At 64.7% G+C, this 230,686-nt stretch carries 188 protein-coding genes, 8 tRNA genes, 3 pseudogenes and 1 riboswitch (2 of these 200 running past the window's edge); of the genes and pseudogenes, 91 read left to right on the top strand and 108 right to left on the bottom strand.

Annotation, left to right across the window (positions count from 1 at the left end):
* The 11 genes from NVV90_RS08855 to NVV90_RS08805 form a co-directional block, all read right to left on the bottom strand.
* A protein-coding gene (locus tag NVV90_RS08855; protein WP_258440784.1) for a family 1 glycosylhydrolase crosses the window boundary here: on the bottom strand, positions 1–895 show its 5' portion. Its footprint begins 431 nt before the window's first position; the window shows 895 of its 1,326 coding nt (coding positions 1–895); its start codon is at positions 893–895; its stop codon lies off the left edge, out of view.
* An 8-nt stretch (positions 896–903) separates the two neighbouring features.
* Entirely contained in the window at positions 904–1,788 is an 885-nt protein-coding gene (locus NVV90_RS08850) for a carbohydrate ABC transporter permease (RefSeq protein ID WP_258440783.1), read from the bottom strand.
* Positions 1,788–2,750, bottom strand: a complete 963-nt coding sequence (locus tag NVV90_RS08845) for a carbohydrate ABC transporter permease (protein ID WP_258440782.1) — start codon at positions 2,748–2,750, stop codon at positions 1,788–1,790. Before NVV90_RS08845 ends, NVV90_RS08850 begins: the two co-directional genes overlap by 1 nt.
* Positions 2,751–2,809: 59 nt before the next feature.
* On the bottom strand, positions 2,810–4,081 hold the full coding sequence (locus NVV90_RS08840; protein WP_258440781.1) for an ABC transporter substrate-binding protein: 1,272 nt from the start codon (positions 4,079–4,081) through the stop codon (positions 2,810–2,812).
* Between the two features lie 136 nt (positions 4,082–4,217).
* Positions 4,218–5,264 (bottom strand): LacI family DNA-binding transcriptional regulator, encoded by a 1,047-nt coding sequence (locus NVV90_RS08835; protein WP_258440780.1) that lies wholly within the window; start codon positions 5,262–5,264, stop codon positions 4,218–4,220.
* Positions 5,265–7,033: 1,769 nt separating this feature from the next.
* Positions 7,034–7,963, bottom strand: coding sequence for a sulfurtransferase (locus NVV90_RS08830; protein ID WP_258440779.1), 930 nt, complete (start codon positions 7,961–7,963; stop codon positions 7,034–7,036).
* A gap of 83 nt (positions 7,964–8,046) precedes the next feature.
* Complete coding sequence (locus NVV90_RS08825) at positions 8,047–8,664, bottom strand: CGNR zinc finger domain-containing protein (RefSeq protein WP_258440778.1); 618 nt, start codon at positions 8,662–8,664, stop codon at positions 8,047–8,049.
* Positions 8,665–8,719: 55 nt separating this feature from the next.
* A complete protein-coding gene (locus NVV90_RS08820) occupies positions 8,720–9,508 on the bottom strand; it encodes an enoyl-CoA hydratase/isomerase family protein (RefSeq protein ID WP_258440777.1) in 789 nt (262 codons plus the stop codon).
* A gap of 55 nt (positions 9,509–9,563) precedes the next feature.
* The gene (locus NVV90_RS08815) at positions 9,564–10,778 is read right to left on the bottom strand and encodes an alpha/beta fold hydrolase (protein WP_258440776.1); all 1,215 of its coding nucleotides are present in this window, start codon (positions 10,776–10,778) and stop codon (positions 9,564–9,566) included.
* Positions 10,779–11,501, bottom strand: coding sequence for a flavin reductase family protein (locus tag NVV90_RS08810; protein WP_258440775.1), 723 nt, complete (start codon positions 11,499–11,501; stop codon positions 10,779–10,781).
* A 222-nt stretch (positions 11,502–11,723) separates the two neighbouring features.
* Positions 11,724–12,893, bottom strand: a complete 1,170-nt coding sequence (locus tag NVV90_RS08805) for a thiolase family protein (protein ID WP_258441116.1) — start codon at positions 12,891–12,893, stop codon at positions 11,724–11,726.
* 283 nt (positions 12,894–13,176) lie between these two features.
* Between NVV90_RS08805 and NVV90_RS08800 the strand changes: the two genes are divergently transcribed.
* Genes NVV90_RS08800 through NVV90_RS08790 form a run of 3 tightly spaced genes read left to right on the top strand, consistent with a single transcriptional unit; the run spans position 13,177 to position 15,984 of the window.
* Positions 13,177–14,070 (top strand): alpha/beta hydrolase, encoded by an 894-nt coding sequence (locus NVV90_RS08800; RefSeq protein WP_258440774.1) that lies wholly within the window; start codon positions 13,177–13,179, stop codon positions 14,068–14,070.
* A 34-nt stretch (positions 14,071–14,104) separates the two neighbouring features.
* Positions 14,105–14,956 (top strand): MBL fold metallo-hydrolase, encoded by an 852-nt coding sequence (locus tag NVV90_RS08795; protein WP_258440773.1) that lies wholly within the window; start codon positions 14,105–14,107, stop codon positions 14,954–14,956.
* Positions 14,953–15,984: a TDT family transporter gene (locus NVV90_RS08790; RefSeq protein WP_258440772.1), complete on the top strand. Its 1,032-nt coding sequence runs from the start codon at positions 14,953–14,955 to the stop codon at positions 15,982–15,984. Before NVV90_RS08795 ends, NVV90_RS08790 begins: the two co-directional genes overlap by 4 nt.
* A gap of 1,164 nt (positions 15,985–17,148) precedes the next feature.
* On the opposite strand, the gene NVV90_RS08785 is transcribed toward NVV90_RS08790, so the two are convergent.
* From NVV90_RS08785 to NVV90_RS08775, 3 genes are all read right to left on the bottom strand, one after another.
* The gene (locus tag NVV90_RS08785) at positions 17,149–18,534 is read right to left on the bottom strand and encodes an MFS transporter (RefSeq protein ID WP_258440771.1); all 1,386 of its coding nucleotides are present in this window, start codon (positions 18,532–18,534) and stop codon (positions 17,149–17,151) included.
* A 293-nt stretch (positions 18,535–18,827) separates the two neighbouring features.
* The gene (locus NVV90_RS08780; RefSeq protein ID WP_258441115.1) at positions 18,828–19,649 is read right to left on the bottom strand and encodes an alpha/beta hydrolase; all 822 of its coding nucleotides are present in this window, start codon (positions 19,647–19,649) and stop codon (positions 18,828–18,830) included.
* Between the two features lie 279 nt (positions 19,650–19,928).
* The gene (locus tag NVV90_RS08775) at positions 19,929–20,411 is read right to left on the bottom strand and encodes a helix-turn-helix domain-containing protein (RefSeq protein ID WP_258440770.1); all 483 of its coding nucleotides are present in this window, start codon (positions 20,409–20,411) and stop codon (positions 19,929–19,931) included.
* 127 nt (positions 20,412–20,538) lie between these two features.
* Between NVV90_RS08775 and NVV90_RS08770 the strand changes: the two genes are divergently transcribed.
* The 3 genes from NVV90_RS08770 to NVV90_RS08760 all read left to right on the top strand — a co-directional run bounded on the left by NVV90_RS08770 (position 20,539) and on the right by NVV90_RS08760 (position 22,603).
* A complete protein-coding gene (locus NVV90_RS08770) occupies positions 20,539–21,255 on the top strand; it encodes an SDR family oxidoreductase (protein ID WP_258440769.1) in 717 nt (238 codons plus the stop codon).
* A 47-nt stretch (positions 21,256–21,302) separates the two neighbouring features.
* A complete protein-coding gene (locus NVV90_RS08765) occupies positions 21,303–21,827 on the top strand; it encodes a PaaI family thioesterase (RefSeq protein ID WP_258440768.1) in 525 nt (174 codons plus the stop codon).
* Positions 21,828–22,291: 464 nt separating this feature from the next.
* Positions 22,292–22,603, top strand: coding sequence for a hypothetical protein (locus NVV90_RS08760; RefSeq protein ID WP_258440767.1), 312 nt, complete (start codon positions 22,292–22,294; stop codon positions 22,601–22,603).
* Between the two features lie 389 nt (positions 22,604–22,992).
* On the opposite strand, the gene NVV90_RS08755 is transcribed toward NVV90_RS08760, so the two are convergent.
* Positions 22,993–24,246: an IS256 family transposase gene (locus NVV90_RS08755; RefSeq protein WP_258440766.1), complete on the bottom strand. Its 1,254-nt coding sequence runs from the start codon at positions 24,244–24,246 to the stop codon at positions 22,993–22,995.
* A 563-nt stretch (positions 24,247–24,809) separates the two neighbouring features.
* Between NVV90_RS08755 and NVV90_RS08750 the strand changes: the two are divergent.
* The 6 genes and pseudogenes from NVV90_RS08750 (at position 24,810) to NVV90_RS21040 (ending at position 29,885) form a co-directional block, all read left to right on the top strand.
* Positions 24,810–25,675: pseudogene (locus NVV90_RS08750) on the top strand (IS5 family transposase).
* Between the two features lie 375 nt (positions 25,676–26,050).
* Positions 26,051–27,307 (top strand): ABC transporter substrate-binding protein, encoded by a 1,257-nt coding sequence (locus tag NVV90_RS08745; RefSeq protein ID WP_258440765.1) that lies wholly within the window; start codon positions 26,051–26,053, stop codon positions 27,305–27,307.
* Positions 27,308–27,364: 57 nt separating this feature from the next.
* Positions 27,365–28,297: a carbohydrate ABC transporter permease gene (locus tag NVV90_RS08740; protein ID WP_258440764.1), complete on the top strand. Its 933-nt coding sequence runs from the start codon at positions 27,365–27,367 to the stop codon at positions 28,295–28,297.
* Positions 28,294–29,154, top strand: coding sequence for a carbohydrate ABC transporter permease (locus tag NVV90_RS08735; RefSeq protein ID WP_141140380.1), 861 nt, complete (start codon positions 28,294–28,296; stop codon positions 29,152–29,154). Before NVV90_RS08740 ends, NVV90_RS08735 begins: the two co-directional genes overlap by 4 nt.
* Positions 29,155–29,373: 219 nt before the next feature.
* Positions 29,374–29,510, top strand: a pseudogene (locus tag NVV90_RS08730) (sugar phosphate isomerase/epimerase); the annotation flags it as partial.
* Positions 29,511–29,597: 87 nt separating this feature from the next.
* Positions 29,598–29,885: an ROK family protein gene (locus tag NVV90_RS21040; protein WP_141140379.1), complete on the top strand. Its 288-nt coding sequence runs from the start codon at positions 29,598–29,600 to the stop codon at positions 29,883–29,885.
* A gap of 879 nt (positions 29,886–30,764) precedes the next feature.
* Here NVV90_RS21040 and NVV90_RS08725 read toward each other — a convergent pair.
* The 9 genes from NVV90_RS08725 to NVV90_RS08685 all read right to left on the bottom strand — a co-directional run bounded on the left by NVV90_RS08725 (position 30,765) and on the right by NVV90_RS08685 (position 39,377).
* Complete coding sequence (locus NVV90_RS08725; RefSeq protein WP_258440763.1) at positions 30,765–31,229, bottom strand: VOC family protein; 465 nt, start codon at positions 31,227–31,229, stop codon at positions 30,765–30,767.
* A 212-nt stretch (positions 31,230–31,441) separates the two neighbouring features.
* Entirely contained in the window at positions 31,442–32,191 is a 750-nt protein-coding gene (locus NVV90_RS08720) for an SDR family NAD(P)-dependent oxidoreductase (RefSeq protein ID WP_258440762.1), read from the bottom strand.
* Positions 32,192–32,287: 96 nt separating this feature from the next.
* The gene (locus NVV90_RS08715) at positions 32,288–33,313 is read right to left on the bottom strand and encodes a Gfo/Idh/MocA family protein (protein ID WP_258440761.1); all 1,026 of its coding nucleotides are present in this window, start codon (positions 33,311–33,313) and stop codon (positions 32,288–32,290) included.
* Positions 33,314–33,553: 240 nt separating this feature from the next.
* Positions 33,554–34,708, bottom strand: coding sequence for a CynX/NimT family MFS transporter (locus NVV90_RS08710; RefSeq protein ID WP_258440760.1), 1,155 nt, complete (start codon positions 34,706–34,708; stop codon positions 33,554–33,556).
* A gap of 236 nt (positions 34,709–34,944) precedes the next feature.
* On the bottom strand, positions 34,945–35,937 hold the full coding sequence (locus NVV90_RS08705) for a Gfo/Idh/MocA family protein (RefSeq protein WP_258440759.1): 993 nt from the start codon (positions 35,935–35,937) through the stop codon (positions 34,945–34,947).
* Positions 35,937–36,836: a sugar phosphate isomerase/epimerase gene (locus NVV90_RS08700; protein WP_258440758.1), complete on the bottom strand. Its 900-nt coding sequence runs from the start codon at positions 36,834–36,836 to the stop codon at positions 35,937–35,939. Before NVV90_RS08700 ends, NVV90_RS08705 begins: the two co-directional genes overlap by 1 nt.
* A 3-nt stretch (positions 36,837–36,839) precedes the next feature.
* Positions 36,840–37,406: a VOC family protein gene (locus tag NVV90_RS08695; RefSeq protein ID WP_258440757.1), complete on the bottom strand. Its 567-nt coding sequence runs from the start codon at positions 37,404–37,406 to the stop codon at positions 36,840–36,842.
* A complete protein-coding gene (locus tag NVV90_RS08690; protein WP_258440756.1) occupies positions 37,403–38,425 on the bottom strand; it encodes a LacI family DNA-binding transcriptional regulator in 1,023 nt (340 codons plus the stop codon). The genes NVV90_RS08695 and NVV90_RS08690 overlap by 4 nt, the downstream gene beginning before the upstream one ends.
* Entirely contained in the window at positions 38,391–39,377 is a 987-nt protein-coding gene (locus tag NVV90_RS08685; RefSeq protein WP_258440755.1) for a Gfo/Idh/MocA family protein, read from the bottom strand. Before NVV90_RS08685 ends, NVV90_RS08690 begins: the two co-directional genes overlap by 35 nt.
* A 147-nt stretch (positions 39,378–39,524) precedes the next feature.
* Between NVV90_RS08685 and NVV90_RS08680 the strand changes: the two genes are divergently transcribed.
* The 6 genes from NVV90_RS08680 to NVV90_RS08655 all read left to right on the top strand — a co-directional run bounded on the left by NVV90_RS08680 (position 39,525) and on the right by NVV90_RS08655 (position 46,046).
* Positions 39,525–40,172: a bifunctional 4-hydroxy-2-oxoglutarate aldolase/2-dehydro-3-deoxy-phosphogluconate aldolase gene (locus NVV90_RS08680; protein WP_141140369.1), complete on the top strand. Its 648-nt coding sequence runs from the start codon at positions 39,525–39,527 to the stop codon at positions 40,170–40,172.
* The gene (locus NVV90_RS08675) at positions 40,169–40,714 is read left to right on the top strand and encodes an AAA family ATPase (RefSeq protein ID WP_141140368.1); all 546 of its coding nucleotides are present in this window, start codon (positions 40,169–40,171) and stop codon (positions 40,712–40,714) included. The genes NVV90_RS08680 and NVV90_RS08675 overlap by 4 nt, the downstream gene beginning before the upstream one ends.
* Before the next feature lie 320 nt (positions 40,715–41,034).
* Positions 41,035–42,447, top strand: coding sequence for an MFS transporter (locus NVV90_RS08670; RefSeq protein WP_258440754.1), 1,413 nt, complete (start codon positions 41,035–41,037; stop codon positions 42,445–42,447).
* A gap of 121 nt (positions 42,448–42,568) precedes the next feature.
* Positions 42,569–43,441 carry a sugar phosphate isomerase/epimerase gene (locus NVV90_RS08665; protein ID WP_258440753.1) on the top strand — a complete coding sequence of 291 codons (873 nt, stop codon included), beginning with the start codon at positions 42,569–42,571 and terminating at the stop codon, positions 43,439–43,441.
* 217 nt (positions 43,442–43,658) lie between these two features.
* Positions 43,659–44,399 (top strand): SDR family NAD(P)-dependent oxidoreductase, encoded by a 741-nt coding sequence (locus tag NVV90_RS08660; RefSeq protein ID WP_246848487.1) that lies wholly within the window; start codon positions 43,659–43,661, stop codon positions 44,397–44,399.
* Positions 44,400–44,756: 357 nt separating this feature from the next.
* Positions 44,757–46,046, top strand: a complete 1,290-nt coding sequence (locus NVV90_RS08655) for an ISL3 family transposase (protein WP_258440752.1) — start codon at positions 44,757–44,759, stop codon at positions 46,044–46,046.
* A gap of 43 nt (positions 46,047–46,089) precedes the next feature.
* Here the strand turns inward: NVV90_RS08655 and NVV90_RS08650 are convergent, their stop codons facing one another.
* On the bottom strand, positions 46,090–47,169 hold the full coding sequence (locus NVV90_RS08650; protein ID WP_258440751.1) for an IS110 family transposase: 1,080 nt from the start codon (positions 47,167–47,169) through the stop codon (positions 46,090–46,092).
* A 169-nt stretch (positions 47,170–47,338) separates the two neighbouring features.
* On the opposite strand from NVV90_RS08650, the gene NVV90_RS21035 reads away from it, so the two are divergent.
* The 3 genes from NVV90_RS21035 (at position 47,339) to NVV90_RS08640 (ending at position 50,065) form a co-directional block, all read left to right on the top strand.
* Entirely contained in the window at positions 47,339–47,956 is a 618-nt protein-coding gene (locus NVV90_RS21035) for a nucleotide-binding domain containing protein (protein WP_396125391.1), read from the top strand.
* A 5-nt stretch (positions 47,957–47,961) separates the two neighbouring features.
* Positions 47,962–48,585 (top strand): 3-oxo-tetronate 4-phosphate decarboxylase, encoded by a 624-nt coding sequence (gene otnC, locus NVV90_RS08645; RefSeq protein ID WP_258441114.1) that lies wholly within the window; start codon positions 47,962–47,964, stop codon positions 48,583–48,585.
* A 76-nt stretch (positions 48,586–48,661) separates the two neighbouring features.
* Complete coding sequence (locus tag NVV90_RS08640; protein ID WP_258440750.1) at positions 48,662–50,065, top strand: MFS transporter; 1,404 nt, start codon at positions 48,662–48,664, stop codon at positions 50,063–50,065.
* Between the two features lie 14 nt (positions 50,066–50,079).
* On the opposite strand, the gene NVV90_RS08635 is transcribed toward NVV90_RS08640, so the two are convergent.
* The gene (locus NVV90_RS08635; protein ID WP_258440749.1) at positions 50,080–51,018 is read right to left on the bottom strand and encodes a LysR family transcriptional regulator; all 939 of its coding nucleotides are present in this window, start codon (positions 51,016–51,018) and stop codon (positions 50,080–50,082) included.
* 239 nt (positions 51,019–51,257) lie between these two features.
* Here NVV90_RS08635 and NVV90_RS08630 point away from each other — a divergent pair, with 239 nt between their 5' ends.
* From NVV90_RS08630 to NVV90_RS08555, 16 genes are all read left to right on the top strand, one after another.
* On the top strand, positions 51,258–52,376 hold the full coding sequence (locus NVV90_RS08630; protein ID WP_258441113.1) for a PrpF domain-containing protein: 1,119 nt from the start codon (positions 51,258–51,260) through the stop codon (positions 52,374–52,376).
* A gap of 12 nt (positions 52,377–52,388) precedes the next feature.
* Positions 52,389–53,834, top strand: a complete 1,446-nt coding sequence (locus NVV90_RS08625; protein ID WP_258440748.1) for an SLC13 family permease — start codon at positions 52,389–52,391, stop codon at positions 53,832–53,834.
* A 2,316-nt stretch (positions 53,835–56,150) separates the two neighbouring features.
* Positions 56,151–59,048 (top strand): FAD-binding and (Fe-S)-binding domain-containing protein, encoded by a 2,898-nt coding sequence (locus tag NVV90_RS08620; RefSeq protein WP_258440747.1) that lies wholly within the window; start codon positions 56,151–56,153, stop codon positions 59,046–59,048.
* 158 nt (positions 59,049–59,206) lie between these two features.
* Positions 59,207–59,893 (top strand): haloacid dehalogenase type II, encoded by a 687-nt coding sequence (locus tag NVV90_RS08615; protein ID WP_258440746.1) that lies wholly within the window; start codon positions 59,207–59,209, stop codon positions 59,891–59,893.
* Between the two features lie 40 nt (positions 59,894–59,933).
* A complete protein-coding gene (locus tag NVV90_RS08610) occupies positions 59,934–60,419 on the top strand; it encodes a RidA family protein (protein WP_258440745.1) in 486 nt (161 codons plus the stop codon).
* A gap of 38 nt (positions 60,420–60,457) precedes the next feature.
* A complete protein-coding gene (locus tag NVV90_RS08605) occupies positions 60,458–61,564 on the top strand; it encodes an alanine racemase (protein ID WP_258440744.1) in 1,107 nt (368 codons plus the stop codon).
* A gap of 20 nt (positions 61,565–61,584) precedes the next feature.
* A complete protein-coding gene (locus tag NVV90_RS08600) occupies positions 61,585–62,370 on the top strand; it encodes an SDR family oxidoreductase (protein WP_309304105.1) in 786 nt (261 codons plus the stop codon).
* Between the two features lie 54 nt (positions 62,371–62,424).
* Entirely contained in the window at positions 62,425–63,831 is a 1,407-nt protein-coding gene (locus tag NVV90_RS08595; RefSeq protein ID WP_258440742.1) for an FAD-binding oxidoreductase, read from the top strand.
* Positions 63,832–64,038: 207 nt separating this feature from the next.
* Entirely contained in the window at positions 64,039–64,800 is a 762-nt protein-coding gene (locus NVV90_RS08590) for an ABC transporter substrate-binding protein (RefSeq protein WP_258440741.1), read from the top strand.
* Between the two features lie 56 nt (positions 64,801–64,856).
* Positions 64,857–65,744 carry an amino acid ABC transporter permease gene (locus NVV90_RS08585; RefSeq protein WP_258440740.1) on the top strand — a complete coding sequence of 296 codons (888 nt, stop codon included), beginning with the start codon at positions 64,857–64,859 and terminating at the stop codon, positions 65,742–65,744.
* Positions 65,741–66,508 (top strand): amino acid ABC transporter ATP-binding protein, encoded by a 768-nt coding sequence (locus NVV90_RS08580; protein WP_258440739.1) that lies wholly within the window; start codon positions 65,741–65,743, stop codon positions 66,506–66,508. Before NVV90_RS08585 ends, NVV90_RS08580 begins: the two co-directional genes overlap by 4 nt.
* A 3-nt stretch (positions 66,509–66,511) precedes the next feature.
* The gene (locus NVV90_RS08575; protein ID WP_258440738.1) at positions 66,512–67,645 is read left to right on the top strand and encodes an FAD-dependent oxidoreductase; all 1,134 of its coding nucleotides are present in this window, start codon (positions 66,512–66,514) and stop codon (positions 67,643–67,645) included.
* Positions 67,646–67,715: 70 nt separating this feature from the next.
* Positions 67,716–68,969, top strand: coding sequence for an aspartate aminotransferase family protein (locus tag NVV90_RS08570; protein ID WP_258439420.1), 1,254 nt, complete (start codon positions 67,716–67,718; stop codon positions 68,967–68,969).
* Positions 68,970–69,035: 66 nt separating this feature from the next.
* Positions 69,036–70,490 (top strand): NAD-dependent succinate-semialdehyde dehydrogenase, encoded by a 1,455-nt coding sequence (locus tag NVV90_RS08565; RefSeq protein WP_258440737.1) that lies wholly within the window; start codon positions 69,036–69,038, stop codon positions 70,488–70,490.
* A 27-nt stretch (positions 70,491–70,517) separates the two neighbouring features.
* The gene (locus NVV90_RS08560; protein ID WP_258440736.1) at positions 70,518–71,159 is read left to right on the top strand and encodes a GntR family transcriptional regulator; all 642 of its coding nucleotides are present in this window, start codon (positions 70,518–70,520) and stop codon (positions 71,157–71,159) included.
* A gap of 163 nt (positions 71,160–71,322) precedes the next feature.
* A complete protein-coding gene (locus NVV90_RS08555) occupies positions 71,323–71,985 on the top strand; it encodes a GntR family transcriptional regulator (protein ID WP_258440735.1) in 663 nt (220 codons plus the stop codon).
* Between the two features lie 471 nt (positions 71,986–72,456).
* On the opposite strand, the pseudogene NVV90_RS08550 reads toward NVV90_RS08555, so the two are convergent.
* A pseudogene (locus tag NVV90_RS08550) lies at positions 72,457–72,959 on the bottom strand (IS30 family transposase); the annotation flags it as partial.
* Between the two features lie 1,443 nt (positions 72,960–74,402).
* On the opposite strand from NVV90_RS08550, the gene NVV90_RS08545 reads away from it, so the two are divergent.
* Positions 74,403–75,434 carry a DUF4192 domain-containing protein gene (locus NVV90_RS08545; protein ID WP_258440734.1) on the top strand — a complete coding sequence of 344 codons (1,032 nt, stop codon included), beginning with the start codon at positions 74,403–74,405 and terminating at the stop codon, positions 75,432–75,434.
* 284 nt (positions 75,435–75,718) lie between these two features.
* Here NVV90_RS08545 and NVV90_RS08540 read toward each other — a convergent pair whose 3' ends face one another.
* On the bottom strand, positions 75,719–76,402 hold the full coding sequence (locus tag NVV90_RS08540) for an HAD hydrolase-like protein (RefSeq protein WP_258440733.1): 684 nt from the start codon (positions 76,400–76,402) through the stop codon (positions 75,719–75,721).
* A gap of 71 nt (positions 76,403–76,473) precedes the next feature.
* Between NVV90_RS08540 and NVV90_RS08535 the strand changes: the two genes are divergently transcribed.
* Positions 76,474–76,923, top strand: coding sequence for an Lrp/AsnC family transcriptional regulator (locus NVV90_RS08535; RefSeq protein WP_258440732.1), 450 nt, complete (start codon positions 76,474–76,476; stop codon positions 76,921–76,923).
* On the opposite strand, the gene NVV90_RS08530 is transcribed toward NVV90_RS08535, so the two are convergent.
* Genes NVV90_RS08530 through NVV90_RS08520 form a run of 3 tightly spaced genes read right to left on the bottom strand, consistent with a single transcriptional unit; the run spans position 76,920 to position 80,802 of the window.
* Positions 76,920–78,341, bottom strand: a complete 1,422-nt coding sequence (locus tag NVV90_RS08530; RefSeq protein ID WP_258440731.1) for an aspartate ammonia-lyase — start codon at positions 78,339–78,341, stop codon at positions 76,920–76,922. The two genes, NVV90_RS08535 and NVV90_RS08530, sit on opposite strands and share 4 nt — an antisense overlap.
* A 12-nt stretch (positions 78,342–78,353) precedes the next feature.
* Positions 78,354–79,763 (bottom strand): aldehyde dehydrogenase family protein, encoded by a 1,410-nt coding sequence (locus NVV90_RS08525; protein WP_258440730.1) that lies wholly within the window; start codon positions 79,761–79,763, stop codon positions 78,354–78,356.
* Positions 79,756–80,802: a homoserine dehydrogenase gene (locus NVV90_RS08520; protein WP_258440729.1), complete on the bottom strand. Its 1,047-nt coding sequence runs from the start codon at positions 80,800–80,802 to the stop codon at positions 79,756–79,758. The genes NVV90_RS08525 and NVV90_RS08520 overlap by 8 nt, the downstream gene beginning before the upstream one ends.
* Before the next feature lie 278 nt (positions 80,803–81,080).
* On the opposite strand from NVV90_RS08520, the gene NVV90_RS08515 reads away from it, so the two are divergent.
* From NVV90_RS08515 to NVV90_RS08505, 3 genes are all read left to right on the top strand, one after another.
* A complete protein-coding gene (locus tag NVV90_RS08515; protein WP_258440728.1) occupies positions 81,081–82,526 on the top strand; it encodes an amino acid permease in 1,446 nt (481 codons plus the stop codon).
* A 69-nt stretch (positions 82,527–82,595) separates the two neighbouring features.
* Entirely contained in the window at positions 82,596–83,750 is a 1,155-nt protein-coding gene (gene alr / locus NVV90_RS08510) for an alanine racemase (protein WP_258440727.1), read from the top strand.
* Positions 83,751–83,784: 34 nt separating this feature from the next.
* Positions 83,785–84,555, top strand: a complete 771-nt coding sequence (locus tag NVV90_RS08505; RefSeq protein ID WP_258440726.1) for an IclR family transcriptional regulator — start codon at positions 83,785–83,787, stop codon at positions 84,553–84,555.
* On the opposite strand, the gene NVV90_RS08500 is transcribed toward NVV90_RS08505, so the two are convergent.
* The 3 genes from NVV90_RS08500 to NVV90_RS08490 all read right to left on the bottom strand — a co-directional run bounded on the left by NVV90_RS08500 (position 84,549) and on the right by NVV90_RS08490 (position 86,573).
* Entirely contained in the window at positions 84,549–85,310 is a 762-nt protein-coding gene (locus NVV90_RS08500; protein ID WP_258440725.1) for an IclR family transcriptional regulator, read from the bottom strand. The genes NVV90_RS08505 and NVV90_RS08500 overlap by 7 nt on opposite strands.
* A 64-nt stretch (positions 85,311–85,374) precedes the next feature.
* Entirely contained in the window at positions 85,375–86,103 is a 729-nt protein-coding gene (locus NVV90_RS08495; RefSeq protein WP_258441112.1) for a cyclase family protein, read from the bottom strand.
* An 8-nt stretch (positions 86,104–86,111) separates the two neighbouring features.
* Positions 86,112–86,573: a hypothetical protein gene (locus NVV90_RS08490; RefSeq protein ID WP_258440724.1), complete on the bottom strand. Its 462-nt coding sequence runs from the start codon at positions 86,571–86,573 to the stop codon at positions 86,112–86,114.
* Positions 86,574–87,913: 1,340 nt separating this feature from the next.
* On the opposite strand from NVV90_RS08490, the gene NVV90_RS08485 reads away from it, so the two are divergent.
* Positions 87,914–88,534 carry a helix-turn-helix domain-containing protein gene (locus NVV90_RS08485; RefSeq protein ID WP_258440723.1) on the top strand — a complete coding sequence of 207 codons (621 nt, stop codon included), beginning with the start codon at positions 87,914–87,916 and terminating at the stop codon, positions 88,532–88,534.
* Positions 88,531–89,091: a DUF6036 family nucleotidyltransferase gene (locus NVV90_RS08480; protein WP_258440722.1), complete on the top strand. Its 561-nt coding sequence runs from the start codon at positions 88,531–88,533 to the stop codon at positions 89,089–89,091. Before NVV90_RS08485 ends, NVV90_RS08480 begins: the two co-directional genes overlap by 4 nt.
* 161 nt (positions 89,092–89,252) lie before the next feature.
* Here the strand turns inward: NVV90_RS08480 and NVV90_RS08475 are convergent, their stop codons facing one another.
* Complete coding sequence (locus NVV90_RS08475) at positions 89,253–90,668, bottom strand: HIRAN domain-containing protein (RefSeq protein ID WP_258440721.1); 1,416 nt, start codon at positions 90,666–90,668, stop codon at positions 89,253–89,255.
* 704 nt (positions 90,669–91,372) lie between these two features.
* Positions 91,373–91,454: transfer RNA gene (locus tag NVV90_RS08470), tRNA-Leu, on the bottom strand.
* A gap of 196 nt (positions 91,455–91,650) precedes the next feature.
* Here NVV90_RS08470 and NVV90_RS08465 point away from each other — a divergent pair.
* Positions 91,651–92,256: an ANTAR domain-containing response regulator gene (locus tag NVV90_RS08465; protein WP_207615614.1), complete on the top strand. Its 606-nt coding sequence runs from the start codon at positions 91,651–91,653 to the stop codon at positions 92,254–92,256.
* Positions 92,257–92,480: 224 nt separating this feature from the next.
* Here the strand turns inward: NVV90_RS08465 and pyk are convergent, their stop codons facing one another.
* The 11 genes from pyk to hisI all read right to left on the bottom strand — a co-directional run bounded on the left by pyk (position 92,481) and on the right by hisI (position 107,786).
* Positions 92,481–93,950 (bottom strand): pyruvate kinase, encoded by a 1,470-nt coding sequence (pyk, locus tag NVV90_RS08460; RefSeq protein ID WP_258440720.1) that lies wholly within the window; start codon positions 93,948–93,950, stop codon positions 92,481–92,483.
* 55 nt (positions 93,951–94,005) lie between these two features.
* Positions 94,006–95,463, bottom strand: coding sequence for a glutamate synthase subunit beta (locus NVV90_RS08455; protein ID WP_258440719.1), 1,458 nt, complete (start codon positions 95,461–95,463; stop codon positions 94,006–94,008).
* Positions 95,456–100,069 carry a glutamate synthase large subunit gene (gltB, locus tag NVV90_RS08450; protein WP_258440718.1) on the bottom strand — a complete coding sequence of 1,538 codons (4,614 nt, stop codon included), beginning with the start codon at positions 100,067–100,069 and terminating at the stop codon, positions 95,456–95,458. Before gltB ends, NVV90_RS08455 begins: the two co-directional genes overlap by 8 nt.
* 260 nt (positions 100,070–100,329) lie before the next feature.
* Positions 100,330–101,508, bottom strand: a complete 1,179-nt coding sequence (gene lgt, locus NVV90_RS08445) for a prolipoprotein diacylglyceryl transferase (protein WP_258440717.1) — start codon at positions 101,506–101,508, stop codon at positions 100,330–100,332.
* 21 nt (positions 101,509–101,529) lie between these two features.
* Positions 101,530–102,342, bottom strand: a complete 813-nt coding sequence (gene trpA, locus NVV90_RS08440; RefSeq protein ID WP_258440716.1) for a tryptophan synthase subunit alpha — start codon at positions 102,340–102,342, stop codon at positions 101,530–101,532.
* On the bottom strand, positions 102,342–103,721 hold the full coding sequence (gene trpB, locus NVV90_RS08435; protein ID WP_258440715.1) for a tryptophan synthase subunit beta: 1,380 nt from the start codon (positions 103,719–103,721) through the stop codon (positions 102,342–102,344). The genes trpA and trpB overlap by 1 nt, the downstream gene beginning before the upstream one ends.
* Positions 103,722–103,866: 145 nt before the next feature.
* Entirely contained in the window at positions 103,867–104,685 is an 819-nt protein-coding gene (trpC, locus tag NVV90_RS08430; RefSeq protein WP_258440714.1) for an indole-3-glycerol phosphate synthase TrpC, read from the bottom strand.
* A 2-nt stretch (positions 104,686–104,687) separates the two neighbouring features.
* Positions 104,688–104,960, bottom strand: coding sequence for an HGxxPAAW family protein (locus NVV90_RS08425; protein WP_258440713.1), 273 nt, complete (start codon positions 104,958–104,960; stop codon positions 104,688–104,690).
* Positions 104,961–105,093: 133 nt separating this feature from the next.
* Positions 105,094–105,699: a Trp biosynthesis-associated membrane protein gene (locus NVV90_RS08420; RefSeq protein ID WP_258440712.1), complete on the bottom strand. Its 606-nt coding sequence runs from the start codon at positions 105,697–105,699 to the stop codon at positions 105,094–105,096.
* A complete protein-coding gene (locus NVV90_RS08415) occupies positions 105,696–107,294 on the bottom strand; it encodes an anthranilate synthase component I (RefSeq protein ID WP_258440711.1) in 1,599 nt (532 codons plus the stop codon). The genes NVV90_RS08420 and NVV90_RS08415 overlap by 4 nt, the downstream gene beginning before the upstream one ends.
* A 57-nt stretch (positions 107,295–107,351) precedes the next feature.
* Positions 107,352–107,786 (bottom strand): phosphoribosyl-AMP cyclohydrolase, encoded by a 435-nt coding sequence (gene hisI / locus NVV90_RS08410; RefSeq protein WP_258440710.1) that lies wholly within the window; start codon positions 107,784–107,786, stop codon positions 107,352–107,354.
* A gap of 89 nt (positions 107,787–107,875) precedes the next feature.
* Between hisI and NVV90_RS08405 the strand changes: the two genes are divergently transcribed.
* Positions 107,876–108,520 (top strand): TIGR03085 family metal-binding protein, encoded by a 645-nt coding sequence (locus NVV90_RS08405; protein ID WP_258440709.1) that lies wholly within the window; start codon positions 107,876–107,878, stop codon positions 108,518–108,520.
* 147 nt (positions 108,521–108,667) lie between these two features.
* Here the strand turns inward: NVV90_RS08405 and hisF are convergent, their stop codons facing one another.
* The 15 genes from hisF to NVV90_RS08330 all read right to left on the bottom strand — a co-directional run bounded on the left by hisF (position 108,668) and on the right by NVV90_RS08330 (position 120,587).
* Positions 108,668–109,444: an imidazole glycerol phosphate synthase subunit HisF gene (gene hisF / locus NVV90_RS08400; RefSeq protein WP_258440708.1), complete on the bottom strand. Its 777-nt coding sequence runs from the start codon at positions 109,442–109,444 to the stop codon at positions 108,668–108,670.
* Positions 109,445–109,460: 16 nt separating this feature from the next.
* Entirely contained in the window at positions 109,461–110,321 is an 861-nt protein-coding gene (gene hisG / locus NVV90_RS08395; RefSeq protein ID WP_258440707.1) for an ATP phosphoribosyltransferase, read from the bottom strand.
* Between the two features lie 112 nt (positions 110,322–110,433).
* Positions 110,434–110,697 (bottom strand): phosphoribosyl-ATP diphosphatase, encoded by a 264-nt coding sequence (locus NVV90_RS08390; protein ID WP_207615628.1) that lies wholly within the window; start codon positions 110,695–110,697, stop codon positions 110,434–110,436.
* 132 nt (positions 110,698–110,829) lie between these two features.
* Positions 110,830–111,315 carry a 6,7-dimethyl-8-ribityllumazine synthase gene (gene ribH, locus NVV90_RS08385; protein WP_207615629.1) on the bottom strand — a complete coding sequence of 162 codons (486 nt, stop codon included), beginning with the start codon at positions 111,313–111,315 and terminating at the stop codon, positions 110,830–110,832.
* A gap of 35 nt (positions 111,316–111,350) precedes the next feature.
* Positions 111,351–112,055, bottom strand: a complete 705-nt coding sequence (gene ribA / locus NVV90_RS08380; RefSeq protein ID WP_258440706.1) for a GTP cyclohydrolase II — start codon at positions 112,053–112,055, stop codon at positions 111,351–111,353.
* Positions 112,052–112,750, bottom strand: coding sequence for a 3,4-dihydroxy-2-butanone-4-phosphate synthase (gene ribB / locus NVV90_RS08375; RefSeq protein WP_258440705.1), 699 nt, complete (start codon positions 112,748–112,750; stop codon positions 112,052–112,054). Before ribB ends, ribA begins: the two co-directional genes overlap by 4 nt.
* Positions 112,747–113,427 carry a riboflavin synthase gene (locus tag NVV90_RS08370; RefSeq protein ID WP_258440704.1) on the bottom strand — a complete coding sequence of 227 codons (681 nt, stop codon included), beginning with the start codon at positions 113,425–113,427 and terminating at the stop codon, positions 112,747–112,749. Before NVV90_RS08370 ends, ribB begins: the two co-directional genes overlap by 4 nt.
* Positions 113,427–114,500 carry a bifunctional diaminohydroxyphosphoribosylaminopyrimidine deaminase/5-amino-6-(5-phosphoribosylamino)uracil reductase RibD gene (gene ribD / locus NVV90_RS08365; protein WP_258441111.1) on the bottom strand — a complete coding sequence of 358 codons (1,074 nt, stop codon included), beginning with the start codon at positions 114,498–114,500 and terminating at the stop codon, positions 113,427–113,429. Before ribD ends, NVV90_RS08370 begins: the two co-directional genes overlap by 1 nt.
* Before the next feature lie 59 nt (positions 114,501–114,559).
* A complete protein-coding gene (pnuC, locus tag NVV90_RS08360; RefSeq protein ID WP_258440703.1) occupies positions 114,560–115,252 on the bottom strand; it encodes a nicotinamide riboside transporter PnuC in 693 nt (230 codons plus the stop codon).
* 89 nt (positions 115,253–115,341) lie between these two features.
* A riboswitch (FMN riboswitch) is annotated at positions 115,342–115,499 on the bottom strand.
* Between the two features lie 103 nt (positions 115,500–115,602).
* Positions 115,603–116,259, bottom strand: coding sequence for a ribulose-phosphate 3-epimerase (rpe, locus tag NVV90_RS08355; RefSeq protein ID WP_258440702.1), 657 nt, complete (start codon positions 116,257–116,259; stop codon positions 115,603–115,605).
* Positions 116,260–116,346: 87 nt separating this feature from the next.
* Positions 116,347–117,897 carry an RsmB/NOP family class I SAM-dependent RNA methyltransferase gene (locus NVV90_RS08350; RefSeq protein ID WP_258440701.1) on the bottom strand — a complete coding sequence of 517 codons (1,551 nt, stop codon included), beginning with the start codon at positions 117,895–117,897 and terminating at the stop codon, positions 116,347–116,349.
* Positions 117,894–118,814 (bottom strand): methionyl-tRNA formyltransferase, encoded by a 921-nt coding sequence (fmt, locus tag NVV90_RS08345; protein WP_258440700.1) that lies wholly within the window; start codon positions 118,812–118,814, stop codon positions 117,894–117,896. The genes NVV90_RS08350 and fmt overlap by 4 nt, the downstream gene beginning before the upstream one ends.
* Positions 118,815–119,384: a peptide deformylase gene (def, locus tag NVV90_RS08340; RefSeq protein ID WP_258440699.1), complete on the bottom strand. Its 570-nt coding sequence runs from the start codon at positions 119,382–119,384 to the stop codon at positions 118,815–118,817. It abuts the gene before it with no gap.
* Positions 119,385–119,432: 48 nt separating this feature from the next.
* Positions 119,433–120,389 (bottom strand): cytochrome, encoded by a 957-nt coding sequence (locus tag NVV90_RS08335; RefSeq protein ID WP_258440698.1) that lies wholly within the window; start codon positions 120,387–120,389, stop codon positions 119,433–119,435.
* 126 nt (positions 120,390–120,515) lie between these two features.
* Positions 120,516–120,587, bottom strand: a tRNA-Val gene (locus NVV90_RS08330).
* Positions 120,588–120,892: 305 nt separating this feature from the next.
* Here NVV90_RS08330 and NVV90_RS08325 point away from each other — a divergent pair.
* The 8 genes from NVV90_RS08325 to NVV90_RS08290 all read left to right on the top strand — a co-directional run bounded on the left by NVV90_RS08325 (position 120,893) and on the right by NVV90_RS08290 (position 123,576).
* A tRNA-Gly gene (locus tag NVV90_RS08325) sits at positions 120,893–120,965 on the top strand.
* 47 nt (positions 120,966–121,012) lie between these two features.
* Positions 121,013–121,083, top strand: a tRNA-Cys gene (locus NVV90_RS08320).
* A 39-nt stretch (positions 121,084–121,122) separates the two neighbouring features.
* Positions 121,123–121,197 (top strand) — tRNA-Val (locus NVV90_RS08315).
* A gap of 58 nt (positions 121,198–121,255) precedes the next feature.
* Positions 121,256–121,328 (top strand) — tRNA-Gly (locus tag NVV90_RS08310).
* A gap of 24 nt (positions 121,329–121,352) precedes the next feature.
* Positions 121,353–121,427: transfer RNA gene (locus NVV90_RS08305), tRNA-Val, on the top strand.
* Positions 121,428–121,485: 58 nt separating this feature from the next.
* Positions 121,486–121,561 (top strand) — tRNA-Gly (locus NVV90_RS08300).
* Positions 121,562–121,765: 204 nt separating this feature from the next.
* Positions 121,766–123,238: an amino acid permease gene (locus NVV90_RS08295; protein WP_258440697.1), complete on the top strand. Its 1,473-nt coding sequence runs from the start codon at positions 121,766–121,768 to the stop codon at positions 123,236–123,238.
* A gap of 110 nt (positions 123,239–123,348) precedes the next feature.
* A complete protein-coding gene (locus NVV90_RS08290) occupies positions 123,349–123,576 on the top strand; it encodes an antitoxin (RefSeq protein WP_396125366.1) in 228 nt (75 codons plus the stop codon).
* 148 nt (positions 123,577–123,724) lie between these two features.
* Here NVV90_RS08290 and zapE read toward each other — a convergent pair whose 3' ends face one another.
* Entirely contained in the window at positions 123,725–124,762 is a 1,038-nt protein-coding gene (gene zapE / locus NVV90_RS08285) for a cell division protein ZapE (protein WP_258440695.1), read from the bottom strand.
* 208 nt (positions 124,763–124,970) lie between these two features.
* Between zapE and NVV90_RS08280 the strand changes: the two genes are divergently transcribed.
* From NVV90_RS08280 to ybaK, 3 genes are all read left to right on the top strand, one after another.
* On the top strand, positions 124,971–125,894 hold the full coding sequence (locus tag NVV90_RS08280) for a sulfurtransferase (RefSeq protein ID WP_258440694.1): 924 nt from the start codon (positions 124,971–124,973) through the stop codon (positions 125,892–125,894).
* Positions 125,895–125,965: 71 nt separating this feature from the next.
* Positions 125,966–126,424 carry a SufE family protein gene (locus NVV90_RS08275; RefSeq protein WP_258440693.1) on the top strand — a complete coding sequence of 153 codons (459 nt, stop codon included), beginning with the start codon at positions 125,966–125,968 and terminating at the stop codon, positions 126,422–126,424.
* A gap of 18 nt (positions 126,425–126,442) precedes the next feature.
* On the top strand, positions 126,443–126,940 hold the full coding sequence (gene ybaK, locus NVV90_RS08270) for a Cys-tRNA(Pro) deacylase (RefSeq protein WP_258440692.1): 498 nt from the start codon (positions 126,443–126,445) through the stop codon (positions 126,938–126,940).
* A gap of 42 nt (positions 126,941–126,982) precedes the next feature.
* Here ybaK and NVV90_RS08265 read toward each other — a convergent pair whose 3' ends face one another.
* The gene (locus NVV90_RS08265) at positions 126,983–128,236 is read right to left on the bottom strand and encodes a S9 family peptidase (RefSeq protein WP_258440691.1); all 1,254 of its coding nucleotides are present in this window, start codon (positions 128,234–128,236) and stop codon (positions 126,983–126,985) included.
* 124 nt (positions 128,237–128,360) lie between these two features.
* Between NVV90_RS08265 and NVV90_RS08260 the strand changes: the two genes are divergently transcribed.
* From NVV90_RS08260 to NVV90_RS08220, 9 genes are all read left to right on the top strand, one after another.
* On the top strand, positions 128,361–128,852 hold the full coding sequence (locus tag NVV90_RS08260; RefSeq protein WP_258440690.1) for a hypothetical protein: 492 nt from the start codon (positions 128,361–128,363) through the stop codon (positions 128,850–128,852).
* A gap of 14 nt (positions 128,853–128,866) precedes the next feature.
* Entirely contained in the window at positions 128,867–129,358 is a 492-nt protein-coding gene (gene msrB / locus NVV90_RS08255; RefSeq protein WP_258440689.1) for a peptide-methionine (R)-S-oxide reductase MsrB, read from the top strand.
* A 168-nt stretch (positions 129,359–129,526) separates the two neighbouring features.
* Positions 129,527–130,894, top strand: coding sequence for a DUF6421 family protein (locus NVV90_RS08250; protein ID WP_258440688.1), 1,368 nt, complete (start codon positions 129,527–129,529; stop codon positions 130,892–130,894).
* Positions 130,894–131,619 (top strand): SDR family oxidoreductase, encoded by a 726-nt coding sequence (locus NVV90_RS08245; RefSeq protein WP_258440687.1) that lies wholly within the window; start codon positions 130,894–130,896, stop codon positions 131,617–131,619. The genes NVV90_RS08250 and NVV90_RS08245 overlap by 1 nt, the downstream gene beginning before the upstream one ends.
* Positions 131,620–131,628: 9 nt before the next feature.
* A complete protein-coding gene (locus tag NVV90_RS08240) occupies positions 131,629–132,741 on the top strand; it encodes a threonine aldolase family protein (protein ID WP_396125365.1) in 1,113 nt (370 codons plus the stop codon).
* Positions 132,742–132,802: 61 nt separating this feature from the next.
* Complete coding sequence (locus tag NVV90_RS08235) at positions 132,803–133,459, top strand: DUF3000 domain-containing protein (RefSeq protein ID WP_258440686.1); 657 nt, start codon at positions 132,803–132,805, stop codon at positions 133,457–133,459.
* Between the two features lie 59 nt (positions 133,460–133,518).
* Positions 133,519–134,847, top strand: a complete 1,329-nt coding sequence (locus NVV90_RS08230) for an HRDC domain-containing protein (protein ID WP_258440685.1) — start codon at positions 133,519–133,521, stop codon at positions 134,845–134,847.
* 230 nt (positions 134,848–135,077) lie between these two features.
* Positions 135,078–136,346, top strand: coding sequence for an acetyl-CoA C-acyltransferase (locus tag NVV90_RS08225; RefSeq protein ID WP_258440684.1), 1,269 nt, complete (start codon positions 135,078–135,080; stop codon positions 136,344–136,346).
* Positions 136,343–138,499 carry a 3-hydroxyacyl-CoA dehydrogenase NAD-binding domain-containing protein gene (locus NVV90_RS08220; protein WP_258440683.1) on the top strand — a complete coding sequence of 719 codons (2,157 nt, stop codon included), beginning with the start codon at positions 136,343–136,345 and terminating at the stop codon, positions 138,497–138,499. The genes NVV90_RS08225 and NVV90_RS08220 overlap by 4 nt, the downstream gene beginning before the upstream one ends.
* Before the next feature lie 88 nt (positions 138,500–138,587).
* Here NVV90_RS08220 and NVV90_RS08215 read toward each other — a convergent pair whose 3' ends face one another.
* The 6 genes from NVV90_RS08215 to NVV90_RS08190 form a co-directional block, all read right to left on the bottom strand.
* Positions 138,588–139,565: an aldo/keto reductase gene (locus NVV90_RS08215; RefSeq protein ID WP_258440682.1), complete on the bottom strand. Its 978-nt coding sequence runs from the start codon at positions 139,563–139,565 to the stop codon at positions 138,588–138,590.
* Between the two features lie 64 nt (positions 139,566–139,629).
* Positions 139,630–139,848 (bottom strand): hypothetical protein, encoded by a 219-nt coding sequence (locus tag NVV90_RS08210; RefSeq protein ID WP_258440681.1) that lies wholly within the window; start codon positions 139,846–139,848, stop codon positions 139,630–139,632.
* A 32-nt stretch (positions 139,849–139,880) separates the two neighbouring features.
* On the bottom strand, positions 139,881–140,441 hold the full coding sequence (locus NVV90_RS08205; protein ID WP_258440680.1) for a hypothetical protein: 561 nt from the start codon (positions 140,439–140,441) through the stop codon (positions 139,881–139,883).
* Positions 140,438–140,992: a YgaC family protein gene (locus NVV90_RS08200; protein WP_258440679.1), complete on the bottom strand. Its 555-nt coding sequence runs from the start codon at positions 140,990–140,992 to the stop codon at positions 140,438–140,440. Before NVV90_RS08200 ends, NVV90_RS08205 begins: the two co-directional genes overlap by 4 nt.
* Positions 140,989–142,962 carry a 1-deoxy-D-xylulose-5-phosphate synthase gene (gene dxs / locus NVV90_RS08195; RefSeq protein WP_258440678.1) on the bottom strand — a complete coding sequence of 658 codons (1,974 nt, stop codon included), beginning with the start codon at positions 142,960–142,962 and terminating at the stop codon, positions 140,989–140,991. Before dxs ends, NVV90_RS08200 begins: the two co-directional genes overlap by 4 nt.
* Positions 142,963–143,464: 502 nt before the next feature.
* The gene (locus NVV90_RS08190; protein ID WP_258440677.1) at positions 143,465–145,504 is read right to left on the bottom strand and encodes an ATP-binding protein; all 2,040 of its coding nucleotides are present in this window, start codon (positions 145,502–145,504) and stop codon (positions 143,465–143,467) included.
* A 455-nt stretch (positions 145,505–145,959) separates the two neighbouring features.
* On the opposite strand from NVV90_RS08190, the gene NVV90_RS08185 reads away from it, so the two are divergent.
* Positions 145,960–150,129 carry an ATP-binding protein gene (locus NVV90_RS08185; protein ID WP_258440676.1) on the top strand — a complete coding sequence of 1,390 codons (4,170 nt, stop codon included), beginning with the start codon at positions 145,960–145,962 and terminating at the stop codon, positions 150,127–150,129.
* Positions 150,130–150,525: 396 nt separating this feature from the next.
* Here the strand turns inward: NVV90_RS08185 and NVV90_RS08180 are convergent, their stop codons facing one another.
* From NVV90_RS08180 to NVV90_RS08155, 6 genes are all read right to left on the bottom strand, one after another.
* Positions 150,526–151,686, bottom strand: coding sequence for a hypothetical protein (locus NVV90_RS08180; protein WP_258440675.1), 1,161 nt, complete (start codon positions 151,684–151,686; stop codon positions 150,526–150,528).
* On the bottom strand, positions 151,683–153,410 hold the full coding sequence (locus tag NVV90_RS08175; RefSeq protein ID WP_258440674.1) for a hypothetical protein: 1,728 nt from the start codon (positions 153,408–153,410) through the stop codon (positions 151,683–151,685). The genes NVV90_RS08180 and NVV90_RS08175 overlap by 4 nt, the downstream gene beginning before the upstream one ends.
* A gap of 266 nt (positions 153,411–153,676) precedes the next feature.
* Complete coding sequence (locus tag NVV90_RS08170) at positions 153,677–156,892, bottom strand: AAA family ATPase (RefSeq protein WP_258440673.1); 3,216 nt, start codon at positions 156,890–156,892, stop codon at positions 153,677–153,679.
* Positions 156,893–157,372: 480 nt separating this feature from the next.
* Positions 157,373–160,186, bottom strand: a complete 2,814-nt coding sequence (locus tag NVV90_RS08165; protein WP_258440672.1) for an aconitate hydratase — start codon at positions 160,184–160,186, stop codon at positions 157,373–157,375.
* 201 nt (positions 160,187–160,387) lie between these two features.
* Complete coding sequence (locus tag NVV90_RS08160; protein WP_258440671.1) at positions 160,388–161,755, bottom strand: class I SAM-dependent RNA methyltransferase; 1,368 nt, start codon at positions 161,753–161,755, stop codon at positions 160,388–160,390.
* The gene (locus tag NVV90_RS08155; protein ID WP_258440670.1) at positions 161,752–163,728 is read right to left on the bottom strand and encodes an APC family permease; all 1,977 of its coding nucleotides are present in this window, start codon (positions 163,726–163,728) and stop codon (positions 161,752–161,754) included. The genes NVV90_RS08160 and NVV90_RS08155 overlap by 4 nt, the downstream gene beginning before the upstream one ends.
* A 147-nt stretch (positions 163,729–163,875) precedes the next feature.
* On the opposite strand from NVV90_RS08155, the gene NVV90_RS08150 reads away from it, so the two are divergent.
* The gene (locus tag NVV90_RS08150) at positions 163,876–164,547 is read left to right on the top strand and encodes a TrkA family potassium uptake protein (protein WP_258441109.1); all 672 of its coding nucleotides are present in this window, start codon (positions 163,876–163,878) and stop codon (positions 164,545–164,547) included.
* Entirely contained in the window at positions 164,547–165,284 is a 738-nt protein-coding gene (locus NVV90_RS08145) for a TrkA family potassium uptake protein (RefSeq protein ID WP_258440669.1), read from the top strand. Before NVV90_RS08150 ends, NVV90_RS08145 begins: the two co-directional genes overlap by 1 nt.
* A 30-nt stretch (positions 165,285–165,314) precedes the next feature.
* Here the strand turns inward: NVV90_RS08145 and NVV90_RS08140 are convergent, their stop codons facing one another.
* The 4 genes from NVV90_RS08140 to dut all read right to left on the bottom strand — a co-directional run bounded on the left by NVV90_RS08140 (position 165,315) and on the right by dut (position 167,856).
* Positions 165,315–166,124, bottom strand: coding sequence for a DUF3159 domain-containing protein (locus NVV90_RS08140; protein WP_258440668.1), 810 nt, complete (start codon positions 166,122–166,124; stop codon positions 165,315–165,317).
* Positions 166,121–166,468, bottom strand: coding sequence for a hypothetical protein (locus tag NVV90_RS08135; protein WP_258440667.1), 348 nt, complete (start codon positions 166,466–166,468; stop codon positions 166,121–166,123). The genes NVV90_RS08140 and NVV90_RS08135 overlap by 4 nt, the downstream gene beginning before the upstream one ends.
* Before the next feature lie 16 nt (positions 166,469–166,484).
* Positions 166,485–167,249 carry a DUF3710 domain-containing protein gene (locus NVV90_RS08130; RefSeq protein WP_258440666.1) on the bottom strand — a complete coding sequence of 255 codons (765 nt, stop codon included), beginning with the start codon at positions 167,247–167,249 and terminating at the stop codon, positions 166,485–166,487.
* A gap of 112 nt (positions 167,250–167,361) precedes the next feature.
* Positions 167,362–167,856: a dUTP diphosphatase gene (gene dut, locus NVV90_RS08125; RefSeq protein WP_258441108.1), complete on the bottom strand. Its 495-nt coding sequence runs from the start codon at positions 167,854–167,856 to the stop codon at positions 167,362–167,364.
* A gap of 114 nt (positions 167,857–167,970) precedes the next feature.
* On the opposite strand from dut, the gene NVV90_RS08120 reads away from it, so the two are divergent.
* Positions 167,971–168,474, top strand: coding sequence for a DUF3093 domain-containing protein (locus tag NVV90_RS08120; protein WP_258440665.1), 504 nt, complete (start codon positions 167,971–167,973; stop codon positions 168,472–168,474).
* On the opposite strand, the gene NVV90_RS08115 is transcribed toward NVV90_RS08120, so the two are convergent.
* The gene (locus NVV90_RS08115; protein WP_258440664.1) at positions 168,471–168,770 is read right to left on the bottom strand and encodes a DUF4193 domain-containing protein; all 300 of its coding nucleotides are present in this window, start codon (positions 168,768–168,770) and stop codon (positions 168,471–168,473) included. The genes NVV90_RS08120 and NVV90_RS08115 overlap by 4 nt on opposite strands.
* Positions 168,771–169,068: 298 nt before the next feature.
* Here NVV90_RS08115 and sepH point away from each other — a divergent pair, with 298 nt between their 5' ends.
* A complete protein-coding gene (sepH, locus tag NVV90_RS08110) occupies positions 169,069–170,415 on the top strand; it encodes a septation protein SepH (protein WP_258440663.1) in 1,347 nt (448 codons plus the stop codon).
* Positions 170,416–170,454: 39 nt separating this feature from the next.
* Here sepH and NVV90_RS08105 read toward each other — a convergent pair whose 3' ends face one another.
* The 4 genes from NVV90_RS08105 to NVV90_RS08090 all read right to left on the bottom strand — a co-directional run bounded on the left by NVV90_RS08105 (position 170,455) and on the right by NVV90_RS08090 (position 175,911).
* The gene (locus NVV90_RS08105) at positions 170,455–171,198 is read right to left on the bottom strand and encodes a thymidine kinase (RefSeq protein ID WP_258440662.1); all 744 of its coding nucleotides are present in this window, start codon (positions 171,196–171,198) and stop codon (positions 170,455–170,457) included.
* Positions 171,191–172,429, bottom strand: coding sequence for an alkaline phosphatase family protein (locus NVV90_RS08100; protein ID WP_396125364.1), 1,239 nt, complete (start codon positions 172,427–172,429; stop codon positions 171,191–171,193). The genes NVV90_RS08105 and NVV90_RS08100 overlap by 8 nt, the downstream gene beginning before the upstream one ends.
* Positions 172,429–173,151: a DUF5998 family protein gene (locus tag NVV90_RS08095; RefSeq protein ID WP_207617228.1), complete on the bottom strand. Its 723-nt coding sequence runs from the start codon at positions 173,149–173,151 to the stop codon at positions 172,429–172,431. Before NVV90_RS08095 ends, NVV90_RS08100 begins: the two co-directional genes overlap by 1 nt.
* Positions 173,152–173,220: 69 nt before the next feature.
* Complete coding sequence (locus NVV90_RS08090) at positions 173,221–175,911, bottom strand: bifunctional GNAT family N-acetyltransferase/acetate--CoA ligase family protein (RefSeq protein ID WP_258440661.1); 2,691 nt, start codon at positions 175,909–175,911, stop codon at positions 173,221–173,223.
* A gap of 54 nt (positions 175,912–175,965) precedes the next feature.
* On the opposite strand from NVV90_RS08090, the gene NVV90_RS08085 reads away from it, so the two are divergent.
* Positions 175,966–178,494, top strand: a complete 2,529-nt coding sequence (locus NVV90_RS08085; RefSeq protein ID WP_258440660.1) for a DNA topoisomerase (ATP-hydrolyzing) subunit A — start codon at positions 175,966–175,968, stop codon at positions 178,492–178,494.
* 82 nt (positions 178,495–178,576) lie between these two features.
* Here the strand turns inward: NVV90_RS08085 and NVV90_RS08080 are convergent, their stop codons facing one another.
* Positions 178,577–178,960, bottom strand: a complete 384-nt coding sequence (locus NVV90_RS08080) for a VOC family protein (protein WP_258440659.1) — start codon at positions 178,958–178,960, stop codon at positions 178,577–178,579.
* A 127-nt stretch (positions 178,961–179,087) separates the two neighbouring features.
* On the opposite strand from NVV90_RS08080, the gene NVV90_RS08075 reads away from it, so the two are divergent.
* A complete protein-coding gene (locus tag NVV90_RS08075; RefSeq protein WP_258440658.1) occupies positions 179,088–179,606 on the top strand; it encodes a DinB family protein in 519 nt (172 codons plus the stop codon).
* Here NVV90_RS08075 and NVV90_RS08070 read toward each other — a convergent pair.
* From NVV90_RS08070 to NVV90_RS08055, 4 genes are read right to left on the bottom strand one after another with little or no spacing between them, the layout of a single operon-like run.
* Positions 179,603–180,676 carry a GNAT family N-acetyltransferase gene (locus NVV90_RS08070; RefSeq protein ID WP_258440657.1) on the bottom strand — a complete coding sequence of 358 codons (1,074 nt, stop codon included), beginning with the start codon at positions 180,674–180,676 and terminating at the stop codon, positions 179,603–179,605. The two genes, NVV90_RS08075 and NVV90_RS08070, sit on opposite strands and share 4 nt — an antisense overlap.
* Before the next feature lie 9 nt (positions 180,677–180,685).
* The gene (gene cydD, locus NVV90_RS08065) at positions 180,686–184,195 is read right to left on the bottom strand and encodes a thiol reductant ABC exporter subunit CydD (RefSeq protein ID WP_258440656.1); all 3,510 of its coding nucleotides are present in this window, start codon (positions 184,193–184,195) and stop codon (positions 180,686–180,688) included.
* Positions 184,196–184,198: 3 nt separating this feature from the next.
* Complete coding sequence (gene cydB / locus NVV90_RS08060; RefSeq protein ID WP_258440655.1) at positions 184,199–185,275, bottom strand: cytochrome d ubiquinol oxidase subunit II; 1,077 nt, start codon at positions 185,273–185,275, stop codon at positions 184,199–184,201.
* 20 nt (positions 185,276–185,295) lie between these two features.
* The gene (locus NVV90_RS08055) at positions 185,296–186,894 is read right to left on the bottom strand and encodes a cytochrome ubiquinol oxidase subunit I (RefSeq protein ID WP_258440654.1); all 1,599 of its coding nucleotides are present in this window, start codon (positions 186,892–186,894) and stop codon (positions 185,296–185,298) included.
* Between the two features lie 315 nt (positions 186,895–187,209).
* Between NVV90_RS08055 and NVV90_RS08050 the strand changes: the two genes are divergently transcribed.
* Both NVV90_RS08050 and NVV90_RS08045 read left to right on the top strand, forming a co-directional pair.
* On the top strand, positions 187,210–187,596 hold the full coding sequence (locus NVV90_RS08050) for a BlaI/MecI/CopY family transcriptional regulator (RefSeq protein WP_258440653.1): 387 nt from the start codon (positions 187,210–187,212) through the stop codon (positions 187,594–187,596).
* A 5-nt stretch (positions 187,597–187,601) separates the two neighbouring features.
* Positions 187,602–188,588, top strand: a complete 987-nt coding sequence (locus NVV90_RS08045) for a M56 family metallopeptidase (RefSeq protein ID WP_258440652.1) — start codon at positions 187,602–187,604, stop codon at positions 188,586–188,588.
* An 86-nt stretch (positions 188,589–188,674) separates the two neighbouring features.
* Here NVV90_RS08045 and NVV90_RS08040 read toward each other — a convergent pair whose 3' ends face one another.
* Together NVV90_RS08040 and NVV90_RS08035 are read right to left on the bottom strand one after the other, a co-directional pair.
* A complete protein-coding gene (locus NVV90_RS08040) occupies positions 188,675–190,192 on the bottom strand; it encodes a M28 family peptidase (protein WP_258440651.1) in 1,518 nt (505 codons plus the stop codon).
* Positions 190,193–190,325: 133 nt separating this feature from the next.
* The gene (locus tag NVV90_RS08035) at positions 190,326–192,434 is read right to left on the bottom strand and encodes a type IIA DNA topoisomerase subunit B (RefSeq protein WP_258440650.1); all 2,109 of its coding nucleotides are present in this window, start codon (positions 192,432–192,434) and stop codon (positions 190,326–190,328) included.
* Between the two features lie 221 nt (positions 192,435–192,655).
* On the opposite strand from NVV90_RS08035, the gene NVV90_RS08030 reads away from it, so the two are divergent.
* Positions 192,656–192,877 carry a hypothetical protein gene (locus tag NVV90_RS08030; RefSeq protein WP_258440649.1) on the top strand — a complete coding sequence of 74 codons (222 nt, stop codon included), beginning with the start codon at positions 192,656–192,658 and terminating at the stop codon, positions 192,875–192,877.
* 202 nt (positions 192,878–193,079) lie between these two features.
* Here NVV90_RS08030 and NVV90_RS08025 read toward each other — a convergent pair whose 3' ends face one another.
* The 4 genes from NVV90_RS08025 to NVV90_RS08010 all read right to left on the bottom strand — a co-directional run bounded on the left by NVV90_RS08025 (position 193,080) and on the right by NVV90_RS08010 (position 198,329).
* Positions 193,080–194,396 carry an RNA polymerase sigma factor gene (locus NVV90_RS08025; RefSeq protein WP_258440648.1) on the bottom strand — a complete coding sequence of 439 codons (1,317 nt, stop codon included), beginning with the start codon at positions 194,394–194,396 and terminating at the stop codon, positions 193,080–193,082.
* A gap of 107 nt (positions 194,397–194,503) precedes the next feature.
* Positions 194,504–195,847, bottom strand: a complete 1,344-nt coding sequence (locus NVV90_RS08020) for a DUF4192 domain-containing protein (RefSeq protein WP_309304104.1) — start codon at positions 195,845–195,847, stop codon at positions 194,504–194,506.
* Between the two features lie 143 nt (positions 195,848–195,990).
* Positions 195,991–197,349: a nitrate/nitrite transporter gene (locus tag NVV90_RS08015; RefSeq protein ID WP_258440647.1), complete on the bottom strand. Its 1,359-nt coding sequence runs from the start codon at positions 197,347–197,349 to the stop codon at positions 195,991–195,993.
* A gap of 35 nt (positions 197,350–197,384) precedes the next feature.
* Positions 197,385–198,329: a proteasome assembly chaperone family protein gene (locus tag NVV90_RS08010; RefSeq protein WP_258440646.1), complete on the bottom strand. Its 945-nt coding sequence runs from the start codon at positions 198,327–198,329 to the stop codon at positions 197,385–197,387.
* Between the two features lie 315 nt (positions 198,330–198,644).
* On the opposite strand from NVV90_RS08010, the gene NVV90_RS08005 reads away from it, so the two are divergent.
* The 4 genes from NVV90_RS08005 to NVV90_RS07990 all read left to right on the top strand — a co-directional run bounded on the left by NVV90_RS08005 (position 198,645) and on the right by NVV90_RS07990 (position 204,202).
* Entirely contained in the window at positions 198,645–200,165 is a 1,521-nt protein-coding gene (locus tag NVV90_RS08005; RefSeq protein ID WP_258440645.1) for a leucyl aminopeptidase, read from the top strand.
* 298 nt (positions 200,166–200,463) lie between these two features.
* Complete coding sequence (gene lpdA, locus NVV90_RS08000; RefSeq protein ID WP_207617246.1) at positions 200,464–201,846, top strand: dihydrolipoyl dehydrogenase; 1,383 nt, start codon at positions 200,464–200,466, stop codon at positions 201,844–201,846.
* A 103-nt stretch (positions 201,847–201,949) separates the two neighbouring features.
* Complete coding sequence (sucB, locus tag NVV90_RS07995; protein WP_258440644.1) at positions 201,950–203,668, top strand: 2-oxoglutarate dehydrogenase, E2 component, dihydrolipoamide succinyltransferase; 1,719 nt, start codon at positions 201,950–201,952, stop codon at positions 203,666–203,668.
* Between the two features lie 180 nt (positions 203,669–203,848).
* The gene (locus NVV90_RS07990; RefSeq protein ID WP_258440643.1) at positions 203,849–204,202 is read left to right on the top strand and encodes a hypothetical protein; all 354 of its coding nucleotides are present in this window, start codon (positions 203,849–203,851) and stop codon (positions 204,200–204,202) included.
* An 86-nt stretch (positions 204,203–204,288) separates the two neighbouring features.
* Here the strand turns inward: NVV90_RS07990 and NVV90_RS07985 are convergent, their stop codons facing one another.
* Entirely contained in the window at positions 204,289–204,675 is a 387-nt protein-coding gene (locus NVV90_RS07985; RefSeq protein ID WP_258440642.1) for a VOC family protein, read from the bottom strand.
* Positions 204,676–204,808: 133 nt separating this feature from the next.
* Between NVV90_RS07985 and NVV90_RS07980 the strand changes: the two genes are divergently transcribed.
* Positions 204,809–205,237, top strand: coding sequence for an OsmC family protein (locus NVV90_RS07980; RefSeq protein ID WP_258440641.1), 429 nt, complete (start codon positions 204,809–204,811; stop codon positions 205,235–205,237).
* Between the two features lie 108 nt (positions 205,238–205,345).
* Here NVV90_RS07980 and NVV90_RS07975 read toward each other — a convergent pair whose 3' ends face one another.
* The gene (locus NVV90_RS07975; RefSeq protein WP_258440640.1) at positions 205,346–208,858 is read right to left on the bottom strand and encodes a S41 family peptidase; all 3,513 of its coding nucleotides are present in this window, start codon (positions 208,856–208,858) and stop codon (positions 205,346–205,348) included.
* 94 nt (positions 208,859–208,952) lie between these two features.
* Between NVV90_RS07975 and NVV90_RS07970 the strand changes: the two genes are divergently transcribed.
* Positions 208,953–209,852, top strand: a complete 900-nt coding sequence (locus NVV90_RS07970; RefSeq protein WP_258440639.1) for a TIGR01777 family oxidoreductase — start codon at positions 208,953–208,955, stop codon at positions 209,850–209,852.
* A gap of 24 nt (positions 209,853–209,876) precedes the next feature.
* Here the strand turns inward: NVV90_RS07970 and NVV90_RS07965 are convergent, their stop codons facing one another.
* Positions 209,877–211,511 (bottom strand): serine/threonine-protein kinase, encoded by a 1,635-nt coding sequence (locus NVV90_RS07965; RefSeq protein ID WP_258440638.1) that lies wholly within the window; start codon positions 211,509–211,511, stop codon positions 209,877–209,879.
* Between the two features lie 143 nt (positions 211,512–211,654).
* Here NVV90_RS07965 and lipB point away from each other — a divergent pair, with 143 nt between their 5' ends.
* The 3 genes from lipB (at position 211,655) to NVV90_RS07950 (ending at position 214,191) form a co-directional block, all read left to right on the top strand.
* On the top strand, positions 211,655–212,323 hold the full coding sequence (gene lipB, locus NVV90_RS07960) for a lipoyl(octanoyl) transferase LipB (protein WP_258440637.1): 669 nt from the start codon (positions 211,655–211,657) through the stop codon (positions 212,321–212,323).
* Entirely contained in the window at positions 212,320–213,342 is a 1,023-nt protein-coding gene (gene lipA / locus NVV90_RS07955; RefSeq protein WP_258440636.1) for a lipoyl synthase, read from the top strand. Before lipB ends, lipA begins: the two co-directional genes overlap by 4 nt.
* Positions 213,343–213,429: 87 nt before the next feature.
* Positions 213,430–214,191, top strand: coding sequence for a DUF4191 domain-containing protein (locus tag NVV90_RS07950; protein ID WP_258440635.1), 762 nt, complete (start codon positions 213,430–213,432; stop codon positions 214,189–214,191).
* Between the two features lie 109 nt (positions 214,192–214,300).
* Here the strand turns inward: NVV90_RS07950 and NVV90_RS07945 are convergent, their stop codons facing one another.
* Positions 214,301–214,738 (bottom strand): RDD family protein, encoded by a 438-nt coding sequence (locus NVV90_RS07945; protein WP_258440634.1) that lies wholly within the window; start codon positions 214,736–214,738, stop codon positions 214,301–214,303.
* A gap of 322 nt (positions 214,739–215,060) precedes the next feature.
* Between NVV90_RS07945 and glnA the strand changes: the two genes are divergently transcribed.
* Positions 215,061–216,485, top strand: a complete 1,425-nt coding sequence (gene glnA, locus NVV90_RS07940) for a type I glutamate--ammonia ligase (protein WP_207616282.1) — start codon at positions 215,061–215,063, stop codon at positions 216,483–216,485.
* Positions 216,486–216,873: 388 nt separating this feature from the next.
* On the opposite strand, the gene NVV90_RS07935 is transcribed toward glnA, so the two are convergent.
* The 3 genes from NVV90_RS07935 to NVV90_RS07925 are packed head-to-tail and all read right to left on the bottom strand — an operon-like array spanning position 216,874 to position 221,790.
* Positions 216,874–217,395 carry a GNAT family N-acetyltransferase gene (locus tag NVV90_RS07935; protein ID WP_258440633.1) on the bottom strand — a complete coding sequence of 174 codons (522 nt, stop codon included), beginning with the start codon at positions 217,393–217,395 and terminating at the stop codon, positions 216,874–216,876.
* A 33-nt stretch (positions 217,396–217,428) separates the two neighbouring features.
* Entirely contained in the window at positions 217,429–220,440 is a 3,012-nt protein-coding gene (locus NVV90_RS07930) for a bifunctional [glutamine synthetase] adenylyltransferase/[glutamine synthetase]-adenylyl-L-tyrosine phosphorylase (RefSeq protein WP_258440632.1), read from the bottom strand.
* A gap of 9 nt (positions 220,441–220,449) precedes the next feature.
* Positions 220,450–221,790: a glutamine synthetase family protein gene (locus tag NVV90_RS07925; RefSeq protein WP_258440631.1), complete on the bottom strand. Its 1,341-nt coding sequence runs from the start codon at positions 221,788–221,790 to the stop codon at positions 220,450–220,452.
* A gap of 193 nt (positions 221,791–221,983) precedes the next feature.
* Between NVV90_RS07925 and panB the strand changes: the two genes are divergently transcribed.
* Positions 221,984–222,889 (top strand): 3-methyl-2-oxobutanoate hydroxymethyltransferase, encoded by a 906-nt coding sequence (panB, locus tag NVV90_RS07920; RefSeq protein ID WP_258440630.1) that lies wholly within the window; start codon positions 221,984–221,986, stop codon positions 222,887–222,889.
* A gap of 104 nt (positions 222,890–222,993) precedes the next feature.
* On the opposite strand, the gene NVV90_RS07915 is transcribed toward panB, so the two are convergent.
* On the bottom strand, positions 222,994–223,161 hold the full coding sequence (locus NVV90_RS07915; protein WP_258440629.1) for an SPOR domain-containing protein: 168 nt from the start codon (positions 223,159–223,161) through the stop codon (positions 222,994–222,996).
* 109 nt (positions 223,162–223,270) lie between these two features.
* Here NVV90_RS07915 and map point away from each other — a divergent pair, with 109 nt between their 5' ends.
* From map to NVV90_RS07900, 3 genes are all read left to right on the top strand, one after another.
* The gene (gene map / locus NVV90_RS07910) at positions 223,271–224,149 is read left to right on the top strand and encodes a type I methionyl aminopeptidase (RefSeq protein ID WP_258440628.1); all 879 of its coding nucleotides are present in this window, start codon (positions 223,271–223,273) and stop codon (positions 224,147–224,149) included.
* A 72-nt stretch (positions 224,150–224,221) separates the two neighbouring features.
* Positions 224,222–225,025, top strand: coding sequence for a polyphosphate--glucose phosphotransferase (gene ppgK / locus NVV90_RS07905; RefSeq protein ID WP_309304103.1), 804 nt, complete (start codon positions 224,222–224,224; stop codon positions 225,023–225,025).
* Between the two features lie 4 nt (positions 225,026–225,029).
* The gene (locus NVV90_RS07900; protein WP_258440626.1) at positions 225,030–225,815 is read left to right on the top strand and encodes an SDR family oxidoreductase; all 786 of its coding nucleotides are present in this window, start codon (positions 225,030–225,032) and stop codon (positions 225,813–225,815) included.
* Positions 225,816–225,875: 60 nt separating this feature from the next.
* Here the strand turns inward: NVV90_RS07900 and nrdR are convergent, their stop codons facing one another.
* The 3 genes from nrdR to NVV90_RS07885 all read right to left on the bottom strand — a co-directional run bounded on the left by nrdR (position 225,876) and on the right by NVV90_RS07885 (position 228,537).
* Positions 225,876–226,394 (bottom strand): transcriptional regulator NrdR, encoded by a 519-nt coding sequence (gene nrdR, locus NVV90_RS07895; RefSeq protein ID WP_258440625.1) that lies wholly within the window; start codon positions 226,392–226,394, stop codon positions 225,876–225,878.
* A gap of 164 nt (positions 226,395–226,558) precedes the next feature.
* Positions 226,559–227,935, bottom strand: coding sequence for a histidinol dehydrogenase (gene hisD, locus NVV90_RS07890; protein ID WP_258440624.1), 1,377 nt, complete (start codon positions 227,933–227,935; stop codon positions 226,559–226,561).
* Positions 227,936–227,985: 50 nt separating this feature from the next.
* Entirely contained in the window at positions 227,986–228,537 is a 552-nt protein-coding gene (locus NVV90_RS07885) for a hypothetical protein (protein ID WP_258440623.1), read from the bottom strand.
* Positions 228,538–228,692: 155 nt separating this feature from the next.
* Here NVV90_RS07885 and NVV90_RS07880 point away from each other — a divergent pair, with 155 nt between their 5' ends.
* Positions 228,693–229,151, top strand: a complete 459-nt coding sequence (locus tag NVV90_RS07880) for a flavin reductase family protein (RefSeq protein WP_258441106.1) — start codon at positions 228,693–228,695, stop codon at positions 229,149–229,151.
* A gap of 65 nt (positions 229,152–229,216) precedes the next feature.
* Here the strand turns inward: NVV90_RS07880 and dnaE are convergent, their stop codons facing one another.
* Positions 229,217–230,686: the 3' end of a DNA polymerase III subunit alpha gene (dnaE, locus tag NVV90_RS07875; RefSeq protein WP_258440622.1), read on the bottom strand. It continues 2,088 nt past the right edge of the window; 1,470 of the gene's 3,558 nt are visible here — the last part of the coding sequence; the start codon falls outside the window, past its right edge; it ends in the stop codon at positions 229,217–229,219.

Below are 230,686 nucleotides of genomic sequence, written 5' to 3'. Positions count from 1 at the left end.
AGTCGTTGCGGACGGCGCGGGGATCGTTGATGTCACCACGGACGGGACGCGCAGATTCGAGGATCTCGGTGGAGTGCAGCGGGTAGTAGTTAACGCCCATCACATCCGGGAGCACGATGTTCTCTTGGTGCCATGCCAGATCGTGGTCGGTCATTCCGTGCCGGGAGAGCCAGGGCGTGAGTTCGTGATTGGCATCCACTTTGCCCGTGACGAGGTCCTCCACCAGGTAGGAGCGTGCCTTGAGGTGGCGGAGTTCATCATCGTGTTCGCCGTTGTTTGAGTCACTAACGAACCGGAAGCCAGCATCGACGTGGGTGAAGATGGCCCGCTCACCAAGCACCTCTGCCATGTTTTGCTGGGCGAGGACGAATCCCTTGGAGAGGTTCCGCACCAAGGCCACGAGGCCGTCGTCGCCCGCCAGGTAGGGTGGCCAGTGCCCGAACTTTCCGGCGAACAGGGTGTGGATCATGGGCTCATTTACCGGCGTGTAGTCCACCACCGTATCGGCGTAGCGTGCCGCGACCCGGGCCGAGTAGTCAGCCACCCGTTCCGGATAGCAGGAGTTCAGGAACTGGTTGTCCAGCCAGGTGGGGGTTCCGTAGTGCATCAGGTCCACCAAGGGCTTCAGCCCAAGTTCCTGGAACCGGTCCATCACCTGGTCCAGCCAGTCCCACTTCCAGACATCGCGCTCGGGATTGATCTTGTACCAGGGAATGCCCCACCGCAGGAACTCTGCGCCCGCCTCCTTGGCAAGCCCCAAATCCTGGTGCCAGAAGCGGTAGTGCTGGGTGAGTTCGTATTCGTCCAGGGACCGCTCTCCGGCGCGTTCCTGGGGAATGAAGGTGTCTTCAATTCCGAGGCCGAAATGCAGGCGCCCGTCTTGATGCCAGTTCAAATTTTTCCTCACTTCAATCCTGTGGTTGCGACGCTCTCAATGAAGCGGCGTTGGACAAACATAAAGATGGCTGCGAGGGGCAGGATGGCCACGAGAGCGCCTGCCATCATCACGCCGTACGGGACTATTCCGCCGGGTCCCGTCAAGAGGGTCAGCCCTGAAGTCAGAGTGCCCATGTCCTTGTCGGTGGTGAATATCAGCGGCCACAGCAGGTCGTTCCAGTTGTTCACGAAGACGAACACTCCCAGCGTCAAGATGGCCGGCATGGCATTCGGGAGGACAACATTCCAATAAACGCGCCACTCAGAGGCGCCATCAATGCGGGCTGCGTTGTCCAGGTCCCTGGGGAGGGACAGGAAGAACTGCCGCAGGAAGAAGATCCCGAAGGCATCCGCGGCGCGGGGGATGATCAGCGCAGCGAATGTGTTGACCCAGCCAAGGTCGCTTGCCAGTTGGTAGACCGGAACAAGGGTGGCTTGGAAGGGAATCATGAGGCTGGCAACGATCGCAATCAGCAGGAACTTCTTGCCGGTGAAATCGATCCTGGCCAGTGCGTAAGCAGCCAGCGAGTCGAACAGGAGGGCAAAGAGTGTTACGCCACCAGCAAAGAGGAAGCTGTTGGCGATCAGCCGGATGAAGGGGAGGTCCTGGAAAATCCTGCTGAAATTGTCCAGGGTCCACGCGCCCGGGGTGAGGGTCGGCGGGAAAGCGTTAACCTCGGCCACCGGTTTGAATGCCGTGAAGATAATGATGGCGATGGGCAAGAGGATCACGGCCGTCGCTAGGCCCAGCAGAACCACCACCAAAGCGCGGTTCAGCCTTGACCTCGTGGCGTTGCGGGATTTGGACCCGGCCCGGGCAGGGGTGGGCTGCAGTCTTAATGTGGTGGACATTAGTCACCTTCCCGTTCGCGTTTTCCGAAGAAAACAAACTGGACAACGCTGAGCAGCAGCGTGGCGGCCAGCAGGACGTAGGAGAGTGCGGAGGCGAACCCGACGTCGAGTTTCTGGAACCCGGACTTATAGATCTGCATGACCACGGTTTCGGTATGGCCGTAGGGTCCTCCGCCGGTCATCACATAGATCTGGTCGAAGGCCTGGAGGGCTGCGATGAGGGCGAAAATCAAGACGAAAGCCGTGGTGTTGGACAGCATCGGCATGGTCACATGCCGGAACCGCATGAGGGGCCCGGCGCCATCCACCTTGGCAGCTTCGTACAGAGATCCCGGGATCTCCTGCAACCCGGCGAGGAAAATGACCATGTAGAAGCCGAAGCTTTTCCACACGGCGACGAAGGCGACCGCGGGCATGGCCAGGACGGGATCCTGAAGGACATTTCCGATTCGGATCCCGGCGTTCCCCAGCCAGTAGTTCAACAAACCAACCTGGGGGTCGATCAGGTAGGACCAGGCGATCGCGGCGACAGCGAGGCTGATAATGAACGGCAGGAACAGGGCGGTTCGGAAGAATCCGCGAAATGGCAGCCGGGGATCGTTCAGCAGCAGCGCCAAAACGAGTGCAAGGGCCACCGCCATTGGCGTGAACAACAGTGCGTAAAGGGCAGTGTTGACTACGGCATTGAGGATGACGGGATCGGTGAAGATGCGGGCGTAGTTCTCGAAGCCGACCCACTTTTCCTTGCCGAAACCGCTGGCATCGGTAAAGGACAGTCGCAGGGCGGAAATCATTGGCCAGGCGGTGAACGCGCCAAGGACCAAGAGTGCTGGGATCAGGAACGCCAGGGCCTGGATGTTCTTGCGGCGTTGGCCGATAGCCGGGTTGCGTCGGCCGCCCAAGGGGGCCGGCGCACGGTACTTAGGTGCCGCCGTCGTTTTCTTGTGCATGATGGTGCTCATTTGGGAGCTTCCTTCCGGACGGTGCGGCGCCCGATAGGCGCCGCACCTGTTCCGTTCAACTATTTGGCGTCGACGATCTTCTGGACTGACGCCTGGGTTTCCTTGAGCAGATCCTGAATGTTCTCGCCGGCCACAGCACGCTGAGTGAGCTTGTCCACGGCGGTCAGAACGTCCGTGCTGTTTACGACGCCGGGCAGGAGCGGGCGGCCGAATTCAGACTGTTTGGTCAAGGCTTCCACTACAGGATTGGCTGCCACATCAGATGCCGGGATGTCCGAGCGCAAGGGCGGCCAGCCGGAACCCAGGGACCAGGCTGTGGCCTGTTCCTTTTGCAGGAAGTAGGCGAAGAACTTCTGTGCTGCGGCGGCTTTCGCTTCGTCCTTCTGGGTTGTGATGCCCATCGAAATACCAATGGCGGACGCGGCTTGGTCCTTAGGCCCGGCAGGGACGGCGGCAATGCCGTAATCGATCTTGTTTTCAGTGGCGATGGAGGACATCCAAGGCCCGCCGAGGTACATGGCTGCCTTGCCGCTGCTGAAGAGCTTGTCACCGGCAATACCGTCCAGGCCGGCGGGCGAGATCTTCTCGTTCCGGATGGCGTCCACCCACGTCTTGAGTGTCTGGGCATTCTCCGGCGAGTCCACCACAGCCTTGCCATCCTTGACGACGTTTCCGCCGTTGCCGTAGAAGAGGGAAGGCCAGACGCCGTTTGCTACGGTGGCGTGGTCAGGCAAACCCAGGCCGAACTGTTCAGGTGTGCCGTCGTTGTTTTCATCCACGGTCAGCCTCTTGGCAGCGGCGATCCATTCGTCCCAGGTGGTGGGCGGGGCGGTGATTCCAGCCTTGGCAAACAAGGTCTTGTTGTAGAACATCGCCAGGGGAACGAAGCCGGATGGGACGCCGTATTTGTGGCCGTTGACGGTTTCCATGTCCGCGGCGGCGGGAATCAGCTTGTCGAGGTTGCTGGACGGATTTTTGTAGAAGTCATCCAGTTGAACGAAGGCCCCTTTGTCGGCGTAGACGGGGAGCCGTTCGGCCGGCATCGCCACGATGTCTGGACCCTTTCCGGAGGAGAGCGCCGGCAAAAGGGTGTCATCAATGACCGACCATGGATTGGTTTGCACTTTGATGCTGACTTCACTCTGTGAGGCGTTGAAGTCGTCCACGATCTTGTTCAGGACCTTCCCGTCAGCCTCGGTGTAACCGTGCCAGAACGTGAGTTCCGATTTGGCGCCGTCTTTGCTTTCCCCGCCGGCGCCCCCGCCCGAACAGGATGTTAGCGCCAAGGATGCGGCTGCGACGACGGTGAGGAATGCGAGCGACCTTTTCATGTCAGCCCTTTCGTGAAATGGGACAGCCATGTCCCCAAAACCTGCTGTCAACGATTTAGGTAAACGTTGTACGTAAACGTTGTATCAAGCATGCGCCGTGCTTCGAAAGGGGTCAAGACCCCAGTGCTTTTTTATTTCAGGCGGCAGATGTTGCCAGGGAGGCGCTGTCCGGGGATCCGCCGGAGGACTCGCGGATTTGGAGGGAGAAGCCTGTTTCGATCTCGTTCGCCTCCGGCCCGTTGCCCCCCTCTATGCGTCGCAGGAGCATCTCAACGGCTGCCTGGGCGATCTCGTCCCGCCGTGGATTGATAGTGGATAAAGTCGGCAAGGAGTATCGCGTTTCATCCAGGTCATCAAAGCCGACGATTGCAACATCCTTCGGGATGTGCAGCCCGGCCTCCTGAAGGACGCGCATGGCGCCCAGCGCCAAGGTGTCATTGAAGGCAAACACGGCGTCAAAGTCCAGTCCGTCGGCGAGCATCCGGGTCATTGCGGCGGCACCCCCTCTCCGGTGCCAGGAATCCGCGTAGTGAACCAGCTTGGGATCGAAGGGCAGTCCGGCGTCTTCGAGTGCGGCCTTGTATCCGTCCAGGCGAAGTTCTGCGGACGCAACAATATCGCCCTCGTGCGCACCCATGGCCACAACCCTGCGTCGGCCGATGCTCAACAAATGCTCTGTGGCGGACTTTGCTCCGGCCGTGTTTGCCATCGTGACCCGATCCACCCGGCCTTCGAAGGATGTATCACCCAGGACAACCAGCGGGGTATCCACACCCTTCAGGATTTCAGTGTCCGCAGATCCCAAGGTCAGGGAGCTGTAGATGATGCCGTCCACCATGTGCCGGTGTTGGCCGCGAAGGGCGGCCAGCTCGTTTTCGCGACCGCTGCCGATGGGTTCAATGAGGACAGCGATTCCCTTGGCGGCAGCGGCACGCATGACGGCGTCGGCGAGTTCGGCAAAATAGGCCGTGGTGAGATCGGGGATGATGAGGCCGATGACTCCAGTGCGTCCGGACCTGAGGTTCCTTGCGGAGAGGTTGGGCCTGTAACCCAGCTGGTCGATGGCTTCCTGGACCCGTGCCCGCGTTTCTGCGCGCAGCTGCGGGTGCCCATTGATGACGTTGGACACCGTCTTGATGGAAAAACCGCTGACCCTGGCGACGTCGCGGATGGTGACAGGCATGGCCGCTCCTTTCCCTGCGCAAAGGGCACGGAATCGCCCTGATGACAGGGTACAACGTTGGTAGCAGGGCACGGTACAACGTTTGTACTTTGCGCGGGCGCGGTCTCCGGAATCTGATGCCTCATCTGCTGGGACCATACGGAAAAGGGGCCACCGTCACTTACCACAGATGCACTGATGTCGGTTCCCACTGCAGGTCAGGCTCTAATCCTGTGGCGGTCCAGACCTCTCGCCGCTGGCTCCCGGCCATGATTCGGCTATCACTCCTGGCCTTGTGGCTAATGCGCTCCCGACGCTTTGAGCATATGGCTCGTCAGGCAGGCTCAGCTCCCAAGTTTCCTGGAAGTTGGGCTTCGTGGCCGAGGGATGCATTCCGACCAATCCGGCGGCTAAAGCTGGCATGTAGAACCATCCCACCGAAGCCGAAGCGACCACGGCAAAAGCGAGCTGAACCAGGCAGGCCATCGAGACGAGCCTCCAACGCATCCTGTCCTGGGTTTTGGAAGATCTGGATATCGGGTCTGCCCTTCCCCGGCCCCTAAGACCCCGACCGCCCTCGGTGCGTCTACCCCCTGCCCAAGCAACGGCTGGGGACCAGTGCCCTGAAAACACGTCCGCCCCCAACCGGTCCTCTCCTCAGCGTCCCACTTTCTCGGAACCGGGACAACGCGCTCCGAGGCCACTCCCCAGCCCTCTCTTGACGAAATCCGCGTAACTTCAGCGTCCCAAAAGTTGTTCCAAAAGTCAGTTCACTGCCCCGCGTTCGGAAACGACTTTCGGTACAGCCTGGCGTGCCTTCAATCTATAAAGTCGCAACTGCTAGAGTCGCCCCTCACTCGGATCTACCTATGCAGCGGCTTTGTCATGTGGCCACCCGGCCCTACGGAAATGAACAGGTATGAAGAAAACGAGAACTCAGCGGAGCACCGCTCCCCCACTAACCTGCGCAGTCATGTCGCCCCGGCTTGATCTAGCCATGAACAGATAGAACGGGCAGACTGCCCGCCCAAAGAGAGGATCGACCCGGCCACAAGAACGGCCAGCCACAACTGCATATAGCGCGGCGAGGACACGTTCCGAGCCACCGCCGGCACTGTGTGTGCAGCGTACACAGGCTGGAGGCCCCAAAAAGGCCCCCAGCCTGGGGGAAAACACGTGCCCGAGGTGGGACTCGAACCGGACTAAAGCCCTTGCAAACACTGGGATCTCGCGGAAACAAAGGCAATCCGACCCGATCCGACCTCTGTACGACCCAGTCCGAGGCCCAAAGTGTGGACATTGTCCACACTCCGATTTCGCCGTCTTGCGCAGACCGCAACGCAAACCGCGCCCCCAGTTGAGGGAACGCGGTTTTGTCTTTGCGCTGGCAAAATTGGGACGACTGACGGGTTCGCGCCGTCCCACGTTCGGCGTGATGCCTCCCGCGCGCGACTGAGCCCCAGTGACCGGCAGAACCATCCAACAGTGAATGCGTTCATGTGGCTACACCTCCTTCCTTCACCCATCTCATGAGCTTTTGGACATACAACCGCCTGACTAGGGTCTGTCCGGTGACTACACCCCCGGCTCATGAACGACTGGGGGCAGAAACCATGCCGGGACCGACCGGCCACACACCCTTATGCTGCAACCGGACCCGGGCTACGAAAAAAGGTAACGGAGGGCTGCTGGTGACTCCTGGCACCAGGCTACTTAGTCAGTTACGGTGCCGAGGCTACTGAGTCAGTTACGGTGCCGAGGCTGGAGGTGCGGGGGGGTAGATCGGCCATCTATGGCTCCGGAGAGACGGTAACCGGACTACTCACCCAAACAGGATCTTCTAAACCTACCGCTATCGGAGCCCGAACAGCATTGCCCCATTCGGTCCATGAGCCGTCGTAGTTCCTCACCCTGTCCATGCCCAGCAGGAACGTCAGGGCGAACCACGAATGGCTTGAACGCTCGCCAATGCGGCAGTAGGTGATGACTTCATCGTCGGCTCGCAGGCCTACTTCGTTGAAGTAGATCTCCTCGAGTTCCCTCCGCGGCCGGAACGTCCCGTCGTCGGAAACAGCCCGCGCCCACGGGACATTGCGCGCCCCAGGGATATGACCGCCGCGAAGGACGCCCTCCTGCGGGTAATCGGGAATTGACGTGCGCTCACCCGTGTATTCCTCAGGGCTGCGGATGTCTATCAGGGGTAGCCCGATGTGTTCCTGGACGTCATTCTTAAACGCCCGGATGGACGCGTCGTCGCGCGTGACCACCGGATACGGCGTTGCGGTCCGGGCGGGCGCCGGCGCGGTCTCGAGAGGACGTCCTTCGGAGATCCACTTTTCACGCCCGCCGTCGAGCAAGCGGACGGCAGGATGGCCAAAGAGACTGAATACCCAGAGGGTATAGGCGGCCCACCAGTTGTGCTTGTCACCATAAATGACAACGGTGCTGTCCCGTGAAATACCGCGGGACGTCATCAGATTGGCAAATTCCTGGCCCGTCAAATAGTCGCGCATCACCTGGTCGTTCAGGTCCGTATGCCAATCAATTTTCACTGCCGACGGTATATGGCCCACTTCATACAGCAGCGGGTCCTCGTCAGACTCCACGATGACCAGCCTGTCATCAGCCATGTGCTGCACAAGCCATTCGGCGGTGACCAACCTATCGGAATGTGCGTACTCGGCGATTCGGTCAGAATTGTCCGGAGGTAAGGCTTGCATTGAGGTCCTTTGATGGGATTGATAGCCCGGTCAGCGAATAGACCTCCCCCTGCCAGCTTGCTCATCCACGAACGGGGATGGGGTCAATTCACGAGCTTTGATTCATGTTTTCGCGCCCGGTGCGCTCGGAGATTCGCCGGGTTACCGCAGATTTTCACGTCATGCCAAACGCCGCTGTTATTGCGTGAACGGTCAAAGAACGCAACCCGGCATTTTTCGCTGCGGCATAGTTTGAGCCGGTGCCAGGTTCCCGCGAGTTGGGCCTGGAAAATCTCTGTCATGGCCAGGGATTCAATGTGTCCGGCTCCCGCCCCCTGCGGTTCTGCCTGAACCATTCCATTGGATTTGAGCTTCAGGGACGTGGCGGTTGTCCAGACTGTGGGCAGGGCGTCGACGTCGGAACTGACGACGGCGTCAGGGTCCCCTTCGGCGTTTAGCGTGCTGGCAAGTTCGTCACGAAAGTACCGCAGATGTTCCAGGTCGCGTTCGGTAAGTTTGACTTCGACATAGCGCCTGCCGGTTGCCAGTGCCCACTGTTTCAGCCCGGCATCCACCCAGGCCTGAGCGAGCCCAAGGTCAAGCAATAAGTCGGACCTTCGCGGCTTTCCAGCGGATTTCGTGTTGAGCAGGTCATGCACAAAACCGAGCCCGCCAGGAGCACTTTCCATGTCATAGCGCTGCGTCGCGTTCCAGTAGCTCACTGCATCCTCTTTCGCCAGCTTCTAGGGCACCTGGCCAACCACTAGCTTAAAGGCCTCAGCGGCCTTGAAATTCCAACACGGGCCGCGGCCTTCCCTCCTTAAGAGCTTCCACTGCTGAATTCAGCCCCACTTGGGTGTCTTCGCGTTCAAACAAGGGCATGGCGATATCAAACATCGCCTGGTCTGCTGCAGCGACACCGCCCAGCGACCAGGTCCTCAGCAGTGCCTTGTGCGCGGCGTACGCCCGCGTGGCACCGGTAGCGATTCGCTGCGCAAACGCCAAGACTTCCTCCCGGAGCTTGTCCTCGGAAACGACGCGGTTCACTACTCCGGCGCGGCTCATTTCCGACGCCGGCACTTTTTCCGAGGTCATGGCCCATTCTGCTGCCCGCGCCTTGCCCGCCCTCTCTGCCACCCGATAGATGCCGCCCAGGAGGGTAACGATGCCAAGAGTCTGCTCTGGATGCCCGAACTCCGCTGACTCTGCGGCAAAGATGAGGTCGGCACGGAGAGCGAGTTCAAATCCACCTCCGAAGCAAAGACCTTGAACTTCGGCGATGACCGGCATCGGCAGCAATTCGAGCTGGTTGAAGACTGACATGTAGCGCTCAAACAAGGCACGCAGTTCCCGCGTTTCGGCGCCCGGCCACGTCATGATGTCACCTCCGAAGCTGAAGTCCGCCCCTTCAGACCGAACGATGACCACACGGGCGTCACTGCTGCCGATGGCGGTTATAGCTTCGGAAAGTTCATCCGCCATCTGAAGGTCGATTCGGTTCTGGGGCGGATTGTCCAGGACGATGGTGGCAATCTGATCCTGGACAGTGAAAGTCAGGTGGGTCATTGGCTTAGGCCCTTTCGTTGAAGTGGTACGGCTAACCTGCTGAGTGCTGCACGATTCAGTCGGCGGAGTAGAAACGGGATTCACCTACGGCCTTCCCGATCCGTTTACCGAGTTCAGCCGAGAAGCGGAGCGCTGCGTCAAGAGGGCGGTGGTGGATGGCGGCTGAGACTATCTGACCGTTCTCGTCCTTGGTGAGGATGGTGACTCCGTAGAGCTTGAGGCCGCCGAACGCCGTCGCCTGCCACTCAAGATAGGTGCGCTGACCATTAATGGTTTGCTGCGTAAACTCGAGGGACTCGTAAATGGAGCTGGCTGCGCTCATCACCGTTTTGACGTTCTCCCGGCCGGTGATTGGAGACCGAATGACAGAAGCCTCAAGGACAACGTCGCGGTGGAAGGCCTCGCCAAAGTCGTCCGCGGACTTGCTGGCAAAGGCGTTGATCCAGCCTTGAGCGCCGGCCCCGCCGGGTGCAGCGGCAGATCCTTCAGAAATTTCTTGCAGGAACCGGCCGATGAGTCCGGCCACGTTCTGGGGCTGCTGGACGTGGGGCCAGTGGCCCGCCCCGCTGAGTACTTCCTCCTTCACGTGCTGGAATCGTGGGGCGACCGCTGAAGATACCAGTTCAGCGGTGGCGAAACCGTCGGCTTCACCGCGGATAATTAATACAGGTGAGCTAAATTCACTCTTCTCCGGGGCGTCCGGGATCCCCTCGTTCCAGCAGTCAACGAGGTGGGTCACCACTTCCGGGCGGATGCGGCTGCCTATATAGGTGAGCTTGTCCAAGCCGAATTCGTCCAGCCCGCCGCCCAGGTACATCCGAACCCCGCGCTGTGCTTCTACGTCCCCACCGAGCTTCCGGAAGGAGCTGACAGCTTCCTCGGGAAGGTGCGTCCCTGCCAAGGGAACGGGCGTAACGAATACTGCGCCCAGCACCTTGTCCGGGTGGCGGACACCCACGAGCTCGGCCACGAGCGTCCCCATGCTTTGCGCGACGAGTACTACGGGCTTGTCCAGCCCAGCCACGACGCGGGCGACGTCGTCGGCATACCGCTGCAGACTATAGGGGCCCTCATCCCCGCTCCGGTCCCCCATCCCTGCCAGGTCCAGCCTCAGCAGTTGGGCGTCCGCGGCGGCGAGTTCGGAGACGACGTCGTCCCAGACACTCTGGTCATCCAGGAAACCGTGGATGAAGAGCACGGCCACATCGCCGCTGCCCGTGGTTGTCAGGGAGGGATCCTGCTCCTGCAACTGCTCAATTACGGTAGTCACTTACTGCTCCTTGGTGAGGGTGGAACCGGACGGCGACCAGGCTGCAGTGTTAATTGGCGACCAGTCATCCGGCTGACCGTCCAGGCGTGCCATGCGCTGTTTGTGTTTGGACTTGAGGAGCTCGTCCTCAAGGGGTGTGGTGAACACGTTTTCCACCAGGGTGTATTCAGCCGCCAGCCGGCCCACAGCCGCGACCGCCGCAGTGTCAATCCTTCCCCGTTCCAGGTACAGCTCGTCCTTGACGTGGAAGCGGACCACTTCGCCCCAGACGACGTGATCGTTCATGTCGCCCACGGGAATGATGCGGTTAACGATGCATTCCATCGCGATAGGGGCGTCTTTGATCCTGGGTGCTGTCACGGCCTGCGAGGCCTCTTTTTCGAGCCCCACTGCCTCAAACTCGTCGACGCCAGACGGGAATTCGAAGGCGGAGGAGTGCAGGGCGTGAGCCTGTGGAAGCGTGGCCACGTTAACCACGAAGTTCCCCGTTTCGCGGATGTTGACGAACGTGTCCTTGAGGGTCTTGCCGTCTGAGCGTGGCTGCAGCGAGATGGACACCATTGGCGGCTTTCGTCCCACCGCCGTGAAGAAGGAAATGGGCGCAAGGTTGGCCACACCTTCCGGAGAGATGGTGCTCACCCAAGCGATCGCCCGGGGAATGATGCTTCCGATGAGGAGTTTGTAGGAGTCTGTGGCGTCGAGGTCCGCGCTATTGATGATCATGGAGGGCCTGTGTCTTTCCCTGTCAGTGTGTATGTTGGCGTTCCCAAGAGGAAACGCGACCTGAGGCTGCATCGGCGCGGCCTGCGGTGGAGGAAGTGTTAGAGCTTTGTAGAATCAGCAACTGAAGTAAGCGTACCTAGTTTACCTATTTCATTCAAGAGTATTGATCCAGAATTTGAAAATGCCTCAAGATGGCGGTCACGCCCCGGATCAGGGACGCAACTAGCGCTCCAGCACAACAGCGAGGCCTTGTCCCACTCCGATGCAAATGGCGGCAACTCCGACTCCTCCGCCGCGGCGTTTCAGCTCCCGTGCCAGGTGGATCAGGATGCGGGAGCCGGACGCACCCAAGGGGTGACCAAGGGCCAGCGCGCCGCCGTGAATGTTCACCTTCTCCGGATCCAGGTCGGGCCAAAGCCGCAGGCATGCCAGGCTTTGTGCCGCGAAGGCTTCATTGAGCTCCACAACATCCACGTCGGCCCAGGTCTTCCCTGCCCGGGCCAGGGCCTGGTTGGCCGCCTCCACGGGCGCAATGCCGAAGATGTCTGGATCATTGCCGGCCACCCCGCGTGAAACGATGCGTGCCAGGGGTTCCGTTTCCAGGGCGCCCTCCCGGCCGATAAGCATGGCTGCTGCCCCGTCATTGAGCGGAGATGAATTGCCTGCAGTGACTGAACCCCCGTCACGGAATGCCGGAGCCAGACCCGCCAAGGCCTCCCCCGAGGTGGTGGGCCGGACACCCTCGTCGGTGAGGAGCTGTGAATCCGGATGGGGCACCACCTCGTCGTCGTAGATGCCTTCGGACCAGGCCTTCGCGGCCAGCCGGTGGCTGCGAACGGCAAACTGGTCTTGCTCTGTCCTTGAGATGTCGAACTTGTCGGCGAGGTTTTCTGCCGTTTCGCCATTGGAGATCGTCCAGGCCTGGTTCATCCTGGGGTTAACCATGCGCCAGCCCAGCGTTGAACTGTGGAGAGTTTCTGGGCCGGCAGGAAAGGCCCGCTCGGGTTTTGCGAGGATCCAGGGCGCCCTGCTCATGGATTCGACGCCGCCAGCGACCACCAGATCGGCATCTCCAATTTCCACAGCACGGCTCGCCTGGATGGCAGCCTCGAGGCCGGAACCGCACAGCCGATTGACCGTAACGCCAGGCACCGACGTCGGAAGCCCGGCGAGCAGCGCAGACATTCGCGCCACATTGCGGTTGTCTTCTCCTGCACCGTTGGCGTTGCCCAGAATCACCTCATCAATCCTGTGCGCTTCCAGCCCCGGCTGCCTGTCGACTACCTCCCGGATGACATGGGAGGCCAGATCGTCGGGGCGGATGCCCGCCAATGACTTCCCGAATTTTCCGAAGGGGGTGCGGATCCCGTCATAGATGAAACTGCCTGCCATCGTTTTGCCTTTCGCCGTGCATAGGTGAAGAAATCTGGGAATGGGGTCGGCCTGGGGCCATGAAAGGAGCATACGCCTAAAAATCGTTGCGAGACATAGTCTAAACGTGTACGCTTATTTCATATCTTGCATCCGTAAGGCCGAAGCTTCCCGCTGAAACCGGGCCACAGGCCCTTCAACCACCACGCAACTGATTCGTTCCAAGATTCCCCGCGGCGCGCGGCGTGGCTCCCGCGGTTTCACACCTACCCGGCCACGAGCGCTGGAGAGAAAAGAGAGACTCATGGCAGAACGACTGGAAGTTGAATTTATGGCCGAGGGTGGCATCAAGCTTCGCGCTTGGCTCTACCTCCCGGATGGGCCAGGGCCGCATCCCGCCATCACCATGGCCCACGGCTATGCCGGCACGCGCGCCCACGGACTCGCTGCGTATGCCTCCCGCTTTGCCGACAACGGGTTTGTGGTCCTGGTTCACGACCACCGGAATTTCGGCGCCAGCGAGGGGGAACTCCGCCACGACATCAATCCCTGGCAGCAGATCAAGGATTGGCGCCGGGCAGTGACCTACCTCGAGGGCAGGCCTGAAGTAGACGCCTCCCGCATAGGCCTGTGGGGCTCAAGCTACTCCGGAGGGCACGCCCTGGTTCTGGGAGCCACGGAACAGCGGCTGAAAGCAGTGGTCTCCCAGGTCCCCGCCATCAACGGCCATGTGGCCGGATCCAGGCGCGCGGTAGGCGACGCCAGGACGGCGCTGGAACAGTCCTTCATCGACGACGAACGGGACCAGGCCGCCGGTAAGGCACCCAGGATGATCGCAGTGGTGAGCAGTGATCCAAGCCAGCCTGCCGCATACCGGCTACCGTCCGCTGTCCGGTTCTACACGCAACCCGGCCCGGAAGAATACGGCTGGGACAACACCGTCACGTTGCAGTCCACCCGGGCGGCGCGTCTCTACGAACCCGGGGTCTGGGCCTCAAGGGTGTCGCCGAAGCCGCTGCTCTTCATCGTGGCCGCTGACGATGAACTGACCGGCACGGACTTGGCCCTCGAAGCCTACGAACAGGCCCAGGAGCCCAAATCCCTGGTGATGCTGCCAGGGGGCCACTTCGAGCCGTACGTCGAAAACTTTGAAGACTCAAGTTCCGCCGCCCTCAGCTGGTTTTTGCAGCATCTCTAAGCCACCACGAACTTCAGGGAAAGTGACACATAGTATGGCACCCACAACCGAGCTGACTTACGACGTCTTCGTCTCCGGCACCCTGCCTCAAACAGGAAGAGGGACACTCCCGAACGGGGACCCCCGCATCTGGTCCCCGCTGTCCTCCACGCTGATCTCCGGACAGGAGAACGCGGTGCTGGTTGATCCGCCCATGACGGTGGAGCAGACAACGAGGGTCGGGGACTGGATTGAGGCATCGGGAAAGACACTCAGTCACGTCTACATCACCCACGGCCATGGTGACCACTGGTTCGGGGCAGGTCCCCTTGCGGAGCGTTTTCCGGGCGTCACAGTTCTGGCAACCCCGGGCACGCTTCGGGAGATGGCGATGCACGGCTCCCCCGGGTTCCGCGCCTCTTTCTGGGACTCGATTTTCCCGGACCAGATTCCGCCCACCACAGCAGTGACCCAGGCAGTCGAGAATGGGTCGTTTGAACTTGAGGGTCATGAACTTCAGATCATTGAAGTGGGCCACACCGACACTGACAACACCACCATGCTGTTCGTTCCCTCCATCGGGCTCCTGGTAGCCGGGGACGCCGTCTATAACGGGGTCCACCCCTACCTGACAGAGTCGCAGGACGGGGGCATCGAAGCCTGGCTGCGAGCGCTTGAGATCGCGGAGAGCCTCGAGCCAAAGTTCGTGGTGGCGGGACACAAGAACCCCGCATTGCCCGATCTGCCCGGACAGATCCAAGAGACCCGCGGGTACCTTTTGGACGCGTCGACGATCCTGGCCGAGGAACCAACGCCGGAGGAGTTCTTCTCGGCAATGCTTGCGCTGCATCCTGCCCGGATAAACCCCGGTGCGTTGTGGGGTGCGGCCCTGAAACTGCTCAGTTGACCAGTCGCCAGGCGCCCACGATGGGGCCCGTTGCGACGCCTTCGGAAGCACGGGAGCCCGATCTCCTCACTGAACCTTCCCCAAAGCCTCCGACGCACCCCTTCAACCTGTTTGCCGTTCCCCTGGGCTTCACCGGGTTGGGGGGTGCCTGGCAGGCAGCCCGTCTGACGCTTCAGGCCCCCGCATGGCCGGCGGAAGTCTTCTACGGGATCAGTGCGGCTGTCTGGTCCGTCCTGCTTGTCTGGTACCTGGCGAAAAGTTTCCGGTACAGGTCCAAGGGACACTTCGACAAAGAACTGAGACACCCCGGAAACGGCCCGTCGGCGTCCTTCATTCCCCTGGTGGGCATCATCCTGAGCAGTCACTACATCGAATACACCAAGGTGTTCTGGTCCGCGCTGTGCCTGTTCTTCATCCTCGCTCTCACGCTCCTCGGAGCAAGACTTCTGGTCCACTGGGTGACCGGTGGAGTGACCCTGGAATGGGTTCACCCGGGTTATCTGCTTCCGGTTGCTGCAGGTCCCTTCATCGCCAGCATCGGCTTCTCCACTATGGGTTTTCCCCAAGCGGCTGTCGCTGCCTGGGGAACCGGTGGATTCTTCTGGCTGATGATCGGGACTGTGGTGACGGTGCGCTTCATGGCGGGGATTGAAATGCCGGACGACTTGAAGCCCGTCTTGGCGGGGTACCTGGCCGCCCCCGCAACGGCCTGCGTTGCCTGGATAGTCATCCGCCCGGAGGGTTCCGGAATCATCCAGCTGGGACTCACGGGAATCCTCCTCATGATGATTCTGATGCAGGTGGTTCTGATTCCCCAGTACGCCAGCCTGCCGTTCTCGCTGACGTTCTGGATCTTCACCTTCCCGGTGTCAACGTCGGCGAACTACGGCATCAGATGGCTCGGAACTCCCGGCGTCGCCGGCTCGGAACTCATCTCCTGGGCCCTCTTAGGCCTTGCCACGGCTTTTGTCCTTGGTATCGGAATACGGACGCTCGTCCATCGTTCGCCGGCCAAGGGACGGCGCTGACGCATCGGCCCACCTGTAAACCAAAGCAAAGTCCGCGCTGATGCGCGTAGCTTAGGGCCCGACGTCGGGGCTTGGGATGCGGGAAATGGTTGCGGCGTGCTGGGGAGACATAAAGAAGACCTCCGCGTGGAGCGGGACTTGTGAGTCCCGCTCCACCTGGAGGTCTTTTGTGTCTCCCTTACGCTGTTCTCGCCGAGCGAGCAAGCGGCCAAACCCTTTGTCCAGCGATGAGGTGGCTGCTGTCGTGGCTGCTGTTCCTGGGCGGGCTCTGGATGGAGCCCCCGGAAGCGATGGCAGGTGTTCAGCGCGCTGGTCAGTGTGGCATGACTGTGGCACGCGGTAAGCGAGCCCGGAGCAGCTTTACACGTGGAAGGTCCACAGCCTCTTGATCCGGAGGATCTCCCCGATGAAATCTCGGCTGTGAACTCCAGCCAGGGGCACTTGTTCCAGGTCCTCGTTCATGACACTACGGAAGCATCGGTGCGGGACGCCACTCACTTCTCCCGCCGGCGCCTGATGATCCACGACACCTCGCGTGGCCGACAAGGAGCCGTTCAGACACTGTCGGTCAGCATCCAAGCAGCTCCCCTATCGATCCTGTCCAGCGCGAAACGTTCCGCCGCTTCTTCATCGACCTCGAGACAGAGACCAACTCCTTCTACGCCGAGGCCAAGGACTAAGACGGCTACGTATGGAACGGCCGAAAGGCAAAAGCATCGCCCAAGCGTTCCTGGGACCGCTTATTACCAAGGGACCAGTCCCGGAAAATGGCTGGGGCTGCCCGAGCGGCCGGAATGGTGGACATCCGTGAACCCCTTCCTGCAGCCACTACCTGGCTGCCGAGGGACCTGCGCCCCTGGCCGCCTCCATCCCCGAAAGACTCACTGACATGCTCGTGCCCATCAATCCAGCCTGAGGCAAACAAGATGAGGCAGGAGAAGAAGGGTTCCTCAGACGGTTCGGTTCACTGCCCCTAAAACTCAGCTGGCATGCCCGCCGGTATCCCGTCCGGAAGTTTGTGTTCACCGAGACTGCTCTCCGGCTGGCTCCGCAAACAGCCGAGCCACCTTGCTCTGGAGTAGGAGCAAGGTGGCTCGAATTGGAATCTGTATCGCTGCGGTCCGGTGACCATGCGACGATCAGGGTGGGTAAATGCAAGCCGCCTTATGAGTCGGCACGTGAACGGCGTATGGTCATCGCCCTGACTGCACCCACGGCCGCAGCTCCCGCCAGGAGCGGAATGGCCAGGGCGAAGAAGATCTGGTCCACGCCCCATCCTGCGCCCAGCATCACGCCACCCAGCAGACCGCTGACGATGGAACCGGCCTTGCCGAAGCTGTGCATCCATGACACACCGGTTGCGCGGGCTTCAGTGGGGAAAACCGATGTGCTCAGTGCGTTCATGCCGCTGTTGGCTCCCACCAGCACAACGCCGATGGTGAAGCCCAGGACAAGCAGCAGGGGCAAGGTCAGGTTGACTGACGCCAGGATCCAGGCGGCTCCGGCGGCCAGCGTGAAGGCCGCACCGAGGGATACATATTTGCCCAGCTTCTCCATGGCAAAACCGATAGCCAAAGCCCCGATCACACCGCCGAGGCCGAACATCGACACCACATTGCCTGTCCCCGCGGCGTCGATATTAAGTTGCTTGACGATGAGCGGCAGGTAGTTTAGGAACATATAAACCACTGCGGCGCAGATGAAGTAGCAAAGCCAGATCAGCAGCGATACAACCACAAGTTTCTTGGACAGTACCGCCCTGACGCCGCCAACCGGCTTGGCACCGCCGCTGGGGACCGCGCCTGTCAGGTCCACCGTCTTCATGTCGAAACCGGGAATGATGGCACTCAGCACCTTCGTCACGTTTTCTGTTCTGCCTCCCCGTCGAATCATGAATACGGTGGATTCCGGTAGGCCCCACAGCAGTGCTGGCAGAAGGATCAAGGCAAGGAGTGTTCCGGTCCCGAGCAGCCACTGCCAGCCCAGGGTGGGAATGATGGTTGAAGCCAGGAAGCCGGTGATTACTGTTCCAAGTGGGAAACCGGTGAACGTGATGGCCACAATGGCGGCCTTCCGCTTTTCAGGCGCGAACTCGGCCACGAGCGTGATGACCAGGGGCATCACAGCTCCGAGGAACAGGCACGCCACCACCCGGAAGATTCCTAACGTCAGGTCGTTTTGTGCCAGCGCGCCGCCTAAGGTGGCGAGCCCGAATCCTGCCGTGCCTACGATAATCGGGAGCCTTCGGCCGATCTGGTCGGACAGCGGGCCGGCAACCATCGAACCGACGGTGAGCCCCACAACTCCCAGTGTCACCATGGTTGTCACCGTTGCCAGCGAGGTACCCCACTGGGTGACTATTTGGGGGTAGATAAATCCCCACAGGCCGATTTCAACTCCCTCCAGGGTCATGGTCAGGAACCCGAGAAAGATGATCACGCGCCGCCTGTTGCCCAGCGGCGCTTGATTGAGTAACGCCTGAACGGTCAAGCGGGAGGACGCCGAGGTCCGGAGGCCGGTCGTCTTTGACGCCTCGTTGGCTATTGCCATGTTGTTCGCCTTTCTAATGCACGCCGTCGGTGGCGTGCGTGAGCTGATGCGAAGCTCGTAGTGCTCGTGGATCGGGGCACGCAGCCTTCTGGGAGCGGTTGCCGTCTAGGTTGTTCCCCTGCGCCTTGCTCATGGCAACCGAACCTTCAAGTGTGTTCGGGGACACAAGGTGAACTCTGCGATTGAAAGAAGCTTAGGCCATACGGCTCTTTCAAGCAATGGTTTCCGGAGTATCCAATTAGTCCCCGCTACAAGCACTCCCCCCGTAGGCCTCGAATCCGATGTCTTTGCACTCAACCACCTTGCCTCCCTTCATCGGAGACCGCCTCGACCCGCAGCGTCTTCAACCAGTCACTGATCACGCCCCAGGGCTGTTCCCAGCCGCCGTCGAGCATCATGTCATGCCCAATCCCGGCGAGCTCCCGCACATCGGCGCCATACCGTCGTGCGGTTGAGCGCGCTGACCGCACGGGCACCATGCGGTCGTGCTTGCTGTAGACGGACAGAAGCGGATATTCAGGCTTCAGCCTCGACGGGAGGTGGAAAAGCAACTGGTACTGGACCCGGGGTGACTCACCACAAAGGGATCGGGAAATCGCCGCCGCCTCTTCAGTGCCCATCCGCTCGAACAGCATGTCCGGCGGCAGCCGAAGGCTTCGACCCGCGAGAAACCGCATCGCCTGCCAGGGGTGGCTTCTCAGCACCGAGATAACCGTCCCGAAGGCCGGACCGGAAGTGATTGAGCCAACAAGCACGCCCGCGCTCACCTTCGCCGGCTCCAGTGCCAACACCCGCTGCACGACCAGGCCACCCAGTGAGTGCCCAACCAAGACGAGCTCATCAGCATCGACAGCCTCGACCGCGCGAAGGACGTCTTCAACATAATCCTTCAGCCGCGCCGAACGGAGGCTTCCTCCACTGCCACCGTGACCCCTGAGCGAGATCGCGTACGTCGCATAGCCCTCCTCGGAAGCTGTGCGCATCCAGTTGTGCCAGCACGTGGCGTCATGACCGAGGCCATGTACAAAGAGAAGCGCAGAGCGGGGCCTGATCCCGCCCGCAGGAACCGCGGCAAGCATTTCGAGTTGAACATCGTTACCAGTGCCAAACATCATCGTTTTCACAGCGATGAACATACCAGAGTTAGAAAGAGGTAACAATGATTTGCATATGTCGGTCTCTATTCTCAAATTGCGCTTGCTGTCACATTCAAACGCAATATGCTCCTGACATACTTTCGCCCTACCGACACCGCGATACCATCGCCAGTCTGCTTCGAGAAGGAATCTGAGGCTTTGATTCCAAGAAGTCAGGCCGGCGGAACGCCGGGCGCAACCGTGGCCAGAGGACGATGGCGGGAGGTACCGGCGTCGTCCTCTGGCCGGTGCTTGTTCTTACTGGTCGGACGCCGGGTCCGTACCGGCCGCTGACACAAGCGGTCCCAGCATCAGACTTCCTGGGGTGAACTCCTCACCGCATTCCGCACACGACACCAGCGGTTTCAGGTCCGCCCCGCAACTGTGCCGGTAAGAGGCACGGGGTGTCTCGTCGCGCATCCATGTACTGCTCCACGCTGCGAGTGAAATGAGGATGGGCGCGACTTCGGCTCCGGAAGTTGTGAGGTGGTACTCGTAGCGCGGGGGGCGCTCGGAGTACTGGACGCGCTCGATCACGCCTTGGCTTTCGAGTGTGCGCAGTCGGCCCACCAGGATGTCGCGGGACGCGCCGGTATTCCGCGCGATCTGATCGAACCGGTGAACGCCCAAGGACATCTCGCGAAGCGCCAGCAGCGCCCACCGCTCCCCGAGCACGTCGAGCCCCGCCGCGATGAAACACGCCCTGGGCGCATCTACTGCCTTGTCGGTCGGCCGATTCATCGTTCACCTGCTTTCGGGTACTTTCTTCAAGTATACAAGTCAGTTGGAAAATCCAACTCACTCGACTACTCTGATGTTCTGAGGTCGCGACAACCGCGTCGCCGCCTACCTGAGATCAGGAGAATCCATGCCACTGCTATCTGGCGCCGTCGTCCTCGTTACCGGTGCAAATGGAGGCCTGGGCCGCGAGCTCGTGGAACAGGCCCTCGCCCGGGGTGCTGCGAAGGTGTATGCGACGGCCCGCCGCCCGCAAGAGTGGAACGACTCCCGGGTCGTCCCCCTCGCCCTCGATGTCACCAACCCTGACTCGATCCGGGCCGCCGTTACCCAGGCCCGGGACGTCACCGTTCTGATCAACAACGCCGGCACGAGCCTCGAATCGGACACTCTGTTGGCACTCTCCGACGAGGAGATCCGTGAAGTCATGGAGACCAACTTCTTCGGACCGGTCGCCCTGACCAGGGCATTCGCACCGGTGCTCGCCGCCAGCGAGCCATCAGCGGTCCTCAACATCCATTCAGTGCTCAGCTGGATCGCACTCACCGGCGCCTACAGCGCATCAAAGGCCGCACTGTGGTCGGCGACCAACTCCTTCCGCGTGGAACTGGCCCCCCAAGGTACGCGGGTCACGGGTGTTCACGTCGGCTATATGGACACAGCCATGGCCAAGGGCGTGAATGCCCCGAAGACCTCCCCCGCGGAAGTCGCGCGGAAGTCGTTCGATGGGCTCGAGCAGGGTGATTACGAGGTCATCGTGGACGAAATCAGCGCCGGAGTGAAGCGCGGCCTGGCTGGCTCGATCTCGGATCTGTACCCTGTACTGGCAGCCAGCACCCCGGTATGACCGCGACAAACCCTAAAGACCTGCAGAGCTCTAAGGAGGAAACACCCGTGTCAACCAACACCTCGGCGCAACGATCGGAAACCTTCACCTGGATGGATCCGGCAATTGCGCTCGAACAGCTGCCACGGCTGTCGGGTCTGGACTACTTTTCCGGCCTCCGCGACGGCAGCATTGCGCCGCCGCCGATCGCTTCCCTCATGAATTTCGATCTCGTCGATGCGAAGTACGGACACGTCGAGTTCCAGTGCTGGCCGGGAGAAGCGCACTACAACCCCCTCGGAATGGTGCACGGCGGCCTGGCCTGCACGCTCCTCGACACAGTGCTCGGCTGCGCAGCACACAGCACCTTGGAATCAGGGATCGGCTACACCTCTATCGATCTCGCGGTCAAGTACCTGCGACCCATCACGCTCCAGAAGGGTGCTCTGCGCGCAGAGGGGTCAGTTGTAAAAACCGGCTCGCGGGTGATCTTCACCGAAGGCCGCCTCAGCACCGCCGACGGAAAACTCCTCGCCACCGCCACGAGCACGCTGCTCATCTTCCCCCACCAACCAGCCGCTCTGACAACATGACTGGTACCGGCACCGCCCTTGCCCTGACGCCTGCCGCTCAGGAACGCGCCTTGCCCCCGGCGCCCCTTTCGGGAATGCCGGCGTTGAGCCGCTTCGGCATTCCCTTGGGGCCTGCCGGTCTTGGCGGCGGCTGGTCCGCCGCGAGGAGCTCTCTCGGTTGCCCGATGCGGCCGGAGGAAATCCTCTAAGGGGCAGCCAGCTCGCTGTGGATGATGCTGACCGCCGTCTACGTGTTTCGGGGCCTTCGCCGGAAAGGAGCATTCCGGGCAGACCTGCGAGATGAAGTGGCGGGGTGACCCCGCCGTGGCCCTTCACCTCCTTCATCCCGCTCGTGGGGATCCTGCTTTCGTCCCACTACAGCCAGTATCTGCCGCCATGGGGCGCCTGGCTGTGTATAGATTTCATTACCGCCCTTGCCATCGTCGCCGCGCAGCTCCTCGCTCACTGGGGTCACCGTCCGCCTGATGACCGGCGGCGAGCTGTCACCAGCCGCTACAACCGGACTGTCCGCCTATCTCGCCGCGCCCGCAACGGGCAACATTGCCTGGATGCTGTCACATCCAGAACCCGTGGGGCTCGTCCAGCTTGGTCTAACGGGCGTGCTGTTGATCATGGCGCTGATGCAGCTCATGCTCCTCGCCGAGTACCGCAAGCTCCCTTCACGCAAATGTTTTGAGTGTTCACCTTCCCGTTGCTGCAACCGCGAACTATTCCATCCGCTGGCTTGCAATCACCGACCTCCCCGGCAGGGGAATTTGCGCCTGGACGATTCTTAGCCTCGCAACAGCCCTCACCCTGGCCGTCGCCGCCCGCACCGTCCCAACAGCCATCGCCCCAAAATCGGCGAGACGCGCCACAGCACAGAGCACAGAAGTGCGCTGAAGCTCCCGCGAACACATACCTCAGTTGCATTGTTTAGCGGCGCTTCCCTGGGCTGCCGCATAGTAACCGCTTGCGAGTAGTGATACCTATCCGGTTGGCAAGCACACAGCCAGCGGCACAACATACCAAGCCACTCTTCGGCTCTTGCAACCAACTGTCAGCCGTGCCGCCGCAGGATATCCCGCCCGCGGTCGCCACCAATCCCACTGATTCGAAGTAACCAGCACAGCCAAGGACCCACATGGGGACTGTCCGATAAACGGTGTGTGGGCTCCGGCGGTTTTCATTGTTTGATGGTTCTTTCGAACCGTCCGGCGAACGTTATGGCGAACGCGTTGAGTGCGGGCTTCCACCTCATGGTCCAGCGTGCTCTTCCGCCGCCCGTTGGATCAAGGGATCTGGTGACCAGATACAGGCATTTCAGGGCAGCATTCTCGTTCGGAAAGTGGCCTCGGGCCCTCACGGCCCTGCGGTAGCGGGCGTTGATCGACTCGATCGCGTTCGTCGTGCAGATCACCCTCCGGATCTCGACGTCGTATTCCAGGAACGGCACGAACTCGGCCCAAGAGGACTCCCAGAGCCGCACGATTGCCGGATACCGGTGACCCCACTCTGCCGTGAACTCAGCGAACCGGTCCTTGGCCGCCTGCTCGGACGGGGCGGTGTAAACGGGTTTGAGTGCCTTCACGATGCCGTCGCGGTGCTGGCGTCCGGCGTAGCGGAAGCTGTTGCGGATCAGGTGCACGATGCATTGCTGCACGATCGTGCGTTCCCATGTGGTCGTGATCGCTTCCGGCAGGCCCTTGAGCCCGTCGCAGACAGCGATCAAAACATCTTCCACACCCCGGTTCTTCAGCTCGGAGAATACCTGCAGCCAGAACCGGGCACCCTCGCCACCGTCACCGGCCCAGATACCCAGAATGTCCCGTTCCCCGTTCGCGGTGACTCCCATGACGACATAGAACGGGGTATTGCGTACCTGCCCGTCACGGACCTTGACCACGATCGCGTCAACGAAGAGCACCGGATAAACCGGATCCAGCGGCCGGGCCGACCATTCAGCCAGTTCGGCGGCGACTTTCTCCGTGATGCGGCTGATGGTGTCTTTAGAGACCCTGGCCCCGTAAACCTCCTCGAAGTGCGCGGCAATTTCCCCGGTAGTCAGCCCACGTGCCGAGAGCGAGAGCACGACCTCGTCGATCCCGTCCAAACGCCGTCTCCGTTTCGGCACGATCACCGGCTCACATGACCCGTCCCGGTCCCGGGGCACCTCGATCTCAACCGGGCCGATCTCGGTCAGCACGGTCTTTGATCTCGTGCCGTTACGCATGTTCGCGGCGACCGGTTTCTGGCCATGCTCATGCCCGAGGTGCTCGGTCAGTTCCGCGTCCAGCGCGGCTTCCAGGACGTTCTTCGTGAGCTGGTTCAGCAGCCCGCCAGGGCCCACCAGGCTCACGCCCTGTTCCTTGGCCTGCGCGAGCAACCGCTCCGCAAGCTCCTTCTGGTCAATGATTTCTCCCGTCACAGGATCGATCATCACCCCTGTCATCTCGGTCGCGGATCATGACACGGCCGTCTCCTTCGGATCAGGCCGAACCCCACACACCCTTAGTCAGACAGTCCCCCCACATGAGTTCACCAGCAGGACATCCAACCGCATGGACGGCCAACGTCGACCACAGGATTTTCATGGCACGAACAGCGTATACACACCGTCTCCATGACTGGTCCGACCTGCGGGGAGCAACTGTGGAAGTCCGCCGAAATGGAACATACTTCAGAACTGGCCGCGTGGTAGAAGCAACTTCGGAGTTGCTATGAATCGCGCAGGAAGGCGTCGAGTCGGGAATGATAATCGAGAAACTCGATGGCGATGAGGTAGAGCCAGTAGGACCTGGCGCTTCAACAAGACGCACCCGTACCTCAGGATTACGCGAACCCGATCATGGGAGAAACAGGGCCTCATAGCCTCGGCCATGAGTTCGCTGGCTACGTCGTCCAGGTTGCAGCCGCGCACGTGACTAGGGTCTGTCCTGTAAGTGGTCTCGTGGCTGGTGCGGCGGCTTTTAATCCCGTTCGAAAGCTGTTAATCCTGGAGTCATGCCAGGACGCGGAGAATTGACCAACGACGCATGGAAAGTGATCGAACCCCTGCTGCCAAGCAATGGCAGCGGGCGGCGCTGGCGTGACCACAGACAGGTCATCAACGGGATTCTCTGGAAGCTGCGCACCGGTGCCCCGTGGCGCGATGTCCCTGAACGCTACGGTCCTTGGAAAACCTGTCACGAACGTCTGCGGGTCTGGACCCTGGACGGGACGTGGGCAAAGATCCTGGACCACGTAGTCACCCGGGACGATGCCGTCGGAGACGTTGAATGGGTAGTATCCGTGGATTCCTCCGTAATCCGGGCGCACCAGCATGCCGCTGGCGCCCGGAAAAAAGGGGCTGCAGCGCAGCCATCGAAGACATCGCTATCGACGGGGAATGCATCGGACGCTCACGCGGAGGACTGAGCACCAAAATCCATCTCGGCGTCGAAGGCCGCGGGCTGCCCGTCAGCGTGATCCTCACCGAAGGACAAGCCGGGGACAACCCGCAACTGCTGCCGGTCCTTGAACAGATCAGCGTCAACAAGCCCGGTCCGGGCCGTCCACGCACCCGCCCGGACGAGGTACGAACCGACAAGGCCTACTCCCATCCAAGCACCCGGGACGCGATGCGCCGCAAAGGCATCAAGTACACCTGCCCCGAACGCGAAGACCAGAAGAAGCACCGCAAGTCCAAAGGCTCCACCGGCGGCCGACCGCCAGCCTTCGACGCCCAGTCCTACAAAGGACGCAACGTGGTCGAACGGTGCTTCAACCGGTTCAAACAATTCCGCGACCTGTCCACCAGGTACGCAAAACGGGCAGCCTACTACGCCTCGGAACTAACAATCGCCAGCATCGTGCTCTCGCTACGCTGACTTACAGGACAGACCCTAAAGGGATTTCCTAGATCCGCACACCGACACGGGAGCTGGCACGCCCTCTAAGGAAGCAAGAAGCGGATAGAGCCCGATCGCAGCAGAACACAAACACGATATTCGATGACGATCGAGAACTCCGGGCCCCCTAGATCCGCACTAAAAGAATCCTTGACAGAGCCTTCCTGCAGTCCTATGTTTATTGCAACCGATCTCAGCAACCGATCTCACTGTTCATTAATGCAACCGATCTCAAAGGAGAGACTCGATGATCACCTGGCTCATCCCCGGACCTTCGGTAGCCCCACATTCAGCAGGCGTCGTTTTGAGTACGGCATGCTCCCGCATCAGCAACCCCGCACACAGGAGAAATACATGATCAAGAAGCGATGGGGCTTAGCACTCGTCACAGCAGTCGTAGCTAGCCTTGCCCTCAGCGGCTGCTCCCCCTCAACTCCGCAATCTGGGGGGCCGGTGACACTGAACTACTGGGACTTCCTCGATCCCAGCCAAGCCAACCCCCGCTCAAAGGCACTGAAGGAAAACATCGCCAACTTCGAGGCGGCAAACCCTGACATTAAGATCAATCTCTCGGTGGTTTCTCTGGGCGATATGCTGAACAGGCTGCCGCAGTCAGCAGCGGCCGGCCAGACGCCGGATGTATTTAAGATGTTCACCCCGATCGTCCCCCAAATGGCCGGCGCCGGCGTCTACTCGCCGCTGCCTGATGCTGCCTCCAAGGTCACTGACTGGCTTCGCCCCACCGACACTCTCGCTGGACCTGACGGCAAGCAGGTCGCGGTGCCCTATGAATACCGCACCTGCGCGCTGTACTACAACCAGAAAATTCTTTCTCAGATCGGTGCGGCCACTCCAACCACCTACGAGGAAGTCGTCGACGTTGCACGAAAAGCTGCCGCAGCTGGATTCACCGGGTTCGGAACCGGGTTCTCGGACACTGACAATTCAGCCATCATCAGCACTTTCTTCAACTGCTTCATGACGCAGGTCGACCAGGAAATATGGACTGGGGACGGACAGGCAGATTTTGCGACAAAGAAGGGCGAGGAGTTTGGCAACTTCCTGAGCAAACTCCGGGACGCAAAGGCTCTTGGTAGCAATGTCGTTTCCGATACGTACGGCACCGTAGCAGACGGCATGGCCAGCGGCACTGTCGCAATGGCAGTCCTCGGCACGGAACGAGCCGTTTCCTTCGCCTCGCAGAACCCGGACCTCAAGTGGACCTCCCTGCCAAAGGCGTCTGCTGGAGACACCACCGGCACCACCATCGGGTGGACTCTGGGAATAGGCTCGGGAAGCAAGCACACAGAGGCGGCCTGGAAGTTCATCGAGTACATGACCGGTCCCGAAGCCGGCGCAAAGATGGCCACCGGCGGCGAGGTCCCCACACGCGCCGCCACTTATGAGCAGCCATTCTTCTCCACGCCCGAAGCGAAAACGGTGAACGACATCGCCGCCTACGTCAAGAGCAACAGCAAACCCCGCACATACTCCAATAACTGGACCTCGCTGGCCACCGGGCTCTCCCAGGCCGGACAGAAACTGAACCTCAACGGTACATCGGGCAGCGAATTTATCCGTTCCGCCCAGGATGCGGCCAACAAGAAATAGCCCCCAACATTCCGGGGGGAGCCTGAAAAATCAGGCTCCCCCCGGAAGGGAGAGATAATGTCAACAAACAGCCCAACCCGCACTTCATCTCAGACGGCCACTCCACCCACAGGCATCCAGGCTCTCCGCCGGGCTCGTAAGGACCGCACGGTCTGGTTGTACGTCGTCCCCGTCACTGCCGTGTTCCTCTTTGTATTTGTTGGACCGCTCATCTACACGGCATGGACAGCCCTTCACGAGACTTCGTATTACCAGATCGGAAAATTCTCCGGTCTGAACTCTTTTACCAAGCTGTTCTCCGACTCCGATCTGCCCGCCCGCATCTGGACAACCCTTGTATTTTCGCTCGGGGCGCTGGTCATTGCCTTGCCCGCGGGACTCTTGTCTGCACTTGTGCTGAACAACCTGCACCGATTCAAGCGCTCCGTCCGCAGCCTCTTCCTGTTGCCGTGGCTTATGTCCCAGGCCACAGCAGGAACAATCTGGCTTTGGTTTCTCAACCCCAATTACGGGCCGGCCTCAGCTATCACCAAATCCCTAGGGTTCGGTCCTACTGATGTCTTCTCGTCCCCGAATAGTGCGCTCGTTGCCGTGACTCTGATGACAGCGTGGTGGTCCTACCCGCAAGCCATGCTTCTCTTTCTCGGCGCCCTTCAAACCATTCCAGAGGAATTGTACGAAAGCCTCAGAGTGGACGGCGGGGGGATCCGGCACGCATTTGTCAACATCACTTTGCCTCACCTGCGCAACACCATCGTCTCCGTGGTGATCGTTCTACTCATGCTCTATGTACAGATGGTCACCATCATCCTGGTGACGACACGAGGTGGTCCCATCGGATCGACCGAGACGCTGTCAATGCGGGTATACAACCAGATGTTCGACAAGTTCGATCTCTCCGGGGCATCAGCAACGGCTATCCTCCTTTTTGCCGTAAATATTGTCCTCACTCTTGTCGCGATTCGCTTCCGACGGAAGGAAAGCCTGTGAGCACCACAACTTCACGACGCCAAGGCCGCGTCGGCGCGGTCCTTCGGGCGGTTCCGGCCTGGGCATACGTCACCCTCTCAGCTGCGATCGTTCTACCGCCTGTCGCATGGATCGTATCCACCTCGCTGAAAACGGCCTCGGATACCCTTGAGTTCCCGCCAAGATGGATTCCGGACCCGATCTCATTCGAGGGCTATGCGGGCCTGCTGACGTCAACGAACATCCGGTTTTTTATTAACTCCCTCATCTACGCTGGCGGTTCCATCGCCCTCGCGTTGGCGATTTCCATTCCTGCAGCATACGTTGCCACCAGATACCGAAGCCGCCGCATGGAAACTCTCATGACCGGGATCCTGGTCCTATCGATGGTTCCGGCAATCGTGGTCTTTATCGCGCTGTACTCCATGTTCGTCAAAACCGCCTTAATCAACACGTACCCGATGCTGATCGTCGTCTACACGGCCATCATTTGTGGACAGACCATCCTGTTTCTTCGCAACTTCATCGAAAACATACCCGTCGAGATTGAGGAAGCGGCCGCAATCGATGGCTGCTCCCGGATACAGATCTTGTGGCGAATCATCCTCCCACTCATCCGTCCCGGTATCGCTGCTGTAGCCATCTTCATCTTCGTATTCGTTTGGAACGACTTCCTTGTAGGCACCGTCCTCGCCACCACAGAAGACATGAAGACCGTCCAGAACGGCATCGTGCGGTATATAACCACGGGCTTCGGTAGCTTCTGGGGACTCTTCGCTGCATTCATCGTCGTTGCTTTCATCCCCGTTCTCTCAATCTTCCTGGCCTTCCAGCGCTGGTTTGTTGCCGGCATGACGTCCGGTGGTGTCAAGGGATAACTACAGCAAGAGTTCTGCTGCCCAGGCCCAACCCAGAAAGGCACGCCACATGGCCGCTTCCAAGCGGTCATGTGGCGTGCCCTTTCGCGACCAACCCACCGGAACTGCAATCCCTAAACTCTGACAAGCCCCTCAGCCCGCGTCTTAAGTACCCGCGGGGGCCGAATGCGCTCATTCAACACCAACACCAACGCCAACGCCAACGAAGGAGCCTGACCAATGCACCGCCCGAACGCCCTGCCCACCGGCCAGTGGGCCAATCTTCCCCTCGACGAAGACGGCAAGCTCGCCTCAGGATGGGGCTACGACGGCCTTAAATCGCCGTCTCCGGAGACCGTCTTGAGACCTGGCGCTGGAAATGAGCTCGAATTCCGCCACGAAGCCAGCGTCGACTCCCGCTCTTGGGGGACGGCGAACACCTGTTGAGGCCTGCCGCGACGAAAATGATCGCTGTTGAATCTTCCACCGGCATTGGCGCAGGGCTGATTGACCGTGGTACTCCGCTTCGCGGAATCAAGGGCACTGCTGGCGCCATTGGACACATCCCCATTCAACGCGGCGTAGATTTTCCGTGTATTTGCGGAAACAAGGGGTGTCTCGTCGCCTTGAGTGGCGGACCGGCAATTGCAAAGTCCCCTCTGAGGGTCGGCGCTGGGCTCGAGCTTGAGAATCTGGGCAGGTTGCTGCCAAGCGAAACAAAAAAGCAGTTCAAGAAGGTCCTGGACCTTTAAGGCAGGCAGCCACTCCAGCTATGAACCCTGTTCGGCTATTTCGGCAGGCCTTACCTCACCCGCACTGCTGAGGTTAGGATCATCTGCAACCCGTAACTCAATCGATGAACCGCTACGAAACGGCAGAGTTCATTAGGGACCCGAGCATACGGGCATGGCTTCTCAAAGTGCTCCTACGGTCCCACGAGCAACCAGATCTCACCCCCCACACGATGGGATCCAACTGCCACCCGCGTGATGCCGCGGGCCGAATAGCAGGAGCTTCAGGGATGCAGGGGGTAGCCACATCTTGCGCGAAGCCTGGCAGCGCTCCCTAGACCATTCCTGCATGTGTCGCAGCAACCTTGCGACGCGTCGGGGAGATCCCCTCACCCACGAAGCGCTGAATCATGTACCAAACAGTCGATATGCGGAACACAGGCCCAGCCTACTGCTCGCCCACCACAAGCGGCTCCCGAACAGGTACCACTACCTCGCCCTCTTAAACCGTGCTCACCGTTAAGAGGGCGAGGACCAGACTACAGTCCGCGTCCGTGTACCGTTTTTTGCGAAAGGACAGGGTTTGAGTCATGTTGCCGTGCCAGCCGCTGAAGGTCGACTGCTCTTGGGATAGCAGGCACAGGGGACGCCTTCTGTCCTCACGCGAGCCAAACCATCAGGTGTCGCAGCAAGTCCATGCCACGGACTTGCCAATATATCGGCCTTCTCGGCAAAGGTGTCATTGCTATCGAAAAGACTCAAGGCTCGTTTGATGAGTGGAGGACCCCTTCCGGAATCTTAAAGCCGCGCTCCTCGTTCCATGCGCTGTTTCCCCTGGTTTGCCCAGTCTGGTTAGCTGGCGCTAGGCACTCCGAGCATCTTTACCCGGGTGCGGATAGCTCAAGAGTTGTCGCTTGGCGGCCAGTCTGGCGGCTGAATTAGCTCCACACGATTTCCGTCTGGATCGAGCAGGTAGATCAGCAAGCCTCCTGCAACCGGGCCCGACGTAGGTGCGACCGGTTCGGACAAAGCGCTGTACCCGAGCGCTGTCATTCTGGCGTAAACCTTGCGCAGGTCAATATCGGTAAAAGCAAGATGTGCAGTCCCCGGCTGCGCCTCTGATGGGTTAACGGCCGGTGGCGGATCTTCAACCTGGACCAGCTCCAAGTTGAAGGTACCGTCACCCGTTGAGAGCATTAGTGCTTTGACCTTAACGTCCGGACGGCCGTAAAGTTCGCCGACGTATGGGCCCGATGTCCACGCTTTCAAGCGGACAAGGCCAAGCCCTTCCACGTAGAACCGTGCGCTGCGCTCCATGTCCGTAACGTGCAGGGCAGTGTGATGATGTCGAATTGCAGTTTTCATTTCTCCCGCCTAAACATCCCCGAAGGCTTGAACTGGGACCAAAGAACGGACATAGGCTTCTCCTCATAGTTTTGGACTGAAATTTCGCTGGGGTTGCTCAGACACAGCTTGAGGGGTCGGTGCTGAGTTTGCCTGGCGTATGTGTACGCTGGGTTGCCACCCGCAAAAGGTGCGTGATGGCCTCTACGACTGCGAGGCACGGTACAGGGGGTTCAGGTTCCTATTCCCAGGTGTGCTCCGCCAGCCACATCGAGAGACACTCCGGTGATGTAGCGGTTGTCGGGATCGGTCAGAAAAAGGATGGCGCGGGCGACTTCGTCGGGTTCGGCAAACCGGCGCATCGGCAGTTGCGCTGCCCTCTTCGCCCGGTTGGCAGCCGCATCCGGGCCTGAATCTTTGGCAAACTGTGCCCACATGGGTGTGTTCACCGGGCCTGGTGCGACGGCGTTGACGGAGATGCCCTGAGGCCCGAGTAATTCTGCGAATGACCACATGATGTGTAGGACTGCGAGCTTGCTCGCGTTATAAGGCAGGTAGTTCAGGCGTGCTTCTTTGGCCGCGACGGAGGATAAGACCACGATGGCGCCGGCCGTGCCGGACTCAAGCATTGACTTTGCAGTCTCTCGTACCATCGAGAACGTTGCAGAGGCATTGATCCTCAGAATGGAGTCGAACTCTTCTGTGGTTGTCTCCATAATGTCCGGCGTGGTGCCGAGCACTCCTGCTGCATGGACGAGGACGTCGATGCGGCCGAATCTGGCTTTGATGTCCTGGATAGCCGTTGCGCATTGTTGCTCGGACGTGATGTCGAGAGGATAGAAGGCCCCCAGCGCCTGATCCTCCTTGGGGGAACGATCAGCGCCGACGACGATGGCGCCTGCAGTTGTGAATGCGCTGACAGCAGCATCGCCGATTCCCCCGCTCGATCCGGTTACCAGAACCACCTGGTCTTTGAGGCTCATCAGTTTTCCCCACTCTGGATGCGGCTGCGCCGCGGTTCTCCTGCGGTCGGAGCGTGAGTTGCTCGCTTCATGTCTAAGTTCCTTAATTAGGGCTGTTCAGTCGACGGTTGCCTGTTGTTCAGGTTTTTGGTGATGCGACGGGGCGACCATGCCTTCAGCTCTGGATGTTGCGGCTGCCAGGACTGCATCGGCGATTTCCGTAGCGCGGAGTGCCTGGGCGAATGTGACTGCAGGGGTTCCACCCGTGCAAAACTTCAGCGCCATCTCAGCTTGGCGAAGGAAGAGGTCGGAGGGCTCGAAGGTCGTGTCATACTGGCCACCGTCACGCTCCCACACGTGAAGGGAGTCGTTGGACCATAACATCCGGCCCTCAGTGGCCAGGACGTCGATGGTGAGGCTCCAGTCGCCCTGATTGAGGCCTTGAGGTTCCTTCCAGGGAGACCAGTAGCTCTGCATGGTGAATATGACGCCCTCAGGAAATTCGAGGGTGGAGACGACGTGCTCCGGTACCGGTGACCCATAGAGGCTGCTGCTGGCGCTGCTGGCCAGTACTTTCGGGTAGCCGTCAAACCACGATGAGACTAATTCGATGGCGTGAATGCCATTCACTACAGCGACGCCGCCCTCCTTCGGGTCAGCGCGCCATGAGTGGACGTTCTGTTTATGGGCGACGGAACGAACAGACACGGCGATCACGTTCTTGTTCCTGATCCATTGAGAGACAAGTGTGCCGGCGGGATGTTGGTGGAGCGTATACCCGACCATGAGCCTCTCGTTAACGCCCCAAGCGGCAGCCAGGACGGCAGCACCCTCGGCATCTGCGGCCACCGGCTTTTCAGTCAACACTCGGAATCCCCTGTTCAGCAGGTCTGCGCATATGGCCGGTTGCATGGTGGTCGGTAGCGCTACGACTACCAGGTCCAAGTCTTCGGGGTGTAGTTCCGCGGTACTGGGCACCAGCTGTGCGCCCAGCTCCTGAGCGAGGGCAACGCCGCGCCCGTCGTTCTCCACAAGGATGGTGACATTGGCACCTGCCGCAGCGAATGCCCGCGCGTGCCGTGATCCGGCCCAGCCAGCCGCCCCCACGACGGCGACGCGCGGGCCATGTGCCGTCGCCGTCATGATGTCGGTACGCCGAAGATGATGCCAGGGACAAAGCAGTTGACCATAATGTCTCTCCCTTGAGATCGGTTACGTTCTTTTAGTGTCAGTGAGATCGATTGCTGAGATCGGTTGCAATAAACTTATGGTCCCAAGAAGGATCTGTCAATGATCTATGTGGTTCGGGTTTCGGGGGCCAGGCGTTCTCGTTGTCTGCGTAGATTATTTCGGTTTTGTGACTTGCTGCAGCCGGGCTCTGCATCAGTTTCTTGCTTCGTTGGCGCCTGGGCGTGCAACCCGGAAGGCGTCTTCGAGCAAGCGCGGCTTGTCGACCATCACGGCTCCTACCGAAAGCACCGCGAGCCAGGCTCCGAGCATGCCAAACGAGGGCAGCCAGCCGTCCCCTGGATGATGCAGGAGCCCAAAAAGGAACGGGCCAACGCTCGCGAGGGCGTAGCCCACTCCCTGGGCGAACCCGGATAGGATCCCTGAGCCGGATTGCGTTCGTGTTCGCTTATTGATCATCGTGAACGCGAAGGAGTACGCGCCTTGGCCAAGGCCAGCTATGACGACCCAGACCACTGCAGAGGCTGGTGGAGCAAAAATGATGCCTCCGTAACCGATGGCGAATGCGACGACAAACAGGATTGCGACGGGTGGCGGGCGAGGCATTCTCACCACTACCAGGGGCACAATCCGGGCGACAGGCACGGTGAGGATTGAATAGAGCGCCAGCATGGATCCAGCGGTTTCCTGACTCATTCCTCTGTCGACAAGAACAGCCGGAAGCCAACTGAGCGCCGCAAAAGTATTGCTCGAGCAACCAGCGAAGATCAGTGCTGCACCCCAGCCAATTGATGATCTCCAGGGTTTGATCGCGTTCGCAGGAGGAGACGGCCCATCGTGGGCTGGTGATGTCTTGGAGCGGGCAACAGTCCGCTTACCTGCAAGAAGAATCAGCCAAGGCATCGCAGCGACCGCGCTGACGGCCGCCCAGATGCCGATGGAGAACCGCCAGCCATAAAGATTGCCCAGGGGTATGGCAGATTGGGCGGCCACAGCCGTGCTGGCGCCCAGGAGAGTGATGTGGAGCGTTGCCAGGATCCCGGTCTTGTCGGGAAAGTACTTCATCAGCAGAGGCGGAATCACCACATTGACCACCCCGATCCCGAGCATCGCGATCCAGGTGAACACCAAGAATGCCGGGATGTTCCATCCCAGTGCGCGGCCGACCTGACCAAATGTTGTCAGCAGGATCGAGACCAGTAGCAGGTGTTCCAGCTCGATACGCCGGAGGAGCGGCGGAGCCAGGAAGCCCATCACTGCGAAGCCGGCGGTCGGCAGCATCCCAAGGATCCCTGTCGTCACCGCGTCGAGGGGAAGGTCCTCGCTTATTGGACCAAGGAGCGGGGACACCGCCGAAACCGCTTCTCTGGCGCTGAACGCGACCAGCAGGATGCCGGCAAGCGCGGCGAGCCGGCCCCGTAACGGCTGTCTCCCCGCTCCCCCGATGTGTGGTCTGCCCTGACGCAGGCGAAATAGAGCTATGTTTGCACCTCCGTCTTTTCAGCAGGTTTGTTCAAGCCACGGTTCCTCAGTGCCCGCATCAAGGACTGGAAGTGCAATGGAGAATGGGAGAGCTCGTTTGGTTGTTAGCTTCCGTTTACTGCGTGGCTGGCCCATTCCCGACCGGCTTGCTCTTCTGTCGGCAAACCGGCGGCAGCGAGAATCCGGTCGAGCAAGCGTTGGGTATGGACAGCTTCCCGGCCTGAGGTAAGCGGCTGCGCCCTGTCAGCAACCCGGTCAAGGAAATGATGAACGGCGGCCGAAAATCCCAGAGTGTCTGTCGCAGTAGCCCAGCCATAGGCTTCGGCGCTAAGTTCCCGCGATGTGGTGACACCCTTGACAGTGGTCGAAACCGTCTCCGGTGCCCTGACTTCGACGGTCTTTCCGTCGCCGTAGGCGTCCAATTTTTCGTTCCATGCACCTGCCGTACGGGCTGCCATCAGGACGCCCGTGTTCCCGGTACTGAAGCGGATAGTTGCTGCGACGCCGTCTTCTTCCCAAGGGTCGTCACCGGCGGCGTGCGCGGCGACGTCCACCGGCTCGCCGCCGCAGTACCAGCGGAGGAGATCGACCATGTGAATGGCGTTCTCGAATGTCGCACGGTATTCCGATCCAGGGCGGTTTTTCTGGGCGACGCAGAAGGTGGCGCCTTTGGCGCCAAAGACTTCCCGGCCGGCGGTATAGACGGGCGCATAGCGGCGGTTGAAGTCCACCATCAGGATGCGGCCCCGCTCGTCGGCGAGGTCTGCCAGACGTTCTGCTTCATCGGTTGCCGGGGCCAATGGCTTTTCGCAGAACACGTCGACGTCACGGCTCAGGCACAACTGGACGGCGTGGGCGTGCTCGGACCGCGGCGTGAGGACGAAGACTGCGTCCAGCTCCTGCGAATCCAGCATGTCCTCTACTGTTTTGTAAGCGGCGTTGAAGCCCCAGCGCCGGACCAGATTGCCTGGATCCTCACGCCGGGACACCAGAGCGGCCAACTCAACGTCATCGCGTTGTACGAGGGTGGGTAATTGGGCAATGGTGGCGATGTTGCCCGCGCCGACAACTCCGACACGGAGACGGGTGGTGTTCATCAGGCGTTCCTCACTTTAGCCAGATCAGAGAGCATTGAGCGCAGGACGGCGGCGGATTCGCGGAATCCGTCCTCGGGCGCAGGGAGGTCTTGCGGGTGCCAACGGTACTCGAGCTCGATGCTCAGCACGTCGTCGTAGCCATGCTGCAGCAACCCGGCGAGAATTTGAGACCATGGAACGACGCCGCTTCCGACGACGCGGGACCGGACGGCTCGCTCGGAAGCGTTGACCCGGGCTGTTTCAGTGGCGCGGAAGGCCGCGTTGGGATCAGTGAAGACGAGGTCCTTCACGTGAACGTGACCGATCAGGTCACCTTGAACAGCGAGGGCCTGTTCGAACGTCTCGTCGTGGGTGAATGTCAGGTTCGCCTGGTCATAGAGAACGCGGACGGCCGGATGAGCAATTTCCCGGACAAGGGCAGCGGTGTCCGCCGCGGTCTGGGTCATGGTGCCGAAATGGTTTTCCACGCAAAGGCGAACCCCGGCCTGGTCTGCTTCAGGCGCGAGGGTCTCCAATGCTTCACGCAGTTTTACCCAACGCGCCGCGTGGTCGTTGTCCCCGGGGTGCCACGAACCAGCATAGACACGAACCCGGTCAGCGCCGAGCAGGTGTGCGGTTTCTATGGCGCCACGGAATTCATCGACTGCTGTGCGCCATTCCGCGTCGTCCAGTGAGTTGATGGCGGTTGTGTAAGGCGTCAGGCCCACGATGGGTATCCCTGCGCTTTCGGCCGCTTCCAGTGCCTCCATCGCGGCACGCCGATCACCTAATGGCAATCCTGATTTGTAGTCATTCTGGTAGATGACTTCGGCGGCATCGAGCCCTGCGGCTCGGAATAGATCAAGTGCTTGGGGAACCGTGTGGTCCGGGGTGCCTAGTGTGTGACCGGCAAGCCGCATTGTTTATGTCCTTTCTGAAATGTTTGGAGGTGCTGCCCAGTCCGTGGGACCGACGAGCCGGGGCGGGGCTGCGACGCGGGATCGATCCACGATTTCCATCAGCAATCCCCAAGGGGTGATGAAGTATGTCCAGCGATTGCCGGCTACTCGGGGGCTGTCGCCAGCGACTTCTTTGCGCTCGCCGAGCACGCGTACTCCAGGTGTTGCCTGCAGCACTTCGATCGCTTCGTCGACGTCGTCCACGACGAAGCACAAGTGGTGGCCGCCGGCGTCGCAGTGCCGCGGCGGGGTATCACGGCGCTCAGCGCTGCTCCATTCGAAAAGCTCGATGTTGAGGTTTGGTGGCAGGCGCAACATTGCGAGCGTGAGCTTGGCATCTGCCGGGACTTCGAAATTTGTGGGCATGAATTCTTCGTCGGGCCCGCGTTCGGAGCGGTAGAGCTCCTCAGCTCCGAGGACTTCGACGAAGAAGCGGATGCCTTCCTCAAGGTTTGGCACTGTCAGGCCGACATGGTCTGTGTGCTGGAGCCCTGGCAGGCGCCGGAGCGTTGACTCCTGTCCCCTGGTCATTTGCGTGGTCCAGAGGTGGAGCCGCGGACCAGAAGCTGAGGTTCGAGGACGATGTGGTCCACGGAGCCGTCAATGTTCTGCTTCTCAGCCAGTTCGATGGCGATGTGTCCCATGTCGGCAATCGGCTGGCGAACCGTGGTCAGAGGAGGGTTGAACCGGGCGCCGAGAGCGAGACCGTCGAAGCCGATGACCGACACGTCCTCCGGTACCCTTACGCCACGTTGGCCGAGTGCCGAGATGACAGCAAAGGCCACCATGTCATTGGCCGCGATAATTGCCGTTGGAGGATTGTCCATCTCGAGGTAATGTTCTGCCCCGCGCGTGCCCGCATCCAGATCCGACCCGCTGTCCAGCACGACAGGTGCGCTGCCGCTCTCGGCGGACAGCTCCAAATAGGCGTCCATCCGGTCCTGGGCGGTGTGCGTTCCGGCGATGCCGGATACGTAGCCGATCGAGGTGTGCCCCAGAGAGTGCAGGTGCTCCAGGGCGATCATGATTCCGCGGCGGCTGTCGACGGTGACCGTTGGGACGGCATCGTCCCCTTCAACCCGGTCGATCACCACAACCTTGTGGCCGAAGTCGAAGCGTTTCATGGCCTCGGTATCGACCTTTGTGGACGGCGCGACGATGCCGAAGGGGGCATACATGGCCTGCATGGCGGTGAAGTATCCGTCGGTTTTGGCCGGGTCCCCGTTGGTGACGCAGAGCAGTAGCTGGTATCCGCGCTCGTCAGCGGCCTGTGTCATCGTCTTGGCAAGTTCTGCAAAGAAGGGGTTAGTAATGTCCGGCACGATCAGCGGGATGAACGTGCTGGTCTTTGTCCGAAGGGCCTGGGCGAGTGGACTCATCGTGTAGCCAAGCTCCTCGGCGACTCGGAGGATGTGCTCGCGTGTTTCACTCTTTACCGCCTCAGGGCGTGAGAACGCCCGGGAGACCGTTGACCGATGGACACCGGCAGCTTTTGCAACGACGTCGATACTCAGATCAGGCATGTTCTCTTCCTCCGTGCTGGTCGTCATAGGCCTGCCAAATGGGGCGCATGACATTTTCGAGCTGGGCCAGCGTCGGCAGGCCCCGGAATCCATCATCCAGCGTCCGGGCGACGCTGCGCACGAACGGATCGTAAAGAGGGTCGCTATCCACATTGATCTTGTCGACCTCCGTGGTGCCATCCAATGCCGTGAACGTAGCTGTACCGTCCGAATCAACTGAGGCGAATCCTGCCTCACCGACCGAGGTGAAGCTGCAGTAGCGCTTAAGCGGCGAGCCAGGGAATGCATAGCCAACTTCCACTATGGCTTCGCGTCCCTCCGGCGTCGTGATGATGAGGGTGGCATGATCCTCGACAGCCTGGCTGTGAAGAAACGATGAGAGCCGGGAGTCCACATGTGCTGCAGTCTCGCCGCTGCCCCTGAGGAACAGCTCAACAAAATGTGGACCCAGGTTCGCCAGACACCCCCCGCCCGCCTTGACCGGGTCGAGCATCCAGGGATTGGCATTATCGAGATACCGGGATGGTGGACCAGCAATAAATGAGGTTCGCTGGTAAGCGGGCCGTCCTGCCTTGGCAAGCCACTGATCTGTGGGTCCGCCGCGCTGGACCAGGGGGACAGTGACAGGCACGCCAGCAGCCTCGGCGGCCTGACGTACGGCAGAAAGCTCGTCAAGGGAAGTGCCCAATGGCTTTTCCACGACGAACGGAATACTGCGCTCGATCAAGGCGAAACACTTTTCAGCCATACCCTCATGGGGACCAAAGACATATGCAAGTCCGACATCAGGGAGATCAACCAGCTTCTGCCAGTCGGCTTCAACCGGCGCCCCCCAGCCTTCGGCCAGGTCCTGCACCTGCACGCGGGATACATCCTCGTCACTGACTCCGATCACCTCGTGCACTTCGGCAATGGCCGGCGCGCAGAGCGGAACATGCCAATGGGAAGCACCAAGAATGATTGTGCGTACGTAAGTCAACCGCAATACCTCCTTGCATGAGATCGGTTGCTGAGATCGGTTGCAATAACACTATGGATGGTGGGAGAGTTTGTCAACGGAACTAAACACCAACAAGGGGTCGGGTCGCTCAAGAAGTAAGAGATACCCGGCCAGAGAGAGGCCAACATGCACAAGAAACTCCGCACCCTGCAAACCATCCACGAGTCAGGGGCCGTCCTCATCGTGCGGCTGGAGAACGCGGAGGTTGCCGAGCGCGTTGCGGAAGCTGCTATCGAAGGAGGTTTCCGGGCACTCGAGATCACGCTTTCAATTCCAGGCGCTGTCGACGTGATCCGTCGGCTCGCGGCCAAACACGGCTCCACCGGAGTGGCAATCGGTGCCGGAACAGTGCTGGACGAGCACTCAGCGTATGAATGCATTCGGGCCGGCGCTCAGTTCCTCGTCAGTCCTCAGCTGAACCCCGCGATGATCCGTACCGCAAACCGGTACCAGGTGCCGACAATCAGCGGCGCCTATACACCAACCGAGCTCCTTGAGTCCGCCGAAGCAGGCGCCGACATCATCAAGCTCTTCCCGACAGAGGCCGGCGGAGTCTCCTACGCGAAGTCCGTGCTGGCTCCGCTGGCGCATCTGCCGATCATGCCGGCTGGCGGCGTAACCGTAGAGAACGTGGGCGAATGGTTCGCGGCAGGCGTGGCCGGCGTCGGCGTGGGCAGCTACGTGACGAAAGCATGGCAACCCGATGGCGACTTCTCCCGCGTCACCGAGGCCGCCAAGGAGTTCCTGTCAGCTGTAGCAGAGGCCCGCCAATGACCGCCCCCAAAGTCTTCATTGTCATCGGTCCTGCCGGCTCAGGGAAAACAACGATTGCCCAGCAAACAGCACAAGAGCACGGGGCTGCGTACCTGGACAAGGACCGGGTCAGTGGCCGCTTCGTCGAATTCGCGCTGACCGCTACCGGGCATGATCCCAGCGACCGCGAGTCCAACGACTACTATCGCCGAAATTTGCTGCCCCTCGAGTACCAGACTCTGATGGACGTGGCGGGGATAAACCTGCGTCTCGGCCGGTCAGTTGTCCTTGACGCTCCCTTTGGAGCCTATTTCGGAGACCCAGACTATCTGAGACGCATGGCAGAGAAATTCCAATGGCCGTCGCCGGCGATCACCGTAATACGGGTCCGGGTACCTCAAGACCTTCTACGTACGCGGCTCACCCGCCGCGGACTGGAGCGAGACCAGTGGAAACTTGCCCACTGGGATGACTACTGGTCGGTATACGGCAGCCTGGAGTGCGCCTGGTCAGGAGTGCATTTCCAAGACTTCAACAATGAGGCGCCCCTTCCGGTCGATTGACGTGAACCCCGTCAGGCGATTAGGCACTGAGTCGGAGGCCTGTCTTCGATATCCGCGCCGCGAGCCCACGAGACGTTGACAAGGATCACTTTTCATCCGTATCGTTGCTTGCAACCGATCTCAGCAACCGATCTCATTTATGAAATATGGGGAGCCTGGATCAGCTTCTGCCCCGCTGCAAGCTGCTCTGGCTGTTGGTCTTGGCGGTCGATTGTCCGTCGAGCCGAGTTACAGCCGGACGATTTCCCGCACACCCCATCAGGTGTCCGGGAAATCGTCCAATACCCCTCCGCAACAAACGTGAAAATATGGAGAGTTCAATGAAGACCTCGCAAGACGCCCTCCGCAGCCCGGACCCTTCCGATCATCCCAAAGCGCCCGGCCGCAGCCGCCACAACATCGTTGCAGGCACGATCGGCCACTTCGTGGAGTGGTACGACTGGTACATTTATGGGCTCCTGGCAGCGGTGTTCTCATCACAAATATTTCCAAGTGATTCCCCGTTCGCCTCCTTGATCGCGGCACTGCTCGCCTACGCCGTCGGGTTTGTTGTACGCCCGCTCAGCGGCATCATCATCTCTCCACTGGCCGACCGTTTCGGCCGAAGGCTCATCCTGACGCTGTCCGTCTCCGGCATGGCGCTCGGCTCGCTCATCATCGGCCTCACGCCATCGTTTGCGACCATCGGCTACGCTGCGCCCGTTCTCTTTCTGGTCGCACGCATCATCCAGGGCATCTCGGCCGGTAGCGAGGGACAGAGCGCCATCGCGTTCATGGTTGAGCACGCTCCAGCGAACCGGAGGGGCCTGTTCGGTTCCTTCACCAACATGGCGAGCGGCCTTGCGACCCTCGTTGCGACTGGCGCCGCGGCACTGGTGACATCATCCTATTCACCCGCCGACCTCGCCGCCTGGGGCTGGCGCATCCCATTCGTCGTGGGTGGCATCCTCGGCATCGTCGGCCTTATCTTGAGGGCCCGGGCAGAGGAGACCCCTGAGTTTGAGGCAGAGTCCCTCGTGGATCACAAGTCCGCCGCGGCCCGCCTGATGGAACTCCTTCGCGAACACCCGAAGGCGCTGCTGCAGGCAGCAGCGCTCTCTGCCCCGGCCGTGGCCTACTACACCTGGGCCACCTTCCTTCCCACCTACGCCAAGCTCACCACCGGCCGGGACCTGTCCTCCACCCTGGCCGGGAGCGTTATCGGACTGGCCTTGCTCGTAATCATCGTTCCGACCTGCGCCGCGCTCTCTGATCGACTCGGCCGACGCAAAATCTTCCCCATCATCGGCGCCATCGGCATGATCGTTCTCTTCTACCCCATGCTCCTGCTGCTGAACCAGCCGGGCTTCTGGGTATACGTCCTGGTATCGGCGTCCGGGTGGGTTGTTCTCGGTATCTGGCAGTCGGTCTATCCAACCATCCAGGCCGAACTGTTCCCAGCTTCGGTACGGGTATCGGGCATCGGCTTCGCACACCAAATCGTGATTGCCGTCTTCGGTGGCACCGCGCCGCTGATCGCCGCTGCGTTCGTCGGCGCCGGACAGCCAATGCTCGTCGCGGTCTACATGATCGCCATTGTCGCCCTCAGCCTCATCGTCTACTGCACCCTCCCGGAGACCGGCAGCCGCGCCTCCCGAGCCACCGTAGCTCCCGCCGACCCCGAGGTACTCGAAGGCGAACGCCTGCTCCTGAGCACTCCGCAGGCCGCAGACGAGGCTGTGCGTTCCCGGTAGGCACACTAATTGCCAACTAGTCCGGCGGCCCGCCTGGGCAAGAAGGGGCGTGGCTGCGCGAGGTCTCGTCGAGCCGCCTTGCCCGCGCCGACGACCCCCAGAGGGCGATTGACAATGCGTTATGAATGAACGCTTCTTCTCCATAGGCGAAGAACTGAAAGGATACCTTCAAATGAACCAAATTGTTATTAACACCTTTTCTTATTTATGGTCATCGACGGCAATTGATGCGATAGCTGAATTGGTCACCAACGGGTATAAAACATTTGAAGTTCCCATCAGTTCACCCCATTGCTGGCCGGATGAAATGTCAGATTCGGAGCGTTCAGCAAGCTATGCAAGGCTCAATGACTACGGCGCCAAAATCAGGTCGCTGAACGCGGGCGGCTATGACATCAACCTGGCCAGCCCCGGCGCCAATATGCGTCGCAAAAGCGTCGAGCACATCAAAACGGTGATTGACCTGGCCGCAGCCTGGGATGTCCCCGAGGTTGTCATCTCCCCTGGCACAAGACGCCCAATGATTTCACCTTCGCTGGAGCGGGTTTACGGGTGGATGTACGAGAGCCTGGAGAATCTCATCCCACTGGCTAAACAGGCCGGCACACGACTACTTTTCGAAAACACTCCCTATTGCTTCACTCCAACCATCCAGGACTTGGCAGGCGTCGTAAACACCATCAACGACGACGCAGTCAAGATTGTGTACGACGTCGCCAACGCTGCCTACATCGGAGAAGATCCCGTACAGAGCTTGCTCTCCCATCACGGATCAATTGGACTAGTGCATATTTCTGATACGGGCACGGAGACCTGGGGTCACGATCCGATCGGCACCGGAGTGATCGACTGGAAGGGACTGGGCAACGCCGTCAACGAAACGTGCGGAGTCAATAACGTTGTTCTTGAGATCATTCGCGAGGAGAACCCCGTGCAAGAATTCAAGAAAGCGATGCAGGACCTCAAAGATCAAGGCTGGGAACTGGCAAACTAGCCCCAAGTTTGAGATCGCGGCACGGTAGTCGAAGACCTACAGGAAAAATTGTAATAGTTCACATTGGGAATGGATCTGCACCACCCAACAACCTGGCAGGTCCTGATTCTATGAAATTTCGCAGCAGAAATTTCTTATGTGAACCGCTGATAAAGGAGTATGTGCGATGAGAGCTTTGGTAAGTGGCGGAAGCAGCGGCATAGGAGCATCTACCTGCGTGAGAATTGCAGAAGCGGCTCTGGCTCGTGGCGTACACCCGATGATTGCAGTGGCAGGACACGATTCGAACGGCAACCAGGAGCAAGTCGTTCGTTCAATCCAGTCAATGGGCGGGACCGCTATCGCTTTGGCGGGCAACATCGGTGACCCAGAAGTGCCAGGTAAATTGGTAGAAGCAGCGGTAGCGGAGTTCGGTGGGTTGGACGCACTAGTAGCAAACGCGGGGATCGCAAACCCTGGCGCCATCTGCGACGTGTCCCTTAAAGACTGGGACGAGATGTTCGCCGTGAACCTTCGCGGCGCGTGGCTTCTTGCCAAAGCAAGCCACCCGCATTTGAGGCAGAGCCGCGGATCCGCCTGCTTCACCTCTTCCATGTCTGGTCAGATACCACACGCTGGATCAGGCGCTTACAGCCCCAGCAAGGCCGCGTTGACGATGCTGGCCCAAACACTCGCGCTGGAATGGGCACCCGAAGGAATTCGAGTCAACGTGGTCTCCCCAGGCATGACCCACACGCGGATGACCGAAAAAATGTACGCCGATCCCCAGATCAAGAAGGCAAGGGAAAACATCATCCCCTTGGCAAGAATTGGAGATCCAACGGACATTGCGAACGTGATCGAGTTTCTAATAGGCCCGCTATCGGGCTACGTCACGGGGCAAGACATCTGCGTCGATGGCGGCTTCACCAAATCCATTCTTAGCCATATCCCTGGTCGACCCAGCTCCAAATCCTGACACCCGGTCTGTAGCGGCACCCCCGGACAGTGACGTAGCCGTCTCCTCGTAACAAACGGGCTCTTCGTGGTTGGTGGGGAATTGATTCCGTGTCGTAGATAAGGAAGGGGCCCGTGGCCCTGCTGGGATGAGTGTGTCTAGCATTCAACCGGGAACAGGACCACGAGCCTTGACTGAGCCTATCGTTGTGGCGTCCGACGCTGCCACCAGCATCTTCAACCTTCCCGACTACCGCGTCATCTCGGCTCTCCGTGGTTCGTGGTGAAACGGATTCCGTGTCTTGAAAGCTGAAGGGCTCGTAGCCCTGCTGTGATGGATGTTCTCTACGCATTCATCAAGAGTCAGGAGCTACGAGCCTTGATCGAGCCTACTTCCCCGCGCCCCGATGCTGCCACCGCCATTCTCAACCTGCCCGACTACCGCGTCACCGACACTGAGATCCTCACTTTCGGACAGCGGCGGGTCCGCGTCGAAGCCACCGCCGAGGCCGGCTGCCCGTCCTGTGGCGTGATCGGCACCCGCGTGCATTCACGCCGGCCACAGCGCCTGCGCGACATCCCTGTCGCCGGCCCGGTCGAACTGGTCTGGGCCAAGCGGAGATTCTTCTGCGATGAGTACTTGTGCCCCCGCAGGACTTTCGCCGAGGAAACCGCCCAGGTGCCCCGCCGCGCCCGGTCCACCCGCAGGCTCCGCGACGCCCTCGTGGCCGCCGTCATCGGTTCCGGAAGAGCCGCCGCGGAAGCGGCCTCCTCGTTCGGTGTCTCATGGTGGCTGGTCCAGCGGGCTCTGGACTCCGCGGCGCTGACGCTGCCTGATATTGATGCCCTCGCACCCCGGATGCTCGGCATCGATGAGCACCGTTACCGGTCCGTGCGGTTCTTCCGCGACCCGGCCACGAATGCCTGGAAACGCTATGAGCCCTGGATGACCACCATTGTCGATCTCGACACCGGCCAGGTGCTCGGGATCGTCGATGGCCGCGACAGCGAAGGCGTCGGAGACTGGCTGTTCGCCCGGCCGCTTCAGTGGCGTCTGGGCGTGCAGGTCGTCGCGATCGATCCGTCTGCGGCGTTCCGCAAGGCCCTGCGGATGTGGCTCCCGCGCACCGCGGTCTCTGTCGACGCGTTTCACCTGGTCAAGCTCGGCAACGACATGCTCACCGAGGTCCGGCAGCGGCTCACCCAGCAGATTCATGGCCGGCGGGGACGCTCCGTCGACCCGGTCTGGGCCAACCGGCGCCTGCTCCTGCGCGCCGGCGACAGCCTCTCGGACCGGGCTCGGGACAGGCTCAGCACCGTGTTCGCCACGGACGACGCCACCGGGAAGCTGCAGGCTGCCTGGCTGGTCAAAGAGCAGCTCCGGACGCTGCTCGCCACCGGCTCTCTTGCCGACGCGGCCGCAGCGAAAGACCGCCTGCAGGGTCTGGTTGAACGCGCTGCGCAGCCGGAAACGAACCGGCTCTGGCGCACGATCTGCCGGTGGTGGAAAGAGATTGAAGTCCTCGTAGTCACTGGCGCGACCACGGCGAAAGTAGAAGCAAACAACACAGCAATCAAGAACATCAAACGCACCGCCCGTGGCTATCGCAACCCAGACAACTACAAATCAGTTATTCTCCTGAGAAGCGCCGTCCGGACGGCGGCATGACACTCATCCCGGGGGATTCATTTCCCCACGAACCGTGACACTCCTATTGACTGATTTCAAGCGTTGATGTCTCGCTTGGGTCCTGCAGTGTTCGGACGATGAGGGGGTAGAGCTGGCGGACGAGGTAGCGCTTGAGGCAGCGAACGATTTCCATTTTCGTTTTGCCCTCGGCGGTCCTTCGAGCAGCATAGTCTCGGGTTGTTTGGTCGTAGCGCAGCCGCACGATGACGATGTGATAGAGCGCCGAATTCGCTTGGCGGTCACCGGCTCGGCTTAGTCGGTGACGGTTCGTTTTACCCGATGACGCCGGGATCGGGCTCACGCCGGTCAGTGCAGCGAATGCAGCCTCGCAACGGAGCCTTTCGGGGTTGTCTCCGGCGGTGATCAGCAGTTGGGCGGTGGTGTCTGGTCCGCAGCCGAACACGCCCATCAGGGCTGGTGCGTGGTCCTCGAGAAGCCGTTTCAGGTGCCGGGTCAGGTCTTGGATTTGCTCGGTTAGATCGAGCCAACGCCGCGCGAGAAGGCGCAAGCTGTAGGCCGTGGCCTCGGCCGCGTTGACGGGCGTTTTCGTTGGTCTCGATGTCGCCAATGCGGCAATCAGTTTGGTGTTTGGCAGGCCGCGGTATCGGGCCCGAAGTTGCTCAGGTGCTGCGATCAGCATGCCCTTGATCTGGTTGATCGTGGCGGTCCTGGCCGTCAATGCTGAGGACCTTGACGTGCGTAAAACCCGCAGAGACTCCACGAGGCCGTCACCACCTTTCGGTGCAGCCGTTGCGCGCCCCGAAAGAACAGCTTCGGCGGCCGAGTAAGCATCGAAGACGTCAGTCTTGCCCCGGAGCCTACGATCGAACCGGTTGGGCCTGTTGACTTCGAACACCTCAATACCGGCCTCGCGGACGACACGGGTGACCGAGGCCCCGTAGGAGCCGGTGCACTCGATACCGACGCTCACCAAGGCCGGCCACATTCTCAGGAACCGTAATGCCGCTTGATAACCAGCAGCGGTAGTGGGCACCTCCACATCTGCCAGCCGTTGTCCTGCAGCGTCGATAACGGCGATGTGATGCGTGTCGGTATGCGTGTCGATTCCGCCGTAGACCTTGATTTGCTTCTCGTTCACCATGGAAACTGCGCCCTTCCTCGTTGTCGGGTGCGCAGCTCGGTGGGCGTCAGTCAGTTCACTATCGGGGACTCGCCAGACTCCTATCAGGACATGACGGCCTGCCGGGCTGCACTTCGAAAATGAGCCAGGTCGGCCGACAGGTCACGGGAAGGACAATCACCAGGGGGTGATGTCAGAAGAGCCGAGAGTCAGACCCGCCTCACCAGACCATCCTGCATCCAGCAAGCCGAGGCCGCCACGTCCCATCAAGGAGCCAGACCAACCGGTCCACAACTCCATAGTGAAGAGCCCGATTATCGCCGGAAGCTGCTCGGAAATGACGAACGAGCAAATCGAAGCATTCCGCCAATTCCGCCCGTGTTTCCGGATTGATCCAGTCGCCATCGCCAAGGGAGACAACGTGCTCGCCGACGCTCTGGTCTTCGCCCGGGAGCACCTACCGGACGGCCCCGTCCTGATTCATTCCACCGCGTCCCCTCACGAAGTATCCGAAGCGCAGAGGCACCTTGGAAGAGCCCGGGCTGCGGAGTTAACGGAAGACTGCCTGGCGGCGATCGCTGAAGGCCTTGTAGGGCTGGGATGCCGGCAACTCATAGTCGCTGGCGGTGAAACCTCCGGGGCCGTGGTCCACCGTCTGGGAATCACCACGGCCCATGTTGGCAAAGAAGTCTCACCGGGAGTGCCATGGCTCAGAACGGACACTGTCCCCGAACTGGCCATCCTGCTCAAGTCCGGAAACCTCGGTGAGCCGGGACTATTCCTTGACGCAAGGGAGCACAACCGGTGACCGGCATGGACAGCCGCAATGAACTCGTTCGATTGGCCAAATCCCTACACCAGAGAGGCCTCACCCGAGGAACATCCGGAAACGTGAGTGTGCGCGTGGCCGGCGGGATGCTGGTCAGCCCCACCAACGCCTCCTTGGGCGAACTCACAGCGGATGATCTGGCAATGGTCTCCGATACCGGTGAGCACCTGTCCGGAGCCCGCCCGTCCAAAGAGGCCTTCCTCCATTTGGCGATGTATCGCGCGAGGCCGGAGGACCGCGCCGCAGTTCACCTTCACTCCACCTACGCCACCGCCCTTTCATGCCTGGAAGAGCTAAACGACGACGACGCCCTGCCGCCTTTGACCGCCTACTTTGCAATGAGGGTGGGCCGACTGGTCCGGTTGCCCTACTTTGCGCCCGGAGATCAGGGCTTGGCCGAAGCTGCCCAACAGGCCGCAGACTCAAGCCGTGCTCTGCTGCTGGCTAACCATGGACCGATCGTTTCTGCGCCTACCCTGCCACAAGCAGTGGACGCCGTTGAGGAAGTAGAGGAAACAGCCCGGTTGTTCTTCATTCTCCAAGGCCTCCCGACGCGCCACCTCCAACCCGCCGAAGTGGCCCTGCTGCACTCCCGGGCACAGACGTAGTTGGACACACTCGCATTAATAAGAATGATTCTTGATAAGCTGTCGGTGTTCAGCTGCCTCAGGTAAAGGATCCGCCATGGCCAGCCCCGCCACTCGGAAGCAAAAGATCAGTCAGACGGCGACGCGGACCTTTCGCCCGAAAGTTACCAAGCGACGTCCTGCCAGGGTTAAACCCGCCCCGCAGCTGCTGCTGGCCAGTCAACTGATTTTCAACATTGGCTTCTATGCCGTTGTGCCGTACCTTGCGGTGGCCATGCGAAATGACTTCGGTATGGGCGCAATGGCGATCGGCGTCGTCCTGGGCGCACGCACCTTCGCCCAAGAGGGAATGTTCCTTTTTGGCGGGGCTCTTGCAGACCGGTGGGGAGCTCGGCAGTCCATGATCACGGGATGCCTGGTCCGGATCGCCGGCTTCTTGCTTCTGGCGTGGGCTGCCGACTTTCCACTGTTCCTGATCGGGGCCGTCGTTACGGGGATCGGCGGTGCATTGTTTTCTCCTGCGCTGCAAAGCCTCTTCGGCGCTGCCGCCGAAAGAGGCTCTTCCAAGGAAGCCGATCGCGCCGAAGGAAACTCCCCAATTGAAGTTTCGCCGAAGGGCAGCCCGAGGCAAAGCAACAGGTCCACCCTTTTTGCACTGCTGGTCATCTGCGGTGAGGTCGGCGTCGTTGTCGGTCCATTGCTGGGATCACTTCTGTTGGTCATTGGCTTTGACACCGCACCGCTGACGGGGTCCGCCGTCTTTGCACTCATGGCTGTGGTCTTTTGGCTCTTCCTGCCCAAGACCCGCACCCACGCCCCCAACACCTCAGCCCAGTTGCCGGGCCGCGTGCCGCCGTCGGGTGCTTGGTCCTGCCTGAAGGACAAAAGGTTCATCGGGTTTGCCGCCTTCTTCAGCGTCAACCTTCTGGCAACCAACCAGCTCTACTTCGGACTTCCAGTGGAACTTGAGCGAAGCGGGGCAGGAGTAAGTTCACTAGCGGTCGTTTTTGCCTACGCATCGTTCCTGACCATCACTCTCCAATGGCCAATAGCCCGACTAATGCGCAAAGCCGGCCCAGGGATCGCTCTTCCCTTGGGTTTCGCCCTGCAGTCACTGGGCTTCGCCTCTCTCGGTGCGTTGGCCACGGTCCCACCACCGAGCGGGTTCCCGATCCTTCCTGCCTTCTTGCTGGTGACGGGTACTGCACTCGGGAACATATGCGTCCTGCCCGTCGCGATGGGCCTGGTACTGGAGTTCGCGGCCGGACGACCCACAGGCGCGTACTACGGATTGCTGGCGAGCGCCGGAGGGCTGGCCGTAGTCCTGGGCAACACGGCACTCGCTCCCCTCTACGAACTCGCCTACACCCCATCCATCAGTGGACTGGCCCCCTGGCTCGTCCTGTCCTTCTTGGGGGCGATCACCGCAACCTTCATCCGCCGTTTTGTGCCCAAATCCTCCGCCCCGGCCACGATTCGACAAGAGCTTTACACTGCCTGACCCAACGCATCGCGTCAGAGATAGTCGCCTCCCCGTTCACGTGCAATTTCCAGAAGCGTTGAGTGGAAAGCTACCTCTGCGGGCGCATACACCTTGTCCTGGCGCTGGGCCAGAAGTACTCGCCGCAGGGGGGCGTTGGAGCCAAGACTGAGAATCCTGACATCCGGATGCTGCAGGGCCACTGCAGTCTTTGGGACCATCGCCACCCCCATGCCGACGCTAACCATGGCTTGGGCCTCCTGGTAATCGTTGGCAAGGAAGCCGATGTTCGGCTCAAAGCCGGCGTCATGGGCGGATCGTTGAAGTACCTCCACCACGGGGTGGGCCTCCGCGCGGACTATCCACGACTCCTTTCGGAGGTCTTTCATCGACACTTCATCACGCTCAGCGAGGGGGTGGCCCTTGGCCACCAGGATCACCGTGCTCTCCTGGAAAACTTCCGTGATCCGAATGGACTCGTCGTTGAACCGGTTCCAAGGATAGTCCCAGAGTAAGCACAGTCCGGTCACTCCGGACTCGAGGTCCGAGACGAGTTCGTCGAATCGGGCGCTGCGCACAGATAGGCCAATCGCCGGGTATCGCGTCTTGAAGGCGCGGATCACCAATGGCAGGAATGAGCCGGCCAGCGTGGGGAAGGTGCCGACGGTCAACGAGCCGCGCCTCAAGCCGGCGATCTGGCCCAGGTCGGACCGGGCTGCGCGCATCTGTCCGACGATCTTCCGCGCGTGTCCCGCCAGCACCTGACCGGCCTCAGTGGGAACCACCCCGCGGGATCGTCGATTAAGGAGGGGCTGCCCCACTTCTTGCTCCAGCTTTCGCAATTGCTGCGAGACGGCTGAGGGCGAATACATCATGATGTCAGCCGCCGCCGTGATGGATCCCTGTTCGACCACCTCCACCAGGAGGGCAAGTCGGCGGATATCAAATAAATCCAAGTTCTCATCGTTAAGCAATACTTCATCCTTCCTCTTCTTTGGTTCATTCTATGCAGCACATTGTGGTTTCGCGCCTGTTTGCACACGAATCGAGACAAACTAGCCCGCAAGAGCAGAGCAACTAGGACCGCTGCATCAGTGAATGAAGCATCTCTACACTCCTCTTCATCTATCCAACATTGTCTTCATATGTGATCCGCATCATCCTCGTAATAGGCCACAAAGTTTACAAAGCGCCACGGGAAGCAGGGAACACCATGAAGATAGAAGCCGAATGGATGCGCGGAGGCACCAGCAAGTGCTGGGTCTTTGATACTGACCATCTGGATAAGGCCCATACCAAGCTGGATGATCTCCTGCCTCGACTCTTCGGAAGTCCGGATTCCCGCCAAATTGATGGGGTGGGCGGGGCTACCTCGACTACAAGCAAAGCAATGATCCTCAGCCGACCGGCGGAAGACGAGGTCGACGTCGAGTTCACTTTCGCACAGGTGGGGATCGAAGAGGCTGCTGTTGATTGGGGCAGCAACTGCGGGAACTGCTCGGCGGTTGTAGGCCTCTACGCCATCGAAAAAGGGTGGGTTGTGCCCACCGGCGATTCCACGCGAATCGTCACCCGCAATACCAACACAGGCCAGATCATCATTCAGCGGGTTTCAACTCCAGCCGGTGCCCTGCCAATCGTTCCGGACGCGCAGATGCCCGGCGTCGTGTTTCCCGGTTACAGAGTAGGTCTCGGCTTCCAGGATCCTGCCGGCAAGACCACGGGAAAACTACTGCCCACCGGTGCAGCAACTGACGCGATCATGGCCGGCGGAACACCCTGGACTGTTTCGATGGTCGACGCCGGAGCACCAGTCGTGATTGTCCGCGCCGAAGAGTTGGGGCTGGACACCGCCCGCTACGACACGTGGAAAGCCGGCGTCGAACTGCAGTTGGACACCCTGGACATTATCCGTCGCCAGGCAGCGGTCCGCATGGGAATGGCGGCAACCCCCGCTCAAGCCGCGCGGGCAGTTCCCAAGGTCGCAATCGTCGGACCACCTACGGGGTCGGACGCTGAAGGCGACGTCAACGTCATGATGCTTTCCATGGGCAAACCGCATCCCGCCCTGGCCATCACCGGCAGCATTGCCCTGACTCTCGCCGCCCGGACACCCGGCACCGTGCTCAACACCATCACGGGCAACACATCAGAGGCAGTCCTGAAACTCAGGACACCTGCGGGCGTCATCGAAACCTGGAGCGAGGAACACGAAGGGACCCTTCTAGTGGGCGTCGACCGGACAGCCCGCACCATCGCCACGAGCATCATTCACCTCCCGGAGACTCTCGGCAACGCAGTCGAAGCCTCACTAGCAGCAGCCACTCGATGAGGAGACACCACCATGGCTAAGACTATTTACCAACCAGCTCCCGAGGCAGAGAGCGACATCCGGGAAGTACGTTCCCAGCGACCCAACAACCGCCGCCGTATCCTGCTGATGACGGTTGCCGCTTCCGTCATCCTGGGTCTGGTTGCCATCCTGTTCGGGGGTGCCATCTTCAACCCGGCAGCTACCCCGGAATCGGAGCCGACCATGACCGCCACCCAGATCATCCCGCTGGTCATCCTCGTGGTGATGTTCGTCGTCGCCACCAAGTGGCCGTTGAACATCGGTGTCATGGGGCTCGTCGCCTCCTTCGGTGTTGGGTATTTCATGCTCGGCATGACAGACAAGGAGATCTTGGCCGACTTCCCCGCCAACATCGTGATCACGATCATCGGCGTCACGTATTTCTTCAACATGGCCCAGCGGAACGGGACCATCGACATCATTGTCCAGAACTGCGTCCGGTTTGTGCGCGGCAAGACGCTGCTACTGCCATGGGTATTCTTCCTCCTGGCAGCGTCACTCACAGCACTGGGCACGTTCTCCCCCGCCGCCGTCGCACTGCTGGCGCCCGCCGCCATCGGGCTGGCCTACGAATCACGCATCCACCCCGTTCTCATGGGCGCTTTCATTATCAACGGAGCCCATGCCGGCGGCTTCTCCCCGCTCTCCGTCGCTGGAGTCCTGGTGCATGACATCGCTGTGAAGAACGGCTTCCCGATCTCCCAAGGCGCGCTCTTCGGAGCAAGCTTCGCCCTGAATCTGATCCTGTCAGTGCTGACCGTGGTGCTGTTCGCCCTCCTGGGTAAGCTTCGCGACGGCGAAACAGGCCGGCACGCCGACCTGGAGACACGCAAAACCCGGCCCCACGGCCAGCAGATCTTCACCCTTGCACTGATCGTGGCGATGCTTGTCTGCGCCCTGGGCCTCCACATGCCCATCGGATTCGTCGCCCTCTCTGCCGGGCTCCTTCTGGCACTGGTCAACATCAAGGAACACCGGACCTTCATCGGCGGAGTTTCCTGGTCCACCGTCCTGCTCGTTGCCGGCATGATCACCTACGTCTCCCTACTCCAACACGTCGGCGTCATCGATACCCTTGCCGAGCAAGCCCTTGCCCTCGGCGCACCACTGCTCATCGCCCTCATGCTCTGCTACGTCATCGGCGTTGGCTCAGCCTTCGCCTCCTCCACCGCACTGCTCACCGCGTTCATTCCCCTGGCCGGCCCCCTGCTCGCAACAAGCTCACTCAGCGCCTCAGGAACGGTCGCCGCCCTCGCCATAGCCGCAACCGTCGTGGACGTATCCCCCTTCTCCACCGACGGCGCCCTGGTTGTTGCGAACGCCCGCGAAGAGGACCGGCAACGTGTCTACAAGCAACTCATGATGTACGCCGGCGGAGTTGTCCTTGCGGCACCAGCCCTCGCCTGGGCACTGCTGGTACCCACCGGCATCATGTAACTTCCCCGACCAAACCGACCGCCGGCAAACAGTTCGGCCGCGTCAAGGGACTGCATCCTGCACTCCATCGCAACAGGAAGCCCGAAATACGGGCGCAGGACGGACCCCACGCAACAACGGCAGGGCCACCCTCAAGGTGGCCCTGCCGTTGTTGCGTAAGCCATATCGACGAAGCCGCACAGAACGTGCCCACGCCGCCGCCCAGGAGGCTCCGGACGCCAGCTGACAGTTGGAGCAGACCGAACTAACCATCATTTGGCCTCCCTAGCGGTCTGGCGGATCGGGTTCCGCCCCTACGAATGGACCTTGTGATCCGTCAGCCGCGAAGGGCTAAATCAAGCCGAGATAGGGGCCCATACCGGCAAACTGTTCGGCTCTACATGCTCAGCCGACAATCGCGAGTAGTGCTCCGGAGGCCACGCTACGACCTACAAATCTGCGCGAGGACCGCTCGCCTCTTGATTCGTAGCGTCGCGTCGACGGCGCGCACGAAACCAGCCCGAAGGCACTCGGTCGGCCGTAGCGACTGAACTCTCGCACCGAAATGGCCCTGAGCATGGAGCGCTTGCGCGTCGGCGTCATGTCTCAACGGCCACTCCCATGCAATGAAGTGCAGATGCAAGCCAAAGGTGGGACAAGCCAATGACTGCAATCAGTCACAAGAAAGCAGACTTAAGTGTGCACAACGCACACACCCCTTTTGGCCTGACAAAGCATCGGCAAGATCGGCCTCCTCACGCCAGGAACGGGCCGAAGCCAGAGGCCTTTGACGCAGGCTGTCGAAGTCATGTTGTGCTCAGTCCTTCTACCCATGAAGAGGTGTAGGGCAACCACGACCTACCGGACGCACCAAGAGAGGAACGCATAGCCCCATCACAGAGCAAGCGGAGGGCCCACAGCCACAACCCTGAACCCGCTCCCCACAACTGAACAGGCCAACCGGCGGCCAGGCACCAGCCGGCACCACACATCAGAGACTCGTGTCAACAATTGTCAACACGTTAAAGCAAAAACCCCTCTGACGAGGGGTCATGCTGTGCCCGAGGTGGGACTCGAACGGGATTCTGTGCCTTGGAAACACTGGGAAGTGGCTGAAACATAGGGAATCCGGGCCGATCCGGCAGCTGTACGGGCCAGTCCAGGGCGAAAAGTGTGGACAATGTCCACACTTTCTCTCTTGTCCCACTCCGAGCCAAGTGGGGCTCCCCCGAGATCCGTTTCCGCCTTTGACGGCCGCCTCAATGACGTCGCCTGCGGCGGCCGAATCGTCAGCGTCGCTTCGATGGCAGTCCCGTCGATCGTGACCTAATCGGCGTAGCACTTGCCATCCAAGACGCGCCCTCCTAAGAACCCCAGAACACCGCGGGCCCTCGTGGCCATTGCGGCTCAAGGGTGGCCCGCGCAACGAACCTCTTCAACAGCCGGACCCACGCCCGGGCGGCGCTCCTTGCGACATGGCGCAGCAGGTCAGGGGAAGGGCGCCCGCCGCAACTTTTCATTCGACGTTCAACACGCATATAGTGATCGTCAACAATTGACGATAGGCTGGCCGGGAATCCTACTTGTCCGGAAGTACCCGCGCCCTCAGCGCAGCCCGAATACGCCGACAACCTCCGTCCCGCGAAGCAGCCTCCCCGTGGGTAAACGGTCACTCCTTGCCCCGAGCCGAAAGGCGGAAAATGCGACAAAGCCGTCGCCCACCAGATTTGACGCCCATTCAGAGTCTGGAGACGCCGTGACCGGGATCATGGATGGAATCGCGCCGCAATGCTCAGCGTGAGTCTGCTCTTAGCCGCGGCGCTTGTAACCAGCGCAGTTCCCCTCCTGCCGTGGCCCCCGCCGGGAATGGGCGGCAATCGAAGGTGGAAGCACGCGGCCGCCGTGCATATCAGCGCCGGATCTGTCGCGGGAGCGCTCGTTCTCCTTGCTGTCAATATTCAACTGGGGGCGTTTCGTTGACACGACAAGTGTCCGGAGTAGGCGAGGGACCGATCCGGAACCCTCCCCACCTGCTTGCCCGCGCGCCTTCTCAGAACGGACCGGAACTGGTGTTTCATGATCCCTTCGAAGATGCAGGCTCCGGGCTGCCCGAGTTTTCCAAGGATTCCCTGCTCCCTCGCTCCCCTAGTTCACACCACGCGGAGCGCCTTGAAGCCGAAGTCCCAACGATCCGGAGACCAACGACGCGCTCCGGTGCGATACAGGCCGTTTCGCGGGATCTCAAAATCTTGGCCCGAACGAGAGGAATTTCGTTGAGCCAAAAGTGAGTCCCCGTTATTCATCAATCCCGCTCCTACACCAAACGGAAAGCGCACCATGCACTCAAACCTCACCGCCCCGGATCGTGCACACGTCATTGCAAGGCTTCAGATCGCCGGTGTGCCAGTGGAGGCCTCGGGTCACCGACTGGCCGCATACTCCTATGACGCGTCCAATTACCGGATCCCGCCTGTCGGCGTCGCGTTTCCGCGCGACGTTGAGGACGTCCTCGCCATCATCGCGGTGTGCCGTGAAACCGGAACTGTTCTGATACCCAGGGGCGGAGGGACGTCCATGGCTGGGAACGCCATTGGACCTGGAATCGTGTTGGATTTCTCGCGGCACATGAACCGTATCTTGAGCATCGATGCGACCACCGGAACGGCAGATGTCGAGGCCGGGGTGGTGCTTGCCCAACTAACCCGGGAAACTGAACGGGCAACCGGCGGGAATCTGACCTTCGCACCTGACCCATCATCAAAGAACCGCGCTACGATCGGTGGCGCCATCGGCAACGATGCATGCGGCAACCACTCCGTACGATATGGGCGGACTTCCGATCACGTCCACGAGATCGACGTCGTCACCTCCGACGGAGCCCTCCTTACGGTATCGCTCGACGGCGTCCGGGCCACCGATCCCTCCGACGCTCATTCCGTCTCCCGCGCCTTCCAGTTGGGTGAGGAACTCAAAGACCTCGCCCAAAATAACCTGGCCGCGTTTCGCCTTGAACTTGCGCGTATCCAACGCCAGGTTTCCGGCTACCATCTTGCCAATCTCCTGCCCGAGAATGGCCTGAACATTGCCAAGGCGCTGGTCGGCACCGAAGGAACCTGCGCCGTCGTCGTCCGCGCCCGCATGAAACTCGTCCCCAAGCCGTCCAGCGCACTGCTGGTATGCCTCGGCTATGCCGACGTGGTGGACGCCGCAAAGGACATCGAAACCATCCTCGAATTCTCGCCAGCAGCGGTGGAAGGAATCGATGAGGCCATCGTGGATACCATGCGGCTGCGCCGCGGAGACGACGCCGTCCTGGGGCTTCCCCGGGGAAACGCCTTCCTGTACGTAGACCTCGACGGCGACGACCGGGACCAAGTGGCCCGCCAAGCCGCCCTGCTGCTGGAACGGCTCGCTGCGAACGGCCGGCTGGTCGATGGGTGTGCAGTGCCGGACCCTGCCGAACGCGCTACATTGTGGCGGGTGCGGGAAGACGGCGCGGGCCTGTCGTCCAGGCCCGCCAGTGGCGGAGAATCCCAAGCCGGTTGGGAGGACTCCGCGGTCGCACCGCAGAACCTTGCAGCCTACTTGGCCGACTTCCGGAGGCTCCTGGACGAGTACGAGCTGACCGGGATCATGTACGGCCACTTTGGAGCGGGTTGCATGCACATCCGCATCACCTACGATCTGCGCAGCGAACAAGGCCGCAGCGTGTTCCGCAAGTTCACGCAGGCCGCCGCGGAGCTTGTTGTCCGTCACGGGGGCTCCTTGTCTGGAGAACACGGAGACGGACGAGCCCGGTCGGCGCTGCTTCCGTACATGTACTCCCCTCGCATGCTCGCCGCGTTCCAGGAGTACCGCAAGCTCTGGGATGCGGCAGGGACACTGAATCCGGGGTCGATTACCGATCCGGATCCCATTGACACCAATCTGGCGCACGAGGGCGTCCCCGACCGTGAGTGGCGAACGCACTTCGAGCTACGGCCCGTCGATGCCGCCGCGGCCGGAACCGACCCTTGGGTGCACGCCGTCCAGGCGTGCATCGGCGTCGGAAGATGCCGTTCTGACTCCGGAGGAGTGATGTGCCCGAGCTTCCGGGCCACAGGCGACGAGAAAGACTCAACGCGTGGACGCTCCAGGGTCCTCCAAGACATGGTGCGCGGTGCCCGCACCATCGACGAAGGCTGGAAGTCGGAAAACGTCCGTGAAGCACTGGACCTGTGCCTGGCCTGCAAGGCCTGCTCCAACGACTGTCCCGCTGGCGTGGACATGGCGAGCTACAAGTCCGAGTTCTTCTCGCACTATTACCAGGGCAGGCTGCGGCCAATGTCGCATTTCTCTCTCGGGTGGTTGCCCAGATGGCTGAAGCTCACGTCCCGCATCAGCCCGGTGGTCAATGCCGTCCTGGCAAGCCCTCTTGGGAAGCTCGTGGCGGCGGCGGGCGGCCTCACCACACAGCGGGCCCTGCCGAAGTTCGCTTCCCGGGAGATGCTCCGCGAAGCCCTCGAAGGATTCACAAAGTCGCCGGCGGGCGCTGACACTGTGCTCTTCGTCGACTCCTTTACCAAGGGTTTCCGACCCGAAGTGGCCGGAGCCGCTGCACGGGTCATTGCCGGCGCTGGCAGGCAGGTCTCCTGCGAAACAGACGCCTGCTGTGGCCTCACTTGGATATCAACCGGCCAGCTGGACGCTGCCAAAAAGATGCTGACCAGGACCATAGCCAAGCTGGATGACGGCAGCGACGCCCCAATCGTTGTCATCGAGCCCAGCTGTGCCGCAGCATTGAAAAAGGACGGTCCCGAGCTTCTCGGCACCGAAGCCGCCGAACGCGTTTCCCATCGCGTCCAAAGCTTTGCCGAAGCGGTGAAACTATGGGTGGAGGACGGCTGGAAACCGCGATCAATACCGACGGCCGTGACCGTTCAGACTCATTGCCACGAATACTCAACCTTCGGGGCGGCGGTACAAAGGAAGGCGTTGGCGGCCATCGGCGTAGCCGATATCACCGAGGCAACAGGCTGCTGCGGAGTAGCGGGAAACTTTGGCTTCGAAGCGAGCCACTACGACATCTCCATGACGGTGGCACAACAAGCGCTCATGCCTGCCCTCGAAGCCACTGCAGCTGACACGCCCGTCCTGGCTGACGGCTTCAGCTGTGCGATGCAGGTCAAGCAGCTGGAGCCCGGGCGCAAGAGCCTCCACCTCGCCGAGCTCCTTGATCCGAAGCCCCTCACATAGAAGACATTCCAACGTCCATCTCATTCCGGACGGCACCATCAAGATCTGAGTAGAATCGTTGACAATCTACACACACAGCGAGTATTGTCGACAATCGACGGCACTACTTCACCGCAACTCGTCGACAATCGACGACACAACAAATTACTGGAGGACTCATGGCATTCGAAACCAAACCGAAATTCGTTACCTTCGACATGAACGGAACGCTGATCCAATTCCGCATCAACGACGCGATCCGTGAAGTCTTGGGCGAGCGACTCCCCGCCGAGATCGCAGACGACTACCTGAAGGCCTGCAAGGCGTACCGGATCGACGAGTGCACGGGCGAATACAAGCCGTTCCACCAGATCGTCGCCGAATCCATGGAACGCGCCACCCGAGGGTTCGATCTGGAATTTCGTGCGGCCGACGCGCAGGCAGTGTACGAGCACATTCCTACGTGGGGCCCGTACCCCGGCGTTACCGAGGCACTGAACCGCCTGGCGGAGGAAGTCCCGCTGGTCATCATCACCAACAGCGACACTGCGCACGCTGTGCGCCTCGCGGAGAACCTCCAGGCCCCATTCGACACCATCATCAGCGCAGAACAGTCGGGTGTCTACAAGCCACGGCTCCGTGCATTTGAGTACATGTTCGACAAACTGGGCGCTACACCCGACGAGATCGCGCACGTCTCCGCGAGCCCGATGTACGACCTGCGACCAGCAGCCGTAATGGGCATCAAGAACAAGGTGTACGTAGACCGTGGCTTCGAGCACGACGAACACTGGCTCGGCTACGAGCGGATCACCGACATCGCCGACCTCCCCGTCCTCTTCGGCCTCCCCCGTTCTGCTGCCTAAGGAGAACTGAGAGCGTGAACCACAAGAAGGCGATGGCCGGATGAGATTGCCGCTAGCTCAAACCGTCAAGGGCAACTCGGCTTCAGAAAGGCTCCGGGTCCTCGGCCTGGTTCTTCCAAGCCTCGCTGACAACCCGTACTTCGTGCACCACCGGGCCGTGGACTCCAGCATCCACATCTCCGGCCAACTGCCTTACAAGGACGGTGAGCTGCTCGGCCAAGGGATTGTCGGCCGGGATGTCGAGCTGGAGACAGCGAAGGACCTCGCACGCCATACCGCGCTTAACTGCCTCGCCGCCGCAGTGCAGGCGGTCGGAGATCTGGACAGGGTACGGATCGTGCAGATGCTGGTCTTCGTGGCAAGTGCACCGGATTTCGGTCTGCAGTCGCAGGTCGCCAACGCGGCCAGTGACTTGCTCATTGAAGTGTTGGGCGAGAACGGACGGCACGCGCGCACCGCGATCGGCGTCGCCGGATTACCGCTCAACACTCCGGTAGAGATCCAGATGATCTGCACAGCCGTTTAGTGCGGATGTGTTGGCGGCAAACTCATGAGGAGAACAGCGTGAACCGTATTCACCAAGCACTCAACGCATTGGTCGAGCGGATCGACACTCCCGCACCCATCGTGTTGGTCGACGTGATGCAGGACAACATCGATCGCATGCAGGCCTTCGCCACCGGGCGGAACCTCGACGTCAGGCCGCATGTCAAGACGCACAAATGCGTCGAGATAGGCCGGCGCCAGGTGAAAGCCGGTGCAGTCGGAATCACCGCAGGCAATGTGGGTGAGGCCGAGGTGTTTGCCGCGGCCGGCTTCGACGATATCTTCATCGCCTACCCCATTTGGCCTTCCGGGACCAAAGGCGTGAGGATCCGAAAGCTTGCCGTAAGCACCCGGCTACGGGTCGGCGTCGATAATTTTGCGGCACTCGACGCCATTGCTGATGCGATGGGCTCTGAGGCCGAACGGCTGGAAGTCGTGATCGAGGTCGACTGCGGTGCCCGCCGTTCCGGCGCACCGCCCGAGGCGGCGGGCGACCTCGGGGTTGCCGCCCGCAAGAGAGGCCTGGTGCCGGTGGGTGTCTTCACCTACCCAGGTCACGGCAGCTCCAGCCGGGAGGCCCGCAAGCGTGCCGCGATAGACCAGGAAGCCGCGCTCACCGCCGCCGTTCGCAGCTTCAACGCGGTAGGCATCAGCGCAGATGTGGTCAGTGCCGGCTCCACACCCACGATCGAATACTCAACCAGCAGCATCATCACCGAGATCCGGCCCGGCGAGTACGTTTTCAATGACCTCAACAACACCCGCCTCGGGGCCTGCACGGAAGATCAGATTGCTCTGTTCGTCGCTGGCACCGTGGTCAGCAACTGGGTTCCCGATCAGGTCATTGTCAATGTAGGCACCAAGGCACTGAGCCGCGAAGGCAGCCCCGATATCGGCTACGGCGCAGTCCCCGGCACTCGGGCCGTCCTCTCCAAACTCAACGAGTACCACGGGTTCCTCCCGCTACCCGCCGGCGATTTCCGCCCCAGCATCGGCACCGTCATTCCGATCGTGCCCAACCACGTCTGCCCGGTAGTCATCAATTTTGAAGAGTTGATCGTCACGGACAGCACGGGAACATCGCTTGAGCGCTGGAAAGTGGACGCCCGTGGATTCCTCAGCTGAGCCGTCACCAACAAACAGCGATGGTATGGACCATTCAGACAAGCAATCTACTTCACAAAGGTGTGACCAACATGAGACTTGATAAGACCACGGCTGTAGTAACAGGGGCCAGCAGCGGAATCGGCGAGGCAGTAAGTGCACATTTCCGTCACGAAGGCGCACGGCTCCTGCTCACAGGCCGCAGGGAACGAATCGATAGCGCCCAACCTGAAGACTTGTACGTTCCCGGAGACCTCAACGATGAGGCATTCGTCGAAGAACTAGCGCGCCAGGCCGCCGACTCGTTCGGGACCGTGGACGTCGTAGTCCTCAACCACGGACTGCAGGTCAGTGGCCCACTGACGGAGATGGCCTACGAGGATGCGAAGAACGTGCTTCACAGCAACCTGCTCAGTGCGTTCCTGATGATGAAGCACTTCGCACCACTGATGCCCGCCGCTGGTGGTTCGTTCGTCCTCGTCAGCTCGCGGCTCGGCTTGGTGGGCAAGCCCGATGAGGTCCTGTATTCCGCAGCCAAGGGCGGCCTCATCATGCTGGCCAAGGGTGCGGCCATCGAGTGGGCACCACGGAACATCCGCGTCAACGTCGTCGCCCCGGGACTGACCGTGACCCCGGTCATCGAAGCATCGTTCCAGCGCAGGGACGACCCCGTCGCCTACCGTCGGGAGCGCGAGGGCCAGATCCCGCTCCAACGCCTCGCCACTCCCGACGAGATCGCCGACGCGATCCTTTTCATGGCGTCGCCGGAGTCCTCATACATCACCGGAGCGGTTCTCCCCGTCGACGGCGGATACACCGCCTTCTGACCAACAGGTCGCCTCCCAGCGGCCCCACTACTCCACACCAAAAGTAGGACTAAGATGAATGCCCTTGCAGCAACACCCCGAAACGGAGACCTCGGCTTCTGGATGGCCGGACTCGCGGACAACAAGCCTACTTACCCCGGCTTCTCTGGGCAGGACTCTGTAGACCTGGCCATTGTGGGTGGTGGTTACACAGGCCTGTGGGCCGCCTACTTTGCCAAGAAGCTTGAACCCTCACTCAAGGTGGCAGTATTTGAGGCAGAACAGATAGGCTACGGCGCCTCCGGCCGAAACGGCGGCTGGCTCTCAGCAATGCCCCCAGGAAACCGAGCCACCTTCGCCCGCGCATCAGCAGGTGGTCTGGAAGCGAGCAGGGCCTTGCAGCAGGAGTTTGTGGCCGGCGTCGATTCTGTCCTGGATATTCTTCAGACTGAGGGCATCAACGCTGATCAGCACAAGGGCGGAGCCCTCGTGGCTGCCCACACCAAGGCGGGTCTTGGACGGCTGGTGGCCAGGCGTGCCGCCGACCTGAAATACGGGCTGTCCGAAGACGAAATCCAGATGCTCGACCGCGATGATTTCCAGAGCCGGATCAACATCTCCACCGTCCATGGCGGGCTCTTTTACAAGCATTGCGCGCGGTTCCACCCCGCGAAACTCGTGTACGGCCTTGCCGACACCCTGACCTCCATGGGCGTCAGCATCTACGAAGGCAGTCGAGTGAACAGTGTCGACGAGAACACCCTCACCTTGGCCACGGGACGCGTCAACGCTGCCAAGACGTTTATCTGCACGGAAGGCTATTCGGGACCGCTGCTTGGCCGCAGAACACTGATACCGATCAATTCCTCAATGATCGTAACCAAGCCACTCTCGGACGAGGCCTGGCAGCAGATCGGATGGAACGGGCTCCAGTGCCTCAGCGACTCCGCGCACACCTTTATCTACGCCCAGCGAACAGCGGATGGCCGCATCACCATGGGAGGCCGAGGAGTCCCCTACCGCTACGGCTCGGGCACCGGAGGAACCGGCTCAACAGCCCAGTCCACCGTCAACCTGATCTCGGAGAAGCTCCGAACATTCTTCCCGGGCGTCCGCTTCGAAGTGGACCACGCCTGGTCAGGAGTTCTGGGAGTGACCCGCGACTGGAACGGCGGTGTTCATTGGGATCAAGAGGCCGGGATCGGATCGTCAACAGGCTATGCGGGACACGGAGTCACGGCCGCCTATGTCGGCGGACGAACCCTCGCGGAACTGGCCTTCGAACGCGAGACCGAACGAACCACACTTCCCTGGGTGGGCTACCGCTCCCGCAACTGGGAGCCGGAGCCCATCCGCTGGCTAGGTGTTCACGGCATGTACCGACTCTTCGGTCTGGCTGACCAATGGGAAGAACGCCGGGATTCCACCAAGACCTCACTCCTGGCCAAATTCGGCAGCAGGCTCGCCGGACTCCACGAATAGTGCACCAACCAAATCTCTCAACCGAAACCCTTTGAAGGAATGATTATGAAAACCATCAGTAAGATTCAGACAGCGACCGCAGGTCTCGCAGTCCTGTTGGCCCTGACCGCTTGTGGCGGGTCTGCCCCGGGCTCCGCCCCTTCAGGAGATAGCAAAGCCTCGAACACAGCGGATATTTCTGAGGGTGTTCAGCCTGACCAGGCTGCTGTGGCCTTGTTGCCGCAGTCGTTCAAGGACAAGGGCGAGTTGACGGTTGCGATGGACTTGCATTACCCGCCGACGACGTTCCTGGCGGAGGACAACAGCACCCCGATTGGTTTGAACCCGGACGTTGCCCGGCTCATTGCGAAGAAGCTCGACCTGAAGCTGAAGTTCGTGGACACGAAGTTCGACACCATCATCCCCGGCCTTGACGGCGGACGTTTCGATTTCACGGCCACGACGATGTCCAAGACCGAGGAGCGGCTCAAGGTCCTGGACATGATCGATTACTTCAGGGCCGGCACGTCCGTGGCCGCGGCCGCAGGGAACCCGCTGAAGCTCACGGTTGAGACCTTGTGCGGGAAGAACATCGCCGTCACCCAGGGCTCCACCGGCCAGCTCAAGCGCCTCCCGGCCCTCAGTGAGCAGAGCTGCACCTCCAAGGGACAGCCGGCGATCAACGCCGTGACGCTGCCCAACGTCCAGGAAGCCCTGACGCAGCTGCACTCCAAGCGGATCGACGGCATCCTCTACGACACAACCGCACTCGCGTGGGCCGCCAAGCAGCAGCCGGACTCCTTCACCATCCTCGGCCGGGTCAACGTCGGCTCCAGCGACCTGACCGCCGTCGGCCTGAAGAAGGGCTCGCCGCTCACCCCGGCCCTGCAGGCAGCGCTGCAGTCCGTCCTTGCAACCCCTGAATACAAGGAATCCCTCGAGAAGTGGGGTCTTGACTCCGGCGCCATCACCGACGCCAAGCTGAACTAGTGGGTTCACAGATGAAGCAAGCAACTATTGAGAGAAGCACACCGACAATGAACGGGATGGATCCGGCGCTCAAGCCCAGGCTCAAGCGGCGCAGCACGTTCGAGTATGTCTCCTGGGTGGTGTGCACGTTGGTCGGCGCCGGCATCCTGGCTTCGGTTGCGACGAACCCGAACTTCAAGTGGGATGTCGTGGCGAAGTACTTCACGCACGAATCGATCCTGCGCGGCTTGATGCTCACGATCTTCCTCACGGTGGCCAGCATGGCCCTGGGCACTCTCCTGGGCCTGGGTCTGGCGATCATGAGGGCTTCGAGCATTAAACCTATCGCGGTCCTGGCCGGGGCGTACATCACCTTGTTCCGGGGCACCCCTGTCCTGGTCCAGCTGATCTTCTGGTTCAACATCGCTGCCCTGTACCCGAACCTGACCATCGGCATCCCGTTCACTGACATCGGCACGGCGATCGACGTGAACGCGCTGATGGGCCCGATCACGGCGGCCCTGATCGGCCTGACCCTGAATGAAGCCGCGTACATGGCCGAGATCATCCGCGGCGGCTTCTCCTCCGTCGGCAAGGGACAGATCGAAGCCGCGGACTCCCTGGGCATGAGCGCGTCCATGAAGATGCGCAAAGTCATCATCCCCCAGGCCATGCCCTCGATCATCCCGGCCACCGGCAACCAGGTCATCGGCATGTTCAAGGAAACCTCCCTGGTCAGCGTCCTGGGCGTCGCCGAACTGCTCCAGAGCGCCCAGCTGATCTACGCCCGCACCTACGAAACCATCCCGCTGCTGATCGTCGCCAGCGCCTGGTACCTGGTGATGACCCTGCTGCTGAGCTACCCGCAGTCCAAGCTGGAACAGAAATACTCACATACCTCCGTCCGGATTCCCCGCAAGTCCAGGAAGGCTGTATTGACCGCACCGGAAGGCATCGCACGATGAGCAACGACGGCACGATCTACGCCCGGGGGATCCGCAAATCCTTCGGACCCAAAACCGTCCTCAAGGACGTCGACCTTGACATTGCCAGCGGTGAAATCTGCTGCATCATCGGCCCCAGCGGCTCCGGCAAGTCCACCCTGCTGCGCTGCATCAACGGCCTGGAAACCGTGGACTCCGGCGTCCTCAAGGTCAACGGCGAAGACTTCGGCTACTACGAAACAGACACCTCCTACCATGCCCTGAGCCCGAAGAAACTCGCGCTGCAGCGCACCCGCGTGGGGATGGTGTTCCAGCAATTCAACCTGTTCCCCAACATGACCGCCCGCGACAACGTCATGGCCGGGCCGGTCTTGGTCAAAGGCGCCAACAAGAAGCAATCGGCCAAACGGGCTCAGGAACTGCTCACCAGCGTCGGCCTGGGCGCTTTCGGTGACCGCTACCCCGCCGAGCTTTCAGGTGGCCAGCAACAACGCGTCGCCATCGCCCGGTCCCTGGCCATGGACCCGGAAATCATCCTCTTCGACGAACCCACCAGCGCCCTTGACCCGGAAAAAGTGGGAGAGGTTCTGGCCGTCATGCAGGACCTCGCCAAAAAGGGCATGACCATGGTGGTGGTTACCCATGAAATGGGCTTCGCCCGCGAAGTAGCAGATTCCTTGCTCTTCATGGATGAGGGTTTTGTGGTGGAGCGCGGTGACGCCAGGGCGGTCCTGGGCAATCCGAAGGAAGCCAGGACCCAGGCGTTCCTGGAAAAGGTGCTGTAGGCAATGGACGGAAAACTCGCAGTCATCGGCCTTGGCAGCGTCGGCAGCATGGCGCTATGGCAAGCGTCCCGCCTGACCGACTCAGTGGTCGGCTTCGAAGCACACTCCCCGGGTCACGCCAGGAGCGCCGCAGGTGGCGATACACGACTCTTCCGCATGTTGTATCGCGGCAGGCCTGACTACTACCCCATCCTGCAACACTCACGGGACCTCTGGGCCGAACTGGAAGCAGAAACCGGACAGGACATCCTCACCCGCTGCGGTGGGCTCTCCATAGGGACAGTTGACGGCCCCTACATTCCGGCCCTGCTCGAAACCACCAGAATCAACATGGCCGACCACCGCATCCTCAGCCGCCAGGAAATGGCCGAACGCTACCCCCAACACAACCTCAGGGCCGACGACATCGCCGTTTACGACCCCAACGCTGGGGTCCTGCGCACCGACCGTGCCGTGACCGCCGCCGTCGCCGCCGCCCAGGCCAATGGGGCGACGGTACTCACCAACACTCCGATCACCGGTATCCGGGAAACCGACGACGGCGCTGTCGTCACTTCCGGTGACAAGTCCTGGACCTTCGAGCGCGTCATCGTTGCCTCGGGTGGCTGGTCCCAGCGCCTGATGCCGGAGTATCTGAAGGCGCATACGGAAACGCGCCGGATTTTTCTCTCATGGTTCGTTGCGCGCGACGCCTCCGAGTTCACGCCGGACAAGTTCCCCATATTCAGCCGGATCAATGAGGACCGCTCCATGTATGGCGCGCCAACCGTGGACGGCGTGACGGTCAAAGCCACACTTGACGGCCGTGGGGCAGGCACGCCGGACCCAGACCGCGTTCCCAGGGAACTCACAACAGCTGAGATCACCGAGACTATCGAAACGGTCTCGGAGTTCTTCCCCGGTCTCATACCGACAATCGTGCGCTCTGATGCCTTCCCGGACCTGTTCACCCGGGACCGGAACCCTTTGCTGGGGTGGCTCAGCGGGTCAAGCAGGATCTACTCCGCAACCGGCTTCTCCGGAGGCGGATTCAAGAACGCCACCGGGTACGGCCATATTGCCGCATGTGAAGCACTCGGGAAGCAGTCCCTCGAAGGCCTGGAATTCGTACGCCCCGAACGGTTCAAGGCGAGCTAGGCCGCTCCGTCAGCCACCACTACGGCCCTGACACTGCAAGCGTTGCAATCCAAGAAGAAAGTATGAAGCCATGGCAACACTCAGCCCTATCCTGAAGCAGGCGACCCCCGTGGTCGTCGACCACGCGTCCGGCAGCTGGATCCACGCGACCGACGGCAAGAAGTACCTCGATTTCACCACCGGGATCGGCGTCACCAGCACGGGTCATTGCCACCCCGACGTTGTCGCGGCGGCCCGCGAGCAGGTGGGCAAGATCGTGCACGCCCAGTACACGACCGTGATGCACAAGCCTTTGCTGGAACTCACGGAACTCCTCGGCGACGTCCTGCCCCAGGGTTTGGACAGCGTCTTCTACGCCACCTCCGGCTCCGAAGCCGTGGAAGCCTCCATCCGTTTGGCCCGCATGGCCACCGGCCGGCCCAACATCATCTCCTTCCAGGGCGGCTTCCACGGGCGCACCGTCGCGGCGGCATCCCTGACCACCGCCGGAACCAAGTTCCGCTCAGGATTCTCCCCCCTGATGAGTGGCGTGCACGTGGCCCCCTTCCCGCACTGGTACCGGTACGGCTGGGACGAAGCCACCGCCGTCGAATTCGCCCTGAAGGAACTGGACCACCTTCTCCTCACCATCAGCACCCCGAGTGACACCGCAGGGTTCATCATCGAACCCGTCCTCGGTGACGGCGGCTACATCCCCACCCCCGTTGCCTTCCTCCAGGGACTCCGGGAACGCGCTGACCGGCACGGCATCGTGCTCATCCTGGACGAGGTCCAGGCCGGCGTCGGCCGCACGGGCAAGTTCTGGGGCCACGACTGGGCCGGAATCCGGCCCGACGTCGTGATCACCGCCAAAGGCCTCGCCAGCGGCTTCCCGATCTCCGCCATCGCCGCCTCCGCAGAGCTGATGGGCAAGGCCTGGCCCGGTTCCCAGGGCGGCACCTACGGCGGAAACGCCGTCGCAGCAGCAGCCGGCGTCGCCACGCTGGGCGTCATCCAGCGGGAAAACCTGGTGGAAAACGCCCAGCTGCGCGGCGACGAACTCAGGGCAGGGCTGGACGCACTGCAGGCAGAGTTCACCGGAATCGGCAACGTCCGCGGCCGGGGCCTGATGCAGGGCGTCGAATTCACCGCAGCCGACAACACCCCGGACCCGGCAACCGCCCTCGCCGTCCAGCAGGCCGCCATCAAGGAAGAGCTCCTGCTCCTGACCTGCGGTCCGCACGGCAACGTCATCCGCCTCATCCCCGCCCTGAACGTCAGCAGCGATGAAATCCAGGCAGGCCTGACCAGGTTCACCCAGGCCCTCAAAACGGCCACCTCCTGACAAACCAAAGCTCGGCAAGGCCACACTGCTCCACCAAACTCCCTCCTAAACGACTGAAAGCGTGACATGAGCACTTCATTTGATCCCACCACTCTTCACACAGGGCTGTTCATCGACGGACACTGGCAGAAGGCCGCAAAGGGCGCCACATTTGCTGTAGAGAACCCCGCCACGAACGACATCATTGCCTACGTTGCCGACGGCGGCCCTGAAGATGCCGCCCTGGCCATTGAGGCCGCAGGACGCGCGCAGGCAGCATGGGGAAAATCCACCCCACGCGAACGGGCGGACATTCTCCGACGCGCCTTCGACCTCGTCATCGCCAATACGGACCGCTTGGCAGCAATCATGACCGCCGAGATGGGAAAACCCCTCGCGGAGGCAAGAGGCGAAGTGGCCTACGGCGCCGACATGCTCCGCTGGTTCTCCGAGGAAGCGGTCCGCATCGGCGGCGACAGCGCCACCTCAGTGGATGGCAACACCAGGATCATGATCACCAAGGAACCTATCGGTCCCTGCGTGCTGGTCACTCCGTGGAACTTCCCGCTCGCCATGGGCGCCCGCAAGATCGCCCCCGCGGTGGCCGCGGGTTGCACCATGGTCTTCAAGCCGGCGGCTTTGACGCCGCTGACGTCACTTGCCCTTGTAGAGATTTTCCGGGAAGCGGGCCTTCCTGACGGCGTCTTGAATGTCGTCACCACCTCCAAGGCCTCCAGCGTGGTAGATCCCTGGATGAGCAGCGGAATCGCACGCAAGGTCAGCTTCACTGGGTCCACCGAGGTGGGCAAGACTCTACTGCGCCAGGCAGCCGACAACGTGATGCGCTCCTCCATGGAGCTCGGCGGGAACGCTCCATTCATCGTGCTTGCCGATGCAGACATCGAAAATGCAGTCCAGGGGGCCTTGAAAGCCAAGATGCGGAATATGGGAGAGGCCTGCACCGCAGCCAACCGCTTCTTCGTCCACCGCTCCGTCGTCGGGGAATTCAGCGAGAAGTTCGCAAAAAGGATTTCCGAACTTCAGGTAGGCGACGGCGCATTGGCTGGCACCGATGTCGGGCCCCTTATCGACCGGAAGGGCCTGGAAAAGGTCGAAAGCCTTGTCGCCGACGCAGTCAACAAGGGCGCGCGTATCCTGACCGGCGGAAGCCGTCCGAAAGGACCCGGGTACTTCTACACCCCCACCGTCCTGGTTGATGTGGCGCTGGATTCCGAATTAATGAGCACGGAAATCTTCGGACCGGTAGCAGCAATTACGCCGTTCGACAGCGAGGAGGAAGTCCTCCGCCTGGCCAACGACACGGAGTGGGGCCTTGTGGGATACGTATTCACCGAGAGCCTGGACAAAGGAATGCAGTTCTCCGCGGACCTGGAGGTCGGAATGGTCGGACTCAACACGGGCTTGGTGTCCAACCCGGCGGCACCGTTCGGCGGCGTCAAGCAGTCCGGACTGGGACGCGAAGGTGGAAAGGTCGGCATCGAAGAATTCCTGGAGTACAAGTACACCGCGCTGGCTGTCTAACGAATGGAGGGAAGGCCTACAGCGCAGGTGATCGCTGATCACCTGCGCGAACAGATCGTCCTGGGACTCCTCCGTCCCGGGCAGCAGATCAACGAATCCCTCGTGGCGAGCCAGCTCAACAGGTCCAGAGGTCCTCTGAGGGAGGCACTCCAGCGCTTGTGTCAGGAGGGGATCCTCGTCAGCAGGCGCAACTACGGGGTGTTCGTCCTGGAATTTGAAACGCATGACCTTAGGGAGATCTACGAGGTTCGTGACATCATCGAGTCCGCCGCGGCCGGCAGGCTATTGGACGGCAGCCCGAATCAGATCCAGGACACCTGCGAAGTGCTGAAAGACATCTTGGGCGAAATGGCGGGGCAAATGGCCGCCTCCGATTGGCAGAGCATTGCCCGGCTTGACATGCAGTTCCATTCAGCCCTCGTTGCCGGCATGGGAAATTCCCGCTTCATTCGTATTTACAAGACGCTGGCGGCTGAATCGAGGATGTGTATCCTCGACCTGAAAGTCTCCTACCCAAGGGTGGACCTTCTGATAAAGGAACACCAGATCATCCTGGAACTATTGGAGTCAGGCGACCGGAATGGACTCCTCAAGGCCATTAAGCGGCACATGCAAAAAGCCGTTGAGGACCTCACAGCAACCCGGCAGGACAAGCCAGTCAGCGTCTGAGATGGCCTGTCCGCTGGAGGTCGTTGCAGGACTCAACCTTCCTGGGTCCTGCAACGACCCCCGCGGCTGTCAGCGATCGAGAAATTTGGCCGTCAGCACTCCGGGCCATCCGGGTCAGGCCGGCTTGGCTGTATAATCGACAATCGACAAGGAAGGCGGAACAATGGACCGCAAGTTCGAGTGGCAAGAACAGCGGACGACGACGCCGGACGGCGTCTACCGCGTCCTCCGTAGCGCCATCCTGGACGGGACTGTCTCTCCCGGAGAACAACTGCGCGAGACGCACATCGCTTCAGATCTAGGCATCAGCCGGTCGCCACTACGTGAGGCACTGACCAAGCTTGAGGAGGAGGGCCTTGTAGTAAAGGTCCCTTTCCGGGGATCGTTCGTTGTGGAAGTGAGCGCTCGCGACGTCGCCGAGATCGCATCGATCCGCATGCTCGTTGAGCCTTACGCTGCCGAACTCGCTGCCCCGACGCTTCGGGGTCCTGAACAGCTTCGCTTGAAGCAAACCATCGAGGAACTTTACCGGGCCACGGACACGAACGACATCCCGGCCAGCATCGACGCTCACCTTCGCTTCCACAGACTCTTCTACGAATTTTCAGGCAACTCCGCCTTGCAGAGCCTTTGGACCGGTTGGGAGACCAAGCTACGTCTCTACCTCTCGGTCGACCATCGTACGTACAGCGATCTCCACGACGTTGCCGTTGAGCACGAGAAGTTGGCTGCGCTTGCATTGGAGGGTGACTTCGATGGCTACCGCAAGGAAATGCTGAGTCAATTCCACAATGCGCTCAGCGCTCAAACCTTAGACGAGGCCTGACGCCTACATCCGACAAACAGCGAATCCTAGCGTTCGCCTCAGAGATAGGCACTGCCCGTTCGAGTGCGATTCTAATAAGCGGTGAGTGGAAAGCGACATCGTCGGGGGCACACATATCGCCCTTGCGCCGGGCCCGAAGTACGCGACGCAAGGCGGCATCACGGCCGCGGCTGAGGACCCGAACGCCTGAATCCTGCAGAGTCATGACTGTATTTGCGCCAGGCAACACCCAGGCTACCCTGACCATGCTTGGGCCTCCGCGTAGTCATTGGCCGGGAAGCCGACGTTCGGCTCAAAGACGGGGTCGTGAGCGGAGCATTCAAGTACTCACCGTGGGCATCAACGTTCACTATCCGCAACTTATTTCGGCCATCACACAGGCAGACTTCATCATAGTCAGGCGACGCACCCGCCCACGGAGGGGCGAGTCCCTACAGGGCGGTTTCTAGGGGTCGTTGCAACACCTGTTGGTTAGGTGGTTAGTAGTAGATCACGTAAACGCTCGGCTGGAGTATTCCAGCCGAGCGTTTTGCGTGGGCGGCCGTTGAGTTCCTGGGCGACGTGTTCGAGGTCTTCAGGCCCGTAGGCGGACAGGTCGGCGCCTTTGGGGAAGTATTGGCGCAGCAGACCGTTGGTGTTTCGTTGGAACCGCGCTGCCAGGGGCTGGCGGGGTCGCAGAAATAGGCGGGCTTGTCCGTGGCCATGCTGAATGAGCGGTGGGCGGCCATTTCGGCGCCCTGGTCCCAGGTCAGGGACCCTTGCAGGTGTTCCGGGAGGGTGGCCATGGTGGCGATGAGTCCGTCGCGGACGGTTTCGGCGGTGTGGTCACCGGGCAGGTGGACGAGCATCCCTTAGCGTGTGGTGCGTTCGACCAAGGTTCCGATCGCGGACTGGTTGTAGGCGCCGGTGATGAGGTCCCCTTCCCAGTGCCCGGGCACAGCGCGGTCCTCGATCTCGGGTGGACGCTCCGAGATCCCGTTGCCGCTGCCCGGGCCTTCCAGGCCGTCGGCTGACAGATGGAGCAGAACGTGCTAACCATCATTCCGCCTCCCTAGCGGTCCGGCGCATCAGGTTCTGCCCCGACTATGGGCGTGGACCTTGTGGGCGATCCAAGCACGAGGCGCCCTGCTTCAGTCGACCAAAGCAAACCCGCAACTGTTTTGACCCACAAGCCCCCTCATTCAGCGTCAGTGCAGGGCAGTCTCTGACTTGTCGGCGTCGTGTTTCACCGGATCGACTGCTACGGACGAATATCCATAGCCGTTGGACCCCGGAGAGCTCGGAGTCATGTTGTCAACACCGGGTTGCAAATGAACAAGGGACAGCAGACGACGACCAAAAGAACCACGTTCGTGCGGCACTAAGAAAGAAGATTTAAGTGTGGACATTGTCCACACCCCCTTTGATCGGACAACCCCTCATGCACCAGTCCTTCAAACCGGCCCAAAGGAGATCCAACCAACCGAAATTATTCAAAGAATTTGCCCAAAGTCATGTCATCAAGACTGCCGGCGACCATGAAGACGTGAGCGGCCAACAGGGGCGGCCGCAACACACCCACCAAGGAGGACTGAATGACCCCACAACCTAGCAAGTGGAGCGCCCACCAGCCAGGACGCTGAACCCGCTCCCACCCAACTGAACAGGCCACACCCGGCGGCCAGGCACGAGCCCGGGGCGATGAGGCAGAGGCAACTGTCAAGCTTTGTACACAGGTTAAAGCAAAAACCCCTCTGACGAGGGGTCATGCTGTGCCCGAGGTGGGACTCGAACGGGATTCCGGGTACTGGTAACACTGGGAAGTGGCGGAAACATGCGGAATCCGGGGCAATCCGGAGGCAGTACGAGGCAATCCGGGACGGAAAGTGTGCACAATGTGCACACTTCCTTTTTGCCGTGAACGAGCGCCGACCTGCACCCCGCAGTAGGCACAGCAAATCGCTGCAGCTCACCAGACCTCGAAGCCGCGGGGCGCTCTCCGCCAGAGAATTGAAGCCGTTCATCGGCGTGCCTCCTTTCACAACTTCATTGCGGCTCCTAGCCCAATCACCGTGACTTTCACTGAAGGACAAGAGACCGACCACCCACCGCAGGCGATGGATCTGGGAGCTGACCCCTTCTTTGGGCCCGACCGCGACGGGGCTCGAACCGCGAAAAAGGTCACACCGACAGACCTGAGTCTCCCCACTAGAAGCAGCACTGGCCAGCGTCATGCTGGCGGGCTCGCGCCGGTCAATGAACAGCCAGAAGCAACAACGATGCTTGTCATTCTGATATCCCGATTATCGCTGGCAGTGCATCCGCGCAATCAGGTTGCTCGCACACCGGCTCCAAACCCAGCGCACAAGTCCCCTACCAGAACGATCCACAAGACCAAACGACCACAAAAGAACGGACAAGTGCAAAGGAACAGGACCATGAACGCTCTCACCATCAAGAATCCAGCAGACCTACTCAGCTTCATCGGCCACACTCTCGGCTTCTGGCCACAAGAAAGCCTCGTATGCATCACCCTCGATCAGAGCAAGGTAGGTGCCACGCTCCGCATCGACCTCCCGCGTCAACCGGACCACGAACTCCTCTTCGCCCGGACTGTTGCCAGCTACCTCACGAACGACTCAAACGCCACCAGCATGGTCTTCGCCCTCTACACCAAGGCCCATTGCTTGCCCGGTCAGCTGAAACCGCACGCCGGAACCATCGCCGCACTTACGGGCGTCCTCGCAGAGAACGGCATCACCGTCCGCGACGGCATCTTCGTAGGCAACGACGGTTACTCGCCTTACGACACAGAACCTGGCCAAGACATCACCTTGCCCATCAGCACCACCGAATACAGCCAAGTCAACGCAGAATTCATCTACCGCGGCAGCACCATCGAACCAACCAACGCCGTCACCCTGCCACCGCCAACACATGAAGCGGAGCAAGCGACCGCCGTCGAAAACCACGTGGCAACCCTCAAGGGACTGCACCCTGAGGAAGCAGTCCGGCAAGCCCACGAACTCTGGACAACCATGCTGGACAGCACCGACTACCCCACCGACGAGGAAGTCCTCAAGCTTGTCGCGTACTTCCAGTTCCCCCACATCCGCGACCAACTCATGGCCGACATCCCCGGCATCAACGCACCACCCCACCACATCCTCTTCGCACAAACCCAAAAACCGCCCCATTGGCCACGGATCGAATGGGCACAACAACTGCTCCTCCACGCCTACACCAGAACCACGCCCCAACACGCAGCACCCATACTCTCCACCATCGGCTACATCAACTGGTGGCAAGGCCGAGGCTCCAAAGCACACCAATACCTCCAACTAGCCCTCGACACCGACCCCGGCTACCGCTTCGCCCACCTCACCGACCAAATGCTCGGCGCCGGCATCATCGCAGGCTGGAACACCAACAAGACCACCTCCTACAAAACCCAACTCGACATGGCATAAGCCACTTTTTCCGAGTAAATGCCGTCTTACGGATTGTCCGTTATCGGCCTCAAAACCAAGCGAGTAGGGGTAGCTGAGAGAACTCCAGCCCCATAACGGACCTGTTGTGTCCCCTTTTCAGTCAAGCCTTCCTGAAGGTTTGCGTGCATCCTGCCGTTGGCCAGACTTGCCCTGGAATGTTGTCCCCTGGGGGCTCCCGCATCTCGCCGACTCCCTAACCCGCGGTGCTTGGAGTGCCGACGGAACGGCCACATCCAGGCCGGCGCAGGCTTTGCAGTGACGAGCTATTGGCCAAACACTATGGAGGCCACATCGTTCGGCTGGGCTGCGATGGCTGCGGCGCTGGACCGCTCTTCTTGGCTACCGTAGCCCCACTGGGCGAAAACTGTGGGGATCCCAAACGCGGCAGCTCCTTCGACGTCGTACATCCGGTCTCCCACCATGACCGGCCTGGCAACATCAATGCCTTTGGACTGGAGTCGCCGCAAGGATTCTTGGATGACGTCTTTTTTGCGTGACCTGTCCACGGCGTCGGAGGCGCCACAGATATCTACGAAGTGCCTGTCGATGCCCAACAGGACAGCCACCCGAAGGGCCTGGTCTTCAATCTTGGAGGTGGCGACGGCCATGGGAAGGCTGCCTTGGAGTTGTTGGAGGAGTTCGACGACGCCGTCGAACAGGCGGCTTTGCCCTGCTCCCTGCTGGGCGTAGATGGATCGATAATGTTTCAGTGCCAGCTGGGCGCGTACTTCATCCATGCCCGGAAGCGAGCGGAACGACTCCAGCATCGGTGGACCCACGAAGGACAACAGTTCCGCCGGTCCGGGTACCTCAGCTCCAACTGCCTCCAGTGCCGCGGCTGCACTCCCTGTCACTCCTTCGGCGGAGTCGACCAAGGTGCCGTCCATGTCGAAAAGGATGCAGGTGAATTCTCCCTCGACTGAATCGTGGAGCAGTGGACGTATCATTTCTTTCTGGGCCTTTCGGTCAAGGCAGGTGCTGTACTTTGCGCCTGCGTGCTTATTTGTGGATGGGACGCATGGAACGACCAGGCCTGGACGGTATTGACCAAAGCATCCTCGCGGAGTTGACCAGGAACGCCCGAGTCCCTCACGCGGTCCTTGCCAGCAAGGTGATGCTGTCAAGGAACGCGGTACGGCAGCGGATCGAGAGAATGGAGCGGCAAGGCTACATCCAGGGCTACACGGTGGTGGCCGGTGGCGTGGGCCAGGACTCCGTCTCGGCGTTCCTCATGGTTTACCGGAAGGACCGCATGCGCGGAGCTGATGTCCTGGCCGCGCTCCGTGCCATCCCCGAGGTAGTACTTTGCGATGTCCTGAGTGGCGACTTCGACTTGATTGTCCGGGTGGAAGCCCGTTCCCTGGGCCGCGTTCAGGAGATCTGGGAGGAGATCGCTGCCATCCCTGGCGTGGCCGATACCGTTACGGCAATGACGCTCTCCAATGTGATCCGCAGGGTTTCCGCCTAAGGCACAAACGGTTTCTCCGGTATCCGCGGCGACAGGCCAACGGCGTCCTCCATGATGATCCGGGCCGCCTCCCGGTCCAACACTCCCAGTGACGTGATGGCCTCCAGCACGGGCGTATCGTCATGGAGTGCGCGTTTGGCTACCGCAGCGGCTGCCGCGTATCCGATCGCCGGGATGAAGGCGGTGGCCAAACCCGCGGAGCTGGCCACCTTCACTCGTAGCAGCTCCTCATTCGCTTCGATGCCGTCGACGCAGTGAGTCCGGAGGATTCGGGCTCCGTTGGTCAACCAGGACAACCCCTGTAGCAGTACGTGCCCAATCACCGGCTCGAAGGCGTTGAGTTGGAGTTGGCCGTTGTCGGCGGCCATGGTGACGGTTGTGTCCGCACCTGCGACGGCGAAAGCGATCTGGTTGAGCGTTTCGGGGATGACGGGGTTGACTTTCCCGGGCATGATCGAGGAGCCTGCTTGCCGTGGCGGCAGCCGCAGCTCACCCAAACCATTTTGTGGTCCGCTGGAAAGCAATCTGAGGTCGCTGCTGATTTTGGATATCTTGACTGCCGAGCGCTTGAGCATTCCGGACAAGTGCATGAACACGCCCACATCGGAGGTGGCCTCTACCAGGTTGGCGGCCGGCACCAGCCGATAACCGCTGATTTCCGCCAGTGCGTCCACTACCTGCTCCCGGTAACCGGCCGCTGCCGTGATTCCGGTTCCAATGGCGGTAGCTCCCAGACTGCACTCGAGGAGGAGGCCGGCAGACTCTTCCAGCCGCTGCCGGTCCTCGGTGACAGTCGCCGCGAAGGCGTGGAACTCCTGGCCCAAGGTCATGGGGACCGCATCCTGCAGTTGCGTGCGCCCCATTTTCACGATGTCAGCGAAGGCGATTCCTTTGTCCTGGAACGCCTCTGCCAGCCTGTCGAGTTCCTGGCATAGGCCCTGCACGGCGCCTGCCAAAGCCAATTTAAGGGCCGTCGGATAGACATCGTTGGTGGACTGGCAGCGGTTGACGTGGTCTATGGGATGGAGCACCTGGTAGCAGCCGAGCGGGTGCCCCAGGGTTTCCAGGGCAATGTTGGCAATCACCTCGTTGGCGTTCATGTTGGTGCTGGTGCCGGCACCTCCCTGGATCACGTCCACGCAGAACTGGTCATGAAAGCGCCCAGTCTCAATGGCCTCGCAGGCCCCGCTGATGGCCGTGGCAGTGGCCGCATCAATGGCGCCGAGTCGTCCGTTGGTGACGGCGGCAGCCCTTTTGACCATTGCCAGGGCCGTGACGAGCCGAGGGTGATCTGCCAAGGTTGTCCCGCTGATGGGAAAGTTCTCCAGGGCCCGGGCCGTGTGGGCTCCCCAGTAGGCGTCGGCCGGCACCTCGATGCGGCCAAGGGAGTCTTCCTCCACCCGATAGTACTTGTGCAAGGTTTTCCTCCCTCAGTTCTTGATGCAGATGACCTTGGGCTGGGTCATGTCCTCGTAGGCGAAGCGGACTCCTTCGCGGCCCAGGCTGCCGTACTTGAAGCCGCCGAACGGCATGCCGTCGAAGCGGTAGTCGGAGGAATCGTTGATCATCACGCCACCGGCCTGGATCTGCTTGGCTGCGCCCATGGCATTGCCGATGGAAGATGTGAAGATCCCTGCATGGAGACTGAAGTCGATCGAGTTGGCAACGTCCACGGCTTCCTGCAGGGAATCCACTGGCCGCAGCATCACGAGTGGCCCGAAGGCTTCTTCCTGCCACAGCCGGCTGTCTTCGGGGACTGCCTCGGCCACAGTCGGCTGAACCAGGTTTCCGAAGTTCTTGCCACCGGCAAGCAGGACCGCACCGGCGTCGACGGCCAAGCGAATCTTGTCCATGAGTGTGGCGGCAGCCTCGGTGGTGATCATCGGTCCGACGTCGGTCTTCCCGTCACTTGGGTCGCCCACCACCAGCGCTGCCGTTTCGGCCAGGAACTTGGTTTTGAACTCCTGGTAGACGGAGCTGTGGACCAGGATGCGCTGGACTCCCACGCAGTTCTGACCGGCTGCCCAGAACGCCCCGGAGACGCAGGACTCGACCGCTTTCTGCAGGTCGGCGTCGTCCATGACGATGACGGGAGCATTTCCGCCGAGGTCCATGGCCAGCTTCTTGAGTCCCGCTGTCCTGGCGATGTCCTCCCCTGTTGAGAAGCCGCCGGTGAAGGACACCATGCGTACGTCCGGTGCGGCCAGGATCTTCCGGGCAACCTCGCGACCGCCGTGGACAACGGTCAGTACGGTGTCCGGAAGTCCCGCATCGAACAAGGTTTCCGCCAGCAGCTGCGCGGACAACGGAGTCAGCGCCGAAGGTTTAAGGACGACCGCGTTGCCTCCAGCGATTGCAGGCCCCACCTTGTGGGCTACCAGGTTGAGGGGATCATTGAAGGGCGTGATGGCCAGGATGATCCCGAGCGGTTCACGGGAAAACCAGCCGTGACGGTCCTCGGATCCTTCGTACGCGTCGAAGGGGATGACTTCACCGGCGTTGCGCCGGGCCTCCGCAGCTGACAACCGCAGGGTGTTGACTGCCCTCAGGACCTCTTTGCGCGCCTGGCGGATGGTCTTTCCTGCTTCATCGACGATGGTCCGGGCAAAAATTTCGCTGCGATCCTCGATGGACTGCGCAGCGCGGTCCAGGATTCTGCCGCGGTCGTTACGGGAGAGCGCTGCCGACGCCTTGGCACCGGCACGTACGGTGGCAAGGACATCTGCCACGTCGTCGGGTTTAGTGAGTTTGATGCTGCCCACTATGCGGTGGTCGAAGGGACTGGTGACGTCCTGGACGGCGGTTTCAGTGGCAAGCTCTACGATGAGGGCCTCAGGCATGGGAAACAACTTTCTTGGCTGCGTGGATGGCGATGATGTCGGAGAGCAATGCATAGGCGGTTTCAACCCGTCCGGCGCCGGGGCCGGAGATCGTTACCGGGCCCAACAAATCGGTGGTGAAGGAGACGGCGTTGGTGGCACCGGAGATGCCGGCCAAGCCGTGGTCCAGGGGCAGCGCCATAGGTTTGACTGAAGCCGACACGGTGCCGTCGGCATTCCTGTTTGCTGATCCGATCAGCTTCCAGCGCCGCCCGTCCGCCACCGCTTTTGAGATGTCTGCGGGGGTTACGGAGGAGATGCCTTCGCGACTGACGTCTTTGAGTGTGATTCCGGCGCCCAGCAGTTCATTGGCCAAAATCAGTACCTTGAGTTGGACGTCAAAGCCTTCGATGTCTGCGGTGGGGTTGGCTTCTGCGTAGCCGAGTTCCTGCGCTTCACGAACGGCCGACTGGAGGTCGAGGCCTGCTTCCATCCGCCCGAGCACGTAGTTGCTGGTGCCGTTCAGGATGCCCTCGAACCCGTCGATGGCGAGCCCGGTGAACATCTGCTTTGCGAGTCTGATGACGGGGGTGCCGCTCATGACAGCGCCTTCAAACTCGAATCTGGCTCCGTTTGCTTCGGCCAGGCGGGTCAGTTCCGGTCCTTGGAGTGCTACGGGGCCCTTGTTGGTGGTGCAGACGCTCTTGCCGGATTCCAGTGCCCAGCGGACGTGGGATACGGCTGGTTCCCCGTCTTCCGGGTTGGTGAAGGTGGCTTCACAAATGATGTCAGCCGTGCAGTTGCGGATAACTTCCTCGTTGTTGGTGTCCTGGGATCCCCCGTGGTCTGCGAATGTTTCACCGGCCGGGAGGTGCAGGGCCACGCCGAGGTCGATTCCGCCGGGGACCATCAGCGAGCCAAGCCGAAGGTCTGTGATTGCAACAATCCGCAGACCGAACCCGAGGTCCGCGCGGAGTTCTTCACCGCGTTCGTGGATGATTTCGGCAAGCGTGCGGTTGACTCCGCCGAAGCCAATGAGGGCGAGATCGTAGGTGGTCATGGTGCTCCTTTTGGGTGGGGTGGCTTGATGACTCAATCCTGCTGTGGCCCCGTGTCAGTGCGGCCATGTCGATTCGGCAAAGAACGTGGTCATTGTGACCATTCGGCGGACATCTTGGAGTTAGCCCACTCAGATGCGTGCGTTATAGACATTCACAGTTGCCTTTAATGACTATTCGACGGTGATGTGTGTTACCTTCATCACTACGGACTTCAGCGGGTGATATCCAGCCCGCTCGACTCTTCCCCCTTCGCATCCGTCATCGACCGGAGAATCACATGGAATCTTCAACACCTCTGCAGCTGGACCAACGGTCCGAAATACCCGGCGCCGAACCTGCCCAGAGCGGACTTCGCCGATCAATGGGCACCAGGCACCTGGTCATGATCGCGATGGGAGGCGTGATTGGGTCAGGGCTCTTCCTGAGCTCCGGGTACACGATCTCTCAGGCAGGACCGCTGGGCGCTGTCATTGCCTATCTGGTGGGCGCGTTCGTCGTGTACCTGGTGATGGCCTGCCTTGGCGAACTTGCTATTGCCTATCCGGTCTCCGGGGCGTTCCACATCTACGCCGCGAGATCGATCGGACCGGCAACGGGATTCGCGACGGCCTGGTTGTACTGGCTTTGCTGGGCCGTTGCCATCGGTTCGGAGTTCACGGCGTCAGGATTGTTGATGCAGCGCTGGTTCCCCGACGTCGAGGTTTGGGTATGGTGCCTTGTCTTCGCGGCGATCCTCTTTGGGTTCAACGCGGTCTCTTCACGGTTCTTTGGTGAATCCGAGTTCTGGTTTGCCATCATCAAGGTGGGCGCGATCATTGGCCTGATCATCCTCGGCGGCGCGGCCCTCTTTGGCTTTCAGCCGTTGTCGGACTCGGGAAACCATCCGTTCCTCTTTGAGAACTTCAACACTTCCGCCGGCCTCTTCCCCAATGGGTTCACCGGCGTCCTGGTAACTGCCCTTGCGGTCTTCTATGCCTTCTCAGGATCCGAACTGATCGGCGTCGCGGCAGGAGAAACGGCCGATCCGTCCCGCAACATTCCCAAGGCTATGCGGAGCACCGTCATTCGTTTGCTGATCTTCTTCGTTGGCGCAATCGCTGTCATTGCGGCAACGGTCCCCTATGACCAGGTAGGCCTGGACGAGAGCCCCTTCGTTACGGTGTTCTCTTCCGTGGGAATTCCTTTTGCGGCAGACATCATGAACTTCGTCATCATCACCGCCCTGCTGTCTGCCGGCAACAGCGGACTGTTCTCCTGTGCCCGCATGCTCTATTCGCTGGCCGACGAGGGCCACGCGCCGCAAGCCTTCAAGAAACTGACCAGCCGGGGCATTCCCCTGATCGCACTCTCCGTCAGCATGCTGGGTGGCCTCGCATCCCTCATCAGCAGCGTCGTGGCCCCTGAATCCGTCTACCTGGCGTTGGTGTCCGTGGCCGGTTTTGCCGTGGTTGGCGTGTGGATGTCCATTGTGGCTTCCCACTTTTTCCATCGCCGCGCGTTTGTCCGCAATGGCGGAAAGGTGGCCGACCTCGCCTACAAAGCTCCGCTGTATCCGGTGGTGCCTATCCTTGCCTTCGTCCTGTGCCTCGTTTCCCTCATTGGCATTGCCATGGACCCGTCCCAGATCGCAGCCCTGTACTTCGGGGTTCCGTTCGTGGCTGCCTGCTACCTGTTCTTCCGGCTCCGGTACGGCGGCAGAAACCGCAAGGACCAGTCGGCCTGATCCCCTTCCATCCTTCGCGGCCGGGCAGTGTTTGCCTGGCCGCGAAGCCATTTTCAAAGGAACCCAAACATGTTGCATTCGGGTCCCCCCGCACCCCGTACCGACAATCTCGCCAGCTGGGTGGAGGTAGACGGAGAAGCCTTCGAATTCAACGTCCGCGCAGTGCAGGAACTGTTGCGTGACCGTGCCGGGCTCTGCGCCGTCATTAAGTCCGACGGGTACGGGCACGGGGCGGAGCTCTTAGTGCCTTCGCTCGTGAGGTCCGGCGTCCCGTACATCGGCGTCGGGTCCAACACGGAAGCCGGAATTGCCCGCAGCCACGGGTACACCGGCAAGCTGCTGCGGGTCCGCGCCGCAGCACCGCAGGAGATCGCGGCCGCCGTCGGGTACGGCGTCGAAGAACTGGTTGCCGACCCGCAAAGCGCGTGGGAGATCAGCCGGATCGCAGCTGCTGCCGGGCGGGTGGTCCGCATCCATCTGGATATCAACTCATCGGGCATAAGCCGTCACAGCCTTGACGTCTCCAGTGCATTGGGGCGGGCAAGCGCAGCGGGAATACTGAGTCACCGGAACCTGGAGCTTGCCGGCATCATGACGCATTTCCCGCTGGACGACATTGGAGACATCGAGGCAGGCCTGGGGCGCTTCCTGGAGCAGGCAATGTCCATCCTGCGTGCGGCCAACGTTCCACGTGAGCAGGTCCTGCTGCATGCAGCAAATTCCTACGCAACGCTCAACGTCCCCGCCACATGGCTGGATATGGTCAGGACGGGCGCGTTGCTCTACGGAGACTCTGACCTGCGTCACCCCGGGTACCGGCGTTGCCTGGCCTTCAAGGCCAGAATCGGCTCGGTGAACAGTTACCCCGCCGGAAGCAAGGTAGGGTACGGCCACCTGCACACGCTGCGCTGCGAGGCGCGGCTGGCCACAGTCACCGCAGGGTACGGCGACGGCTACAGGCGTGCGCTGGCCGTGGGAGGCAGTGTGCTTGTCAGGGGACAGCGGGTGCCCGTCGTGGATGCGGTCTCCATGAACTCGATGGTGGTGGACGTTTCCGACGTTCCGGACGTCTGCCCGGGTGACGAGGTGGTCCTTTTCGGCCGCCAAGGCAGCCAGGAGATCACGGTGGATGAGCTGGAGTCCGCCAACGGGAACATCCTGGCCGATCTGTACACGGTGTGGGCGGGCGGCTCCCGTGTCCTCGCCTCGGAGGCCGCCATGTGAGAATGGCTTGAGCTTGCTGAAAGGAGCCCGATCCGTGGATGTACCATCCGAAGCCTCGTCCTTGGCCCAGGGCCTCCGCTTGGTGCGGTTGGTGGCGGACCGGGAAAAACAGGGCAGACAGTTGCTGGGGGTCTCGCAATTGGCCGCGGAGCTGGACATGGAACAGAGCCGCGTGTCCCGGCTCGCCCAGGAGCTTTGCGACCTCGAACTGTTGGAGCGGGAAGACCGTGGACCATTCAGGGTGGGTCGGCGCTTCTTCGCCCTGGCGGGTTCCCTCAACCGGAACTGGGTCCATGAGTCCAAGGCCGAGTTGGAAGAACTGGTAGCTGGTTTTGGTCTTCGAGCCCGCCTCTCCGTGCGGGACGGCGTGCGGGTGCAGCTCCTGCGCTCCTCAAACAACAACGCCGCTTTCGGTGGCTTCGCCAAGCCTGGAATGGTGACACCGGCCTGGTGCACGGGAGCTGGCAGGGCACTGCTGTGGGATCACGACGCCGGCGCCTTGGAGTCGTTGCTTAGGGACGTGAATTTCATCGGGGTGGGTGGACCGGCCGCTGCACACACTCCAGCCGAGGTCCAGAAACTGATGGCGCGCGACAAGCCGGCAGGATACGTCTTGGCGACCGAAGAATACGAGCACGATGTATGGGAACTGGCAGTCCCTGTGCGCTCACCCCGTGGGGATATCCTGGCAGGGCTCAGCGTCCTGGGCAGCCGGTCCGGGGCCGAGCTGGACATTGCTATTGTGGCCGATGCCCTGCAGGCCGCGTCCAAACGGTTGGGCTCCGCCCAGGGGCAGGTTTACTGACTTCCCCCGACCCGGGTTTCGAGCCAGTCGCGCCACGAAGCGAGTACCAGGGCATGATGTTCCCGCCGAGGCTCCAGCCGCGCTTTCGGGCCAACTATCTGCAGCGCTGCGGCCACATCACCTTTGAAGTCACGGACCGGTGCGGCGAGCGAATAGAGACCGGGTTCGGCCTCCTCATCGACGATGGAGTAGCCCCTGCTCCTGGCACTTTCCAAGCGCTGAAGAAAGTCGTCTACCGACGACGGGGTGTTGGGCCCGTGCTGGACGAACTCCACGTTCTGGAAGATCCTCCGCACCTCCTCTTCGGGCGTGTCCCACAGGAGGGCCTGGCCGGCGTCACTGCAGTACGCAGGGTAAGGGCGTCCCAGCCAAGAACCAACAAGGTTGGCAGCGGGAGGTACGTGCTCGGCAATGGTGACGGTGCTGTTTCCGCTGAGGACGCCCAGGAAGCAGGCCTCGGTGGTTTCGGCCGCCAATCCCTCCAACGCTGCCAGCCCGTCAGTCCGGAGCCGTTGTTCCGTTACCAGTTGGGCGTCGGTGAGGAGCGACCAATCGAGGCAGTATGCCCTGTCAGGCGTGCGTGCCAGGAATCCTTCCTGGAGTGCGCCTTTGAGGCTGCGGGAGACCTGGCTGCGGTCTTTGTCCAGTCGGGCCGCGACTTCGGCGACCGTACCGCCGTCGTACCCTTCGTTGTGACGCTCGCCGACGGCGAGGATGGCCATCATGCCGCGGCCCATGCTGGAGGTCTTTGACATTTCTCGATTCTAGCCAGTCCGCGGCGCAGGTCGCCGCAGGCATGCACGACGGCGACCTGCCGCCTCAGTGGATCGCGAAGACGCGGGCGGGGAATCCGCTTCCGCCCAGTGGTTTGGCCCAGGTGGCTATGACTGCGGCTCCGGACTCCGGCAGTCCGTCCAGGTTGGCGAGGAGTTCGATCTGCCACTTGTCCTTGGCCAGGATGTAGGTTTCGAGGCTGAAGTCCTGGCGGGATGTCGCAAGGCCGGGGTCGGTATCGGTCTGTTCGTGTCCGATCGCCGCGACGTTGCGTTCTTCAACCAGGAACACCAGGACTTCCCGCGACCATCCCGGCGTGTGGCTGATGCCGCCCGAGTCACGGTTGGCCATCGCCTGGGCATCGGGCCAGCGCTGGCTCCAATCCGTGCGCAGCGCAACAAAGGATCCCGCGGGGATCTTGCCGTTGCGCTCCTCCCAGGCGTCGACGTCGGCCAGTATGGGCGTTGCGTCGTCGTCGACCGAGGTGCGGCTCGTGATGTCCAGGACCACCAGAGGCAGCACCATGTCCCGGACCGGCAGTTGGTCCAGTGTGCGGCCATCCCGGATGAAGTGCGACGGCGGATCGACGTGGGTGCCCCACTGGCCGACGATTGAGTACCTGTGTGCGGTGAAACCGTCGCCTTTGTCCATGTCGAAGAGGGCTTCGCGTTGCTCATCGGGAAACGCCGCGAAGTGCGGCTGGCCCGGGTGGAAGGCGTGGGTCAGGTCGGTGAAGGTCCTGCTGGCGAGCAGCGGCGCCAGTTGCTGCCACATTGGTGCCTTCACGAGGCGATCCTTTCTTGAACGGAGTTCGCGGCGCTGGAGGAGGCGGTGCTGCTGGAGACACTGATCGGCCCGGAGACTTCAATGACAGGAACCTCCCAAGGGTGGATTTCCACGATGCGCTGCACCAGTTTGTGGACGGATGGTTCGTCCAAGGCGGCATCGAAGTAGGACGTGAAAACAAACGTGGGCGAGATGGTCCGCTGGCCGACGTTGCCCAGCGTTGGATTTGCGCCCTCGGCTACGGTGAAGCCTTCAAAACCGGCCGAGGACTCGAAGACATGGTGGTAGTTCCCGAACCCACCGAGCTCAGGGGAAGCCCTGAGGGTGTCCAGAAGGCGGCCGATACCGGCGTCCGCTTCGAGGGCACTGGGTTCGCCCTGGCCAAGACGGGTCATCGTCTCCACGGAGATGGGCCAGTGGATGCGCAGCTTCCGGACGCTTTTGAGTTCAATATTCACGGTTGAGTTCCTTGCTCGAGAGTGGATGCCAAGGATCATAGTGTCATACGTCACTGTGCATTACAAACATCTTTAGTTGTGAATACTGCACGCAATGCGAAGAGGTGCTCCTTCGCGAGGCGAAATAGGCAACGCCTCGGTACGGCGGACCATGCTCCGCCAGGGGAACATGATGGGTTCTGGTCGGTTCGAAGGCAACGAAGATGCTCTTCTGCCCTAGCCGACGGAGGGGTGCTTATCGGCAGACTGGTCCGCGTCGACGTGCTCAGCCGACGTTCGCGTGAGGTGCAGTGTTCCGGAGGCACCACTGGGAGCGGTCATCTGCGTCGGGCCCGCGTCCCGCCTGGTTTCGCAGTGCGCTTCGATGACACGGCCAAGACCCATTTGATGGCGCTCGACCGGTCGTGGCCGGCGAACTCTCACCTCGAAATGACCCTGCCCATGCAGAGCGCTTCCGAACCCGCGTCAGGTCGCTATGGCCACCCACATACATGAGTAGATGAAGGCCCAAGGAGGGAAGTTCTAATGGCCTCAAGCAGGCGCAATAAAGATGATCTAAGTGTGGACAATGTCCACACCCCCTTTGGCCTGACAAAGCAGCTACCATCCACGTCTCCTCGCTCGAGGAACGAACCGAAGTCAGGATCTTTAGTGCAAGCTCCCAAAGTCATGTCGTGCCCAGTCCCCCCATTCATGAAGAGGTGCAGGCCAACCACGACCTACCGGACGAACCAGGAAAGGAACCCATAGCCCCAGTACAGACCAAGCGGAGGGCCCAGCAGCCACGACCCTGAACCCGCTCCCCCACAACCAAACAGGCGACCCGCTGCGCCAGGCACGCCCCGCGGACAGTGTCAGAGGGACCTGACCACCCAGAATGTACACACGTTAAAGCAAAACCCCCTCTGACGAGGGGGTATGCCGTGCCCGAGGTGGGACTCGAACCGGACTCCGGGCCTTGCAAACACTGGGATCCCGCGGAAACATGCGGAATCCGGTCCGATCCGGTGCCGGTACGGCGCAGTCCGAGGGCCAAGGTGTGCACATTGTGCACACCCTCTTTCTTGCCTTGCGGCGACACCCCGGCACACGCTAGCGACCATCGTCCCACCACGACGAGCCACCAGTATCGACACGGCCGAGCCACGACATTCGGCCACCAACCGAGGGTCCAGACACATCACACGCGCCCCCTTCCATCCGCCGGCGAGTTCCTACTCAGCTCATGGGGCATTGGACGACACAGGACATGACCGCCCCCAACCGAACACGAGGTCTGCCCAGCAATGATGTTCGTGTCACCATTCGGTGACATACTGGATACAGCACAGGAGGATGCCATGACGTTGGAAACCAGCATCGACTCGCCCGCAGCAGCGGGCGCCATCATCCGCGCCCGCCGCACAGCCAAGGGGCTTTCCCAGCAGACCCTCGCCGACACGGCTGGGGTGTCCCGGAAATTCCTCATAGATCTCGAAGCCGGCCACGACCGCGCCGAACTCGGCAAAACCCTGGCCGTCATGGCCGCCCTCGGCCTGTCCCTGGCCGCCACAGATCCCATCCCTCACGGAAGCGACCACGACCCGGCACGACGGGACTACGCGGCAACATTCACCCGCCTCATCGCCGAACGGGATTTTGAGTTCGCCATCAAAATGCTCGCCGACTACGCTAACGCATCCCTCACCGTCGGCACGCCGCTGCTCCAGCGCAGCCCCCGACTCAAAGACCCGCATTGGTTAGCGGCCCTCGCCGGCATCACCAACTACACCGCACACCGTCTCGGCCAACCCGCGCCATCCTGGACGCGACGGATCAAACCCCTCGACCAGGCCTGGATGCCAGCAGAGTCCTACCGGACAATCCGCACACCCATGAAAGAACTCACCCGCACCGAGACCCCGCCGGAACTCGCCGCGTTGAACGTCTTCATCCGCGAACGCAGCCTGGCCACCGCATGACCGGCGGAGAACTCACGGCCGCGCAAATCCGGGCACTCCTTCACGAACTCGGCCGACGCCTGCAGGCCGTCGGCGCTCACGGCGATGTTAAACTCGTGGGCGGTGCCGCGCTCATCCTGCAGGGCATCGGCAACCGCCCCACCGCCGACATCGACGCCAGCTACGCCGACAAGACCACTGTCGACGCCGTCGTCAGCGAGATGGCAGCGGACTACGACCTCGCGCCCGACTGGCTCAACTCCAACGCCTCAGCCTTCATCCCCGACGACGCCACCTGGGTCGAACTCGAACACCTCGACGGACTCACCATCCAGGCCGCCGACACAGAAACGCTCCTGGCCATGAAAATCGCCGCAGAACGGGACAAAGACACTCTCGACATCGCCCGCCTCCTGCGCCGGCTCAACATCACCAATGCCAACGATGCCGTGGACCTCGCCTACGACAAATACGGCGAGCACTCCATTCCACTGGCCGCAGGCCGGGACAACTACCTCATCGTCGTCGACGACGCACTCGACGCGGCCGCCGCCCTCGAGCCCGAAGCCGGAGAGTAGTCTGAGCGGACAGGCCCGCGACCATCAATCGCCTGTCCTACCATCCGTCCATTCTCTCTGCTTGCAGGGCCCGTGGCGCCCAAGCTTGGCATCGGTGCCGGGGCGCTGCGCCGGTTGTTCCGAAAGCCGATCCTTCGAAATGTTTCTGTCTGGGCTATCGCCTATGTGGCATAAGCGGGTGGGACCTCATATTCGGTAGCCCACGGGAGGAGCTTCGGGGCAGGGTGCGGCCCGTCGGATAGCCAGTCGTTGCTGATCTCTGTGGCCTTGGCGGCGTGCAGAACAAGCTGGGCAGCGAGAGCTGAACCGGTGATTCTTGCGTAAGCGATAGCGGTTTCGCCGACGGTCTCTGTGTGCTCGAGGAGCGGCAACAAATGTGCAGAGGTGACGTTGCTGAGCTCCCCGACGCGTTCGCCATTGAGCCGGACCTCGACAAATAGTCGCTCGGTACCGTTCCTAAGAGTATGGATCGCTTTGTGGAGGCTGACCAGCAGGAGGCCGACCCCATCCGGGGGCACGTGGTTGAAGAGGATGTCGAAATGGTTCTCTTCCTTGAGTACTTGAATCGCCGATCCCCAGGGTACAAGAGTGGCGACGCCCGTCGGGGCCTCGTTGAGCGGGGCGATCAGCCCCGGCTCAGGCAGCGCGAGCGTGACCCGGGCTTGAAGCCGGTCGCCGTCGTCGTACGCCCAGATGCGAGCCGTCGTAGCTGCAGTGAGCCCACTCGCGATGATTCTCCGGACAGGCTGCGCGTAGCGGAGCGCGTCTTCACGACTGAGATAGCCGAGGACATGATTCCGCCATCGAACGCTGATGGCATTCGGGTCATATGGGTTGTCCGGCTCGGCCACGAGTTCGACTTGAAGGCCTTCAACTTCACTGTCGCTCCGTACGGCGCCCGGCCTCTTACCGGCGCGCAGCGCGGCTTTGATCGCCTTCCCGTAGGCGTGCTCGCCGACGACTTCGACGTTCGGCCATTCCGAACGGCCGAGCGAGACCTGATATAGCCCCTGGACTGAGGCATAAGGGCGTGTGACCGGCGAAACTGGCTCATCAGTCTCAACAGCTACCGACTGGGGCTCGGCGTAATTCGCAGGTGCCTCAATCTGAACTGCAGGACCTGCGATTCGTTGGACGGCACTGACGGGACTCGCCACCCAGGTCGCGTCCTCCCACGCCTGCCGGTTCCGGCGCCGCTTCCGCAACAGGAACATCAGACCCACGATCCCCGCAGCCAGCAGGAACCCGGCGGGCGAGGATACCGTCACCATAAGCACCAGCACCCCGAACAAGGTCCACTGGGCAATCGCCCCGGCCTTCTCCAGCCCCGGCACGCCGCGCCCGCCGGCGGTCAGCTTGGCCGGACTCTGACCGACACACTCCAGGACCCGCGCCCCCTGTCCCAGGGTTAGGTGCATCAGGCTCGGGCGCTTCCCCGTTGCGCGTGCGACGGTCGCGCGAACGAAGTTGCGCTGAAACTTCGATGCCGCGGCCGTCCCATCGGGCGTGAGGAGCTCCCGCCATGTCTCGTCGCTGATGATCTGACGCACGACTTCGCGGCGGGTTGGTTGGGCCACCCGGGCAGCAGGCCTCCGTGTCGAGCGGCGGCTTGAGCTGGTGCTCACGTATGAGACACCGGTTCCGGGGATCCTCACTGTGCTCGTTGTACGGCCCGTCGTGGACTTCGTCACCCGGAACGGGCCTGCCCCAATGCTCGCACTCACCCCGCGCTTCGACGCCGTGATCCGCACAGGCCCGAAACTCTTCGACTTGCGGTAACGAAACCCCAACTCGCACCCCCCAAATAGGCAATCACGAGGAACCGCTTGTCCCCGTAAGGGAGATTCTAAGCCTCAGGGACACGCGAAATGCTAGTCCGCGCCGGGGGTCGCTTCCATCGTCAGTCTAGGCAAGGCCATGTGCGCTGGCGAACGCGCACATGGCCGTCATGAAATCAGGATAGCGACCGCTAACCTGCCGCCGAGGACCCCCAACTGGACCAGGAATTCCTGGGCGCCGAACCTTTTGACACACAAGGTTTGCGATGACACCAGAGAGGCTGAGTCTGGCCAGAACGCTCCCAGGCGGCAAGCTTTGCCACCAGATGAAGCACAAATCATGTAGGTCGGCCACGCCCCCACCATGAAGAAGCAAGACCACAGAACCAGCAACCACCCAAAAAGCGAGGTACCCGGCAAACGAAAAGGGCCCCCGAAGGGGCCCATCCGAGAACATTTGTCCACACTCAGCGGCGAATAAGCCCCTGAACTGGGAAAACACGTGCCCAAGGTGGGACTCGAACCCACACACCTTTCGATACCGCATTTTGAGTGCGGCGCGTCTGCCAATTCCGCCACTCGGGCGCGGAGACACTGGAACAGAACCTACCGGCGTCGGGCTCTTCACAGAACCCAACGCTGCCTGTTGCAGTGCGCGAAACTACTCTACATGCAGATAGGCTGATTCCCAGAACCGGCCCGCCGAAGCAATAAGTCATACGCAAGGGCCGCGTGCAACTAAGATGGATCTGAACCCGCCGTACCTTTTCAAGGAGATCCCGTGACAGAACAGACGGAGTCCACGCCCGTATCCCAGCCGGCACGCCGCGTAGTCGTAGCCGAGGATGAAACCCTCATCCGGCTGGACATCATCGAGATTCTCAAGGGCGAAGGTTACGACGTCGTGGGAGAGGCAGACAATGGCCAGAAGGCCGTTGAACTTGCCGAGGAGCTCAAGCCGGACCTGGTCCTCATGGATGTGAAGATGCCCGTCATGGACGGCATCTCGGCAGCCGAGAAGATCGTCAAGGCCCGCATTGCACCGGTGGTGCTGCTGACCGCTTTCAGCCAGAAGGAGCTTGTTGAGCGCGCCCGCGACGCCGGCGCCATGGCTTACGTCGTCAAGCCGTTCACGCCCGCCGACCTCATCCCGGCCATCGAGATCGCGCTGTCCCGCCACGAGGAGATCAAGGCCCTCGAAAACGAGGTTTCCGACCTCCAGGAACAGTTCGCCACCCGCAAGCTCGTAGAGCGCGCCAAGAGCCTCCTGACCACCAAGATGGGCCTGACGGAGCCGGAAGCCTTCCGCTGGATCCAGAAGACCTCCATGGACCGCCGCCTCAGCATGCGCGAGGTTGCCGAGACCATCATCAACCAGGTCAACTAGCACCAAGCCAGCAGGCCAAGCCGATAGGGGCGGCCGGATTCCTGAACGGGATCCGGCCGCCCCTATCGTCGTCTCCGGCAAGAAGGCCGGCCGGCTCCCCCGGCCGACTCCCCAACCGCCGACTCCCCCAACGCGCACTCCCCAGGCACAAGGAAGGACCCCGCCAAACGGCGAGGTCCTTACTTGTGTTGCCTGTTGCTACGGCGCCCAGGAGGTGCGGCGGCTTAGCTTTCCGGCCAGGGGCCGACCTTCTCGCGGACGCGGTCTGCGGCACCGGTGTCGGCCAGGTCGCCCACCTTGTGGACCTTGAGCGAGTTGGTGGAACCGGCGACTCCCGGAGGGGAACCGGCAGCGATGACCACGAGGTCGCCCTCATCGGCAATCTTCATGGCGAGCAGGCTGCGGTCAACCTGTGCCGTCATTTCGTCGGTGTGGCCAACCGTGGGGACCAGCACCGGCTGGATGCCCCAGGTCAGTGCCAGCTGGTTCCAGACGTGCTCCACGGGGGTGAACGCGAAGACCGGCTTGACCGGACGCAGGCGGGACAGGCGGCGGGCCGAGTCGCCGGACTGGGTGAAGGTACAGATGTACTTGGCTTCCAGCTGGTCGGCGATCTCGACGGCGGCACGGGTGATGGCGCCACCGCGGGTCTTGGGCTTGGTGCCCAGCGGCGGAACGCGCTCAAGGCCGTGGACTTCGGTGGACTCGATAATCCGGGCCATCACCTTCACGGTTTCGATCGGGTACTGGCCCACGCTGGTCTCGCCGGAGAGCATGACCGCGTCGGCGCCGTCGAGCACTGCGTTGGCGCAGTCCGAGGCCTCGGCGCGGGTGGGGCGCGGGTTGTCGATCATGGATTCGAGGACCTGGGTGGCCACGATGACCGGCTTGGCCCAGCGGCGTGCCAGTTCAATGGCGCGCTTCTGGACGATCGGCACTTCCTCGAGCGGCAGCTCGACGCCGAGGTCGCCACGGGCAACCATGATGGCGTCGAAGGCGTCGATGATCTCGTGGAGCTGGTCCACGGCCTGCGGCTTTTCGATCTTGGCGATCACCGGCACGCGGCGGCCTTCTTCGTCCATGATTTCGTGGACGCGGGTGATGTCGGCTGCGTCGCGGACGAATGACAGTGCCACCAGGTCAACGCCACGCTTGATGGCCCAACGGAGGTCGTCCTCGTCCTTTTCGCTCAGGGCGGGGACGTTGACGGCAACGCCGGGCAGGTTGATGCCCTTGTTGTTGGACACCATGCCGCCGACGGTCACCGTGGTGACGACCTTCACGTCGTCCACCTCGATGGCGCGCAGGGCAACCTTGCCGTCGTCGATCAGCAGGGCATCGCCCACGTTGACGTCCTCGGTGAGGCTCTTGAGCGTGGTGGAGCAGATGTCCTTGGTGCCGGGGACGTCTTCGGTGGTGATAGTGAAGGTGTCGCCGACTGCCAGAGCGTGGGGACCGTCAACAAAGCGGCCAAGACGGATCTTGGGGCCCTGAAGGTCGGCCATGATGGCCACGGGCTTGCCCAGCTGTGCTGCAGCCTTGCGGACGTTTTCGTAGGTGTTGTCGTGCACGGCGTAGTCGCCGTGGCTCATGTTCATGCGAGCAACGTCGACGCCGGCTTCCAACACCGCGAGGGTGTTGTCGTAGCTGGAGATAGCCGGGCCGAAAGTTGCCACAATTTTCGCGCGTCTCATATACCTACCCTAGTAGTGTGCTGCTGGTTGAGTTGAATGGTCGTTCCTGCCGGTCTTATAAGACCGAGATGGCGCGGTCGGTGGGGGCGACCGGGGCCGGGAGAATCGTGCTGCCCATGAGGAACTTGTCGACGGCGGCTGCGCAGGCGCGGCCTTCCGCGATGGCCCAGACGATCAGGGACTGTCCGCGGCCGGCGTCGCCGGCCACAAACACACCTTCGGTGTTCGTCATGTAGTAGCCGTCGCGTGCCACGTTGCCGCGGCCGTCGAACTCTGCGCTGACCTGCTCGGTGATGCCGGCCGGTTCGGCGCCAGTGAAGCCGAGGCTCAGGAAGACCAGGTCCGCGGGGATGATCCGCTCGGTTCCGGCCTTGGGCAGGCGCCTGCCGTCCACGAATTCCGTTTCGGCAACCTTGACGCCTGTGAGCTTGCCGTTTTCGCCCACGAACTCAACTGTAGAGGCCAGGTACGTCCGCTCGCCGCCTTCTTCGTGGGCGCTGGCGACCTCGAACAGGGTGGGGAACATGGGCCAGGGCTGGTTCCCGGCACGCTCCAGCGGCGGCTGCTTGCCGATCGCCAGGGTGGTCACGGAGGCCGCGCCGTGGCGGTGGGCGGTGCCGATGCAGTCGGCGCCGGTGTCGCCGCCGCCGAGGATCACCACGTGCTTGCCCTTGGCGTTGATCTGGTTCTCCACGGTTTCGCCGGCCACCACGCGGTTCGCGGGGACCAGGTAGTCCATGGCGTAGTGCACGCCCTCCAGGGCGCGGCCCGGAATCGGCAGGTCGCGCGGCACGGTGGCACCGGTGGCGATGACCACGGCGTCGTAGCGGCGGCGCAGCTGCTCCCAGGTGACGTCCGTACCGACGGCGACGCCGGTGCGGAAGCGGGTGCCTTCGGCCTTCATCTGCTCCAGGCGGCGGTCCACCTGTTCCTTCTCCATCTTGAAGTCGGGGATGCCGTAACGCAGGAGGCCGCCGATCTTGTCGTCGCGCTCGTAGACGGCGACGGTGTGGCCCACGCGGGTCAGCTGCTGTGCGACAGCCAGGCCGGCGGGCCCGGAGCCGACGACGGCCACCGTCTTGCCGGTGAGGCGTGTCGGCGGGAGCGGCTGGACCCAGTCGTTCTCGAAGGCCTCGTCAATGATGGAAACCTCCACCTGCTTGATGGTCACGGCGGGCTGGTTGATCCCCAGCACGCAGGACGCCTCGCAGGGCGCGGGGCACAGCCGGCCGGTGAACTCCGGGAAGTTGTTCGTGGCGTGCAGGCGCTCAATCGCGTCCTCGCCCTTGCCGCGCCACGTCAGGTCGTTCCACTCCGGAATCAGGTTGCCCAGCGGGCAGCCCTGGTGGCAGAAGGGGACGCCGCAGTCCATGCAGCGGCCGGCCTGGCTCTTCAGCACACCCTTGTCCTGGGCTTCGTAGACTTCCTTCCAGTCCATGATGCGGACGGGAACGGGACGGCGTGGCTGCGTTTCGCGCTGCCGGACTTTCAAAAATCCGCGTGGATCAGCCACCGGTTACCTCCAGGATTCGAGACCATACTTCTTCGCCGTCGGGGTCAAGGCCCTCTTCGATGGCGTCGAGACGGGTTTGCAGGACTGCGGCGTAGTCGCGCGGCAGTACTTTGGTGATGCGGGCTGCGGTGTCATCGAAGTTTTCGAGCAGGCGGCCCGCCAGGACGGATTCGGTTTCCTCGACGTGCTTGACGAGGAGGCCGTGGACGATGTCGCGGTCCTCGGCGTCCAGCTCGAGGAGCTGGAGTTCGCCGGAGTCCAGCGCATCCTTGTTGACGCGGGCAGGCTGCAGGTCCAGCACATAGGCCGTACCACCGGACATGCCGGCGCCGAAGTTGCGTCCGGTGCGGCCGATGATCAGGGTCTGGCCGCCGGTCATGTACTCACAGCCGTGGTCGCCGATGCCTTCGACGACGGCGGTGGCACCGGAGTTACGCACCAGGAAGCGTTCGCCCACCTGGCCGCGCAGGAACATCTCGCCGCTGGTGGCGCCGTAGCCGATCACGTTGCCCGCGATCACGTTGCGCTCCGCCTGGAACACGTTGGTGCGGTCCGGGCGGACGATGATCCGTCCGCCGGAGAGGCCCTTGCCCACGTAGTCGTTGGAGTCGCCGAACATGCGCAGGGTGATGCCCGCGGGCAGGAAGGCGCCGAGGGACTGGCCCGCGGTTCCCTTCAGCGTGACGTCGATGGTGTCTGTGGCGAGCACATCGGTGCTGAACGTCTTGGTCACCACATGGCCCAGCATGGTTCCCACCGAGCGGTCCGTGTTGATGACGTCCACCGAGATCTTGACCGGGGTGCGGTCGCTGAGTGCCTCGGCAGCCATCCCGATCAGGCGCTGGTCGAAGTGCTTGTCCAGCTCATGGTTCTGGCCGGTCATGTTGCGCAGCGGCACATCGTCGTCGAACTCGAGCCCGTGCAGGATCGGGTCCAGGTCGAGGCCCTCGGCCTTCCAGTGGTTGATCGCCTCGCGGGAGTCGAGCATTTCGGCGTGGCCGATCGCCTCCTCCAGGCTGCGGAAACCGAGCTCGGCGAGGATTTCGCGGACTTCCTCTGCGAGGAACTCGAAGAAGTTGACCACGAATTCTGGCTTGCCGTTGAACCGGGAGCGCAGCTCGGGGTTCTGCGTGGCAACGCCGACGGGGCAGGTGTCCAGGTGGCAGACACGCATCATGATGCAGCCGGAGACCACCAGCGGCGCGGTCGCAAAACCGTACTCTTCGCCGCCCAGGAGCGCGGCGATGACCACGTCGCGGCCGGTCTTGAGCTGGCCGTCCACTTGCACCACCACGCGGTCGCGCAGGCCGTTGAGCATGAGGGTCTGCTGGGTTTCGGCGAGGCCGAGTTCCCAGGGCACACCGGCGTGCTTGAGCGAGTTCAGCGGCGAGGCGCCGGTTCCGCCGTCGTGACCGGAAACCAGCACGACGTCGGCCTTCGCCTTGGTGACGCCGGACGCCACCGTGCCGATGCCCACCTCGGATACGAGCTTGACATGCACACGGGCCGACGGGTTGGCGCGCTTCGCATCGTAGATGAGCTGTGCGAGGTCTTCGATCGAGTAGATGTCGTGGTGCGGGGGCGGGGAGATGAGCCCGACGCCGGGGGTCGAGTGACGCGTCCGGGCCACCCAGGGATAGACCTTCTGGGCCATGAGCTGGCCGCCTTCGCCGGGCTTGGCACCCTGCGCCATCTTGATCTGGATGTCTTCGGCGTTCGTCAGGTACAGGCTGGTGACACCGAAGCGGCCGGAAGCGATCTGCTTGATCGCCGAGCGGCGCTCGGGATCCAGGAGACGGTCCACGTCCTCGCCGCCCTCACCGGTGTTGGACTTGCCGCCCAGCCGGTTCATGGCGATCGCGAGGGTCTCGTGTGCTTCCTTGGAGATGGAGCCGTAACTCATGGCGCCCGTGGAGAAGCGCTTGACGATGCTGGAAACCGCTTCGACTTCCTCGAGCGGCACCGCAGGGCGCAGGCCGGTCTTGAACTTGAGCAGGCCGCGCAGGGTCATCAGGTTCTCGGACTGGTCGTCAATGCCCTTGGTGTAGGACTTGAAGATGTCGTAGCGGCGTTCGCGCGTGGCGTGCTGCAGGCGGAACACCGTCTCCGGGTTGAAGAGGTGCGGTTCGCCGTCGCGGCGCCACTGGTACTCGCCGCCGCCCAGGAGCGGGCGGTGCGGGTGCTCGATGCCGCCCTCGGGGTAGGCCATCTGGTGGCGTGCCGAGACCTCGGCCGCGATGACGTCCAGGCCCACGCCGCCCAGCTGGGAGTGCGTGCCGGAGAAGAATTCGTCCACGAGTTCCTGGGACAGGCCCAGTGCCTCGAAGGTCTGGGCACCGCAGTAGGAGGCCACGGTGGAGATGCCCATCTTGGACATGATCTTCAGGACACCCTTGCCGAGGCCCTTGATGAGGTTGTAGACGCCGTCTTCCGGGGTCACTCCCACCACTTCGCCGGTGGTGATCAGCTGTTCGACCGATTCCATGGCGAGGTAGGGGTTCACGGCGGAGGCGCCGAAGCCCACCAGCACGGCCACGTGGTGCGTCTCGCGGACGTCGCCGGCCTCGACCACCAGGGCGGTCTTGGTGCGGTTGGCGCTGCGGAGCAGGTGGTGGTGCACGGCGCTGGTCAGCAGGAGCGACGGGATCGGCGCCCACTGGGCGTTCGAGTCACGGTCGGACAGCACGATGTACTGCACGCCGCGGTTAATGGCGCCGGAAACCTGCTCGCAGATTTCGGTCAGGCGCGCACGCAGGGCCGCTTCGCCGCCTTCGGGGCGGTAGAGGCCGCGCACCTTCATGGCGACCTTGTCGCCGTCGGCGTTTTCGATGTTCGCGATCTTGGCGAGCTGGTCGTTGTTGATCACGGGGAACGGCAGCGAGATCTGCGGCTGGCGGACCTGGTTGACGTCCAGCAGGTTGCCGTTCGGGCCGATGGCGCACTTGAGCGAGGTGACGAGTTCCTCGCGGATGGCGTCCAGCGGCGGGTTGGTGACCTGCGCGAAGGACTGCACGAAGTAGTCGAACAGCAGGCGCGGGCGCTTGGAGAGCACGGCAACCGGGGTGTCCGAACCCATGGCTCCCAGGGGCTCCGCACCGGTGCGGGACATGGGACCAAGGAGGATCTTCAGTTCCTCGGTGGTGTAGCCGAAGGTCCGCTGGCGGATGTTGACCGACGCGGCCGTGTGGACCACGTGCTCGCGCTCCGGCAGGTCCTTGAGGTCGATCAGGTTGTCCTTGAGCCATTCGGCCCAGGGGTTGGCGGCGGCAACCTCGGCCTTGACCTCGGCGTCGTCGATGATCCGGCCCGAGCCGGTGTCCACGAGGAACATCTTGCCGGGGGCAACACGGCCCTTCTTGACCACCTTGGCGGGCTCGACGTCGATCACGCCCACCTCGGAGGCGAAGATGATCAGGCCGTCCTCGGTGATCCAGTAGCGGCCGGGGCGCAGGCCGTTGCGGTCCAGGGTGGCACCCACCAGGTTGCCGTCGGTGAAGGACACGGCGGCCGGTCCGTCCCACGGTTCCATGAGCAGCGAGTGGTACTCGTAGAAGGCACGGCGGGCCGGGTCCATCGTGGCGTGGTTTTCCCAGGCCTCGGGGATCATCATCATGATCGAGTGCGTGATGGGGCGGCCGGAGAGCCACAGCAGTTCGGCGACCTCGTCGAAGGAGGCCGAGTCGGAAGCACCCGGCGTACAGATCGGGTAGAGCTCTTCCGGGGTGTCGCCCAGCAGCGGGTTGGCCAACTGCGACTGACGGGCGCGCATCCAGTTCCGGTTGCCCTTGACGGTGTTGATTTCACCGTTGTGGGCGATGGTGCGGAACGGCTGCGCGAGCGGCCACGACGGGAAGGTGTTCGTGGAGAAGCGCGAGTGGACAATCGCGAGCTTGGTCTTGAAGCGCTTGTCCGAGAGGTCCGGGTAGAACGGTTCCAGCTGCGCGGTGGTCAGCATGCCCTTGTAGACGATGGTGCGGGAGGACAGCGAGGGGAAGTAGACGCCGAACTTGTTCTGGGCGCGCTTGCGGATGCGCCAGGCGCGGGAGTCGATCTCGTTGCGCTCCAGCTGCTCGCCGGTGGCCGAGGCGAAGAAGGGCTGCGAGAAGTACGGCATGCAGGCGCGTGCCATGGCTCCGACCAGGTCGGCCACCACGGGGACTTCGCGCCAGCCGAGCACGGTCAGGCCCTCGTCGGCAGCCAAGGCTTCGATGCCGGCCTTGGCCGTCTCGGCCTCACGGGTTTCAGCGGGCAGGAAAGCCGTTCCGACCACGTACTGGCCGGGAGCCGGCAGTTCGAATTCGGTGACGGCACGGAAGAACTCATCGGGAACCTGCATGAGGAGCCCGGCGCCGTCGCCGGTGCCCTCGTCAGCGCCCACGGCGCCACGGTGCTCGAGGTTGCGAAGGGCAGTCAATGCCGCTTCCACGATGTCGTAACCCGGTTCGCCACGGAGCGTGGCAATGATGGCCAGGCCGCAGGCGTCCTTTTCCTTGTCCGGGTTGTACAGACCCTGGGCCTCCGGAAGCGCGGCGAAGCGCTTGAACGGAGAGATGGTCCCCTCGGTGCCGGCCTTTTCGGACCAACCGGGGTTATGAAGATGGGTCATGGAAGACGTCCTTCCTCGTGATAGTGCGTTGGAAGGGACAACGTTGGCCCCACTTTGCCCCACCCTGTGACGGGCACAACAAAGCGCTTATTTATTGGAATTGTAGGCCAGCAGCACACACGCAACGAACAGTTACGTGCCCACGGGCCTTGGCTTGACCGGGGGGCAGCTATGTGCCCGATCCGGAATGCCGGGGTGCCACGCCATTGTGGACGGCGGGCCCAGCGAGTGGTGACTCTGCGGCCCTCTGCCGGGCTCGACTACTTGGTGTCGTCAGCTTCCGGTGCGGATCCTGGCATTTTGCCGCCGGGAACTCCAGCCGTTCCCGCATCCGGCGTACTACCGGCCGCGGGTTCCTCAGCTGCTTCCCGGGGCTCGACAAAGTGGCCTGGATCGCTTTTCTCATCTCGGAGATTACCACGCGCACCCTCCCCGGAAACAGATCCGCCCGCATCGTGGCCAGTGACGCTGCTCACTGCGGCGCCCTCTTGGGGAGCCTTTTCGGGGGCCTTTTCTGCGCCTTCCGGAGCGGCGTCGGGCCCATGCCCGGGCAGGTACGCGGTGTCCGGCTCCGGCCGGCCCTTGAGGCCCAGCACGATGAACACGGCCAACGCCACCACGAACACGAGGATGCTGGTCCAGACGTTGAGGCGGGTGGTGATGCCGAAGAGCGTGATCTGCTCGGCGTCGTCGATCCGCAGGGCTTCAATCCAGACCCGGCCCAGCGTGTAGTACATGGCGTAGAGCCAGAACAGGCGTCCGCTGCGGAAGTGGAACCTGCGGTCCAGGACAAGCAGCAACGCGACGCCAACCAGGTTCCACAGGGATTCATACAGGAACGTCGGATGGAACAGCGTGTCTGTGGGCATGCCGGAGGGGAAATTGGCGTTGGCGGGATCGATCTGCAGGCCCCATGGCAGGGTGGTGGGGGCACCGAAGAGCTCCTGGTTGAACCAGTTGCCCCAGCGGCCGATCGCCTGGGCGAGCAGCAGGCCCGGGGCCGCCGCATCAAGGAAAGCCGTGAGCTTCACGCCGGCGCGGCGGCAGCCGATCCAGGCACCGAAGGCGCCGAGCACTACGGCGCCCCAGATTCCCAGGCCGCCGCGCTGGATCTGCGGGATCAAGGAGAGGTCGCCGGTGCCGTCGAAGCCGGGACCGAAGTAGGCGTCCGGCGAGGAGAACACGTGGTAGAGACGGCCGCCGATGATGCCGAAGGGAACCGCCCAGATGGCGATGTCCCACAGGCTGCCTTCGGGCGTGCCGCGGCGCTTCCAGCGGGCGGACGTCAGCCACAGGCCGATGACGATGCCCGCCAGGATGCACAGGGCGTAGGCGTGGATACGCAGAGTCCCCCACGGCAGCGGAATATCGAATCCGGACCAATCAGGGCTCGGAATGCTCATGGGAGCCATTGCCGCTACGTGGAGGACTGTCTGCATGGGTTGCGTTCTTCCTTGTTCCTAGGCGTCAGCGGCTGCCCGGCCGAGGCCGGCGCTGAGGTTCTTGGTGAGCTGCCCGACGGCGTCCACGCCGCCGTCGCGGATGGCCTCGACGAGCGCGGTGCCGACGATCACGCCGTCGGCGTAGGCTGCGATCTCGCGGACGTGGTCCGCGTTGGAGACGCCCAGGCCGACGCAGACGCGTTCCGCGCCGGCTGCGTGGGTGTCTGCGACGACCTTCTCGGCGCTGCTGCTGACGGACTGGCGGGTGCCGGTGACGCCCATGATGGAGACGGCGTAGACGAAGCCCCGGCTGGCCTTGACGGTCATGGCCAGGCGTTCCGGGGTGGACGACGGCGCCACGAGGAACACGCGGTCCAGGCCATACTTGTCCGAGGCGGCAAACCACTCGGAGGCTTCATCGGGGATGAGGTCCGGCGTGATGAGGCCCGCTCCCCCGGCTTCGGCCAGGCGGCGGGAGAATTCGTCCACGCCCATGCGCATGACGGGGTTCCAGTAGGTCATGACCAGCACGGCGGCGTCGGTGGCCGCGGTGATGCCGGCCACCACGTCGAAGACGCTGGCCACACGGAAGCCGTTGGCGATCGCCTCGGTGGTGGCCGCCTGGATGACGGGGCCGTCCATGACGGGGTCCGAATACGGGATGCCGATTTCGATGAGGTCGGCGCCGTTGCGGGCCATGGCGATGCCGGCGTCGATGCTTGCCTGCACGCTGGGGTATCCGGCCGGAAGGTAGCCGATCAGCGCGGCGCGGCCCTGGGCCTTGGCGCGGTCGATGGCCGCGGCGGACTTGCTGGTGGTCTGTTCAGTCATCAGTTCTGGTCCTCGTTGACGTCTGCGGCGCCGGCTTCCGCCGCGCGCTCTGCCGGGCCCTTGGGCTTGCGGGTGGAGAGGGTGGTGCCCTTGACGTTGCCGTCCTCGTCCAGCATTTCGAACCAGGCCGCCGCCGTCTCGACGTCCTTGTCGCCGCGGCCGGAGAGGTTCACGATGACGATGGTGTCCGACGGCGTGGCCTTGCCCTCGGTGAGGCGCTGGCCCACCTTGATGGCGCCGGCCAGGGCGTGCGAGGACTCAATGGCCGGGATGATGCCCTCGGTGCGGCACAGGAGGCGGAACGCGTCCATGGCCTCGGTGTCCGTGATGGGCTCGTAGGTGACGCGGCCGATGTCGGCGAGGTAGGAGTGCTCGGGGCCCACGCTCGGGTAGTCCAGGCCGGCCGAAATCGAGTGCGATTCGATGGTCTGGCCGTCCTCGTCCTGCATGAGGTAGGAACGGGCGCCGTGCAGCACGCCGGGGCGGCCGAGGGTGATGGCTGCGGCGTGGCGGCCGGTGTCGACGCCGTCGCCGCCGGCCTCGAAGCCGTAGATCTTCACGGAGGCGTCGTCCAGGAAGCTGTGGAAGATGCCGATGGCGTTCGAGCCGCCGCCGATGCAGGCGCAGACGGCGTCAGGCAGCTTGCCGGTCTGCTCGAGGATCTGGGCGCGGGCTTCCTCCCCGATGACCTCGTGGAAGAAGCGGACCATGGCCGGGAACGGGTGGGCTCCGGCCGCGGTGCCGAGCAGGTAGTGGGTGTTCTCCACGTTGGAAACCCAATCGCGCAGGGCGTCGTTGATGGCGTCCTTGAGCGTCTGGGATCCGTTGGTCACGGGAACCACGGTGGCGCCCAGGAGCTGCATGCGGGCCACGTTCAGTGCCTGCCGGCGGCAGTCCTCGGCACCCATGTAGACCACGCATTCGAGGCCCAGCAGGGCGGCGGCGGTGGCGCTGGCCACGCCGTGCTGCCCGGCGCCGGTTTCGGCGATGACGCGGGTCTTGCCCATGCGCTTGGCCAGCAGGGCCTGGCCCAGGACGTTGTTGATCTTGTGCGAGCCGGTGTGGTTGAGGTCTTCGCGCTTGAGGAAGATCCGGGCCCCGCCGGCGTGCTCGGAGAAGCGCTTGGCCTCGGTGAGCAGGGAGGGGCGGCCCGAGTAGTTCTTGTTCAGGTCCTTGAGCTGGGCGAGGAACCCGGGGTCGGCCTTGGCCTTCTCGAAGGTGTCCTGGACTTCGTCGAGGGCCGCGATGAGGGACTCGGGCATCCAACGGCCGCCGTAGCTGCCGAAGTACGGGCCCGCGGCGTTCCGCAGCGAAGCGCCACCTTGCAGGAATGCGTCGGCCGCATTCTCTTCCGAGTTGGCTGTTGGCGCGTCCACCATCAGTCTCACCGTCCTGTTCCAGTTATCGATCGAATAAGTTCCAGTTGCCGCGAGGCAGCCGCGGGCATCAATGTCCGGGCTGCCTCGTGGCGTGCGCCGTGCTTAGGTACGCCGTGCTTGGCGTACACCGTGCCTGCGTGCCGCGTCAGTTCCTGACCGCGATGGCCGCTGCGCCGGCTGCCTTGAATTCCGCGATGCGCTCACGCGGCGTGGCGTCGCTGACCAGGGCCTCCCCCACCAGGATGGCGTTGGCTCCCCCGGCGGCGTAGTGCGAGACGTCGCCGGCCCCGCGGACGCCGGACTCGGCCACGATCACTGCCTCGGCAGGAATCAGGCCGGCCAGGGAGCCGAAAAGCGAACGGTCGACGTCGAGCGTCTTGAGGTTGCGGACGTTGACGCCGATGATGCGCGCCTGCGCGGCAACGGCACGTTCGATTTCCTCTTCCGTGTGGGTCTCCACCAGGACGTTCATGCCGAGTTCGTGGCTGAGCGCGCTGAACTCGTTCAGCTGCGCGTCGGAGAGTGCGGCAACGATGAGCAGGATGAGGTCCGCGCCGTGGGCGCGGGCTTCCCAGATCTGGTACTCGTCCACCGTGAAGTCCTTGCGGAGCAAGGGGATCCCGACGGCGGCGCGCACCGCGTCAAGGTCCGCCAGGCTGCCGCCGAAACGGCGCTGTTCGGTGAGGACGCTGATCACGGAGGCTCCGCCGTCGGCGTACTGCACGGCGAGGGACGCCGGGTCCGCGATGGACGCAAGGTCTCCCTTGGACGGGCTGCGGCGCTTGATCTCCGCGATGACCTTGAGCTCGTCCCGGCTCGGCGAGGGGCCGCCGAGGGCGGTCCAGGCATCCAGGGCCGGCGCTGCTGCCGCTGCACGGTCCTTCAGTTCCGCGAGGGAAACCAGGCCGCGGCGGGACTCCATGTCCTCCCTGACACCAACGATGATGTCATCAAGAACCGTCACGGTCAGTGGCCGGAGTTCTTCAGCTTGCTGCCGCCCACGCCGTAGCCGGCCTTGCGCATGGCCCAGCCGGCCAGCAGGCCGATGACCATGACCACGAGGCCGCCGATGAAGACCGGGGTGCTGGCGATCACGTAGGCGATGGAGGAAACCAGTGCGCCGACCAGCATGACAATCACGCAGGTCCAGGCTGCCGGGCTGTTTCCGTGGCCGATCGCGTCAGCGTGGCTGGCGGTGGTCACGGGGGCGTGGGTAGCGGGCACTGTGGTTTTGCTCATGTGGAATCTCCTCAAGACGAATACTGCTTACATTCTGCCATTTATTGACGGCGGCCGGGACATCGTCCGACGTCAGCGCCGGGAACCCCGCGTTTGTTGCGCGGGGCCGGCAAAAGCTCTGCCGGGTCGGCCGTTAGGTAGGGTCTTCCCCACGCGAAAGGCTGTCCCAGCTGTCGATTTCATCGACGGGGCCGGTACCGGCCTGCCGGGCGCCTGCCGAGACGTCGTACTTGGTGCGCGACTTCCAATGGCGGCCCGCCGGTGGGAGGACCACGGCGCACACTGCCAGCAAGGAAGCCGCGACGACGGCGAGCAGCGGGAACACGGTTGCGGTCGCCGCGGCTTGTCCGCCGGAAATCCCGGTGGCGGCGGCGATCGAGCCCTGTGCCGCGGCGAGAGGGGCGGCCAGGACGGTGGCAGCCGCTACGATGATGCCCGCCGCAGAGAGCGCGATGATCGCGGCGATGATCCACCGCGAGAACCGGCCGGCAATGGAGGCTGCCAGGCCGCCGGCCAAGGCCACCAGCGCCAGAGCCGTCACGGCCGTGGCCGCCTTGCTCCCCTGCACGTGGAGATCGCTGCTGGACGCGGAGGCCGGGTCCAGGCGGACATCGATCCAGCTCTGCGTGGTGGTACCGAAGACCGCGAGGGCCAAGAGCACCGTCACCAGCACCAGGGTGGACTTGCGCGCCCAGCGTGGGGGCCGGACGGCCGGGTTTGCGGGTGTTGCGGTGCTCATTCGGCGGGCGTCCCGCCGTCGGCGTTTCCTGCTGCGGCGCTACCGGCCGCGGGCACGGAGTCTGCCGAGATGTTGCGCAGCGAGCCTGCCGTGTGCACGGCGCGCAGCGGCGCGGCGGCCTTGTTGACGGTTTCCAGTGCTTCGGACGGTTTGTGCGAGTCCGCCACGATCCCGCCGCCGGCCTGGACGTAGGCCCGGCCTTCGCGGAGCAGGGCGGAGCGGATGGCGATGGCCATGTCCATGTCCCCGGCGAAGTCGAGGTACCCCACCACACCGCCGTAGATGCCGCGGCGGTGCGGTTCGAGTTCGTCGAGCAGGCGCAGGGCCCGGGGCTTGGGCGCACCCGAGAGCGTGCCGGCCGGGAACGTCGCCTTCAGGACGTCGTAGGCCGTGGCCTTCGGGGCGAGCTCGCCCACCACGGTGGAGACCAGGTGCATGATGTGGCTGAAACGCTCCACTTCCATGAACTGCGTGACGTCCACGGTCCCGGCAACGCAGACCTTGGAGAGGTCGTTGCGGGACAGGTCCACCAGCATGAGGTGCTCGGCGCGTTCCTTTTGGTCGGCGAGCAGTTCCGTGGCCAGGGCCTTGTCGGCCTCCACGGTCTTGCCGCGCGGGCGCGAACCGGCGATGGGGTGCGTGATGACCTCGTCGCCGTGCACGGTGACAAGGGCTTCCGGGGACGAGCCAACGATCGAGTACTCGCGGCCCGCGGCGTCCTCGAGGCTGAAGATGTACATGTACGGGCTCGGGTTGGTGTTGCGCAGCACGCGATACACGTCCAGCGGGTCGGCGCCGCATTCCATTTCGAAGCGGCGCGAGATGACCACCTGGAAGACTTCGCCGTCCACGATCGCTTCCTTGCCGCGGTCCAGGGCGGCCATGTACTTGTCCTCGTCCCAGCGTTCCTGGACGCTGGAGGCAAAGTCGACGGCGGCCGTTTCCAGCACGGAGACGGGCTGGGCCACGGGCGTGCTCACCTGTTCGAGCAGGGCCTTCACGCGGGCCACGGCATCATGCCAGGCGTCATCGACCCGCTCGGAGCTGTTGTCGAAGTTGATGGCGTTCGCGATCAGCAGGACAGTGCCGTCCATGTTGTCGTGCACGGCCATGTCGGTGACCAGGTTCAGCGCCATTTCCGGCAGGTCCAGGTCATCCTCGGGCGGGCTGGTGAGCTTTTCCCAGTGGCGGACGGTTTCCCAACCCAGGAATCCCACCAGGCCGGAGGTGAACGGCGGCAGGCCTTCGAAACGGTTGGTCTGCAGCGCGGCAACGGTGTCGCGGACGGCATCCACGGGGCTGCCGTCCACCGGCACGCCCACCGGCGGCTCGCCGATCCAATGCGCTTGGCCGTCCTTGCTGGTCAGCGTGGCGCGGGAACGGGCTCCGATGAACGAATAGCGGGACCATGCGCCACCAACGGCGGCGGACTCCATGAGGAACGTGCCTGGCTGGCCCTGGGCCAGCTTCCGGTAGAGGCCGATCGGGGTCTCTGCGTCGGCCAGGACCTTCAGCCGGACGGGGATGACACGGCTGTGGAGGGCGAGTTCGCGGAACTCTTCCAGGCCCGGGCTGATGATTCCAAGGTCCTGCATGGCTATTCTTCTCCGCCTCTGCTCAGTGGTGGTGCATCTGTGAATGTGGTGCGGGGACTAGTCCCGCTGGCCTGCCTGCTCGCGGTGGCCCGTGACGACGTCGACGCTGCGGCCGTCGAAGCAGGTCCGGGTTCCGGTGTGGCATGCGGCGCCCACCTGGTCAACTCGGACCAGCAGGGCATCGCCGTCGCAGTCGAGGGCGACGGACTTGACGAATTGCGCGTGCCCGGACGTGTCGCCCTTGCGCCAGTATTCCTGGCGGGAGCGCGAGTAGAACGTCACCCGGCCGGTGGTCAGGGTGCGGTTCAGCGCTTCATCGTCCATCCAGCCGAGCATGAGCACCTCGTTGGTATCGTGCTGCTGGACGATGGCGGCCACCAGGCCTGCGGAATCGCGCTTCAGGGCGCCGGCAATCTCCTGGGGAAGCGGGCTTCCGGGGTTGCTGGAAAGCTCCGCGGCGGGAGTGGGGCTGGGGGCAGACTGCTCAGACATCAGACCAAGTCTAGTGCCTTTCAACGGGGCGAAACTCTGCGGCGGTTCCAGTGCGCAAGAGCGGGCCTCTCGTGCTAGTTTCACAAGTGATGCATTTCGTCGATCCCTCCCGCGAAGTACTGGCCGAAACACTCCTTGCGGCCGGTCCTGACTCTGCCACGCTCTGCAAGGGGTGGCTGACCCGTGACCTTGCCGCGCACCTCTACCTGCGTGAGCGCAAGGCCTCCGTGGGCGTCGGCCTCCTGATCCCCCGCCTGGGGAAGGCCTCGGACAAGGCCACAGCCAAGCTGGCCGCCAAGCTCAAGACCGCCGAGGACTACGCCGGGATCGTGAACGCCTTCCGCGCCGGTCCCGGAGCCTTGTCGCCGCTGAAGATCAAGGCTCTCGACGAAGCCTCCAATCTCATCGAGTACTTCGTCCACACGGAGGACATCCGCCGCGCGGGCGACCGCTGGGCCCCGCGCGCACTCGATGACGAGTATTCTGACGCCCTTTGGGATGAACTGATCAAGCGTGCGGCCTTCCTGTACCGCGGCGTGGACCTCGGCATTGTCCTGGTCCGTCCCACCGGCCCCCGCCATGTTGCCAAGCGTGCCCCGGTTTCGGTGGCCATTGTCGGCGAGCCGGGCGAACTGCTCATGCACGCCCACGGACGCACGCGCCAGGCGCTGGTCACCTTCGAAGGCCAGCCCGACGCCGTCGCGCTCCTGCAGTCGGCCGACATCGGCCTCTGACCGCTTAACCAAGCAACGGGGGCCCACGCCCGCCGGGTTCCCTGTCCGAGCTTGCGAGGATAGGGGGCGGGTGGGGAGGGTCACTTACGGCCCATCATCCGTCACCGGATGGGCCGTAAGTGACCCCGCGTTGTTGTCTGCTGGGGACTAGCGGACCTCGAAGCCTGCTTCGCGGATGGCGGTCTTGACCTGGGAGATCATATCGTCCGGGCCGAAGTGGAACACGGAGGCGGCCAGGACGGCGTCTGCCCCTGCTTCGACGGCGGGCGGGAAGTGCGCCGGCTCGCCGGCGCCGCCCGAGGCGATGATGGGGATATTGACGGCCGCACGGACCAGGCGGATCAGTTCGAGGTCGAAACCGTCCTTGGTGCCGTCGGCGTCAATGGAGTTGAGCAGGATCTCGCCCACGCCACGGTCCGCGGCTTCCTTGGCCCAGGCGATTGCGTCGATGCCGGTCCCTTGGCGGCCGCCGTGGGTGGTCACCTCGAAGCCGGAGGCCGTGGGCTCGGAGCCGGGCCGGGTGCGGCGTGCATCCACGGAGAGCACCAGGACCTGCGAGCCGAAGTGCCGGGTGATTTCGTCGATGACGTCCGGGCGGGCCACGGCTGCGGTGTTGATCGACGCCTTGTCGGCACCGAAGCGCAGGAGCTTGTCCACCTCGGCCACGCCGCGGACGCCGCCGCCCACGGTCAGGGGAATGAAAACTTCCTCGGCGGTGCGGCGAACCACGTCGAAGGTGGTTTCGCGGTTGCCCGAGGATGCCGTGACGTCGAGGAACGTCAGTTCGTCGGCGCCGGCGTTGTCATAGCGGTGTGCCAGCTCCACCGGGTCCCCGGCATCGCGAAGGCCCTCGAAGTTGACGCCCTTGACGACGCGGCCGGCGTCGACATCGAGGCACGGGATGACTCGTACAGCTACAGCCATGGTGTTCTCCTGGAAATCAGATGCGGCAGGCGTGGATGCTGCTGACCAGGATGGCCCGGGCACCGAGATCGTAGAGCTCGTCCATGATCCGGTTGGTTTCCTTCTTGGGAACCATGGAGCGGACGGCAACCCAGTCGGAGTCGCGCAGCGGCGAAACCGTGGGCGATTCCAGGCCGGGGGTCAGTGCGGCAGCCTCTTCGACGAGCTCTTTGCGGATGTCGTAGTCCATCAGCACGTACTGGCGTGCCACGAGGACGCCCTGCAGGCGGCGGATGAGCACCTCAATCTCCTTGGCCGTGCCGTTTGCGGCACCGCGCTCACCGGTGCGGCGGATCAGCACAGCTTCCGATTTGAGGATGGGCTCGCCGAAGATTTCCATGCCGGCTGCCTTGAGGGTGTTTCCGGTCTCGACGACGTCGGCGATCGCGTCGGCGACGCCCAAGCGCACGGAGGATTCCACGGCACCGTCCAGGCGGACCACCTTCGCGTTCACGCCGCGCTCGGCGAGGTAGTCGCGCAGGAGGCCGTCGTAGCTTGTGGCCAGGCGCTTGCCTTCGAGCTGCTCGACGCCGGAGAAATCGCCCACGGGGCCGGCGAAACGGAACGTCGAGGCGGCAAAGCCGAGTGGAAGCATTTCTTCTGCCTCCACCTGCGCGTCCAGCAGCAGGTCCCGGCCGGTGATGCCGACGTCGAGGGTTCCCTGGCCGACGTATACGGCGATGTCGCGCGGGCGGAGGAAGAAGAACTCAATGTCGTTGTCGGGATCGACCATGACCAGTTCGCGGGTGTCGCGGCGCTGGCGGTATCCCGCCTCAGACAGCATGGCCGAGGCGGCTTCGGACAGGGATCCCTTGTTGGGGACGGCTACTCGCAGCATGGGGAAACTTTCTGGTTTGGAATGATGGTTTTCAGGCACACGGGCCACGCGATGGGCTCCGGCTCCGGCGGCCCGTCTGATTGACGGTGCCCCGGACTGCGGAGTGGCGTGGCTAGAGATGCTTGTAAACGTCTTCCAGGGTGAGGCCCTTGGCGAGCATGAGGACCTGCAGGTGGTAGAGCAGCTGGGAGATTTCCTCGGCGGCGGCGTCGTCGGATTCGTACTCGGCGGCCATCCACACTTCGGCGGCCTCTTCCACGACCTTTTTGCCGATGCCGTGGATTCCGGAGTCCAGTTCGGCGACGGTACGGGAGCCTGCCGGGCGGGTCGCTGCTTTCTCACTCAGTTCTGCGAACAGCGTCTCGAAATTCTTCACGCACTCCAGACTACTTGCTCGCGGGCCGGCACCGCGTGTCGGGGCCTTGCATGACGAAGGGGATGTGAGTGATAACACACCCACATCCCCCTGGTCATGACCGGCAGTCTTTGGAACCGGCTGTCTTTCGAGCTATGCGTACTGCTTGAGGGTCAAGGCCGTGGCCAGCGCCGCGGTGACGGCCTCGTGGCCCTTGTCTTCGGAGGAACCGGCCAGGCCGGCCCGGTCCAGGCCCTGCTCCTCGGTGTCGCAGGTGAGCACGCCGAAGCCCACCGGCACGCCGGTGCGGACGCTGACGTCGGTGAGTCCCGACGTCGCGGCCTGGCAGACGTAGTCGAAGTGCGGCGTGCCGCCGCGAATGACGACGCCGAGTGCGACGACGGCGTCAAAGTGCGGTGCCAGCCGCGCCGCGGCGACGGGGAGCTCGAAGGAACCCGGAACGCGCAGCAGCACGGGCTCGGCGATGCCGGCTTCCTTGGCCGCGCGCAGGGCGCCGTCAACCAGGCCGTCCATGATCTGGGTGTGCCAGCTGGCGGCAACGATGGCCAGCTTCAGCTGCGAACTGGCCTCCGGGTTGAGGGTGCTGAGGTCGATGGTGGGGGCGCCGTGTCCGCTCATGTGGTGTGGTGTTTCCGTTCAGTCTTGGTGGAGGTTCAGTCTTGGTTGAGGTCGAAAGTGCTGTTTACTGCGTGCTTGGAGGAACCGGCGGTCTCGGTGTCGAGAGCCAGGAGGTGGTCCATGCGGTCCTTCTTGGTCTGCAGGTAGCGGATGTTCTGCTCGCGGGACGGCACCTCGGTGGGGACCATCTCGACCACTGCAACACCCGCCTGCGCCAGGCGGTTCTGCTTGTCCGGGTTGTTGCTGAGGAGCCGCACCTCATGCAGGCCCATCTCGGCAAGGATCTGCGCTGCCGCCTTGTAGCAGCGGGCATCGACGGGCAGTCCGAGCTGCTCGTTGGCCTCCACGGTGTCGAAGCCGGCTTCCTGCAGGGCATAGGCCTTGATCTTGTTGGCCAGGCCAATGCCCCGGCCTTCCTGGCCGCGCAGGTACAGCAGGGTGCCGCCTTCTTCGCGGATCATTTCCAGGGCGTAGGCCAGCTGCTCGCCGCAGTCGCAGCGGTAGGAGCCGAACACGTCTCCCGTGAGGCATTCGGAATGCAGGCGTACCAGCGGGGCCTTGCCGTTCCGTGGAGGGTTTGGAGAGCTGACGGCGAGGTGTTCCACGCCGGTGACGTGGTCGGTCCAGGCCTGGGCCACGAAGTCACCAAACGCCGTAGGCAGCTGGACGATCGGTCCGCCGCTCACTGGATGCGGCGCGCGGGCGGCGTTGCCGCCGTCGCGGTTTGTCGCTGCGGTCATTGCTTCTCCTCATCCGCGGACTGGGCTGCTCCCCCGTCGCTCTCCAACGCTTCCACGTATGCCACCAGGTCCTCAATGGAGATGAGGGGGCATTCGTGTTCGGCGGCGAAGTCGCGCAGGCTGTCCAGGCGCATCATTTCACCGTTGTCATGTACCAACTCGGCGATCACGCCCACCGGAGCAAGTCCGGCAAGACGGCACAGGTCCACGGCAGCTTCCGTGTGGCCCGGACGTTCACGCACTCCTCCCTTAACGGCCCGCAGCGGGAAAATATGCCCGGGACGCGTAATTGCTGAGGGGGTGCTGGCCGGATCGGCCAGGATCCGGGCGGTCAAAGCCCTGTCCGTGGCCGAGATTCCCGTGCTCACTCCGACGGCGGCGTCGCAGGACACCGTGTAGGCCGTGCCCTTGGCGTCCTCGTTGATCTGCACCATCGGCGGCAGGGCGAGGGCGTCGGCCCGCGCGCCCTCAAGCGGCACACAGATGACGCCGGAGCTGTACCGGATGGTCCAGCCCATGAGGGCCGGGGTGGCGTGCTCGGCGGCGAAAATGATGTCGCCTTCGTTCTCGCGGTCTTCGTTGTCCACCACGATCACGGCCTTGCCGGCAGCCATCGCCGCGACCGCGGCCTCCACCGGGTCCAGGCCGTGCCGCTCTCCGGCGTTCAGTGTGCTCTTTGCCTGTGGGGAGCTCATCGCGCGTTCTCCTGTTCAGGCGCTGCTGCGGGGGCCGCTTCGGCGACGTGGGCCGGGGCTGCGGAGCGTGTGGTGAAGGACAGCAGCCGTTCGGTGTATTTGGCCAGGACATCCACTTCCAGGTTGACGCGGCCTCCGGTGGGCTTGGCTCCCAGGCCGGTTTCCTCCAGCGTGGTGGGGATGAGACCCACTTCGAACCACGGGGCGGTCTCCGCCGCGGGGCTGACCGCTGTGACGGTGAGCGATACGCCGTCGACGGCGATGGACCCCTTCTCGGCGATGTACCGTGCCAGCGGGGCCGGGACGCCGAACCGCAGGCGGTCCCAGTTGCCCAGGGCCTCGCGCTCCACGAGCTCGCCGACGCCGTCGACGTGTCCCTGGACGACGTGGCCGTCCAGGCGTCCGCCGGCGGGGACACAACGCTCAAGGTTGACCGAGTCGCCTGCCGCGAGTTCGCCGATGGTGGTGCGGACCAGGGTCTCCCCCATGACGTCGACGCTGAAGTCCTGGCCGTCGATGTCCGTGGCCGTCAGGCAGACGCCGTTGACGGCGATGGAACCGCCCAGGGCCAGGCCTTCGGTGGTGGTGGGCGCCTTGAGACGCAGGGTCGCGCTCGCGTCGCCGTCGCGGTTGATCGACAGAACGGTGCCCTGTTCGGCGACGATTCCGGTAAACATCAGTGTCCTCCTGTGACAGTTCCCGCGGCATCCTTGCCCGGGGTTGGATTCTCGTGGCCTTCAGTGGTCCGGCCCGGCCTCAGGTGCAGCCTGAGGTCGCGCCCCAGGGGGCGGACGGCGCCGCCCGCGGCATCGTCCCAGTCCCAGTGCTGGGCGTTGGCCAGGGTGGTGATGCCCAGATCCCGCAGGGCAGGCGTGCCGGATCCCAGCAGCGTCGGGGCGAGGTAGACGATGAGCTCGTCCACCAGCCCTGCGCCCAGGAAGGCGCCCAGTATGCGGGAGCCGCCCTCCACCATGACGTGCCTGGCTCCTTCGGCGAAGAGCAGGGAGAGTGCTTCGGCAGGGTCCCTGGTGGGCAGGTGGATGAACCTGCCGTCCGTGCCGCGCACGGCGGCACCGGCAGGGACCTCGCGCAAGCCCATCACGGCACGCAGCGGCTGGGATGCTGCAGGCGCTCCGTCCGGGTCACGGGCAGTCAGCCGGGGGTTGTCCACCAGGACCGTTTCCGTGCCCACAAGGATGGCGTCGATGAGGCCGCGCAGCCCGTGGTTGTCGCGCAGCGACTCCGGGCTGGAGATCCACTGGCTGGTGCCGTCCGCTGCCGCGATCCTGCTGTCGAGCGTCTGCGCGATGTGCATGGTCACGAACGGCCGCTTGGCGGCCACGGCGTCGAACCATTCCCGGTTCAGCTCCGTAGCCTGTGCGGCTGCGAGCCCCGAGGCCACGTCAACGCCGGCGGCCGCGAGGGTCCTGGCCCCGCCGGCGGCGGGGTCGTGGGGATCGTCCACGGCGTAGACCACCCGGGCGATTCCGGCGTCGATGATGGCCTGCGAGCAGGGGCCGGTGCGCCCGGCGTGGTTGCAGGGTTCGAGCGTGACCACCATCGTGGTGCCCTCAAGGTTGATCCCCTGGATGCGGGCCTGTGTGATGGCGTCCGCCTCGGCGTGGGGTGTGCCGGCTCCGCGGTGGAAGCCGGAGACCAACTGCCGGCCGTCGGGCCCCAGCACGACGGCGCCCACCAGCGGGTTGGCCCCGCGCGGTCCGCCGAGGGCTGCCTGCAGTGCGGCGTCCATTGCAGTGGCTTCCGCCTCGCTGACGGCACCGGTCTGGGTGGAGTGGGTGTTTGCTGTGCTCACAAGGCCGCTCCTGCCGGGGCAGGCGCCGGGGCAATTGCCGGCTTTTCGCGTTTGCTGGCGCGCCACCAGACGAAGAAGCCTGCGAGCGTGAAGATGCCGTAGAAGAGGTACATGAAGGCGCTCGCGAAGTAGCCTGCGCTGAAGAGCAGCGGCACCCCCACAATGTCCACGGCCACCCAGATGAGCCAGAACTCGGTCCAGCCCCGGGCCATGCCGTAGGTGGCGAGCAGGGAACCCATGAACGTCCAGGCATCAGCCCAGACGGGCGGGTACGAACCCAGGGAATCGAAGAGCGGCGTCAGTGCTGCCGTGCCGGCGAACATGGCGGCGACGAGTGCAATGCGCGTCCTGGCACCGGCCCAGCCGGGCACGACGGCGCGGCCTTGAGTGGCGGACTGCCTGCCTTGCTGCCAGCGGTACCAGCCGTAGACGGCGACGCCGATGAACATGACCTGGCGCCCGGCCTGGCCCCAGAGCGTTGCCGGTGTGGCCGCTCCGAAGACGTTGCCGAGGAAGACCGTCAACAGCAGGACGTTGCCTATGATGCCCACCGGCCATGCCCAGACTTTGCGGCGCATGCCGCCAAGGGCGCTGGTGAGCCCGAAGATGTTTCCTAGCACTTCGCGTAGAACAAGCGCAGATCCGCCTACCGGTATCTGTGCTTCGAAGAGCCATCGCAGAAAGTCCATGTCGTTCCTTCCCTCGAATGCCGCGATGGCTCCGGGGGTGTACGACAGCGCAATACCGGGTGCCGCAAAAGGGCGCCCAAGGCATGACTGTACGTGCTTCTCCCATCCAGACTTTAACTGTCGGTACTGGAATTCCACCAGTTCAACCGTTCGCCGTCAGAACTCCAAATTGCTTTGGAGCGGGACGGCTCGCGGGTCGCGGACTATGACCGCCGGTTCGGAATTACACCGACCCCGGAGCACGTATGTGTGTTGTTATTCTGACACAACCCGCCACACCGCCAGGCTATTCCCGGAACAATGTGTAACGAATTTCATGGATGGTGTCATATTTCTGCGGGACCCGATGTTCAGAGGGACCCGGCGGCCCGGAGTCGCTCAATCGCCGCAGCAGGGTCCTCATGGCCGTAGACGGCGGAGCCGGCCACGAACACATTCGCCCCGGCTTCCGCGGCCCGCAGGATGGTTTCCTCGGTGATGCCGCCGTCCACCTGCAGGGCCACGCCGATGCCGGATCCGTCGATGGCGGCGCGGGCCCGGCGGATCTTGGGCAGCGTGATGTCAAGGAAGGACTGGCCGCCGAAGCCCGGTTCCACGGTCATGATCAGGAGCATGTCGAGTTCGCTGAGCATGTCCAGGTAGGGCTCCACCGGCGTGGCGGGGCGCAGTGCCATGCCTGCCTTGGAGCCGCGCGCCCGCAGTTCCCTGGCGAGCTTGACGGGAGCCATGGCGGCCTCGGCATGGAAGGTCACGGAGGCGACGCCCGCGTCCGCGTAGGCGGGTGCCCAGCGGTCGGCGTCGGCGATCATGAGGTGGGCGTCAAGCGGCACCGGGCTCACGGCCTGGATGCGCTGGACCACCGGCAGCCCGAGCGTGAGGTTGGGCACGAAGTGGTTGTCCATGACATCCACGTGCACGGCATCGGCGTTGCTGATCCGCTGAAGCTCCGCCTCAAGGTTGACGAAGTCCGCGGACAGGATGCTCGGGTTGATACAGCACTGAGACAAGGAAGTCCCCTCAGGTTGGTGACGGTCAGGTGGCGGTGGTGTTGCCGGGGCTGTGTGGTGCGGCCGCGGCAACGTCCGAAGCGGTGGCTACGGCTTCTTGCGGATGATCGCGATGAACATGGCATCGGTCTGGTGCACGTGCGGCCACAGCTGGGCCGTCTTGTCGTGTCCGGCGCCGAGGCTTCCGCCCAGGCTGACGGCGTCCATGGCCAGGCCGGCGTCGAGAAGTTCGAGGTCCTCGCGCTTGTGCATCGCATCGCCCACGACGGCGGTGGTCTCGGCCGGGTGCGGCGAGCAGGTCACGTAGGCCACCACGCCGCCGGGCTTGACGGCGTCGATGGCGGAGTTGAGCAGCTCGCGCTGGAGCGGGCCGAGGTCGCCGATGTCCTTGGGCGAGCGGCGCCAGCGGGACTCGGGCCGGCGGCGCAGGGCACCGAGGCCGCTGCACGGGACGTCGGCCAGGACCCGGTCGAAGGATTCGGGCTGTTCCTTGCCGACGTCGCGGCCATCGCCGGTCCGCACGGTCCAGGCGCTTTCAGGAACGGCTCCGAGTGCCTGGCGGACCAGCTTGGCGCGGTGGGGCGCAGGCTCGTTGGCCAGCAACGTGGCGCCGCTTTCGTTGGCCAGGGCGGCCAGGAGGGCCGCCTTGCCGCCGGGTCCGGCGCAGAGGTCCAGCCACTTCTCGCCTGCGGCGGAACCGTGGCCGAGGTCGACGCCGGCGACGGCGCGCGCCACGAGCTGCGAGCCGACGTCCTGCACGCGGGTGGTGCCGTTGCGGACCGACTCCAGCCTGCCGAGGTCGCCGCCGGCGGAGAGCGCCGAGTCTTCGACGAGTTCGCCGCGGGCCGCGCCGTTCTCGAAGGCTTCGTCAAGGCTTCCCAGGCCCGGAAGGGCCACGAGGTTCACCACGGGAGCGGCGTTGTCCGCCTCGAGCAGATCGGTGATGTCCGAGGCGGGCCGGCCGTGGTTCACAAGTGACTGCCGCAGGGCACGCACGATCCACTCCGGGTGGGCATGGCGCAGCGAGGCGATCCTGGTTTCGTCGTCTTCCCCGTCCAGGAGGAGGTCCAGCCACTCCGGCAGGGTGCGGGCAGCCACCTTGCGCAGCACCGCGTTGATGAGCGCGGAGGGGCCGGCGCCGATCACCGCACGGGCCAGGCCGACGGTCTGGTCGAGCGCGGCGTGGGCCGGGACGCGCATGGCCAGCAGCTGGTGGGCGCCGATCCGCAGCGCATCCAGGATGGCGGGGTCAAGCTGGTCCAACGGGCGGTCAACGCAGGCGGACAGGATGGCGTCATAGGTGCCCTGGCCACGAAGGGCTCCGTAGCTGAGTTCGGTGGCGAAGCCGGCGTCGCGCTTGTCCAGGCGGTGTTCGCGGATCCGCACCGGAAGGACCAGGTTGGCGTAGGCGTCCTCCGAGGCAACGGCACGCAGGACCTCGAACGCCACCAGGCGCGCGGGGTCTGCCCGGCGGCTGCGCTGCGACGGGGCGTTGGTGGAGAAGCCCCGCTGCGGGCCCCTGTTTCGTTCGCGGCCCTGGGCGTCGCGCTTGCTGGCTCCCCCGGAGCTACGATGGCGTTGGCCGCCGCTGTCCCGGCTCCCGTTGTTGTTGGGGCCGCGCCGGCCGGACTCGCTCATTCGAATACCACTCTCTCAGGTGTTGCCAAGCCGCGGGCCCAATCGGCCGACGACATCATTTTCTTTCCCGCAGGCTGGATGCGGCCAAGCTCGACGGCATGGGATCCGGTGCCGACAAAAACGCTCTTACCGTCCACCCGGACAGCCCCCGGAGCGAGGTCCTTGACCTCCGGGCGGAGTGCCACGGGTTCGAGCTTGACGCGCTGCCCGTCCAGTGTGGTCCAGGCGCCGGGCTCGGGAGTCACACCGCGGGACCTGCGGTTGAGCGCCAGCGCGGGCTGCTGCCAGTCGAGCCGGCCGTCGTCGAGGCCCAGCTTGGGAGCCAGCGAAACGTCGCCGGACTGCGGCTGGGGCGAGGCCTTGCCGGCGTCGATCGCCGCCAAGGTCTGGCCCAGAAGCACGGCACCGCTGTGCGAAAGCCGCTCAAGGAGCTCACCTGCGGTATCTGCCGGGTTGACCGACTCCGTGAGGGTTCCGAAGACAGGGCCGGTGTCCAGGCCCTCTTCCAGGCGGAACGTGACGGCTCCGGTGACGTCGTCTCCGGCGATGACCGAACGCTGCACGGGGGCGGCCCCCCGCCAAGCCGGCAGGAGGGAGAAGTGCAGGTTGACCCAACCGTGCCGCGGAATGTCGAGGGCTGCGCGCGGGATGAGTCCTCCGTAGGCCACGATCGCGGCCACGTCGGGTTCTGCTTCGGCGATGCGCGCCGTGGTCTCCGCGTCCACTTTGCTGGCGTGGATGATGTCGATGCCGAGTTCGGCGGCGCGGGCGGCAACGGGAGACGGCGTCAGCACGCGCTTGCGGCCCAGCGGGGCGTCCGGACGGGTCAGCACGGCGACGACGTCGAACCCTGCCTTGATGAGGGCGTCCAGGGACGGGACTGCCACAGCCGGCGTTCCCGCGAACAGAACCCTCATTCAGGCGCCCCCGAAGCTGCCGCCGCCGAAGCTGGAGCCTACCGAGGTGGCCCGCTTGGCAGTGGTCTGTTCGGTGACGGCGTGGTAGTTGGCGTTCCGGATGGCGCGGAGGGCGGCCTTGCGGTCTTCGCCTTCAAGCCGGTCGGTGAAGAGGATGCCGTCCAGGTGGTCCGTTTCATGCTGGAAGCAGCGGGCAAGCATGCCTTCGGCGTCCACGGAGACAGGGTTGCCATGGATGTCCACACCGGTGGCCCGGGTTGCGCGGTAACGGCGGACGGGGAAGCCGAGGCCGGGGATGGACAGGCAGCCTTCGCCCTCGTCCGGCTGGAAGTCCTCGCTGTTTTCGAGCACGGGGTTGATGATGTGGCCCTCCACCCCGCCGATCCGGTACGTGAAGACGCGCTGGCTGACGCCGATCTGCGGCGCGGCGAGGCCTGCGCCGTCGACGTCTTCCATGGTTTCCGTCATGTCGGCAACCAGTTTGGCAAGCTCAGGCCCGAATTCCGTGACGGGATCGGCAACCGTGCGAAGCACCGGGTCCCCGATGATACGGATACTCAAAATGGCCATCTGCTGTATTTCCTCACGATCGGCTTGCTGCGGTCCGGTGTTATGGACCTAAGCCAGTTTAGTGGAGTGCAGCGGGTCCACGAGGTTCGCGAAGTTCCCGGGCTGCGACGGGTTCCCGGACTGCCCTGCGCTTCCGGGCTGCGGTGCGTTACCGGAACCGGCGGGGTACGACGGCGGTGCCACCGGCAACAGGGCCTGACCGGCCGCCGTGACGTTGGCAGACATTTCCCACACGCGCTTAAGCGCACAGAACTTCCACCAGTGGTGCTTCAAGACATCGGGGTTGGCTCGCTGGGGCCGGACTTCCGTTTCCCCGATGGCCACGGCCAGCAGCATGGGGTTGTCACCGTACTTCCAGCTCTCCCACTCCCCCGCGACCGGATCCACCAGGCTCTCTTCGGCTTTCATGCCTGCCACGAGCTGCATCACCACCTTGTCGTCAAGGGGCTTGACGGTGCCGTCCCGGGTGGTGCCTTTGGTCTTGTAGTCGATCAGGCAGATCCGGCCGTTGATCCTGGCCACGAGGTCCAGCGTTCCCGCGTAGCCCACCGTCTTGTTCCACACGGTAATCTCCGGCGCCAGCGGCTCCACGCGGTACAGCTCCCACCATTCGTCGAAGCGTGCGGCGAAGGCGGCCTCGCCGTTGGCGGCCAATTCCTCACGGGTTTCCTGCATGCGGTGCGGCCGCCCGAGGGCGCGGAGGGCCACCTGCTCGCAGTAGTTATGGACCCTGTCGCCGCGCTGGGCCGCCTCGTCGCGGTACAGTTCCGCGGCTTTCGCTGCCTTGTTAACCGCCTGGCGGATTTTGGCAGGGCTGCCGAGCAGTGCGGGGAGCTCCGGATCCTGGGCCAGGCTGTTGGCGCCCATGTACCCGAACCAGCCATCCAGCGTGTGGGCCTGCTGGCCGATGACGGTGGTGATGGAGGGGACGGAGAACTGCTCCGAGGTGGAGCGGGCATACATCCGGCCGTATTCGGTGGCGTGGGCAAGCAGTGGATCTGTCATGGAAAGACTCTTTCACATGGCCCGGACAATATGGGTCCGTGGGCGACGATAGGGCGGGCACACCTTGTGGCAACAAAAAAGGTCCGCCTGATCCATGTATTCATGGATCAGGCGGACCTTGATGTGTGGGCGATACTGGGTTCGAACCAGTGACCTCTTCGGTGTGAACGAAGCGCGCTACCACTGCGCCAATCGCCCCGGTGCATAAGAAGACTAGCCGACGCTGACCGGAATGCAAAACGGAGCACAAACGCAGCACAAACGGCCCTGACCAGCGGCTATGCATTCCCGTCCGGCATACCCGCAGCAACCGCGCCCCCTCCGAACTACAGCCATGGAATTACACGCTTGAAACTCACCAAAAACCCCGCAAATTCAACGATCCAGCCGCATTCCTACCCAGTTCCATGCCTTCGATTTGGAGTTTCCCGGAACCTCCTATAGAGTTTTTACTCGTCGGAAAGCGACGGAATGCCTGCGAGGCAGGCCGGCGTTCCAACACTGCGGACGTAGCTCAGCTGGTAGAGCACCACCTTGCCAAGGTGGATGTCGCGAGTTCGAATCTCGTCGTCCGCTCGCAAGGCACTGTCAAAGCAAATTGTTCCTCGGAATTCTGCTTACACGGTGGGTTGGCCGAGAGGCGAGGCAGCGGCCTGCAAAGCCGTATACACGGGTTCGAATCCCGTACCCACCTCGGTGAAAACCATGGTTTCCGACTTCGGTTGGATTCGATGGGCGATTGGCGCAGCGGTAGCGCGCTTCCCTGACACGGAAGAGGTCACTGGTTCGATCCCAGTATCGCCCACCAGAGCAAGGCAACTTGCTTGTTGTTGAAGGCCTGGCATTTGCCAGGACATTCTTCATGTGCGGACGTAGCTCAGCTGGTAGAGCACCACCTTGCCAAGGTGGATGTCGCGAGTTCGAATCTCGTCGTCCGCTCTCCTTCTCGAAGGACCCGGAAACGGGCGATTGGCGCAGCGGTAGCGCGCTTCCCTGACACGGAAGAGGTCACTGGTTCGATCCCAGTATCGCCCACCAGAGCAAGGCAACTTGCTTGTTGTTGAAGGCCTGGCATTTGCCAGGACATTCTTCATGTGCGGACGTAGCTCAGCTGGTAGAGCACCACCTTGCCAAGGTGGATGTCGCGAGTTCGAATCTCGTCGTCCGCTCCATAATGAAAAAGGCAGCTCCTCGGAGCTGCCTTTTTTGTGCCCGGAATCAGGTCACAAGAGTCCCCTCCTTCCCGCTCCAAACGAACAAATTCATCAGCAGAACTAACCGATACCGCTAAGAAGAAGTCGCTTTATCTAATGTGATACGCCTCGCATAATGTACTTCGAAGCAATCGACATTCCACGCCGCAGGCAGGAGCCCCCATGATCCAACAAACCTCACCGCTGTCCGTCATGAGAAAGAAACCGATCGACGAGATCGAGGAAGACGCCAAGCACGGCGGCCTCTTCAAGAGCCTCGGGCTGTGGCAGCTGACAGCCATCGGCGTCGGCGGCATCATCGGCGTCGGGATCTTCTCGCTCGCCGGCCTGGTGGCCCATGGTGACGGCAACAACCCCGCCGTCGGCCCGGCCGTGCTGATCTCGTTCCTCGTTGCCGGCCTCGCATCGGCCGCTGCAGCCCTCTCCTATGCCGAATTCGCCGGCATGATTCCCCGGGCCGGATCGGCCTACACCTACGGCTATGTAGCGCTGGGGGAAATCATCGGCTGGTTCATCGGCTGGGACCTGCTGCTCGAATACATTGCGATCGTGGCCGTCGTCGCGATCGGCATCTCCGGCTACTTCGACGCCTTCCTTTCCGGCATCGGCATCCACATGCCGACGTGGATGACGTCGACGGCGGACGAGGGCAAGGGCGGCATCATCAACCTTCCGGCGATCCTCGTCTGCCTCTTGGTCACCTGGATCCTGTCCCGCGGCACCAAGGCGTTTGGCCGCTTTGAGCTGGTGGCTGTGGCCATCAAAGTGGTCCTCATCCTGTTCATCATCGGGCTGGGCATCTTCTACATCAACACGGAGAACTTCAATCCGTTCATGCCCAGTGGCTTCGGCCCGGTACTGGCCGGCGCAGCCACCGTGTTCTTCGCAGTCTTCGGGTACGACGCCATGAGCACCGCCGCGGAGGAAGCCAAGGACGGCAAGAAGCACATGCCCAAGGCGATCGTCCTCTCCCTCGTCATTGCCATGCTCCTCTATGTCGCCGCCACGCTGGTCCTGACCGGCATGCAAAACTACAAGGACATCAACCCGACTGCAGGCTTCGCCTCGGCATTCCAGGGCGTCGGGCTTCCCGTGATCGCCACCATCATCTCCGTCTTCGCGGTGCTGTCCATCCTCACCGTGATGCTGACCTTCCTGCTCGGCGTCACCCGGGTGTGGTTCTCCATGAGCCGTGACGGTCTCCTGCCTGGCTGGTTCGCCGGCACGGACAAGCACGGAACGCCGCAGCGCGTCACCTGGATCGCCGGCGTCGCCTCGGCACTGCTGGCCGGTGTCTTCCCGATCAAGGCCGTGGCCGACCTGACCAACATCGGCATCCTCGCCGCCTTCGTGGTGGTCTGCCTGGCCGTGATCGTGTTCCGCTACAAGAAGCCCGACGCGCCCCGGACCTTCCGGCTCCCCTTCATGCCGCTGGTGCCCGCCTTCGGTGTCCTCGCCTCTGCTTTCCTCATGGCGCAGCTCCACTGGGAGACCTGGCTGCGGTTCGGGGTCTGGCTGGTGGTGGGCCTGCTGATCTACTTCGGCTACGGCCGGAAGCACTCGCTGATGAACCCGGACAGCCCCCGGCACCTCGCCAATGCCCGGATTTCCTCAGCCGCTGCGGCGGGGCGGTGACACGGAGCGGAAATCCCTTGAGCGCCCCGTCACAAGGACCCTTGGCAGGCTCATTTTCCGGTGTTAGTGTTCGAGGCGGAGGGGCGATCTGGCTCCGCGAATGAAGGGAGGTGCCCGTGGGATTACTTGACGACCTGAAGGGCAAGGCTCAGGAGCTCATCGAGGGCAACGAAGAGGCCATCAAGGATGGCATCGAAAAGGCCGGCGACTTCGTCGACGAAAAGACCGGTGGAAAGTTCGCCGATCAGGTTGACGCAGTCCAGGGCGCCGCTTCCGATTTCGTGTCCAACATCGACGGTGAAGCCGAGGAGGCTCCCGCCGAAGGTGAGGCTCAGTAGCCGGCATTGCCGGTCTGGGATCCCTTTACAGTTACGTCAACGGGGCACCGGTCCCGCCGCGAGGCGACGCCGGTGCCCTTGGCATTTAACCGCGGCTTGCGCTTGGCAGGCCCATTGGCCCACCAGGCACCTCGTTCAGCCGACCGTTCTACGCGGGTTCGTGGTTCTGGCCTTCACGTGCCAGCGCGGTGAGGCGGGACACCGCGCGGAAGTACTTCTTCATGTACCCGCCGCTCATCATGTCCTCGGTGAACAGCTTGTCGAACGGCACGCCGCTGGCCAGGATGGGCACATCCTTGTCGTACAGACGGTCCGCGAGCACCACAAAGCGCAAGGCCACAGCCTGCTCGGTGATGGTCTCCACGTCCCGCCACACGACGCCGTCGATCCCTGAGATGAGCTGGCGGTAGCGGCTCGGGTGCACGCCGGCAAGGTGGTGGATGAGGCCCCCGAAATCGTCCACGGCCACGGTCTTGCCATCGAACTCGGCATGCATGCGGTGCTTGAGCTCGTCGTTCTTCAACGGCGCGGGAGCCGCCGGCAGGCCGCGGTGGCGGAAGTCCTCGCCGTCGATCCTTACGACGTCGAACTGGTCCGCAAGGACCTGGATCTCGCGCTGGAAGTCGACGGCGGCAAAGCGGCCCTCGCCGAGTGAACCCGGCAGCGTGTTGGAGGTGGCAGCAAGCTTCACGCCGGCGTCGGCGAGTTCGCGCATGAGGCGGGACATCAGCACGGTGTCGCCCGGGTCATCGAGTTCGAACTCGTCGATGCAGACCAGCTTGTAGTGGCTCAGCGCCTCCACGGTCTTCCGGAAGGACAGGGCGCCCACCAGGTTGGTGTACTCCACAAAGGTGCCGAAGGCCTTGGGACCCGGAGCGGCGTGCCACAGGGACGCCAGGAGGTGGGTCTTTCCAACGCCGAAGCCGCCGTCGAGGTAGATGCCTGCCCGGGTGGCCGGCTTCTTGGCGAAGAACTTCTTGAAGAGCCCGCCGCCGTCGTCGGCGCCGACGCCGTCAGCGAAGCCCGAGAGCGCCTTGACCGCTGCCGCCTGGCTGGGCTGCGAAGGATCCGGCCGGTAGCTGTCGAAAGACACCTCGCCAAATCGGGGCGAAGGGTAGAAACCCTTGAGGATTTCATCCACGGAAACTGCCGGCGTGCGCGCGGCCAGTTGTTCGATCTGTACCAAGGTGGTCCGTTCTTCTGGTATTAAGTCCCCAGCAAGAATACCGGCATTGGAACGGCCAAAACGGCGACGTGACGAAGGCCATGTTTCACCATATGACCAAGGGGGAGCATTCCTTGCGGGCCGTGGTTAGTGTTGGAAACACGCCCGGCTCCCACGCGCACCAGCTCCCCGGCCAGGCTCCGTCCGTTGTCAGTGAAAGGCCATCGCCATGTCCTACCCCGTTGAACAGAACGAAAAGTTCGCCGAGTACGCGAACCCGGAACGCCTCGTCTCCACCGAGTGGCTTGCAGCGGCCCTCGAAAGCGGTGCCATTGCCGACGGCAAGCTGGTCGTCGTCGAATCCGATGAGGACGTCCTCCTCTACGAAACCGGCCACATCCGGGGCTCCGTCAAGATCGACTGGCACACGGACCTGAACGACGAGGTCACCCGTGACTACGTCGACGGCGCCGCGTTCGCCGCACTGGCCTCCGCCAAGGGCATCTCCCGCGACACCACCGTGGTGATCTACGGCGACAAGTCCAACTGGTGGGCCGCCTACGCCCTCTGGGTCTTCACCCTCTTCGGCCACGAAGACGTCCGCCTGCTCGACGGCGGCCGCGACAAGTGGATCGCCGAAGGCCGCGAGGTGACCACCGACGTCCCGCAGCCCGCCGCCGGCGACTACCCCGTGGTGGAGCGCGACGACGCCCCCATCCGCGCCTTCAAGGACGACGTGCTGGCACACTTCGGCAAGCCGCTGATCGATGTCCGTTCGCCTGAGGAGTACACCGGCCAGCGCACCCACATGCCCGCGTACCCGGAAGAGGGCGCGCTGCGAGGCGGGCACATCCCCACCGCCGCGTCCATCCCGTGGGCGCGCGCGGCCGCCGAAGACGGAACCTACCGCACCCGCACCGAGCTCGAGGCCCTGTACCTGGGCGAGGCCGGGCTGCAGGCCGGCGACGACGTAGTGGCTTACTGCCGCATCGGCGAGCGTTCCAGCCACACCTGGTTCGCCTTGAAGTACCTGCTGGGCTTCGACACCGTGCGCAATTACGACGGCTCCTGGACCGAATGGGGCAATGCTGTGCGCGTCCCGATCGTCAAGGGTGCCGAGCGCGGTTCTGTACCGGCCCTCGCCGGAAAGTAACAACCCGCCCGTGCCATGTAGTGTCCAAGCCCATACGGCGCATTCGGCCCGTTCTGCGTAAGCTGGAAGCAATGAATACGAATACTTTGCCCGCCGCTTTGGCGGAAATCGTCGATGACTTCCAGGCGCTGACCGAACCGGACCGCCTGCAGCTGCTGCTGGAGTTTTCCCGCGGGCTGCCGGAACTTCCGGAGCGCCTGAAGGACCACCCGGAGCTGCTGGAACAGGTGGTGGAGTGCCAGTCGCCGTTGTTCCTGACCATCGAGTCGGAGAAAACGCCCGACGGCGCCCCGGCCTACCGCTTGTTCTTCAAGGCTCCGCCCGAAGCCCCCACCACGCGGGGCTTCGCTGGTGTCCTTCATGAGGGCCTGGACGGCCTGACGGCCGCGGAGATCCTTGCTGTTCCGGACGACATGCCGGAACTACTGGGGCTGACGCGGGCCATCACACCCTTGCGCATGCGCGGCATGACCGCAATGCTCGGACGGATCAAGCGCAAGGTGGCGGCCGCAAACCGCCTGGAGTCCTGAGAGGCACCGCAGAACCACATGGCCAAGAAACTGGCTTCACAGGGGACGCCGGCCACAGCCGTTCTGGCTGCGGCCGGCGTTTCCTTTACGCTGCATCCCTACGCCCACGACCCCTCCGCGGCCAGCTATGGCATGGAGGCAGCGGACGTGCTGGGCATCGACCCCGCACGGGTCTTCAAGACGCTGATGGTGGACATCGAGGGCAGGCTCGCCGTCGGGATCGTGCCCGTGGGCGGAACGCTGGACCTGAAGGCCGTGGCCGCCGCCCTGGGCGCGAAGAAGGCCGCGATGGCCGATCCCAAGGCAGCCGAACGCCGCACAGGCTACGTACTGGGCGGCATTTCGCCGCTGGGCCAGCGCCAGCCCTCCCCCACGGTGCTCGATGAATCGGCCTTCAATTTCGAGACCGTGTTGGTCTCAGGCGGCCGCCGCGGGCTGGACATCGAACTCGATCCGGCCGAGCTCGTGCGGTTGACCGGCGCCCTGACGGCACGCATCGGCTCAGCCAGGGGCTGAACACCCCGCTACCCGCCGCCCGCCCGGACCAGGCCTGCGCGGCTAAGACAGCGGCCCGGGATTCGTGCGTGGGGCCAGCTGCCGCTGCAGCCAGGCGCGCACCAGGCGGTCCCATTTCTGCGGGTCCGCATTCCACTCGTGCGTGTGCCGTGCCCCCGTGAACGGCTCGAACGTCACCATCTCCGGGTTCTTCTCCGCGAGGCTGGCCGAGGGACCGTACGGCACGTAGTCATCGTCCACGCTGTGGATCACCAGGGTGGGAGTCCTGAGCTCCACGGCCCGGGTGTCCCAGTCCATGGTCTTCAGGTCCATCGGAGCGGCCAGGCCGGTCAGGCGCCGGCCCAGCGGGTGCCCGAGCATCAGCTGCCCGTAGCGGCCCACGGCGTAGGGAATCCGGTTGATTTCGGCGTGGTGGGCCAGCACGTCCACCCAGTTGATGACGGGTGCATCCAGGACCATCGCGCGGATCAGGTGCCGGTACCGTGACAGGTCCGCGGTCTGCAGGCTGATGGCTCCGCCCATGGACCAGCCAAAGAGCACCACTTCCTTGGCTCCGTTGGCCAGGGCGTAGGCAATGGCCGCTTCCACATCCCGCCATTCCGTGGAGCCGAGGCCGTACCGGCCGTCCGCAGCGGAGGGCGCCAGGCCGTCGTTGCGGTAGGAGATCAGCAGGCTGTCCAGGCCGAGGTCGCGGGCCGTGCGCACGGCCCGCAGCCCTTCGAGCCGCGTTGCGCCGCGGCCGTGCACCATGATGGCCCACACCGGTGCCGGTCCTGCCGTCCCGGCACGGATCAGCCAGGCGGGTGCCTGTCCGCCGTCGACGTCGATCGCCAGCTCTTCCGCTGCCAGGCCAACCGCGGCGGGATCGGCGTAGGCGGAGCCGCTCCACCAGCCGCGGCGGGCGGTTGAAATGTCGCCGCTGTAGACGGCCTCGACTTCGCGTTGCACGGTGCGCTCCGCGGGCGAGTAGGACACGATCCGGCCGATCCGCGCATGGCCCCGGCCGCCGTCGAAGAACAGGCTGTACACGCCGTCGACGACCGACTCTTCCGTGGCCGCAAGGATGAGCTGCAGGCCGTCGTCGCTGCGGACCACGGCGAGGACTTCCTGGTCTTCCACCCGCGCGGTGGGCGTGATGACGCGGCGGGCGAAGTAGGCGGCGAGCGCCGAGGAACCCGTTGCCAGCAGCCCGGCCAGGCCGCCGCCGGCCACGATGCCGGCCACCGCCCATTTGGCGCGCGTGGACATGGTGCGGTCTGCGGGAAGGACGGGAGCAGTCAGGGTGGTCGATGCCATGGAACCATTCTCGCCTCTGCGGGGGCGGGGTGCAGCACCAGGGCCGCCGCACGCCGTTCAGGGGCCAGGAGAATCGGCGTCCAAAACCCTGCCGGCTCCGGTGCTGCGGGTCTACGCTGTAGCCATGAGCGATCCAATCGTCATTTTGACCGAAGAGCCCCTGGGCCCTGACGACCGTGCCAACATCAAGAAGCTCGTGGACGGCGGCGACGCACCCTTGGTGGTCCTCGTCCCCGCCAACACGGAGCGTCACCTGCTGGTGGACTTCCTGGAAAACCTCTCGCTTCTGGAGGTGGCGAAGGCCTTCCGGGAACTGCTGGCTGCGGCCCCTGATCCGCAGTCCGAGCGGGCCGAGGCAGCGGATGCCCTGGCGGCGTCGCTGGCGGCCCTGGAGGGGCTGGGCGGCGGCGTCACCGGCGAGATCGTCGACGGCGGTGCCGTGGCTGGCCTGGTGGCCAAGGTCAAGGAACTCGACGCCGCGCAGGCCGTGGTGGTCACCCGGCCCCATGCCATCGCCGATACCTTCCACACGGACTGGGCCAACAAAGCGCAGGACCAGCTGGGGCTGCCCGTGCTGCATCTCTATGCGGGCTCGGGATTTATCGGCGACTCCTGAGCGTTGGTGTAGGCATGAGCACTGCTGAAAACAGGAAATACTTCGAGACCGCCGACCTCTCCGCCGGTGTCCCGCTCCAGGACGTCCCGGAGAAGGAGCACTGTGTGGAGAAGACGGACGCCGAGTGGCGCCAGGAGCTGACCCCCGAGGAATTCCGTGTGCTGCGCCAGGCGGGCACGGAGCGCCCCTACACGGGCGAGTACTGGGACACGCACACGGCGGGTGTCTACCAATGCCGGGCCTGCGGCGCCGAACTCTTCACCAGCAACGAGAAGTTCGATTCCCACTGCGGCTGGCCGTCGTTCTGGGCACCGCTGGCCGAGGGCACTGTCCGGTACCTGCATGACCGGACCATGGGCATGGAGCGCGTTGAAGTCCGTTGTGCCACCTGCGATTCGCACCTGGGGCATATGTTCGAGGGCGAGGGCTATGGCACGCCGACCGACCAGCGGTTCTGCATCAACTCCGTTTCGCTCAGGCTCGTCGGGTCCGCGCCCGGCGCATAACTGGCCGGCCGTTCCCGCGGCAGCCCTTCCCGGGCTGGATCTTTCGGGCCCCGCCGGGGCCCTATGCACCAGAGTTTCTTATGCTCAACCAACTTTTGCATTAGGGACTCTGTCTGCTTGCTACGCTCGCCTCAGAAGCACAACTCCTGAGGAAAGGCCCTGTCAACGATGACCACCACCGCTGCGGCAACACTGACCCGCATCACCGCCGACAACCCGGACTGGACGGCACTCAAGGCCGCCGCCACCGCCCTGCAGGGCCTCCAGAGCCAGGACGGTTCGGTCCCGGAGACGGCCGACCACGGCGCCGCCGCCGCCCATGTCGCCGCCATCGCCGCCGCCGTCGGGAAGCTCGCACCGCTGTTCCCCCACGACGCCCGCTACCTCGAGCTGCTCGTCCAGGACTTCGGACGTTGGAGCGACGGCGGCTTCGGCGTGCCGGACTTCCTGGATTCCCTGCTGGCCTTCCAGCCGCAGGAACACCGCGAGAACGGCCTGCAGCACCTGGTGGTCTTCCCCATGTACACGCAGAACGGCAGCACCAACCGGCTCGTCGAGGCCGTTCTGATCGAGGTCATCTGGCCCGAGTTCATCGCGGGCCTGGAAGCCGGCGACTACTCCAACAAGCTCTTCGTGCCCATCCGCTTCCTGGACTTCACCCCCGGCTACGACACGAACTCCGCCGTGCTGTTCCCCGAGACCGTGGCCGTCCGGGAGACCCCTACCTTCACCTGGGGTGCCATCTTCGCCGACCGCGAAGCGGCCCGCTTCCGCCGCGTCCTCCGGGCCGCCGCGGACACCACCTCGCTGGAGCTGCCGGCCGACGCCGCAGCACTCCTTGAGGACCAGGAGCTCACGCAGCGCACCTTCGTGATGTGGGACCTGATCCACGACCGCACCCACATGCGCGGCGACCTGCCGTTCGACCCGTTCATGATCAAACAGCGCATGCCGTTCTTCCTGTACTCGCTGGAGGAACTGCGCTGCGACCTCACCGCCTTCCGCGAATCCGTCCGCATCGAGAAGGACGAAAACGCCGATCCCAACGCCCGCAAGCACGCCAAGCTGGTCCAGTACGCCGTCATCTTCGACCGCATCTTCCGCTTCGCCATCACGGGAAGCCGCGTCCGCAACTACGACGGCCTGGGCGGGCAGCTGCTCTTCGCCTGGATGCACCAGCACCGCGTGCTGCACTGGACCGACAGCCGGCTCAGCATCGACTGGGACGAGGTTGCCGACGTCGTCATTGAACTCGGCGCCCGCATCGAGGAACTGTACTGGCGCTCCATCGACCGCCCCAAGGCCGCCCACTGGCTGGCAGCCTATGAGCTCATCTCCGGCACCGTGACGCCCAACCCGGCATCCGTCTGGGCCAAGGGCCCGGACGCCCTGCCGCTGGACGGTCCCCCGCGCGGCCTGACCGACCAGGTGCTCGACGACGAATTCCCGCTGTCCATGTTCTACGAGGCCCTGGAGAAGAAAATGCGCTCTGTTATCGAATCCACCACCGGCATCACCGGCACGACGGCGGCCTGATGGAGTCCCTGAACATCCTCGTCGCCGGGGGCAGCAGCGCCTCCGGCGTCGCCGTCGCGCGGGCCTTCGCCGCCGCAGGGCACAGGGTCACCACCGTAGGCAGCGACGAGCTCCGCATCAAGGAAGCCGCAGCACTGGCAGGCGCCGGCGTGACTCCCCTGGTCTGCGATCTGGGCAGCCTGGAGTCCGTCCGCGAGCTCGCCGAAACCATCCACAGGACCGAGGGCCGCATTGACGGCATCTTCCACCTGGTGGGCGGCTGGCGCGGCGCCAAGGGCATCGAAGACCAGCCGGACGAGGACTGGGACTTCCTGGAACGGGGCGCCGTCACCACGCTGCGCAACGTCTCCCGCGCCTTCTATTCCGACCTGGCGGCCGCACCGGCCGGCCGCTTCGCCATGGTGTCCTCGACGGCGGTGTCCGCACCCACCGCCGCGGCCGCCAGCTACGTTGCGGCCAAGGCCGCCGCCGAGGCCTGGACCCTGGCAGTGGCGGACGGCTTCCGCCGGGACCAGTCCGGCAGCAAGGACCAGCCTTCGGAACAGCGCAGTGCCGCGGTGGTGTTCGTCGTCAAGGCCCTCGTTGACACCGCCATGCGGCTGGAGCACCCGGAACGGACGTTCCCCGGATACACGGACGTCGAAGAACTGGCCGCGGCCGCCGTCGGGCTGTTCGAGCGGCCTGCGGCGGAACTGAACGGGCAACGCATTCTCCTGGCCAAATAGACTGAAAGCGTGAATGAACAAGTGACGAGCATTACAGAAGCAATCCCGGCTGCCCTCGACGGGGACGCCACAGCGCCCCTGCACGACCCTTCCGTCCGCGGCTTTGCCTCGGACAACTACTCGGGCGTGCACCCGGAAATCCTGGCAGCCCTCGCCGCAGCCAACGGCGGCCACCAGGTCTCCTACGGCGACGACGTCTACACGGCACGCCTCCAGGAGCTCATGGAGGAGCACTTCGGGACGGGCATCGAATGCTTCCCGGTCTTCAACGGCACAGGCGCCAACGTGCTGTCGCTGCAGTCGCTGCTGCCCCGCTGGGGCGCTGTCATCTGCGCGTCCACGGCCCACATCAACATGGACGAGAACGGTGCGCCCGAGCGGATCGGCGGCATCAAGCTCCTGCACGTCCCCACACCGGACGGAAAGCTGACACCCGAACTGATCGACCGCGAGGCCTGGGGCTGGGGCGATGAACACCGCGCACAGCCGCTGGCCGTGTCCATCACGCAGACCACCGAGCTGGGTACGTGCTACACGCCGGAGGAGGTCCGCGCGATCGCTGACCACGCCCACGCCAAGGGCATGAAGCTGCACATGGACGGCGCCCGGCTGGCCAACGCAGCGGCGCACCTCGGCGTGCCGCTGCGGGACTTCACGCGCGACGCCGGTGTGGACATCCTGTCCTTCGGCGGAACCAAGAACGGCCTGCTCTTCGGCGAGGTGGTGGTGGCGCTCAACCCGGAGGCCGCCCACGGGCTGAAGTTCCTGCGCAAGATGAACATGCAGCTTGCTTCCAAGATGCGCTTCATTTCGGTGCAGTTCATCGCCCTCCTGGAGTCCGGGCTGTGGCTCCGCTCGGCGCAGCACGCCAACGCCATGGCAGCCCGCCTGCGCGCCGCGGTGGACACCATCGACGGCGTCGAGCCCACCCAGCAGACGCAGTCCAACGGCGTCTTCGCGGTCCTGCCGGCCGGCGTCGCGGACCGGCTGCGCAAGCAGTTCACCTTCTACGACTGGGACGAGGCGGCCCGCGAGGTGCGGTGGATGTGCTCCTTCGACACCACCGAAGCAGACATCGACGCCTTCGTCTCTGCCATCACCCGGGAACTGGCAGCCGGATAGCGGATGCTCCGGGGCGGCGAGCCTGCACAGATTCGCCGCCCCGGACACATAATCTGCGAGGGTGAACGCCCTTGCACAGGTTCCCGCAGACTTTCTCCACGCCTTGGGAACGCTTCGAAAAGCGCAGTGCCGCAGCGAATTGCGGCTGGATGAGATTCCCGCCCCCTCGCGGCTCGCCCCCTATGCCGTCGCCCTCGGGGCCGAGGTCTTCCGCCAAACGGCCTTGACCCGCCGCATGCCCCTCCACGGTCCGGCGGCCAAGGCCTTTGCCGGGGAACACCCCGGTGACACCCAGGATGACGAGGACGACGAACTCGCCACCGGGCGGTTCATCCTGCTGCACGACCCGGAGGGCCCTGCGGTCTGGGACGGGGAATTCAGGATCGTGACGTACATCCGCGCCCGGATGGATGCCGAGATGGGCAACGATGCCATGCTCGGTTCTGTGGCCTGGGACTGGCTGGTGGAGGCCCTGGAGGGCCACTCCGCGGCGTATCGCGCGGCGGGCGGCACCGCAACGCGCATCCTGTCCGAAAGCTTCGGCACCCTTTCGGACCGCCCGGACACCATCGACATCGAATTGCGCGCCTCCTGGACCCCGGCCTCGTCCGACGTCAAGGACCATCTTGAGGCCTGGTCCGACATGGTCTGCACGTTTGCCGGCCTCCCGCACTTGCCGCCCGGTGTCACCGCACTGCACGGCCGCAGGCTCACGTGAGGCCCCCGGAATCCCCCGCCGGAACCGGCCACGGGCAAAGTCGCTAAACTTAAGGCATCATGACCCCTGAAAACCTGGAACACACCACGGCCGGCGATCCGGCTGCTGATCCCACTCCCCACATCACAGTCGAGGGTTTTGACAGCCCCATACCCGTCGTCATCGATCTGGATGCGCCGCGCGAAGGCGTCCCCCTGGTCATCGACACACCTGCCGGCCTGGAGCGGTGCGCCGCCGCCATCGCCGCGGGCACCGGCCCCGCAGGAGTCGACGCCGAACGGGCCTCCGGCTTCCGCTACGGGCAACGCGCCTTCCTGGTGCAGATCCGCCGCGAAGGCGCCGGCACGTGGCTGATCGACCCCGAGCCCTTCGACAGCCTGGACATCATCAACGACGCCCTGCGCGGCGTCGAATGGATCCTGCACGCCGCCACCCAGGACCTCCCCTGCCTGTCCGAACTGGGCATGTGGCCGGACAAGCTCTTTGACACCGAACTCGCCGCCCGCCTCGCAGGTCTCCCCCGGGTGGGCCTGGCGGCAGTCATCGAACAGCTCCTGGGCTTCGGGCTGGCCAAGGAACACTCGGCCGCCGACTGGTCCACCCGCCCGCTTCCCGAGCCGTGGCTGCGCTACGCCGCCCTCGACGTCGAGGTCCTCGCCGAGCTCCGCGAGGAACTCATCGAACTCCTCGAAGCCGACGGCAAACTGGAATACGCCGAGCAGGAATTTGCCGGGATCCTCAGCGCCGGCCTCGCGCCGCCCCGCGTGGACCCATGGCGCAAGACCTCCGGCCTGCACCAGATCCGGGACCGCCGCCAGCTCGCGGCTGTCCGTGAGCTCTGGCTCGAACGCGACCAGCTCGCCCGCAAGCGCGATGTAGCCCCCGGCCGGCTCATTCCCGACTCCGCACTGGTGGCCGGCGCCAAGGCGCTGCCCACCACGGTGCCGCAGCTGCTGGCCACCAAGGGCTTCCACGGCAGGGCCGCCCAGCGCGAAGCCCCGCGCTGGCTGCGCTGCATCACCGCCGCCCGGACCGCCGAGGACCTCCCGCCCCTGCACCTGCCCACCAACGCGCCCCCGCCGCCCCGGGTCTGGGCGGACCGCGACCTGGACGCCGCCGAGCGCCTCAGCACAGCCCGCCCGCTGCTCCAGGCCAAGGCCGACGAGCTAAAGCTGCCCGTGGAGAACCTGCTCACGCCGGACTACCTGCGCCGGGTGACCTGGCGGCCGCCGTCGGACGTTTCGCTCGAATCCATCACAGCCGAACTCATGGAGCTCGGTGCCCGCGAGTGGCAAATCGGCATCGCCGCGCCGATCCTCGTGGAGGCCTGCCTGAACCCGCAGCCCCTGCCACCCAAGGAAAGCAAGCAGCCCCAGGACGCCGACTGATCCGGCGTCCCGGAGCCCGCGTCCCGGAGCCCGCCTCCAAGGCCCGCCTCCGGACCACATCAGATGGTCCGGAGGCGGGCCTTCCGCGTCTGCGGACACGCCCCGGCCCGCGCTCCTTGCACCATAAGTTACCCACGAGTAACATAGCTATCAACGCCGACCGGCCGCCCGCTTGAATCGGGCCCCGGCACCCAGGTCTCAACTACCTATGTCTCAACGAGGAGCTACACATGAGTCCACACCGGAGCAGCAGGACCCAGAGGACAATCCGCGACGTCGTCTTTGTGGACGGCGTGCGCACCCCGTTCGGCAAGGCCGGCGACAAGGGCATCTATGCCGGCACGCGCGCCGATGACCTCGTGGTCAAGTGCATCCGCGAGCTCATGCGCCGCAACCCCTCGCTGCCGGCGGAGCGCGTCGACGAGGTGGCCATCGCCGCCACCACCCAGACCGGAGACCAGGGCCTCACCATCGGCCGCACCGCGGCCCTCCTGGCCGGCCTCCCCCGCACGGTGCCGGGGTTCGCGATCGACCGCATGTGCGCGGGCGCCATGACAGCAGTCACGACGACGGCGAGCGGCATCGGCTTCGGCGCCTACGACGTAGTGATTGCCGGCGGCGTGGAGCACATGGGCAACCACCCCATGGGCGCCGGCGCCGACCCCAACCCGCGGTTCATGTCCGAGCGGCTGGTGGATCCCGCCGCGCTGAACATGGGCAACACCGCCGAGAACCTGCACGACCGCTTCCCCGCCATCACCAAGGAACGCGCCGACTCCTACGCCGTGGCCTCCCAGGACAAGCTGGCAGCGGCCTACCAGAACGGCCAGATCCAGCCGGACCTGGTGCCCGTGGCCACCATGAAGCCGGAACAGGGCTGGACCGTGAACACGGTGGACGAGCCGCCGCGCCCCGGCACCACGGTGGATGACCTCGCAGCCCTCCGCACCCCGTTCCGCGCCCACGGCCGCGTCACCGCCGGCAACGCCGCAGGACTGAACGACGGCGCGACGGCGGCCGTCCTCGCCTCCGCCGAAGCCGCCGAGGAGCTCGGCCTCTCGGTCAAGATGCGCCTGGTTTCCTACGCCTTCGCTGGCGTCGAACCCGAGGTCATGGGCATCGGCCCCGTGCCCGCCACGGAGAAGGCGCTCAAGAACGCCGGCCTGGGCATCGGGGACATCGGCCTCTTTGAGATCAACGAGGCCTTCGCCGTCCAGGTCCTGAGCTTCCTGGACCACTTCGGCATCGCCGACGACGACCCCCGGGTCAACCGCTACGGCGGCGCGATCGCCGTCGGGCACCCTTTGGCCTCCTCCGGCGTCCGCCTCATGAACCAGCTCGCCCGCCAGTTCGAGGAGGACCCCTCGGTCCGTTACGGCATCACCACCATGTGCATCGGCCTGGGCATGGGCGCCACCGTCATCTGGGAAAACCCGCACCACCCCGAGTACGCCACCGAATCCGCCACTGATGCCGAAACCGAAGGGGCCGCAGCATGAGCGCCACCGATTTCCAGACCCTCGCCGGGCTGTTCCCGGACGAAACCGTGACCCACTCCTACGTCCAGGACATCGAGCTGCCGCCCGTCGGCGGCAAGAGCCCGGGCACCTTTGCCCTTATCACCCTGGACAACGGCCTGGACCACTCCAAGCCCACCACCCTGGGTCCCAACACCCTTGTGGAACTGGGCAAGGTACTGGACGGCCTCAAGGAACGCGCCGCCCGCGGCGAGATCGCCGGCGTCGGTGTTACCGGGAAGCCGTACTACCTCGTGGCCGGAGCCGACCTGTCCGCGGTCAAGACCCTCAAGGAACGCGAACACGGCCTCTGGATGGCCCGGCTGGGCCACGCCGTTTACGCCACCCTGGCCAACCTTGGCGTGCCGAGCTTCGCCTTCATCAACGGCGTGGCGCTGGGCGGCGGCCTCGAAATCGCCCTCCAGTCCACCTACCGCACTGTTTCCACCGGCGCCGGCGCCCTTGCCCTGCCGGAGGCGTTCATCGGGCTCGTCCCGGGCTGGGGCGGCGTTTACATCCTGCCGCGGCTGATCGGGCCGGAGAACGCCGTCAAGGTCATGATCGAGAACCCGCTCAGCAACAACCGCACGCTCAGCGGCCCGCAGGCGTTCCAGCTGGGCATCGCCGACGCCATCTTCGAACCGGCGGACTTCGTGGAACAGTCCATCGGCTGGGCCGCCAAGGTCATCGCTGGCGAGATCATGCCGGCGCGCGCCAACGCCGTGGATCCGGCCGAGCCGGCCGTCGCGGAGCGTTGGGCCGGGGCCGTCGCCGCGGGCCGCGCCTTCGTGGAAGCCAAGACGTCCAATGCCTCGCCCGCACCGGCCAAGGTCCTGGACATCCTCGAAGCAAACCGCACCATCACCCAGGCGGAATCCGCCGACCTCGAATGTGAAACCCTCGCCGGGCTGATGCAGACGGACGAGTTCCGTTCCACGGTCTACGCGTTCCTGGACCTCGTACAGAAGCGTTCCAAGCGCCCCGCCGGAGCCCCGGACCGCAAGCTGGCCCGCCCGGTCACCAAGATCGGCGTGGTGGGTGCCGGCCTCATGGCCAGCCAGCTCGCCCTGCTGTTCGCCCGCCAGCTCAAGGTCCCCGTGGTGATGACCGATATCGACCAGGCCCGTGTGGACAAGGGCGTGGCCTACGTGCACGCCGAGGTGGACAAGCTCCTTGAGAAGAAGCGGATCAAGGCCGACGCCGCCAACCGCACCAAGGCCCTGGTCACCGGTTCCGTCTCCAAGGAAGCATTCGCCGACGCCGACTTCGTCATCGAGGCCGTGTTCGAGGAACTGCACATCAAGAAGCAGGTCTTCGCCGAGGTGGAGGCCATCGTCTCCCCCGAATGCATCCTGGCCACGAACACCTCCTCGCTCTCGGTCACGGCCATGGCCGAGGACCTGGCGCACCCGGAACGGCTGGTGGGCTTCCACTTCTTCAACCCGGTGGCCGTGATGCCGCTGCTGGAGATCGTCCGGGCCCCGAAGACCGACGACGCCGTGCTGGCCACGGCCTTCGAGCTCGCCAAGGGCCTGAAGAAGACGGCTGTCCTGGTCAAGGATGCCGCGGCCTTCGTGGTCAACCGCATCCTGCTGCGCCTCATGGGCGAAGTGATCGCCGCCTTCGACGAGGGCACTCCCGCCGAGGTGGCCGACTCGGCCCTGCGGCCCATGGGACTGCCGATGAGCCCGTTCACGCTCAGCGCCATGGTGGGCCTGCCGGTGGCCCAGCACGTCCAGGAATCCCTGCACGCCGCGTTCGGCGAGCGGTTCGCCGTGTCCCAGAACCTGCAGAAGCTCATCGACAACGGCGTGAAGTCACTCTGGGCGCCCGGCCCCGACGGCACCCCCGTCATTCCCGCGGAGACGCTGGCCGTCATGTCCTTCGGCACGTCCCCGTCCACGGGCGAAGGGGTCCTGCGCCGCACGCAGGATGCCCTCGCCGAGGAGATCGGCCTCATGCTGGCCGAAGGCGTGGTGGCCGGGCCCGAGGACATCGACCTCTGCGTCATCATGGGTGCCGGCTGGCCGATGTTCCTGGGCGGCATCACCCCGTACCTGGACCGTGTGGGGGCGTCCGAGCGCGTCAACGGCAAGCGCTTCCTGCCTGCGGGGATCGCCTCGGCGCCCGCCTGACCGGACACCGCAACGCATGATCCGCAAACGGCCGTGGCCGGAGCCGAACGCTCCGGCCACGGCCGTTTGCTGTGCAGTGTGCGGCTTTTTAGAAGAGCGCCACCTTGGGGCTCTTGGGGAAGATCCCATCCAGTTCGGCGCGCTCCTCCTGGCTGGGAACCCAGCAGACGGCGCCGGCGTTCTCGGTGACCTGGGCGGGCCTGGTGGCGCCGGCAATGACGCTGGCGACGCCGGGCTGGGCTGCGAGCCAGGAGAACGCCAGCTGGACCTCGTTCAGGCCGCGCGCTTTGGCAAAGTCCCGGAAGCGGTTCAGCTGCTCCCAGTCGGCGTCGTCCACCATATGGGTGCGCGTGTGGCTCAGGCGTGATCCGGCGGGGGCGGTGCCAGGGGCGTACTTGCCTGTGAGCAGCCCGTTGGCGAGCGGGAAGTACGGCAGCACGCCGAGGCCGAACGCCTGCGCCGCGGGGAGCACCTCAAGCTCGGCCCGGCGGTCCATGAGGTTGTAGTGGTTCTGCGTGGAAATGAAGCGTGCCCCGCCCTGGATCCGGGCCACGTACTCGGCCTCGGCGATCTGCCAGCCGGCCCGGTTCGAGTGGCCGATGTACCGGACCTTGCCGCTGCGCACGAGGTCATCGAGCGCTGACAGCGTTTCCTCGACGGGCGTCAGCGGGTCCGGGGTGTGGAACTGGTAGAGGTCGATCCAATCGGTCCCGAGGCGGCGCAGTGAGGCCTCGACGGCCGTGATGATGTACCGCCGGGACCCGCGCGCCCCGAAATCGTTGCCGTTGGCGCCGTGCATGTCCATGCCGAACTTGGTGGCCACCACCACGTCGTCGCGGCGGCCCGCGAGGGCCCGGCCGAGCATGGTCTCGCTCAAGCCCGGTTCCCGGCCGTAGATGTCCGCGACGTCGAACAGCGTGACGCCGGCGTCCAGCGCCGCATGGACCACGGCGTCCGTGCCCGCCTGGGATTCGGTGGGCGTGTTGGCCCGGCCGAGGTTGTTGCAGCCCAGCCCCACGACGGAAACGGTCAATCCGGAATGGCCAAGGCGTCGGTATTCAGTCATGCCTTTCACCCTATACGGCCGTTCCGGCGGGGATCGAAACGCACGGGAGGAACGGCGGCGGCTGCTAGGCGGTGCCGAACTTAATGCCGGACTCCTCCATGGCTTCCTCAATCTGGGCCAGGGCGACGGGCCCCATGCCATGCAGGCTCGCCGCCTGCCTCTCCCCGAAATCTGCCAGCTGTTCCAGGGTTTCGATACCCTCATGGGCCAGGGCCCGGCGGGCCGGCGCCGCCAGTCCCTTGGGCAGTGGCGTGTGCCCGGGCCAATTGCTTTTCGGCGACATGCGGGGTCCCTCCTGGTGCTCTGGGGTCTCCCTTAGAGCGTAAAGCCCGCACCCGGTTTCGGCGAGTACCTAACCCTGAATGCCGTGGGATCGGTGTGCGGGGCGGCGCCGATGCTGAGCTTGGTGTAGTCCAGGTCTTCGCCGCGGATGCACACTTTGATGGCGTTGACGGCCTTGTTGACATCCGGGCACAGACAGAAGATGTTGAGGCGTGAATTACCGATTTCGGTACGCTCCACGATGCCCAGCCCGCGCCAGGCCAGCTCGCTGGTCAGTGCGGCTTTGGCCTTGCGCTCAAGGTAGCGGTCGCGCTCGGTTCCATCCTTGGTCTTCAGCGCGAGCTGGGCCACCACCCAGTACTGCTCGGACTCGGGGATCTCGGCGTAGCCGTCCTCCTCGCATTGGGCGGCAAACGCGGCCATGAGGCCCTCAACGGCGGTTTCGTCGTCGACGTCGGTTTCCTCGGTCTTGCTCTGGTGTCCTGCCACGCCGTGGTTCACCACGAGCTGCTGGTATTCCTCGTCGTACCAGGCCTCCCGGAAGTGGAGTACCCCTTCGTCGTCGCGCTTGTACGTACGGATGATGCCGCTCATGCTCGTCCTTTCCTGAACCATTCGGCGTCAGTGCCGTCAAACGGTGCTTGTTTGTCCCGCACTGCTTCAAACAGGCGGTCACATTCTTTGCGCACGGACTCCACGACCCCGGCCGGGTAGTCCATGGTGGTGCGGTGCTCCTCGAACTCGTCCTGGTCGTCCACGAAGACGCCGTGGTCCACGGACCGGATGACGTCCAGGTCCATGTCGATCATGTGGAATTCGGTGACGCCGGCCCTGATGGTGTTCCAGCCGTGGTCCGTGGCGAGGTCCACGTAGATGCGGAAATCGCCCGGGTAGCTGTCGTCGTAGAACGTTGCCACGTATTCGCCGGTCCGCGGAACCAGGAGGATGGCGTCCGACGCCGTGTAGAACGCCGCACCGGGCCGTGAGCAGAACTCCTGGGCGCCTTGGAAGACCCACCAGCCGTGGATGTCTTCACCCAGGTACTGCCCGGGGACCACCCAGTGGGCCTTGCCGTTCCATTTCCGGTTGCGGGCCACCACGAGGTCGCCGGGCTGCAGGGCTCCCGGCTCGCGCGTTGGGCTCACAGTTTCGGCAGACTGCCGGTGGTGGGGTGTTCCTGTCCCGGCAGGGGCCGGGCAAAGGGAACCTTCGTGCCTAAAACCTGTGCCACGACGTCGTGCGTGATCTGCTGGGCCGTCAGCCCCACGCGTTCCATGACCTGGCTCCGGGTGCCATGGACCAGGAACTCGACGGGGAGGCCGACCTCGTTCAGGGCCGTGTCCACTCCGGCCGCACGCATTTCCTGGCGGATCCGCGAACCCACGCCGCCGGCGCGGACGCCGTCTTCGATGCAGATGACCAGGCGGTGCCGGGCTGCGAGGGCGATGATGGAGCGGCGCACCGGCAGCAGCCAGCGCGGGTCCACCACGGTGGAGCTGATGCCCTGCGCTCCGAGCCGCGAAGCGACGTCGAGGGCGAGTTCGGACATGGCGCCGACGCTGACGATCAGGACGTCGTTCTCGGTGGAGCCTTCCGGGCGGCGCGCGAGGATGTCCACGCCGTCGTGGAGGCGCTCGATCGCCTCGATCTCGGCGCCGACGCTGCCCTTGGAGAAACGCACCACCGAGGGGGCGTCGCTGATGGCGACGGCCTCGCGGAGCTCCTCGCGGAGCCGCGTGGCGTCGCGGGGCGCTGCCAGGTGCAGGCCCGGGACGATCTGGACCATGGCCATGTCCCACATGCCGTGGTGGCTGGGGCCGTCCGGACCGGTGACGCCGGCCCGGTCCAGGACCACCGTGACGCCCGCCTTGTGCAGGGCAACGTCCATGAGCAGCTGGTCGAAGGCGCGGTTCAGGAAGGTGGCGTAGACGGCGACCACGGGGTGCAGCCCGCCGAACGCCATGCCTGCCGCGGAGGTGAGGGCGTGCTGTTCGGCGATGCCGACGTCGATGACGCGTTCCGGGTGCCGCTCGGCGAACTTGTGCAGGCCCACGGGGATGAGCATGGCGCCGGTGACGCCCACGATGTCCTGGCGTTCATCGGCGATGTCCGCAATTTCCTCGGCGAACACCGAGGTCCAGGACTTCGCGCCGGGCGTTTCGGTGGGCTCGCCGGTTTCGGGGTCGATGATGCCGACGGCGTGGAACTGGTCGGCTTCGTCGGCCAGCGCCGGTCCGTAGCCGTGGCCCTTCTCCGTCATGGCATGCACGATTACCGGGCCGCCGTAGGCCTTGGCAAGTGTCAGCGCGTTTTCCATGGCCTGGAGGTTGTGGCCGTCCACGGGGCCGATGTACTTCATGCCGAGGTCCTCGAACATGCCCTGGGGTGCCCACCAGTCCTTGATGCCCTTCTTCATGGCATGCAGGCTCCTGTAGGTGAACTGGCCGACGGGGCCGCCGTTCTGCAGCTTCTTCTTCCACCATTCCAGCGTGCCCTCGTAGGCCGCGGCGGTGCGGAAGGAGTCAATGGTGGGGCGCAGCGAGGCCAGGTAGTCGGCGAAGCCGCCCACGGTGGGCGCGTAGGAGCGGCCGTTGTCGTTGACAACGATCACCACGCGCCGGCGCTTGTCCGCCGCGATGTTGTTGATGGCCTCCCAGGCCATGCCGCCCGTGAGGGCGCCGTCGCCCACCACCGCGACGGTGTAGCGATCGCCCTCGCCGGTCAGCTGCCGGGCCCGGGAGATGCCGTCGGCCCAGGACAGGGAGGATGAGGCGTGTGAGCTTTCGACGATGTCGTGTTCCGATTCGGCACGGTCCGGGTAGCCTGACAGTCCGCCCTGCTGGCGGAGGGTGCTGAAGTCCTGCCTGCCGGTGAGGAGTTTGTGGACGTAGGACTGGTGCCCGGTGTCGAAGACGATGCTGTCCCGCGGCGACTCGAAGATCCGGTGGATCGCCAGTGTGAGTTCAACGACACCCAGGTTCGGCCCGAGGTGTCCGCCCGTCTGCGAGACGTTGGTGATGAGGAAATCCCTGATCTCACCGGCGATCTGGTCCAGCTCCGGGCCGGACAGATTGCCCAGGTCCTGCGGATTCTTGATTGATTCCAAGAGTCCCAACGGCCCCTCCTTAGGGTGATTGACATGCTTGTTAACTTTAGCGCGTAGTCTGCCGCCGCGTCGCCGCAACGGCGGCAGCCCCGGCTGGTCAGTGACCAGCCGGGGCTGCCGTGGTACTAGCGTTGCTGCCCCTTGGGGCAGTTCCGGCTAGTTTGCCGAGATTTGACGCAGGACGTACTGTTACATGCCCCCACTACGCGGTAAGTTTTGCGAATCCCGAGGGCATAAGCAATTTGAGCAGAGGTCTTCGCGCTAGGACGACACAATGTCTAAAGTTCCTGGGTGGGGTGATCATAGTGCTCGTGAATGCCTACCGTTATCGTAGGACGTCGGCATGCACGGCATAAGTAGCCAACGTGCTCCGTTAGTAGTTTTCCCCTTTGCTGGGCCGGGCGCGCGACAGCGGCATTCCAGCGGGTAGATGTACCCCGGTAGCGGTGGGTCTGGGAAGCGATCTCGACAACCGCGGGACCAGCTCCGGGGAGCTGCGCCGTGCACTGTGCTAGCTGGGCAGCCCGAGTTTGTCGAAGAATGCCCGGTTCCTCTCAGTTGCAGCGTTGACCAACCCGTCGAAGCTCATGACTTCGATGTATGCCTTGGCGGAGTCGTTGAAACCGAAGTACCCGAGACCGTCATGTGTCGGCCGCAGGTTCGAAATCTCGCATCGCTCGATCATCTTCTCTGTAAGGTCGGCGATGATGTAACAGAAGGCCGGCGGCTCGTGGGTCGGCGGGATCGGTCTCCCCGTTGCGGTGACCACGCCACCTGCGCGGATCCTTTTCACGTAGTCGAGGCACTGCTGGATCGGATTCTTGTCCTCGGTGGCGTCCTTGCGCATCGGCCTCTTAATCTCAACCACGACGATCGACGGGAGCGGCAGCTTCTGCCCCTCGGCCGCGAGCACCGGCGAGTCCATGAGCCGCGTCGCAACTATGTCGGGCTCCTTGGTGGATTCAGAACCCGTGATCGGCATGCTCTTCAGCGTCTTGTCGGACGCGAGGTAGTCGTGGAACGCGAGTCTCTCGTCGATGATCCACAGGTTCGAACCATCGGCGGCGTGCTCGCTGGACTCCGTCCGCATCGGGACGATCAGCGAGTGGATCGCATCCTCCCTGCTGTACTTCCCGTCCTTGTCCGCGCGGATCAGCCGCCCGAGCAGATCCAGCACCGTCCGGCGGCGCGAGACGTACGCGGCCAGGTCGGACTGGTTGATCTCGCTGACGGTGGCGAGATATGCGGCGAGCCGCTCCGCGTAGTCCTCCGCCGGCTCCGCGTCGGCCTCAGCGAAGATCTCCTGCCCCTGAATGAATGCTTCGGACTCGATCTTCTGAAGCTGCCGGTGCAGCTGGAGCTCTAGGTCCTGGTCCTTAATCGATGGGTCCACCGTGATGCCGCGCTCCTCGATCTTGGCCAGCAAGGGCCGGTACCGCGGCGCGCGTTTGGTCACGAACTCGTGGACGCGCTTCTTACCCTGCTCGCGGGCCGACTCGAGCGGAGCCTTCAGGATCGTCCTGACTTCTTCGAGGACGACCTCCCGGATGTCGTCCAGGGAGAGGTCATCGATGAGGGGCTGCCCCGCGATGCGATCGCTGATGTCGAAGGCTGTCCGGTCGGCGCGGACGCGCTCGTCGAGGAAGTCCGAGGTCAGGTAGCACGCGTAGACGAACTCGCTGGCGGCCTTGTCCGCGAGCTTGCCGTGGAGCCCTGGAACCTTCCCGCTAAGGTTTTCCTCAATGACGACGCGGCTCGCCGCGCACCAGTGGAGGCGGGGGACGGAGTTCCGCGCGGTGGCCTTCAGACGGAGGTTCAGCATGTCGAACTTCTGACCCTTGACCTCGATCTTCGACGACGTCATCGCCGACTCGACGAACTCACCCATCAGGTCGGCCAGCGACACCGATTCGTTGTCGTCCGCGATCGTCACGAGAGGGGCACCGCCGGGCCGGAGGAAGTACCAGATGCAGTGCTCGAAGACCTCGCGCGCGATGGCGTCGACGCTCTTCGGGGCGTTCTGCTGGAACGCCTTCTTGAAGCCGTCGAGGATGACGGCCGTGCCGGGGCGCACGAACCCGTCAGCGTCGCCGTCGTGCTCGACCTCGCGTTCGACCGAGAATCTGAACTGACGTCCTCGGAGCTTCCCGCCCTCGTCTTCATAGGCGCTGCGGACCGTCACCTTGTCGAAGGCCTTGAGCCAGAGCAGCCGCCCGACACCACGGCAGCCGAGGTGCGACTTGAAATCGCTGTCCAATGTTTCGAACGAGGACATGTTCTGACGGGTGAATCCCACGCCGTCGTCCTCGACGGTGAAGCCGACAATCGGCTTCATGGGGGCACGTCCAGGGCCCGGCTGGCCGAGATCGAACTCTGCCTGAGTGTCTCGGTGCACCCTCACGTTGATACGACCCGGCGTTGCGGAGTCTCCTCGACGTGCGTCGATCGCCTGGATAGCGTTGACGATTGCCTCGAGGAGAGGCAGGAGCGCGTGGCTCTTCGGCAGACTTGTGTTGCGGACGCGCCCAGCCAGGGAAGTTGTCAGCACCATGCGATCCCTCCTTTGCTCAGATGTGGAAACTCTATCCGTCCGCTCCGACACTGCATGAATACGCCACAGCCCTAGGACGGTGATGCAGTCAGGGTATGGGCAGGTTGGACAGGAAGCGTTCGGTGTCCAACTTTGAACAGTGGCTCCCCCAGTTCAGGCTGCCGCGGGGGGCAAGCATATCGAGCCTTACCCCGCGGTTGGTGACGCACCTCCGTTCACATGCTTCCAATGGGGTGTTCGTGGCCGCTGCTGCTCCCTCGGACCCGGACGTCGTGTGTCGCCCCACTGCCCAAGCGGCGGTCTCGCCATCTGACTCCGGTAGCCAGAGACAGGTGTGGAAGCAAGGCTGTGATGCTGATCTGAAGTTTGGCGTACTCGCGTCGAACCTGTTCAGGTGGCCGACCGGATATCGTTTGTTTTCAGCGAGACGCAGAGCCTGCACACAGCGAAGGAACATGATGAACATCCCCGACATCGACTTCACGCGCATCCGGTCGCTCGGGCCCGGTGGCCAACGCGATGGGTACGAGCAGTTCATCTGCCAGCAGGTCGCGCAGGAGCCCCCGGCAGACGGTTCGAAGTTCGTGTCCCTCCACGGGGCCGGCGGCGACGGCGGCGTCGAGTGCTACTGGACTCTCACGAACGGCGCCGAGCACGGCTGGCAGGCCAAGTACTGGACCAACCAAGCCGATGTCAGCAAGGCCCAGCTCGACAAGTCTGTCAACGCCGCCCTCCATCAGCACCCAAAGCTGACTAAATATACAATCGCAATCCCGACCGACCCGACCGGTCCCACCGGCGGCCGCGGCAAGTCGCTCCTTGAGAAAATCAGCGACCCCAAAGGGTGGCTGGAGGGCTGGCAGAAAATGGCCACCGACCGCGGCATGAATGTCGTGTTCGAGATCGAGTGGGAAACGAACATCGTCACCCGCCTTAACCGGCTCGACAGCTCCGGCACCCAGCGACGGTATTGGCTTGACGTCGACGTCCTCGCTCAGCAGTGGTGGGAGGACCGCATGCAGGAAGCAGTCGCCGCCGCACGCCCCCGATACACGCCGGAGCTCAACGTCGATGTGCCCGCGGCCCAATCCATCGCCGCACTCTGTTCTGACAACGAGTGGTGGCAGATCGTCCTCGACCAGGTCGATGAGGTCTCTAAAGCCGCCGACCAACTCCGTTACGCCGACAAGGAGGTGCTGGCCGCCGACTTAGGTGCCGCCCGGACCGCAGCTTCCACAATCACCGACGCCCTCAACGCCTGGCACGCTTCGCGCACCGCTGCCGGGCTCGACGACCTCGCTCAGGCTCTCGACGCGGCCTCCGCCGTCGTCCGAGCGCAGGAGGCTGTCGAGGTCGAAGCAATGGACGGCAAGCACGAAAATTGGGACAGTGAAAGCTGGCGGCAGTGGCAGCGCGAATACATGGTACGGTTCCCCGCAGCGGCCGTCGATGCGCTCCGTGAACTCGGCGAGAGACTCTTAGGAGCGACTGAGCTCCTCATCAGCCCCGTCGGCAAGCTCGCTGGCACCCAGGCCGCTCTCATGACAGGCCCCGCCGGCATAGGTAAGACCTACCTCGCCATTGATGCTGTCGCCCGCCGTCTGGCCAAGGGCCGCCCCAGCGTCGTGATGCATGGTCGCTGGTTCAAGAACCACGATCCGCTCGCCGACCTTCGCGACCTCCTCCAGATGCCCTCTGACCTGACAGGTGAGGAGACCATAGCGCTCCTCGACGAGAGTGCCCGGGCCGCTGGCACCCCGGTACTGCTCGTCATCGACGCACTTAATGACACCCGTCCTCGGTCCCTGTGGCGCGACAACCTTGACCGGCTCATCACCGTCGTCGGCAGGTACTCGCATGTGCGGCTGCTGCTGACCGCACGCACCCACTACGTCGCCCAAGTCCTCCCGCCCGGCGTCGCCCTCCCCCGATTCGAGCACACGGGATTCGAGGGCGTCGAGTTCGAAGCGGTCAGCGAGTACGCCGCGTTCTACTGCCTCGAGGCGCCGACGTCGCCACCAATCCATGGTGAGTTCGACAACCCGCTGTACCTGCGACTGGTGTGCGAAGCACTGCAGGCCAACAGCCGCCTCTCACTCGACCAGGCCAACATGGGCCTCGATGAACTCGCCAAGATGGTCCTCGACAACGCGAACATCATCATCAGTGACCGCGTTGACGCCTCGCCGTCGGACCGCGTAGTCCACCGGGCCATGCACGCCCTCGCTGCCGCCATCGCCGACGAAGGAGGCGAACCACTCACCCGTGCCAAGGCTCAAGCCGTCCTGGTAACGATTTGGTCCGACGTCAGCGCCGAAAAGTCACTGCTCGACGCTCTCATCGCCCAAGGGCTGATCGAAGAGGACGTCATCCCTGACGGCAGCCCGTATGGCGCCGACATCATCGCCATCACGTTCGAACGCATCGGCCACCACCTCATCGTGTCCGACGCCCTCGCCGGTGTGACCGACGCGGCCGGCATCCGAGACCAACTCGCCGGGCGCCTCGGACAGCTCATTGGGCGAGGCGAAACCATCGACGTCGGCATCCTGGAAGCAACCTCCGTCGTCGTCGCCGAACGTCTCGGGCTCGAACTAACCGAATTCGAGTCCGAGATCGGTAACGTCGACGCTATTGCCGCCGCCGTAATCGCTGGCACCGGCTGGCGCTCAGTGACATCCATCACTGACAAGACCGGTGACATCATCGTCCGCGCTCTGACCCGCAAAGCCACCTTCGACGCTGGCCTCACGATGCTCTTCCGGCTCGCCGCACGCCCCGGCCACCCGCTGAACGCCGAGTTCCTTCACAGGTTCCTCAACAGGTGGAACATGGGTGCCCGCGACCGGTTCCTCTCGGGATGGCTGCACATAACCCATGGCACCAGTGGGGCAGTCGACCGTCTCATCCGTTGGGCGCGCGAGAAGCCTATCCACCAAGTCGGCAAGGACACCACACGCCTGTGGATAACCGCGCTCCTATGGACCACAAGCGCCACGGACCGTCGTGTCCGTGAGCCCGCAACCGTCGCCGCCGCTCGCCTCCTCACCCGTCATCCCGGGGAGGTGGCCGGGCTCCTGGAGCGCTTCAGTGTCGTAAACGACGAGTGGGTCGTCGAACGTGCTCTCGAGGTCGCGTACTCGGCACTCCTGGCCAACGGTAGCGACACAGACTGGGCGGCCGCAGCTGAGGTCGTGTGGACCAGCTTCTTTGCCTCGCCTGCTGATCTCACCGCGAACGTGGCCGTCCGCGATGCTGCGCGCTGCATCCTCGAGGCAGCAAACGATCGAGCAAGTCTGCCCGAGGGCGTGACAGTGGCGCAGTTCCGGCCACCGTACGCGAGTGCGTGGCCGCTAGAGTGGCCGACCGAGGGAGAGATCGCTCAGTACAAGAGCCCCGACTATCCGAAGCTCGTGCATTCCACTACCCAGGACGACTTTTACCGGTACAAACTTGAGTACGATCTCAAAGACCGGCCTGGGATCAACGTTCCGGCCGCAGCACGGTGGGTCGTCGCCGAAGTCATCCGCCTTGGGTACCGCGCAGAATGGCACGCCAGTTTTGACGGGTACGTGTTGGGCAAGTACGGCGGCGGCCGCGGAAAGCCCCCGTGGATCGAGCGAATCGGCAAGAAGTACCAGTGGATTGCCCTCAACCGGCTCATCGGGCATGTCTCCGACCACGCTCCAAAGACCCCCAACTCCTGGGATCCGCCGTCGGCACCGGTCCCAGGTCCCGCGACCACTGTGTCCCGCCAGATCGACCCGACCGTTATCGAATTCGTACCCGCCGACAATGCACCTCGCTCCTGGGTGCCAACTTACGACTGGGCGACTACAGCCGGTAAGACGGACGCCCAATGGGTGGCCCATGACACCGACCTCCCCACCATCGCCGTCACCGACGCCGAACACGAAGGACACCCCTTCATCGTCCTGTCTGGCTATTACGAATGGAACGACGGCAACGACTACTCCAAGGGCACCCGCAAAATTTGGACCCACCTCTACGCCCACGTGGTGAACACTTCAGACCTTTCAGCCGCGTTGGCCGACCTCGAAGGACGCGACCTCCTCGATCACGGCCTGTCCAACTTCCCACAAACCCACGACGGATACGTCGGCGAATTCCCCTACGGCCACCACCACGGTGAAACCATGCATGTGGTAAACCACGAGTCGCGGCATCCAATCAGCGTCCCTACCCAGCCAGCTGCCTGGGACATCCTCGGCGAGTACGAGTACGCTCCCGGAGACTACGAGACCATTTCCCTGGTGGCGCCGGCACCTGAGTTTTTCGGCCATGCGCCCGGGAACCTCCACTGGAACGGCCGCAACGGTTGGACAGACAATACGGGCAAGCTCACCGCCGTCCTCCGGCATACCGTCAACGCCGGCCAGAACGAGCTCCTCGTCGACGCAGGCTGGCTCGATCAGTGGCTCACCTCCGAACAAAAGTCACTTATATGGGTGGAGAACACCGGTAAAGATGTTTACCGCGGATTCGGCGGAGGCCGAGCCCACCCTGGCGCTCTCACCCGATCCCAAGTCCGTTCCCGGGCAACCGGAAGCGTTACGCAAACCTCATCACCCGGTTGGTATCGCCTTCCTGCTCGCGACGAGTGACATCGGCCGCCATCTACAGGGATCCCATTCGAGTTTGAGTATCTGCGCGAGTGTGAGCTGGTGCGCCACCTCGAGGTGCCCCAGCGCCGTGCCCTTGTGGCCAAGGAGCGGAAGGTCGGAGCGAGGATGATCAACGCCCGCAGCGATACAGTCACGGAGAAATCAGGGGTTCCAAAGGGCGGCCTTCAAGCGTAGGACGGCGGGTTACCCTGCCAGCCAGAGCGGGCACTGGGTGTTCAATGGAGAGCCACTTGCATGCCACGCCGATCGGCATTGACAGCCAGTGATTGCGCGAGTTTCCTGCATGATCCATGCATCACCGATTCATGACCGCCGGGCTATCCCATTGATTCGAATGATGTACCCAGTTGCTGCCGCTTTGCCGTCGGCAGCAGCTCAGTCGTATTCCATGTCATTGCCTTCACCCTCGACGTGCCGCACTGTGATGCCAGACTGGATGCGGTTCTTGTCGAGTGTGTCTTCGAGGCGTTCGTACAGATCCGGGCGAACTATGAGGTCCGCGCCGTGGACCGCAGGTTCAAGAGGCGTATAGCTGCCGTCGTGGATCAGAAATCCGCGCCAGTTGCGTCCCACCAGAGCTGGCCCTTGGTCGTCAATGAGACATTGGCGAACTGTCGGAGACTCCGGGCGCAGGTTGAGAAACGCCACGAGTTCGAGTCGAGGCACAAGACTGAACGGGTGAAGTCCAACGCCGCGGCCGCCGTGAGGTGCGCTCCGCTGACCCCGGTAGTTGGCAATCATGGTCAACGGTCCTTGCAGATCCTCCAGCGTTTCTGCGGCTGAAGCTTGATCAACACCCGGGAGTAGGTGGTCGTACGGGGCCAGCCAGATATTTGGTGGGTTAGTTCCGACAGGCAGCGAATCGATCGAAATGGACGCGCCTGTTACCTCGAGCCCGGTTGTGATGAATAGTTGTCGGCTGGGCTGTTTGGGGTAGGTGCTGTCCAATGTGGCCTGCCTTTCGAACATGCCAATTTGAACCCAATCATTATATGGACTCTCTGCGACACGGATAGGCCATGCATCTTGTCCTGTGAGGCGGCGTGTTCCCTCGAGTTCGACCGCGGTCGGCGGCGGCCAGTCGGCCTCGTTGTCCTGCCACGGAATGGGCGTCAGGGACCGCGCCAGAAGATGATGGCGAGTTTCCGGACGAGGAACGCGGGACGATTCTTCGAGAAGCGCCCATCTGGCTGAAGGGGCAAGCGAGAACGCGTACCTGGCTTCAAACCTCCGTGCATCGGCTGTCAGGAAGCCTGCGCGTGCATGTGCTGCTCTCATTCCAGCTGCTGCCAGTTGGATGGCGTTCTCTGTTTCTTCTTCATCGTTGAAGTAGGCGTCGGGGATGCGTTGCGACGATGGCGAGCGGAGCTGGCCGATCTGTTCTCCGGAGCGCTGTTTGACGATATCGATTCGGTCGACCAGATTTTGGATCACGGCTTCGCGCACGCCTGGGGGTTCGTTGGCGTCGGCGAGGCGATCGTTTAGGTAGAAGCGGACCAGCCCTTCGACCTGCCCTCGGGACGTGTTCCGGGTCATTCTGCTTCTTCCTCGTGCTCACGGACGAGGCTGTGGAACGCGCTAATGACGCACAGTGACGGCGCGGTGGCCGGCGGTTCCGGAACGGGGCGCTTGTGGGTTGCGAGAATCTGGCCTGCTAGTGCTCGGACGGACAGGTGGTCGCTAGACGCGAGTCGGGTAATTTCCGTGGCGAGGTCGTCTCCGAGCTCACCCGATGGTACGTTCACGCGCACAGTTTCGAGTAGCCAGGTGCTACGACCTGCGTCCAGGTCTTTGCGGAATATGTATGAGAGTGCGCTTTGGGCGGCCTTCGGCCGGACGGTGAGGAGGAACTCGGTAGCCACCAGTGCGAGTCGTATCTGTTCCCGTGCGGCCTGGCAGATTGTCGCGAGCGCCAATGTTGCGACAGCAACGTCGAGGTCGTCGGCCGAGTCGGGCACTGGCGTCGGGTGATAGACGTGCGTTCCTGTTTCGGCAGTCCCGGGTAGGCGGTTACTGATGACGTCGAAGGCCGCGTCCCAGCAGTTGGCGGCGGTACCTCCGAGGCTGCTTGTGGGCTGCGCGGCGAATGCTGTGATGAGGCCTTGGCTGCTTCCATATGAGCCGTACGACGCGGCGGCGACACGGCTGGTAACCGCTGCGGCGAGAGCGCGCTCGGCGGTGCCGGGGGCAAGCTTATGGGCTTGTTCCCATAGTGCCCGGCGTTCCCGACCGGCGAACTGTCGCCAGCCTCCTCCGCCTCGGATGCGCTGATACGCGGTGACCAGGCAGTAACTGGCGACTTTGGCGACCCCGGGATCACCGTCAGCATAGACGGCAAGACCCTGTCCTAGGCTGGCGAAGATGTCGTTTCGAGAGAAAGTGGAGATTTCGCGGGCAACGTCGTCGATGAGTGCGATTCCGGCGTGGTGCCCCTCGGAGAGTGTCGTTTCGAGAATGCGGAAACCAATAGCGATGATGGCTGCGTTGATGTCCCAGGTGGCGGGCTCATCTTGGTAGCGCTCTTTGTCGATTGCGTGTGCGATGCTGATGGCGCCTGCGCGTCCTTGGGGCGCCTCGGGACGTTGAGCTGCAATGAGGCGCTTGAGGAGCGCGTGGGCGTCTGGCCCCTTTTCCGTCCGGAGGAACGAGCTTTGGTTTTCTCGGTCTGGGCGCGCTGCCCGGGGGTCAAATTCGGGGCCACCTAGATTCGTCACAACTTGGACGAGTGCTTGGTCCACAACTTCTTTGGACTGGTTGCTCGAGTATTGCATCGGCTGGTTGTCGTACGATGCGGCGATGTTGTTGGCGAGGACGCTGAGCATCGTGTCGACCGGTTGGCTAGCCCCACGCTCGGTTGCAAGGCGGCTGAGAATTTTCAGGTCGACCATTGGTGATCGCCAGGCAATGCTTGTGGTGAGCCGCAGTGCGGCGAGGGTGGCAGGGTCTGCTGTCGCGCTGTGGTTCTGCAGCAGGTGTGTTTGCGCTGCTTCTGCTCGGGCGTCTTCGAATCCGATGGTGTCTAGATACAGGTCGGCGGCGTCGCGGGCTGCAGCGATCGGATCGACAGATGCGGCAATCTCCCACCATTGAGTGACGTAATGCGATGTATCGCGGCCGTCGGTGTGCTGCCGTACGAGATAGACCAGGTCGACCAGTTTGGCCAGTCGGGCTCGTGCTTCCTTAGGGTCTTCGATGTCTTCGATGCTTGCGACGATCTCGGAGAGCGTCGGGTCTTTATGGCCGCCGTAGCTTGCGAGCAAGTCAGCTGCCCGGTTCCAGCATTCGCGGGCCTCGTCGCTAGCGCCTGCTGCTATGCAGATGCGGGCGGTCTCAAGTTCAAATGCAGCCTGTTGGCTGTATCCCGTGTGGTCATCGTTGCGACGTTTACGGATGACGGCAAGGAGGGCGTGGATGGCGCCGATTCCGACGTGGTGGGAGACCCGTCCGAGGACTGAGAGTAGATCGTTGGTGGTCAGCGGGCCGTTCTCGCCGAGACCGAGATTGGTGGTCGTAGTGGTGCCATCGCCTATGGCGATGAGGTGGTCGAGGACGTGTCAAGATCTTTTTCCCGCACGACGGTGAGGGAATTCTCGATCACCTGGTGGATGAGAGGATGGATGAAGTACAGGTCGCATGCTCGCGGCTTGCCGGTGAAGGGCTTGGCCTCGGCGACGAGGTCAGCGAGTGCGACGACCACTGCGGTCGACGCGGCTTCGGGTGTTGAGGCGCCGCTGCGGACATCGTCTGCGATTCCCAAAGTTTTGACTGTGTAGCGGAGCCATGCCCGGTAGAACCCGACGCCGGACAACTTTGCGCCGGCCTTGAGCACCAGGGCCGGGTCGATGGCCTGCGCGAGTGTGAGGAGAGCGTTCCACCTTCTGACTGCCGGTTCGTCGGCAGTCCTCGCTTTAAGAATGACATCCGTGGCGGCAAGTAGTTCAGCCTTGAGATCCGCGATTCCAAGTCCCGCAAGTACATCCTGTGGTGCGATACCGTGGAAGAGGTACCCGATAGTGTCCAGTGTCGGGTCCAGTTCCCACCCTTGGCGCGCTAGATCGTGAGGGTTGGGGAGCCCGATGGTTCCATTTGCGGCGAGGTCGGCGAGGGCCAAGTAGGTCTCGGCGGCGTTGGCCGGGTCGTTCATCGCTGCTGCGACCTGGGGCATGTAATCCGCCGGCAGTGCGGCCGTGAACGTCTCTACAAGATCGGCCAAGGATGCGTCGTGCTCGCCCTCTAGGTGCTCGGCGATTTTTGGAATGAGAGACGGGTCGACGTCTTGTCGTTGGGTGCGGAGTCGAAGGGCTCCGCGTTGGGCGGCCAGATGTAATGTTCCGTCGCTGTCGGAGGAGTAGCTGGTCCGATCGGCCTTGCGTTGCGCTTCCCACCCTTCGATGTACGCCTTCCACGGTGCAGCAGCGCCGGCCCGGTCAACAGCGTCGCTGATAAGGAGGCCCCATCTCGGGGGGAACGTTGTGCGCCCGTTGTAAATAAGGCGTTCTGCGACAGTCTCGGCACCGAGGATATTCACGATGACGTCGGCATATTCGGTAAGCGTTTCCGTGAGAGCGTCGTTCTCGTACGTGTCTATAGCCTTTCGGACTTCTACGCATTTGACGAGGGTTGCCCAGTCCAGACGCGATTGAGCTTCGCGTGAGATGACGCAGAGGGCTCGTTGCAGCGCTTCCGGGGAGTGGAACTGCCGCATTGCGTCTGCCACGAAGCTTGGACCGACCAAGGCCTTGAGCTGGTCGTACTCGCCTAGGTTGGCGAGTAGGTCGGGGAGGTGACGGAAGGCTCGGGAGTCGGTGAGGAATCCGCGGCCTTCGAGCCACTTCGCGATGCTCTGGCGAATGGAGGTTGCGGCCTCGTGGTCAATGGTGCGGAGGATGTGCCGCGAGAAGCTCTCGTGGTGGAGGCGGAGTCCACCCAGGCCAGGCTGAGTGTTCAGGACCGGAGCAAGCGTCTGGAGTGCCGGGAGAACGAAGGCCTTTAAGGGTGAGCCGAGAAGCTCTGCCAGTTCGTCGGGCGTGAGCGAGAAGTCGCACAGCGCGAGCGTGTCTGTGGCGAATCGTTGGTCAAGGGTCATCGCGTCGCGCAGGTAGTCGTAGTACTCCTCGACCGTTTTAGCCGTGTCGGGGACCAGTTCAAGACGATAGATGAGTTCGCTGACAGTGAGTGGCGCCGGGGTATCGTCGAGAGGTGACGCGCCAAGTGCGAGCCGGCACAGGTAGGTCGCGTAGAGCGCGTTCCCGTTGGAACGTTCGTGGACCAACGTGACGATGGTGTCCTCGTCAGACGAACCGACGGGTCCGGCGCCGTCAGGTGATTCGAGCAGGCCGTGCTTGGCGGTAAGCGCCTTGATCTCGTCTCGGGACATCGGCGGCATTTGGAAGGGTTCGGATGCGGGAGCCACTGGCTCGAGGTGAGGTCCGGGCTGGCTTGCGACGAGTAGACAGACGCCGGCGGGAAGGTTGAGGGCTGCGAGCTCCTCAACCAGGAGACGTGACGGGTCTTTCTGCTGGTTGGTGCTGCGTCCGACGACTCTGTCGACGTGGTCGACGCCGTCGACGACCAGGAGGACTGGTTTGTCAGGGTGAGTTTCGCGGCAGTTCTCGAGTGCCGATTCGAGCGCTTCGGTGCTCGTCGCGAATTTGGGGCGGAGGTCCTTGGTTGCTTCAGGGACTGCTTGTCCGAGCTGGTCGAGGAGACTGCCGATGACGACTTCGGTGAGGACTCGTTCCTGCATGTGGTCGTCGCTTGAGCCGAGCCAGCAGTGGTGGCGCGCGACTGTCCAGGCGTTGTCCCGGTACCGATCTGTAAGCTCTTCGCACAGCCATGATTTCCCGACGCCTGGCTCGCCTACGACGACGACTCGTCCGCCACCCGTCACTGTGCTGTCGATGTGTTTGCTGACCTCTGTCGCTGCTCCGACGCGAGCAACGGCGACTTCAGGTTCGATGGGGTGTCCTGCGGCGACGGCTCCGAAGTCAACGCGCAGCCCGAGTCGAGGTTCGATGAGGTCGCGTCGCACGACTCCGGTATCGACTACGCGAGCAGACGTTGCTGCTTGAACGAGTGCGTGTGCCGCGAACTCGGGGGTGACGTCAGTGTTGGGGGTGCGTCCTGCTCCAAGCTCTTCTCGGACACGTCGGAGGAGGGAACGTTCGGCAGGTCCAGGGTCGGCGAAGCTGATGGTTGACGACGGTGCACCCGCGTCAACGATCAGACTGTTGCAAGCGCTACGCAGGTCGTCGTCGCTGAGATGCTTGACCAGGTCGGCCCAGGGCCGGTTGGCGCGCAGCGCGGCGGGGTCGAACCGGTACTTCGCCGTTGTGATGCCGGGGAGCGGGTCGGCCGGTCGGACGGACGGGTCAACTGGCACCAAGACGACTGCGAGGGAGTCGTCGGGTTCTTGGTCTCGGACGACGATTCGGTAAGTGGTCGCTGGGGACGTGGCTAGGTCCTTGAGGAGGGAGTCGAGGACCTTGTTGAGCTTCAGGTTTCGGCCGTCTTGGGAGAACGTCTCTTTCGAGAGCCGACGATCGGAGGTCGTATGTTTGATTTGCAGACGGACTCGGGTCTTGTCCGCGTAGGTGATGTTGACATCATCGAACCGATCTGTCTCGAACCCCTTCGTGTCAACCGTGATGGTTTCCGCAGTGCCTAGGAGGAGATCGACCAGGGCGACTGCGGTGATTAGATCTTGGTAGAAGTAGCCGTGGTGCGTGGGCCCGAGACTCATCGCGTTGTATCTGCCTCTCCACTTCCGCCCGTTGATTCGCTCCCGGGTGCGTCTTGTTGCGGGTGATGCTAGCACGCACCGATTGCCAAGATGAAAGGGCGTCGGTGTCCGGCTCGGGCGAATAGCTGCTTCTCGCCATAGCACTTGTCCCACAAGCGTGGCTCCGGTCTTCGGATTCTCGCCCAGTCCTCGGCGTCCACACGGCACAGCTTCTACCAGCATATGTAGATGGCCGACACCCCCTCGGGCACGCTTCATCAAGGTTACTCCGTTGCAGGCACGCCGGCCGCCTCTGCGGTGGCACCCGTAGACGCGACCATCAGACGCCACGTACTCCGGCAACACACGACGGAGACGGACCGACAAGGCACCAGTGCCCCGACAGGCCGAAGCCTGACGGGGCACTTGTGCGAGACTCTAGAGTGACCGCCGGTGACAGCGAGTCAGCGACCAGATCCTCCCGTATCCGAGCCGATCAGCTCAGGAACCGCTAATTTGCCGAAGCACGTACTGCAGGATGCCACCGTTGCGGTAGTAGTCTGCTTCACCCGGGGTGTCGATGCGCAGGACGGCGTCGAAGGACTTGGCAGTGCCGTCCTCGGCCGTTGCGGTGACCTTGAGCGTCTTCGGCGTGGTGCCGTTGTTCAGCTCGGTGACGCCCTCGACGGCGAACGTTTCCGTGCCGCTCAGGCCCAGCGTTGCGGCGGACTCGCCGGCCGGGTACTGCAGCGGAAGGACGCCCATGCCGATGAGGTTGGAGCGGTGGATGCGCTCGTAGCTCTCGGCCACGACGGCCTTGACGCCCAGGAGCGCGGTGCCCTTGGCTGCCCAGTCACGGGACGAGCCGGAGCCGTATTCCTTGCCTGCCAGGACCACCAGCGGGATGCCGGCCGCCTGGTAGTTCTGGGCGGCGTCGTAGACGTAGGCCTGCGGTGCATCCGCCTGGCTGAAGTCGCGGGTGAAGCCACCCTCGACGCCGTCCAGCAGCTGGTTCTTGATGCGGATGTTCGCGAAGGTGCCGCGGATCATGACTTCGTGGTTGCCACGGCGCGAGCCGTAGGAGTTGAAGTCCTTGCGCTCCACACCGTTGGCCAGCAGGTACTGGCCGGCGGGGGTGTCCGACTTGAAGGAACCGGCCGGGGAGATGTGGTCGGTGGTGACGGAGTCGCCGAGCTTCAGCAGGACGCGGGCGCCCTCGATGTTGCTGACGGGGTCCGGCTGCGCCTTCATGCCCTCGAAGTACGGGGGCTTCCGGACGTAGGTGGAGTCCTCGGCCCAGGCGAAGGTGTCGCCGGCGGGGGTGTCGAGTGCCTTCCAGCGCTCGTCGCCGTCGAAGACGCCTTCGTAGCCCTTGGCGAACATGGCCTCGTCGATCGAGGAGTCAATGACTTCCTGGACTTCGGTGGGGTTCGGCCAGATGTCCTTCAGGAAGACTTCGTTGCCTTCGGAGTCGGTGCCCAGGGCATCGGTGTCGAAGTCGAAGTCCATGGTGCCGGCCAGGGCGTAGGCGATGACCAGCGGCGGGGAAGCCAGGTAGTTCATCTTGACGTCCGGGTTGATGCGGCCTTCGAAGTTGCGGTTGCCCGAGAGGACAGCCGTCACGGAGAGGTCGTTGGCCTGGATTGCCTCGGAGATCTCCGGCTCCAGCGGGCCGGAGTTGCCGATGCAGGTGGCGCAGCCGTAGCCGACGATGTAGAAGCCGAGCTTCTCCAGGTACGGGGTGAGGCCGGACTTCTCGTAGTAGTCGGTGACGACCTTCGAGCCCGGTGCAACAGAGGTCTTGACCCACGGCTTGGCGGCCAGGCCCTTGTTGACGGCGTTGCGGGCGAGCAGGGCTGCTGCCAGCATGACCGAGGGGTTGGAGGTGTTGGTGCAGGAGGTGATCGAGGCGATCGACACCGCACCGTGGTCCAGCTCGAATTCGCGGCCGTCGGCTGTCGTGACCAGAACCTTGTTCGATGGGCGTCCGTCGGACTTGGGGCCGTGCGGGTGCGGGGCAACGTCTGCCACGTGGCTCGCGGGGTCGGTGAACGACGGCGAGTCCGAGGCAGGGAAGCTCTCGTCGATGGCCTCGTCGAGGCTGCCGTCGGTCAGCTCTTCCTTCACGTAGTTGCGCAGGTCCTGACGGAACTGGTCCTTGGACTCCGAGAGGATGATGCGGTCCTGGGGACGCTTCGGGCCGGAGATGGAGGGAACAACCGTGGACAGGTCCAGTTCGAGGAACTCGGAGAAGCGCAGCTCGCGGGACGGGTCGTGCCAGAGGCCCTGTTCCTTCGTGTAGGCCTCGACGAGGGCAACGTTTGCCTCGGAGCGGCCGGTGAGGCGCAGGTAGTCCAGGGTGACGTCGTCGATCGGGAACATGGCGGCCGTGGAACCGAATTCCGGGCTCATGTTGCCGATGGTGGCGCGGTTTGCCAGCGGCACAGCCGCGACGCCCTCGCCGTAGAACTCGACGAACTTGCCCACGACACCGTGCTTGCGCAGCTGTTCGGTGATGGTCAGCACGACGTCGGTGGCGGTGGCACCGGCCGGGATGGACCCGGTGAGCTTGAAGCCGACGACGCGCGGGATGAGCATGGAGACCGGCTGGCCGAGCATGGCGGCCTCGGCTTCGATGCCGCCGACGCCCCAGCCCAGGATGCCCAGGCCGTTGACCATGGTGGTGTGGGAGTCGGTGCCGACGCAGGTGTCCGGGTAGGCCCGGAGAACGCCGTCGATCTCGCGGGTCATGACGGTGCGTGCCAGGTATTCGATGTTGACCTGGTGGACGATGCCGGTTCCCGGGGGAACAACCTTGAAGTCATCGAAGGCCGTCTGGCCCCAGCGCAGGAACTGGTAGCGCTCGCCGTTGCGCTGGTATTCGATCTCCATGTTGCGCTCCAGCGCGCCGGAGTTGCCGAAGGCATCGATCTGGACGGAGTGGTCGATGACCATCTCGGCCGGGGCCAGCGGGTTGACGCGCTTGGGATCGCCGCCGAGGTCCTTGACGGCTTCACGCATGGTGGCCAGGTCGACGACGCAGGGAACGCCGGTGAAGTCCTGCATGATGACGCGGGCCGGGGTGAACTGGATTTCGGTGTCGGGCTCGGCGGTGGGGTCCCAGCCGGCCAGGGCGCGGACGTGGTCGGCCGTAATATTGGCGCCGTCCTCGGTCCGCAGGAGGTTCTCAAGCAATACCTTGAGGCTGAACGGAAGGCTGTCTGCGCCTTCTACGGAGTTCAACCGGAAAATTTCATAATCGGTGCCGGCTACATTAAGTACGCCTTTGGAACCGAAGCTGTCCACAGTGCTCATGGCAGGACTCCTCTCGCAACAGTTTCATCTTTGTCGCGCGTTTGGCCGCTATCCAGTTAGGCACGCCTTACTAAACCTTGCGGCACGTCTTTGGTGATGATCCCGAATCACGACACGGGACTGATACGCCCATCGTAGTGGCAGGAATTGGCTTTGGTCACCGCCAGCCCGGGGACAGGTCCCGGGCTGGCGGTGGCGGAGTTACGCGGCGGGAACGAGCAGCGCGACAGTCTCCAGGTGGTGCGTGTTCGGGTAGAGGTCGAAGCCCCGCAGGGCCTCGAGGCGCCAGCCGCCCCGCTGAAAGTAACCCAGATCACGCGCAAAGGAAGCGGGATCACATGACACATAGGCGATGGCGCGGGGCCCGGAGGCCATCAACTGGTTGACGACGGCCTTTCCGGCACCGGCCCGGGGCGGGTCCAGGAGCACGGAGTCGAAGCTGCGGCTGCGCTGGTGCAGGACGCGCTCCACGCGGCCCTGGACGATTTCCACCTGGGGCTGGCCGTGCAGGTTCTTGCGTGCGTCCCGGCTGGTGCCCGGCGCGCCTTCCACGGACAGCACCGATCCGGTGACTCCCACGGCGTCGGCCAGGGGTGCGGTGAACAATCCTGCCCCGGCGTACAGATCGGCCACGGCAGCACCGGGCTCAAGGTATCCGCCGTCGTGCAGGAAAGCCGTGACGGCGTTGACCAGGGTGTCCGGCGCGTCCCGGTGGATCTGCCAGAATCCTTCGCCGGTGACGCGGTATTCGTGGCCTGCCGCCGATTCCTGCACCCAGGTGCGGCCGCGCAATTGCAGCACCTCCCCCTTGGCAGGGTCGAAGGAGGCCACGGAGACGTCCTGCGGCAGCTGCGACAGGATCGAATGGAGGCGCTTGGGCGTGGTGCCCTCTTCCGGGGCCAGCAGCACCAGCGGCCGGGATCCGTTGGACGGGGCCGCGACCTCGACACGGGCGATGCCCTGCAGCTCGATGTCCCACAGCTTCAGCTCGTTGATGCCGGCCGCGGCGAGCGGCATCTCCCGGACGGGAACAACGACGTCGGAGCGGTGGGCGTGCATGCCGAGCTTGCCTTTATCCGTGACGGCAAAGCTGGCGCGGGTCCGCCAGCCCAGCCCGGCGCCGTCGGGGGTGTCCCCCACGGCTTCGACCTCGGTCGGGAGCTCGACGCCGGCAAGGCGCTTGAGCTGTTCGTCCAGCACCTCGGCCTTCAGGGCACGCTGCCGCGGCAGCGAGATGTGGCCCAGTTCGGCGCCGCCCACGGGCGGGCCGCCCTGCTTCCAGGCGGCGAGCGAGTCGGCCTGCTTCCAGAAATGCCGGACGCGGTCTTCCGAAGCCTCCAGGACCTCGACGACGTCCCCGCGCCAGAAGCGCGAGGCCTCGCCGGAGTCGGTCAGCCGGATGCGGACCTTCTCGCCCGGGATGCCATGGCGGACAAAGATGACGCGGCCTTCGTGGCGTGCGACGAAATGGCCGCCGTGGGCGATGGCGCCGACGTCGACCACCAGTTCGGTGCCCGGCGTGCCTTGGCCTCCGTGGTGTTCGGTGTGCTCATGTGTGTGGGAGGTCATTGGATATCCTGCAGTGCCTTTGCTTCTTCGGACGACTTCAACTGCCACGGGACGCTTGCCACCATGACTCCGGATTCGAAGTGAAGTCTTGTCTTGATTCTGAGTGCGGTCTGGTTGTGGACGAGCTGCTCCCACCATTTGCCGACCACGTATTCGGGGATGTAGACGACGATCAGGTCCCGGGGCGAGTCCCGGCGCATGTTCTTGACGTACTCCATGATGGGGGTGACGGTCTCGCGGTAGGGGCTGGCGAGCACGGTCAGGGGCACGGGGATGTCCAGCTTTTCCCAGTCCCGGACGGTGTGCTCGGTCTCCTCTGTGTTGATGTCCACCGTGATGGCGTCGAGCCTGGACGGCCGGGAAGCCCGGGCATAGGCCAGGGCGCGCAGCACGGGCTTGCGCACGTGCGACACCAGGATGACTGCGTGGACGCGGCTGGGCAGGGCGCGCGGGGACGCGTCCTCGTCCACGGCCAGTTCCTTGGCCACGTTGTCGTAGTGGGCGCGGATGCTCCACATGATGAGGAAGAGCACGAACATGGCGAGCAGCGCGATCCAGGCTCCCTGTTCGAACTTGGTGATGAGCACGATCAGGAGCACAAGGGCGGTCATGCCGAAGCCGATCATGTTGATGGTGCGCGACTTGACCATCCTGCGGCGCGTGGACTTGTCGCGTGCGAGCTTCAGTTCGCGGCCCCAGTGCCGGACCATGCCGAGCTGGCTGATGGTGAACGAGATGAAGACACCCACAATGTAGAGCTGGATCAGCTTGGTCACGTCGGCGTTGAAGGCAAGGATCAGTACCAGGGCCCCGGCTGCCAGCGCAAGGACGCCGTTGCTGAAGGCCAGCCGGTCACCGCGGGTGCGCAGCTGGCGCGGGAGGTAGCCGTCCTGGGCCAGGATGGAGCCGAGGACGGGGAATCCGTTGAACGCCGTGTTGGAAGCGAACACCAGGATGGTGCCCGTGGCAGCGACCACGATGTAGAAGGGGATGGATCCCGGGCCGAAGATGGTCTGGGCGATCTGGCTGATGGCCGGGCTCTGGATGTAATCCTCTGGCAGCGGCAGGCCGTTCAGCAGGAATTCCGTCGCCGGATCCAGCACGATGTGGACCTTGGTGGCGTTCGCCAGATAGATGATGCCCGCCAGCATGGACGAGGCGATGACGCCGAGCAGGAGCAGCGTTGTGGCCGCGTTCTTGCTCTTGGGCTTCTTGAAGTTGGGGACGCCGTTGCTGATGGCCTCGATGCCGGTCAGCGCGGCGGCGCCGGAGGAGAAAGCCCGGAGCAGCAGGAACGCGCCGGCAAGGCCAACCAGGCCTTCGTCAAAGCCTTCCTCGGGCACGATGGTGAACTGCGCCGAGGGAGCCTCCCCCAGTTGGCCGGTGATGGCCTGGATGACGCCCACAAGGGTCATGCCCAGGATGGATGCCATGAAGATGTAGGTGGGGACCGCGAACACGGAGCCCGCTTCCTTGATGCCGCGCAGGTTGACCAGGGCCAGGATGATGACGCCGATGGTGGCGATGAGCGCCTGCTGGCCGTGCAGTGCCGGCACTGCCGTGGTCAGGTACGTCGCGGCTGAGGACATGGATACCGCAACGGTGAGGACGTAGTCCACCAAAAGCGCGGAAGCCACGGTCAGCCCCGCGTACTTGCCCAGGTTCACGTTGGCGATCTCGTAGTCGCCGCCGCCGGAAGGATACGCGTGCACGTTCTGCCGGTAGGACGCCACCACCGTGAGCAACACCACCATGACGGCAAGGCCCACCAGCGGCGAGAACGCCACCGCACTGATGCCGGCCAGGGCCAGCGTCAGGAGGATTTCATCAGGGGCGTAGGCCACGGAGGACAGGGCGTCCGACGCGAAAATCGGCAAGGCGATGCGCTTGGGCAGGAGTGTGTGGGCCAGTCGGTCGTTACGGAACGGCCGGCCCACCAAGATCCGCTTCACGGCATTCAGAATTGTCAACACCCCGCAAAGCTACTCTGAATCCCGGGCGATGTCATGACGGCCGCCGGCGTCTTCCGGGAGCTGCCGTTCGGCAGGGTGCCGTTTCTGCCGCCCGCCACCGGTAAAGTCTCTAGCAGGCGGCATGGACAGAGAGTTTAAGGAGACATGGTGGCTCACTTCGTGATCATGGGTTGCGGCAGGGTCGGCGCGACTTTGGCGCACACCCTGGAGGACGCCGGGCATTCGGTGGCCATCATCGACCAGGATGAGCGGGCCTTCCGCCGCCTGCGGAACAGCTTCACCGGGCGCAAGGTGACCGGCGTCGGATTCGACCGCGACACGCTCAAGCAGGCCGGCGTCGAAGAGGCCTACGCCTTCGCCGCCGTTTCCAGCGGCGACAATTCCAATATTCTTGCCACCCGTGTGGCACGCGAAACCTTCCACGTTGCGCACGTGGTGGCCCGCATCTACGACCCCGGCCGGGCCGAGATCTACCAGCGGCTGGGCATCCCCACCGTGGCCGCCGTGCGTTGGAGCGCCGACCAGGTCCTCCGCCGGATCCTTCCGGAGCAGCACCTGGCCGGCGACTACCGCGAGCCCTCGGGCCGGCTGGTCCTGGCCGAAGTGGACGTCAACGAAGGCTGGATCGGGCATTCCCTCTCCGCCATCGAAGCCGCCGCCGGCATCCGCATCGCCTTCCTCACCCGCTTCGGCGAGGGCACCCTCCCGGAGCCGGGGATGGCCTATCAGGAGGGCGACACGGTCCATGCCATGGTGGCCCTTGACCGGACCTCCGAGATCGCACGCATCCTCGCCAAAGCACCTGCCAAGGAGTCTTAGTGAAAGTTGTCATCGTTGGCGCAGGCAGCGTCGGCTCGTCCATTGCACGGGAGCTTCTGGCCCACAACCACCAGATCCTGCTGATCGACCTCAAGCCCGAGGTCATCGGCCGCAGCGGCCTGCGCGGGGCGCGCTGGCTGGTGGGCGACGCCTGCGAACTGAGCACCTTGCAGGACGCGAAACTTGAGGACGCCGACGTCGTGGTGTCTGCTACCGGCGACGACAAGGTCAACCTGGTGGTGTCCCTGCTCGCCAAGACCGAATTCGGCGTGGGCCGCACCGTGGGCCGCGTGAACAACCCCAAGAACGACTGGATGTTCAACGATTCCTGGGGCGTCGACGTTGCGGTCAACACACCGCAGCTGATGACGGCCCTGGTGGAGGAGGCCGTGGAGATCGGCGACATCGTCCGCCTGCTGACCCTCCAGACAGGCGTGGCGTCGATCGTGGAATTCACCGTGCCGCACGATTCCCACGTCATCGGCAGCACCGTCGGGGCCATCGACTGGCCCGAAGACGCGACGCTGGTGGCCATCCTGCGCGACCACGCGCCGATCACGCCCAGCCGGGACGACGTGCTCGACGGCGGCGACGAACTGTTCTTTGTGACCACCATCGCGGCCGAGGACGGGCTCAGGGCCCTGCTGTCCCCCGCGTCAATGGCCGGCCAGGGCCCCCGCGGCAATGATGGGGAAACCGCCGACCAGGCTGCGGAGGACGACGGCTTCGACGGCTGATCCGCCGGCCCGGCTGATCCGCGGGCCCGGCTAGTCCGCGGTCTTGGCCTGGACCGCGGGCTTGGTCAGCAGCCAGGCCACCCAAAGGCCCAGGATATACAGCGGTGCGCCCATGAGCAGCCGCGTCGTTGCCAGCGCGGCCAGGCCGGGCTCACCCATGAAGTACAGGGGGACCTGGACCACGAGCCGCAGTGCCAGCACGGCAACCACCACCCAGGTTCCGAGCCGGTAGACGCGCAGCCTCTCGGGATCCTTGCGCCACTCGAGTCCCTCGTTGCGGACAAAGCCGAACAGGAGTCCCGCGACGGGCCACTTCAGGACGATCGAGAGCACCATGCCGGCGATATAGGCGACGTTGGTGAAGAAGCCCAGGACATAGAAGTCCTCGGCCTTTCCGGTGGTATTGGCGAGCCAGGCGGAGATCCCGACGCCGACGATCCCGGCGAGTGCCTGCGTCAGGGGGCGCCGCTGCACCAGCCGCGCCACGGTGAAGACGGCAGCCGCTGCCAGGGCGGCGACCAGTGCAGGAGTCAGGTCCCGTGTGATGGTGAAGGCAATGAGGAAGACCAGACCAGGCAGGATGCTCTCCGCGATCCCCTGGATGCCCCCGGCCGTCTTCAGCATGTCCACATGGCCTGCGCTGTTGCGGTGGACGCCCGCCTTTTCGGCGTATCCTGCGGCGAGTTCCGCGACCGTGGGACCCTGTGGGCCAGTACCAGTACCGTACTGGCCAGCGCCCTGGGTGCCGGCGGTGTCTCCGCCTGCGGCGCCGGCGCCCTCAGGCGTGGCCGCCTCCGGCGTCGGCGTTTCGTGCGGATCGGATCCGTTGGCGACGGTCATAGGTGCTCCTGGCGGGAAAGAATTTCGTAGCGGGGATTGAACATGGCCGGCAGCCCGTCCCGGGCGGTCACCATGCCGTCGAGTCGGACTTCGACTCCGGCCTCGATGCCGGGGACGCGCCGGCGGCCCAGCCAGATGACCAGCAGCCGGGCCGCGGAGGCAGCGCCTGGACGGCCGCCGGCGGTACCGTGCTCATGAGAGTCCACCACGATGGCCGAGAAGAAGGGCTGCTCGCTGGCGGGCTGGTAGGTGACGGACTCGACGAATCCCGTGCAGCCGGCCCTGCCCCTGGCGGGGAGCCCGCTGATGCGCAGCCCGGGAGCCTTGTTTCGTCCCTCGGGCATGCTTGGAAGAGGCTGGTCAGCCAATCTGGGTGATCTCCGGCCCGCGTTCGGGTTGTTCCAGTGCGGGGCCGTCCTGCGCTGCGCCGTGCTGGGCCGGCGCTGCCGCATCCTTGGGCAGGCGAAGCTGCAGAAGCTCGCGCGGCGGCATGGGGTTGTCGCCGCGGACCACCACCACACGGCGGAAGAGCTCTTCGAGCCCGGCCGCTGCGTCGCGTTCCAGGGCGGCCTCGCCGCCGAGCACGCCGCGGAGGAACCAGCGCGGACCGTCCACGCCCATGAAGCGGGCGGCACGGTAGCCGCGGCTTCCGTCGGCAGCTTCTGCCGGGAGCTTGGCCACGAGTTCCGGCCCGAAGGTGCCGGTGACTTCCTCGACCTCACCGCCCTGGCTCGCCACGGACTGGCCGATCTGTTCGCGGATCTCCTCCCACAGGCCCTCTGAACGGGGGGCTGCGAAGGCCTGGAGCTGCAGGCTCGAGGCCCCCAGGTCCAGGGTGACGGCGACAACCCGCTGGGTGGCCTCCTCGATCTCGAGGCGCAACTGCAGGCCCTCGGCCGGCGCGATCAACAGTGCTCCGAGATCGACGTAGCCGTCCTGGCTGTCAATCTCCGTGATGTCCAGCGGCCCCTTGACGATCCGGAAGTCGCCCTTGGCCGCGCCTACGCTGGCAGCCCCATCAGCGGATCCGGGCGTGTCTGCTACCGCAATGTCCGCTTCTGCGGCGTCAGCAGCAGCGGATTCCGGCCGTTCGGCCTTGGACTTCTTGCCGCGCCCAAAAAGCATCGGATTGTCTCCTTAGTAGTGGTCTGTCCCCCAGTAAACCGCACGCAGGGCGGACAACGGGAATACTGCGGGGCCCCGGCGGCTGCCTGCCGCCTGAGGTCCTCCCGCGTTGCTACGCCACGGGCGTGGCGAATCCCCCGGTGGAGCCGAATCCGCCGGTTCCCCGGACGGAGTCGGACAGCTCGTCGACGGCGACGAAACGCGCGTACTCGACGCGCTGGATCACCATCTGGGCAATTCTATCGCCGCGCTTGAGTTCGATCGCCTGGTTCTGGTCCGTGTTCAGCAGCGTGACGGCGATTTCGCCCCGGTAGCCGGCATCGACCGTTCCGGGGGCGTTGACAACTGTGAGTCCGTGCTTGGTGGCAAGGCCCGAACGCGGGTGGATGAGTGCCACAAAGCCGTCGGGCAGTGCGATGGAAACGCCGGTGGGGACGAGCTTGCGCTCTCCCGGAGCCAGCACCACATCCTCGCGGGTGCGGAGGTCGGCCCCCGCGTCGCCGGGGTGCGCGTACGACGGCGCTTCCAGCCCGGCGTCGAGCATTTTCAGCTGCACGTCAAGGGTGGGCGCGCCGTAGGCTGCGCTGGTTTCGGCGTCGGTGTTCATCACTGCGGTCTCGTTGCTCACAGTCATTCATTCTACGTGGCCGCGCGCGGGCCCGCGAAGGGGCGGCGCAGGCGGCGGGCGCGGGGCCATGGCCCGTCCCGATAAGCTGGGACCATGCCTACGCCTGACTCCGCCGCACCCGTCCCTGCCCGGAACGACCCCTCCAGCGCATCCACGGTGCTGTACACCGAGAAACTCTGGCCCTCGGCCTGGATCTGGGTTGTGGTGATGGGCCTGTCCGGGGCCGGCATCCTGATGTTCTCGCCCATCAGCTTCGGGGTGGGCCTCACGGCGGCAGCGGTCCTGTTCGCGATCATGGCCACCATGCTGGTGGTGTCCACGCCCACCATCTCGGTCACCCCGGACACCCTGCGGGTGGGCCGCGCCACAATCGAGCGCCGCTTCGTCGGATCCGTCGAGGCCTTCCGCAAGGAAGAAGCCACCGCCGAACGGGGACCCCGCCTCAACGGGCTAGCCTTCATGTGCTTCCGCGGCTGGATCGACGCAGTGGTCAAGATCGAGATCACCGACCCCTCTGACCGCACCCCCTACTGGCTTGCATCCTCGCGGCGGCCGGAAGAGCTCGTCGCCGCCCTGACTTCGCCCGCGAAGTCCTAGCTTTCACATTCCTTGCAGTAGAGGTGACCGTCCTTTTCCCGGGCGATCTGTGAGCGGTGCTTGACCAGGAAGCAATTGAAGCAGGTGAATTCGTCGGCCTGGGGCGGCAGGACCCGTATCAGGAGCTCCTCGCCGGACAGGTCCGCGCCGGGCAGCTCAAAGCCGTCCGCCAGCTCTGCTTCATCGACGTCGACGCTGGACGATTGCTTGCCGGCCTGACGGGTCTTGAGTTCCTCGATGGAGTCTTCGCTGGCGTCTTCCTCGGTTTTCCGAGGCGCATCGTAGTCCGTGGCCATGGTGCTTCCTTGTCCTCCGCTTCACTCAGGATCGAAAGCCGGCGGGACCGGGCTTCCGTCCGCTTGCCGGTGTATCGGTGTAACGCCGGAAGCCCCGGATTTGTGCCCGATATCGGCCACATTGTGCTCTCCTGAAACCCGAAAGTCCATAGCCTTGGACGGCGTGTCTGCGGCCCTTGGCCGGGCGTCCCCCGGCCGCTTTTCGCGGAATATCGCGGCACGCCCTTTGTCCTAGTAGGAAATGGTCCCGGCGGATGGCAGAGTTTCGAATGTCAGTTATGCCATGGTGGAGGGTGTTATGCAGGATCTACGGCTCGTAGGCGTCCACGACGACGGCGGTCATCTCCTCTTGAGCGGCACCGGCGGTGAAATGTTCCAGCTCCCGATCGATGAGGCGCTGCGCGCCGCAGCGAGCCGGACCCCCGCCCAGGTGGCGGCCCGCGCCTCCATCACCCCCATTGCCATGTCCCCCCGGGACATCCAGTCGCGGATCAGGTCCGGGGCCACGGCCGCGGAAGTCGCCGAACTGTCCGGGCTGCCGCTGGCCAATGTGCAGCGCTACGAAGGTCCTGTGCTGGCCGAGCGTGAATACGTTGCCCTGCAGGCGCGCAAGGTCGAAGTTGCTTCCCCCGCCCCCGGCCATGATGCCTACCGCAACACGTTCGGCGATGCCGCTGCCACCCTGGGCGAAATGGTGGCGCACCGCCTGACGGCCCACGGCATCGACTCCTCCACGGTCGAGTGGGACTCGTGGCGCCGCGCGGATGGTTCCTGGACCGTCGTCGCACGCTTTGAAACCGTCCTGGGCGCACCGGACAGCATCGGAGAAGAGCCCCCCGCGATGTGGACCTTCAGCCCCTCGCGCAAATCGTTGCAGAACGCCAACCGCTGGGCGCAGCAGCTCAGTGAACTCGAGCCGCTGGATGGCCTGGTTCCGGCCCGCCGCCTGGCCGCGGTCTCCGACCGCCCCTTTGATTTTGAGACCGACGCCGAATCCGCGGCCCGTGCGGCCACGGGGAGCAAGGAATCCGACAGCCTCCTGGACATGCTGCGTTCGCGCCGCGGACAGCGCCTGGGCATGGATGAGGACGGCGACGACGCCCTCGCCGCGCTGCTGAGCACCGGTGTCCCGGCGGCCCATCCCCGTGCCGTCGACGACGTCGAGGAAGCAGACGACGCCGATGCCGCGCCGGCCGCCTCGGAGGCTGATGCGGCGGAACGCCGCAAGGACGGCCGCCCATCGATTCTTTCGCGGTTGACGCTGGCTCCGCGGCTTGAGGATTCCCCGGAAGACAACGCCCTCCGGCTTCACGACGGCGTCAGCACCGATACCCGCGAAATCACGGTCATCGCCGGTCCCGTGCGGCCCGCGACCGGGCTGCTTGACCGGATGGGCGGCGGATCAGCCCAGCAAGCCCCGGCCGATCCCGACGGGGCCGTGGTGGAAGACTCCGGCGCCGAAACGCCTGCGACGCCGGACGGCGTCCAGCGTGTGGGCTTGGACGAGCTTCTGGGCGGTGCCTTGCGCCCCAAGGCGGATGCGGAGCCGGGCGATGCTGCCCCGGCGGAGCGGCAGCCTTCCCGGCCCAAGCGGTCCAGCATCCCCAGCTGGGATGAAATCGTCTTCGGGGCACGCGGGGACTGAAGCCCCGGCTGCCACGGCCAGGCTACGGCCGAACGGCTGCTAAGCCTTCTGCTCGTGTGTCCCGGTGGCGTGTGTCCCGGCCCCGTGCCAGAGGCAGGCGTCCACGTCGAACGGCAGCAACTGGTCCTTGCTGGCCATGAGGTCTGCTCCGTGGGCGGTCACGCGGCGCATGTAGTGCCGCCGGCACAGTGTTTCATATCCCACGGTCTTGGTGCCCGCGGTTTCGTGGCCGGCGCTGTCCCTGCCCTCATCCATGGCGACGTCCCCCACCACCACCTGGGCGCCTTCCATTACCATGATGCCGTCCACGGTCCGGGCGTTGTGCGTGGCCCGGCGTCCGCACCAGCACAGCGCCTCCACCTGGAGGACCTGGACCCGGTCTGCGAGCTCGATCAGCCGCTGGGAGCCGGGGAAGAGCGCCGTCCTGAAGTCCGCGGTGATCCCGAACGCGAAGACGTCCACGTCCATCTCGTCCACCACGCGGGCCAGCTGCTCCACCTGGAGGGGTGAGTAGAACTGGGCTTCGTCGCAGATCAGGTAGTCCACGCGCAGGCCGGTGGTGCGGCGGCGGACCACCTCGTCCCAGAAGTCGGTGGCTTCGGTGACCTCCACGGCGTCGGTCTGCAGGCCGAGCCGGCTGGAGATGGTGGCTTCACCGGCGCGGTCGTTGCAGCTGAAGCGGACGCCGCCCCGGCCGCGGGCACGGTGGTTGTGGTCCATCTGCAGGGCCAGCGTCGACTTGCCGCAGTCCATGGTCCCGGAGAAGAAGATGAGCTCAGCCACGCCGGCCCTTCTTGCCTCCGGCCGGGAAGCAGAGCAGCGGCACTTCGCGTTCGGCCTTGGTGAGGGAGCCGTGCTGGCCCACGACTTCCATGGCCGTGGGGCGGACGCGGCGGGTGTCATAGAGGGCCAGGGTGTCCCGGGCGGCGATCATGACATCGCCGATGCGCGGTGCCACGCCGGCCGCCACGGTGCCGAACAGGCCGGCGTCGATGGCCTGCTCGCGGGTGAACGCCCAGATCCGCTCGCCGAAGCGGCCCCGCCAGGCGTCCAGCAGGGCGTCACGGCGGGAGGCTCCGGCGTCGGGCTCCATGTACAGGTGGACCATGCGCGGCTCGCCGGCGGTGTGCCGGACGCCGTCAATGAGCGCCGGTTCGGCCGAGTAGTCGAGGCGCTGGGACTCGGGGACGTCGAGCATGCCGTGGTCGCCGGTCAGCAGGATGATGGTGCCGGCCGGGAGGCTGGCGGAGAGCCGTTTGACCGTGGAGTCGAGCTCCTCCAGCTGGTGCTCCCAGCGCTCCGACTGGCAGCCGTAGCGGTGCCCGGCCTTGTCGAGTTCATTGGCGTAGAAGTACATGAGGGAACGGCCGCCGCCGGACATGGCCTCGGCGGCTGCGGCGGTGCGCGCGTGCAGGGAGGTCCCGCCGATAAAGCGGCTGCCGCGCAGGGCGGCCTGGGTCATGGGCGAGTTGCCGAACTGGGGCAGGCTGATGGTCACGACGTCGATCTCGGCGGCGATGCGCTCGAACACGGTGGGGTGGGGCTGCCACTGCTGCGGATCGACGCCGGCGTCCCAGTTGCCCAGGAGGTTGACCACCTTGTCCTGGGCCGGGTCCAGGACGTCGTAGCCCACCATGCCGTGCTCACCTGCGGTGCGCCCCGTGCCCAGGCTGGCCAGCGAGGCCGCGGTGGTGCTGGGAAAGGCCGAGTCCAGCCAGACGGGCACCGCGCCCTGGCCCGCGGCGACCATGGAGCGCAGAAACGGCGTGTGGGAGGCCTTCTGCTTGAGCAGGCCGCGTCCGAGTCCGTCCGCGAGCACCACGCACACGCGCTGGCTTGTCGGCAGGTTCAGGGCATTGCCGAAGCCGGGCAGGCCCAGGCTTGCGGCCGCACTGGTGAAGACTTCCGCGATGGACTTGCTGCCGTAAAGCGGCGGAGCAGGCAGCTCAGACGCTGCCGGCGCCGTGGCGGGCATTTCGACGGTCACCTGCGCCTGACCCTGCACGGGCCCCATCAGCGCTGGTGCCCGCGGCTGAGCCTGTTGCCGAAGACTCCGGAGCGTGGCCGCGGCGCGGGGAGGGTGGCGTGCTGGGCGGGGGCAGCCGTGCCGGTGTTGACGGCACGCAGTGCCCGGGCGAAGACCTTGGCGTCCTGGACTGCCTGCAGCCCGTCCGCTTCGGCACTGATGCGCAGGACGATGTCTTCCTGGGCGATGGTCCCGCTGTAGCCGTGGTCGGCTTCGCACTGGGGGTCCCCGCAGCTCGCCGGGCCCATGTCCAGGCGCTGACCGCCGGACCACGCGATGGACACGGTGAGCTCGCGCACGGGGTCCGAGGGCTTGTAGTCCTGCGGCTGGGAGTACATGTAGCTCAGGACCACGGAGCGGATCTGGGCCACGGGAACGGATTCCGTGGAGATCTGGGCCACGGTCTGCTCACCCGCCTCGTCCAGCTGCTGGTCGTCCACGTGGGTGATCACCAGCATGTCCTCGGTGAGCACCAGGACGGTGATGTGGCGGCGGACCTCGGCACGGTCGAAGTGCGTCTCGAGGTGGACCAGGTGGGACAGGCAGTCGCGCCCGTCCAGGGCGTCCTCGACGACGTCGGCCACGAGCCGCGGGTAGAAACCGGCCTGCTGCAGGGCCTGGTCCAGGCTCTGTCCCTGCGAACTGTGGTTGTGCGCGGTGTGGTGCCCGTTGACAGGGCGGGACTGAGGCGTCGGGGACTTGGTGCTCATATCCCCCATTTTCACAGATCGTCCTTTGACTTCATAACCGCGTAGCGTCCTGCGGCTGGGCCCACGGCGTCAGCCGCGCATGGCCCGGCGGGCGCTGTCGGTGCGTTGTGCGGCGTTTCCGATCCACACTTCGGCGGCCAGGATTTTCGCGCCGGACGGGCCTGCCAGGACCGGGTTGAACTCCACCAAGGCGATTTCCGGGTGGTCGTCCTTGAGCCGCGCCAGGCGCGAGGCGATGTCCTCCAGGGCGGCGGTGTCCACGGCTGGAAGGCCTTGGTAGCCGAACAGTTTCCGGGCCGCGTGGGGTGCCCGGATGAAGTCGTGGAGGTCGGCGGAGGACAGCGGCGGGACGCGGTGCGCCCAGTCATCGAGCAGGTTGACGGCGTCGCCGGCCAGGCCAAAGGACACCACGGGTCCCAGCAGCGGGTCCTCGATGGCCCGGAAGGTGCAGGCCTGGCCCACGGGGGCCATGGCCTGGACTTCGAGCGACGGCGAGCCGAAGGGCTCCAGCGCGCGCCGCATCTGGGCGATGTTCAGCCGCAGCGATGCGGGGTCCTGGATGTCCAGCCGGACCCCGCCCAGGTCCAGCCGGTGCCGGAGGGCCGGATCCGTGGTCTTCAGGACCACTGGCCAGCCCAGGTGCCCGGCAGCATCGACGGCCTCGTCTTCCGTGCCGAAACCGAGCGAGGGAAGCACGGCGATGCCGTAGCGGGCCAGCAGTCCTGCGGCAGCACCGGCGTCGAGCTTGACGAGCTTTTCGCCGGTCACCGAGGCCAGCATCCGGTCCAGCTCCTCCCGGGTTCCCTCGGTGTCGCAGCCCTCCGGGTCCACGAACATGCCCTGGTCGCGGTCCAGCCAGTGGGCGTAGCGGACCACGGCCGCGAGCGCCGCCACGGCCGTTCCCGGGTTCGAGTAGCAGGGAAGCGGTGCCTGGCCGTCGTCGCCGCCGAGCAGGCCTTCGGCCAGGATGGAGGGGTCCAGGATCCCCGAGAAGGCGGCCACCACCGGCTTGCCGGCCGCCGCGGCGCATTCGGCGAAGACGGCGGCCAGGGCCTCCACGGTCAGCCCGCGGGCGGGCAGCAAGGCTGCGACGACGGCGTGCACTGCCTCGTCGGCCAGCGTGGCCTGCAGGCTGGCACGGAGGGCCGGCAGCGCCAGGGACATGCCGGCGTCCAGGTCCACGCCCGTGACAAGGCGGTCCACGTCCAGGCCATGCGTGCCGGCACTGTCCGCCACCACTTTGCCGAAGGCCACGGAGTTCGAATACACGACGATGGACGGGCCCTTGGGCAGCGCCTGGCTGGAGACGATCTGGGCCACGTCCATGAGCTCTTCGATGGTTTCGACGCGGATGACCCCTGCCTGGCGCAGCATCGCGTCCAATGCCGAGGCCGGGGCCTGGGTGGTCCGGACTTCGTGGCCCGGGGGCAGCCGGAGCCCGGTGACATCGGATTTGGCGACTATCACCGGTTTGCTCCGCGAGAGCCTGCGGGCCAGCCGGGAGAACTTGCGGGGGTTGCCGATGGATTCGAGGTAGAGGCCCACGGCGGCCGTGCCCGGATCGTCTTCCCAGAACTGCATGACGTCGTTGCCGGAGACGTCGGCCCGGTTGCCGGCGGACAGGAAGGAGGACAGGCCCAGGCGGCGGCGGCTCGCGGCGGCGTACAGCGAAACGCCGATGGCCGCCGACTGGCTGAAGAGGCCCAGTACACCGCGCCGGGGCATGCTGGGCGCCATGGAAGCGTTCAGCGCGACCGCCGGATGGGTGTTCAGGATGCCGAGCGACTCGGGCCCGATGACACGCATCCCGTTGGCCCGGGCCCGCCGCACGAGTTCGTGCTGCTTCGCGAGTCCACGTTCGCCGTCGTCGGCAAAGCCTGCCGTTGCCACCACGATCCCCTTGACGCCCGCGGCGGCGCAATCGTCCACCACCTTGGCCACCTCCGCGTAGGGCACGGCAATGATGGCGAGCTGCACGGGTCCGGGGACCTCGGAGATCCGGCTGAAGGACAGCATGCCGGCCAGTTCGAAGGCCTCCGGGTTGACGGCGTAGACGGGGCCGGTGAAGCCGCCTTCGATGATGTGTTCGAGGAGCTGGTAGCCGATGGTCCCCCATTTGCGGCTCGCGCCGATGACGGCCACCGACGACGGCGCCAGCAGGTCGCGCACGCTGCGTGCCTCGGCGCGGTGCTCGCGGGACTCCATGACGCTCCGGGATTTTTCAGTGGGGTCCACGTTGAACTCGACGCTCACCACGCCGTCGTCGAAATGGCGCTTGAGGTCGTAGCCGGCGTCGGCGAATACCATCAGCATCTTGCGGTTGTCCGGGAGGACCTCGGCGGTGAAGCGGCGGATGCCGTTTTCCCGGGCGGCTGCGGCCAGGTGTTCCAGGAGGATCGAGCCGATGCCGCGGCCCTGGTGGGCGTCGGAAATGTTGAACGCGACCTCGGCTTCGCTGGGGTCCTCGAGGCGGTCGTAGCGGCCGATGCCCAGGATCTCGCCGCCGATGGTGATCACGAACGCCACGCGGTCAACGTGGTCCACCTCGGTGAAGCGGCGCACTTCCTTTCCGCTCAGCTTGGGCTTGAAGGAAAAGAAGCGCATGTAGATGGAGGCCTGCGACTGGCCGGCATGGAAGGCCTGCAGGGCCTCCGCGTCCGCGGGTGAGATCGGCCGCAGATGCGCCGTTCCGCCGTCGCGCAGGACGACGTCGGCCTCCCAATATTCCGGATAAATGCCGACGCCGGGCTGATCCACCATAGGCTTAGCCTAGCCAAAACATCCGCAGTACATCTTTAAGGATCCACCGACCCCATGGCCCGCAGCCAAAACCCCGCACGCACCGGCGAACCCGCAGGGGATTTTACCGAGAACATTGTCGACATCGACGTCACGTCCGAAATGGAAGGTTCCTTCCTGGAGTACGCGTATTCGGTGATCTATTCGCGCGCACTTCCGGACGCCCGCGACGGTCTCAAGCCGGTGCAGCGACGCATCCTGTACATGATGTCTGACATGGGCCTGCGCCCGGACCGCGGCCATGTGAAGAGCGCCCGCGTGGTGGGCGAGGTCATGGGCAAGCTGCACCCGCACGGCGACACGGCCATCTACGACGCCATGGTGCGCATGGCGCAGGACTTCTCCCTGCGCCTGCCGCTGATCGACGGGCACGGCAACTTCGGTTCGCTCGACGACGGCCCGGCCGCGCCGCGTTACACCGAAGCCCGTCTGGCGGCCGCTGCGCTGACCATGACGGACCACCTCGACGAAGACGTGGTGGACTTCGTCCCCAACTACGACAACCAGCTGACCCAGCCCGACGTCCTGCCGGCAGCGTTCCCCAACCTGCTGGTCAACGGCGCCACCGGCATCGCCGTCGGCATGGCCACCAACATGGCCCCGCACAACCTGGCCGAAGTCATCGCGGCCGCCCGGCACCTGATCGCGAACCCGGACGCCACGCTGGCGGACATCATGGCGTTCGTCCCGGGCCCGGACCTGCCCACCGGCGGGCGCATCGTCGGCCTGGACGGGATCCGCGACGCCTACGCCACCGGGCGCGGCTCATTCAAGACCCGCGCCAAGGTGGAGGTGGAGCAGCTCACGGCCCGCCGCACCGGCCTTGTGGTCACGGAGCTCCCGTACATGGTGGGCCCGGAAAAGGTCATCGAGAAAATCAAGGACGCCGTCAACGCGAAGAAGCTGACCGGCATCAGCGACGTCGTGGACCTCACGGACCGCAACCACGGGCTGCGGCTCGTCATCGAGCTCAAGAACGGCTTCAACCCCAACGCCGTGCTGCAACAGCTCTACCGGTACTCGCCGATGGAGGACTCCTTCGGCATCAACAACGTCACCCTGGTGGATGGCCAGCCGCAGACCCTCGGACTGCTCGAGCTGCTGCAGGTCTATGTGGGGCACCGCCTGTCCGTGGTGCGCCGCCGCACGGCGTTCCGCCTGGGCAAGAAGAAGGACCGCCTCCACCTGGTGGAGGGCCTGCTGATCGCGATCGTGGACATCGACGAGGTCATCCAGATCATCCGCTCCTCCGATGAGGTCTCCGCGGCCAGGGAACGGCTGATGTCCATCTACGACCTCAGCGAAATCCAGGCCAACCACATCCTGGAACTGCGCCTGCGCCAGTTGACCAAGTACTCGCGCCTCGAGCTGGAAAAGGAACAGGAGCAGCTGCGCCTGGACATCGCCGCCCTCCAGGCCATCCTGGACTCCGACGTCCTGCTCCGGGAGTTGGTGTCCGGCGAGCTCGCCGAGATCTCCGAGAAGTACGGGACCCCGCGCCGCACGGTGCTCCTCGAATCCGAGGCCGTCTCCCCCACGGTCGCCGCCGCGCTCGCCGCTGCCCCCGGCGCCAAGGGCAAGGCCGACGCGCTGCCCATGGAAATTCCGGACGACCCCTGCTGGGTGCTGCTCAGTGCCTCCGGGCAGATTGCCCGCACCTCCGCCCAGGATCCCCTGGCCGAAGCCGGGCCGCGGAGCAAGCACGATGTCTTCCGTTCCGTGGTCAGGACCACTGCGCGCGGCGAAATCGGTGCCGTGACCTCGCAGGGGCGCATGCTGCGGCTGCAGGTCATGGACATGCCGGTGCTGCCGCCGGTTGCCGGTGTCCCCAACCTGGCCGGCGGCGTGCCAGCCAAGGACTTCATCACGCTGCTCAAGGGCGAAACCCTGGTGGCCTTCGTCCCGCTGGACGTGGTCCTGGCCCTCGGAACGGTCCAGGGCGTGGTCAAGCGCGTCCAGCCGGACTACCCGCTCAACCGGGAAGACTGGGAGATCATCACGCTCAAGGACAAGGACACCGTCCTCGCCGTGGAGCCCGCCCAGGACGACGACGTCGAACTCGTGTTCGTGACGCAGCAGGCCCAGTTGCTGCGGTTCAGTGCCTCGAATGTGCGCCCGCAGGGCCGCACCGCCGGAGGCATGCAGGGCATCAAGCTCGCCGCAGGTGACCAGGCCATCCACTTCGGCACGGTCCGCGCGGACGACCCCGCCGCCGTCGTCGTGACCATTTCAGGGACCCGGGGCGCGCTGCCGGGCACCGCACCGGGAACGGCCAAGGTCACGGCGTTCGAGGAATACCCGGCCAAGGGCCGCGCCACGGGCGGCGTGCGTGCACACCGCTTCCTCAAGGGCGAAGACATGCTGCTGCTGGCCTGGGCGGGGCACGGACCCGCGAAGGCCTCCTCCTCGGCCGGCGTGGCACGCGCCCTGCCGCAGGAACACGGCCGCCGCGACGGTTCCGGCATCCCCCTGTCCCAGCCTGTGGAGGAGATCGGTCCGAGCATGGCCTGGGCGGCCGCCGGGGCCCCAGGAGCGGAGGACTAGGAACAGCCACACCACACGGCGGGGCCGCAGGCAAGACCGTCGGCCCCGCCGTGGTGTTTTCCCTGTCCCCTGGTGGCGCTGTCTAGGGCATCGTGGCGATGCTGAGGATGTTTCCTTCGGAATCGAGGAACCAGCCGCCGCGTTCGCCGTCCGGCATGGTGGCGACGCCGTTCTCCGTCTTCAGTCCCGGGAAGTCGTATTCCTCGAAGACGACGCCACGGGACTTGAGATCGGCCATTTCCTCGTCGAGATTGTCAGTGGTCCACCCCATCTGGGTGTTCTTGGCGCTGCCAGCGTTGGGCGTCTGGTAGATCAGGAACGCCGTGCCGTTCCCGCACTTGTACAGCAGGTTGTCAGTGGCGTCCGGATTGTCCGGTTCCAGTCCGAGCTTGTCCCGGTAGAAGTCCCGGGCGCGGCTGATGTCGCTGGCCGGGAGCACCGCCGCGACGCTTAGATCCTTGAGCATGGCTGTTCACTTTCCGGGCTCTCCCCCGGGATGAACTTTACTCCTGACAGTGCCGCAAGTATCGGGGAAACCGCGTGAACTTTGCGGGCTGGCGGCGTTCGGCGCGGGCGGGCCCTAGACTGGCCGCATGCCGATCATTCCTGAAGACAAAGACTGGACCTGGGTGCTGTCGCGGCCGTGCCCCGAATGCGGTTTCGACGCCAGCACAGTCACCCCTTCCACCGTGCCGGGAACTGTCACCAACATGCTGCCGCGATGGCGCAAGGTGCTGCGCCGCGATGACGTTGCCGTGCGGCCGAACGAGCACGCTTGGTCCGCCCTGGAGTACGCCTGCCATGTGCGCGATGTCTTCAGCCTGTTCGACCAGCGGCTCAACCTGATGCTCAGCGAGGATGACGCCACTTTCGCCAACTGGGACCAGGACCAGGCCGCGATCGACGGCGACTATGCCGGCGCTGATGCCCGCACCGTGGCGGACCAGCTGCAGGCCGAGGGCGAGCAGATCGCCGCGTCGTTCGCCGCCGTCGTCGAGGACGAATGGCAGCGGACCGGAACACGGAGCAACGGCTCCGAGTTCACGGTGCTGACGTTCGCGCAGTATTTCCTGCACGACGTGGTCCACCACCTGCACGATGTGGATGGCTAGAGCAGCTTCTCCCACGACATGGAGCGGTTGACCGCCGTGTAGCCCATGCCCATGTACAGGGCCAGGGCGCCGGTGGGGTTTTCCGAGTCGACGTCGAGTGAGGCCACCTCCATGCCGGAACCGGCGAAGCGGCGCATGGCATCGGCCAGCAGCGCCTGGGCGATGCCGCGCCCCCGGTAGGCACGCCGGACCCCCAGGAGTTCGGTGTAGCCCTCCGCGAAGCCACGTTCGGCCGCCGTGTCCGGATCAAAGCTTGCCAGCTGGTAACCGGCTACCTCGCCGCTGGCACGGTCAACGACCACCGTGCTCCAGTCCGGCCGAAGCTGGGGGTGCTCCAGCGTGAAACGCCAGGATTCCTCGTCCCGCGGCTCGCTCCCCCAATGGTCCCGGAAGGCGTCGTTGTGGGCCAGCCGCACGGGCTCGTGCAGCGACGGCTCCAGGGTGACGAGTTCCAGGCCATCCGCCACTGCCGCCGCCGGAATCGGGACGCTCAGAGACCGGTGCATTTCGTTGTACCAGCGGACCGTCGAATAGCCCAACCGCTGCAGCAACGCCGAACGGCCCTGCTGCACCTCCTCGTTGAAGATCCGCAGCCGTGCCTGCGCCGGTCCATGGCCCTGCCCGTGTCCTGTCGCTGCGTCCGCGGCAAAGCGCGCCTTGGCAAGCCGCTCCTGCCAATCAACAATGGCGGCACCGATGCCCCTGCGCTGCCAGCCGGGGTCCACGCATCCCATGCCGTGGGCCTTGTCACCGTCCGGGTTCTTGGCAATGCGGCCGTAGGCGCGCGGGACGCCGTCGCCGTCGGTCCCAAGCACGGTGTGGGTGCGCGGATCGTTCTTGCTGTTCTCCAGGACCTGGACCAGGTCGGCGTGCTTGTCGAACCAGACAGGATGCTCAGCGGCGGCCGTGCGGGCAATCAGGGCGGCCCAGCTGTCCAGGTCCGCTGCCGTGGCGGGGCGCCAGTCCAGTCCTGTCGCAAGGGGGTCCGGAAATTCCGCCCCGGCGAAGGCTTCTTTGCCGGCGTGCGTGGTGAAAGGTTGCACAGTGGACGGTTGCTCTGTGGAAGACATGCCAACAGGCTACTGAGGAGTAGCCTGTCCCACCAGCTTCGGCTCGCCCGGCGTGCCGAAGCCGGCCCCGCCGTCCGCTGGGGCATCCAGGGCTGCTGAATCCAGGGAAGCCAACTCCAGGCGTGCGTCCGCCGGATCGATGTCCGCCGGGTTGTGCGTCACCAGGACCACCGTGACGTCCTTCAGTCCCGCACGGAGTTCGGCCATCATGGTGCGCGCGGACGCCGCATCCAGGTGCGCCGTGGGCTCGTCCAGCAGCAGGACCGAGGCGCCGCTGAGGAGGGTCCGGGCCATGGCGAGCCGTTGCCGTTCGCCACCGCTCAGGAAGGCCCCGCCGGGGCCGATCCGGGCATCCAGCCCGCCGGGCATTCCCGCCACCAAGGTGGAGAGCCCGACGGCGGCCAGCGCCCCGTGCATGGCGTCCTCGCCTGGCTTGCTGCCGGCGGGCCGGGCCAGGAGGAGGTTGCCGCGGATGGTGGAGTCGAAGAGGTGGGCCTCCTGCGGGCACCAGGCTGCCGTGCCGGTGAGCCGCGCGGTGCCCTCCTGCACGGGGAGGAAACCCAGCAGCACGGAGAGCAGCGTGGACTTGCCGGAGCCGGACGGACCGGTGACGGCGAGCCAGCGGCCCGGGGCCGCCTCGGCACTGAGTCCGCTGAACACGGCCGGACCGCCGGGCCAGGCCGCTGCGGCGTCGTCGAACCGCAGGCCGGGGGCCCGGCCGGGACGGTCGGGCAGGGGCCGGACGCCGGCGTCGGGAATGCCGCGGCCGGGGGCGTCCAGGGCGCCCGAGCCGGCCACGCGCCTGAGGACCGCCGCGAGGGCCGGCGCCTGGCGCACGGCGGTGACCACGGCGGCGTACGGCTCCACGAGCGCCAGCTGCATGAGGACCACGACGGCGGCAATGGCCGGCGCTGCTGCGCCGCCTTCCACGGCCGGCGCGGCGAGCAGGCCCGCCCAGAGGGCTGCCAGCGTGCACGCTAGCACGGTGACGGCCTGGCCCAGCCCCTCGGCCCAGGCGGAGCGCTGGGCCGCTGCCGTGGCGGCACGGTCGCCGCTGCGGAGCCGGCGCAGGACCGCGGCCGCAACGCCGTTGGCGCTGAGTTCGGCCCGGGCGTCCAGGGCGGAGGCGACGCCGTCCAGGACCACCGAGCGGAGCTGTTGTTCGGCCCGGGCGGCGTTCCGGTCGGCCAGCAGAGCGGCCGCGGGAGCAACGAGCAATCCGCAGAGCGCGGCCAGGGCGACGGCGGGCACGGCGGCCGTCACCAGCAGGGCCGTGGCCGTGACGCCGCAGGCCGCGACGGCGAGCGCCGTCAGCGGGGGAAGCACCACCCGGGGCAGCAGGTCCCGGAGCGTATCGACGTCGTCCACCACCGCGCCCAGCACATTGCCGCCCTGCAGCAGGCGCCGGAGGGACAGTGCGCGGCGGCTGAGCGTGGCCCACAGCGAGCCGCGGAGCCGCGTCATGGCGGCGAAGACGGCATCGTGGGTCAGGAGGCGTTCCCAGTAGCGGAGCACGGCCCGGCCGATGCCGAAGAAGCGGACGCCGACGATCGCGCCCAGCAGATAGAGGATGGGCGGCTGTTCGCTGGCGCGAATGATGAGCCATCCGGACAGGCCGGACAGGGCCACGGCGAACAGCGCCGCGAGCGCGCCCACGGCGCCGGCACCGGTGAAGCGCAGCCAGAGGGGGCCGAGGATGCGTGCGAGGCTCCGTCCGGCGCCGGGCACGGCCGTGACCAGGGCAACGGCCGGGGCATCCATGGCCGGGGTCGCGGGTGCCACCGCCGGCAGCGGGTGGGATACGGGGATGGACACGGCCGCCGCCGGGACCTGTCCTTGGCCGTCCACGGCGGATGTCCGGCCATGGACGCCGCCCAGCGTCACCACGTGCTCGGCGAGCGCCCTGGTCTCGGCGTCGTGGGCCACCAGGATCACGGTGGCCGTGCCGCGCAGCGACTCGATGGCAGAGCGCACGGCCCGGGCGGATTCGTGGTCCAGGTGGGCCGTGGGCTCATCCAGCAGCAGCACGGTGGCGCCGGCGTCGAGGCGGGCCAGCCCCCGGGCCAGGGCCACCCTGCGCAGTTCACCGGGGCTCAGTTCCGCGGGGTGCTTCGCCGCGAGGTGGCCCGCCGAGGCCCGCCGCAGGACCGCCATCGCGGCGGCGGCGTCGGCGGCGTTCCCGCCCGCGCCCTGCCCGGGTTCGTCCTGCCCGGCTTCGTTTCCCCTGCCCAGGTACAGGATGATCTCCTCGAGCACCGTGGCTGCGACCATGGCGGGGTGCTGCGGCACCCAGGCCACGGCACCTTCGGCGATCCCGGTGATCCGGCCCGCCACGGCGGCGCCCGCTCCGTCGCCGATGGTTCCGGCCAGGACCCCCAGTACGGTGCTCTTCCCGGCGCCGCTGGGCCCGTCGAGTGCGGTGATCCGCCCCGACGGGGCGTGGAAGTCGAGGGGCCCGACGGCGGCCGCCCGCCGCCCCGTGTACCGCACGCACAGTCCGGCGACGTCGACGCCTGCCGGCCTGCCGTCGTCGGGGTTGCCGCCATCTGGCCCGCCGGAAGCGGACTCCAGCCGCCGGGCACGGGGGGCCTCCAGCACGCCGTTGCTGGCGGCGAGTGCTGCCCGGCCGTCGTCGCTGGCGTGGTGGGCGGTGCCGAGTTCGCGCAGGGGCAGGTAGCAGTCCGGGGCGAGAATCAGGGCCAGCAGTCCGGCTTCCAGGCCCATGTCCCCGGCCACCAGCCGGACGCCGATGAACACGGCCACCACCGCCACGGAGATGGTGGCGATGAGTTCCAGGGCCAGGGCGGAGAGGAAGGCGGTGCGCAGCGTGCCCATGGTGCGGGTGCGGTATTGCTCGGAAATGTCCTCGAGGGCGGCGCGCTGATCGCTGGCCCGTCCCAGCCCAACCAGGACGGGCAGGCCCTTGGCCAGTTCCAGGATGTGCCCGGAGAGGCGGCGGAGGGTGGCCTGGGCCTGGTGCACGCGGTCTTCGGTGTGGCGGCCGATCAGCACCATGAAGAGCGGCACCAAGGGCACGGTCAGGACGATGACCACGGCGCTGACCCAGTCGGCGAACAGGATCCGGGCGCCCAGGAGCAGGGGCACGGTGGCGCAGTTGACCAGGGCCGGCAGGAACTGGGTGTAGTAATTGTCCAGTGCGTCCAGGCCGCGCGTTGCCAGGACGGCGAGTCCGCCGTCGCTCATCCCGTCCCGGGCGTCCGCTGCGCCGCTGTGCAGTGCGCGCGCCAGCAGTGCTGCGCGGAGTTCCTCCTTGACCCCCAGGGCCGCGCGGCGCGCGGCGACGCCCTGGCCCCATACGGCGAAGGAACGCAGCACGGCACCGGCGGCACCCCAGACGAGCTGCTCCCGCCATCCGGTTCCCCCGCCGGCAAGCCCTGCCAGAATCGCGGCCACGGCCTGTCCCATGAGGACCAGCGACAAGGCCTTGAGCGCAGCAAGCAGGCCCAGCAGGTACAGGGCGGCGCGGGTGGACGGTCCGGCGGGGAACTCGGGTTTCATGCGTTACTCCGTGGCGCCGGTGCCAGGTGCCGCGGGCTTGGCCACGAGGACCCTGGCCGCGATGGCCGGGAGGAAGCCGTGGGCCGGCGGGATGTGGGCAGCACTGACGCGGCGGCGGAACACCCAGTAGGTCCAGGCCTGGTAGGCGATCACCAGCGGAAGGCCGAACGCGGCCACGATGCTCATGAGGCCCAGCGTGTAGTCCGAGGACGAGGCATTGGAGATGGTCAGGTTGAAGGCCGCGTCCAGCGTGGACGGGACGACCACGGGGAAAGCCGCCCCGAAGATGGACGCCGTCGCGCAGACCACAAAGACGCCCAGGGCAGCAAACGCCCTGCCTTCGGCGCCCTTCCGGGCAAGGATCCACGCGGCCGCGACGGCCAGGACACCGGCCGCCACCAAGGCCCAGGTCCAAGGCTTGCCGCTGAGCAGCTGCACGGAAACCATCCAGCCCAGCATGGGCAGCACGGCGACCGGGACCAGCCGCACGAACCAGCGCCGCGCCCGGTGCCGGACATCGCCGTCGGTCTTCAGCGCGAGGAATGCCAGGGCATGGATCAGGGCGAAGGCCACCACACCGAGGCCGCCCAGCAGCGCATAGCCGCTGAACCAGGCGAAGGGTCCGCCGCTGCGGTCGCCGTTGGCGTCCAGGGGCAGGCCGGTGGTGGTCAGGGCCAGGGCGGCGCCGATCCCGAAGGCGGCCACGAAGGAGCCGACGGCGATCGCCCAGTCCCAGCCGGTGCGCCAGCGCGCGGAGTCCACCTTGCCCCGGTATTCGAAGGCCACAGCCCGGAAGATCAGCGCCACCAGGACGCACAGCAGCGGCAGGTACAGGGCCGAGAAGAGGGAGGCGTACCAGAGCGGGAACGCGGCGAAGGTGGCGCCGGCGGCCGTCAGGAGCCAGACCTCGTTGCCGTCCCAGACCGGGCCGATGGTGTTCAGCAGAACGCGCCGGTCCGTGTTGTCACGGGCGAACAGCTTCATGAGCATTCCGACGCCAAGGTCGAAACCCTCCAGGAAAAGGTAGCCGGTCCAGAGCACGGCGATGGCCACGAACCAGATGGCAGGCAAGAGTTCCATTGTCGAGATTCCTCTGCTTCCTAGTAGGCGAATGCCAGGACGTCGTCGCCGGACTTTTCCGGGCCTGGCGTTCCGTCGTCGTGCTTGTCGCGCTTGTCGTGGTCCGCGGCGTGGCCGAGCTCCGGCATCGCGGAGGCCACGCCGCCGCGCACGTACTTGACCAGCAGGCGGACCTCGACCACCAGCAGCACGGCGTAGATGGCGGTCAGGACCACCAGCGAGGTCATGAGCTCCCCGGGGCTGACTCCGGGCGAAACCGCCGCGGCCGTGAACATGAAGACCTGGTCGATGCCGTTGGCGTCCGGGTTGGGCGCGACCACGAAGGGCTGGCGGCCCATTTCGGTGAAGATCCAGCCCGCGGCGTTGGCGCCGAAGGGGGCCAGGATGCCGAAGACGGCCAGGCGCATGAGCCAGCGGGACTGCGGGACCGTGCCCTTGCGGGTGGCCCAGAGCGCCAGGAGGGCGGCGAAGGCGGCGACTCCGCCGAAGCCGATCATCATGCGGAAGCCCCAGTAGGTCACTTCCATGACAGGCACGTACTGGATTTCCTGGCCTGCGCGCTCGCCGTAGAGGGGGTTGCCCGGCAGGTGCGTGCCGTACTTGGCCTGGTATTCGCCGAGGAGGCTGTTGACGCCCTTGACCTCGGTGGTGAAGTCGCCCTTGGCCAGGAAGGAGAGGATGCCGGGCACTTCAATGACGGCCACGATGTCGTCACAGTTCTTGGCGCCCAGGTTGCCGACGCTCAGGACGGAGAAGCCGGTGCCGTCATGGCAGGCAGCCTCGGCGGCGGCCATCTTCATGGGCTGCTGTTCGAACATGAGCTTGCCCTGCAGGTCACCGGTGAGGGCCGTGCCGGCGAAGGAGATCATGGCGACGACGGCGCCGATGCGCAGGGAGCGGATCCAGACCTTGTAGTCGGTGGCGTCGCGGCCGGGGATGGCGGCTGCGCCGGGGATGGCCCGGCCGTCCGTGCCCACGGTGTCGATGCCGTCGTGGCGGCGGCGCCAGAGGTGGTACCAGGCGATGCCGAGCAGGAAGGCGCCGGCCACGCCGAGGGCGCCGAAGAGTGTGTGGGGTACGGCCACCAGTGCGGTGTTGTTGGTGAAGACGGCCCAGGCGTCGGTCATGACGGGCCGGCCGTTGACCATATCGACACCCACGGGGTGCTGCATCCAGGAGTTGGCCACGATGATGAAGTAGGCGGAGAAGATCGAGCCCACCACGGCAATCCACAGGCACGCGAGGTGCACGCCGCGCTTGAGCTGCTTCCAGCCGAAGATCCACAGGCCCAGGAAGGTGGATTCGACGAAGAAGGCCAGGAGCGCTTCCAGGGCCAGCGGGGCGCCGAACACATCGCCCACGAAGCGGCTGTACTCGCTCCAAGCCATGCCGAACTGGAATTCCTGCACGATGCCCGTGGCTACGCCCATGATGAAGTTGATGAGGAAGAGCTTGCCCCAGAACTTGGTCATGCGGAGGTATTCGGGCTTGCCCGTGCGGTACCAGAGGGTCTGGATGACGGCGACCACCAGTCCCAGGCCGATGGTCAGCGGCACCATCATGAAGTGGTAGACGGTGGTGATTCCGAATTGCCAGCGTGCAATTTCCAAAGCGTCCATGGCTGTCCTTTGTCCGGTGGACCGAAGTGCGGAGTTTTCTACGTTACGTAGAAAACTACTCTTCTACACAGTGTAGAACAAATGGCCTCGCACGCTTCCCATTCTTCAAGCGGCGTAACAGTGCCGCAAGGCCCACTCGCGCATTGCCGCGCTGAGGCCGCCGCAGGGACGCCCTGGGCCCGGCCTCGCCACGCCCACAGTTCTACCTCGCGTAGAATCAACGGCCGAAAAGCGGTAGATTGATGGTGGAATGTTGGATCATCGCCTCCTGACCGGTCGTAATGGCCGCGGGAGACGGAAGGTAGGGACGTATTGATGGCAAGTCTTGGCGAACTGGAACGGGCGGTCATGGACCTGCTCTGGGCAGGCCACGAGGCTGCAACAGCCAATACCCTCCGCGACCTGCTGGCGCAGGACTCCGCCGCGGTTGACGGGAACGCCGGCCACCAGGGCAAGGATCTCGCGGTCACCACCGTACTGACGGTGCTGTCGCGCCTGGAGAAGAAGGGCCTCGTGGAGCGCGAGCGCGGCACCCGCCCGCACCGCTACCAGGCCGTGTCCAGCCGTGCGGACCACACCGCCGAACTCATGCATGAAGTCCTGGGGTCCGCCCCGGACCGCGAGGCCGTGCTGGCCCGCTTCATCGGTTCCGTCACGGAAAGCGAAGCCGCAACACTGCGCAAGCTGCTCGGCTACAATTAGCCACTATGTTCTGGACCTCATACTTCCTGGCGGTCCTGGCATTGATACTGGCGTGGCCGGTGCCTGTGCTCTTGTCGCGGGCGCAATGGCCCGCACGCGCCCCCTTCACGGCCATGGTGTTGTGGCAGGCCATCGCGCTGGCCGGTGGGCTCTCGATGATCGGCGCGATGCTCGTCTATGGGCTTGAACCGATCGGCGACAATCTCCTCGCCGGGCTCCGCGGACTCGCCGGCATGGTCCTGCGCAACGAGCCCACCACCGCACTGGGCTTCTGGCACCTGTTCGCACTGTCCGCCGCGGCGCTGCTCAGCGCCCATCTGGTGTTCACGCTGCTGCTGACCTACTACAAGATCGAGCGCCAGCGCCGCCGGCACCGGCAGCTGCTGGAACTGCTCGCGTCGCCCTCCGACGACGGCCCGGGCACCGTGGTCATCAACCACGACTCCCCCGTGGCGTACTGCCTGCCGGGCGGCGCGCGCTCGGTGACTGTCCTCTCGGACGGGCTCATGGCGGCCCTGGAGCCGGACGAGCTCCGCGCCGTCCTCATCCACGAAAACGCGCACCTGAGCCAGCGGCACGACCTCCTGCTGTGGGCCTTCGCCGCCTGGCGCCAGGCGCTCCCCTGGTTCCCCACCACGCGGCTGGCCCAGACGGCGGTCAACTCCCTCATCGAAATGCTCGCCGACGACGTCGCACTGCGGACCGAAAGCAAAGGCACCCTCATCAAGGCGATCGCAATCGTCGCCAGCGGCTCCCCGGCACCGGTCGCGGGGCAGGGACCGCTGGCCTTGGCGGGGGCCGGCGTCGAGGACAGCGCCCTGAGCGCCACCGGCGGGGCCGATTCACCGCGCACGACGGCGTCACGCGTCAGCCGCCTGCTCTCACCGAAGCCGCCGCTTGCGAAAGGCCTGCGCGCCCTGGTGCTGGCGGCGTCGGCGATGCTGCTGGCAGTGCCCACGGCCCTGCTGATCGTGCCGGGCCTGCTGGGCTGAGCCCTGGCAGGCAAGCCGTGCCAGGCAGAGCAAAGCCGGCCGGGCTCCGCGTACGGAATCCGGCCGGCCCTTGGCTCCTGCAGCTGTTACTTCAGCGCCATGTTGCCCTTGAATTCAAGGTCCACGTTGCCGGAGCCGCTGCCCTTGGACGTGCCGTTGATCGCCGAGGTGGTCTCGGCGAACGAGAGTGTCGCGTGGGCGATGGCATCGGCCATCTCCTCCAGCACCACGTGATCGACGTTGGCGATGGTGTCGCAGGCACTGTGGTAGCAGGGATCGTAGGCCTCACCCGCCGTGCCCCCGAAGACGTCAGCTTCTCCGGCGGTCTTGATTCCCTCGGCACCGGTGAAGAGTCCGCCGGCGGGAATCCCGTTGTTGATGAAGCCGAAGTAGTCCGAGCGGCCGTCGAACTCGGTGGGGGCCGTCGCCAGGCCCTGTGAGGCGAAGTAGTCGAGGAACACCTGCTCCACCCGCGCCGAACCGTTGGGCCCGGTCTCGCCGAAGGCCGAACCGTCGCCGTCATAGACAAAGCGCACGGCATTGGGCGAGCCCACCATGTCGAAGTTGAGGTTCACCGCATGGTTCTTGAGCTCCCGGGCCGACAACTGGGCGACGTAGAACTCGGAACCGATCAACCCGTCCTCTTCCCCGCCCCAGAACGCGAAGCGGACCCGGTTGACGGGATCATGCCCGGACGCAAGCTGGATGGCCGTTTCCAGGATGGCGGCACTGCCGGTGCCGTTGTCGTTGATGCCTGGCCCCTCGCCGACGGAGTCAAGGTGCGCCCCCACCACCACGGTGCGGTCCGCACGCCCTGCCGTGTCGGCCAGGATGTTGAAGGTGTCCACGGACTTCACCGAAGCATCGACCGTAAGCCGCATGGTCAGCCCGGCCAGGCCCGCCAGCTCCTCGCCGAGCGCAAAGGGCACGCCCACAGCGGGGATGGCGGCGAGCGGCGGATCAAGGGTGCCGAAGATCAAGCCCAGCCGGTCATCCCCCGGGACCACGTTGCCCTGGTTGAAAACGATCACGCCGGAGGCACCTGCAGCAGCGGCGTTGTCCACCTTGAGGCGGAAGGTGCAGGTTCCGCGCTGGATGAGTGCGATGTTGCCGGGCGTGAACCAGGCGAAGTCGCCTGCTTCGCAGCCGCTGGTGGAGGCACGGTCGCCCACCAGGTTGATGTCGACGGCGGAGACGGCGGCCGCTACGTCGCCGGCTCCGGAGTAGCTCATCACCTGGAAGTGGGTGCCGTCCGTGTAGCTTGTCGGGTTGGGCGTCAGCTGCGCGAGCCCGGCCCCTGCCACGATGAACTGCTCGTACGAGAAGTGCTGCCTGACGGGCGCGTAGCCTGCCGCAGCCAACTGGCCTTCGATGTACTGCGCTGATGCCTCGTAGCCGGGGGTTCCCGCCGCGCGGTTTCCGTCATTGGCGTCGGCCACGGCCTGGAGTGCGGCGAGGTGTGTCTGGATTCCGGCCGCGGAAACTGCCTGCCGCAATGCTGCGGTGTCCGTTCCGTTGTCGGCATAGGCCGGCGGTGCGAAACTGACCGCCAAGCCTATGGTGGCGGCCACGGCCGCGCATCGAATATTCCGGTTCTGCTTCATTGGGATCTCCTGGGCTGTTGCACTACCGAATCCGACTCCGGGCACCACTGCCCGGAGCAGTGAGAAGACACTATCGGATCGCCTGCATGCGTGGAAGATCCCCAGCATTCCCGGTGACGCACCGGAGCAACCGTCAGGCGTCGATGCGTTCCCGGTCCAGGCTCGACGCACCCGCAATGATGAATTCCTTGCGCGGGGCGACGTCGGATCCCATCAGCAGATCGAAGACTTCCTCGGCCCGCTGGGCACTCTCGATGCCCACCTTGCGGAGCGTGCGGTGGCTCGGATCCATGGTGGTTTCCGCGAGCTGTTGCGCATCCATTTCACCGAGGCCCTTGTAGCGCTGGATCGGCTCCTTGTAGCGCTTGCCCTCCTTCGCCAGCTGGGCCAGCAGCACGTGCAGCTCAGCCTCGGAGTAGGTGTAGATCATCTCGTTGGCCTTCTGGCCTGCATTGATGACCTCCACGCGGTGCAGCGGCGGCACGGCGGCGTATACACGGCCCTGCTCCACCATCGGGCGCATGTAGCGGAAGAAAAGCGTCAGCAGCAGGGTACGGATGTGTGCGCCGTCGACGTCGGCGTCGGTCATGAGGATGACCTTGCCGTAGCGGGCGGCGTCGATGTCGAAGCTGCGGCCAGAGCCCGCCCCCACCACCTGGATCAGCGCGGCGCATTCGGCGTTGTTGAGCATGTCGCCCACGGACGCCTTCTGGACATTGAGGATCTTGCCCCGGATGGGCAGCAGGGCCTGGAAGTCGGACGAGCGGGCCAGCTTGGCCGTGCCCAGGGCCGAGTCACCTTCCACGATGAACAGTTCAGAGCGCCCGACGTCGTCCGTGCGGCAGTCTGCCAGCTTGGTGGGCATCGAGGACGTTTCCAGGGCGTTCTTGCGCCGCTGGGTTTCCTTGTGGACGCGCGCCGAGATGCGCGACTTCATCTCGCTCACGATCTTTTCCAGCAGCAGGGCCGACTGGGCCTTGTCGTTGCGGTTGGCGGAGTTGAGCCGGGCGGTGATCTCCTTCTCCACCACCCTCGCCACGATTGCCCGGACGGCGGAGGTGCCGAGGATTTCCTTGGTCTGGCCCTCGAACTGCGGCTCGGCCAGGCGGACTGTCAGCACGGCGGTGAGCCCGGCCAGCACGTCGTCCTTTTCGATCTTGTCGTTGCCGGCCTTGAGCTTGCGGGCGTTCGTTTCCACGGCCTTGCGGAACGTCTTCAGGAGCGCTGCCTCGAAGCCGGCCTGGTGCGTGCCGCCCTTCGGCGTGGCAATGATGTTCACATAGCTGCGCATGGTGGTCTCGTAGCCGATGCCCCAGCGCAGGGCGATGTCCACTTCGCAGTCTCGCTCCACCTCGGCGATCTTGCTGTGGCCGTTTTCGTCCAGGACCGGCACGGTCTCCTTGAACTTGCCGGCCCCGTGCAGGCGCCAGACGTCCGTGACGCCCGCATCGGCGGCGAGGAATTCGACGAACTCCGAGATGCCGCCGTCGTGGTGGAACACCTCTTCGTGGCCGCCGTGTTCGCCCGGCGTGCCGGGCAGCCTGCGTTCGTCCCGGACAGTGATCTTCAGGCCGGGCACCAGGAAGGAGGTCTGGCGGGCGCGGGCCGCGAGCTCGTCATAGGAGAACTTGGCGTCCGGGGTGAAGATCTGCCGGTCTGCCCAGTAGCGCACGCGCGTGCCGGTTACGCCGCGCTTGGCCTTACCGACGACGTCGAGCACCGAGTCCTCCACGAACGGCTCGAAGGGCGCGGCGGGGTTGGGCTTGGAGCCGGTGTCCTTGAACCGGCCCGGCTCGCCGCGGCGGAAGTTCATCTGGTAGGTCTTGCCGCCGCGGTCCACCTGGACGTCGAGGCGGCCGGACAGCGCGTTGACCACGGAGGCGCCCACGCCGTGCAGGCCGCCGGAGGCGGTGTAGGAGCCGCCGCCGAACTTGCCGCCGGCGTGCAGCTTCGTGAAGACGACCTCGACGCCGGTGAGCCCGGTCTTGGGTTCGACGTCCACCGGGATGCCGCGGCCGTCGTCGTGGATTTCCACCGAGTTGTCCGCGTGCAGGATGACCTTGATGTCGTGGCCGAAGCCGGCGAGGGCCTCATCCACGGAGTTGTCGATGATTTCCCAGAGGCAGTGCATGAGGCCGCGCGAGTCCGTGGAGCCGATGTACATGCCGGGGCGCTTGCGGACCGCTTCCAGACCCTCCAGCACAGACAGATGCCGGGCGTTGTATTCAGAACTCGGTGCCACTCGCGGTGCGCTCCTTCGGGGGATATCTCAAGGCAAACAGTGCTCATACTAGGCTAGTCGCCCCGGTCCCGTGGCATGGGCTGTGACTCCCGAACGTGCCGGACGCCACTTCCCTGCGTTACGGACATGTGATACGCGGACAGCGAACGTGATCCATCCTTGGCATGGTTTGGCCACAAATGCTGGTTATATGGGTATACAGAACTACTAAGGAGGCCGACATGACAACAGCAGTTGCAGACCGCACGCTCAACGCAGTTGACCGGTGCGACCGTTGCGGGGCACAAGCATATGTCCGCGCTGTACTCGAATCCTCCGGTGGGGAGCTGCTCTTCTGCGGCCACCACGCACGCGCAGTTGAGGCCACGCTCCGGCCAATGACCTCCGACTGGCACGATGAGACGGGCCGCCTCAACGAGAAGGCACCCGTCCCGGTCGACTAGACGGGAAGACGCCGGCGCATCACGCCGGCATACCATTTCACAGCAGCAGGGTCCCTCCTACCGGAGGGGCCCTGCTGCTTTTTTCATGCGGCACGACGGGGCGCCTCGCTCGGTGGCAGTCTGCAGACAACGGTGGGAACGAAAGCGGGCCCCTCCGGAGAAAATCCGGAGGGGCCCGCAACACGTTCAAAGCCGGGACGCTCTAGTCCAGGTAGTCCCGCAGGACCTGGGACCGGGACGGGTGCCGCAGCTTGGACATGGTCTTCGATTCGATCTGGCGGATGCGCTCACGCGTGACGCCGTAGACCTTGCCGATTTCGTCTAAAGTCTTCGGCTGGCCATCGGTCAGGCCGAAGCGCATGGCCACAACGCCGGCCTCGCGCTCGGACAGGGTGTCCAGGACGGAGTGCAGCTGCTCCTGCAGGAGCGTGAAGCTCACGGCGTCCGCCGGGACAACGGCTTCGGAGTCCTCAATGAGGTCACCGAACTCGGAGTCGCCGTCTTCACCCAGCGGGGTGTGCAGGGAAATCGGCTCGCGGCCGTACTTCTGGACCTCGACAACCTTTTCCGGGGTCATGTCCAGCTCGAGAGCCAGCTCTTCCGGCGTAGGTTCGCGGCCGAGGTCCTGCAGCATCTGGCGCTGCACGCGGGCAAGCTTGTTGATGACTTCCACCATGTGCACCGGGATGCGGATGGTGCGGGCCTGGTCGGCCATGGCGCGGGTGATGGCCTGGCGGATCCACCACGTGGCATAGGTGGAGAACTTGAAGCCCTTGGTGTAGTCGAACTTCTCGACGGCACGGATCAGGCCCAGGTTGCCTTCCTGGATGAGGTCCAGGAACAGCATGCCGCGGCCGGTGTAGCGCTTGGCCAGCGAGACAACGAGGCGCAGGTTGGCCTCAAGGAGGTGGTTCTTGGCGCGCTTGCCGTCGTGGATGACGAATTCGAGCTCACGCTTGAGCTTCGGGTCCATCGAGCCGTCGTCGGCGTTGATCTTCTCTTCGGCGAACAGGCCTGCTTCGATCCGGAGGGCGAGGTCGACTTCCTGCTCGGCATTCAGCAGGGCAACCTTGCCGATCTGCTTCAGGTAGTCCTTGACGGGGTCGGCCGTGGCGCCGGCCGACATGACCTGCTGCACGGGGGCGTCGTCGTCGTCGGCGTCGGAGTAGACAAAGCCGGAACCGGTGGCGGCAGGCTTGTCCTTGGCGGCTGCGCCGTCCTCGGCGTCGTCCTCGCCGAGTTCGGCATCGGGGGCCGCGGGGTCGAAGTCCTCGTCCTCCACGTCAACGTCCTCGGCGTCTGCATCGCCGGACTTGCTTGCGGCTTCGGCCGCAGCCTTGGCGCCGGGCTTGGGCCCGCGCTTCTTGGGTGCCGGCTTGTCGGAGGCGCTGGCGCCTTCAGCTGAAGCCTTGTTGGCAGCACGTGTCGCCGCGCGCTTCGCAGACGTAGCCGCCTTCTTTTCTTCGGCGGACAGTTCGGCCTGGGCGGCGGGTTCCTTCTCGGCGGAAGACGGGGTCACAGAAAACCTTTCTAGCGGCGGTCTGTGGAATCACCATACGGGCAACACCACTATGACCCTGTCAAGTCCGCGATCAACATCAAATGCGAGCGCCGCCTGCAGAGCCACTAAGTAGAACTCCCGACGGCACCGGAATGTTCCCTGGTCCAGGGGCATTTCGGGCATTCGATACACGGACCCAACCGGGTCTCGGCAACCATTGTCTCACGGTTTTTCCGAATCGAAAGGCGGGGCACGGCCGTCAGCTCAGGCCGCCGCGCCGCCAAACTTCCGCCATGCCGCCTCGCGCCGCCGGGCCCAGCCGCAAATCGTCCCGCGCCGCACCACTCGCCCAGGAGTTCGGCAAGCCGGTAGCCGGGTTGTTCGGCGTCCGCCCGAACGAAGTGCCCGTGGGCGAAGGAGCCGCTCCCCTTGCACCAGTGGATCCATCCCTGCAGGGTCAGGATCGCCGCGAGGGCCTCGCCGCCGCCGGCGTCCCGCAGGCCGGAGAGGACCGCTTCAAGCCGTTCCATGCGGGGCCAGTCCGGAATCCGGGGGTGAAGTCCGAGCAGAACATCTCCGTAGCTGAGGGGAGCGCCGTCGGCATTCGCGTCCGTGCCCGCCGTGTCACCGGCCGTGCCCGCCACCTTCGGAACATCGAGGGGAGGCCCGTCGTCGTTGGCGGTGAGGTACCCGAACGCTTCGGCCCCGCGGCAGGCTGCCGAGGTGCCGGCGGCGGCCATCACCGCCACGGCATCCCGCCAGGCGGGCACGCGCAGGCTCGCCCGCAGGAAGCCAAGCAACTCCGGCGTCAACGGGGCGTCCGGCCCGTCGAGGATCCGGCCCCACAGCTCCAGCACGGCATCCAGGCTGCGGCGGCTCCGCCAATGCAGGAGCATCTGTGCAAGGTGCCGTTCCTCGGAATCCAGGGTGCCGAGGTGGCGCGGGTCCGCACCGAGCGGTATGCCCGCGGGCGGCGGATTGGCCACGCTGCTCCCCCGGTACACCATTTCGGCGTTGATCCTGCTGTCCCGGATCTGCTCGACGGGCCGTCCCGGCGCCGGGCAGCACGCGGCGTCCGTGCAGTATGCGCTCCGCCAGTACTCGGTACCGACAAGCCAGGCTTCCCGGACGCAGGGTCCGCTGCCGAGCACTTCCTGCAGCTCCGCCAGCAGGGGCATGTTGCGGTCCAGCAAGGTTCCGTCCTGCCAGCCGGCATCGGTGAAGACGGCCAGCAGGACGCCGTCGGCGCGTTCATCAGCGGCGAGGTAGTCCCGCACCCTGGCGGCAAAGAGCGGCAGGAGGCTCCGTGATCCGCCGGCGGGCAAGTCCACCCGCAGGGTGGCGCCGAGCGTGTTGCCCTGCATGGTGATCGCAACGAGGCTGTCGGTGGGCCAATAGCCCAGGACGTGCGGAATGAAGCCCAGAACGTCCTCTGGCTGGCTGATGGTCATGCGTTCTTTGGAAGTCATGGTTCCAGCATCGGCAGCGCAACCCGGGCATGACACAGGGCAACCGCCCTATGTGGAGAAGTGCGGACCGGGCAAACGGAATCGGCGATGTGGAGGACAGGTCAGGCATCCCCCGCCCGCCGCGACACAGTGCAGGCGGCCCCTCAGGCCGTGGGGCTGTCCTGCTTGTCGGAACGGGTCCGGCGTCGTTCAATCCGGCTGCGCCGCTGTTCCAGCAGCGTGGCCAGCAGCGGCGGTACGTGGACGCCCTGTGCTGCCATCTGGCGGCGCACCTTGCGGCGGGTCACCAGAATCAGCACTGTGCCGAGGCCCAGGAGCAGGAATTGCACGCTGAGGGCAATCCGGAACGGGGCCAGGCCGTAGAGCTCTCCGCCTGAGAAGCCCGTGGCGTTCAGCACGTCGAGGATGAGGCCGATCAGGTAGATGGCCACGAGGGCCGCGATGAACCCGCCCACGTTGACGATTCCCGTGGCCGTGCCGATCCGGTGCGAAGGGTTGAAGGTGCGGGCGAAGTCGAAGCCGATCATGGATCCCGGCCCACCGACGGCCAGGACCACTACCAGGAGGGCAAGCAGCCAGAGGGGTGCCCTGTCCGGCAGGACAAGCACGGCCGCCCAGGCCAGCGCCGTGGCGAGCGTGATCAGCAGGACCATGGCCGAGCGCCGCATGGGGTGCTTGGACACGAAGCGGCCGAATCCGGGGCCTGCCACGATGGCGGTGGCCACAAACAGGGCCATGAGCCCTGAGACCGTGGCAGCATCAAGCCCCTGGGCTGAGATGAGGAAGGGGTACCCCCAGGTCATGGCGAACATGTTCCCGCTGAACTGGATGGTGAAGTGGCTCCAGAGGCCCAGCCTGGTGCCCGGCTGTTTCCAGGCCCGGGACAGGGAGATCCCGGTGGCGCGCAGCCCCTGGCCGGTTTCGCGCGGCGGATGGCCCGGGGGCGCATCCCGCATGATGGCCAGGACCAGCACGACGGCGACCACCGACATTGCGGCCAGGCCCAGGAAGGCGGGGGTCCAGCCGACGGTGTGCAGCATCAGTGCAAAGGGCACCACACTGAACAGTTGCCCGAGCTGCCCGCTCATGCCGGTCAGCTGGGTCACGATCGGCACTTTGGACGGGGCGAACCACAGCGGGATGAGCCTGATCACCGAAATGAAGGTCATTGCGTCGCCCGCGCCCACCAGCACCCGGCCCATCACGCCGCCGGGAATGCTGTCGGCGTGGGCGAGCTGCAGCTGACCCAGCCCCATGAGCACGGCGCCGCCGGCCACCATGGCCCGCGAGCCGAAGCGGTCAACCAGGACCCCCACGGGAATCTGCAGTCCTGCGTAGACGAGCAGCTGCAGCACGGTAAAGAACGAGATGGCAGCAGCGCTTGCGTGGAAGCGCTCCGTCGCTTCCAGTCCGGCCACTCCGAACGATGTCCGCTGGGTGACCGCCACCAGATAGGCGAACACCCCGATTGTCCAGATGAGCCAGGCGCGGGGAGCATTCACTCCTCGATTATGCCAGCCCGCCGTTAAAGACAGATTTAAGGACGCGAGTCTTTTCGGGCCAAATAGGCCTCCACAGCGGCGCCGATGTCCTCGGCATTGGGCAGTTCATCGTTTTCGTCGGCCAGCAGCGAACGGCGGACCGTGCCCTCGGCTTTCTCGTCGTAGCGGGTCTCCAAGTTGGCAACCACCTGCTGGACTTCCTCGGACGCCTCGATCTGTTCGGCGATCTGCCGGCCGACTTCCCGTCCTGCCTCGCGGAGGCGGTCCGTGGGCAGCATGAGGGACGTTGCCGCACCCAGATACTCCAGTCCGGCCACCGCGGCGGGCGGGTATTCAGCTTCAGAGAGGTAGTGCGGCACGTGGATGACGTAGCCGGCAACGTTCCGTTCCGCCTCGGTGAGCCTGAGCTCGAGGATGTGGCCGATGGCTGCCGGCACCTCCACAGTGGGCTTCCAGCTGGAGATGCCCTCGATGAGTTCCGGCCGGTTGCCGTGCACGGTGACACCGACGGGGCGCGTGTGCGGCACGGGCATGGGGATGGAATGGATCCAGGCCACCAGGTTGACGTCCAGCTTTTCCACTATCCCGACGACGGCGCGCGAGAAGCGCTCCCACTGCAGGTCCGGCTCGAAGCCCGCGAGCAGGAGGAAAGGTTGACCCAGGCCGTCCTTGAGGCGGTAGAGGGCCAGCTTCGGTGCCTGGTAGTCCTGCAGGTGGTCCTCGACGAAGCTGATATGCGGGCGCCGGGAGCGGTAGTCGATCAGCTGGTCGGCGTCGAACACTGCCACCACCTCGGCGTCGACGTCGGACCCGTCCAGCAGTTCGGCGTTGATCTGCCTGACCACATGCCCGGCGTCGGCAAAGCCGGTGAAGCCCATCAGCATGTTCAGACCGCGGAGTTCCGGGCTGTGGAACAGTTCGATGTTGCTGGCGTAGAGCGCCTCAGGGTCCAGGAGGGAGCCGGATATCCGTTCAAACACGGCATGGTCCTTTCGCGTAGGCGAGGTTCGGGGTCAGCCGCCGCACGCCTGGGTTCACACCATCGAAGGCCCGCGGGGCTCTATGTATTCTTACAACGCCTTGCGCGGGTCAGGCATTCCTGACCGCGGATGTGCTGCAGCTCTCATTTAATTGCCGTCCGGCGCAGTCGAGAGACTACGATCGAAGCGGGCCGCCCAGGCGGCCCTGAAGACGAAGGCCGTCGTCGCAAGAGGACGGCGGACGCGTACCCGGGGCGGGCGCCAAACATGCAGCCCCCCGCCATGCAACGCAGAGAGAAGTGAGGACAGATCCTCGTGGTCAAGACTACTGACATCACCCTGGCCGTTATCGCCAAGGACCTCAAGAAGTCCCCCAGTGACGCGCTCGTCATTGGAGTGGCGCAAGGCACGGACGGGCCGGTGCTGCTCGCGAACCCGTTGAGCGCCAAGGCCGCGGAGACCCTGGCCGGCTCCCTTGAGGTCCTCGGTGTCACGGGTGCCCCCGATCAGGCCCACCGCCTGCCGGGCCTGCCCGAAACCGGCGCCGGCGTCCTGGTCCTGGCCGGCGTCGGCAACCTGGAGAACGGCGCCCTGTCCGAAGAGGCCCTGCGCCGCGCCGCTGGATCCGCAGTCCGCCAGCTCGCCGGGCTTGCCTCCGTCACGCTTGCCTTCCCGACGGCGTCCCTCGCCGACGTCGCGGCGGTCGCCGAAGGCGCCACCCTGGGCGCCTATTCCTACACGGAGCACCGTTCCAGCAAGGACGGACTGAAGGACCCCGTGGCCAAGGCCGTCATCTACACGGATGTCGCCGCCAAGGACGCCCAGCCGGCCCTGGACCGCGCCGGGCTGATCGGCCGCGCGGTCAATGCGACCCGCACCCTGGTCAACCAGCCGCCCAGCCACCTCTACCCCGAGTCCTTCGCGGACTCCGCCAAGGAACTCGCCAAGGGCCTGCCCGTCAAGATCACGGTGTGGGACGAGAAGCGCCTTGAGAAGGAAGGCTTCGGCGGCATCCTGGGCGTCGGAAAGGGCTCAACGCGCCAGCCTCGCCTCGTGAAGGTGGAGTACGCGCCGGCCAAGGCGAGCAAGAAGATCGCCCTGGTGGGCAAGGGCATCACCTTTGACACCGGTGGAATCTCGATCAAGCCGGCCCTCGGCATGGGGGACATGAAGAGCGACATGGCGGGCGCCGCCGTCGTGCTTAACACTGTCCTGGCGGTTGCCGGGCTGGGCCTGCCCGTAAAGGTCACTGCCTGGCTCTGCATCGCCGAGAACATGCCCTCCGGCGCCGCGCAGCGTCCCGCCGACGTCCTCACCGTCTACGGCGGCAAGACCGTGGAGGTGCTCAACACTGACGCCGAGGGCCGCCTGGTCATGGCGGACGGCCTCGTGGCGGCGAGCCTTGAGCAGCCGGACGCCATCATCGACGTCGCCACGCTGACCGGCGCGCAGCTGATCGCCCTGGGCAACCGCACGGCGGGCGTCATGGGTTCCGACAGCGTCACTGCCGCCCTGAAGTCGGCGGCCGACCGTGCGGGCGAGCTGGTCTGGCCCATGCCGCTCCCGGAAGAACTGCGCGCCAGCCTGGACTCCCAGGTGGCCGACCTGGCCAACATCGGAGAACGGCATGGCGGCATGATGACCGCCGCGGTCTTCCTGCGCGAGTTTGTGGGCAAGGATGCGGCGGGCGAGCAGATCCCGTGGGCGCACGTGGACATCGCCGGGCCTTCCTTCAACAACGGCAGCCCCTACGGCTACACGCCCAAGCAGGGAACGGGCTGCACTGTCCGCACACTGCTTGCCTATGTGGAGGACGTCCTGGCGGCTTCCGCGTAGATACGCCCAGCACCCTTTCCGGGGCGTGCCGCAGGGGCCGCGGACAGCTCCGTGGCCCCTGCAGCACCCGCCAAGCGGCGGGAAGATGCTCGCTGTGTCACTCCACAACGTGAGTCTGGACACAAGCGCCCCACAAACGCCTGCCGAGGGTGGGAGCATGGGTAGGTGGTTCGCTAAGGTGAACTTCGATAGTCACAAATGCAAGAGAACTTTCGTGCTGGCATAATCACGGCAGAACAAGTTCCAAGACCAGATGACGCGTTGTCGCGTGTCATCATTCACGCGAGGGAGCGTCTAAGTGGCCGATCAGGCAACTGCGCAAGAATTCGACATCCTGGTACTCGGTGGCGGCAGCGGCGGCTACGCCACGGCTCTGCGGGCCGTACAGCTTGGTTTCACGGTTGGCCTTATCGAAAAGGCAAAGCTCGGAGGCACCTGCCTCCACAACGGCTGCATCCCCACCAAGGCACTGCTGCACTCGGCTGAACTGGCCGACCACGCACGCGATTCCGGCAAGTACGGCGTGAATGTCACGTTCGACGGCATCGACATGTCAGCCGTGAACGCGTACAAGGACGGCATCGTTGCCGGCAAGTACAAGGGCCTGCAGGGACTCATCAAGTCCAAGGGCATCACGGTCATCGAAGGCGAAGGCAAGCTGCAGGGCAACAACACCATTGTTGTGAACGGCACCGCCTACACCGGCAAGAACATCGTTCTGGCCACGGGCTCCTACTCGCGCTCGCTTCCCGGCCTGGAAATCGGCGGCAAGGTCATAACCTCCGACGAGGCCCTGGTGATGGACTACATCCCCAAGAGCGCCATCGTGCTCGGCGGCGGCGTCATCGGCGTCGAGTTCGCTTCCGTCTGGAAGTCCTTCGGTGTGGACGTCACCATCATCGAGGGCCTGCCCTCCCTCGTCCCGAACGAGGACGCCTCCATCGTGAAGAACCTGGAGCGCGCCTTCAAGAAGCGCGGCATCAAATTCAGCACCGGGATCTTCTTCCAGGGCGTGGAGCAGGACGAGAACGGCGTCAAGGTCACCCTCGTTGACGGCAAGACCTTCGAAGCAGAGCTGCTGCTGGTCGCCGTCGGCCGTGGCCCCGTCACCGCAAACCTCGGCTACGAAGAAGCCGGCATCACGCTGGACCGTGGCTTCGTCATCACCAACGAGCGCCTGCACACCGGCGTCGGCAACATCTACGCCGTGGGCGACATCGTCCCGGGAGTGCAGCTGGCCCACCGCGGCTACCAGCAGGGCATCTTCGTCGCCGAAGAAATCGCCGGCCTGAACCCCACCATCGTTGAAGACGTGAACATCCCCAAGGTCACGTTCTGCGAGCCTGAAATCGCCACCGTCGGCTACACCGAAAAGGGCGCCAAGGAGAAGTTCGGCGACGACCAGGTGGAGACCCAGGAATACAACCTGGCCGGCAACGGCAAGAGCTCCATCCTCGGCACCGGCGGCATCGTCAAGGTTGTCCGCCAGAAGGACGGCCCCGTCGTCGGCATTCACATGATCGGCTCCCGCATGGGCGAGCAGATCGGCGAAGCACAGCTGATCGTCAACTGGGAAGCATACCCGGAGGACGTCGCACAGCTGGTCCACGCCCACCCGACGCAGAACGAAACCCTGGGCGAAGCCCACCTTGCCCTCGCGGGCAAGCCGCTTCACGGTTAAGACTTCACCCAAGCCACGGTCCGGTGCGTCCGGCCAACCTGCCCGACGCACCGGACCGAACCAAGAATTCATCCACAAGATCAATAAGGAGAACGGGGACGACATGTCTGAATCCGTTAACTTGCCCGCCCTCGGTGAGAGTGTCACCGAAGGAACCGTCACCCGCTGGCTCAAGCAGGTTGGTGACCGGGTAGAGATCGACGAGCCGCTGCTCGAGGTTTCCACCGACAAAGTAGACACCGAAATCCCCTCTCCGATCGCTGGCGTCATCGAGGAAATTCTCGTCGCTGAGGACGAGACCGCCGAAGTTGGCGCTCCCCTGGTGCGCATCGGCGACGGCTCCGGTTCTGCTGCTCCCGCTGCCGAAGCCGCGCCGGCCGAGGCCGCACCCGCTGCCCCCGTGGTAGAGGAAGCCCCCGCAGCTCCGGCCGCCGAGGCACCTGCTGCTCCGGCACCCGTCGCCGCAGGCGAAGGCCACGAAGTGACCCTCCCGGCCCTGGGCGAAAGCGTCACCGAAGGAACCGTTACCCGCTGGCTGAAGGCCGTGGGCGACACGGTTGAGATCGACGAGCCGCTGCTCGAGGTTTCCACCGACAAGGTCGACACCGAGATCCCGTCCCCGGTTGCAGGCACCCTGCAGGAAATCCGTGTGAACGAGGACGAGACCGCAGAGGTCGGCTCCGTTCTGGCCGTCATCGGCTCCGGCGCAGCCGCACCCGCTGCTCCGGCTCCGGCCGCTGCTCCGGCACCCGTCGCCGCAGCTCCCGTTGCCGCACCGGCTCCGGCCGCTGCTCCGGATTCGGCCGCAGCACCGGCACCCGTCGCCGCAGCCCCCGTTGCCGCACCGGCACCTGCTGCCCCGGTAGCTGCTGCCCCGGCCGAATCCGGCTACGTCACTCCCCTGGTCCGCAAGCTCGCCAACCAGCACGGTGTGGACATCGCCGCTGTGGCAGGCACCGGCGTCGGCGGCCGCATCCGCAAGCAGGACGTGCTCGCCGCGGCAGAAGCCAAGAACGCTGCCGCCCCGGCAGCTGCACCGGCTGCACCGGCCGCCGCAACCGCAAGCAAGCCCGCCGCCGCCCCGGTGGTTGCGTCCTCGCTGCGCGGCACCGTAGCCAAGGCACCGCGCATCCGCCAGGTCATCGCCCGCCGCATGCGCGAGTCCCTCGAGATCTCCACCCAGCTGACGCAGGTGCACGAGGTCGACATGACCAAGGTCGCCAAGCTCCGCCTCAAGGCCAAGAACTCGTTCCAGGCCCAGAACGGCGTCAAGCTGACCTTCCTGCCCTTCATTGCCAAGGCTGTCGCCGAGGCGCTCAAGCAGCACCCCAAGCTCAACGCTGCCTACGATGAAGACAAGCAGGAAATCACCTACCACAACGCCGAGCACCTGGCGATCGCCGTCGACACCGACAAGGGCCTGCTGGTTCCGGTCATCTCCGACGCCGGCAATCTGAACCTTGCCGGCCTGGCCGGCAAGATCGCCGACGTCGCAGGCCGCACGCGTGACGGCAAGATCGGCCCGGACGAACTGTCCGGCGGCACGTTCAGCATCACCAACATCGGTTCCGTTGGCGCCCTGTTCGACACCCCGATCATCAACCAGCCGCAGGTGGGCATCCTCGGCACCGGCGCCATCGTCAAGCGCGCCGTTGTTGTTGCCGATGAGAACGGTGACGACTCGATCGCCATCCGCTCCATGATGTACCTCTCGCTCACGTACGACCACCGCCTGGTGGACGGCGCTGACGCTGGCCGCTTCCTGCAGACCCTCAAGGCCCGCCTTGAGGAAGGTGCGTTCGAGGCAGATCTGGGACTCTAGTCCTGATCGATTCATGACGGCCGCCGCTTCCGGCGGCGGTCAATGAACGACGGCGGGGCAGGCTCCGGTGCGAAAGCGCCGGGACCTGCCCCGCTTCTGTTTGCTCCGGTTGTCCATCCTGTGCGTGCCGCCTGCGTGGCCTTGCTACGGGACGTAGAACCTTCTGGCTAAGCTTGAGCCATGAGTATTCTCTTCAGCATCCTGGTGTTCTTGCACATCGTCGGCGCAGCCATGATTGTGGGCTACTGGATCGCCACTATGAAAGAGCCGACCGTCCACCCGCGCCAGCGCGACGGCGCCTTCCTGCAGCTGCTCACGGGCATCGCCATGATGGGCCTGCTGCCCTTCATGCCCGACGCCGACCCCAACTACTTCAAGCTCGGCATCAAGTTCGCCATCGGCGTCGCCGTTGCCGTGCTTGCGGTGATCGGCTCGCGCAAGGTCAAGAAGGGCGAGGCCGTTTCCACTGGCATCGCGCATGGCGTTGGCGGACTGGCCCTGGTCAACATCGCCATCGCCACGATCTGGAACTGATTCCGCAGACGAACAACACAACGGCAGCCCCGCTCTGGCGGGGCTGCCGTTGCCGCTTGACCCGCGCCTCGGGCGTGGGCCCCGGCTCAGTCGTGGGCGATGCAGAACTCGTTGCCTTCGGGGTCCTGCATGACATCCCAGTGGAAGTCCCCCAGGTCATGGCCCTCCACGAACACGGCCCCGAGCGATTCAGCCTTGCGGCGCAGGCCGGCAGGGTCGTCGTCGTGGATGTCCAGGTGCAGGCGCCGGCGGCCCTCGGTGGGCGCCTCCACCTGCTGGAAGGCCAGCTGCGGCATACCGGCAGCAGCAGGCCGGAGCCAGAGGAACTGCCCGGACCTCGCCGAGACGGGAAGGTCCAGCAGCGCAGACCAGAATCCGGCCAGTTCTTCGGCGTCCACCGCGTTGACCATGATCGTGGCAATCCGCGGCGGCTTCCTGGCCGGGGCGGCATCGTTGTGCGTGTGGCTCTCCATCCGCACAGTCTAGGGGTCACAATCCACTGACAGCGGACAGGTGTGCGGCCGGACCCGTGAATCCATAGGATTGTCTCTGGTGGCATCCGGCGGCTGGCCGGATGCCGATACGCAACGACGCTCAGGAGTGGACATGGCAACAACACGCACCGCACACACCGTTTGGAACGGCAACCTCATCGAAGGCGCCGGCAACACCACGCTGGACAGCTCCGGACTGGGCACCTTCGACGTCACCTGGAAGGCCCGCTCCGAATCCGCCGAAGGCAAGACCAGCCCCGAAGAGCTCATTGCCGCCGCGCACTCCGCCTGCTTCTCCATGGCCTTCAGCAACGGCGTGGCCGGCGCCGGCTTCAGCCCGGAAGAAGTCAACACCAAGGCCGATGTGACCTTCCAGCCGGGCGAGGGCATCACCGGCATCCACCTGACGGTCAGCGCCCGCATCCCCGGCGCCACCGAAGAGGAATTCCAGGCCCTGGCCGAAGACGCCAAGGTCAACTGCCCCGTGTCCCAGGCCCTCCGCGCCACGCCGATCACCCTGACCGCAACGCTCGCCGTCTAGGTCGCGCGGCTTCCAGGACTGACGGAAAAGCCCGGCCCCACCCTTTCTCGGGAGGAGCCGGGCTTTTCCGTGCCCTGCGGGCCTGGCCCTGGTACAGGCCCCGCCGCGCTACGGCCGGGCCGGGAGCGGCGCTGGACGGACCGTGCGGTAGCCCTCGCGCAGCGGCGGACGGTCCGTGGGCAGCTCCTGGACCATTTCCTTCAGCGCACCGATGCCGTACTCCAACTGCGGATCGGTTCCGGCTGCGTAGGCGTGCGGCGGGAACACCACCTCGATGTCCGGCTCCACACCCCTGTTTTCGACGTCCCAGCCGATCCCGCCGCCGAACCAGGTGGCGTAGCGCGGCTGGGTGACCCCGGTCCCGTCAGCCAGGGAGAAGCGGTTGTCGATCCCCACCACGCCGCCCCAGGTCCGGGTGCCGATCACCGGGCCGATGCCGCGCAGCTTGGAGACCTGGGTAATGATGTCGCCGTCGGAGCCGGCGAATTCATCGGCCAGGATGATGACGGGGCCGCGGGGGGCGTGGTGCGGATAAGTGCGCGGCTTCTCGCCGCGGGGCATGCTCCAGCCGGTGACCTTGCGTCCGATCAGTTCGGCCACCAGCTGCGAGGTGTGGCCGCCGCGGTTGCGTCGCACGTCCACGATCAGCCCGTCCAGGGACGTTTCGGTGTCCAGGTCGCGGTGCAGCTGCGCCCAGCCGTTGGCCATCATGTCCGGCACATGCAGGTAACCGAAGGCGCCGTCGGAGGCTTCGCGGACGGTGCGGCGGTTGGCCTGGACCCAGTCCTGGTACCGTAGGCGTTCCTCGTCCCGGACGGGCACCACGGCAACGCGTCGCTGCCGTCCGGCGGCGGCGCCGTGTCCGCTGCCGTTGCGCAGGGTAAGTTCAACGGTGCGCCCGGCGGCGCCGACCAGCTGCATGGCGGGGCTCACCGAGGCGGAGAGCTCGACGCCGTCGATCGCCAGCAGAAGGTCGCCCACCTTCGCGTCTGCCCCGGGGCGGGTGAGCGGGGACGTGGCGAGCGGGTCCGAGGATTCGCCAGCCAGGATCCGGGTGATTTCCCAGCCTTCGGCGGTGAGCTTCAGTTCGGCGCCGAGCCGGCCCTGGCCGTTCCTGCCGGGCTCGGTGGCCGCGGCGGGCCGGACGTAGGCGTGCGAGGTGCCGAGTTCGCCGTGGAGTTCCCACAGGAGGTCGACCAGGTCGTCGTGCGAGCCCAGGCGTTCCACCACGGGGCGGTACCGCGCGTGGATCGCGTCCCAGTCCTGTCCGGCCATGTCCGCGGTCCAGAAGAAGTCGCGCTGGAGCCGCCAGGCCTCGTCGAAGGCCTGGCCCCAGGCAGCCACGGGGTCCAGGATGACGCGGATCCGGTTGAGGTCAACCTTGACGAGTTCCCCCGATTCCTCGTCGGCCTTTGCGTTGGCGGGGACCGCGCTGATCTGCTTGTCCAGCACGAACACGACGCGCTTGCCGTCTTCGGAGAGCCGGTAGCGGTCCACGGCGGGCACCAGGGTGGCCGGCTTGCGCTTGGCGAACTCGTAGCGGACGAGAGACGGTGCCGGTTCCTTTTCCTGCAGGGTTCCCCGGCCTTCGCCGGTAACGCCGCTGAGTTCGGTGTCCAGCCAGAGCAGGGCACCATCGGCTGCGGTGAGCCCGGAATAGTTGCCCTGCGGCACCGGCACGCCGATCACGCGGTGGGCCAGGCCCTCGGCGTCAACCCGGACCTCCGGAACGACCGTGTCCTCGGCCTTGTTTCCCTTGCCTGCGACCTCCCTGCCTGCGGTTTCGCCGGCATCCGGGGCTCCGAGCGGATCCACGGAAGGGCCAAACGGCGACGGCGTGTCCGCGGCAAGTGCCACGAGGTAGGGCTTGATGGGGCTCGGGAAGGAGAGGTCGAAGGCATGGCCGTCGTAGACCGGGTCAAAGCTGCGGTTGGACAGGAAGGCCAGGAATTTGCCATCAGGCGTGAAGGTGGGTGATTCGTCGCAGAAACGGCCATCTGTCACGTCGACGATGGCGGTCTGCGCGTCGGCCGGGCGGGCGATCCGAAGCTTGCTCCGGGAGCCGAACGACGTCACGGGCTCGGACCAGGCCAGCCAGCGGGAATCAGGCGACCAGGCAAGGTGTTCGATGCTTCCCTCGCCCACGCTGACCAAAAGCGTCAGGGTTCCCTCGGCCGTGTCGGCCACGAAGACGTCGCCGAAGGCCGTGCCGACGGCCAGCCACCGTCCGTCCGGACTCGCTTCGAGGGCGCTGGTGCGTGCCGGCTTCGGGAACGCGACTCGGATTTCGCCGGTGGCCTCCTGCGCGGCCGCAGCCGTCGCACCGGCTTCCTGTGCACCTGTTTCCTGCACATCGTCGGCAGGCACCGCCGTCGGACGTTCAGCCGCTGCCAGCCGGCCCTCCGGCGTCCTGGAGGGAACTCCGGTCTGGCCTGTCACCGCGGAGGCCGCAACCGGCTTCGGCAAGGCATCCCCTGTTTCCGCTGGAAACGGGGGCTGCGCCGGCGCGGGAAGCTGCATGCTGCCGGACAGGACCGGCGCGATGTCCTTGATGTAGATGGCTTCAACGCCGCCGTGGTCCGCCACGTAGGCGATGCGGCCGTCAGTGAGCGGCCGAGGCAGGCGGGCACGGACACCGGGGGTCGCTTCCACCACACGTGACGGCCCGTCCTTGTGCCGCAGCCAGTGGATGGTGCCGTGCGTTTCGATGGCGCTGGCCGTGCCCTCCGCATTCGGGAACACGTCGCCGAGGTGCAGTCCGGCCTTGAGCGGCGCGGGCCTGCGCGCCGGGGAGGCGGAACCGAGGACGATGTCCAGCCTCACGGCATCGGAATCAAGTCCGGCCAGCAGCCACAGTTCGCCGGCGGACTCGAAGATGATCCGCTGGCCGTCGGTGCTGGCGTGCCGGACGTAGAAATCCTCGTGGTCCGTGTGGCGCCGCAGTTCCGAGCCGTCGGGCAGTACGGAGTACAGGTTGCCGTAGCCCTCGTGGTCCGAGAGGAAAGCGATCCTGCCCGCCACCCACAGAGGGTCGGCCAGGTTTCCGTCAATCTGCGGAACCAGCCGCTCAAACTCGCCGTTGCCGTCGGAGTCGATCCACAGCTTCCCGGCCGTGCCGCCGCGGTAGCGCTTCCACCATGCAGGCTCGCGGGACAGCACACTGGCAAGCACCACGGGCTTCTCGTCGCCGATTTCCGGGCCGTACGCCACAGAGTCGACAGGTCCGAAGGGAAGCCCGACGGCGGTGCCGCCGCCCAGCGGGAGGCTGTAGGCATGCGTGTGGCGGCCTTCGGCCTGCTGGAAGGCGCTGGTCACCAGCACATCGCCGGACGGCGTGAATCCCTTGACACGCGTGGTGCTGTGCCCGAAATGGCTCAGCTGGCGGTACCCGCCGCCGTCGACGTCGGCAGTGAGGACCTCCGGGGAGGTCCCGACGACGGCCGTCCAGACGAGCTGTTTGCCGTCCGGCGTGAAGCGTGGGTTGCGTGCCTGCAGTTGCTGGGACGCTACGCGCCAGGCGCGGCCGCCCTCGACGGGGGCGATCCAGACGTCGTCTTCGGCCACGAACGTGACCAGATCGCCGTGCAGGTGCGGGAAGCGGAGGTAGCTGGAGGAGGTCATCGTTCGATCATAGTCAAGAGGCAGGAGCCGAGGGGCCAACGCCGAACGGTCCGTGCCTCCTTCCTGCGGCACGGCAGCCGTGATGAGATGGACCATGCGGATCGTGATTGCAGGAGCCTCCGGAATGATCGGCACGGCGTTGGCCGGGTACCTCAGGGAGCAAGGCGAGGACGTGGTGCGGCTGGTCCGGCGGGCAGCTGGCAGCCCGGACGAGGCCACCTGGGATCCGGCAGCCGGCGTGCTCGAGGAATCGGTGCTGGACGGTGCGGATGCCGTGGTGAACCTTTCCGGCGCGGGCATCGGGGACCGGCCCTGGACGCGGCGAAGGGTCCGTGAAATCCGCGAATCCCGCCTGCATGCCACGCGCACGCTGACCTCGGCGATGGGCCGCCTCGGCACCCCGCCCGCGGTCTTCATCAGCCAGTCCGCGTCCGGCTACTACGGCGCGTCCCGGCCCGGGCTGCTCCGCGAGGACTCCGGCCCGGGCACAGGGATGCTGGCGGCGCTGTGCGTCGAATGGGAGAAGGCTGCGCGGACGGCTCCGGCCAATGTCCGGGTTGTGGCGCCCCGTACTGGGGTGGTGCTCAGCCGCTCGGGAGGGGCACTCGGTCCGGTGCTTCCGTTGCTGAAACTGGGCCTCGGCGGCCCGCTCGGAAACGGCCGCCAGTACTGGCCGTGGATCAGCCTGGCGGACGAGGTGGCTGCCTTCAGTTTTCTCCTGCGCTCCGGGCTTGAAGGTCCGGTCAACGTGTGTGCACCGGAGAGCGCGGACGTCAATGCGATCGTGGCCAGCCTTGCCGCAGCATTCCACCGGCCGGCCGTCCTCCGCGTTCCCACGCCAGTGCTGCGGCTGGTCCTGGGCCGGCTTGCCGATGAACTCGTCCTCGCCAACCAGCGCATGGAGCCGGCACGGCTCACCGGTTCCGGATTCCAATGGCAGCACCCTGCTTTGGCCGACGCCACCGCGTGGCTGGCCGGCACCGAGGACGGCTGACGGCTGACAGCAGATAGCCGACTGCTACGTCGCGGCGGCCAGGATCTCGGAGATCCGCCAGGCACCGTTCGTCCGGACGAGGACGAGCCGCAGCTCCTGGGATTGTCCGGGAGCCTGGGCGCTGACGGTGGCCCCTGATTCGTCGCGTTCCGCATAGGCGGAGGTGCTGGCGACAACGGCAACCGTGGCCCGTTCACCGGTGGTTCCCGGTTCCACGGCAATGTTGCTCAGTGTCGTGGTGAATCCTGCCAGCACCAGGCGCCCGCCTTCCGCCTGGCTCCGTTCCAGCTGCGCACGGATCCTGGCATCGGCGGCGGCCGCCGCGGACCCCGGCAGGTTTACCTCGTCCAAAAGCTGCAGCGGCCCCTGCTTCAGCGCCAGGTCCCGCACGGCCGAAAGGGCAAGGACCGCTTCGACCGGATCGTCCGACGCCAGCTGCTTGCGCAGCTGCTCCGGCAATCCGGCTCCGGCTGTTTCATGGGTCTGTGCTGCTGCCAGAGCCCCGGCCCCATGTGCGTCCACTGCTGCTTCGACCGGTTCCCGGAACAGCCAAATGGCCGAAACCGCCATCACTGCGATCAGCACCGAGGCGATCAAGACGGAACCTGGCCAGCGGGCAAGCCTGGACGCCCGCACACCGACGTGGCCGCCGTGGCCTGCCCGTGCGTGGTCGCGCAGCCCGCTCTTCGCCCGCCGTCGCGTTCCCGGGGCCGGCATGTGCCCGCGGATGCGCCGGAGCCCCTTGAGCCTTCCCCGGATGCCGCCCGTGGGCGCAATGGACTGCCGCCGCGTCAGGAGTTCGGGGACGACCGTCGCATGCACGGAGCCGGAGAGGTCCACCGGCTCCGGTGCGGCGCAGCGGTAGACGGCCGTTCCCAGTTCCGCGGCAGAGGGCCGGTGCCTGCCGTCGGGGTTGAGGCCGGCCTCAATGGCTGCCGCGAGTCCTGCGGGTACCTCCGGCACGAGCAGGGACAAGGGCGGCCGCTTGGCCGTCAGCTCCGGCACCGATCCGGTGAGGCAATACCAGCCCAGTGCGGCCAGGGAATAGACGTCCCGCTCGGGATGAAGTCCGGCCGTGCCCGCATCGGCGCCGCCGGGATCGGCGAACCCCGGAGTCCCTGCAGCGGATTCGGGAACCGCTTCGCCGAGCATCCTGGCGATCCCCAGGTCCGCCAGCAGGGGTTTGCCGTGCGCTGTGAAGAGGATATTGCCCGGTGAAACATCGGAATGGGTCATGCCGTGGCCGTGCAGGTACGAAATGACCTGCGCCACAGGCGTCAGGACCGTCACGGTTTCGCCGACACCCAGCCTCCCGCGGCTGGCCACCAGCTGGCCCAGGGATCCCCCGGCGGCGTAGTCCAGGACCAGGCCGAGGCTGCCGTCGGCGGCGCCTCCCAGCCTGACCACGTCGTGGGTCTTGACCAGATGCTCGTGGTTCAGCCGCGAGAGGATCCGCACCTCACGGAGCAGCTCGGCCTGCCTGGCGGCAGCACCGGCGTCGGGCAGTCCGGCGTCGAGGCATTTGACGGCGAAAAGCCGGCCATCCGCTTCCCTGGCGGCCAGCCACACGCTGGCGCTGGCGCCGCGCCCCAGCTCGCGGGATGGCCGGAATCCGGGGATCAGCGGCATGGCCCCGGCAACAGTCGGCAAATTCTCCATGCTCAAGGTTTACCGGATCCGAGGATTTCCCGCAGAAGTTATCCACAGGCCCGCAAACCGGGCGTCCGCCAAGGAGAGGAGTACGACTGAGAGCTTGGCCACAAAATCACAGCCATCGCCGCACGGGGTCTAAGCTTGAACCCATGACTCTTGAGTTCTCCCAACTGGGTCTTGCCCCCGATTTCGTTGATTACATGCAGGGCTGGGATCTCCAGCGCGAAATCCACAACAAAGTTGTTGCCGGCGAGAAACCCAGCACCGTTTTGCTTCTGGAGCACGCCGCCGTCTACACGGCCGGCAAGCTCACGGAAGACCACGAGCGTCCCTTCGACGGCACTCCCGTTGTTCCTGTGGACCGTGGCGGCAAGCTGACGTGGCACGGTCCCGGCCAGCTGATTGCCTACCCCATCCTGAAGCTGAAGAACCGCGCCGGAATCCGCGACTACGTGGAGCGGCTTGAGGCCACGATGATCGCGGTCATGGATGACTACGGCATCAAGGCCGTCACCGTGAAAGGCCGGGCCGGCGTCTGGGTCCTGGCCGATGACAAGGGCCCTGACCGCAAGATCGCGGCCATCGGCATCCGCGTCCTGGACGGTGTCACCATGCACGGTGTCGCGATCAACTGCAGCAACGACCTTTCGCCGTACGCACAGATCATCGCGTGCGGGATCACGGACGCCAGCGTCACCACCATGTCCATTGAGACGGGCCAGGTCATCAACCCGGCCGACATCGCCGAGCGCTTCGTGGAAGAGTTCCGCAAGCACGAAGAAGCACTCGTTTTCAGCCCCGAAGGAGCTATCCAGTGACCCTGGCACCTGAAGGCCGCAAGCTGCTGCGCGTTGAACAGCGCAATGCCGCCGTCCCGGTCGAACGCAAGCCCGAGTGGATCAAGGCCAAGGTCCAGATGGGCCCGGAGTTCGTGGGCCTGAAGAACCTCGTCAAGAAGGAAGGCCTGCACACCGTCTGCGAGGAAGCCGGCTGCCCCAACATCTTCGAATGCTGGGAAGACAAGGAAGCAACCTTCCTGATCGGCGGCTCCGAATGCACCCGGCGCTGCGACTTCTGCCAGATCGACACTGGCAAGCCCTCCCCCGTGGACCGCTTCGAACCCACCAAGGTGGCCCGCTCCGTGCAGGCCATGAACCTGCGCTACGCCACCGTCACCGGCGTGGCCCGCGACGACCTCGCGGACGAGGGCGTCTGGCTCTACGCCGAGACCGTCCGCAAGATCCACGAACTGAACCCCGGCACCGGCGTCGAACTGCTCATCCCGGACTTCTCCGGCAAACCCGAGCACATCGCCGCGATCTGCGACTCCGCCCCGGAGGTGTTCGCGCACAACGTCGAGACCGTGCCCCGCATCTTCAAGCGCATCCGGCCCGCGTTCCGCTACGAACGCTCCCTGGACGTCATCACCCAGGGCCGGGACCTGGGCATGGTCACCAAGTCCAACCTCATCCTGGGCATGGGCGAAACCCGCCAGGAGATCTCCGAGGCCCTCGCGGACCTGCACGCCGCCGGCTGCGACCTGATCACCATCACCCAGTACCTGCGCCCCTCCGAACGGCACCTGCCCGTGGACCGCTGGGTCAAGCCCCAGGAATTCGTGGACCTCGCCACCGAGGCCGAGGAGCTCGGCTTCCTGGGCGTCATGTCCGGGCCCCTGGTCCGCTCCTCCTACCGCGCCGGCCGGCTCTGGGCCACCGCGATGCGCAAGAAGGGCCGGCAGATCCCCGCCCACCTGGCCCACATCGCCGAAGGCATCCAGGACTCCGGCACCACCCGCCAGGAAGCCCGCACCATCCTCGCCGCCCACGCCGGCTAGGAACAGCATCTTCAAGTCATAAGGACCGGACATCGGGCACAACCGGAGTCCGGTCCTTAGACGTACATCACGTAGAATTAAGGCACTATGGCGAACTCCCCTGATTCCAGCAACCCGACCCCGTCGGCCGACGCTCCCAAGCGTGGGCTGTTCAACCGCAAGCCCAAGGAAGCGAAGGCCAAGAAGCCGAGCCAGCTGAAGCAGATCGGCGAGGTCTTCAAGATGACCCGCCGCAACGACCCCCAGGTCGTCTGGCTGATGCTCCTCGCTTTCCTTGCGATCGTTGCCGTCAGCTTCCTGGTCGGTTTCCTCCTGGAAAACTGGGTCACCGGCCTGATCATCGGCATTCCGCTGGGTCTGCTCGCCGCCGTCTTCATCCTCTCGCGCCGGGCCGAGCGCGCTGCTTTCGCGCAGATCGAGAACCAGCCGGGCGCCTCAGGCGCCGCTCTGGGCACGCTGCGCCGTGGCTGGATCACGCAGGACCAGCCGGTTGCCGTCAACCCGCGCACGCAGGATGCCGTGTTCATGGCGATCGGCCGCCCCGGCGTCGTTCTTGTCGCCGAGGGCCCAACGCACCGCGTCAAGCCCCTGGTCGACGCCGAGCGGAAGCGCCTGGCACGCATCCTCCCGAACGTCACCATCCACGTCATCGAAAGCGGCCGCGGCGAAGGCCAGGTGCCCCTCAACCAGATTGCCAAGAACATGGGCAAGCTCAAGAAGGAACTCACCAAGATCGAGGTCAACGCCGTCAGCAAGCGCATCAACTCGCTGGGCAACCGTCTTCCGATCCCCAAGGGCATCGACCCCTACAAGGCCCGCCCGGACCGCAAGGCCGCCCGCGGACGCTGATTTCCGTTCCACGCAAAGCGCCCCGCCTCCTGGATCTCCAGGGAGCGGGGCGCTTTTGTGTCTGCTGGGTCTGTGCTTGTGCTGCGCCGAGCCGGGAACGGCGGGAAAGTTACATCCGGATAAGGATGGTGTTCATGGCCTTGTCATGGATGCCGCGCTGGTCCGGATCGAAGATGACGGCGGGGATCACCAGGCACAGGAGCACGGCGCGCACCAGGGCCGCGAGCGGGCCTGCGGGGCCGCCGCCCAGCCGGACCACGTGGATTCCGGCCATCCGGTGCCCGATGCTGTAGCCAAGGGTGCCGATCAGGAGGATCTGCTCGGCGGCAAACACTGCCAAGGTGGCCCACTGGTTGCCACCGAAGGCGAAGTTGCTGATGACCAGGGCAATGGTCCAGTCGATGGCGATCGCCAGGATGCGCCGCCCTGCCCGCGCCATCGAACCGGGCCCGGACTCGGGAAGGCCAAGCCTCTCGCCCGGGTACTTGGAGATGCCGGACGTGTCCGGGCCGGTAAGCCATGAGCCGATGTCTTTACGATCTACCACCCTTCAAGACTAACGGCTGTGGCTTTCGGTGCCCGACGGCGGGGGCTTCTTATGGTGCGGCCGCCGCCTTGCGCTGCCTGCACTGTTCACCCGTTGGACGGCAATCGCCACGGAACCTGGATTCCGACTAGCGTTTACACAACAGATGATTCTGTAACCTGCCCGAAACAATACGGATACCCTGGGGAAATCCCATGTCCCTAAGGTTGTGTAAGTTGCTAGCCACCGCGGCAAGGGGGAGATTTTTGTGTCTCCTCCCTATCGCATTGCGCTGGACCAGACGGCCTCCTGGCCTGTTACTTGATATGCGTAAGGAGCATAGATGTTCAAGACCGCGGACGAAGTCCTCCAGTTCATCAAAGACGAAGACATCAAGTTCGTCGATATCCGCTTCACCGACCTGCCGGGCGTCCAGCAGCACTTCAATGTGCCGGCCAAGAGCGTAGACCTCGACTTCTTCGTCCACGGTCAGCTGTTCGATGGCTCCTCCATCCGCGGCTTCCAGGGCATCGCCGAGTCCGACATGCAGCTCATCCCGGACGTCACCTCGGCCTTCGTGGACACGTTCCGCATCGAGAAGACGCTGGCACTGAACTTCTCCATCGTGAACCCGCGCACCGGCGACCCGTACCACCGCGACCCGCGTGGCGTGGCTGAGAAGGCTGAAGCCTACCTCGCCTCCACCGGCATTGCAGACACCGCGTTCTTCGCTCCCGAGGCCGAGTTCTTCGTCTTCGACAACATCCAGTACCAGTCCTCCCCGCAGGGCAGCTTCTACAAGATCGACTCCGAAGAAGCGCACTGGAACACGGGCCGCAAGGAAGAGGGCGGCAACCTCGGTTACAAGACCCCGGTCAAGGGCGGTTACTTCCCGGTTGCCCCGACCGACAAGCAGGCTGACCTGCGCGACGCCATGTGCGTTGAGCTGGACAAGGCCGGCCTCGAAGTTGAGCGTTCGCACCACGAAGTTGGTTCCGCCGGCCAGGCAGAGATCAACTACAAGTTCACCACGCTGACCTCGGCAGCCGATGACCTGCAGAAGTTCAAGTACGTCATCAAGAACACCGCTGACGCGTGGGGCAAGTCCGTCACGTTCATGCCGAAGCCGGTCTTCGGTGACAACGGCTCGGGCATGCACTGCCACCAGTCGCTGTGGAGCAACGGCGAGCCGCTGTTCTACGACGAGAAGGGCTACGCCGGCCTCTCGGACATGGCGCGCTGGTACATCGGCGGCCTGCTGAAGCACTCCTCGGCTGTTCTGGCCTTCACCAACCCGACGGTCAACTCCTACCGCCGCCTGGTCAAGGGCTTCGAAGCTCCGGTCAACATGGTCTACTCGCAGGGCAACCGCTCCGCCGGTATCCGCATCCCGATCACGGGCTCCAACCCGAAGGCCAAGCGCATCGAGTTCCGCGCGCCGGACCCCTCCTCGAACCCGTACCTGGCATTCGCTGCCCAGCTGATGGCCGGCATTGACGGCATCCGCAACCGCATCGAACCCCCGGCTCCGATCGACAAGGACCTTTACGAGCTCCCCGCCGAGGAAGCCAAGGACATCCCCAAGGCTCCGGGTTCCCTCGAGGAAGCCCTCGAAGCACTGCGCGAGGACAACGAGTTCCTGCAGGCCGGCGGCGTCTTCACCCAGGACTTGATCGACACCTGGATCGAATACAAGTACGAGAACGAAATCAAGCCGCTCGCGCTGCGCCCGAACCCGTACGAGTTCGAGCTCTACTACAGCTGCTAGTCAGGACACGCGGCTAACGGAGTTTAGTCCGCAGGGAGTCCGCAGGAATCTGGATTCCTCCACACGAGAAGGGGCCACAGGCATCACGCCTGTGGCCCCTTCTCTGCATCTATGCCTTCTGTGCTTGTGGAGGCCACGCCTAGCGGTGCTTGGCCCACGTCTTCCACGAGCGTATGAGGTTCACCGACGCGACGAACAGGCCGCACGTGATGAACACGGCCCACACGATGGATGCTACATACGGGTGCATCTTCTGCTCACACTCCTCACCGTCATGCACCGCAGACCAAGCCTGGAACGCCACGCCGCCCCCGGGATAAACACCGGCAATCGAGGGGTCCGTTGATGCCGCAATTCTATCCCTCGGACCGTCCTGCCAATAGGCCAGTCACGCCCCGAATGCCTTGTACATGATCCTCTGCGGTCCGGAGTCCCCGCCAAGGTATTGCCCGTGGTCGCTGAACCCGGCTTTCACGTAAGCAGCCTGGCCGGCCGGGTTCCGTTCATTGACGGAGAGCACGACGCCGGCCTGGCCGCCGCCCAGCCTCCGCGTCAGTTTCCGGGCTTCCTCCACGGCGGCAGCCGCGGCCAGCGTCCCGAGTCCTCTCCCCTGCGCCCTCTTGTCGATCAGGAAGCCCCTCAGCAGCCAGGCCGAATCGTCGTCCGGCCACCCGGCAAGCCGTGCCGCCCCGGGCTGCAGGGTCAGGACGCCCACGGCAGATCCGCCGGCCTCGATGACATACGGCAGCCGGGCCTCCTCCTCGAGGCCCAGGAGCATCATCCGGAAGGGGTCGCCGACAAAGTCGCTCTGCCCCGCGGCCAGTTCCATCCCGGCGACCGCACCGAGCTGGATGGCGCGGGCATCGTCGTCGAGCATTTTCAGCGGGATCAGCCACACGGTGTCAAGCATCCCCTGAGCCTAGCGAAGGAGGCGCCGGCAGGATCAGATGCCGTAGAACTGCTTCTCGAACACACCCCGGGCGCGTCGGCTCAGGCGCAGGTAGTCTTCCTCGAACTCGGCCGCCACGCCGGGTGCATAGCCGCACCAGCGCGCCACGGCTTCCAGGTCGCGACGCGACGAGGGCAGCACATCGGAAGCCCGCCCGGTCACGATGACGTTGGCTGAACGGATCCGGCTGGCCAGCTGCCATGCCTTCCGCAGCAGTCCTGCGTCCCCCTTGCCCAAAAGGCCCAGTGTCTCCGCTGCGGCCAGCGCCTCGAGCGTCGAACTGCTCCGCAGCTCCGGATGCTTGCCGGCATGCTGCAGCTGCAGGAGCTGAACGAGCCACTCGACGTCGCTGAGCCCGCCGCGTCCCAGCTTGACGTGCCGTGCAGGGTCGGCGCCGCGGGGCAGCCGTTCGGATTCCACGCGGGCCTTGACCCGGCGGATTTCCCGGACATCCGTCTCCGCAAGCGTCCCCGGGTACCGGATGGGATTGATCAGGGCCAGGAAATCGGCGGCCAACTGGTCGGAGCCGGCCATCGGCCGGGCCCGCAGCAGCGCCTGGGCTTCCCAGATCAAGGACCATCGCCGGTAATACTCCGCATAGGAGTCCAGCGAACGCACCATGGCGCCGTTCTTGCCCTCGGGGCGGAGGTCGGCATCCACCACCAGCACGCGCTCGGCCATGATGGCCGGCTTGAGGGGCTGGGTCAGCAGGCTGGAGATGAGCCCCACGATCGCCGTCGCCTGCTCCTGGGCCTCCTCTTCACGGAACCCGGGCAGGGCCCGGTGGACGTACATGACATCGGCATCGGAACCGTAGCCGATCTCGCGGCCGCCCTGCCGGCCCATGGCCACCACCAGGACCTCGGTCTTGAGCGGCGCAGACGCCGAGACGATGTTCTCGGCCACGTGGAGGGCACCCAGGACGGCGGCACGGTCCGTGTCGGCCAGGGCGAGGCCCACCTGCTCCTGGTCGAGGAGCCCCGAACTGTCGGCGATGGCGATGCGCAGGGTCTCGCGGCGCCGGATGAGCCGGATCAGGCGCATGCTCTTCTCCGGCTCGGCGTGCCGGGACATCTTGGACTGGATTTCCTGCCACTGCGCCTCGAAGCTGATGGGTGCCAGCTCCTTGTCGTTGCCCAGCCAAGCCACCGATTCGGGCGAAACCTCCAGCAGGTCCGCTATCAGCCGTGAGTTCGCCAGGACGTGGCAGAGCCGTTCTGCGGCTGCCTGGGAATCCCGGAGCATGCCCAGGTACCAATGAGTGGTTCCCAGGGCCTCGCTGACACGGCGGAATCCCAGCAGGCCGGCGTCGGGATCCACTCCCTCGGCGAGCCAACTGAGCAGCACAGGAAGCAGCTGCCGCTGGAGGGCTGCCCGTCGGCTGACGCCGGCGGTGAGGGCCTCGATGTGCCGCAGCGCACCGGACGGATCCAGGTAGCCAAGTGCCGCGAGCCGGCCTTGGGCGGCCTCGGGTGTCAGCCGGGCATCTTCGCTGCTCAGCGCCGCGGCAGTGTTCAGGAGCGGGCGGTAGAAGATCCGGTCGTGCAGTTCCCGCACGGAACGCTTGGTCTTCTGCCAGGTCCCGATCAGCTGGTCCGGGTGCGGGCGCTCCATACTGAACGGCCCCAGGACCGCCTTTGCCAGGAACCGCTGCGCCTCGGCACTGGCGGGCATGAGATGCGTGCGGCGCATCTGGAAGAGCTGGATGCGGTGTTCGAGGAGCCGCAAGTAGCGGTACGCGTTGTCGAACGCAGCGGCGTCCGCCCGGCCGATGTAGCCCCCGGCGGACAATGCGGCGATAGCGGAGGTGGTGTCCCGGCGGCGAAGGGACTCGTCCGACTTGCCGTGCACCAGCTGGAGCAGCTGCACCGTGAATTCGACGTCCCGCAGTCCGCCGCGCCCCAGCTTGATCTGGCGCTGTTCCTCGGCGGCGGGGATGTTGTCGGTGACGCGGCGGCGCATGGCCTGCACGGACTCCACGAAGCCCTCGCGGCCGGCGGACGCCCAAACGAGCGGCTGGACGGCGTCCTCATAGCGGGCGCCCAATTCCTTGTCGCCGGCGATCGTCCGGGCCTTAAGCAGCGCCTGGAACTCCCAGCTTTCAGCCCAGCGCGCGTAGTAGCTCAGGTGCGAGGCGAGTGTGCGGACCAGCGGCCCGGACTTTCCCTCCGGCCGCAGATTGGCGTCCACTTCCCACAGCCCGGGTTCCGGCGCCGGGGAGGAAATCACCCGGGAGATGCCGGCCGCCAGGGCCGTCCCGATCGTGGCCGCACGGGCGTCCTCCAGACCGGCCGCCTCGATGACGTAGATGACGTCGACGTCGGAAATGTAGTTCAGTTCACGGGCACCGCACTTGCCCATCCCGATGACGGCAAGCCCGACGGCGGCGATCTCGGCGGCGTCGAACTGGCCCACGGCCTCGGCGCGGGACACCGCCAGGGCGCCCTCGATCGCGGCGCCGGCGAGGTCGGCCAGTTCGGCCCCGACGAAGGGCATGTAGTCCTGCGGCGAGGCAGCGCACAGGTCCTTGATGGCCAGCTCGGCCAGGCCGCGGCGGTAGGCGGTGCGCAGGGCCGCGTAGGCGGGCACACCCGTCAACCCGGCCACCGGACGGGGCGAACCCGGTTCGGCCCGGACGCTGCGCAGGAACCTGGAACGCAGTTCCTCGGCGTCAGTCGGCACCGGTTCCGGGCTGACCCGGACGTTGAACACGTCCAGATGCTCCGGGCGCCGGATCAGGAACTCACCGAGGGCCTCGGACGCTCCCAGCAGGCGGTAGAGCGGCTCACTGGTATCCGGATCGGCCGCGGCCAGTTCCTTCAGGGCCGGGTGCTTCTCGATCAGCCGGACCAGGGACTGCAGGGCTGTGTCCGGGTTCGCGGCGATCGAGAGGCCGGCGAACAGGGTGTCCTGGTCGATCCCGTCCAGTTCGGGCGCGCCAAGGAACCTCTCGCCCTTCTCAAGATCACTGAAACCGGCCGAGATGAGCCGACGTGCAAGGCTCATGCGGCGCGCCTAGAGAATGCCGAGGTTGCGCTTGAGCTCGTACGGGGTCACCTGGAGCCGGTAGTCCTGCCATTCGGCCCGCTTGTTGCGCAGGAAGTGCTCGAAGACCTGCTCGCCGAGGATCTGTGCCACGAGCTCGGATTCCTCCATGGCCCGGATGGCATCGTGCAGGCTGGCCGGCAGCGGGGCGTGGCCCATGGCCCGGCGTTCCGCCGAGGTCAGCGACCAGACGTCGTCCTCTGCTGCCGGGGGAAGCTCGTAGCCTTCCTCGATGCCCTTGAGTCCGGCGCCCAAGAGCACGGCGTAGGCGAGGTAGGGGTTCGTGGCGGAATCGATGCCGCGGTATTCGATCCGGGCGGACTGGCCCTTGCCCGGCTTGTACAGGGGCACACGGACCAGCGCGGAGCGGTTGTTGTGGCCCCAGCTCAGGTAGCTCGGCGCTTCTCCGCCGCCCCAAAGACGCTTGTACGAGTTCACGAACTGGTTGGTGACTGCCGTGAATTCGGGGGCGTGCTTGAGGATGCCGGCAATGAACTGCCGCGCCGTTGTGGAGAGCTGGAACTCGGCGCCGGCCTCGAAGAAGGCGTTGGTGTCGCCTTCGAACAGGGAGAAGTGCGTGTGCATGCCCGAGCCCGGGTGGTCCGTGAACGGCTTCGGCATGAAGGTGGCGTAGGTGCCCTGCTGAAGGGCCACTTCCTTGATGACGGTGCGGAACGTCATGATGTTGTCCGCGGTCTGCAGGGCATCCGCGTAGCGCAGATCGATTTCGTTCTGGCCGGGACCGCCCTCGTGGTGGCTGAACTCGACCGAGATGCCCACCGACTCCAGCATCGTCACCGCGGTGCGGCGGAAGTCCTGGGCCACGCCGCCGGGGACGTGGTCGAAGTAACCGCCCTCATCCACCGGAACGGGGTAGCCGCTGGCGTCGAGCTCCTTGGACTTCAGGAGGTAGAACTCAATCTCCGGGTGCGTGTAGCACGTGAAGCCCATGTCGGCGGCCTTCGCGAGCGTGCGCTTGAGGACGTTGCGGGGATCGGCAGCCGAGGGCTCGCCGTCCGGAGTCAGGACGTCGCAGAACATCCTGGAGGTCTGCTCGGTCTCGCCGCGCCACGGCAGGATCTGGAAAGTGGAGGGGTCCGGCTGGGCCAGCATGTCGGACTCGAACACGCGGGCCAGACCTTCAATGGCCGAACCGTCGAAGCCCAGGCCCTCCTCAAAGGCGCCCTCGACTTCCGCCGGCGCCAGTGCCACGGATTTAAGCGAACCCACGACGTCGGTAAACCACAAGCGTACGAAGCGCACGTCACGCTCTTCGATCGTCCGCAAAACGAACTCTTGCTGGCGGTCCATGGGGCCTCTTCTCCGGTTCAACGTCCACGCCGCGGCTCCAGGATGAGGAGGCGCGCGGCAGCTCAGCTTTTACTCTACTAAGCATTGGCTCCGAATGGCGGCGCCGAAGCGGCCGCGTAACACAGCGTTTACAAACGGGAGCTTCGCCACACTCCGGTGGCCCGGGCCGCCGGCACCGCTTAGGCTCTATCCCATGGCCTCAAGCAACCATCCCGAATCCAGCACGCCCGCAGAGTCGCCCGCACCCTACGGCACCGGCCCGGCAGCCGCCGGCGCAGCGCAAGGCGGCGCAGCGAGGAAACCCCTTGCCCGGATCCGGACGCACCACCTGCAGCAGGCCAAGAACGACGGCGGACATTTCGCCATGCTCACGGCCTACGAGCAGTACACGGCCGAGATCTTCGACCAGGCCGGCATCGAGGTCCTGTTGGTGGGCGACTCGGCGTCGAACAATGTCTTCGGCAACGAAACCAGCCTCCCCGTCACCGTTGACGAACTCCTCCCCCTGTGCCGGGCAGTCGCGCGCTCCGCGCACCGCGCCCTGGTGGTCGCGGACCTGCCGTTCGGCAGCTACGAGGTCTCCGCCGAACAGGCCGTGGCCACCGGCGTCCGCTTCCTCAAGGAGGGCCTGGCCCACGCCGTCAAGATCGAAGGCGGGGCGTTCTACGCCAGCACCGTACGCGCCATGGTCCAGGCCGGCATCCCCGTCATGGCCCACATCGGCTTCACCCCGCAAAGCGAACACTCGCTCGGCGGCTACCGGGTCCAGGGCCGCGGCGACGACGCCCAGCGGCTGGTTGACGACGCCGTGGCGCTCCAGGACGCCGGCGCGTTCTGCGTGCTGATGGAAATGGTGCCCGCCGAAACCGCCGCAGCCGTTGATGCGGCGCTGCGCATTCCGACGGTGGGCATCGGCGCCGGCAACGTCACCACCGGGCAGGTCCTGGTGTGGCAGGACATGGCCGGCCTTCGTGGCGGCAAGATGGCTAAGTTCGTGAAGCAGTACGCGGACCTGCGCGGCATCCTCAGCGAAGCCGCCACGGCCTACGCGGAGGACGTCCGCTCGGGCCAGTTCCCCGGCCCGGAGCACACGTTCTAGCGACGGACGCTCTCCCCCAGGCCCGCAAGCCCGCCAGGGCCCCTCGCGCGTCAGCGACTTACGCGCTCCCCAAGCTCGCAAGCTCGCCAGGGGCCCCTCGCGCGTCAGTCTTGGTCGTCCTGCTTGTCCCACGCGTCGTTGCGCGCCTTGACCTTTTCCAGGGCGTGCTCGGCTTCCTCGCGCGTCTTGTACGGCCCGATCAGCTGCGTCCAGTCGGACATGGCGTCCTCTTCGATCTCATGGGTCCTGACGTTGTACCAGAACTCCGTCACGTTTCCTCCTCGGTGCGTGGGCCACGCCTCCGCGTAACGTAGGCAGGCTCACCGGCCAATGCCGGGCTTTTGTTACTTGCGTCTCGTGGGTGCCTTATATGATCAATCTATGCCTTCTCTCGCTTCGACTGCACCCATCGGCACGCTCACACAAGGAACCGTCAGCCCCGAGCTGCCCGTACCGGCGTCGATCCCCCGCCCCGAATACGTGGGCAAGAAGGCTCCCGCGAAGTTCACGGGCTCCGAGATCAAATCCGCGGACACCATCGAGCGCATCCGCATCGCAAGCAGGATCGCGGCCCAGGCCATCGTGGAAGTCGGCAAGCACATCCAGCCCGGCGTCACCACGGACCAGCTGGACAAGATCGGCCACGAGTTCCTCCTGGACCACCAGGCCTACCCCTCCACCCTGGGCTATCGGGGCTTCCCCAAGTCCCTGTGTTCCTCGCTCAATGAAGTGATCTGCCACGGCATCCCCGACTCCACGGTTGTCCAGGACGGCGACATCCTGAACATCGACATCACGGCGTTCATCGGCGGCGTGCACGGAGACACCAACTACACCTTCCTGGTGGGGGACGTGGACGAAGAGTCCCGTCTGCTGGTTGAGCGTACGCAGGAGTCGCTCAACCGCGCCATCAAGGCCGTGGCCCCGGGCCGCGAAATCAATGTGATCGGCCGTGCCATCCAGTCCTACGCCAAGCGCTTCGGCTACGGCGTGGTCCGGGACTTCACCGGCCACGGAGTGGGAGAGGCCTTCCACACCGGCCTCATCATCCCGCACTACGACGCCGCCCCGGCCTACAACACGGTGATCGAAGCCGGCATGGTCTTCACCATTGAGCCCATGCTCACGCTCGGTACCATCGAGTGGGACATGTGGGCGGACGACTGGACCGTGGTCACCCGCGACCACAAGCGCACGGCACAGTTCGAACACACGCTGCTGGTCACCGAGACCGGCGCCGAAATCCTGACCCTCCCCTAAGCACTCCGGAAGGTCGCCTGCAGCCACCGGGGCTGCGCCATGCCCACCCCTCCTGCCATGAACGGAAATGACTTGACCAAGAAGGACGAGAAGACCCACAAGAACGCCCCGCTGATCGGCATCGACATCGGCGGAACCGGCATCAAGGGCGGCATCGTCGACCTCAAGAAGGGCAAGCTGCTCGGAGACCGCTTCCGCATCCCCACGCCGCAGCCTGCCACCCCCGAGGCCATTGCCGACGTTGTTGCCCAGATCGTGGAGGAGCTCTCAGGCCGCCCGGAGGCCCCTGCCGAAGGTTCGCCGATCGGCGTCACCTTCCCCGGCATCATCCAGCATGGCGTGGTCCACTCGGCCGCCAACGTGGACAAGTCCTGGCTGGAAACCGACATCGACGCCGTCCTCAGCAAGCGTCTCGGCCGCCCCGTTGAGGTCATCAACGACGCCGATGCCGCCGGCCTGGCCGAGGCCCGCTACGGTGCCGGCGAAGGCGTGGACGGTACCGTCCTGGTCATCACCCTCGGCACCGGCATCGGCTCGGCGTTCATCTTCAACGGCCAGCTCGTCCCCAACGCCGAGCTCGGCCACCTCGAGGTGGACGGGCACGACGCCGAAACCAAGGCCTCCGCCGTCGCCCGGGAACGCGATGAGCTGAGCTGGGACGAGTACGGCGTACTCCTGAACCGGTACCTCCAGCACGTGGAGTTCCTCTTCTCCCCGGAGCTCTTCATCATCGGCGGAGGAATCTCCAAGCGCTCGGACGAATACTTCCCGCACCTGGAGCTGCGAACCAAGATCGTCACTGCAGAGCTGAAGAACGACGCCGGCATCGTGGGCGCCGCACTCGAAGTCGCCCTGCACCACAAACTGGCCAAGTAGCGGTTTGAACCGCCCCGGCCCCGATTCCGTACCGGCCGTTCCGGCCGCCCCGGTGGCGATTGTCACCGGGGCGAGCCGCGGCATCGGGGCGGCCATCGCCAGGAGCGCAGCCCGCGCCGGCTACGCCGTCGTCGTCAACTATTCGGCCGACGCCGACGGCGCGACAGCGGTGGCAGGCAACATCACCCGTGAGGGCGGCACCGCCGTCACAATACGCGCGGATGTCAGCAAGCCCGTGGACGTAGGGCGGCTGTTTGAGTCTGCCTCGGAACTGGGGACGGTCACCGCCGTCATCAACAATGCTGCCGTGACCGGCGACCTCATCGGCACCCTCGTGGAGGTACCGAGCCATACCGTGCAGCGCGTGATCGACGTCAATGTGGCGGGCATGATCTTCATGTGCCAGGAGGCCGTCCGCCGCCTGTCGACCGAGCAGGGCGGCCCCGGCGGATCCATAGTCAACATTTCCTCCACGGCGACCAAGGCCGGCTCACCGGGCACCTGGGTGCACTACGCGGCGAGCAAGGGCGCAGTGGACGTCCTGACCACCGGGCTGGCGGCCGAAGTGGCCAAGCAGGGAATCCGGGTCAACGCCGTGGCACCCGGGAGCACGAACACCGGGCTGCACGCGGCTGCGGGGATGCCCGACCGGGTGGAGCGGCTCAATCCGGGTATCCCGATGGGCCGCGGAGCCGAACCTGAGGAAATCGCCGCAGCGGTCATGTGGCTGCTTTCGGAGGACGCCGGTTACATCACCGGAGCGGTGCTGCCGGTTTCGGGCGGCAGGTAAACCCTGTGGCGTTTGGGGCCGGTGGAGGCTGCGACTTCCCCTTCGCAGCCGCCACCGGAGCTAGAGCTGGCTCTTTCCGGAGCCTTGGGCCTGGACTTCCCGTCCGACGCCGTCCTTGACCTGGGCCTGGGCTTGGGCCTCGTGGCGCAGGAGCGAAATGGCGGACTCGAAGTCCTCCAGGGACTCGAAGGCCTGGTAGACGCTGGCGAAGCGAAGGTAGGCCACTTCATCAAGCTTCCGGAGCGGGCCGAGGATGGCCAGGCCAACGTCGTGGGCCTTGATTTCGGCGGCGCCGTTGGAGCGGATGACCTCTTCGACTTCCTGGGCCAGCATCGCGAGGTCGTCTTCCGTGACAGGCCGCCCCTGGCAGGCCTTGCGCACGCCGTTGATGACCTTGATCCGGCTGAACGGTTCGCCCACGCCTGAGCGCTTGACGACCGAGAGGCTGGTGGTTTCCACAGTGGTGAAGCGGCGGCCGCATTCCGGGCACTGCCGGCGGCGGCGGATGGAGGATCCGTCGTCGGCCATGCGGCTGTCCACGACGCGGGAGTCAGGGTTACGGCAGAACGGACAATACACGTCGGGCCTCCCTGATCGGCTCCGGCAGACCTGGGCGCGCCCGGCGGGCGGGAACGCAACTGGTGCCGGAAGTTTTGCTTCCGGCACCAGTTTACGTCCGCAACTGCGGTAATGACAAGCTTGTCATTACTACATGTAGTGCTGGGCACCCATAGATGTAGTGGTCAGCCTTCGCTGGCGAAGCGGATGGTGACAGCGTCACCATGGCCGGGCAGGTCCTCCGCACGGGACAGGCTTACGATGTGGCTGCTGACCTGCTCAAGCGCTGCCCTGCTGTAGTTGATCAGCTGGACCGCGCGCAGGAACGTGGTGACGTTCAGGCCGGAGGAGAACGCTGCCGTGCCGCTGGTCGGCAGGACGTGGTTGGAGCCTGCACAGTAGTCGCCCAGACTGACGGGGCTGTAGTCGCCCACGAAAATGGCGCCGGCGTTGCGGATCCGGGCGGCCACGGCAGCCGCGTCCGCCGTCATGATCTCGAGGTGCTCAGCCGCATAGGCGTTGCACACGGCGATGCCCTGCTCGAGGTCATCCACCAGGACCACGCCGGACTGCGGTCCGGACAGCGCCTCGCGTACGCGGTCGCCGTGCTTGGTAGTGGCGGCCTGCAGCGCAAGTTCGACGGCGACGGCGTCGGCAAGGTCAGCGGAATCGGTCACGAGGACCGAGGCCGCCTTGGGGTCGTGTTCGGCCTGGCTGATGAGGTCCGCAGCCACGAGTTCCGGGCGGGCCGTGGCATCGGCCAGGATGGCGATCTCCGTGGTGCCGGCCTCGGAGTCGATGCCCACCACGCCCTTGACGAGTCGCTTGGCGGTGGCCACGAAAATGTTTCCCGGGCCGGTGACGACGTCCACGGGCTCGATGGGCTCTTCACCGTCCGTTCCGGGGACACCATAGGCGAAGGATGCAATGGCCTGGGCGCCTCCGATGGCGTAGACCTCCTCGATGCCCAGCAGCGCCGCGGCGGCAAGGATGGTGGGGTGGGGCAGGCCGCCGAAGTCCTTTTGCGGCGGCGAGGCCAGGGCGATCGACTCGACGCCGGCGGCCAATGCAGGGACCACGTTCATGATCACGGAGGACGGGTAGACCGCGAGGCCCCCGGGCACGTACAGGCCCACACGGCCCACCGGGATCCAGTTCTGGCTCACCACGGCGCCGTCCGCCAGTTCGACGTCGACATTTGCCGGGCGCTGCCCCTCGGCGAAGCGGCGGGCACGGCTGATGGATTCTTCCAGGGCCGAACGGACAGCGGGGTCAAGCTCCGCCAGCGCCCCGGCGAGCGCCGCGGCCGGAACACGCGGGTGGGACTGCTCCACGCCGTCGAACCTCTGCGCCAGTTCGCCCAGCGCCGCGAAGCCGCGGGAGCGCACTGCCGTGATGATGTCCAGGACCTTGCTCTCGGCGTCGGCCATCGTCTGATGCTGCGCCCGCGGGACGGCGGCACGCAGTTCCGCCAGCGACAGGCGGCGGCCGCGGAGGTCCAGGCTGCGGAAGTCCAGTGTCTGGGCGGTGGTGATGGCAGAGTTATCCGAAGAAGTGGTCACTGGCCCATTTTACGGTGCCCGCACCGGGCCTGCGGTTCACCGGCGGATTGCTACGGCCGGGCCGGGGCACCGGGATCCGGCTTGTCGGTCATGAGGGACCACAGGTTCAGCAGGAACGTGACGAGTGCAGTGGATCCGGGCCAGAGGCACAGCACGGCGAACGACCGCAAGGAGAACGCGTCGTCGGCGCCCAGTGCGGGGTCCAAGGCCGGCCCCCACCATTGGGCCGCCAGCAGTCCGGACAGCCAGGCGATGACGCCGCCCAGGGCCCCGCCGGCGATGGCGAGCACGATGCGCCGCAGGGCGTCGGGCTTCCGGTTCTTGCCGTCCAGGAGGACGGCGGTGGAGCAGCCGGCCAGGAGGAACAGCCCCGCCAGGACAAGGTCGCGGGGCAGCCACGACTCCGGGTTGGCCGTCGCGGCCAGCTCCGGGTTGCCGGAAACCAGGTTCAGTCCGCCCGGGGCAAGCAGCCACCAGGCGAGGCCCAGGACCACGCCGGAGGCGCCGGGGAGGGCCAGCCAGCTCAGCTGGCGTCCGCCCTGGCGCGCGATGCCGCCGTCGGGTGCGGCATCGGTCTGGCTGTTCCATGCGGGCAGGGTCATGCACCTCACATTAACAAACCTTTACCGCCCCTCAACAATAGGGGGCCGCGCCCGCCCGGGGATACTCTGGGCAGAGAAGTGGAAATGCGTCGTCATACAGGAGATTGAGCAACGTGGCACCGGAAAACTCCGCCTTTGAACGGACCTTCAAGGAAATGTTCAGGAGGCATGCCGCCGGTGTCGCCATCATTACGGCCAATCTCAACGGCAAGCCCTTCGGCTTCACAGCCACCTCGGTGGCATCCCTCTCGGCCGATCCGCCGCGCTTCACCTTCAACATGGCGCGGAGCGCCAGCTCCTGGCCGGCCGTGGCCAACTCCACGTACATCGGCGTGCACATGCTCGGTCTGGAGAACCAGGAACTCGCCAACCGCTTTGCCCGGACTCGGGACCGCTTCGAAGGCGACCACTGGGAGCCGGGGCCGTACGATGTGCCGATCCTCAAGGACGTCACGGGCTGGCTGATCGGCAAGATCCAGATGCGGCTGTCCTTCGAGAACAACGCCGTGGTGGTAGTTGAGGTGGTCGAAGGACAGCTCGGCGGCGACGGCACTCCCCTGCTGTACCACGACGGCGGCTACAGCCAGCCGGCACCGATCGACTACGAAATCTAGCCCGGCCCTGGCTGTCGGGCCAGGCCCGGCTGCTGGCCCGGCCCGGCTGCTGGCCCGGCCCTGCCCTAGTTGTCCAGGCAGGCCGGGCCGAGCAGGACCTTCAGGTCGCCGAACAAGGAGGGCGTGGGGTTGACCCGCAGGTGCACCGGCAGCGCCATGACCTCCACCTTGGTGTCCCCCGTCAGGTGCAGGCGCACTTCCGAGTTGCCGCGGTGCGTGCGGAGCACGTCCCGGAGATCGGTCACTACGGCCTCGGTGGCCTTGTGCGTGGGAAGGGTGATGACCAGGGGCCCGTTGACGCCTTCGCTGAGGTCGGGGACGGACAACTCCATGCAGTTCAGGGTGACGGCGCCGTCGTCGCGCCTTTGCAGGCGTCCCTTGACCACGACAATCAGGTCCTCCGCCAGCACCGAGGCGATGGGCCCGTAGACCTGGCCGAAGAACATGACTTCGATCGAGCCGCCCAGGTCCTCGATTTCGGCGCGCGCATAGGCGTTGCCGCTGGCCTTCGCGATCCTGCGGCTCAGCGAGGTGATCATGCCCGCGATGGTGACGATCGCGCCGTCGTGGGGCCCTTCTTCGCCGATGAGCGTGGTGATGGACTGGTCCGAGTGCTGGCTCAGCAGCCCTTCCAGGCCCTGCAGCGGGTGGTCGGAGACGTAGAGGCCCAGCATGTCGCGTTCGAAAGCCAGCTTGTCCTTCTTCTCCCACTCGGGAAGGTCCGGGATCTCCGTGGTCAGGGACGCCTCGGGCTCTTGGTCCTCGAAGCCGGCGAAGAGGTCGAACTGGCCAATCGCCTCGTTGCGCTTGAGCGTGATGACGGAGTCGATCGCTTCTTCATGGATCATGGCCAGGGCGCGGCGGTGATGGCCCAGGGAGTCGAACGCGCCGGCCTTGATGAGCGATTCGATGGTGCGCTTGTTGCAGACCACCGCCGGGACCTTCATGAGGAAGTCCTTGAACGAGGTGTAGGCGCCCTCGCTGGCGCGGGCGGCCACCATGGCTTCGACCACGTTGACGCCCACGTTGCGGATGGCCCCCATGCCGAAGCGGATATCTTCGCCCACAGGGGTGAAGTTCAGGGCCGACTCGTTGACGTCCGGCGGCAGGACGGTGATGCCCATGCGCCGGCACTCGTTGAGGTAGATGGCCGATTTGTCCTTGTCATCGCCCACCGAAGTGAGCAGGGCGGCCATGTACTCCGGGGCGTAGTGCGCCTTCAGGTACGCGGTCCAGTAGGAAATCACGCCGTATGCGGCCGAGTGCGCCTTGTTGAAGGCGTAGTCGGAGAACGGAAGCAGGATGTCCCACAGCGTCTTGACAGCGGCCATGGAGTAACCGTTGTCCTGCATGCCCTGGGAGAAGCCGGCGAACTGCTTGTCCAGCTCGGACTTCTTCTTCTTGCCCATGGCGCGGCGCAGGATGTCTGCCTGGCCAAGGGAGTAGCCGGCCAGCTTCTGCGCCACGGCCATGACCTGCTCCTGGTACACGATCAGGCCGAAGGTCCCGCCCAGGATCTCGGAGAGCGGTTCCTC

Source organism: Arthrobacter sp. CJ23 (assembly GCF_024741795.1).
Lineage (GTDB): Bacteria > Actinomycetota > Actinomycetes > Actinomycetales > Micrococcaceae > Arthrobacter.
This window is presented reverse-complemented; position numbering and strand designations above follow the sequence as displayed.

Excerpts from the sequence above, each read along its gene's own strand:
- NVV90_RS08700 (WP_258440758.1), bottom strand. The coding sequence starts at position 36,836 with ATGCGGCTTGCCGGTCACACACTAGGCACCCCGGACCACACGGTTCCC.
- NVV90_RS08215 (WP_258440682.1), bottom strand. The coding sequence starts at position 139,565 with ATGACTGAATACCGACGCCTTGGCCATTCCGGATTGACCGTTTCCGTC.
- NVV90_RS08130 (WP_258440666.1), bottom strand. The coding sequence starts at position 167,249 with ATGCTTTTTGGGCGCGGCAAGAAGTCCAAGGCCGAACGGCCGGAATCC.
- NVV90_RS08185 (WP_258440676.1), top strand. The coding sequence starts at position 145,960 with ATGATGAACATCCCCGACATCGACTTCACGCGCATCCGGTCGCTCGGG.
- NVV90_RS08055 (WP_258440654.1), bottom strand. The coding sequence starts at position 186,894 with ATGGACGCTTTGGAAATTGCACGCTGGCAATTCGGAATCACCACCGTC.
- ribD (WP_258441111.1), bottom strand. The coding sequence starts at position 114,500 with ATGGACGCCGCACTGCAGGCAGCCCTCGGCGGACCGCGCGGGGCCAAC.
- NVV90_RS08265 (WP_258440691.1), bottom strand. The coding sequence starts at position 128,236 with ATGGCATCGACCACCCTGACTGCTCCCGTCCTTCCCGCAGACCGCACC.
- NVV90_RS08245 (WP_258440687.1), top strand. The coding sequence starts at position 130,894 with ATGGAGTCCCTGAACATCCTCGTCGCCGGGGGCAGCAGCGCCTCCGGC.
- NVV90_RS08040 (WP_258440651.1), bottom strand. The coding sequence starts at position 190,192 with ATGAAGCAGAACCGGAATATTCGATGCGCGGCCGTGGCCGCCACCATA.
- hisF (WP_258440708.1), bottom strand. The coding sequence starts at position 109,444 with ATGGCTGTAGCTGTACGAGTCATCCCGTGCCTCGATGTCGACGCCGGC.
- def (WP_258440699.1), bottom strand. The coding sequence starts at position 119,384 with ATGGCCATTTTGAGTATCCGTATCATCGGGGACCCGGTGCTTCGCACG.
- lgt (WP_258440717.1), bottom strand. The coding sequence starts at position 101,508 with ATGCAGACAGTCCTCCACGTAGCGGCAATGGCTCCCATGAGCATTCCG.
- NVV90_RS08020 (WP_309304104.1), bottom strand. The coding sequence starts at position 195,847 with ATGACTTCCAAAGAACGCATGACCATCAGCCAGCCAGAGGACGTTCTG.
- NVV90_RS08555 (WP_258440735.1), top strand. The coding sequence starts at position 71,323 with ATGGACCGCAAGTTCGAGTGGCAAGAACAGCGGACGACGACGCCGGAC.
- NVV90_RS07930 (WP_258440632.1), bottom strand. The coding sequence starts at position 220,440 with ATGAGCCTTGCACGTCGGCTCATCTCGGCCGGTTTCAGTGATCTTGAG.
- NVV90_RS08770 (WP_258440769.1), top strand. The coding sequence starts at position 20,539 with ATGCCACTGCTATCTGGCGCCGTCGTCCTCGTTACCGGTGCAAATGGA.
- NVV90_RS08115 (WP_258440664.1), bottom strand. The coding sequence starts at position 168,770 with ATGGCCACGGACTACGATGCGCCTCGGAAAACCGAGGAAGACGCCAGC.
- NVV90_RS08170 (WP_258440673.1), bottom strand. The coding sequence starts at position 156,892 with ATGAGTCTCGGGCCCACGCACCACGGCTACTTCTACCAAGATCTAATC.
- NVV90_RS08540 (WP_258440733.1), bottom strand. The coding sequence starts at position 76,402 with ATGATACGTCCACTGCTCCACGATTCAGTCGAGGGAGAATTCACCTGC.
- NVV90_RS08495 (WP_258441112.1), bottom strand. The coding sequence starts at position 86,103 with ATGTGGCAGCAACTGGCGCCGCTGCTCGCCAGCAGGACCTTCACCGAC.
- NVV90_RS07985 (WP_258440642.1), bottom strand. The coding sequence starts at position 204,675 with ATGGAGAGCCACACGCACAACGATGCCGCCCCGGCCAGGAAGCCGCCG.
- NVV90_RS08080 (WP_258440659.1), bottom strand. The coding sequence starts at position 178,960 with ATGCTCAAGGATCTAAGCGTCGCGGCGGTGCTCCCGGCCAGCGACATC.
- pnuC (WP_258440703.1), bottom strand. The coding sequence starts at position 115,252 with ATGGACTTTCTGCGATGGCTCTTCGAAGCACAGATACCGGTAGGCGGA.
- NVV90_RS08260 (WP_258440690.1), top strand. The coding sequence starts at position 128,361 with ATGAGCGATCCAATCGTCATTTTGACCGAAGAGCCCCTGGGCCCTGAC.
- NVV90_RS08225 (WP_258440684.1), top strand. The coding sequence starts at position 135,078 with ATGAGTCCACACCGGAGCAGCAGGACCCAGAGGACAATCCGCGACGTC.
- NVV90_RS08780 (WP_258441115.1), bottom strand. The coding sequence starts at position 19,649 with ATGATGTTTGGCACTGGTAACGATGTTCAACTCGAAATGCTTGCCGCG.
- NVV90_RS21040 (WP_141140379.1), top strand. The coding sequence starts at position 29,598 with ATGATCGCTGTTGAATCTTCCACCGGCATTGGCGCAGGGCTGATTGAC.
- NVV90_RS08610 (WP_258440745.1), top strand. The coding sequence starts at position 59,934 with ATGAGATTGCCGCTAGCTCAAACCGTCAAGGGCAACTCGGCTTCAGAA.
- NVV90_RS08580 (WP_258440739.1), top strand. The coding sequence starts at position 65,741 with ATGAGCAACGACGGCACGATCTACGCCCGGGGGATCCGCAAATCCTTC.
- hisG (WP_258440707.1), bottom strand. The coding sequence starts at position 110,321 with ATGCTGCGAGTAGCCGTCCCCAACAAGGGATCCCTGTCCGAAGCCGCC.
- map (WP_258440628.1), top strand. The coding sequence starts at position 223,271 with ATGCCTTCTCTCGCTTCGACTGCACCCATCGGCACGCTCACACAAGGA.
- ribH (WP_207615629.1), bottom strand. The coding sequence starts at position 111,315 with ATGAGCGGACACGGCGCCCCCACCATCGACCTCAGCACCCTCAACCCG.
- otnC (WP_258441114.1), top strand. The coding sequence starts at position 47,962 with ATGGACAGCCGCAATGAACTCGTTCGATTGGCCAAATCCCTACACCAG.
- NVV90_RS08690 (WP_258440756.1), bottom strand. The coding sequence starts at position 38,425 with ATGACGACCAGCACGGAGGAAGAGAACATGCCTGATCTGAGTATCGAC.
- NVV90_RS08190 (WP_258440677.1), bottom strand. The coding sequence starts at position 145,504 with ATGGTGCTGACAACTTCCCTGGCTGGGCGCGTCCGCAACACAAGTCTG.
- NVV90_RS08100 (WP_396125364.1), bottom strand. The coding sequence starts at position 172,429 with ATGGGGCCCGTGCAGGGTCAGGCGCAGGTGACCGTCGAAATGCCCGCC.
- NVV90_RS08600 (WP_309304105.1), top strand. The coding sequence starts at position 61,585 with ATGGTATGGACCATTCAGACAAGCAATCTACTTCACAAAGGTGTGACC.
- NVV90_RS08775 (WP_258440770.1), bottom strand. The coding sequence starts at position 20,411 with ATGAATCGGCCGACCGACAAGGCAGTAGATGCGCCCAGGGCGTGTTTC.
- NVV90_RS08745 (WP_258440765.1), top strand. The coding sequence starts at position 26,051 with ATGATCAAGAAGCGATGGGGCTTAGCACTCGTCACAGCAGTCGTAGCT.
- NVV90_RS07980 (WP_258440641.1), top strand. The coding sequence starts at position 204,809 with ATGGCAACAACACGCACCGCACACACCGTTTGGAACGGCAACCTCATC.
- NVV90_RS08785 (WP_258440771.1), bottom strand. The coding sequence starts at position 18,534 with ATGGCAATAGCCAACGAGGCGTCAAAGACGACCGGCCTCCGGACCTCG.
- NVV90_RS08810 (WP_258440775.1), bottom strand. The coding sequence starts at position 11,501 with ATGATCATCAATAGCGCGGACCTCGACGCCACAGACTCCTACAAACTC.
- NVV90_RS08755 (WP_258440766.1), bottom strand. The coding sequence starts at position 24,246 with ATGATCGATCCTGTGACGGGAGAAATCATTGACCAGAAGGAGCTTGCG.
- NVV90_RS08135 (WP_258440667.1), bottom strand. The coding sequence starts at position 166,468 with ATGCCCGAGGGACGAAACAAGGCTCCCGGGCTGCGCATCAGCGGGCTC.
- NVV90_RS08030 (WP_258440649.1), top strand. The coding sequence starts at position 192,656 with ATGACAACAGCAGTTGCAGACCGCACGCTCAACGCAGTTGACCGGTGC.
- NVV90_RS08535 (WP_258440732.1), top strand. The coding sequence starts at position 76,474 with ATGGAACGACCAGGCCTGGACGGTATTGACCAAAGCATCCTCGCGGAG.
- NVV90_RS08695 (WP_258440757.1), bottom strand. The coding sequence starts at position 37,406 with ATGACCAGGGGACAGGAGTCAACGCTCCGGCGCCTGCCAGGGCTCCAG.
- NVV90_RS07950 (WP_258440635.1), top strand. The coding sequence starts at position 213,430 with ATGGCGAACTCCCCTGATTCCAGCAACCCGACCCCGTCGGCCGACGCT.
- NVV90_RS08620 (WP_258440747.1), top strand. The coding sequence starts at position 56,151 with ATGCACTCAAACCTCACCGCCCCGGATCGTGCACACGTCATTGCAAGG.
- NVV90_RS08705 (WP_258440759.1), bottom strand. The coding sequence starts at position 35,937 with ATGAACACCACCCGTCTCCGTGTCGGAGTTGTCGGCGCGGGCAACATC.
- NVV90_RS08630 (WP_258441113.1), top strand. The coding sequence starts at position 51,258 with ATGAAGATAGAAGCCGAATGGATGCGCGGAGGCACCAGCAAGTGCTGG.
- NVV90_RS08570 (WP_258439420.1), top strand. The coding sequence starts at position 67,716 with ATGGCAACACTCAGCCCTATCCTGAAGCAGGCGACCCCCGTGGTCGTC.
- NVV90_RS08070 (WP_258440657.1), bottom strand. The coding sequence starts at position 180,676 with ATGTCTTCCACAGAGCAACCGTCCACTGTGCAACCTTTCACCACGCAC.
- NVV90_RS08850 (WP_258440783.1), bottom strand. The coding sequence starts at position 1,788 with ATGTCCACCACATTAAGACTGCAGCCCACCCCTGCCCGGGCCGGGTCC.
- NVV90_RS08840 (WP_258440781.1), bottom strand. The coding sequence starts at position 4,081 with ATGAAAAGGTCGCTCGCATTCCTCACCGTCGTCGCAGCCGCATCCTTG.
- pyk (WP_258440720.1), bottom strand. The coding sequence starts at position 93,950 with ATGAGACGCGCGAAAATTGTGGCAACTTTCGGCCCGGCTATCTCCAGC.
- NVV90_RS08800 (WP_258440774.1), top strand. The coding sequence starts at position 13,177 with ATGGCAGAACGACTGGAAGTTGAATTTATGGCCGAGGGTGGCATCAAG.
- NVV90_RS08515 (WP_258440728.1), top strand. The coding sequence starts at position 81,081 with ATGGAATCTTCAACACCTCTGCAGCTGGACCAACGGTCCGAAATACCC.
- NVV90_RS08160 (WP_258440671.1), bottom strand. The coding sequence starts at position 161,755 with ATGACCTCCCACACACATGAGCACACCGAACACCACGGAGGCCAAGGC.
- sepH (WP_258440663.1), top strand. The coding sequence starts at position 169,069 with ATGCAGGATCTACGGCTCGTAGGCGTCCACGACGACGGCGGTCATCTC.
- NVV90_RS08525 (WP_258440730.1), bottom strand. The coding sequence starts at position 79,763 with ATGCCTGAGGCCCTCATCGTAGAGCTTGCCACTGAAACCGCCGTCCAG.
- NVV90_RS08485 (WP_258440723.1), top strand. The coding sequence starts at position 87,914 with ATGACGTTGGAAACCAGCATCGACTCGCCCGCAGCAGCGGGCGCCATC.
- NVV90_RS08665 (WP_258440753.1), top strand. The coding sequence starts at position 42,569 with ATGAATGAACGCTTCTTCTCCATAGGCGAAGAACTGAAAGGATACCTT.
- NVV90_RS08295 (WP_258440697.1), top strand. The coding sequence starts at position 121,766 with ATGATCCAACAAACCTCACCGCTGTCCGTCATGAGAAAGAAACCGATC.
- NVV90_RS08090 (WP_258440661.1), bottom strand. The coding sequence starts at position 175,911 with ATGGTGGATCAGCCCGGCGTCGGCATTTATCCGGAATATTGGGAGGCC.
- NVV90_RS07885 (WP_258440623.1), bottom strand. The coding sequence starts at position 228,537 with ATGACCCTGCCCGCATGGAACAGCCAGACCGATGCCGCACCCGACGGC.
- NVV90_RS08740 (WP_258440764.1), top strand. The coding sequence starts at position 27,365 with ATGTCAACAAACAGCCCAACCCGCACTTCATCTCAGACGGCCACTCCA.
- ribB (WP_258440705.1), bottom strand. The coding sequence starts at position 112,750 with ATGAGCTCCCCACAGGCAAAGAGCACACTGAACGCCGGAGAGCGGCAC.
- NVV90_RS08370 (WP_258440704.1), bottom strand. The coding sequence starts at position 113,427 with ATGTTTACCGGAATCGTCGCCGAACAGGGCACCGTTCTGTCGATCAAC.
- NVV90_RS08835 (WP_258440780.1), bottom strand. The coding sequence starts at position 5,264 with ATGCCTGTCACCATCCGCGACGTCGCCAGGGTCAGCGGTTTTTCCATC.
- NVV90_RS08050 (WP_258440653.1), top strand. The coding sequence starts at position 187,210 with ATGGCAAGTCTTGGCGAACTGGAACGGGCGGTCATGGACCTGCTCTGG.
- NVV90_RS08140 (WP_258440668.1), bottom strand. The coding sequence starts at position 166,124 with ATGACCGTCGCCAACGGATCCGATCCGCACGAAACGCCGACGCCGGAG.
- NVV90_RS08420 (WP_258440712.1), bottom strand. The coding sequence starts at position 105,699 with ATGAGCACCGCAACACCCGCAAACCCGGCCGTCCGGCCCCCACGCTGG.
- fmt (WP_258440700.1), bottom strand. The coding sequence starts at position 118,814 with ATGAGGGTTCTGTTCGCGGGAACGCCGGCTGTGGCAGTCCCGTCCCTG.
- ribA (WP_258440706.1), bottom strand. The coding sequence starts at position 112,055 with ATGACCGCAGCGACAAACCGCGACGGCGGCAACGCCGCCCGCGCGCCG.
- NVV90_RS08280 (WP_258440694.1), top strand. The coding sequence starts at position 124,971 with ATGTCCTACCCCGTTGAACAGAACGAAAAGTTCGCCGAGTACGCGAAC.
- NVV90_RS08625 (WP_258440748.1), top strand. The coding sequence starts at position 52,389 with ATGGCTAAGACTATTTACCAACCAGCTCCCGAGGCAGAGAGCGACATC.
- NVV90_RS08680 (WP_141140369.1), top strand. The coding sequence starts at position 39,525 with ATGCACAAGAAACTCCGCACCCTGCAAACCATCCACGAGTCAGGGGCC.
- NVV90_RS21035 (WP_396125391.1), top strand. The coding sequence starts at position 47,339 with ATGTCAGAAGAGCCGAGAGTCAGACCCGCCTCACCAGACCATCCTGCA.
- NVV90_RS08795 (WP_258440773.1), top strand. The coding sequence starts at position 14,105 with ATGGCACCCACAACCGAGCTGACTTACGACGTCTTCGTCTCCGGCACC.
- NVV90_RS08425 (WP_258440713.1), bottom strand. The coding sequence starts at position 104,960 with ATGAGCAAAACCACAGTGCCCGCTACCCACGCCCCCGTGACCACCGCC.
- NVV90_RS08165 (WP_258440672.1), bottom strand. The coding sequence starts at position 160,186 with ATGAGCACTGTGGACAGCTTCGGTTCCAAAGGCGTACTTAATGTAGCC.
- cydB (WP_258440655.1), bottom strand. The coding sequence starts at position 185,275 with ATGGAACTCTTGCCTGCCATCTGGTTCGTGGCCATCGCCGTGCTCTGG.
- sucB (WP_258440644.1), top strand. The coding sequence starts at position 201,950 with ATGTCTGAATCCGTTAACTTGCCCGCCCTCGGTGAGAGTGTCACCGAA.
- NVV90_RS08085 (WP_258440660.1), top strand. The coding sequence starts at position 175,966 with ATGGCCCGCAGCCAAAACCCCGCACGCACCGGCGAACCCGCAGGGGAT.
- NVV90_RS08670 (WP_258440754.1), top strand. The coding sequence starts at position 41,035 with ATGAAGACCTCGCAAGACGCCCTCCGCAGCCCGGACCCTTCCGATCAT.
- NVV90_RS08520 (WP_258440729.1), bottom strand. The coding sequence starts at position 80,802 with ATGACCACCTACGATCTCGCCCTCATTGGCTTCGGCGGAGTCAACCGC.
- NVV90_RS08545 (WP_258440734.1), top strand. The coding sequence starts at position 74,403 with ATGAACGCTCTCACCATCAAGAATCCAGCAGACCTACTCAGCTTCATC.
- NVV90_RS07880 (WP_258441106.1), top strand. The coding sequence starts at position 228,693 with ATGTTCAGGAGGCATGCCGCCGGTGTCGCCATCATTACGGCCAATCTC.
- NVV90_RS08350 (WP_258440701.1), bottom strand. The coding sequence starts at position 117,897 with ATGAGCGAGTCCGGCCGGCGCGGCCCCAACAACAACGGGAGCCGGGAC.
- NVV90_RS08335 (WP_258440698.1), bottom strand. The coding sequence starts at position 120,389 with ATGACAGATCCACTGCTTGCCCACGCCACCGAATACGGCCGGATGTAT.
- NVV90_RS08585 (WP_258440740.1), top strand. The coding sequence starts at position 64,857 with ATGGATCCGGCGCTCAAGCCCAGGCTCAAGCGGCGCAGCACGTTCGAG.
- NVV90_RS08725 (WP_258440763.1), bottom strand. The coding sequence starts at position 31,229 with ATGAAAACTGCAATTCGACATCATCACACTGCCCTGCACGTTACGGAC.
- NVV90_RS08095 (WP_207617228.1), bottom strand. The coding sequence starts at position 173,151 with ATGAGCACCAAGTCCCCGACGCCTCAGTCCCGCCCTGTCAACGGGCAC.
- NVV90_RS07965 (WP_258440638.1), bottom strand. The coding sequence starts at position 211,511 with ATGGAGAATTTGCCGACTGTTGCCGGGGCCATGCCGCTGATCCCCGGA.
- NVV90_RS08415 (WP_258440711.1), bottom strand. The coding sequence starts at position 107,294 with ATGCAGGACCTTGGAATCATCAGCCCGGGCCTGGAAGAGTTCCGCGAA.
- NVV90_RS08500 (WP_258440725.1), bottom strand. The coding sequence starts at position 85,310 with ATGTCAAAGACCTCCAGCATGGGCCGCGGCATGATGGCCATCCTCGCC.
- NVV90_RS08720 (WP_258440762.1), bottom strand. The coding sequence starts at position 32,191 with ATGAGCCTCAAAGACCAGGTGGTTCTGGTAACCGGATCGAGCGGGGGA.
- NVV90_RS08615 (WP_258440746.1), top strand. The coding sequence starts at position 59,207 with ATGGCATTCGAAACCAAACCGAAATTCGTTACCTTCGACATGAACGGA.
- NVV90_RS08250 (WP_258440688.1), top strand. The coding sequence starts at position 129,527 with ATGACCACCACCGCTGCGGCAACACTGACCCGCATCACCGCCGACAAC.
- ybaK (WP_258440692.1), top strand. The coding sequence starts at position 126,443 with ATGGCCAAGAAACTGGCTTCACAGGGGACGCCGGCCACAGCCGTTCTG.
- cydD (WP_258440656.1), bottom strand. The coding sequence starts at position 184,195 with ATGAAACCCGAGTTCCCCGCCGGACCGTCCACCCGCGCCGCCCTGTAC.
- NVV90_RS07975 (WP_258440640.1), bottom strand. The coding sequence starts at position 208,858 with ATGACCTCCTCCAGCTACCTCCGCTTCCCGCACCTGCACGGCGATCTG.
- NVV90_RS08845 (WP_258440782.1), bottom strand. The coding sequence starts at position 2,750 with ATGAGCACCATCATGCACAAGAAAACGACGGCGGCACCTAAGTACCGT.
- NVV90_RS08205 (WP_258440680.1), bottom strand. The coding sequence starts at position 140,441 with ATGAGCGGCATCATCCGTACGTACAAGCGCGACGACGAAGGGGTACTC.
- NVV90_RS08480 (WP_258440722.1), top strand. The coding sequence starts at position 88,531 with ATGACCGGCGGAGAACTCACGGCCGCGCAAATCCGGGCACTCCTTCAC.
- NVV90_RS08715 (WP_258440761.1), bottom strand. The coding sequence starts at position 33,313 with ATGACGGCGACGGCACATGGCCCGCGCGTCGCCGTCGTGGGGGCGGCT.
- NVV90_RS08820 (WP_258440777.1), bottom strand. The coding sequence starts at position 9,508 with ATGACCCACCTGACTTTCACTGTCCAGGATCAGATTGCCACCATCGTC.
- NVV90_RS08565 (WP_258440737.1), top strand. The coding sequence starts at position 69,036 with ATGAGCACTTCATTTGATCCCACCACTCTTCACACAGGGCTGTTCATC.
- NVV90_RS08830 (WP_258440779.1), bottom strand. The coding sequence starts at position 7,963 with ATGCAAGCCTTACCTCCGGACAATTCTGACCGAATCGCCGAGTACGCA.
- NVV90_RS08045 (WP_258440652.1), top strand. The coding sequence starts at position 187,602 with ATGTTCTGGACCTCATACTTCCTGGCGGTCCTGGCATTGATACTGGCG.
- NVV90_RS07935 (WP_258440633.1), bottom strand. The coding sequence starts at position 217,395 with ATGCTTGACACCGTGTGGCTGATCCCGCTGAAAATGCTCGACGACGAT.
- NVV90_RS08575 (WP_258440738.1), top strand. The coding sequence starts at position 66,512 with ATGGACGGAAAACTCGCAGTCATCGGCCTTGGCAGCGTCGGCAGCATG.
- glnA (WP_207616282.1), top strand. The coding sequence starts at position 215,061 with ATGTTCAAGACCGCGGACGAAGTCCTCCAGTTCATCAAAGACGAAGAC.
- panB (WP_258440630.1), top strand. The coding sequence starts at position 221,984 with ATGGCCTCAAGCAACCATCCCGAATCCAGCACGCCCGCAGAGTCGCCC.
- NVV90_RS08405 (WP_258440709.1), top strand. The coding sequence starts at position 107,876 with ATGCATTTCGTCGATCCCTCCCGCGAAGTACTGGCCGAAACACTCCTT.
- NVV90_RS08760 (WP_258440767.1), top strand. The coding sequence starts at position 22,292 with ATGACCGGCGGCGAGCTGTCACCAGCCGCTACAACCGGACTGTCCGCC.
- gltB (WP_258440718.1), bottom strand. The coding sequence starts at position 100,069 with ATGACCCATCTTCATAACCCCGGTTGGTCCGAAAAGGCCGGCACCGAG.
- trpA (WP_258440716.1), bottom strand. The coding sequence starts at position 102,342 with ATGACTGAACAGACCACCAGCAAGTCCGCCGCGGCCATCGACCGCGCC.
- NVV90_RS08805 (WP_258441116.1), bottom strand. The coding sequence starts at position 12,893 with ATGGCAGGCAGTTTCATCTATGACGGGATCCGCACCCCCTTCGGAAAA.
- NVV90_RS08230 (WP_258440685.1), top strand. The coding sequence starts at position 133,519 with ATGACCCCTGAAAACCTGGAACACACCACGGCCGGCGATCCGGCTGCT.
- alr (WP_258440727.1), top strand. The coding sequence starts at position 82,596 with ATGTTGCATTCGGGTCCCCCCGCACCCCGTACCGACAATCTCGCCAGC.
- msrB (WP_258440689.1), top strand. The coding sequence starts at position 128,867 with ATGAGCACTGCTGAAAACAGGAAATACTTCGAGACCGCCGACCTCTCC.
- NVV90_RS08210 (WP_258440681.1), bottom strand. The coding sequence starts at position 139,848 with ATGTCGCCGAAAAGCAATTGGCCCGGGCACACGCCACTGCCCAAGGGA.
- lipB (WP_258440637.1), top strand. The coding sequence starts at position 211,655 with ATGACTCTTGAGTTCTCCCAACTGGGTCTTGCCCCCGATTTCGTTGAT.
- hisI (WP_258440710.1), bottom strand. The coding sequence starts at position 107,786 with ATGTCTGAGCAGTCTGCCCCCAGCCCCACTCCCGCCGCGGAGCTTTCC.
- dut (WP_258441108.1), bottom strand. The coding sequence starts at position 167,856 with ATGAACACCGACGCCGAAACCAGCGCAGCCTACGGCGCGCCCACCCTT.
- NVV90_RS08120 (WP_258440665.1), top strand. The coding sequence starts at position 167,971 with ATGCCTACGCCTGACTCCGCCGCACCCGTCCCTGCCCGGAACGACCCC.
- NVV90_RS08075 (WP_258440658.1), top strand. The coding sequence starts at position 179,088 with ATGCCGATCATTCCTGAAGACAAAGACTGGACCTGGGTGCTGTCGCGG.
- NVV90_RS08595 (WP_258440742.1), top strand. The coding sequence starts at position 62,425 with ATGAATGCCCTTGCAGCAACACCCCGAAACGGAGACCTCGGCTTCTGG.
- NVV90_RS07925 (WP_258440631.1), bottom strand. The coding sequence starts at position 221,790 with ATGGACCGCCAGCAAGAGTTCGTTTTGCGGACGATCGAAGAGCGTGAC.
- NVV90_RS08675 (WP_141140368.1), top strand. The coding sequence starts at position 40,169 with ATGACCGCCCCCAAAGTCTTCATTGTCATCGGTCCTGCCGGCTCAGGG.
- NVV90_RS08650 (WP_258440751.1), bottom strand. The coding sequence starts at position 47,169 with ATGGTGAACGAGAAGCAAATCAAGGTCTACGGCGGAATCGACACGCAT.
- NVV90_RS08220 (WP_258440683.1), top strand. The coding sequence starts at position 136,343 with ATGAGCGCCACCGATTTCCAGACCCTCGCCGGGCTGTTCCCGGACGAA.
- trpB (WP_258440715.1), bottom strand. The coding sequence starts at position 103,721 with ATGGTGGACGCGCCAACAGCCAACTCGGAAGAGAATGCGGCCGACGCA.
- NVV90_RS08640 (WP_258440750.1), top strand. The coding sequence starts at position 48,662 with ATGGCCAGCCCCGCCACTCGGAAGCAAAAGATCAGTCAGACGGCGACG.
- NVV90_RS08275 (WP_258440693.1), top strand. The coding sequence starts at position 125,966 with ATGAATACGAATACTTTGCCCGCCGCTTTGGCGGAAATCGTCGATGAC.
- NVV90_RS07970 (WP_258440639.1), top strand. The coding sequence starts at position 208,953 with ATGCGGATCGTGATTGCAGGAGCCTCCGGAATGATCGGCACGGCGTTG.
- NVV90_RS08180 (WP_258440675.1), bottom strand. The coding sequence starts at position 151,686 with ATGACCCGGAACACGTCCCGAGGGCAGGTCGAAGGGCTGGTCCGCTTC.
- NVV90_RS07990 (WP_258440643.1), top strand. The coding sequence starts at position 203,849 with ATGAGTATTCTCTTCAGCATCCTGGTGTTCTTGCACATCGTCGGCGCA.